General features: G+C 61.3%; 166 protein-coding genes, 5 tRNA genes and 1 pseudogene. 141 read left to right on the forward strand and 31 right to left on the reverse strand.

The features are described 5' to 3' along the window. Positions 1-157: 157 nt before the first annotated feature. The gene (locus JFN90_RS16110; RefSeq protein WP_236019034.1) at positions 158-1540 is read right to left on the reverse strand and encodes a radical SAM protein; all 1383 of its coding nucleotides are present in this window, start codon (positions 1538-1540) and stop codon (positions 158-160) included. Positions 1541-1936: 396 nt separating this feature from the next. Here JFN90_RS16110 and ung point away from each other — a divergent pair, with 396 nt between their 5' ends. Continuing rightward, on the forward strand, positions 1937-2629 hold the full coding sequence (ung, locus tag JFN90_RS16115) for a uracil-DNA glycosylase (protein WP_199396154.1): 693 nt from the start codon (positions 1937-1939) through the stop codon (positions 2627-2629). Between the two features lie 69 nt (positions 2630-2698). Here the strand turns inward: ung and JFN90_RS16120 are convergent, their stop codons facing one another. Continuing rightward, positions 2699-4297 carry a methyl-accepting chemotaxis protein gene (locus JFN90_RS16120; RefSeq protein WP_199396155.1) on the reverse strand — a complete coding sequence of 533 codons (1599 nt, stop codon included), beginning with the start codon at positions 4295-4297 and terminating at the stop codon, positions 2699-2701. A gap of 302 nt (positions 4298-4599) precedes the next feature. Here JFN90_RS16120 and JFN90_RS16125 point away from each other — a divergent pair, with 302 nt between their 5' ends. Next, positions 4600-4902, forward strand: a complete 303-nt coding sequence (locus tag JFN90_RS16125; protein ID WP_199396156.1) for a hypothetical protein — start codon at positions 4600-4602, stop codon at positions 4900-4902. 48 nt (positions 4903-4950) lie between these two features. Here JFN90_RS16125 and JFN90_RS16130 read toward each other — a convergent pair whose 3' ends face one another. Genes JFN90_RS16130 through JFN90_RS16140 form a run of 3 tightly spaced genes read right to left on the reverse strand, consistent with a single transcriptional unit; the run spans position 4951 to position 8327 of the window. Continuing rightward, the gene (locus JFN90_RS16130) at positions 4951-7140 is read right to left on the reverse strand and encodes an ATP-binding protein (protein WP_199396157.1); all 2190 of its coding nucleotides are present in this window, start codon (positions 7138-7140) and stop codon (positions 4951-4953) included. Next, positions 7127-8002, reverse strand: a complete 876-nt coding sequence (locus JFN90_RS16135) for an HDOD domain-containing protein (RefSeq protein WP_199396158.1) — start codon at positions 8000-8002, stop codon at positions 7127-7129. Before JFN90_RS16135 ends, JFN90_RS16130 begins: the two co-directional genes overlap by 14 nt. Further along, the gene (locus JFN90_RS16140; protein ID WP_328755757.1) at positions 7992-8327 is read right to left on the reverse strand and encodes a hypothetical protein; all 336 of its coding nucleotides are present in this window, start codon (positions 8325-8327) and stop codon (positions 7992-7994) included. The genes JFN90_RS16135 and JFN90_RS16140 overlap by 11 nt, the downstream gene beginning before the upstream one ends. Before the next feature lie 211 nt (positions 8328-8538). Between JFN90_RS16140 and JFN90_RS16145 the strand changes: the two genes are divergently transcribed. From JFN90_RS16145 to JFN90_RS16155, 3 genes are all read left to right on the forward strand, one after another. Continuing rightward, positions 8539-9465, forward strand: a complete 927-nt coding sequence (locus JFN90_RS16145; protein WP_199396160.1) for a DMT family transporter — start codon at positions 8539-8541, stop codon at positions 9463-9465. 69 nt (positions 9466-9534) lie between these two features. Further along, complete coding sequence (locus JFN90_RS16150; RefSeq protein ID WP_199396161.1) at positions 9535-10320, forward strand: Fpg/Nei family DNA glycosylase; 786 nt, start codon at positions 9535-9537, stop codon at positions 10318-10320. Positions 10321-10528: 208 nt separating this feature from the next. Next, the gene (locus JFN90_RS16155) at positions 10529-11056 is read left to right on the forward strand and encodes a DUF4142 domain-containing protein (RefSeq protein WP_199396162.1); all 528 of its coding nucleotides are present in this window, start codon (positions 10529-10531) and stop codon (positions 11054-11056) included. A gap of 265 nt (positions 11057-11321) precedes the next feature. On the opposite strand, the pseudogene JFN90_RS22280 reads toward JFN90_RS16155, so the two are convergent. Together JFN90_RS22280 and JFN90_RS16165 are read right to left on the reverse strand one after the other, a co-directional pair. Further along, positions 11322-11546: pseudogene (locus tag JFN90_RS22280) on the reverse strand (4-alpha-glucanotransferase); the annotation flags it as partial. A gap of 76 nt (positions 11547-11622) precedes the next feature. Next, on the reverse strand, positions 11623-13161 hold the full coding sequence (locus JFN90_RS16165) for a cytochrome B6 (protein WP_199396163.1): 1539 nt from the start codon (positions 13159-13161) through the stop codon (positions 11623-11625). A gap of 254 nt (positions 13162-13415) precedes the next feature. Here JFN90_RS16165 and JFN90_RS16170 point away from each other — a divergent pair, with 254 nt between their 5' ends. From JFN90_RS16170 to aroC, 5 genes are all read left to right on the forward strand, one after another. Beyond that, a complete protein-coding gene (locus tag JFN90_RS16170) occupies positions 13416-13961 on the forward strand; it encodes a hypothetical protein (protein ID WP_199396164.1) in 546 nt (181 codons plus the stop codon). Between the two features lie 3 nt (positions 13962-13964). After that, the gene (locus JFN90_RS16175) at positions 13965-14495 is read left to right on the forward strand and encodes a glycine zipper family protein (protein ID WP_199396165.1); all 531 of its coding nucleotides are present in this window, start codon (positions 13965-13967) and stop codon (positions 14493-14495) included. Between the two features lie 281 nt (positions 14496-14776). Further along, the gene (lnt, locus tag JFN90_RS16180; RefSeq protein ID WP_199396166.1) at positions 14777-16321 is read left to right on the forward strand and encodes an apolipoprotein N-acyltransferase; all 1545 of its coding nucleotides are present in this window, start codon (positions 14777-14779) and stop codon (positions 16319-16321) included. Positions 16322-16431: 110 nt separating this feature from the next. Beyond that, positions 16432-18564 (forward strand): glycogen debranching protein GlgX, encoded by a 2133-nt coding sequence (glgX, locus tag JFN90_RS16185; RefSeq protein ID WP_199396167.1) that lies wholly within the window; start codon positions 16432-16434, stop codon positions 18562-18564. Positions 18565-18579: 15 nt separating this feature from the next. Continuing rightward, positions 18580-19662 carry a chorismate synthase gene (aroC, locus tag JFN90_RS16190; protein WP_199396168.1) on the forward strand — a complete coding sequence of 361 codons (1083 nt, stop codon included), beginning with the start codon at positions 18580-18582 and terminating at the stop codon, positions 19660-19662. 6 nt (positions 19663-19668) lie between these two features. Here aroC and JFN90_RS16195 read toward each other — a convergent pair whose 3' ends face one another. Further along, positions 19669-20097: a hypothetical protein gene (locus tag JFN90_RS16195; RefSeq protein ID WP_199396169.1), complete on the reverse strand. Its 429-nt coding sequence runs from the start codon at positions 20095-20097 to the stop codon at positions 19669-19671. A gap of 5 nt (positions 20098-20102) precedes the next feature. After that, positions 20103-20552 carry an AtaL-like protein gene (locus JFN90_RS16200; RefSeq protein WP_199396170.1) on the reverse strand — a complete coding sequence of 150 codons (450 nt, stop codon included), beginning with the start codon at positions 20550-20552 and terminating at the stop codon, positions 20103-20105. A 215-nt stretch (positions 20553-20767) separates the two neighbouring features. On the opposite strand from JFN90_RS16200, the gene JFN90_RS16205 reads away from it, so the two are divergent. Together JFN90_RS16205 and JFN90_RS16210 are read left to right on the forward strand one after the other, a co-directional pair. Continuing rightward, complete coding sequence (locus tag JFN90_RS16205; protein WP_199396171.1) at positions 20768-21283, forward strand: DUF1440 domain-containing protein; 516 nt, start codon at positions 20768-20770, stop codon at positions 21281-21283. Positions 21284-21333: 50 nt separating this feature from the next. Beyond that, on the forward strand, positions 21334-22203 hold the full coding sequence (locus tag JFN90_RS16210) for a sterol desaturase family protein (protein ID WP_199396172.1): 870 nt from the start codon (positions 21334-21336) through the stop codon (positions 22201-22203). Between the two features lie 84 nt (positions 22204-22287). On the opposite strand, the gene JFN90_RS16215 is transcribed toward JFN90_RS16210, so the two are convergent. The 3 genes from JFN90_RS16215 to JFN90_RS16225 all read right to left on the reverse strand — a co-directional run bounded on the left by JFN90_RS16215 (position 22288) and on the right by JFN90_RS16225 (position 24502). Then, the gene (locus tag JFN90_RS16215) at positions 22288-22473 is read right to left on the reverse strand and encodes a hypothetical protein (protein ID WP_199396173.1); all 186 of its coding nucleotides are present in this window, start codon (positions 22471-22473) and stop codon (positions 22288-22290) included. A 136-nt stretch (positions 22474-22609) separates the two neighbouring features. Further along, positions 22610-23122, reverse strand: coding sequence for a M48 metallopeptidase family protein (locus tag JFN90_RS16220; RefSeq protein ID WP_199396174.1), 513 nt, complete (start codon positions 23120-23122; stop codon positions 22610-22612). Between the two features lie 75 nt (positions 23123-23197). Then, positions 23198-24502, reverse strand: coding sequence for a 4Fe-4S dicluster domain-containing protein (locus tag JFN90_RS16225; RefSeq protein ID WP_199396175.1), 1305 nt, complete (start codon positions 24500-24502; stop codon positions 23198-23200). 272 nt (positions 24503-24774) lie between these two features. Here JFN90_RS16225 and bioF point away from each other — a divergent pair, with 272 nt between their 5' ends. From bioF to bioC, 3 genes are all read left to right on the forward strand, one after another. Continuing rightward, a complete protein-coding gene (gene bioF, locus JFN90_RS16230) occupies positions 24775-25944 on the forward strand; it encodes an 8-amino-7-oxononanoate synthase (protein WP_199396176.1) in 1170 nt (389 codons plus the stop codon). Between the two features lie 179 nt (positions 25945-26123). Continuing rightward, positions 26124-26903, forward strand: a complete 780-nt coding sequence (locus JFN90_RS16235) for an alpha/beta fold hydrolase (protein WP_199396177.1) — start codon at positions 26124-26126, stop codon at positions 26901-26903. Between the two features lie 21 nt (positions 26904-26924). Then, positions 26925-27743, forward strand: a complete 819-nt coding sequence (bioC, locus tag JFN90_RS16240; RefSeq protein WP_199396178.1) for a malonyl-ACP O-methyltransferase BioC — start codon at positions 26925-26927, stop codon at positions 27741-27743. A gap of 84 nt (positions 27744-27827) precedes the next feature. Here bioC and ettA read toward each other — a convergent pair whose 3' ends face one another. Continuing rightward, on the reverse strand, positions 27828-29513 hold the full coding sequence (gene ettA, locus JFN90_RS16245; RefSeq protein WP_199396179.1) for an energy-dependent translational throttle protein EttA: 1686 nt from the start codon (positions 29511-29513) through the stop codon (positions 27828-27830). Positions 29514-29683: 170 nt separating this feature from the next. On the opposite strand from ettA, the gene JFN90_RS16250 reads away from it, so the two are divergent. The 45 genes from JFN90_RS16250 to ptsP all read left to right on the forward strand — a co-directional run bounded on the left by JFN90_RS16250 (position 29684) and on the right by ptsP (position 77215). After that, positions 29684-31036, forward strand: a complete 1353-nt coding sequence (locus tag JFN90_RS16250; RefSeq protein ID WP_199396180.1) for an RCC1 domain-containing protein — start codon at positions 29684-29686, stop codon at positions 31034-31036. A gap of 144 nt (positions 31037-31180) precedes the next feature. Further along, entirely contained in the window at positions 31181-32659 is a 1479-nt protein-coding gene (lysS, locus tag JFN90_RS16255; protein ID WP_199396181.1) for a lysine--tRNA ligase, read from the forward strand. Then, entirely contained in the window at positions 32659-33909 is a 1251-nt protein-coding gene (locus JFN90_RS16260; RefSeq protein ID WP_199396182.1) for a lipoprotein-releasing ABC transporter permease subunit, read from the forward strand. Before lysS ends, JFN90_RS16260 begins: the two co-directional genes overlap by 1 nt. Continuing rightward, the gene (locus tag JFN90_RS16265) at positions 33902-34582 is read left to right on the forward strand and encodes an ABC transporter ATP-binding protein (protein WP_199396183.1); all 681 of its coding nucleotides are present in this window, start codon (positions 33902-33904) and stop codon (positions 34580-34582) included. The genes JFN90_RS16260 and JFN90_RS16265 overlap by 8 nt, the downstream gene beginning before the upstream one ends. Before the next feature lie 54 nt (positions 34583-34636). Continuing rightward, on the forward strand, positions 34637-37066 hold the full coding sequence (gene bamA, locus JFN90_RS16270; RefSeq protein WP_236019035.1) for an outer membrane protein assembly factor BamA: 2430 nt from the start codon (positions 34637-34639) through the stop codon (positions 37064-37066). 25 nt (positions 37067-37091) lie between these two features. Further along, complete coding sequence (locus JFN90_RS16275) at positions 37092-37607, forward strand: OmpH family outer membrane protein (protein ID WP_199396184.1); 516 nt, start codon at positions 37092-37094, stop codon at positions 37605-37607. Between the two features lie 217 nt (positions 37608-37824). Continuing rightward, positions 37825-38865, forward strand: coding sequence for a UDP-3-O-(3-hydroxymyristoyl)glucosamine N-acyltransferase (gene lpxD / locus JFN90_RS16280; protein ID WP_199396185.1), 1041 nt, complete (start codon positions 37825-37827; stop codon positions 38863-38865). 68 nt (positions 38866-38933) lie between these two features. After that, positions 38934-39368 (forward strand): 3-hydroxyacyl-ACP dehydratase FabZ, encoded by a 435-nt coding sequence (gene fabZ / locus JFN90_RS16285; RefSeq protein ID WP_199396186.1) that lies wholly within the window; start codon positions 38934-38936, stop codon positions 39366-39368. A gap of 15 nt (positions 39369-39383) precedes the next feature. After that, positions 39384-40160, forward strand: coding sequence for an acyl-ACP--UDP-N-acetylglucosamine O-acyltransferase (lpxA, locus tag JFN90_RS16290; protein ID WP_199396187.1), 777 nt, complete (start codon positions 39384-39386; stop codon positions 40158-40160). A gap of 116 nt (positions 40161-40276) precedes the next feature. Next, entirely contained in the window at positions 40277-41395 is a 1119-nt protein-coding gene (gene lpxB, locus JFN90_RS16295; protein ID WP_199396303.1) for a lipid-A-disaccharide synthase, read from the forward strand. Next, complete coding sequence (gene msbA / locus JFN90_RS16300) at positions 41392-43134, forward strand: lipid A export permease/ATP-binding protein MsbA (RefSeq protein ID WP_199396188.1); 1743 nt, start codon at positions 41392-41394, stop codon at positions 43132-43134. Before lpxB ends, msbA begins: the two co-directional genes overlap by 4 nt. A gap of 116 nt (positions 43135-43250) precedes the next feature. After that, entirely contained in the window at positions 43251-44171 is a 921-nt protein-coding gene (locus JFN90_RS16305; RefSeq protein WP_199396189.1) for a lysophospholipid acyltransferase family protein, read from the forward strand. Positions 44172-44408: 237 nt separating this feature from the next. Then, positions 44409-45719: a 3-deoxy-D-manno-octulosonic acid transferase gene (locus JFN90_RS16310; protein WP_199396190.1), complete on the forward strand. Its 1311-nt coding sequence runs from the start codon at positions 44409-44411 to the stop codon at positions 45717-45719. 25 nt (positions 45720-45744) lie between these two features. Further along, the gene (gene lpxK / locus JFN90_RS16315; RefSeq protein ID WP_199396304.1) at positions 45745-46794 is read left to right on the forward strand and encodes a tetraacyldisaccharide 4'-kinase; all 1050 of its coding nucleotides are present in this window, start codon (positions 45745-45747) and stop codon (positions 46792-46794) included. Further along, positions 46795-47850 carry a lipopolysaccharide heptosyltransferase I gene (waaC, locus tag JFN90_RS16320; protein WP_199396191.1) on the forward strand — a complete coding sequence of 352 codons (1056 nt, stop codon included), beginning with the start codon at positions 46795-46797 and terminating at the stop codon, positions 47848-47850. Positions 47851-47954: 104 nt separating this feature from the next. Beyond that, on the forward strand, positions 47955-49577 hold the full coding sequence (locus JFN90_RS16325; RefSeq protein ID WP_199396192.1) for an AMP-binding protein: 1623 nt from the start codon (positions 47955-47957) through the stop codon (positions 49575-49577). Position 49578: 1 nt separating this feature from the next. Continuing rightward, the gene (locus JFN90_RS16330; RefSeq protein ID WP_199396193.1) at positions 49579-49812 is read left to right on the forward strand and encodes an acyl carrier protein; all 234 of its coding nucleotides are present in this window, start codon (positions 49579-49581) and stop codon (positions 49810-49812) included. Between the two features lie 5 nt (positions 49813-49817). Continuing rightward, positions 49818-51269, forward strand: a complete 1452-nt coding sequence (locus tag JFN90_RS16335) for an MBOAT family O-acyltransferase (RefSeq protein ID WP_199396194.1) — start codon at positions 49818-49820, stop codon at positions 51267-51269. A 13-nt stretch (positions 51270-51282) separates the two neighbouring features. Beyond that, positions 51283-52464 carry a hypothetical protein gene (locus JFN90_RS16340; RefSeq protein WP_199396195.1) on the forward strand — a complete coding sequence of 394 codons (1182 nt, stop codon included), beginning with the start codon at positions 51283-51285 and terminating at the stop codon, positions 52462-52464. A 279-nt stretch (positions 52465-52743) separates the two neighbouring features. Next, the gene (pseB, locus tag JFN90_RS16345) at positions 52744-53754 is read left to right on the forward strand and encodes a UDP-N-acetylglucosamine 4,6-dehydratase (inverting) (protein WP_199396196.1); all 1011 of its coding nucleotides are present in this window, start codon (positions 52744-52746) and stop codon (positions 53752-53754) included. 10 nt (positions 53755-53764) lie between these two features. Beyond that, complete coding sequence (gene pseC, locus JFN90_RS16350) at positions 53765-54934, forward strand: UDP-4-amino-4,6-dideoxy-N-acetyl-beta-L-altrosamine transaminase (RefSeq protein WP_199396197.1); 1170 nt, start codon at positions 53765-53767, stop codon at positions 54932-54934. Then, positions 54931-55623 carry a pseudaminic acid cytidylyltransferase gene (gene pseF / locus JFN90_RS16355; protein WP_199396198.1) on the forward strand — a complete coding sequence of 231 codons (693 nt, stop codon included), beginning with the start codon at positions 54931-54933 and terminating at the stop codon, positions 55621-55623. Before pseC ends, pseF begins: the two co-directional genes overlap by 4 nt. A gap of 56 nt (positions 55624-55679) precedes the next feature. Further along, on the forward strand, positions 55680-56231 hold the full coding sequence (gene pseH / locus JFN90_RS16360; RefSeq protein WP_199396199.1) for a UDP-4-amino-4,6-dideoxy-N-acetyl-beta-L-altrosamine N-acetyltransferase: 552 nt from the start codon (positions 55680-55682) through the stop codon (positions 56229-56231). A 22-nt stretch (positions 56232-56253) separates the two neighbouring features. Beyond that, the gene (locus JFN90_RS16365; protein ID WP_199396200.1) at positions 56254-57198 is read left to right on the forward strand and encodes an ATP-grasp domain-containing protein; all 945 of its coding nucleotides are present in this window, start codon (positions 56254-56256) and stop codon (positions 57196-57198) included. Between the two features lie 16 nt (positions 57199-57214). Beyond that, positions 57215-58255, forward strand: coding sequence for an N-acetylneuraminate synthase family protein (locus tag JFN90_RS16370; protein WP_199396201.1), 1041 nt, complete (start codon positions 57215-57217; stop codon positions 58253-58255). Beyond that, a complete protein-coding gene (locus JFN90_RS16375) occupies positions 58240-59106 on the forward strand; it encodes an NAD-dependent epimerase/dehydratase family protein (RefSeq protein WP_236019038.1) in 867 nt (288 codons plus the stop codon). The genes JFN90_RS16370 and JFN90_RS16375 overlap by 16 nt, the downstream gene beginning before the upstream one ends. A 9-nt stretch (positions 59107-59115) precedes the next feature. Then, on the forward strand, positions 59116-59895 hold the full coding sequence (locus JFN90_RS16380; protein ID WP_199396203.1) for an inositol monophosphatase family protein: 780 nt from the start codon (positions 59116-59118) through the stop codon (positions 59893-59895). After that, the gene (locus JFN90_RS16385) at positions 59892-60644 is read left to right on the forward strand and encodes a PIG-L deacetylase family protein (protein ID WP_199396204.1); all 753 of its coding nucleotides are present in this window, start codon (positions 59892-59894) and stop codon (positions 60642-60644) included. The genes JFN90_RS16380 and JFN90_RS16385 overlap by 4 nt, the downstream gene beginning before the upstream one ends. A gap of 2 nt (positions 60645-60646) precedes the next feature. Next, positions 60647-62125, forward strand: a complete 1479-nt coding sequence (locus JFN90_RS16390; protein ID WP_199396205.1) for a capsular polysaccharide export protein, LipB/KpsS family — start codon at positions 60647-60649, stop codon at positions 62123-62125. Positions 62126-62263: 138 nt separating this feature from the next. After that, entirely contained in the window at positions 62264-63274 is a 1011-nt protein-coding gene (locus JFN90_RS16395; RefSeq protein ID WP_199396206.1) for an NAD-dependent epimerase, read from the forward strand. 104 nt (positions 63275-63378) lie between these two features. Continuing rightward, a complete protein-coding gene (locus JFN90_RS16400; RefSeq protein WP_199396207.1) occupies positions 63379-64323 on the forward strand; it encodes a hypothetical protein in 945 nt (314 codons plus the stop codon). Between the two features lie 66 nt (positions 64324-64389). Further along, a complete protein-coding gene (locus tag JFN90_RS16405; protein ID WP_199396208.1) occupies positions 64390-64755 on the forward strand; it encodes a four helix bundle protein in 366 nt (121 codons plus the stop codon). Between the two features lie 109 nt (positions 64756-64864). Beyond that, the gene (hldE, locus tag JFN90_RS16410) at positions 64865-66328 is read left to right on the forward strand and encodes a bifunctional D-glycero-beta-D-manno-heptose-7-phosphate kinase/D-glycero-beta-D-manno-heptose 1-phosphate adenylyltransferase HldE (protein WP_199396209.1); all 1464 of its coding nucleotides are present in this window, start codon (positions 64865-64867) and stop codon (positions 66326-66328) included. Between the two features lie 74 nt (positions 66329-66402). Continuing rightward, entirely contained in the window at positions 66403-67455 is a 1053-nt protein-coding gene (gmd, locus tag JFN90_RS16415; protein WP_199396210.1) for a GDP-mannose 4,6-dehydratase, read from the forward strand. Then, positions 67445-68374, forward strand: a complete 930-nt coding sequence (gene fcl, locus JFN90_RS16420; RefSeq protein WP_199396211.1) for a GDP-L-fucose synthase — start codon at positions 67445-67447, stop codon at positions 68372-68374. Before gmd ends, fcl begins: the two co-directional genes overlap by 11 nt. A 205-nt stretch (positions 68375-68579) precedes the next feature. After that, complete coding sequence (gene lptC, locus JFN90_RS16425; RefSeq protein WP_199396212.1) at positions 68580-69152, forward strand: LPS export ABC transporter periplasmic protein LptC; 573 nt, start codon at positions 68580-68582, stop codon at positions 69150-69152. Continuing rightward, positions 69152-69643 (forward strand): lipopolysaccharide transport periplasmic protein LptA, encoded by a 492-nt coding sequence (gene lptA, locus JFN90_RS16430; RefSeq protein WP_199396213.1) that lies wholly within the window; start codon positions 69152-69154, stop codon positions 69641-69643. The genes lptC and lptA overlap by 1 nt, the downstream gene beginning before the upstream one ends. Further along, positions 69624-70361 (forward strand): LPS export ABC transporter ATP-binding protein, encoded by a 738-nt coding sequence (gene lptB, locus JFN90_RS16435; RefSeq protein WP_199396214.1) that lies wholly within the window; start codon positions 69624-69626, stop codon positions 70359-70361. The genes lptA and lptB overlap by 20 nt, the downstream gene beginning before the upstream one ends. A gap of 278 nt (positions 70362-70639) precedes the next feature. Continuing rightward, positions 70640-72187: an RNA polymerase factor sigma-54 gene (gene rpoN, locus JFN90_RS16440; protein WP_199396215.1), complete on the forward strand. Its 1548-nt coding sequence runs from the start codon at positions 70640-70642 to the stop codon at positions 72185-72187. Between the two features lie 62 nt (positions 72188-72249). Further along, positions 72250-72798: a ribosome hibernation-promoting factor, HPF/YfiA family gene (hpf, locus tag JFN90_RS16445; RefSeq protein WP_199396216.1), complete on the forward strand. Its 549-nt coding sequence runs from the start codon at positions 72250-72252 to the stop codon at positions 72796-72798. 149 nt (positions 72799-72947) lie between these two features. Next, on the forward strand, positions 72948-73898 hold the full coding sequence (gene hprK / locus JFN90_RS16450) for an HPr(Ser) kinase/phosphatase (protein WP_199396305.1): 951 nt from the start codon (positions 72948-72950) through the stop codon (positions 73896-73898). 1 nt (position 73899) lies between these two features. Next, entirely contained in the window at positions 73900-74763 is an 864-nt protein-coding gene (rapZ, locus tag JFN90_RS16455; protein WP_199396217.1) for an RNase adapter RapZ, read from the forward strand. After that, on the forward strand, positions 74760-75155 hold the full coding sequence (locus tag JFN90_RS16460; protein WP_199396218.1) for a PTS sugar transporter subunit IIA: 396 nt from the start codon (positions 74760-74762) through the stop codon (positions 75153-75155). Before rapZ ends, JFN90_RS16460 begins: the two co-directional genes overlap by 4 nt. Positions 75156-75207: 52 nt before the next feature. Continuing rightward, positions 75208-75474: an HPr family phosphocarrier protein gene (locus JFN90_RS16465; protein ID WP_199396219.1), complete on the forward strand. Its 267-nt coding sequence runs from the start codon at positions 75208-75210 to the stop codon at positions 75472-75474. Continuing rightward, a complete protein-coding gene (gene ptsP, locus JFN90_RS16470) occupies positions 75455-77215 on the forward strand; it encodes a phosphoenolpyruvate--protein phosphotransferase (protein ID WP_199396220.1) in 1761 nt (586 codons plus the stop codon). Before JFN90_RS16465 ends, ptsP begins: the two co-directional genes overlap by 20 nt. Here ptsP and JFN90_RS16475 read toward each other — a convergent pair. Then, entirely contained in the window at positions 77212-77991 is a 780-nt protein-coding gene (locus tag JFN90_RS16475) for a phosphorylase family protein (RefSeq protein WP_199396221.1), read from the reverse strand. The two genes, ptsP and JFN90_RS16475, sit on opposite strands and share 4 nt — an antisense overlap. Before the next feature lie 155 nt (positions 77992-78146). Between JFN90_RS16475 and hpnJ the strand changes: the two genes are divergently transcribed. The 4 genes from hpnJ (at position 78147) to JFN90_RS16495 (ending at position 81840) form a co-directional block, all read left to right on the forward strand. After that, positions 78147-79568, forward strand: a complete 1422-nt coding sequence (gene hpnJ / locus JFN90_RS16480) for a hopanoid biosynthesis associated radical SAM protein HpnJ (RefSeq protein WP_199396222.1) — start codon at positions 78147-78149, stop codon at positions 79566-79568. A gap of 121 nt (positions 79569-79689) precedes the next feature. Beyond that, entirely contained in the window at positions 79690-80556 is an 867-nt protein-coding gene (gene hpnK, locus JFN90_RS16485) for a hopanoid biosynthesis-associated protein HpnK (protein WP_199396223.1), read from the forward strand. Next, a complete protein-coding gene (locus JFN90_RS16490; protein WP_199396224.1) occupies positions 80549-80929 on the forward strand; it encodes an EamA family transporter in 381 nt (126 codons plus the stop codon). Before hpnK ends, JFN90_RS16490 begins: the two co-directional genes overlap by 8 nt. A gap of 164 nt (positions 80930-81093) precedes the next feature. After that, positions 81094-81840: a DUF3108 domain-containing protein gene (locus JFN90_RS16495; protein ID WP_199396225.1), complete on the forward strand. Its 747-nt coding sequence runs from the start codon at positions 81094-81096 to the stop codon at positions 81838-81840. A 122-nt stretch (positions 81841-81962) separates the two neighbouring features. Here JFN90_RS16495 and asnS read toward each other — a convergent pair whose 3' ends face one another. After that, entirely contained in the window at positions 81963-83348 is a 1386-nt protein-coding gene (gene asnS, locus JFN90_RS16500; RefSeq protein ID WP_199396226.1) for an asparagine--tRNA ligase, read from the reverse strand. Between the two features lie 106 nt (positions 83349-83454). Between asnS and JFN90_RS16505 the strand changes: the two genes are divergently transcribed. Together JFN90_RS16505 and JFN90_RS16510 are read left to right on the forward strand one after the other, a co-directional pair. Beyond that, positions 83455-83838 (forward strand): S41 family peptidase, encoded by a 384-nt coding sequence (locus JFN90_RS16505; RefSeq protein ID WP_199396227.1) that lies wholly within the window; start codon positions 83455-83457, stop codon positions 83836-83838. Between the two features lie 2 nt (positions 83839-83840). Then, on the forward strand, positions 83841-84209 hold the full coding sequence (locus JFN90_RS16510; RefSeq protein WP_199396228.1) for a glutaredoxin domain-containing protein: 369 nt from the start codon (positions 83841-83843) through the stop codon (positions 84207-84209). Between the two features lie 233 nt (positions 84210-84442). Here JFN90_RS16510 and JFN90_RS16515 read toward each other — a convergent pair whose 3' ends face one another. Then, a complete protein-coding gene (locus JFN90_RS16515) occupies positions 84443-85417 on the reverse strand; it encodes an HD domain-containing phosphohydrolase (protein WP_199396229.1) in 975 nt (324 codons plus the stop codon). 257 nt (positions 85418-85674) lie between these two features. Between JFN90_RS16515 and JFN90_RS16520 the strand changes: the two genes are divergently transcribed. Both JFN90_RS16520 and JFN90_RS16525 read left to right on the forward strand, forming a co-directional pair. Then, on the forward strand, positions 85675-85857 hold the full coding sequence (locus JFN90_RS16520) for a helix-turn-helix domain-containing protein (protein ID WP_199396230.1): 183 nt from the start codon (positions 85675-85677) through the stop codon (positions 85855-85857). A 181-nt stretch (positions 85858-86038) separates the two neighbouring features. After that, positions 86039-86542 carry a chemotaxis protein CheX gene (locus tag JFN90_RS16525; protein ID WP_236019036.1) on the forward strand — a complete coding sequence of 168 codons (504 nt, stop codon included), beginning with the start codon at positions 86039-86041 and terminating at the stop codon, positions 86540-86542. A 171-nt stretch (positions 86543-86713) separates the two neighbouring features. On the opposite strand, the gene JFN90_RS16530 is transcribed toward JFN90_RS16525, so the two are convergent. The 4 genes from JFN90_RS16530 to JFN90_RS16545 form a co-directional block, all read right to left on the reverse strand. Then, positions 86714-88339 carry a fumarate hydratase gene (locus JFN90_RS16530; RefSeq protein WP_199396231.1) on the reverse strand — a complete coding sequence of 542 codons (1626 nt, stop codon included), beginning with the start codon at positions 88337-88339 and terminating at the stop codon, positions 86714-86716. A 232-nt stretch (positions 88340-88571) separates the two neighbouring features. Further along, complete coding sequence (locus JFN90_RS16535) at positions 88572-90986, reverse strand: Ig-like domain-containing protein (RefSeq protein ID WP_199396232.1); 2415 nt, start codon at positions 90984-90986, stop codon at positions 88572-88574. Positions 90987-91082: 96 nt separating this feature from the next. Then, positions 91083-92444, reverse strand: coding sequence for an OmpP1/FadL family transporter (locus JFN90_RS16540; RefSeq protein ID WP_199396233.1), 1362 nt, complete (start codon positions 92442-92444; stop codon positions 91083-91085). 211 nt (positions 92445-92655) lie between these two features. Beyond that, positions 92656-92919 carry a hypothetical protein gene (locus tag JFN90_RS16545; RefSeq protein ID WP_199396234.1) on the reverse strand — a complete coding sequence of 88 codons (264 nt, stop codon included), beginning with the start codon at positions 92917-92919 and terminating at the stop codon, positions 92656-92658. Between the two features lie 180 nt (positions 92920-93099). Between JFN90_RS16545 and JFN90_RS16550 the strand changes: the two genes are divergently transcribed. After that, positions 93100-93675 (forward strand): class I SAM-dependent methyltransferase, encoded by a 576-nt coding sequence (locus JFN90_RS16550; protein WP_199396235.1) that lies wholly within the window; start codon positions 93100-93102, stop codon positions 93673-93675. 213 nt (positions 93676-93888) lie between these two features. Here the strand turns inward: JFN90_RS16550 and ubiE are convergent, their stop codons facing one another. Further along, positions 93889-94596, reverse strand: coding sequence for a bifunctional demethylmenaquinone methyltransferase/2-methoxy-6-polyprenyl-1,4-benzoquinol methylase UbiE (gene ubiE, locus JFN90_RS16555; protein WP_199396236.1), 708 nt, complete (start codon positions 94594-94596; stop codon positions 93889-93891). 183 nt (positions 94597-94779) lie between these two features. On the opposite strand from ubiE, the gene cdaA reads away from it, so the two are divergent. The 3 genes from cdaA (at position 94780) to JFN90_RS16570 (ending at position 98864) form a co-directional block, all read left to right on the forward strand. After that, positions 94780-95949, forward strand: a complete 1170-nt coding sequence (cdaA, locus tag JFN90_RS16560) for a diadenylate cyclase CdaA (RefSeq protein ID WP_199396237.1) — start codon at positions 94780-94782, stop codon at positions 95947-95949. 128 nt (positions 95950-96077) lie between these two features. Next, a complete protein-coding gene (locus JFN90_RS16565; RefSeq protein WP_199396238.1) occupies positions 96078-97097 on the forward strand; it encodes a C40 family peptidase in 1020 nt (339 codons plus the stop codon). 63 nt (positions 97098-97160) lie between these two features. After that, a complete protein-coding gene (locus JFN90_RS16570; RefSeq protein WP_199396239.1) occupies positions 97161-98864 on the forward strand; it encodes a B12-binding domain-containing radical SAM protein in 1704 nt (567 codons plus the stop codon). Positions 98865-99119: 255 nt separating this feature from the next. Here JFN90_RS16570 and JFN90_RS16575 read toward each other — a convergent pair whose 3' ends face one another. The 6 genes from JFN90_RS16575 to JFN90_RS16600 form a co-directional block, all read right to left on the reverse strand. Continuing rightward, positions 99120-99539: a hypothetical protein gene (locus JFN90_RS16575; RefSeq protein WP_199396240.1), complete on the reverse strand. Its 420-nt coding sequence runs from the start codon at positions 99537-99539 to the stop codon at positions 99120-99122. A 113-nt stretch (positions 99540-99652) separates the two neighbouring features. Continuing rightward, a complete protein-coding gene (locus JFN90_RS16580; RefSeq protein WP_199396241.1) occupies positions 99653-102829 on the reverse strand; it encodes a DUF3971 domain-containing protein in 3177 nt (1058 codons plus the stop codon). Between the two features lie 45 nt (positions 102830-102874). Continuing rightward, a complete protein-coding gene (locus JFN90_RS16585; RefSeq protein ID WP_199396242.1) occupies positions 102875-105136 on the reverse strand; it encodes a sensor histidine kinase in 2262 nt (753 codons plus the stop codon). Positions 105137-105263: 127 nt separating this feature from the next. Then, a complete protein-coding gene (lpxC, locus tag JFN90_RS16590; RefSeq protein ID WP_199396243.1) occupies positions 105264-106181 on the reverse strand; it encodes a UDP-3-O-acyl-N-acetylglucosamine deacetylase in 918 nt (305 codons plus the stop codon). Between the two features lie 192 nt (positions 106182-106373). Next, on the reverse strand, positions 106374-108059 hold the full coding sequence (locus tag JFN90_RS16595; protein ID WP_199396244.1) for an ABC1 kinase family protein: 1686 nt from the start codon (positions 108057-108059) through the stop codon (positions 106374-106376). After that, entirely contained in the window at positions 108047-108379 is a 333-nt protein-coding gene (locus tag JFN90_RS16600; protein ID WP_199396245.1) for a phasin family protein, read from the reverse strand. The genes JFN90_RS16595 and JFN90_RS16600 overlap by 13 nt, the downstream gene beginning before the upstream one ends. 156 nt (positions 108380-108535) lie before the next feature. Here JFN90_RS16600 and JFN90_RS16605 point away from each other — a divergent pair, with 156 nt between their 5' ends. Together JFN90_RS16605 and msrA are read left to right on the forward strand one after the other, a co-directional pair. Further along, a complete protein-coding gene (locus JFN90_RS16605) occupies positions 108536-110323 on the forward strand; it encodes a GspE/PulE family protein (RefSeq protein WP_199396246.1) in 1788 nt (595 codons plus the stop codon). A 51-nt stretch (positions 110324-110374) separates the two neighbouring features. Further along, on the forward strand, positions 110375-110929 hold the full coding sequence (gene msrA / locus JFN90_RS16610) for a peptide-methionine (S)-S-oxide reductase MsrA (protein ID WP_199396247.1): 555 nt from the start codon (positions 110375-110377) through the stop codon (positions 110927-110929). A 21-nt stretch (positions 110930-110950) separates the two neighbouring features. Here the strand turns inward: msrA and JFN90_RS16615 are convergent, their stop codons facing one another. The 3 genes from JFN90_RS16615 to JFN90_RS16625 all read right to left on the reverse strand — a co-directional run bounded on the left by JFN90_RS16615 (position 110951) and on the right by JFN90_RS16625 (position 115724). After that, complete coding sequence (locus JFN90_RS16615) at positions 110951-113086, reverse strand: hybrid sensor histidine kinase/response regulator (RefSeq protein WP_199396248.1); 2136 nt, start codon at positions 113084-113086, stop codon at positions 110951-110953. Positions 113087-113173: 87 nt separating this feature from the next. After that, on the reverse strand, positions 113174-114415 hold the full coding sequence (glgC, locus tag JFN90_RS16620) for a glucose-1-phosphate adenylyltransferase (protein WP_199396249.1): 1242 nt from the start codon (positions 114413-114415) through the stop codon (positions 113174-113176). Positions 114416-114464: 49 nt separating this feature from the next. Continuing rightward, on the reverse strand, positions 114465-115724 hold the full coding sequence (locus JFN90_RS16625) for a ChaN family lipoprotein (protein WP_199396250.1): 1260 nt from the start codon (positions 115722-115724) through the stop codon (positions 114465-114467). Between the two features lie 432 nt (positions 115725-116156). Here JFN90_RS16625 and leuB point away from each other — a divergent pair, with 432 nt between their 5' ends. The 9 genes from leuB to JFN90_RS16670 all read left to right on the forward strand — a co-directional run bounded on the left by leuB (position 116157) and on the right by JFN90_RS16670 (position 125012). Continuing rightward, a complete protein-coding gene (gene leuB, locus JFN90_RS16630) occupies positions 116157-117245 on the forward strand; it encodes a 3-isopropylmalate dehydrogenase (RefSeq protein ID WP_199396251.1) in 1089 nt (362 codons plus the stop codon). Between the two features lie 73 nt (positions 117246-117318). Further along, complete coding sequence (gene asd / locus JFN90_RS16635; RefSeq protein WP_199396252.1) at positions 117319-118416, forward strand: aspartate-semialdehyde dehydrogenase; 1098 nt, start codon at positions 117319-117321, stop codon at positions 118414-118416. A gap of 165 nt (positions 118417-118581) precedes the next feature. Further along, positions 118582-119601 carry an aspartate-semialdehyde dehydrogenase gene (locus tag JFN90_RS16640; RefSeq protein WP_199396253.1) on the forward strand — a complete coding sequence of 340 codons (1020 nt, stop codon included), beginning with the start codon at positions 118582-118584 and terminating at the stop codon, positions 119599-119601. A 144-nt stretch (positions 119602-119745) separates the two neighbouring features. Beyond that, positions 119746-120498, forward strand: coding sequence for a tRNA pseudouridine(38-40) synthase TruA (gene truA / locus JFN90_RS16645; protein WP_199396254.1), 753 nt, complete (start codon positions 119746-119748; stop codon positions 120496-120498). 123 nt (positions 120499-120621) lie between these two features. After that, on the forward strand, positions 120622-121050 hold the full coding sequence (gene rplM, locus JFN90_RS16650) for a 50S ribosomal protein L13 (RefSeq protein WP_199396255.1): 429 nt from the start codon (positions 120622-120624) through the stop codon (positions 121048-121050). 22 nt (positions 121051-121072) lie between these two features. Next, the gene (gene rpsI, locus JFN90_RS16655) at positions 121073-121462 is read left to right on the forward strand and encodes a 30S ribosomal protein S9 (protein WP_199396256.1); all 390 of its coding nucleotides are present in this window, start codon (positions 121073-121075) and stop codon (positions 121460-121462) included. A gap of 280 nt (positions 121463-121742) precedes the next feature. After that, the gene (gene argC, locus JFN90_RS16660; protein ID WP_199396257.1) at positions 121743-122783 is read left to right on the forward strand and encodes an N-acetyl-gamma-glutamyl-phosphate reductase; all 1041 of its coding nucleotides are present in this window, start codon (positions 121743-121745) and stop codon (positions 122781-122783) included. 121 nt (positions 122784-122904) lie between these two features. Next, the gene (locus JFN90_RS16665; protein ID WP_199396258.1) at positions 122905-124710 is read left to right on the forward strand and encodes a YgiQ family radical SAM protein; all 1806 of its coding nucleotides are present in this window, start codon (positions 122905-122907) and stop codon (positions 124708-124710) included. A 2-nt stretch (positions 124711-124712) separates the two neighbouring features. Next, the gene (locus tag JFN90_RS16670) at positions 124713-125012 is read left to right on the forward strand and encodes a YciI-like protein (protein WP_199396259.1); all 300 of its coding nucleotides are present in this window, start codon (positions 124713-124715) and stop codon (positions 125010-125012) included. A gap of 8 nt (positions 125013-125020) precedes the next feature. On the opposite strand, the gene JFN90_RS16675 is transcribed toward JFN90_RS16670, so the two are convergent. Continuing rightward, positions 125021-125302 (reverse strand): DUF2917 domain-containing protein, encoded by a 282-nt coding sequence (locus JFN90_RS16675; RefSeq protein ID WP_199396260.1) that lies wholly within the window; start codon positions 125300-125302, stop codon positions 125021-125023. A 379-nt stretch (positions 125303-125681) separates the two neighbouring features. On the opposite strand from JFN90_RS16675, the gene JFN90_RS16680 reads away from it, so the two are divergent. The 58 genes from JFN90_RS16680 (at position 125682) to tyrS (ending at position 169477) form a co-directional block, all read left to right on the forward strand. Further along, positions 125682-125757: transfer RNA gene (locus JFN90_RS16680), tRNA-Thr, on the forward strand. A 32-nt stretch (positions 125758-125789) separates the two neighbouring features. Continuing rightward, a tRNA-Tyr gene (locus JFN90_RS16685) sits at positions 125790-125874 on the forward strand. Between the two features lie 109 nt (positions 125875-125983). Continuing rightward, positions 125984-126060, forward strand: a tRNA-Gly gene (locus tag JFN90_RS16690). A gap of 12 nt (positions 126061-126072) precedes the next feature. Continuing rightward, positions 126073-126148 (forward strand) — tRNA-Thr (locus JFN90_RS16695). 61 nt (positions 126149-126209) lie between these two features. Continuing rightward, complete coding sequence (tuf, locus tag JFN90_RS16700; RefSeq protein ID WP_199396261.1) at positions 126210-127400, forward strand: elongation factor Tu; 1191 nt, start codon at positions 126210-126212, stop codon at positions 127398-127400. A 68-nt stretch (positions 127401-127468) separates the two neighbouring features. Further along, the gene (gene rpmG / locus JFN90_RS16705) at positions 127469-127621 is read left to right on the forward strand and encodes a 50S ribosomal protein L33 (protein ID WP_135872882.1); all 153 of its coding nucleotides are present in this window, start codon (positions 127469-127471) and stop codon (positions 127619-127621) included. 42 nt (positions 127622-127663) lie between these two features. Further along, positions 127664-127740 (forward strand) — tRNA-Trp (locus JFN90_RS16710). A 34-nt stretch (positions 127741-127774) separates the two neighbouring features. Further along, on the forward strand, positions 127775-127960 hold the full coding sequence (secE, locus tag JFN90_RS16715) for a preprotein translocase subunit SecE (protein WP_199396262.1): 186 nt from the start codon (positions 127775-127777) through the stop codon (positions 127958-127960). Positions 127961-127972: 12 nt separating this feature from the next. Continuing rightward, entirely contained in the window at positions 127973-128500 is a 528-nt protein-coding gene (gene nusG, locus JFN90_RS16720) for a transcription termination/antitermination protein NusG (protein WP_183350946.1), read from the forward strand. Between the two features lie 64 nt (positions 128501-128564). Beyond that, positions 128565-128987, forward strand: a complete 423-nt coding sequence (gene rplK, locus JFN90_RS16725) for a 50S ribosomal protein L11 (RefSeq protein ID WP_199396263.1) — start codon at positions 128565-128567, stop codon at positions 128985-128987. Between the two features lie 22 nt (positions 128988-129009). After that, a complete protein-coding gene (gene rplA / locus JFN90_RS16730) occupies positions 129010-129711 on the forward strand; it encodes a 50S ribosomal protein L1 (RefSeq protein ID WP_199396264.1) in 702 nt (233 codons plus the stop codon). A gap of 182 nt (positions 129712-129893) precedes the next feature. Further along, complete coding sequence (gene rplJ / locus JFN90_RS16735; protein WP_199396265.1) at positions 129894-130415, forward strand: 50S ribosomal protein L10; 522 nt, start codon at positions 129894-129896, stop codon at positions 130413-130415. Between the two features lie 60 nt (positions 130416-130475). After that, complete coding sequence (gene rplL, locus JFN90_RS16740) at positions 130476-130856, forward strand: 50S ribosomal protein L7/L12 (RefSeq protein WP_199396266.1); 381 nt, start codon at positions 130476-130478, stop codon at positions 130854-130856. A 162-nt stretch (positions 130857-131018) separates the two neighbouring features. Then, the gene (gene rpoB, locus JFN90_RS16745) at positions 131019-135134 is read left to right on the forward strand and encodes a DNA-directed RNA polymerase subunit beta (RefSeq protein ID WP_199396267.1); all 4116 of its coding nucleotides are present in this window, start codon (positions 131019-131021) and stop codon (positions 135132-135134) included. Positions 135135-135246: 112 nt separating this feature from the next. Then, positions 135247-139392: a DNA-directed RNA polymerase subunit beta' gene (gene rpoC / locus JFN90_RS16750; RefSeq protein WP_199396268.1), complete on the forward strand. Its 4146-nt coding sequence runs from the start codon at positions 135247-135249 to the stop codon at positions 139390-139392. Positions 139393-139548: 156 nt separating this feature from the next. After that, positions 139549-139920: a 30S ribosomal protein S12 gene (gene rpsL, locus JFN90_RS16755; protein ID WP_015719175.1), complete on the forward strand. Its 372-nt coding sequence runs from the start codon at positions 139549-139551 to the stop codon at positions 139918-139920. 52 nt (positions 139921-139972) lie between these two features. Beyond that, the gene (rpsG, locus tag JFN90_RS16760) at positions 139973-140443 is read left to right on the forward strand and encodes a 30S ribosomal protein S7 (protein ID WP_015719176.1); all 471 of its coding nucleotides are present in this window, start codon (positions 139973-139975) and stop codon (positions 140441-140443) included. A gap of 50 nt (positions 140444-140493) precedes the next feature. Further along, positions 140494-142572 (forward strand): elongation factor G, encoded by a 2079-nt coding sequence (gene fusA / locus JFN90_RS16765; protein ID WP_199396269.1) that lies wholly within the window; start codon positions 140494-140496, stop codon positions 142570-142572. A 34-nt stretch (positions 142573-142606) separates the two neighbouring features. Next, positions 142607-143797 carry an elongation factor Tu gene (tuf, locus tag JFN90_RS16770; RefSeq protein WP_199396270.1) on the forward strand — a complete coding sequence of 397 codons (1191 nt, stop codon included), beginning with the start codon at positions 142607-142609 and terminating at the stop codon, positions 143795-143797. A gap of 107 nt (positions 143798-143904) precedes the next feature. Then, the gene (gene rpsJ, locus JFN90_RS16775) at positions 143905-144213 is read left to right on the forward strand and encodes a 30S ribosomal protein S10 (protein WP_012529365.1); all 309 of its coding nucleotides are present in this window, start codon (positions 143905-143907) and stop codon (positions 144211-144213) included. A 21-nt stretch (positions 144214-144234) separates the two neighbouring features. Continuing rightward, entirely contained in the window at positions 144235-144870 is a 636-nt protein-coding gene (gene rplC, locus JFN90_RS16780) for a 50S ribosomal protein L3 (protein ID WP_199396271.1), read from the forward strand. An 18-nt stretch (positions 144871-144888) separates the two neighbouring features. Continuing rightward, the gene (rplD, locus tag JFN90_RS16785) at positions 144889-145512 is read left to right on the forward strand and encodes a 50S ribosomal protein L4 (RefSeq protein ID WP_199396272.1); all 624 of its coding nucleotides are present in this window, start codon (positions 144889-144891) and stop codon (positions 145510-145512) included. Then, a complete protein-coding gene (locus JFN90_RS16790) occupies positions 145509-145793 on the forward strand; it encodes a 50S ribosomal protein L23 (protein WP_199396273.1) in 285 nt (94 codons plus the stop codon). The genes rplD and JFN90_RS16790 overlap by 4 nt, the downstream gene beginning before the upstream one ends. Positions 145794-145817: 24 nt before the next feature. Next, entirely contained in the window at positions 145818-146642 is an 825-nt protein-coding gene (rplB, locus tag JFN90_RS16795) for a 50S ribosomal protein L2 (protein ID WP_199396274.1), read from the forward strand. A 26-nt stretch (positions 146643-146668) separates the two neighbouring features. Then, a complete protein-coding gene (gene rpsS / locus JFN90_RS16800; protein ID WP_129128539.1) occupies positions 146669-146950 on the forward strand; it encodes a 30S ribosomal protein S19 in 282 nt (93 codons plus the stop codon). 20 nt (positions 146951-146970) lie between these two features. Further along, positions 146971-147306 carry a 50S ribosomal protein L22 gene (gene rplV, locus JFN90_RS16805; protein WP_012529371.1) on the forward strand — a complete coding sequence of 112 codons (336 nt, stop codon included), beginning with the start codon at positions 146971-146973 and terminating at the stop codon, positions 147304-147306. A 21-nt stretch (positions 147307-147327) separates the two neighbouring features. Beyond that, positions 147328-147963, forward strand: a complete 636-nt coding sequence (gene rpsC / locus JFN90_RS16810; RefSeq protein ID WP_012529372.1) for a 30S ribosomal protein S3 — start codon at positions 147328-147330, stop codon at positions 147961-147963. Positions 147964-147981: 18 nt separating this feature from the next. Then, complete coding sequence (gene rplP, locus JFN90_RS16815; protein WP_199396275.1) at positions 147982-148404, forward strand: 50S ribosomal protein L16; 423 nt, start codon at positions 147982-147984, stop codon at positions 148402-148404. Continuing rightward, positions 148394-148582 (forward strand): 50S ribosomal protein L29, encoded by a 189-nt coding sequence (gene rpmC, locus JFN90_RS16820; RefSeq protein ID WP_199396276.1) that lies wholly within the window; start codon positions 148394-148396, stop codon positions 148580-148582. Before rplP ends, rpmC begins: the two co-directional genes overlap by 11 nt. 9 nt (positions 148583-148591) lie before the next feature. Then, the gene (rpsQ, locus tag JFN90_RS16825; protein WP_199396277.1) at positions 148592-148849 is read left to right on the forward strand and encodes a 30S ribosomal protein S17; all 258 of its coding nucleotides are present in this window, start codon (positions 148592-148594) and stop codon (positions 148847-148849) included. A gap of 21 nt (positions 148850-148870) precedes the next feature. Further along, a complete protein-coding gene (rplN, locus tag JFN90_RS16830; RefSeq protein ID WP_129128535.1) occupies positions 148871-149239 on the forward strand; it encodes a 50S ribosomal protein L14 in 369 nt (122 codons plus the stop codon). A 22-nt stretch (positions 149240-149261) separates the two neighbouring features. Further along, the gene (rplX, locus tag JFN90_RS16835; RefSeq protein ID WP_199396278.1) at positions 149262-149588 is read left to right on the forward strand and encodes a 50S ribosomal protein L24; all 327 of its coding nucleotides are present in this window, start codon (positions 149262-149264) and stop codon (positions 149586-149588) included. A 14-nt stretch (positions 149589-149602) separates the two neighbouring features. Continuing rightward, entirely contained in the window at positions 149603-150142 is a 540-nt protein-coding gene (gene rplE / locus JFN90_RS16840) for a 50S ribosomal protein L5 (protein ID WP_199396279.1), read from the forward strand. Positions 150143-150163: 21 nt separating this feature from the next. After that, positions 150164-150349, forward strand: coding sequence for a type Z 30S ribosomal protein S14 (locus tag JFN90_RS16845; RefSeq protein WP_199396280.1), 186 nt, complete (start codon positions 150164-150166; stop codon positions 150347-150349). Between the two features lie 35 nt (positions 150350-150384). Further along, positions 150385-150783: a 30S ribosomal protein S8 gene (rpsH, locus tag JFN90_RS16850; RefSeq protein ID WP_199396281.1), complete on the forward strand. Its 399-nt coding sequence runs from the start codon at positions 150385-150387 to the stop codon at positions 150781-150783. Positions 150784-150807: 24 nt separating this feature from the next. Beyond that, positions 150808-151347 carry a 50S ribosomal protein L6 gene (gene rplF, locus JFN90_RS16855; protein WP_199396282.1) on the forward strand — a complete coding sequence of 180 codons (540 nt, stop codon included), beginning with the start codon at positions 150808-150810 and terminating at the stop codon, positions 151345-151347. A 21-nt stretch (positions 151348-151368) separates the two neighbouring features. Then, entirely contained in the window at positions 151369-151737 is a 369-nt protein-coding gene (rplR, locus tag JFN90_RS16860) for a 50S ribosomal protein L18 (RefSeq protein ID WP_199396283.1), read from the forward strand. Between the two features lie 21 nt (positions 151738-151758). Continuing rightward, positions 151759-152247, forward strand: coding sequence for a 30S ribosomal protein S5 (rpsE, locus tag JFN90_RS16865; protein ID WP_199396284.1), 489 nt, complete (start codon positions 151759-151761; stop codon positions 152245-152247). A gap of 14 nt (positions 152248-152261) precedes the next feature. Continuing rightward, positions 152262-152441 carry a 50S ribosomal protein L30 gene (gene rpmD / locus JFN90_RS16870; protein ID WP_199396307.1) on the forward strand — a complete coding sequence of 60 codons (180 nt, stop codon included), beginning with the start codon at positions 152262-152264 and terminating at the stop codon, positions 152439-152441. A 21-nt stretch (positions 152442-152462) separates the two neighbouring features. After that, positions 152463-152903, forward strand: coding sequence for a 50S ribosomal protein L15 (gene rplO / locus JFN90_RS16875; protein WP_199396285.1), 441 nt, complete (start codon positions 152463-152465; stop codon positions 152901-152903). 2 nt (positions 152904-152905) lie between these two features. Continuing rightward, a complete protein-coding gene (secY, locus tag JFN90_RS16880; RefSeq protein ID WP_199396286.1) occupies positions 152906-154213 on the forward strand; it encodes a preprotein translocase subunit SecY in 1308 nt (435 codons plus the stop codon). 9 nt (positions 154214-154222) lie between these two features. After that, positions 154223-154873, forward strand: a complete 651-nt coding sequence (locus tag JFN90_RS16885; protein ID WP_199396287.1) for an adenylate kinase — start codon at positions 154223-154225, stop codon at positions 154871-154873. After that, entirely contained in the window at positions 154870-155616 is a 747-nt protein-coding gene (map, locus tag JFN90_RS16890) for a type I methionyl aminopeptidase (RefSeq protein ID WP_199396288.1), read from the forward strand. Before JFN90_RS16885 ends, map begins: the two co-directional genes overlap by 4 nt. Before the next feature lie 32 nt (positions 155617-155648). Next, complete coding sequence (gene rpmJ / locus JFN90_RS16895) at positions 155649-155762, forward strand: 50S ribosomal protein L36 (protein ID WP_012529389.1); 114 nt, start codon at positions 155649-155651, stop codon at positions 155760-155762. A gap of 15 nt (positions 155763-155777) precedes the next feature. Further along, positions 155778-156146: a 30S ribosomal protein S13 gene (rpsM, locus tag JFN90_RS16900; protein ID WP_199396289.1), complete on the forward strand. Its 369-nt coding sequence runs from the start codon at positions 155778-155780 to the stop codon at positions 156144-156146. Between the two features lie 15 nt (positions 156147-156161). Beyond that, positions 156162-156557 carry a 30S ribosomal protein S11 gene (gene rpsK, locus JFN90_RS16905; protein ID WP_183351003.1) on the forward strand — a complete coding sequence of 132 codons (396 nt, stop codon included), beginning with the start codon at positions 156162-156164 and terminating at the stop codon, positions 156555-156557. A 59-nt stretch (positions 156558-156616) separates the two neighbouring features. Beyond that, positions 156617-157243, forward strand: a complete 627-nt coding sequence (gene rpsD, locus JFN90_RS16910; RefSeq protein ID WP_199396290.1) for a 30S ribosomal protein S4 — start codon at positions 156617-156619, stop codon at positions 157241-157243. A gap of 33 nt (positions 157244-157276) precedes the next feature. Then, entirely contained in the window at positions 157277-158296 is a 1020-nt protein-coding gene (locus JFN90_RS16915; protein WP_199396291.1) for a DNA-directed RNA polymerase subunit alpha, read from the forward strand. A 42-nt stretch (positions 158297-158338) separates the two neighbouring features. Continuing rightward, positions 158339-158869 (forward strand): 50S ribosomal protein L17, encoded by a 531-nt coding sequence (gene rplQ, locus JFN90_RS16920; RefSeq protein WP_199396292.1) that lies wholly within the window; start codon positions 158339-158341, stop codon positions 158867-158869. A gap of 264 nt (positions 158870-159133) precedes the next feature. Then, the gene (gene smc, locus JFN90_RS16925) at positions 159134-162667 is read left to right on the forward strand and encodes a chromosome segregation protein SMC (protein ID WP_199396293.1); all 3534 of its coding nucleotides are present in this window, start codon (positions 159134-159136) and stop codon (positions 162665-162667) included. A 124-nt stretch (positions 162668-162791) separates the two neighbouring features. Continuing rightward, positions 162792-163151 carry a roadblock/LC7 domain-containing protein gene (locus tag JFN90_RS16930; RefSeq protein ID WP_199396294.1) on the forward strand — a complete coding sequence of 120 codons (360 nt, stop codon included), beginning with the start codon at positions 162792-162794 and terminating at the stop codon, positions 163149-163151. Continuing rightward, positions 163151-164365 (forward strand): signal recognition particle-docking protein FtsY, encoded by a 1215-nt coding sequence (gene ftsY, locus JFN90_RS16935; protein ID WP_199396295.1) that lies wholly within the window; start codon positions 163151-163153, stop codon positions 164363-164365. The genes JFN90_RS16930 and ftsY overlap by 1 nt, the downstream gene beginning before the upstream one ends. Positions 164366-164420: 55 nt before the next feature. Beyond that, entirely contained in the window at positions 164421-164597 is a 177-nt protein-coding gene (gene zapB / locus JFN90_RS16940) for a cell division protein ZapB (protein WP_199396296.1), read from the forward strand. A gap of 4 nt (positions 164598-164601) precedes the next feature. Then, positions 164602-164883 (forward strand): cell division protein ZapA, encoded by a 282-nt coding sequence (locus tag JFN90_RS16945; RefSeq protein WP_199396297.1) that lies wholly within the window; start codon positions 164602-164604, stop codon positions 164881-164883. 316 nt (positions 164884-165199) lie between these two features. Next, positions 165200-165781 carry a 5-formyltetrahydrofolate cyclo-ligase gene (locus JFN90_RS16950; RefSeq protein WP_199396298.1) on the forward strand — a complete coding sequence of 194 codons (582 nt, stop codon included), beginning with the start codon at positions 165200-165202 and terminating at the stop codon, positions 165779-165781. Between the two features lie 2 nt (positions 165782-165783). Beyond that, positions 165784-167379, forward strand: a complete 1596-nt coding sequence (gene rny / locus JFN90_RS16955; RefSeq protein ID WP_407931931.1) for a ribonuclease Y — start codon at positions 165784-165786, stop codon at positions 167377-167379. Continuing rightward, positions 167369-168157 (forward strand): TIGR00282 family metallophosphoesterase, encoded by a 789-nt coding sequence (locus JFN90_RS16960; protein ID WP_199396300.1) that lies wholly within the window; start codon positions 167369-167371, stop codon positions 168155-168157. The genes rny and JFN90_RS16960 overlap by 11 nt, the downstream gene beginning before the upstream one ends. A gap of 108 nt (positions 168158-168265) precedes the next feature. Further along, complete coding sequence (gene tyrS, locus JFN90_RS16965) at positions 168266-169477, forward strand: tyrosine--tRNA ligase (protein WP_199396301.1); 1212 nt, start codon at positions 168266-168268, stop codon at positions 169475-169477. The last annotated feature ends 557 nt before the right edge of the window (positions 169478-170034 follow it).

The raw sequence follows: 170034 nt of genomic DNA on the forward strand, positions 1-170034 counted from the left end.
CGATGTGGGAGAGTAGGTCGCCGCAGGGAATTTAATTGAAAAAGCCCCGTCTGATTACAGACGGGGCTTTTTCGCGTTCTGAGCCGACAAGCGCCGGTTGCCTTTCTCGTACCGACTCCTGTCGCCTCCCCTAATCTTCTTCTTTCCCTTTAGCAGTTCAGAGCTTGCTCTCCCCCTGCACCATGGGGCATTGCGCCGGCGGGACCAGCACGCTGCCGGAATGAAAATAGGCGTCACGGAAACAGTATCCTGCTTTGCTCTGGCACTGTGCCAAGTTCTTGCAGTCGTAGCAAGCCGCCCCTTTGAACTGTTCTGTCTTCGGAAACGGGTAGTTCTGCAAGGGGTCGCTGTTCCACACTTCCTGGATCGAGTTGGTCGAGACGTCGCCTACGAAAAGGGTTTCGTCCTCAGGTACGGTGTCATAGAGCATCACCTTTCCATCAGGTGTGATGGTCATGCTGCTGTGCGCGCCAAAGGCATGCTCCCCTTCCCTCCAACGTCTGATTTTCTCGTGAATCTCGGGATCCTCTCCCGGCAGAACGTTCACTGGATCGGTCAATCGCCTGTGTACTGCGGCCGTATCTTGCGCCGGTTCACAGCCAATGGTTCTCAGATCGATCTCGGGGAAGTCGATCCTCGCGCGGCGGCACTGGTCGATGATGGATGCTCTGTCTTCCTTGCTGAGGTACAAGCTTTCGTTTTTGCCGGAGAGGCTTCTGTTATGGGCCGCTACCGAGATCTGGCGCACCCCCATGTCCTGCAACTCCTCGACCCAGTCGTAGATGTGCGGGACGGTGAGTGCCGTCACCACGGCTTTGACCCTGACGTTGAAGCCTCTTTTCAGCAGGTTCCTGATGCTGTGCACCGCCCTGTGGTAGTAACCGGGGCTCCCGGCCAGGTTGTCCGCAGTCGATTCGTTGGGGTCCATGTTCAGCTGGATCTCGCGCACGTACTGGTTGACCGGCTGTGTCATGCCGATGGCGACCAGTCTGTCTGCTATTTCTTCGGTGATATAACACTTGGTGGAGAGGACGAAAAGCATTTCCAGGTCTATCAACTCCTCGATCAACTTCAGTGCGTCCTTCCTGAAAAGGGGGTCACCGCCGGAGAGAGTGATCTGGTCGATTCCCAGGGATCTCGCTTCACGCAGCAACTCTTTCCAGCGCTCGGTTGACAGTAGCTTGCTCTCGGGGACGCAGTGCCCCTTGGCAAAGCAGTATGAACAGTTGGTATGGCAGTCATTGGAGAACATGAGATTAAGCGAGAGGGGCACCGCCGGTCTTTCTTGGGCCTTCCACTTGGAAGCCTTGACCGCGAATTCGAAAGGGTCGATCCGCTTGACGTAAGGCTCCAGTTCCGGGGTCATGTTGACCACGGCGTCATCCTCCCGGTTTGCTGCCATGATCACGCCTGTTACAAACTCCTGGGACACCTCCTGCGATTCCAGGTCGAAAGCATACTGGGCGATCATGGATAGGTGCCGTAAGGTCAGTCTGCCGTCCATGAGGGCGAGCGTGGCGCCCATTTTGGGTGACAACATGGAGTATCGCACCTGCTCTTGCTCGTACCGGCAAAGCAGTGCCCAGTGACCATTTCGTTTCAGGCGCCAGTAAGGAGAAATAACGGGAATTGTGGTCTCGGTGATAGCTACATCCTTGCCCAAAACGGAACATTCGAGTGGCATGATCTCCTCCTCCTTAGAAATACGCCTCTATTTTTCAACCACAACAGTCTACTTCAGCATTAAAAACTGTCAATGTAAGTTGCCTTTACGTGCTATCTGCAACAAATGTTGCTCGGGAGCTGGCAGTGAACAATGTGGAGCAGTGATGGTGTGTACAGCAGGAGTGGGAACTATAGATAGGGCTTGGCGGCCCGGGGGAGGGTATGGTAATTTCTGCTTTATTCTATTGATGACACATGCGGAGCCGGTACGATGTCGATTGAATCACAGGTACGTCTGGAGACGAGCTGGAAAAACCATCTCCTGGACGAGTTCGAGAAGCCCTACATGCGGGACCTCAGAGAGTTCCTGCGCCAGGAGATGTCCAGGCGCAAGGTGATCTATCCCAAGGGGAGTGAATTCTTCAATGCCTTGAATTGCACCGCGTTCGACCGGGTCCGGGTGGTCATCCTGGGCCAGGACCCGTACCACGGGCCGGACCAGGCCCATGGGTTGTGCTTCTCCGTGCAGCACGGCATTGACGTTCCTCCCTCCCTGGTGAACATATTCAAGGAGATTCAGAGCGACCTGGGGCTGGCCGCGGCTGACTTCAAGCACGGCCACCTGGGTGCGTGGGCCGAGCAGGGCGTCTTGCTGCTGAACAGTGTCCTGACGGTGGAGGCGGGCAAGGCGGCTTCACACCAGGGTAAAGGGTGGGAGATTTTTACCGACCGCGTCATCTCGCTTTTGAACGAGAAGAAGGAGCACGTGGTTTTCATGTTGTGGGGTGCCTACGCCCAGAAAAAGGGGGCTGTCATCGACGAGAAGCGGCACCTGGTGCTGCGCGCCCCGCATCCCTCACCGCTTTCGGCGCACCGGGGCTTTCTCGGTTGCCGGCATTTCTCGCAGGCCAACTCCTACCTGGTCCGGCACGGCCTGGACCCCATCGACTGGCGCCTCCCCTGACACCACCGCAAAACAAAGACGGCCCGGGCATCATGACGAGCCGTCCTTGCTTCTGGCTGCTGTTTTCGACTAATAGCTGAAGCGGCTGATCTGTCCCTTCAGGTTTGCAGACAGCGAATTCAACTTGTCGGCGGTGGTCATGGATTCGCGGTTGGCCCGAGCCGTCCCCTGGATGATCCCCGTGATCTGGTGCACGTTGTTGCTGATCTCGCGGCTGGTGGCGCTTTGCTCCTCGGCCGCCGTGGCGATCTGGCCGATCTGCAGGGTCACCTCGTTGATCTGCTTCAGGATTCCTTCAAGGCTCTGCCCCGATTTCACCGAGTCCTCGGCCCCCTTTGCCGCTTCCCGGGCACTTTCCTGCATCACCTGAACCGCACGCGTGGTCTCGTCCTGGATGGAACGTATATTATTCTCTATTTCCTTGGTGGCATGAGTAGTCCGCTCGGCCAGACTGCGCACTTCATCAGCGACGACGGCAAAGCCGCGCCCCTGCTCTCCTGCGCGGGCCGCCTCGATGGCTGCGTTGAGCGCCAGCAGGTTGGTCTGGTCCGCGATGTCCTGGATCGTGTTGATGATCTCCCCGATCTGCTGCGACATGGCGCCCAGGCTGCTCACGCTTTCGGAGGTAAGGCGCACCTTCTCGTTGATGAGCTGCATGCCGCGGATGCTCCGCTCGACGTCGCTGGAGCCGATGGTGGCCATGTCGCAGGCGCGCTGCGCGCTTTCGACCGCCTGCAGGCAATTCTTGGAGATGTCGGCTGAGGTAGCAGCCATCTCCTCGCCTGCGGTCGATACCGTTTCGGTCTGTCCCGCCACTTCCTCGGTGGTGCGGGCCAGTTGCTCGGTGCTGTGGTGCAATTCGGAACTTGCCTCGGTCACCGCGTTGGCATTATCGGCAACGGTCTGGACGATGGCGTGCACCCGCTCGATAAAGAGGTTAAAGTACCGGCTTGCCGTACCAATCTCGTCATCCGACTCCGCCAGGCGCCGGGTAAGGTCCCCGTCCCCCTCGGCGACGTGCTTCAGTGTCGCGATCAGCGCCCGCATCGGCTCGAGCGCCCGGTGCAGGACCAGGAAGGCGACCAGCGCCAGGAGACCGGCCAGCAGCACCGAGATGCCCAGGCTCAGGTACTTCAGGTCGTCGAACACCGCGAGAAACTGCGACTTCTTTTCGCCGACGAAGAGGGCGCCGATGACTTTGCCCTGGTTGTCCAAAAGGGGGAGGTACGAGGCGAAGTGGGGGGTACCAAGGATCTTGGCTTCCCCGACGTAGGTGGCGGACCGGTCCATGACCGCCTCCCGGGCCGCCCCCTGCAGCGAGGTCCCTGCCGCCCGGGTGCCGTCGTCTTTCTTGATGGTGGTGGCAACCCGGATGTCGCCCCGGAAAATGGTGGCCTCGCCTCCGAAGATTTCCTTCATCTTATCGGTCAAATCGTTGCGCCCGTCCAGGACCGTCCCGTTAGCCTGCAGCTTGCCGTCCACCATTGCGAATGCGGCGCCGTTGGGGGCAATCAGTTCCCGGAACGCTTTCGTGCGCGAGGTGAGGCCTACGGTGACCTGCCGGGTGATCTCCTTCTTGATCACATAAAGCGTGACTGCCGATGTGGTGATGGTGGCGATCAGGACGATGGCCACGTTGGCGATGAAAATCTTTTTGCTGATGTTCATTAAAGTACACCTCTTGTCGCTGATGGTGGGCGTGATGGTCCCTTAGATTTGTAATACACTTCGGCTTACCCGTTAGAATATTGAGCGAATTCGACTGATTTTCTGTATACAGTATACAGAAAGTAACTCACTGGCTGGGTGGTGGGCAACAACTGTCATAGAAGGCTTCGAGCTTGATCGGGATAAGTCATAGCGGATGCAGCGTGAGGACGAAGTGGTGAAATGGAAAATCACTTGCAAACTCTAGAGGGGGCTTCTATACTCACAATATGCTGAATTGTCGTTGAAAAAGGAGGTTCGTCATGAAAGGTGTCATCAGGAAGCTTGGTTTCCTTGTCACCGTTACACTCATATCCGCACTCCCGGCCGTTGCTGAAACAGGCATGGGGATGAGCGGGGGAGATAGTATCCAGAAAGATCAGTGCCTGCTGGTAGCGCAGACCTGCCGAGACAGCGTTGATTCCCTGCAACAAAGGATCGACCGGCTCCATCGTGAGATCGGCAAAGGAACCAACGTGTACACGAGGGAAGAGCTGAAAAGCCTCGAGTTCCAGCTTCGGGATGCAATCCAGACCATGGAGGTCCTTACCAGGGGTGGAGCGTAACCGGACCGTGCTTTAAAAACAGAGGGGAACGAAAGTGGGGGTTGCAGCTTATGCCTCCATTTTTGTGCCTCCAGGTTGGTTAGGGGGAGCGGCGACGGCTACGAATGCCGCAAAAGCTTGCTCGAGTTGGTCGCAAAGACCGGCCAGCGCGGGGACTTCCCTGTTCTTTGCCGCCTGTTCCAGTTGCGCCGCTATGGTACGCAGGCGGGCCGCGCCCATGTTAGCCGCCGTCCCCGCAATGGTATGTGCCTTGAAGTGGCAGGTCTCGTGGTCTCCCCGCTGCAGTGCCTCTTTCAGCAGGCGAAGGTGCTCGGTCACCGCTTCGACGAACTTCATGACGAAGATCCCCACCACGGCCTCGTCCCCGTCCAGGCGCTCCAAGAGGTCCCCCAAGTCGAAGTCCGGTTCAGGGCCGGTTTCCAACGCCGCCGGCTCCGCACCGGTGGGGAGGTCGAGCGGTCGTGGGGCGCGCCCCACCTCGCTGCTGATCTTCCTGATGACGGCGTTCAGTTCCTTTTCCCGCACCGGCTTGGAGATATGGCTGTCCATCCCGGCCTGGCGGCAGACCTCAACATCCTCCTTCATCGCGTTGGCGGTCATGGCGCAGATATGCACCCTCTGCCCCGTTCCCTTTTCCCGGCAGCGGATGATCCTAGTCGCTTCCAGCCCGTCCATGATCGGCATCTGCACGTCCATAAAAATGAGATCGTAGGGCCACTGCCCCCACTTCTCCAGCGCTTCCTCACCGTTTACGGCGCAATCGACTTGGTGGTTGCCGGTTTTGGCGATGAGCTTCAAGGAAATGAGCTGGTTGATCGGTACGTCGTCGACCAGGAGTATGCGCAGCGGGCTCAGCGCGGCGACGGCCTGTTCTTCCGCTTCCTCCGCCGGCATCTCGCCGGCAAGCGGGAGCCGCGCCTGCAGCGTGAAGCTGAACACGCTCCCCTCGCCGAACCGGCTTTCCACGCCGAGCGCCCCTCCCATCAATTCGACGAGGCTTTTGCTGATGGAGAGCCCGAGGCCGGTGCCGCCGTAAAGGCGCGTGGTGGAACTGTCGGCCTGGGAGAATTTCTCGAAGATGACATCGAGGGCCTGCGGTGCGATGCCGATCCCGGTGTCGGCGACGGCGAATTTGAGCAGCACTCCCCCCGCGGTGTGTTCCAAAAGGCGGCAGCTCACCGTGATGGCCCCCTTGTGGGTGAACTTGAGGGCGTTGCCGACCAGGTTTCCCAGCACCTGCCCGATGCGCACCTGGTCCCCCACGATCAGCTGCGGCAAACCCTGTCCCATCTCCAGCTTGACCTGCACCCCCTTTTCCTGCCCGCGCAGGATGAAGGGCTGTAGGGACCGGACCAGGAAACGATGCAGATCGAAGACGATCCGCTCCAGGGTGATCATGCCGGCTTCCACCTTGGATATGTCCAGGATCTCATTGATGATGGTGAGCAGGCTCTCGGCGCAGTCGGATAACGACCCCAGGTAGTCCTGCTGCACCTCGTCCAGGGGGGTCTCCATGAGCAGCCGGGTCAAGCCGATCACGCCGTTCATCGGGGTCCGGATCTCGTGGCTCATGTTGGCCAGGAAGATGCTTTTGGCGGCGGTGGCGGCCTCGGCCTGCACCAGCGCGTGCTCCAGTTCCGTGGTGCGCTGCTGCACCTTCAGCTCGAGGTTCTGCATGTGTTCCTGGAGCATGTCGTACAGTTCCGAGTTCTCCACGGCGTAGGCCGTGTTGATCAGGATGCTGCTCAACGCGTTCAGCGTGGAAACCTCTGTGCTCAGGTGATTGCCCGGCATGATGCCCGCGAACATCCCCCTGATGCGGCTGTTGGTGGCCAGGACGTGCAGCACCAGGGTCTCGTTGCCGGAGATGGTGGGGACCACGACCGGGTGGTTCTGGTTCAGTGCCCAGGCGAAGGTGCCGTCTAGGACCCTTGCCTCCACCTCTTTGCGGACCCCCGCCCTGGCTTTCTCCGGCTCGCAGACCGTGACATGGAAGGAGGAGTCCTCGTCGATGCCGAACATGGAGAGGGTGACGAACGGGATCAGTCGCCTCAGCTGTCCGAAGACGGCCTTGATGACGAAGGAGGACTCCTTGACGCGGTAGATGTCCGACTGAAAGTCGCTGCAGGCGGTCAGGACGTCGAGTGTCTTCAGGTAGTTGAGGTTACTCTCCTCGAGGAAGTTGACCCTTTCCTGGAGCTTGCGGATCTGGATATCCCGTGCGTCATCGGGCGGCATCGTTCCCCCCGAAGAGTGCGGCCACTGTCTGTTCGTAAGTGGCATCGACCTGCTTCACCAGCGTCGGCAGGTAGAAACTGGAGATCTGCAACCGGTCCCAGACGCCCTGGTCCAGTTCCGGGACGAAGATTTCCCCGCTGTTGCCGATCTGCAGCGAGTGGGCGATCAGGTCCGCGAAGTGCAGGATGGCCCCTTCTCTCGGGTACTGGTCCCCCTTGCTGCTGTCGTGGTGCGTCCCCACCGGCTCGGCCACCCGCGGCGGTATTTTCCAGCGCTTGAGGAGCGCGCCCCCCACCTCGGCGTGGTCGAAACCCAGTTTTTCGCGCTCGGCGCGGTGCAGCAGGGATCCCGTGGCACGGCACTGTTCGAGCAGTTCCAGGCAGATCTCGGGAATCTTGACGTACATCACCAGCCTTCCAATGTCGTGCAGGATCCCTCCCACAAAGAAGCGCTCCAGGTTGGATTCCCGTTGGCTGGTGGCAAGTAACCTCGAGGCGAGCCCGGTGGCGATGCTGTGCTTCCAGAACTGCTCCATGTTCACCAGGTCCTCGGGGATCCCCTTGAACACGTCCATGACCGAGAGGGCGAGGGCCAGGTCGCGCACTTGGAGCACCCCGATGATGGTCACCGCCTGGGTGATGGTGTCGATCTTGGAGAAGTAACCGAAAAGCGGGCTGTTGGCGAGCTTGAGGATGCGCGCCGTGAGCCCCTGGTCCTCGGCGATGATCTTCGCGATGTCGCCGATGGAGCTGCGGGGATGATCGATCGCCTCCGACAGTTGCGAATAGAATAGGGGGAGGGAATGGATGGTGGAAACATCTTCCACCATGTGCTCCACCGACAGTTGGGGCTTACGCAGCACGGTTAGCCCTCCTCTCGGTGCAGATCCGCATCAGTTCCTTGATGGCGGGATGCTCCGGGTCGTTGTAGATGAAGAGCCGCTCCATTTCCGCCCTAGCTTGGGCCAGGACCTCGGGATCGATCTCCTGGTTCAACGGGGCCGTCGTCTCCGCGTCCTCGACGACGGCGTCTCCGGCCACCTCGACCTCGAGTACGCCCCACATGCGAAAGATGGAGAAATGCTTGTCGGTAAGCTCGGCGCCAGCGGGCAACAGCATGCGCCCGCTGCGGTCGCAGACGTCGCGGCTGAGCACCATGCCGGGTGTGAGGTTGTCGATGTGTACCACTGCCAAGGCGAAGCCTCCTCTTTCTGGGCGAGGGCTGCAAAGAGAGCCTGTTTTGAATGTATCGGTAGGCAGCAGATTTTACTTTAGTGGAGATAATGTCTGTACAGGCATCGGCTGCCGCTGGCATTACATGTTTAAAAAAATTTAAGACTATGTTTGTCGTGCGTCACGACAGTTGACATCTGCGGCCACCCCTGTCTTTAATATGCCGATGCACACAACCATTCAACATGATCACCGTTCATCCAAAGCCACCTTCTGGTTGATACTGACAACCGTCTTTTGGGGCGGCAGTTTCATCTTCAACAAGATCGGCTTTCGCGAGATCCCGCCGGTCACCTTCCTGTTTTACCGCTTCGCGCTGGCGACGCTGCTCATGGGAATACTCTGCCTGCCGCGGCTCAAGCGCTTCAATCGGCGCACCTTGCGCACCGGCCTCTTGGTCGGCCTTGCCCTCTCCGCCACCAACCTTTCCTTCGTCCTCGGGGTGAGCGGGACCAGCGTTTCCCGGGCCGGGTTCTTGAACAACCTGTTCGTGCTCCTGATCCCGCTTTTGTGCTTCGCCTTCTGGCGCGAGCGGTTGGACCGGTTGAGCGCAGCCGGGCTGGTGCTGGCCCTGGCTGGCCTCTGGCTTTTGGCCCGCGGCGGCGTGGACGGCTTCAACAAGGGAGACCTGCTGTCGACCCTCTGCGCGCTGTTCATCGCGCTGCACATCATTTCGGTTTCCAAGCTTCTGCGTGACGAGGACATCTACCTGCTGAGTTTCGTCCAGTTCGCCACGGTGACGGTGGTGGGGGGGACTCTGGACGTGCTCTCTCCTTCTGGGCCCCTATCCGTCACCTGGGTCTCGCTCGGGTCGCTCATCTACTGCGCCATCTTTCCGACCGTGATCTGCTTCACCCTGCAGAACACCTACCAGCGCTACACCACTCCCACCAAGGCGGGGCTCATCTACACCATGGACCCGGTCTGGAGCATGCTGGGGGGAACGCTGCTTTTGGGCGAGCGGCTGACCACCGAGGAGTGGACGGGTTGTGCGTTGATCTTCGCCGCCGTGGTGCTTCCCCTGTCCGTGAAGCGCCTGCGCGAGCGGCAGCTCGGTATCGACTACCGCGCCGAGGGCGCTGCCGCCGACTGACTTCAACGTTGACTTAGCGCCGTTGCGGGCTACGCTCACCCAGTGATCTTCTGCCGTAAAGGAGGAACCATGCCCGAACTCCCCGATCTCACTATCTACGCTGAAAATCTCGCCAAGGCCCTGACCGGCAAGAAGGTTCACGAGGTGGCGTATCACCAGAGGGGAAAACTGAACGTGGCCGAAGCGGAACTTTCCCGGGCGGTCAATGGAGCCCAGCTGACCGGCGTGGAGAGGGCGGGGAAACAGGTCGCCTTCCGGTTCGATAACGGCAACACCCTGCGGGTGCACCTGATGCTGACCGGCGGTTTCGTCCTGACCGATTCCAGCGCGATGACAAGCCTGCGCTACCCGGTGCTCACTGTCCGCTTCGACGACGGTTCCGTCCTGGCGGTTACCGACGAAAAGGGATGGGCCAACTTGGCGCTGAACCCCGGCGACGACAAGGACGCGCCCGACGCTCTTGTCCTCACGCCGGAGCAGCTGGAGCAGCTGTGCCGGAAGAAGCCAAGAGCCCTCATCAAGCCGCTGCTGCTCGACCAGGCACTCATCGGCGGCATCGGCAACGCCTACGCCGACGAGATCCTCTGGACCGCGCGCATCTCGCCCAAGTCGCCTGCCGGCAAGCTTCCCCCCGAAGCGGTCCGGGACTTGGCGGCCGCCATCCCGCAGGTGCTTGAAGATGCCATAGCCGAGCTCAGGAAGCGGCATCCGGACATGGTCGCGGGTGAGTACCGTGAGTTTTTGAAGGTGCACCGTCCCGAGCTGAAGACTTCCCCCACCGGCGCCAAGATCCTCAAGGAGACCGTACAGTCCAAGCGCACCTACTACACGGAGGAGCAGCGGCTGTACCAGTAACGGCGCGTCCTCGCGCTCTCCGCACCACCCCTGTTTCTCAGACCAGCCTCCAGCGCCCGCAAGGGCGCTTTTGCGTTGCCGCCACCTGACCTCTCCCGCCTACCAGCTTGCTGCCGGTTGACAAGAGCCCGAACGCCGTTACTTTTAGATGGTTAGATTTTGCTAATCTGACATATCGTCGGCTTCGGCCACAAAAAAAGGAGGCAACATGAAGAGAAAATTGGTGTGTATGGCGGCGGTTTCCCTGTTTGCGGTATGCAGCCTGGTTCTTCCGGCACTGGCGGCTGAGAAGCTCACCATGGGCGAGAAATCGTTCATCAAGGAAGCGGCCAGCGGCGGCATGATGGAGGTCGAACTGGGGCAGATGGCCAAGGATAAGGCCAAATCGCAGGAGGTGAAGGATTTCGCCCAGCGCATGGTAACCGACCATGGCAAGGCTAACGAAGAGCTAAAGAGCGCGGTGGGCAACAGGGTCAAGATGCCGACCAAGATGGAGCTAAAGCACAAGTCCACCGTTGAGAAGCTCTCCAAGGCGTCTGCCGACGAGTTCGACAAGAAGTACGCCGAGGCCATGGTGAAGGACCACAAAAAAGACGTGGAAAAGTTCACTAAGGAAAGCAAGAAGGTCAAGGATCCGGAGCTGAAGGGATGGATCGACAAGACCCTGCCGGTGCTCGAGCAGCACCTGCAACATGCCAGGGACATGGCTCACAAGCTGGGCGTGGCCGAGAAATAAGAAAGCGGCGTCAGCCGCACGAGGTACTAAGAAGAGGGGCTTCGTCGTCAGACGAAGCCCCTCTTTGCTTCAGCGCGCCCGGTCGTATCTGACCGTCATATCGGCCAGCCGCGCGGCGATGCCCGCCAGCTCGCACGACGGCGGCAGCCGCCATTGCCAGTTCCCCTCGGTCCTCCCGGGGGTGTTCATGCGCGTCTCCTCCCCCCCCTCCCAAAAGGTCCTGCATCTGGATGACGGCCGTCTGCGCTACCGACATCAGGGCGAGACGGATCACCTCCCCGTGGGGCTCCCCTTCTGGCGACCGTCCCAGGTAACGCGCCAGCCGCTCCCTCTGGTCGGCCGCGGCGCCGTCATACCACCCCCGGACCGTGTTGGTGTCGTGCGTCCCGGTGTAGGCTACGCTGTTGACGCTGTGGTTGAGGTCTCCGATGCCGAAGGGAGAGGGGCGCGAGGTGATGTGGCACAGGATGCCGTTGGAGCGCTTCTTTATGAACTCCTCCGTGGAAAAAGCCCCACTCGTGGCAAGTGGGGCTTTGGCTGCAAGTTGAAGGGTGCCGGATGAGGGGCTAGAGCACCCGCAGGAACGCGACCAGGTAGTTCTGTTCCTGCTGGCTGAGCCTTAAGCCCAGCACGAGATCGAAGAACTTGACCGTGTCCTCCAACGTAAGGCAGCGGCCGTCATGCATGTAGGGCGGGCTCTCCTTGATGCCGCGCAGGGTAAAGGTCTTGATGGGGCCGTCGCCCGGCTCCCTGGTGAAGCGGTCGAGCTGCAGGTCGTGCATCTGTTGGTCCAGGTAGAACGGGGCCGGGTGGCACAGGCCGCACCGTCCCTTGCCGAAAAACACCTGCTGCCCTGCGAGCTCTGCCTGGGTGGCCCGCTCGGGGACGAGGAAGCCGGCCGGGTCGAGTTTGGGTGCCGGGGGCACGTCGAACATGTTCTGCATCTGGGCCATGTGTGCGACCTGGACGCGGCTGATCACGTTCATCCCCTTCTTCGCGGCATGGATTTCGTCGCCGTTGAAGTAGGCGGTACGCTGCTCAAACTCGGAGAAGTCCTCGACGGAGCGGAGGCTCCTCTTCGAGGCGTGGATCTGTTGGTTAAAAAGTCCCCTGAGGCTCACCGTGTCGAGCCGGAAGCGGCGCTCCTGGGGCCGGATGTCGGGGCTCAGGTGAAACTGCGCCGTGGTGTGACCGTTGACATGGCAGTCAAGACAGGCGACGCCCAGGCTCGGCTGGGGTGATTTGCGGTCATCGGTGGGGTTGAACTCCTCCTGCGGGAAGGGGGTCACCAGCATGCGCAGGCCGTCGAGCTGGACCGGGGTGAGCAGGTCCTTGAACAGGCGGTAGTAGTTGTTGATGGAGACCACCTCGCCGCGCGATACGTCACCCAATTCCGGCCGGTTCTGCAGGAAGATCGCCGGCGGGAATTCCGGCAGGAATGCTTCCGGGATGTCGAAGTCGACGTCGAAGCGCTGCAGCCTCGGGAACATGTCGATCTGCATCTGGGGAAAGACCTGGCCGCCGTTCACCTGTTTCGGGTGCGGGAGCGGCGGGTAGGGGAACAGGTTCCTGGACCTGATCTCGCCGGGATTCATGTCCGCGAGCCTCTCCCAGGTCGTCCCCTGGGCCAGCCGTGCCGTCGGGCCGACTGCGATCGGTTTGCCGCGCGACATCTTCACGTCGGGCGACAGCCTGGGGCGCAGGTCGTAGCGGGATTCCAGGAGGCGCAGCTGGGTCTCCATCACCTTGGGCTTTTCCCCAACGTCCTTCTGGTACACCTCCTGGAAGGTCATCATCGGCTTCTTGGCGTCCAGCGGGTCGCGGTAGAAGTCGAAGCCCAGGGTCTTTCCTTCATCGGGCTGGTTCTTGAAGGCGGTCGAGGCAGGGGCGGCCTTGGTGGCGCTGAAGAGATCGGACTGGTCGTGGCTTCCCTTTTGCTGTTCCGGGCGGTTTTGCGGCACTTCCCTCGGCGTCTGGGCTTCCATCGCCGCGTCGGGCGGGGCCGTGCGCGGGGCATGCCCCTCCGCGGTCCAGGAGTTTACGGCGGGAAGTGCCAGAGCTGCTGCAAGAAAAAGGGACGAGACGACGATTGCATCTTTTCTCATACGTTAGCTCCTTTAAGGACGGGAATATTTGAACCCGCTAATTTTTACATGGCCGTCAGGGAAGTCAAACTGCTGAGGGGGAGGTAGCGTGCGCGGGGGGGCGGTGCTGTATCAACCGCACTCTTTGTGGTGCGGCTTCACATTGACAGGGCCGTTACCTCACGGTATGTTGTCTCCCGTTAGTTTTTGCAGATATTTCGGGCAGGTAGTATACTGAAATCGTTGTAAAACATCCCTCAAAGGAGGGTCAGGTCATGAAGAAGATCCGGATTAGCACCCTTTTACTTCCGTTGTTCCTGATCGCTGTGTCAGTGACAGGTCCCGTTACCATCAGCCGTGCCGATTCGGGAGCGCGCGGGGAATCTTACACACGTGTCGCGGATCGCGGCGGCGGTGACGTCGTGGCCCGTGCGGCGACGCGCGGCGGGGGCGGCTACAGCCGGGGCTACAGCCGCGGCGGTTACAGCTATGGTGGCCACAGGGACGGTGGGCACTTCTCCGGCAGCGTCTATATCGGTCCGAGTTGGGGCTGGGGCTGGGATCCCTTCTTCTACCCCTATTACTACAACTATCCGGCCTACCCGTACTACTACACCCCGCCGACGGTTGTGGCGCCCCAGGAACCGCAGGAATATATCTCTCCCGACACCGGCACCGGCGCAGAGCAAACCGGGTACTGGTATTACTGCCGCAAGCCGGCTGGATATTACCCGTACGTGGAGCGCTGCCCCGGCGGATGGATGAAGGTGGTGCCCGATACAACGCCCCCCGGCCAGTCCGAGGAAGACAAGGAGGATTGAAAGATGAGAAAGACCACGACAACAGCTTGGTCGTTGATTGTCTTCCTGGTGCTCAGCGGCTGCGCCACCATGCCCACGGGCCCAAGCGTCAGGGTGCTGCCGACCCCCGGGAAGTCCTTTGAGCAGTTCATGTCTGAAGACGCACTGTGCCGCAGGTACGCCGAACATCAGCTCGGCATGAGCCCGCAAGACACGGCCAACCAGAATACCGCCACCAGCGCGGTGGTCGGTGGGGCCGTCGGGGCCGGCGTCGGGGCCCTGTTGGGCGCGGCCGGCGGCAATGCGGGTGCCGGCGCGGCGATCGGCGGCGGTACCGGCCTTCTCTTCGGCGCGGCGAGCGGCAACGAATCGGGCCGCGTCTACGGCTACGAGGCCCAACGGCGCTACGACAACACCTACGTGCAGTGCATGTACGCCAAGGGGAACCAGATCCCGGGATCCTCGGTGCGCAAGGTACGCCGTGCGCGGCCTTACACCCCGCCCCCTCCTCCCGACATGTACTCGGTCCCGCCGGATTACTATCCGGAACGTTGAAAGAAGTAGGGGCGCCTTCCCGGGCGCCCTTTCTTTATTGATATCCTACGGACATTTCTGGAGAGAGGGTGCGCGACAGAAGGGACTGACTCCGTTAGCCCTGTCCCTCTCTCTAGCGGAACGCTCTTTTCAGTCGTCACCTTCCCCAAACACTAAGGGGACAGGCACCTGGCGGAGCCAGTCCCCTAGATTGTGCTTATTAAGCGGCTGTGCTATCGTGCCAGCCTGCGCAAGCGTCGGGCCGCATCCGCGGCTGCAGTTATTCCGAAAGAGGTCCATCCTTGACTACTTCCACAAACTTCAAGTTCCTGCTGCCGTGGTGTGCCGCGGTGGTGACCGGCATCCTCATGTTCCTGGGCTACGCCGGCTTCGATCACTTCTACCTGGAATGGTTCTTCCTGGTCCCCCTGCTCTGGGCGCTGCGGGACCAGCGGCCGGCCCGCGCCTTCTGGCTCGGCTGGCTGGCCGGTATCGTCGGGCATGGAGGAGGCTTTTACTGGATCATCCAGATGTTCCAGCAGTTCGCGGGTGCCCCCTTTATCGCCGGGGTATTCGGCCTTTTGCTCCTGGCCGCCGCCAACGGCATGGTGCTGGCGCTCTGGGCGTGGGGGACGACTGTGTTAACCCGGGACCGGCAATGGCGGGTGCTCTGGGTGGCACCGGTATTGTGGACCGCGATCGAGAAGCTCTGGCCGGAGGTCTTCCCCAACTATCTCGGCGCGAGCCAGTACCGCATGGCGCATCTCACCCAGATTGCCGATTTTGCCGGCATCCTCGGCGTCTCCTTTCTGGTGGTCTACATCAACGCGACTCTGTTCTGGGTGACGCTCCGCTGGCGCGAGCAAAGGGCTGTGCCCTGGGGGGCCGTGTCGGCGCTGGCCGTGACGCTTATGCTGGTGGCGGGGTACGGGGAAGTGCGCCTGCGTGAGGTGGATCGAAAGCTCGCCACGGCGCCCACGATGACCGTGGGGCTGGTGCAGACCAACCGTGGCGCGGCGGAGAATCACCTGGCGGTGGAGCTGATGCAGAAGGAACACCGCGAGATGTCGCAAGAACTGGTAGCGGCGCGAAAGCCGGACCTGGTGGTCTGGCCCGAAGGGGTACTGAGCGTTTCCCTCAACTCCCGCCAGGGGAGTCTCCCCACCTGGGCGCTCGGCGACCTGCACACCCCGCTCCTCTTCGGGACCTGTCTGCAGATCAGGGAGGAGGGGGAGACACGCTTTTGCAACAGCGCGCTGCTGGCGGACGGCTCGGGACGCATCCTCGGCAGCTACGACAAGACGGTGCTGGTTCCCTTCGGTGAGTACATCCCCTTTGGCGACATCTTCCCGCAGCTCTACGCCTGGTCCCCCTACAGCGCGAAGTTCTTCTCGGGCCGGAGCGTGGAGCCGCTCAAGCTGGGCGACCGCCTGCTCTCGGTCAGCATCTGCTACGAGGACATCTTCCCGACCCACATCCGGAAGCTGATGCGCGGCGGACGCGCGGGGCGGCAGCCGGAGGTGATGGTCAACATCACCAATGACTCCTGGTACGGCAACTCGGTCGAGCCGATGGAACATTTGGCGCTGGCCAGCTTCCGCTCCATCGAAAACCGTCGCTCGCTCGTGCGCGGCACCAATACCGGCATCTCGGCCATCGTCGACCCCGCCGGCCGCATCGTCAGCCGTACCGGAGTCTGGACCAGGGAGGTCCTGGTGGGGCGGGTGCCGCTTTGGAAAGGTGGGACGCTGTACGGAGCGGCGGGTGACTGGATCGGCTGGCTCTGCGCGGTAATCTCGGTGTGCCTGATTGCCGCAACGACTCTTTCTAAAAAAGCACGCGCCTGAGTTTGACTGAAAAACAGAATGATCTATAGTCTCACAGGATCAAAAGCGCAGTCAGAGCCTCACCCTCACAGAGAGCACGGTCAAGCTATGTGATCGGTCGGAAGGAAACAATGACGAGATCGGCTGGAAGAGCAGGCAGGAAAAACGGCGAACTCCCCAAGGGAAACACCTCCCCACTGGGCGCGACGGTGATACGCGGTGGGGTGAATTTCAGCGTCTTCGCCAGGGATTGCACCGGGGTGGAATTGCTCCTCTTCGACCACGCCGACGATGCCACCCCCGCCCGCGTCATTGCTCTCGACCCCAAGTGCAACCGTACCTATCATTACTGGCACATCTTCGTCCCCGGCATCGGTGCCGGCCAGCTCTACGGCTACCGCGTCGCCGGTCCCTTTGAGCCGCAACGGGGACGCCGTTTCGATCCGGGCAAGGTGCTGATCGACCCTTATGGCCGCGCCATCTCCGTTCCTGACGGGTACTGTCGTGGCGACGCCTGCCTTCCCGGCGACAACGCGGTGAGCGCCATGAAGAGCGTTGTGGCGGACCCGCGCGGCTACGACTGGGAAGGGGACCTGCCGCTCAAGCGCCCCTACTCGAAAACGGTCATCTACGAGATGCACGTGGCCGGCTTTACCAAGCACCCTTCCTCCGGTGTCGCCGAGGAGAAGCGCGGCACCTACGCGGGACTCGTAGAGAAGATCCCTTACCTGAAGGACCTGGGCATCACCGCGGTCGAACTCCTCCCGGTATTCCAGTTCGACCCGCTGGACGCCCCCTTGGGGCTGCGCAACTTCTGGGGCTACAGCCCGGTTTCCTTTTTCGCGCCGCATGCCGCCTTCAGCTCCACCAAGGGGCCGCTGGGGCCGTTGGACGAATTCCGCGACATGGTCAAAGCGCTGCACAAGGCCGGCATCGAGGTGATCCTGGACGTGGTTTACAACCACACCTCGGAGGGGGATCACAACGGTCCCACCTTCTGCTTCCGCGGTTTCGCCAACGACGTCTACTACTCTCTCGACGCCGACGGCAGCTACATCAATCACACCGGCTGCGGCAATACCCTGAACGCCAACCACCACGTGGTGCGCCGGTTGATCATCGACTCCCTGCATTACTGGGTCAAGGAGATGCACGTCGACGGCTTCCGCTTCGATCTCGCCTCCATCCTTTCCCGCGACGGCCAGGGGCGCCCGCTCAAGAACCCGCCCATCCTCTGGGACATCGAATCCGACCCCGCGCTGGCCGGCATCAAGCTGATCGCCGAGGCCTGGGATGCCGGGGGGCTGTACCAGGTGGGGAGCTTCATCGGCGATAGCTGGAAGGAGTGGAACGGCGAGTTCCGGGACGACGTGCGCCGTTTCCTGAAGGGAGATGAGGGGGTGGTGTCACGTTTCGCCGCACGGATGCTGGCGAGCCCCGACATCTACGGGCACCAGGAGCGCGAGCCCGAGCAGAGCATCAACTTCGTCACCTGCCACGACGGTTTCACGCTGAACGACCTGGTCTCCTACAACGACAAGCACAACGAAGCCAACGGCGAGCACAACCGTGACGGCTCCGATACCAACCTGAGCTGGAACTGCGGCGTTGAGGGGGCGAGCGCGGATCCCGACATCGAGGCGCTGCGCAACCGCCAGGTGAAGAACTTCATGGCGGTTACCCTGATGGCGCTGGGGACCCCGATGATCCTGATGGGGGACGAGATGCGCCGCACCCAGCGCGGCAACAACAACGCCTACTGCCAGGACAACGAGCTGGGGTGGTTCGACTGGGACCGGCTCGCCGCGCACCAGGATATCTACCGTTTCACCAGGGAGCTGATCAGGGCGCGGCTGCGGCAGAGCGACACCCCGACGGAGACGCTGACGCTGAACCAGCTCCTGGGGCAGGCGCGCCTGGAGTGGCATGGCGTCCACCTAGGCACCCCGGACTGGAGCTACCAGTCCCACAGTATCGCCCTCACGGTCTGGAGCGCATCGAAGCACCTCGTGTTTCACTACATGGTCAACGCCTACTGGGAGCCGCTCACCTTCGCGCTGCCACCGCCCAGAAGGCTTCCCGGCGGTGCCTGGCACCGCTGGATCGACACCTCGCAGGCATCGCCAGAGGACATCTCCCCCTGGGAGGCCATGCCGGTGCTGGGTTCGGAGAGTTACCGGCTGCCGCCGCGCAGCTTCGTCGTCCTGGTGGCCAAGCGGCACTCCAGAAATTCCTCCCGGTCGGCTGCCCCGGCCGCCGGGTGAGGGGAAGGAGCTGATATGTCATCCGTCTTCGGTACCTTGTTCAGAGTTTCCACCTTCGGCGAGAGCCACTGCGCAGCGGTCGGCGCCGTTGTGGACGGCGCACCGGCCGGGATGCGCCTTTGCGAGTCCGACATCCAGCCGCAACTGGACCGCCGCCGTCCCGGGCAGAGCGCGCTCAGCACCCCGCGCGAGGAAGAAGACCTGGTCACCATCCTCTCCGGCGTGGAGGGGGGCGTGACCCTGGGCACCCCCATCGGGCTCATGGTCTATAACCGCGACCAGCGCCCCGGCGATTACCAGGAGATGTCACAGGTTCCCCGCCCTTCGCACGCCGATTACACCTACCAGGTTAAGTACGGGGTGCGCGCCTCCAGCGGCGGCGGGCGCTCCTCCGCGCGCGAGACCATCGCCCGCGTGGCGGCCGGCGCCATCGCGGAAAAGTATCTGGCCGAGCGCCACGGCGTGGAGATCGTGGCCTGGGTGGACAGCGTGGGGGCGCTTGAGGCCGGCGCCGTCGACCTGGAGCGGATCACGCGGCAGCAGGTGGACCAGCACCCGGTCCGTTGCGGCAACCCCACCATGAGCCAGGCCATGGCCGACCTCATCACCCAGGTGAAAAGCCGCGATGATTCCGTGGGAGGGACGGTAAGCTGCGTCTGCCGCAACCTGCCCGCCGGGCTCGGCGAGCCCGCCTTCGACAAACTGGAGGCCCTTCTGGCGCATGCCATGCTCTCCATTCCCGCCAGCAAGGGTTTCGAGATCGGCTCAGGCTTCAGCGGCAGCCGCATGCTGGGCAGCGCCCACAACGATCCCTTCGTGGACAAGGGGGGACGGCTCGGGACGGCGACGAACTACTCGGGAGGCGTGCAGGGGGGGATTTCCAACGGGGAGCCGATCTATTTCCGGGTGGCCTTCAAGCCGCCGGCGACGGTGGCCCTGCCGCAGAAGACCGCCCGCTTCGACGGCAGCGAGACCATCCTGGAGGCCAAGGGGCGCCACGACCCCTGCATCGTGCCCCGGGCGGTGCCGGTGGTGGAGTCGATGGCGGCGCTGGTGTTGATGGACCTGTTGTTGAGGCAGGAGTACCGCAAGAGGTAGGAACTGCTAGCGCTGGCAGGCCTGTTGGAGGACGAGCCCCATGCGCGTGTCGGGTGGCAGGTATTGCCACTGCGTGGCGGCGGCCAGATCGCTGGTTTTGAGGATGTTGCCGTTTTTATCCAGGTGGCTCGACGCGAGCAGGTGCCCCTCCCGCTCCTCGCAGTTGATCTCGTAGCTGTAGAGGGTTTCGTGCAGCATGGCCGGTTGCGGCAGCCCTTGCAGCATCTTGAGGGCTTCCTTCTTCCCCACTTCGCTGTAGACTACCCGCGTCTTGACCTGGAGCACTCCTTCCCGCACGATGTTGCTGCCGCTTCTGTCGTAGAAAAAGCTGGAGTCGCTGTTCTCGTCCAGGAGAAACCAGTCCGGCGCCGCGCACCAGGCCGCGGTCGAGAACAGGCACGCCGCGCACAACGTGGCAAGAAAGAACTTCCGCATCGCCCTTACCCCCTCGAGTCCGATTCCTCCGCCCGCATCTTTACCTTCTGCATCTCCGTCTCCAGGTCGGTGAGGATCTCCTCTTCCCCCCGGACCCCCCCCTGGACCTTCAGGGACTTGCGCAGCAGGTCCAGGTCGTACTCGAGGTAGAGCGGGGCCACCGGGCTCTGCCGCGCCGACTTCACGATCTTTCTCACGATAAAGCCGGTGAACTGCGGGTGTTCCACCAGTTCATGGCGCAGTTCCCCGTCGTAAGGGCGCACCAGCACCCGCTCTTTGACCTCTTCGCCGTGCAGCGTCATCTCGGAGATGAAGACGTCAGGGCTTTCCTCGGTGACCCGGGCCTCCGCCACCCCCTGCATGTAGCGCTCCGGGTGCTGCAACCGGTCCATAAGCATATTCCACAGAGTCTTGTGCTCGCAATGTACCACCACCTGCAGTGTGCGGACCAGCATGGGAGCCTCCTGTTATTCGTCGCGCTGCTGCCGGGGGATCGGCCGACGTAATTATAAAACGCTCTCTTGTATGGTCAAGCGGCGCCTCCCGGGTAAAGTCCCATAAATTGTATGTGTTGCGGGAAATTGACAGATGACCTGCCCGGACTACAATGGGGGAATTGTCCGGACCACTGGAAAAATCAAACGACGATGCAGGCGCGAAGGAGGCTGTCATGTCCACGGAAGACGGCTTGCGGTCCTTGGTGGCACAACACCCGGTCCTTACGGCCATGGCGGCCGGCTTGATCGCCGGTGCGGTGGCGGCCGGCAGCGACAAGGTACTGGACCGGCTGGTGAGCACAAAGCAGAAGAGGCGTGATCGGCGGGTGCGCGAGGCGCCGGCCCACCAGATGGCCGGGCCCTACCTCGCCTCGAAACTGCTTGGCCGCAGGCTGAGCGCCGTGGAGAAGAAACGCGCCAGTGCCGGTTTCAGTATTCTCTACGGCCTGGGCTGGGGCATTATCCACGGCAGGCTCGCGGCGAAGTTCCCGCGCCTCACCCGCTGGGGCGGGCTTCCCTTCGCCGTCCCCTTCTTCTGTGCCTGCGACGGAGTGATAGCGCCGCTGCTCGGGGTGTCGCCGACTCTGCGTCACATTCCCTGGCAGCCGAGCGCGAAGGAGTTGGGAAATCATGTCGCCTGGACCGCCGCTGCCGAACTGGTACACCGGGTGGCAGGGGAGCGGTCATGAGGTCTGTCACTGCAGGGTTGTCGCACCAAGCGGCGCAAGGGGAGTAAGATATGTCGGGTCGAAGGGATCGATTGAAGGGGGAGCTCCCCAAGTGGCTGAACGGGATGCTGATCTTCGGCACCGTCGCCGTGGTTACCGCCATGGAACTCAGGCGTCCGCTCAGGAAAGACCGGGATGACAAGCTGCGGCGCAACGCCCGCAACGCCGCCTTCTCGGTCCTGGCCGCAGCCACCGTGGGGCTCGCCGAGAAGCCGGTGGTGGGACCGCTGGCCCTGCGGGTGCAGTCAAAGCGCCTGGGGCTTTTAAAGCTCCTCGGTCTTCCTGCGTGGGCGGAGGTGGTGCTTTCCGTCCTGCTCCTCGACTACACGCTCTTTGTATGGCACGTGCTGACCCACAAGGTCCCCTTGCTCTGGCGCTTCCACAGGCCGCACCACGTCGATCTCGATCTCGATGCCAGCACCGCGCTCCGCTTCCATTTCGGTGAGTTGCTCCTTTCGGTCCCCTGGCGTGCGGCGCAGGTCCGCCTGATCGGCGTCTCCCCCTTCGCCCTCGCTCTGTGGCAGACCCTTACTCTCATGGAGATCCTGTTCCATCACTCGAATCTGAGGCTCCCCCATCGGGTCGAGAGGCGCTTGTGTCGCGTCATCGTCACTCCGCGCATGCACGGAATCCACCATTCGGTGGTGAGGGAGGAGAGGGATTCCAACTGGTCTACCATCTTTGCCTGGCCCGATTACCTGCACGGCACCATTCGCCTCAACGTGCTACAGGACTCGGTGGACATCGGGGTGGCCGGCTGCCAGGACCCGCAGCAGCTGACCTTCTCCAGGGTGTTGGCAATGCCCTTCACCCCGCAGACGGAAGTGGAAGGTCCCAAACGCGAACCGCTGCCGGTGCCGACGACAGTGCTGGCAGTCTGACCTACTGTCTGCCGAATGAAAGAGACCCATCCGAAATATCCGATGGGTCTCTTTTTTTGTCCGGCACCGAGCTTTGCGGCAGATTCAGGCCAGCGGCCCCCGGGGCGGGTCTTTGGGCCGGGTCTTAACCACGCCGCTCAGGATGGCGATGCCGAGCAGGATGATGGCAACGATGGCGATCTTGAACATGGCCACACCTGCCGCGACCAGAGCCCAGGCGACGCCGGCGATAATCAGAATGAACCCGACGATGTAGAGTGCGAACGACATGGGATCCTCCTTGTGCCAGGTTGGGGTGGGTGGTGATTGGTTGGTGGTTGCTAATTTTTGACAGAGTAAATGCTAACGGGAGGCCTTCAGTTGTCAATGGCGGGGGAACGGCGAGGTGCGCGGACGGGTGGGGAGCTCAGGCTTCCTGGTACAGCGGGCCGAAGGCGTCGAGGTGGGTCAGGTACAGCCTCATGTCGAACTCGAGCTGGTGGTAGCCAGGCTCCATGTACTCGCAGAGCTGGTAGAAGGCCTTGTTGTGCTCCTTCTCCTTGAGGTGGGCCAGTTCGTGCACCACGATCATGCGCAGGAACTCGACGGGGGCGGTCTTGAATACCGTGGCGATGCGGATCTCGTGCTTGGCGGTGAGCTTGGCGCCCTGGACACGGGACACGAAGGAGTGCAGGCCGAGGGCGTGGTTGATCACGCTGATCTTCGGGTCGTAGCTCACCTTGCTGAGTGGCTGCGACTTGCGCAGGAATTCGTTCTTCAGGTTGACGGTGAAGTCGTAGAGCGCGCGGTCGGTCCTGACCTGGTGCGGGGTGGGGTACTTGGTCAGCAAAACGCCCCCCAGCTCGTTGTTCGCCAGGAGGCGCTCCACCTTGGAGGTGACTTGTTCGGAGTATCCTGCCAGGTATTTCAATCCGCGCATTTCATTGTTCCCGAAGCGATGTGGTACGATCAGCGGCGAAAGTAGCACATTGCCCGGTGAAGTGCAAACCCGAGGTCACAGCCGCAGGGGCAGCCGGCTGGAGCGCTCGGCGATCCTCTGCATCATCCCCCCCAGGTAGCGGGAGCCGAGCTCACTGGCGGCCAGCTTCTGTTTCACCGCCGGGAGCCTGAGGATGGCCCCGATCAGGGCCGCCATGGCGCGGTGGTTGAACATGGCCCGGTTGTCCCAGATGAGGTGCTGCAGTTTGCCGCGCTCCAGGGCCATCAGCACCAGCCGGTGCGCGTTGTCCACCGGGGTCACCACTCTTTCGGCCTTGGGGATGAGAACCAGGGAGTTGGTGCGGCACACCCTCACGCAGACGCCGCAGCCGAGGCAACGCTCCTGGTCCTGCACGCATCTGCGCTGCCAGGGGTGCTGCGGGTCGTTTGCCGACACCAGCCGCATGGCTTCAGCCGGGCAGGCGTCAACGCAGCGGCCGCAACCGCTGCAGCGTTGCGGTGTTAATTCCGCGAGGTAGTTGGTGCTGCAGACCAGTTGGAGGTTGCAGAACTTGCGGGCCCGGATCAGGGTTTCGCAGCAGCAGCTGCAGCAGTTGCAGATGGAGCTGACGCCGAACTGCGCGTTGTCTGCCACCTGGATCAGGTTCTGCTCCCTACTCTGCTGCAGGAGCTCCAGGCACTGCTCGGGGCCTATCTCCCGCGCATGTCCGTGTCGGATCAAAGAGTCGGCCCGGTCGTCAAAGACCATGCAGGTCTCCAGGGGAGCGGAGCATGCCCTGCCGACGTGCCTCATCTTGTGGCGGCAGCTGCAGGTGCCGATGCCGATGCGTTTGGCACCCTGGACCACTTCGCTCGCCCGCTCATAGTTGAATAGCCGCGCCAGGTTGGAGGAGGGGACCTGCTCCTCGTCCACCATGATCCTGGTGCTTGGGGTGCTGCCGGTGTAAAGGTCGCGGATAAACTCCTCTTCCTGGCTCAGATACTGGTTGAGCAGCCGGCTGAGGGCGGGCTGGTCCACGTCCTTTCTGACCCGCATCAGCACGAAATCGAGAAATCCCGCCATGGGAGGCGGCAGGATGTAAAGCTTTTCCCCTTCCTGCTCCGTGTCCAGCAGCAAGCCCCGCTCGGCCAGCCCTTCCAGGGTGCGGTAGGCCTCGACTTCCCGCACACCCCAGACGTGGGCCGCTCGTGCCGCCGAGAAGGGGTGCATGGGGAGTTGCCCCACGAGCTTGGCCTCCTGTTCGGTGAATAGCAGGGCGAGTATCTTGGCGAACAATTCTGAGGGGGGAGCGCCCTCGGGGAATCTTTCCAGGCGCTCCATCAACGAGCTGTATCCGTTGTGGCTTTGGAGATGCGGCATGGCGGCTCTCCTGATGGTTCTGCGGGGCAAGTAGCAAGATGGGACAGTGGTTGGATTAAAAAAACTTTAAGAGTATATCCCGGTTCGAAGGGGGCGCAATTCCGCCTAAAGTCGCGCCCAGACCGGCCTGCTGCTCCTTTCCGCTGTCAATTCAGGTGCATATGTCTAGCTATATGTATTCGTCAACCATCGTCGGTTGTCAGGTTGACGAACCGGAGCGCCTGTGTTAATAACAAGGCTCTACTTTCACCCCGGCATGGAAAGGAGAAGCTGTGCAGACATTCGCAGAAGAACTGGACCAGTTGCGTTCCCAAGGGCTGTACCGCAGCATGCGGGTAATAAAAGGGGCGCAGGGGAGCCACGTCGACTTGGACGGCAAACGGGTGCTCCTGCTTTGTTCCAACAACTATCTCGGGCTGGCCGACCATGCCGCGCTGCGCAGGGCGGCGGTCTTCGGTGCGGCTTTGGGGACAGGAAGCGGCGCCTCCCGCCTGGTTTCCGGCACCATGGAACTGCACATGGAACTGGAGGAGCGTATCGCCCGGTTCAAGCGAACCGAAAAAGCGCTGGTGTTCAACTCCGGCTATGCCGCCAACACCGGAATCATCTCCGCCCTGGTCGGCCGTGGCGACGACATCTTCTCGGACAAGTTGAACCATGCCAGCATCGTCGACGGCGCACTCTTGTCGCGGGCGAATTTTCACCGTTTCCCGCACCGGGACATGGCGGCCCTGGAGCGGCTGCTTCAGGAAAAGGCGGGCACCGGTCGGCGCCTGATCGTCACCGACGGCGTCTTCAGTATGGACGGCGACATCGCTCCCCTGCAGCGGATGGTGCAGCTCGCCCGGCAGCACGATGCCCTGCTCATGGTCGACGATGCCCACGGCACCGGCGTTCTCGGTGCGACCGGACGCGGCACGGCCGAACTCCTCGGGGTTATGGACGGCGTCGACATCCACATGGGGACGCTGGGCAAGGGGCTCGGGAGCTTCGGCGCCTATGCGGCCGCGTCAGCAGAGATCTGCGAGTACCTGGTGAACAAGGCGCGCAGTTTCATCTTTTCCACCTCGCTGCCTCCGGCGGTCCTGGCTCCGTCCGTCGCGGCGCTGGACCTGGTCGATTCCCGTGAGGGCAAGGAGCTGCGGGACCGGCTGGCGGCGAACGTGGCACTGTTCAAGGGCAAGTTGGCCGCTGCTGGCTTCGATACCATGGGGAGCGAGACCCAGATCGTCCCGATCTTCGTTGGGCCGGCCGAGGCGACCATGCAGTTCAGCCGGGAGCTTTTGGAAGAGGGGATCTTTGTGCAGGGGATCAGGCCGCCCACTGTTCCGGCCGGGAGCTGCCGCCTGCGCTGCACCATCATGGCAACGCACGAACCCGCCGATCTCGAAGCCGCGGCCGACACCATCGCGCGGGTTGGGAAAAAGCTTGGGGTAGTTTAAAGATTCAAAGCTGTTACGCGAAGAGCGCAGAGTAGTCGCAAAGAGCGCGAAGAAGAACAAACCACTGGAAAACTTGGTCTCGGTTTAACCCGCATCAGGAATTCATCGCGTGCTTCGCGCATGCTTCGTGTTCTTTGCGTAACTACTTTTCATGGTTTGTAGAAAGGACCAACACTCTGATGACCCTTCATTTTCAGGAGACAGGAGCTGGACGACCGGTTGTTTTTGTCCACGGCTGGGCCATGTCCGGCAGGGCCTGGCGTTTCCAGCAGGAGTTGCAGGACGCGGCACGGCTCATCTTTGTGGACCTGCGCGGCCACGGCCATTCCGCACCGGCCTCGTCCTACACCATCGATGACTACGCTTCTGACCTGGCCGCTCTCTTTGAGGAACTGGCCTTGCAAGACGCGGTTCTCGTGGGGTGGTCGATGGGGGTACAGGTCGTGCTGCAGGCTTTCCCGGCGCTGCGCTCCCGCCTGGCCGGCATGGTGCTGGTGGGGGGCAACGCCAGGTACGCGAGCTCGGACGACTACCCGCACGGCAAGGCGCCGGTCGAGGTGAAGGGGATGGGGCTGCGCCTGCGGCGCGACCACCAAAAGACCATGGGCGATTTCTTCAAGGGGATGTTCGCGGAGGGGGAACTGGACCATGATCTCTACCAGCGCATCGTGCACGAGATTGTGCTGGGGGGGCGCTCTGCCGACCACGAGGCGGTGATGCAATCGCTGAACATCCTTTCCACCGCCGACCTGCGGGAAGGACTGCCGCAGGTGGACCGGCCGGTGCTGGTCATTCACGGTGAACAGGATACGGTCTGCCCCGTCGCTGCCTCTGAATATCTGGCGCAGCACCTCCCGATGGCGCGGCTGGAGAAATTCCAGGGGTGCGGGCACGCGCCTTTCATGACCAGACCCGAGCGGTTCAACGTGGTGCTTCGCGATTTCATCGCAGCGCTCTAGTTTTTAATTCAGAAGGTATCGATGGCGGCAGAGATAAACAGAGACAAGGTGCGCGAGTCGTTCCACCGGCAGGCGATCGATTATGACCGGCACGCGGTGGTGCAGGGGCGCGTGGTGGACAAGGTGCTCGGCCTGCTGCAGGCGGAGCGGGTGGCGCCGGCGTCCCTGCTCGACATCGGCGCCGGGACCGGCAGGCTGTTGGCGCGTTTGACCGAGCTCTACCCGGAGATGGAGGCCGTCGGGGTGGATCTCGCGCCGGGCATGTGCGAGGCCGCCGCCAGCGCGCTGGCCGGCAGACGGGTGCGCATGCTGAACGCGGACGCCGAGTCGCTGCCGTTCGACGCCGAGAGCTTCGACGTCGTTGTTTCCACCTCGACCTATCAATGGCTGGCGACCTTGGACCAGGCTTTCGCCGAGGCGCGGCGCGTGCTGAAGCCGGGCGGGGTGTTCTGCTTCGCCCTTTTCGGGGAGCGCACCCTGTTCGAGTTGCGCGAGTCGTACCGGGCGGTGCTCGATGGGGGCGCCGACCGCACCCACAGCTTTTTCGCCAATGACGAGGTGTTAGCCGCGCTGGAGCGGGCGGGCTTCGAGGCAGCTCGGGTCGGCTCGGAGCTGGAGGTGGAAATGCACCCGGACGTGCCGGAACTGCTCCGCTCGCTGAAGAAGATCGGGGCGGGGAGCACGGCGCCGGCCAGCGGCAGGGGACTGTCGGAGCGGCGGGTGATGTTGGAGATGATGGCGAGCTACCGCAAGCGCTTCGGCAGGGAGGACGGCGTGCCGGCGACCTACGAGGTGGTGTACGGGGTGGCTAGGAAGGGTGGGGGCGAGGTGGGCGAATAATTATTCGCCCCTACAGGAGCGCATAAACAGGAAGGGGGCGGCCGATTTTCGGCCGCCCCCTTTTTACTTTCCCGCCTCCGCCGTCTAGGCGCGGGTGAGTTGGCGGTACCTGATGCGGTGCGGCTGGTCGGCGGCGGTACCCAGGCGGGCGTGGCGGTCTTCCTCGTACTCGGAGTAGTTCCCCTCGAACCAGACCACCTTGCTGTCCCCCTCAAAAGCGAGAATGTGGGTGGCAATCCTGTCCAGGAACCAACGGTCGTGGGAGATGACCACGGCGCAGCCGGCGAAGTTCTCCAGCGCCTCTTCCAAAGCACGCATGGTGTTGACGTCGAGGTCGTTGGTCGGTTCGTCGAGCAGGATGACGTTGCCGCCTTCCTTGAGCATCTTGGCCAGGTGCACGCGGTTACGCTCGCCGCCGGAAAGCATGCCGACCTTCTTCTGCTGATCGCCGCCGGAGAAGTTGAAACGGGCTACGTAGGCGCGGGAGTTTACCAGCTGCTTGCCAAGCTGCAATTGCTCCTGCCCGTCCGAGATCACCTCCCAGATGGTCTTGTCCGGATCAAGGGCGTCCCTGCTCTGGTCCACATAGGAGAGCTTCACGGTGTCGCCAGTCTTGAAGCTGCCGGAATCCGGCTTCTCCTCGCCGGTGATCATGCGGAACAGGGTGGTCTTGCCGGCGCCGTTGGGGCCGATAACGCCGACGATGCCGCCCGGCGGGAGACGGAACTCCATCCCCTCGATGAGGAGTTTGTCGGCGTACCCCTTGCTGACGTTCTCCGCCTCGACCACCACACCACCCAGACGCGGCCCGGGCGGAATGAAGATCTCCAGGTCCTTGCCTCGCTGCTCGCTCTCGGTGTTCAGCATCTCCTCGTAGGAGTTGATGCGCGCCTTTCCCTTGGCGTGACGCCCCTTGGGGGACATCCTGATCCACTCCAGCTCGCGCTTCAGAGTCTTCTGGCGCTCGCTCTCGGTCTTCTCCTCCTGGGCCAGGCGCTTCTCCTTCTGCTCCAGCCACGAAGAGTAGTTCCCCTGCCACGGGATCCCCTGGCCGCGGTCGAGCTCCAGGATCCAGCCGGCCACGTTGTCCAGGAAGTAACGGTCGTGGGTGACGGCGATGATGGTGCCGGCGTAGCGCTGCAGGTGCTGCTCCAGCCAAGCAACGCTCTCGGCGTCCAGGTGGTTGGTAGGCTCGTCCAGAAGGAGGATGTCCGGCTTCTGCAGCAGCAGGCGGCACAGGGCGACGCGGCGCTTTTCACCACCGGAGAGGTTGGCGACGTTGGTCTCGGGCGGCGGGCAGCGCAGCGCGTCCATGGCGAGCTCCAGGCGGCTGTCCAGGTCCCAGGCGTCCAGGTGGTCCAGCTTCTCCTGCACCTTGGCCTGGCGGTCGCAAAGCTTCTCCATCTCGGCGTCGGTCATCTCCTCGCCGAACTTCATGTTTATCTCGTTGAACTCGTTGACCAAGTCGACCACTTCCTGCACGCCTTCCTCGACGCACTGGCGCACGGTCTTGCTCGGGTCGAGGTTCGGCTCCTGCTCCAGGTAGCCCACCGTGTAACCCGGGGAGAGGATGGTCTTGCCGTTGAATTCCTTGTCCACGCCGGCGAGGATCTTCAACAGGGAGCTTTTGCCGGAGCCGTTCAGGCCGAGCACGCCGATCTTGGCGCCGTAGAAATAGGAGAGGTAGATGTCTTTCAGCACCGGTTTCTTGTCGTAAAACTTGCTCACACCGATCATCGAGTAGATGACCTTGTTCGGCTCGATAGCCATGACTGCCTCCGTATTGTTTTATTAACCTTTGTATCGTTTTGTAAAAGGGCCATTATTACATGCAACTGCCGCGGCATGTCAACTGCCATCCCCCGGAGTCCGTCCTTGACATTCCCTTTTATGTATAGTTAAATCCGCCGGATCGAATTAACCTTCAAGGGGTCTATCATATGCAAAAATGCAGGCGTTTCGGGCTTTTGATCTGCGCCGGGCTTCTTACTGCCGCACTCTCCGGTTGCGGCGGTTCATCTTCCAGCGACCACATCCCCTCCACGGTCCCCATCTTCTACGAGCACAGCGTTCTGTTGAAAAACGACTCTGTCTACACTATGGGGTACAACGGTTTCGGCCAGTTGGGCGACGGGACCCTCAAGGAGCGTGAGATCGCCGTACTGGTACCGGGTATAGCGAACATGACTAAGGGTGTCGCCGGCGTCGCCCATACCATGGTCACCAACGGCACTGAAATCTATGCCTGGGGCTACAACCTCTACGGCCAGTTGGGGAACAAAGATGCCTTGACCACCTACCCGGATGCCTTCAAATCCTCGCCGGTGAAGGTTTCCCTCCCCGACACCGTCACCACGGTGACTGACATCGCCGCAGGAGCATACCACTCCCTCGCCGTCGCCAACGATGAGCTGTATGCCTGGGGCTACAACCTCAACCACCAGCTCGGTACCGGCACCACGGCAAACTTCAAGGTTCCCGAGAAGATCATCCGTGGCCACGCGGATGAGGACCTGACTGCGCTGAAGGCGGTCCAGGTCGCCGCCAACGGCTTCCACTCCCTTGCCCTCATGGGCGACGGGTCGGTCTACGCGTGGGGGGACAACCGTAAAGGCCAGTCCGGTGTGCTCGGCACCTACTCGACTGCTATTTCGAGCCCGCGCAAGGTAACCATCCCGGTAACCAACGGCGGCGCGATCACCAGGGTCGCAGCCTCGTCGAGGACCAGCTATGCGCTCGAAGAGAACGTCTCGGGTGCCCAGACACTTTGGGGCTGGGGCTACAACGGCTACAAGGACGTCAATGACCCCACAAAAACAACCGGGGGGGAGTTGGCGCAAGATCCGGATGTGCTGCAGCAAACGGCCACCCCCATCCCGGTGCTGTCCATTGCCGCCACGGACGGCAATGTCATCAAGAAGATCGCCACCGGCATCAACCACCTCCTGCTCCTCATGGGGCCACGCAACAACGACGGCAGTGACGGGAGTTGGTTCGTCCAGGGCGTGGGCTACAACGACAGAGGCCAGTTGGGCAACAACCGCGCGCTGAGCCCCGGCGGCAACGACACCTCGACCAGCAGCTTCGAGTTCGTCTATGCTCTCAAATCCGCGGCGACCGACGACAGGTTCTACGGAGTTACCGACATCGCCGCCTTCGGGACCAGTTCCTTCGCCTTGGTCAACGGAACCTGGTATGCCTGGGGGGACAACGAGAGCGGACAGCTTGGCAATACCATAGCCACTGCCACGATCCCGTACTTCCAGCTCCCGGTCACAGTCAAGTTCCAGTAGCTGGATTTGTCAGAAAGGATACGGCTTTAGCCTTCAGTCAGCAGGCTCAGCCGTACCCCTTTTCCCTTGACTTGATTGACGCAAATAGTTTAGTTTGACGGATTGTTTCACAGCCCAACGCGGTAAAGAAAGGTTGCAGATAACATGGAAGAGTTGAGCGAACTGCTGCTGCAGAGAAGACGCAAGGTAGATGCATTGTGGGAGGCGGGTATCAACCCGTACCCGAACGATTATAAGCCTCAGCATACCTCCGCCGACGTGCGCGATGCCTACGGCGACAAGGAAGTGATCGAGGATGACCCGCAGACCTTCGTGGTCGCCGGCCGCATCATCATGCGCCGCTCTTTCGGCAAGGCCGCCTTCGTGCAGGTGCAGGACCGCAAGGGGCGCATGCAGCTTTACCTGAAGAAGGACACCATCGGCGAGGAGCTCTTCGCCGAGTTCGAGAACTATGATATCGGCGACATCATCGGCGCCACCGGCACCCCGTTCAGGACCAAGACCGGCGAGCTTTCCCTGGCGGTCACCACCGTGCGCCTCTTGACCAAGTCGCTGCTGCCGCTGCCGGAGAAGTTCCACGGCCTGACCGACGTGGAGACCCGCTACCGTCAGCGCTACGTCGACCTGATCGTTTCCCCGGAGGTGCGCGAGGTATTCTACAAGCGCTCCAAGGTCGTGCATCTCATCCGCGAGTTCATGACCAAGAACGACTTCCTGGAAGTCGAGACCCCGATGATGCACCCGATCCCCGGCGGCGCCACCGCGAAGCCGTTCGTGACCCACCACAACGCGCTGGACATGGAACTGTTCCTGCGCATCGCCCCGGAGCTCTACCTGAAGCGCCTGGTGGTGGGCGGTTTCGAGCGCGTCTTCGAGATCAACCGCAACTTCCGTAACGAAGGGATCTCGGTACGCCACAATCCCGAGTTCACCATGATGGAGTTCTACCAGGCCTACGCGACCTTCGAGGACCTGATGAACTTCACCGAGGAGCTGCTCTGCCACGTGGCCCAGGAACTCCTGGGGACGCTGGACTTCACCTACGGCGGCGAGCCGATTAGCTTCCAGCGCCCCTGGAAGCGGTTCACCGTGAAAGAGGCGATCCTTGAGTACGGCGACATCGACGCCAAGTCCCTCGAGGACCGCGACCTCGCCTACGCCTACGCTCAGAAAATCGGGCTGGAGCTCACCGAGGACATCGGCTACGGCAAACTGATCACCGAGATCTTCGAGGAAGTCGCCGAGACCAAGCTGATCCAGCCGACCTTCATCACCAATTACCCGACCGAGGTGTCGCCGCTGTCCAGGAAGAACGATCACGATCCCGACTACGTGGACCGCTTCGAGTTCTTCTGCGCCGGGCGCGAGATGGCCAACGCCTTCTCGGAGCTGAACGACCCGCGCGACCAGAAGGAGCGCTTCCTGGCCCAGGTGGCCGCCAAGGACAAGGGTGACGAAGAGGCGCACTACATGGACGAGGACTACATCCGCGCCCTGGAGTACGGCCTGCCGCCGACCGCCGGCGAAGGTATCGGCATCGACCGCCTGGTCATGCTCCTCACCGACTCCCCGTCGATCCGCGACGTAATCCTGTTCCCGCAGCTGCGCAAAGAGGGCAAATAATGCCCTTTGAGCTCTTCATAGGGCTGCGCTACCTGAAGGCGAAGCGCAAATCGACCTTCATCTCGCTGATCACGCTGATCTCGGTCGCTGGCGTGGCGCTGGGGGTCATGGCCCTCATCATCGTGCTGGCCGTGATGACCGGCTTCGAAGAGGACCTCAAGGAGAAGATCCTTGGGACCAACGCGCATGTCGTGGTCTTAAACAGCCTGGGCGCGGTGCAGGACTACCCGCAGGTGATGAAGAAAATTCAGAGCATAGACGGCGTGGTCGCGTCGACCCCGTTCATCTACAACCAGGTCATGCTCTCCACCGGCAAGAACGTTTCCGGAGTCGTGCTGCGCGGCATCGACGTCGCCACCGACGCCAAGGTCACCAACCTGCACAAGTCGATGGTCGAGGGGGACTTGAATTCCCTGGAGCCCGAGGTGGGCAAGACCCCCGGCGTGGTGATCGGTAAGGAGCTCGCCAAGAACCTGGGACTGTTCCTGGGTGACACGGTGGACGTGATCTCTCCGATGGGGAACATCACCCCGCTCGGCATGATGCCCAAGCTGAACCGCTTCCGCATCACCGGCATCTTCAACACCGGCATGTTCGAGTACGATTCGACGCTCGCCTACGTTTCGCTCAAGGAAGCCCAGCAGTTCCTGGGGCTTGGCGACGTGGTGACCGGCATCCAGTTGAGGGTGCGCGACGTCTACAAGACCGGCGAGCTGGCGCGGGAGATCGACCGCGAACTGGGCCCCCCGTACCATGCCCGCGACTGGATGCAGATGAACAAGAACATCCTGTTCGCGCTGAAGACCGAGAAGAGCGTGATGTTCATCATCCTGACCCTGATCGTGCTGGTGGCCGCCTTCGGCATCGCCTCCACGCTGTTCATGGTGGTCATGGAGAAGACCCGCGACATCGCGATACTGAAGTCGATGGGGGCGACCAGCCGCAGCATCATGCGCATCTTCGTCTTCGAAGGGCTCATCATCGGCGTCTTGGGCACCATCATGGGCGTCCTGGGGGGACTCCTGGTCGCCCTCAACCTGGAGCCGATCGTCTCGGTGATCCAGAAGCTGACCGGTTTCGAGCTTTTCAGCAAGGACATCTACTACCTGGACCACTTCCCGTCCCAGGTGGTGGCCTCCGACGTGGTGCTGATCAGCGTCACCGCCGTGCTGATCTCCTTCGCCGCGACGCTGTACCCCTCCTGGGCCGCCTCGCGCATGGCCCCGGCCGAGGCGCTGCGCTATGAGTAGCCTGCTCGAGGTAAAGAACCTGTTCAAGTCCTACGGGACCGGTGAGGCCAAGGTCGAGGTCCTGAAGGGGATCGACCTTATCGTGGCGGCGGGCGACACCATCGCGCTGGTGGGTCCCTCCGGCGCCGGCAAGAGTACGCTGCTGCACGTGATGGGGACCATCGATCGTCCCACCACCGGCGAGGTGCTCTTCGATGGCGAGAAGATCTTCAACCTCGCCGACCAGCCGCTGGCCTCGTTTCGCAACCGCTCCATCGGCTTCGTCTTCCAGTTCCACCACCTGCTGCCGGAGTTCTCGGCGCTGGAAAACGTGATGATGCCGCTTCTGATCGGCGGTGAGAAGCGCGCCCGCTGCGAAGGACGCGCGCTCCAACTTTTGAAGGACGTGGGGCTTTCCCACCGGGTCACCCACCGGCCGGGTGAGCTCTCCGGCGGCGAACAGCAAAGGGTCGCCATTGCGCGGGCCCTGGTGCGCGAGCCGAAGCTCCTTCTGGCTGACGAACCGACCGGCAACCTGGACATGAAGACCAGCGAAGAGGTGCATGCGCTCTTGTACGAGATTCAGCGCAACACCGGCATCTCCCTGGTGATCGTGACCCACAACGAGCAGCTCGCGGCCGGCATGGCGCGCACCGTCAGGATGGTGGACGGCAAGGTAGTCGAGGCGGCCTGACCGCGCCTCTCTTTTTATTGATGATTATTTTCTTTGGCTTTTTCGGGGGACCCTTTGCTGCGTAAATCGATATCTACCCTGCTTGCCGCACAGTTGATGCTTTGTCTTTCGGTTTCTGCCCAGGCCGAGCAGGCTGCGGCCGGTAAGGCCACCGATACCACCTCCGCGGACAAGGCTGCTGCCGAAAAGACCGCTGCCGACAAGGCGGCCGGCGAGCAGGCGGCCGGCGAAAAGATCGTGGCGATCAAGATCGTGGCGATCAAGATCGGCGGCAACCACCGCATCGAGACGGCAGCCGTCCTTCAGGCGGTCCGTCTCAAGGCAGGCGACGTCGTCACCCCCGACAAAGTCGACGCGGACATCCGGGCCATCTACAAACTCGGCCACTTCACCGACGTCAAGGCGCAGAGCGAGACCAAGGACGGGGGCGTGGTCCTCGAGTACGTGGTCACCGAAAAGCCGATCGTGCGCGAGGTGAAGATCGAGGGGGCCAAGGAACTCTCCACCGACAAGGTGCGCGAGGCGATCGAGATCAAGCCCAACAGCGTCTTCTCCCCCAAGGACCTGCAAAAGAGCGTCAAGAAGGTGAAGAAGCTCTACGCCGACGAGGGGTACTACCTCGCCGAGGTCTCCGGCGACCTGAGCATGCGCTCCGATACCGACGTCCACGTCATCTTCCGTATCAAGGAAGGGGACAAGGTCCTGATCGAGAAGATCGAGTTCGAAGGGAACCGCGCCTTCCCGGACAAGAAGTTGAAGAAGACCATGGAGACCGGCGAGAAGTGGTTCCTTTCCTGGCTCACCGGCGCGGGCACCTACAAGGAAGAGGTGCTCAAAAACGATGTCAACCTCCTCACCGAATACTACATGAACAACGGCTACGTCAACGTGAAGGTCGGCGAGCCGAAGGTGGAACTGCTCCCGGACCGCAAGGGCCTCAGGGTGAGCATCGGCATCACCGAAGGCGAGCAGTACCGCATCGGCAAGCTGGGCTTCAAGGGCGAGCTGTTGGAGACCGAGACCGTGCTGAACGGCAAGCTCAAGGAGAAGCCGGGCCAGCTCTTCAGCCGCGCCGACCTGCGCAGCGACGTGTTCGGTCTGACCGACCTGTACGCCGACAAGGGGTACGCCTTCGCCAACGCCAACCCGCTCACCAAGCTGAACGCCGACAGCCACACCATCGACATCACCTTCGACATGGAGAAGGGACAGAAGGTCACCATCGACCGGATCAACATCACCGGCAACGTGAAGACTCGCGATAAGGTGGTGCGCCGCGAACTGAAGCTCGACGAAGGGGACCAGTACAGCTCCACCGCCCTTAAGAAAAGCAAGCAGAACCTGATGAACACCGGCTTCTTCGAGGAGGCAAACCTGGCCACCGCCAAGGGAAGCACCGCCGACAAGCTCGACATAAACGTCGAGGTCAAGGAGAAACCGACCGGGACCTTCAGCATCGGCGCCGGTTACAGCTCGCTGGACGGCATCATCGGGCAGGGCTCCGTGCAGCAGGCGAACTTCCTGGGGCTTGGCCTCAAGGCGACCGCGGCGGCATCGCTGGGGAGCAAGTCGCAAACCTACAACCTCGGCCTCACCGATCCTTATTTCATGGACACCAAGTGGACCCTGGGCGGCGACATCTACCGTAATGAGCGGCAGTACCTCGACTACACCCGCAGGGCGACCGGCGGCGACATCAAGGCGGGCTACCCCCTCTCCGACACGGTCAGTACTTTCTGGCTCTATAAGTACGAGATCAAGGACATCTTCGACGAGTCGCCGGAGTTGAGAAAGAGCATCAACGATGGCGCCGTGCTGGAGCCGGAAAAGAAATCCACCACCAGCGCCGTCATTGCCAGCATCTCCAGGAACACTACCGATTACCGCCTCGATCCCTCCATCGGGATGATGAACTCCCTGTCGATAGAGTTCGCCGGCCTGGGCGGCAGCAACCGGTACGTGAAGTACATCACCGAGAACACCCTGTTCCATCCCCTGTTCTACGGCGTGGGCTCCGTGCGCGGCACCTTGGGCTATGTCCAGTCCTATGGTGGCAAAGAGATCCCCATCGACGAGAAGTTCTACCTGGGCGGCATCAGCTCGCTGCGCGGCTTCTCCTCCCGTACGGTGAGCCCCTTTAAGACCACCACGGTCTTCGACAAGGACGCCAACGGCTATGCGGACAAGCCCAAGGACAACCGCGTCTACCTGGGAGGCTCGATCGAGGCAGTGGCGAACGTGGAATGGACCTTCCCGCTCTTGAAGGACGCCGGGCTCAAAGGGGTGCTCTTCTTCGACGCAGGCAACAGCGACAACAGCTTCGACAAGACCTTCGGCACCGTGCTGACCAGCTACGGCGGCGGCATCAGGTGGTACTCTCCGATCGGCCCCCTGAGGCTGGAGTACGGGGTTCCCATCAACCCCAGGGAAGGGATCGACAACAAAAAAGGCAAATTCGAATTCTCGATCGGCAGCATTTTCTAAATCCATGCACTGCAAGGAGCAAGTCATGAAACGTTTCATCGTGGCAATTTCGCTGGTTCTGGCACTTCCGCTTTCGGTACTGGCTGCCGACGGTTCCAAGATCGGTTCCGTTGACATCCAGAAAGTGCTGTCGCAGTCCGACGCGGGCAAAGACGCGAAGGACCAACTGATGCAGAAGGCCTCCAAGTACGAGGCCGAGAAGACCGCCAAGGAAGCTGAGCTCCTCAAGCTGAAGGGCGAACTGGAGAGCCAGGGAACCGCGCTGCTGAACGAGGCGGCCCGTGGTGCGAAAGATCGCGACTACCAGAAGGGGATGAAGGACTACCAGCGCTTCCTGAAGGACGCCCAGGACGACCTGCAGCTGAAGAACTCCGAGTACACCAACAAGATCCTCGACGAGATCGGCAAGGTGGTCCAGGAGTTCGGTCGCAAGAGCGGCTACACCGCCATCTTCAGCAGGGAGACCATGGTCTACGTGGACCCCGCCGCCGACGTGACCGACGCGGTGCTGAAGGCCTTCAACGACAGCAGGAAAAAATAAAACCCGTTCAACGTTCAACGTTCGACGTTAAGACCCTCCCCCCCTGCCAAAGGGGGGCAGAGGGACTGCAATCCGCAATGGCGCGCGCAGTCTTCCTGCCCTCTCAAGCTCGGGGGAATTGTCGTTTTTGAGAGGGAATAAGTCACGATGGGCGCGGCCTGAGGCCACCCACTTTACGAACGTTGAACATTGAACGTTGAACATTGTCGAGGTTTGAATGAAAAAGACACTTCGTGAGATCGCAGAGCACCTGGGAGGCACGGTTTCCGGGGACGGCGAGATCCTGATCGGCGGACTGGCCACCCTGGATGACGCAGGGGAGGGGCAGCTCACCTTCCTCGCCAACCCCAAGTACGCCGGCAAGGTGGCCACCACCAACGCTTCGGCGGTGCTCATGGGCATCGGTGGCAACACCCACGGCAAGAACGCCATCTTCCACGCCAACCCCTACCTGGCCTTCGCGAAACTGCTGACCCTGTTCTACACGTCGCACCCGCCGCGGCTGGGCGTGCTGCCCGGCTCCTTCGTGGCTCCCGGCGCCAAGATCGGGGCGGACGCCACCATCTACCCCGGCGCCAGCGTCGGCCCCGGCGTGACCGTCGGCGACCGCGTCACCCTCTACCCGGGCGTGGTGCTGTACCCGGGCGCCAGCGTCGGCGACGACGTCACCCTCTACGCCAACGTCAGCATCCGCGAGCGCTGCCGCATCGGCAACCGGGTCACCATCCACGACGGTACCGTGGTCGGCTCTGACGGCTTCGGCTACGCCCCCGACGGCAGCTCCTGGTACAAGATCCCGCAGATCGGCATCGTGGTCATCGAGGACGACGTGGAGATCGGTTCCAACACCGTCATCGACCGCGCCGCCCTGGAAGTAACCCGGGTCAAGCGCGGCACCAAGATCGACAACCTGGTCCAGATCGGGCACAACTGCGTGATCGGCGAGGACTGCATGATTGTCTCCCAGGTTGGGATCTCAGGCTCCAGCCAGCTCGGCAAGCATGTCATCCTGGGCGGCCAGGTGGGCGTCGCCGGCCACATCAAGATCGGCGACAACGTGATGATCGGTGCCCAGTCCGGCGTGCCGGGCAACGTGGAGCCGAACCAGATCCTGTCCGGGACCCCGGTGATGCCGCACCGCGAATGGCTCAAGAGTTCCACCCTGGTCCCCAAGCTCCCCGAGTTCAGGAAAACCCTCTCCGCGCTGGAGAAACGGGTGGCCGAGCTGGAAGAGAAATTGGCGGGAAAAGGGGAGTAACCCACTTCAATGCAATAACTTCGGCTCAAGCTCAAGCGGCGTGAGGCCGATGCGAGGAGAGAATCAGCATGCTCGATATAGTACAGATTATGGAAATTCTGCCGCACCGTTACCCCTTCCTCCTGATCGACAAGGTCCTTGAAGTCGAGCCGGGCAAGCGCGTGGTCGCCATGAAGAACGTCACCATGAACGAACCCTTCTTCCAGGGGCACTTCCCGGGATTCCCGGTCATGCCGGGGGTCCTCATCATCGAGGCCATGGCGCAGTCCGCCGCCATCCTGGCCTACACCGCGATGGGCGAGGATGCCAAGGAGAAGGTCAGCTACTTCATGGCCATCGACAACGCCCGCTTCAGGAAACCGGTCAAGCCTGGCGACACCCTGAGGATCGAGGTGGAGACCCTGTTCTCCAAGCGCGGCATCTGGAGCTGCGCCGCCAAGGCCTACGTGGGCGACACCCTGATGACCGAAGCGGAATTGAAGGCAACGCTGGGCGACAAGTAGGACACGGAGAGGAAAATGATCCACAGCACCGCAGTAATCCACCCGGGCGCCAAGATTGCCGAGGGTGTCGAAATCGGCCCGTACGCGGTCATCGGCGAAAACGTGAGCATCGGCAAGGGGACCAAGATCGGTCCGCACGCTGTGATCGACGGCTGGACCGAGATCGGCGAGGCGAACACCATCTTCCACATGGCCTCCGTGGGCGCCGTGCCCCAGGACCTCAAGTACCGCGGCGAGAAGACCTGGCTCAAGATCGGCAACGGCAACACCATCCGTGAGTTCGCCAGCCTGCACCTGGGCACGGTCACCGGCGACGGCGAGACCACCGTCGGCGACAACAACCTCTTCATGGCCTACTCGCACGTGGCGCACGACTGCCACATCGGCAACAACGTGATCATGGCCAACTCCGCCACGCTCGCCGGCCACGTCATCATTGAGGACTACGTGATCCTCGGCGGGCTCTGCGCGGTGCTGCAGTTCATGCGCGTCGGGGCGCACGTCATGGTGGGTGGGATGACCTCCGTCCCCATGGACGTTCCTCCCTACACCATCATCACCGGCGACCGTTCCGAAAGCCGGCTGCGCGGCCTGAACCTGATCGGGCTCAAGCGTCGCGGCTTCTCGGACGAGACCATCTCCAGCCTCAAGAAGGCCTATAAACTCCTCTCCATGTCCGGGCTGAAGCTTGCCGAGGCGCTCGAGAAGATGAAGAGCGATGTGCCCAAAACCCCCGAGGTCGACCACTTCATCTCGTTCATCGAGAGCTCCAAACGCGGGGTCGCAAGGTAAGAGGCAGGAAAGAGGCAGGTTAAGGTTGAGGTTAAGGAAGACGCTTTTTCTCAACCTTAACCTCAACCTCAGCCTGTCTTTAAGAGGTTCTTTTGCAAGACAAGAAACAATCAGTGATGATCGTCGCCGGGGAGGCTTCCGGCGAGATGTACGGCGCGCAGATCGCGTCCGCTATCCGCGCACTTTCCCCTGAAACCCGCTTCTTCGGTATGGGGGGGAACTGCATGCGCGAGGCCGGGGTCGAGACCCTGGTCGACGCCAACGTGATGGCCGTGATGGGACTCGTGGAGGTGGTGGCCCACCTCCCCACCATCGTGAGCGGCTTCACCACCCTGAAGAAAAAGCTCCACACCGATCCCCCCGACCTTTTGATCCTGATCGATTACCCTGACTTCAACCTGCGGCTCGCCAAGGTGGCCAAGAAGGCCGGCATCAAGGTGCTTTACTTCATCTCGCCCCAGGTCTGGGCCTGGAGAAGTCACCGCGTGCACGGCATCGGGCGGGTAGTGGACATGATGGCGGTGCTGTTCCCGTTCGAGGTCCCCTTCTACCAGAAGGCGGGCGTTCCGGTCACCTTCGTGGGGCACCCCCTTTTGGACCTGGTCAAGCCGACCATGAAGCGGGACGATGCGCTCGCCTCGCTGGGGCTCGACCCGCAGCGGCGCTGCGTCGGCCTCTTCCCAGGGAGCCGTCGCTCGGAAATCCAGAAGCTCCTCCCCGTCATCCTGGAGTCGGCGCAGCTCCTCAAGGAGCGCATGCCGGACCTGCAATTCGTGCTGCCGCGGGCGACCTCCCTGAAGGACGAGGACCTGGCCCCGTACCTCGCCGGCTCCCGGCTCGAGGTGAGGGTGGTCACCGGCAGAAACCACGACGTGATGAGCGGCTGCGACGCGGTGATCGCCGCCTCGGGGACCGTGGTCATGGAGCTGGCCCTGGTGGGAGTTCCCCACGTGATCATCTACAAAATGTCCCCCCTGACCTACCAGATCGGGAGGCGCGTGATCAACGTGCCGCACATCGGCATCAGCAATATCATCGCGGAAAAGCGCATGGTCCAGGAACTGCTCCAGCACGAGGCGGAGCCTAAGCCGATCGCGGACGAGATCGACGCCCTGCTGAACCGGCCGGGGTACGCGGCGCAGATGCGCGAGGATTTCGCGGCAATGAGAGTGAAGCTTGGTAACGGCGGGGCCCTGGGCCGTGTGGCCCGACTCGCCTTGGAGATGATGAAATGAGCAGTGCAGTACCCGTAAAACCCAGTGTGTTCCAACGCTTGTTAAGCTACAGCCGCCCCTACGGGTGGCGCATCGCGCTGGCCGCGCTTGGCTCGGTCGGCGTGGGCGGCATGGACGGCGCCATGGCCTACCTGGTGGAGCCGGTCCTGAGGAGGATCTTCTCCGGCAAGGAAACGGCGATCTTCGTCCTGTTGCCGCTCGGTATCGTGTTCCTCTACGCCCTGCGCGGCCTGTGCCGCTACACCAACGACTATTTCATCAGAAGTGCCGGGCAACTCGCGGTTCAGGACGTGCGCAACGACCTCTACGAGAAGAACATGAGCCTCAGCATCGGCTACTTCCACCGCCACGAGACCGGGACGCTGATGTCGCGCGTTCTCTCCGACGTGAGCATGATGCAGGAAGGTGTGGGGCAGGTCATCACCGGCCTGTTCCGCGACGGCCTTTCCGCCGTGGCCCTCTTGGGGGTCATCTTCTACCGCGATTGGCAGCTCGCGCTGATCTCCTTCGTGGTGATACCCCTCACCGTGGTCCCGGCCAGGAAGATCGGTAAAAGGATCAAGCGCGTGGCGCGGCAGGGGCAGGAGAAGATGGGGGATCTCGCCAGCATCCTGCAGGAGACCTATTCCGGCATCAAGGTGGTCAAGGCTTTCGGCCTGGAGGGGCGCGAGGTCGAGCGCTTCCGGGCGCGCAACCGCGACTTTTACCACTTCACCCGCAAGAACATCAAGTACGAGGGGCTTTCCACCCCGATCATGGAGTTCATCACCTCCTTCGGCATCGCCGCGGTGATCTGGGTCGGCGGCTCCAACGTCATGCACGGGACCAAGAGCGCCTCGGAGTTCTTCTCGTTCATCACCGCGATGGTGCTGGTGTTTAACCCGATCAAGCGGCTCTTGACCGCCTTCAACAACCTGCAGCGCTCCATGGGCGCGGCCGAGCGGGTCTTCGAGGTCATGGACGAGAAGCCGGAGATCGTCGACGCCCCGGGCGCGCGCGACCTGGGCAAGGCGCGCGGCGAGGTGGAGTTCCGCGACGTCCGCTTCAAGTACGAGGACGACTACGTGCTGCAGGGGGTAAACCTGACCGCCCAGAGGGGCGAGGTGATCGCCCTGGTCGGACCCTCCGGCGGCGGCAAGACCACCCTGGTGTCGCTGATCACCCGCTTCTACGACCCGACCGGCGGGCAGGTGCTCATGGACGGCGTGGACATCCGCGAGCGCACCATGAAGAGCCTTCTGGAGCAGATCGCGCTGGTCGACCAGGAAACCATCCTGTTCAACGACACCATCGCCAACAACATCCGCTACGGCAGGATGACCGCGAGCGACGCCGAGGTCGAGGCCGCGGCGCGGGCCGCCTTCGCCCACGAGTTCATCGAGGAGCTTCCCGAGGGGTACCTGACCAACATCGGTGACCGCGGCGTGCGCCTTTCCGGCGGACAGCGCCAGAGGCTTTGCATCGCCCGCGCCATCCTGAAGGACGCGCCCATCCTGATCCTGGACGAGGCCACCAGCGCGCTTGACACCGAGAGTGAGCAGATGGTGCAGCAGGCGCTCAACAACCTGATGCAGAACCGCACCACCTTCGTCATCGCCCACCGGCTTTCCACCATCACCCACGCAGACCGCATCGTGGTGCTGGAGAAAGGGGTCGTGGCCGAGATGGGAAGCCACGACGACCTGCTCCAGGCGGAAGGGATCTACAGCCGCCTGCATGGCATGCAGTTCAAGGCGTAAGTTGTTCCCTCCCCCTCCTGCAAGGGGAGGGGGAAGCGAAAGTGAAACTTTATTCCCCTTCTTTGGATGGACTGCCACTGGTAGCCGCAAAGGAAGGGGTGTTGAGGGATTTTTTGATGTTAACGAAGCTGCGCTGGCATCTTGAAACCGCATTCTTCCTGGTCATCTCCTCCACCGTCGCGCTCTTGCCCGACGCAGTAGCGCTATCGGTGGGGCGGGGGGTGGGGCGCGCCGCCTTCGCCCTCCTGGGCAAACGACGCAAGATCGCCATCGCCAACTTCCAGGCGAGCCTTCCCTTTCTGGAGCGCCAGCCCGGCTGGCAGGGGGGGACGGCGAAGGAACTGGCACGTGGCGTCTTCGAGAACCTCGGCTGCGGCATGGTCGAGGTCTGCAAGATCTACGGCGGGCGCGGCCAGCAACTCATCGACGCGGTCGAGATCCGGGGCATGGAGCATTTCGAAGCGGCCTTCGCCAAGGGGAAGGGGCTCATCTTCATCACGGCCCACAGCGGCAACTGGGAACTCCTGGCGCTCGCCTTCGGGGTGCGCAAGCATGAGCTCTCCGTGGTGGCCAGACGCCAGGACAACCCCTACCTGAACCGGATGGTCGAGCGGATCCGCAAGAGCTACGGCAACGGGCTCATCTACAAGGAGGGGGCGCTCCGGGCGATGTTCTCCGCGCTCAAGAAGCGCGAGGTGGTCGGGCTGCTGATCGACCAGGCGGTGCAGTCGGATTGGGGCATCCTGGCCGATTTTCTCGGGCGGCCCGCGTGGACCATGCGTATGCCGTCGCTGATCGCCCGGAAGAGCGGAGCGCCGCTTTTGCCCGCCTTCATGCACCGCGAGGGGAACAAGAGCGTCATCACCATCCACCCCGAGTACCGGCTCTCCGAAGCCGCGGACCCGGAGGTCGCCGCCGCCGAGGATGCCAACGGGCTGAACCGTTACATCGAGGATTACGTGGTACGCCATCCCGAGCAGTGGTACTGGGTGCATAAGCGCTGGAAGAACGCGCCGCCGACCGCAGCGGCAAATTAAGCGCGGGAACCTTGCGCTAAAAAGCTCCTCTCGATCCAGCTTCCCCCTTTCGCAAAGGGGGATTGAGGGGGATTTGACTCCGTTGCAGGCCTGGATGCAGTGGCTACCTAGGCTAAATCCCCCCTGACCCCCCTTTTGTAAAGGGGGGGACGCGAGATCAAGGTTCCGTGCTTCGTGGGGCGAGTGACGGTTCGGTTACGAGCCTCGGGAGGGGGAGCAGTTGAGGTCTTTGCTTACATGATCAATATCATCTACAACCTGCTGCTGTGGCTCGTTCTGCCGCTCTTGATCCCCTACCACGCCTACCGCTCGCTTTCCCGCGGGCGCCGCACCGCCTTCATGGAGCGCTTCGGCCGCATCCCCGCCGACGAGCTGAACCTGATCGGCGGCGGGGGAGGGACCATCCTGGTGCACGCCGTGTCGGTCGGCGAGACCAACGCCGCGCTGCCGCTACTGAAAGGGATCCGCACCCGCTTTCCCGACAAGAAGATCGTCATTACCAACGTCACCGAGACCGGCCGCAGCGTGGCGCAAAAGAGCAAGGCCGCTGACCTCTGCATCTACTTCCCCTTCGACTATCCCTTCGCCGTCCGCTCGGTGCTGGAGAGCATCCGGCCTGAAGTCGTGATCATCATGGAAACCGAGATCTGGCCCAACTTCATTGGCGTGGCACGCGAGATGGGAATCCCGGTGCTCTTGGCCAACGGCCGCATTTCGGATCGCTCTTTCGGCCGCTACCTGCGCCTGTCCTGGTTCTTCCGCCCGGTGCTGCAGCGCCTCTCCGCGCTCTGCATGCAGACGCCGGTGGACGCGGAGCGCATCACGGCGATCGGTGCTCCGTCCGCCGCGGTGCACGTGGGCGGCAACCTTAAATACGACATCCCGGTCGTCAAGGCGAAGCCCGAACAGGTGGCCGAGATCAAGGCGAAATACCAGATCCCGGCGGACTGCTTCGTCTTCGCTGCGGCGAGCACCCACGAGGGGGAGGAAGCGCAGGTCCTTGAGGCGTACCGTGCACTGTTGACGCGCGATCCGCAGAGCTTCCTGATCCTGGCGCCGCGTCACCCTGAGCGCGCCCCCGGCGTCGCCGAACTGATTAAGAAGGAAGGTTTCCCCTTCCAGTCCCGCTCGGCTCTGGACGGCTCCGGCCCGCTGCCGGCGGGGGGCATCCTGCTGCTGGACACCGTGGGCGAGCTGGCTGGCCTCTACCGCGCTGCCGACCTGGTCTTCGTCGGGGGAAGCTTGGTCGCAACCGGCGGGCATAATCCGCTCGAGCCGGCCGCCTGCCAGGTGCCGGTGCTGTTTGGGCCCCATATGCAGAACTTCCGCGAGATCGCCGCGCTCTTCGTCAAGCATTGCGGGGCCGAAGTGCAACCAGCCGACCTCGACGCCCTGAAGGCGGAACTGCTGCGCCTCTCCGCGGATACGTCGCTTAGGGAAGATCTCGGCCGCCGCGGCGCCGGCATCCTTCTGGAGAGCGCCGGCGCTACAGGACGGCACCTGGACGTGATGGCCTCCCTGCTGGAACAACGAGGGAAACGTGGCTGACCTGGAAACCTATTATCGTGAGCTGATGGCGGGCAAGCGGACCGGCTTGGGCGACAAGACCCTGCTCGGCCTGCTACGGCTCGCCTCCCGCCCCTACGCGGGAGTCCTGCGGCTGCGGGCAGTCGGCTACCGGCTCGGGCTCATCCCGTCGCACCGTCTGCAGCGCCCGGTGATCTCGGTCGGCAACCTGGTCTTGGGCGGCACCGGCAAGACCCCGACGGTGGCTTGGCTCGCCGCTCGCCTGATGCGCCAGGGCAAGCGGGTCTGCGTGCTGTCCCGCGGCTACGGCGGAAGCGCCGAGGGGGAGATCCGCATCGTCTCGGATGGCGAGAAGCTGCTGCTCACCCCCGAAGAGGCCGGGGACGAGCCGTGCCAGTTGGCCGGGATGCTGCCGGGACTCATGGTGGTGATCGGCTCCAACCGCTACCGTGCCGGGCTCCATGCCCTGGATACGCTCAACCCGGACGTGTTCATCCTGGATGACGGCTACCAGCACCTGAAGCTGAAAAGAGACCTGAACCTCTTGCTGCTCGACGCCGGGAATCCGTTCGACAACGGCCTGACCCTGCCGGGGGGCTTCCTGCGCGAGGCGCCCGCGGCGGCCGGCCGCGCGGACTTGGTGATCTGCACCCGTACCCCCGAAGGGAAGGAGCGGATCGTCCCTGTCCCTGGGAAGCCGACCTGCTGGACAAGGCATCGTCTTTCTGGCATGATCCCGCTCGGCGGCGGCCCCGCTGCAGGTTTTGAGGCCGCGCAGGGCTCCCGCGCCATGGCGTTCTCCGGAATAGCCAACCCGGGCGCCTTCTTCGACGGACTCGAGGCGGTCGGGGTGAGGCCGGTAACCACGCTCTCCTTCCCGGACCATGCGAGCTACGGGGAGCCCGAGATCGCAGCCATCCTCAGGTTGAAGACCGCTTCGCGTTCCACGGTGCTGCTCACCACCCAGAAGGACGCCGTGAAACTGCTGCCCCACGCCGACAAGCTTTCCGGCTGCTTCGCGGTGGTGCTGGAACTGGAGTTCGAGGACCCGCGTCCCCTGGAGCAGGCTTTAACCCATTGCTTGAGTGAAAAGTAAATGCGCGTACTGATCATCAAACCATCCTCCCTGGGCGACGTGATCCAGACCCTGCCGGTGCTCGACTTTCTGCACCAGGCCGTGCCCGGGGTCGAGGTCGACTGGGTGATCGAGGAAAGCCTCCAGAGCCTGCTGGCGGGGCACCCGCAGATAAGCCTGCTGCACCCGGTGCCGGCGGCGCTGTGGCGCAGGCAGCGCTTTTCGATCAGAACCTGGCGCGGCGTTTCCGCCCTGCAGAAGACCCTTGGCGAGCGCGCCTACGACATGGTGTTCGACCTCCAGGGTGACCAGGTGAGCGGGGTGATTTCCCGGTTCTCCGGTTGCGCGGACCGTCTCGGTTTCGAGCGCGACGCCGTCAGCGAGCCGCTGAACACCTGGTGCAACACGCGCCTGATCCCGGTCCGCAGGCAGGAGTACCACAACATCGACCGGTGTCTGCGCCTGGTCAGCATTCCCTTCGCCAAAGATTTCCGCTCCATGGAACTGCCCGGCCACCTGGCCAGCTCCCCAGCGGACGAGGCCGACGCCGAGGCGCTCCTCGCCACGTTGGCGGACGGGCTGGTTTTCCTGTTCCACCACGGCGCGGCGCTGCCGACCGCGGCCTGGAGCGAAAAGGGGTGGACCGAGTTGGGGCGGGAGGTTCTGGATCGCTTCCACGACGCCACCATTTTGCTCCCCTGGGAGAGCGAGGCAGAGCGTCAGGCCGCCTTCTCCATCGCCGCCGCCATTGGGCCGGGGTGCCGGGTGCTGGACCGCCTTTCCCTAAAGGGGATGGCCGCCTTGTTGAAGAAGGTCGATCTCTTGGTCGGCGGGGACGCCGGGTTGGTGCAGATGGCCGCGGTCCTCGGGACGCCGACGGTTTCGTTTTACCGCGGCACGCTGGCCAAGAGGAGCGCGCCGCGCGGCGAGCACCACGTCGCCCTGCAATCGCCCATGCACTGCGCGGGCTGCCTGAGGGCGTATTGCGACAAGGACGCCAAGTGCCGCGACAGCATCAAGGTGGAGGCGGTCTTGGCGGGGATTACTCGTCTACTGCTGCCTCACGAGACCCCCTGATTGCTCTTGTTGATACCGAAGGGACGTCTACTGCTGGCCTTGCAACTGCACTTCTGATAATTTGGTCGCTTTTGCGCGAGGACTGAAGAAGGAGGAAACTCTCGTTGAACCTCATCGTTAACGAGCAGTACAACATCGGCCACATCTGTACACGGCAGCAGTGCGACTTGGGCTTCGGCCCGAAGACCGCGCTGCGCTGGGTGTCCGCACATCACGAGAAGACGGATTACAGCTTCGTAGAGCTCGATCGTGAATCGAATCGATTCGCCAATGTCTTGCAGGGGCTAGGCTTCAGCACCGGGGACATCTTCTTCACCTTTCTCCCCAAGGCTCCTGAGCAGTTCTTCAGCTTTTTAGGAGGCCTGAAGCTTCAGGTCATCTGCGGTACGCTGTTTTCGAGTTTCGGCGAGGATGCCATCCTGGACCGCCTGGGCGATGCCGGTGCCAAAGGGATCGTGACCAAGAAGAGTCTAGTTAAGAAAATCCTCCGCGTGCGCGACCAACTCCCAAAGTTGCAGTACATCATTGTCACCGACATAGAGGAACATCAATCGGCGGACATCCTGAGCTTCTGGCAGCTCATGCGCGACGCGTCCACTGATTTTATCGCCCCCCTTACTTCGGCGGACACCCCCTCGGTGCTGCACTATACCTCCGGATCTACCGGGAAACCGAAAGGGGTGCTGCACGTTCACGGCAGTGTCCTGCATCAAAGTGCTACCGCTGTGCAAGTGCTGACACTCTGTGACAGCGACGTCTACTGGTGCACAGCTGATCAGGGCTGGGTGACGGGAACCTCCTACGGCATCATCGCTCCGTGGACTCTCGGGGTGACACAGCTCCACTACGGCGGCGGGTACAACGCGAAAACGTGGTTCGACTTGCTCGAGCAGGAGTCGGTTACCATCTGGTATTCGGCACCAACCGCGCTGCGCATGCTGCTGCAGGAGGATGATGATGTCTTCAGCGGATGCGACCTGAGCCAACTGCGTCATATCTTCAGCGTGGGTGAGCCGCTGAACCCCGAAGTCATCGCATGGGCGGAGCGGGTGCTGGGGCACACGGTTTACGACACCTGGTTCCAGACCGAGACCGGGGGGATCATGATCAGCAACCGCCCCGGCGTCACCGTTCGGCCGGGCTCGATGGGGATACCGGTGGCGGGCGTAGAGGCCGCCATAATAACTGACGATGGTACCGTTTTAGGGGATGGGGAGCAGGGCAACCTCTGCCTGAAGCCGGGATGGCCCTCGATGTTTGTCACCTACCTCAACAATACCGCCGTCTACGGACAGAAATTCCGCAGCGGGTACTACTTTACCGGGGATACTGCCCTACGTGACCAAGACGGTTACTACTGGTTCAAGGGGCGCAGTGACGACGTTATCAACACCGCCGGGCATTTAATCAGCCCCTTCGAGATCGAAAGCGCCTTACTGGAGATAGACGAGGTTGCCGAATCCGGAGTGATTGGTGCTCCTGACGACCTTTTGTATGAGAAGGTGGTTGCCTTTGTCTGCTTGCACTCGCGCTTCGAATACTCGAAACAGTTGGAGCTTAAGATCAGACTCCACGTCAGCAACAAGGCTTCATCGATCGCCACACCGCAAGAGATCATCGTGGTAGATAGCATCCCGAAAAACAAAAGCGGCAAAATCATGCGCCGCGTTTTGAAGGCTCTTTACCTTGGTGAGGACGCGGGTGATATTTCCACACTGGAGACATGAAATGGAATTGCAAGAGAGACTGAACGAGGTTTTTTGCCAGGTATTCGATGATGAAGACATCCGCATCGCCCCCGAGATGACCGCCGATGACGTCGACGGTTGGGATTCCCTGTCCCACGTGAACCTCATCGTCGCCGTGGAAAGCACCTTCGGAATCCGGTTCACCCACAAAGAGGTGCTCACCTTCAAGAACATCGGCGACCTGATGAACTGCATAGCCGCGAAGGTGCAGTAAGCTCGATGCCGTTCAATTCACTGCATTATTTTATTTTCCTGCCCATCGTCTATCTCGTCTTCTATCTGGCGGGGGACCGGGCGCGCTGGGGCGTGCTGCTGGCGGCCAGTTTCGGGTTCTACTGCGCCCTCAAGGTGCCGTACCTGCCGGTGGTGTTAACGCTGGTGACGCTGACCACCTATTGCTTTGGCATCTGGCTGCACAAGGCGCAAGGAACGCGGGCAAAGCTCGCCGTCCTTTGGGGCGGGATCGCCTCTAACGTCCTGGTGCTGGTGCTGATGAAGTACCTGCCGTTTTTCTCCGAGAACCTAGGCGGGCTCTGCCGCCTGCTCTCCCTCCAGGTGGAAGTACCGACGGTCCGGGCGTTCGTCGCCATCGGGGTCTCTTACTTCGTCTTCCAGGCTATCTCTTACCTGATCGACATTTATTTCGAAGTGGAGGAGCCCGAGCCGCACCTCGGGTATTTCGCTCTCTACCTCTCCTTCTTCCCCAAGCTGCTGCAGGGGCCGATCGAGCGCGCGGGCGACCTGCTGCCGCAACTGAAGACCCCGTACCGCTTCGACTACGACAACATGCGCTACGGCATGCTACTTTTCGCCTGGGGCCTGTTCAAGAAGGTGGTCCTCGCGGACCGGCTCGGCATTTACGCCGACGCCGTCTATAACGACGTCCACGCCGCGACCGGCCTGCAACTGCTGCTCGGCACCTACGCCTACGCCTTCCAGATCTTCATGGACTTTTCGGGCTATACCGACATGGCGCTCGGGACGGCGCGGCTATTCAACATCAACCTGACCCAGAACTTCAACAGCCCCTACCTCGCCACATCGGTGGCCGACTTCTGGCGCCGCTGGCATATCAGCTTCTCGCGCTGGATCCTCGATTACATCTTCAAGCCGCTGCAGATGCAGTGGCGCGACTGGAGAACCTGGGGCACCGCCGCGGCGCTGGTCGTCGCCTTCCTGGTCTCAGGGATCTGGCATGGCGCGAGCTGGGGCTTTGTCATATGGGGCGGCCTGCACGGGCTCTACATGGCCTGCTCCGTCTTTTATAAGCCGTACCAGAAGAAAATCTACCAGTCGCTCGGCATCCAGAAGAGCCGATACCTGAAGTACTGGCAGATGCTGGTCACCTTCCACCTGGTCTGCTTCGCCTGGGTTTTCTTCCGGGTCAATAGCCTGGGCGACGCCTTGTATATCTGCCGGTTCCCGTTCGAGAGGGCGGGGAGGGGGCTGCACAACGTTTTGGTGCACGGCTTTGACACCGAGGATGCCCGGCTGGTGTTGATCGCCGGCGCTCTGGTCGCTCTCTGCGGCACCCTGGCGCGTAACGAGAGGGTCTTGTCGGCCTGGAACCGTCATGGCGCGCTCAGGTGGCTCTCCTACAACGCGTTGCTGCTCGCGCTCATCTTCCTGGGAACGAAATCCCAGGCCAGCTTCATCTACTTCAACTTCTAAAGCAAAGGCTTCGATGGAAAAGCTGCTCAAGAAAATAGCACTGCTTGCGATACCCTACGCCCTGTACCTGGCGCTCCCGTTCTGGCTTCTGGTCGGCAGCGGCGAGTTCCGCTTCAACGTCGACGAGATGGTGCGCAACGCGGTCAGCGGCGTGCCGCAGCAGGTTGGATTCCGCTTCAACGAGTCTCCGTACAAGTACCTGAAACTGAAGACCCTGAGCACCCTGCCGCGCAGGGACGTGGTCGCCCTTGGTTCCTCCCGGGTGCTGCAGTTTAGGGAAAAGATGTTCGCACCCAGCAGTTTCTATAACGCCGGATACACCGTCACCTCGGTCCCCCATTTTCTCGCCTTCCTGTCTTCCGTTCCGGAGGATCGGCTGCCGAAGGTTCTCATTGTCGGTTTGGACCAGTGGATGTTCAACAAGAGGTGTGAAGCCCTGGACGGCAAAGCAGCCAAGATCGATTTCACCAGCTATAAGCAGATGGATATCGCCTCCGTCTTAACAGCGTCGCACAAGATCTACAAGAAGGTCTTTGACGGCACGGTCGCACTGGACCAGGTCGTTGCTGCGGGCCGTCCGGGTGCCTGCGCTATCGGCGCTGGGGGAGCGTCATTGCGTAACGTCGGCTTCAACGCCTTCGCCAACAAGACCGGCTTTCTCAACGACGGCAGCATGCACTACGGCGGCCAAATAGAGAAGCTGCTGGCGGGTGACAAATCCGCGGACGATTATCGTTTCGAAAGCACCCTGAAGAAGATCGACAAGGGGGATACCAAGTTCAGCCACGGCGACCACGCCGATGCCGAGGCGGTGCGTCAACTGAAACCGTTCCTCGACTTCTGCGCGCAAAAGAAGATCCACGTGGTGGCTTTTTTGCCGCCGTTTTCCGACACTGCTTATCGCAGGATGCAGGAGAGCGGGAAATTCCAATACCTGAAGGAACTCTCGCCCATGCTGGCGCCGGTGTTTCGCGACTACGGCTACGAGTTCTACGACTTCAGCAGCGTCAGCGCCGCCGGGTCAAGCGACCTCGAGGCGATAGACGGCTTTCACGGCAGCGAATCGGTCTACCTCAACATGTTGCTCCGGATGCTCGAGACGGGGTCCGCCTTGAACCGCTTCTGCGACGTTGCCGCCTTGCGTGAGGCCGCTGCGCACAAGAAGAATCGGTACCTCGTGTACGACATGTACTGAGGTGTATGGACAGGGTGCGCCGGCGCGGCAGGCGCCGCCCCGCCGCCTTGGTAGGAAGAAGATGATGCCGCCGTTGTTGCTGCCGTGGCAGGGCCGTGACACAAACCGCGAGGGGGATGCTGTCCCTACTCGCTTTTTTGTGGCGTTTCTGCTATGTTGTGCGTTGTTTTGCCCGGACCCCGCCTTGGGCGGTAGGGATTGTCGCAGGTACACGGGCGGCGTGGCGGTTGCTGCTCCCTGAAATGAATAGTTATCGAAATTATTAAGCGAGGGACGAACGTGTTAAAAAATCGCAGCATTCTGGTTACCGGGGGCACCGGGTCGTTTGGCAAGAAATTCGTGGAAACCATTCTCACGGCTTGTCCGGAGATCGAGCGGGTGGTGGTATATTCCCGTGACGAACTGAAGCAGTTCGAGATGTCGCAGCAGTTCTCCCACGACAAGTACAAGCAGATCCGCTACTTCATCGGCGACGTGCGCGACCGCGAACGCCTCTCCAAGGCAATGGAAGGGATCGACATCGTCATCCACGCCGCCGCGCTGAAGCAGGTCCCGGCCTGTGAGTACAACCCGTTCGAAGCGATCAAGACCAACATCCACGGCGCGCAGAATGTAATCGAAGCGGCCATCGAGCGCGGCGTGAAGCAGGTCGTTGCCCTTTCCACCGACAAGGCCGCCGCCCCGATCAACCTCTACGGCGCCACCAAGCTCTGCTCCGACAAGCTCTTCGTCGCCGCCAACAACTTCAAGGGCAAGCACGACATCAAGTTCTCCGTGGTCCGTTACGGCAACGTCATGGGGAGCCGCGGTTCCGTGATCCCGTTCTTCATGAACAAGAGGAGCTCCGGCGTCCTCCCCATCACCGACGAGCGCATGACCCGTTTCAACATCACCCTCGAGGACGGCGTCAAGCTGGTGCTCTACGCGCTGGAGAACATGTGGGGCGGCGAGATCTTCGTGCCCAAGATCCCGAGTTACCGCATCAACGATATCGCCGAGGCGATCGGCCCGAACTGCAAGCGCGAAGTGGTCGGCATCCGCCCGGGCGAGAAACTGCACGAAGAGATGATCACCATCACCGACGCCATCTCCACGGTCGAGTTCGAGAAGTACTTCGTCATCCTCCCCTCCATCCCGCTCTGGGACGTGGACAAGTTCGCCGCCGCCTTCAACGGCAAGCTCTGCCAGGACGGGTTCTGCTACAACTCCGGCACCAACAGCGAATGGCTGGACGTCGAGGAACTACGTGAGCTGATCAAGGTCCACGTCGACCCCAACTTCACCTACTAGGAGGCCGGTTGTGAAACAGGCACCGATTCCCTACGGTCGGCAGTCCATCTCCGAGGCCGACATCCAGGCGGTTGTCGACGTGCTGCGTTCCGACTGGCTCACCCAAGGGCCGTCCATCGAGCAGTTTGAGCAGGCGGTGGCGCAGTATTGCGGCGCGAAGTACGCGGTGGCCGTCAACAGCGCCACCTCGGCGCTGCACATCGCCTGCCTCGCCGCCGAACTGGGCGAGGGGGACACCCTCTGGACCACCCCCAACACCTTCGTCGCCTCGGCCAATTGCGGCCTGTACTGCGGCTCCGGCGTTGACTTCGTTGACATCGACCCGAGGACCTACAACCTCTCCGTGGCCGAGCTGGAAAAGAAGCTGGTCGTCGCCAAGGCCGCGGGGAAGCTCCCCAAGGTGGTGGTCCCGGTGCACTTCTCCGGCCAGCCCTGCGAGATGGAGCGGATCGCCGAACTCTCCCGCGAGTACGGTTTCTCCCTCATCGAGGACGCCTCGCACGCCATCGGCGGCAAGTACCAGGGTGAGGCGATCGGCGGCTGCCGGTTCTCCGACATGACCGTGTTCAGCTTCCATCCGGTGAAGATCATCACCACCGCGGAAGGGGGCATGGTGCTCACCAACCGCAAGGACCTCTACGACCGGCTGATCCGCCTGAGAAGCCACGGTATCACCCGCGACCCCGCCTTCATGGAATGGGAGAGCGACGGCCCGTGGTACTACCAGCAGATCGAGCTCGGCTTCAACTACCGCATCACCGACCTGCAGGCCGCGCTGGGGCTCAGTCAGATGAGCCGCCTGGACGAGTTCGTGGCCTCCCGGCATCGCCTGGCGGCGCGTTACAATGAGCTGCTCGCCGAACTCCCGGTGGTCACCCCGTACCAGCACCCGGATTCTTATTCCGGGCTGCACCTCTACGTGATCCGGCTCAAGCTGGACCGGATATCCAGGAGTCACCGCGAGGTGTTCGAGGCGCTCAGGTCCCAGGGGATCCTGGTCAACCTGCACTACATCCCGGTGCACACCCAGCCCTACTACCGGCGCCTGGGCTTTAAGCCGGGCGACTTCCCGGAATCCGAGCGCTACTACGCCGAGGCGATCAGCCTCCCCATGTTCTCCAGCCTCTCCGACGAGCAGCAGGACCGCGTGGTCGCCGCGCTCAAAGAGGCACTGTCGTGAACGTCGCCATCATCCCGGCCCGGGGCGGCAGCAAGCGCATCCCCCGCAAGAACATCAAGGAGTTCTGCGGCAAGCCGATGATCGCCTGGTCCATCGAGGCGGCGCTTCAAAGCGGCTGCTTCAGCCGGGTGCTCGTTTCCACCGACGACGCCGAGATCGCCGAGGTGGCCCGCACGTTCGGGGCTGAGGTTCCCTTCCTGCGCCCCGCGGAGCTCTCCGACGACCACACCGGCACTATCCCCGTCATCCGTCACGCCGTGGAGTGGGTGGCCAACGAGGGGGAGCGCCCCGAGTACGCCTGCTGCATCTACGCCACCGCCCCCTTCGTAACATCGGCCGATCTCAGGCGCGGGCTCGACCTGATCACCGAAGCCGGCTGCTCCTACGCCTTCTCGGTGACGAGTTACCCTTTTCCGATCCAGCGCGCCATCCGGATCGACGGCAACGGCCGGGTCGGGATGTTCGATCCCGCCCAGTTCTCCACCCGCTCCCAAGACCTCGAGGAGGCCTTCCACGATGCGGGGCAGTTCTACTGGGGGAGCGCCGAGGCCTGGATCGCGGAGGAGAAGATCTTCTCGGAAAAGGCGGCCCCCGTCCTTTTGCCGCGCCACCAGGTCCAGGACATCGATACCCTGGAGGACTGGCATCGGGCGGAGCTGATGTTCCGAGCTTGGCGGGAACAGGCCTAAAAACCTCAGTCGGGGAGCCACCCGCGGGATGTTCCACTGGCGAATACGAGAGGCTTATGATACAGCGCAAAAATTGTCTGCTGCGAAGGATTGAAGAGCGTGACCTTGAAATGGTGCTCCGTTGGCGAAACTCTGACCGCATCAGACACAACATGTACACCGATCACGTTATAACGCTGCAGGAGCATAAAGCTTGGTTTGAAAAAACAAAACAAACTGACGGAGCGTTACATTTGGTTTTCGAGTTAGAAAACCGCCCCATCGGGCTTGTTTATTATGTGGGGATCGATAGGCACAACGGCAGGGCAGAGTGGGGGTTCTACCTCGGGGTGGAAGATGCCCCGCGTGGGAGCGGCAGTGCTTTGGGTGTGCTCGGTGTGGAATTCGCCTTCATGGAACTTAAACTGAGGAAGCTTTGCGGAGAAGTCCTTGGCTATAACGAGGCTAGTCTTCGCTTTCATAGAAAGCTCGGTTTTTGCGAGGAGGGTAGGCTGGTCAGACATGTCGAGAAGCACGGCGAGTATCACGACGTTGTCTTGTTCGCACTGTTTGAGGAAGATTGGCAGAAGAACCGGAAGGCATTGGAAGAGTTGGCTTTTCACGAATAGATAACACATGCCGAGGGCGAAATTGAACTATAACAATAAGAAAAAAAGTCTGCTTTTCACAGGTGGGGGCGGGGCCGGCTCGGAGGCATTGAGCCGTCTTCTCGGGGACCGATTCGACGTGCATTTTGCCGACGCGGACCTTAACGCGAAGCCGCACGGTATCGCTTCCTGCAACTTCCACAAAATACCTTTTGCTAATGCCCCGGAGTTCATACACGAACTTGGCAGGCTCTGCCAGGACCTTGGCGTTGAACTGTTGGTTCCGGGAGTCGACGAGGAACTACTTCCGGTGGCGCGACAGAGGGAGAGTTTCGGCTGCGAGGTGCTGCTCCCCCCGGCGGACTTCATATCGATCCATTTAGACAAATTTACGTCGAACCGATTGTTGGTCGAGCAAGGACTTCCCGCGCCGCTAACCGAGCCGATGCTCGAGCGCAAAGCCATCGATTTCCCCTGCATCGCCAAGCCATGCCACGGCCGGGGATCGAGAGACGTGGCGGTGGTGCGCTCAGAGGAGGAGATGCGGGCACACGTCCTTTTGTCGCGCCGCCCGGCAGCCGACTTTATCGTGCAGGAACTGTTACAGGGCCAGGAGTTCACGGTGATGATGGCGGCGGATCGCTCCGGTCTGCTACGTGCGGTGGTGCCGGTGAAGGTGGACATCAAACGCGGGATCACCCTCCGCGCGGAGACAGCCGCCGACAGCGCTGTCATCGATGCCTGCTGCGCGATCCACGCCGCTAATCCCGTCCCGGGTTGTTACAATATCCAACTCATAAAAATGGAGGACGGCAATTGCAAACCGTTCGAAATCAACCCCCGTATTTCCACCACCGGATGCCTCGCCCTTGCGGCGGGAGCAAGTTTCGTCGACCTCTACCTCGGGAATGATACGAACGAGGGGTTGGTTCCGTTTGCGGCCGGTATGAGGCTGCGTCGGTCCTGGTACAACGAGTTTCTGGCATAAGCAGGGAGGACGAAGCATGATGCGCAAAATTGAAATAACGCCAGGCAGGTTCATCGGAGATGGAGAGCCATGCTTTGTGATCGCCGAGATCGGTTCCAACCATAATCACGATTTTGAACTGGCGAAGAAAACCATTGATGCGGCCGCGGAAGCGGGGGTCGACGCGGTTAAATTTCAGACCTTTCGTGCCAGCAGCCACTACTCCAAGCACACCCCCGGGTTCTCTTACCTCAATGACTGCAAAACTTTTGACCTCATACAGAGCCTGGAACTGGACCGGTCATGGCACCAACCGCTCAAGGAGTATGCGGAGAGCCGTGATCTCATCTTTTTGTCTTCTCCCTGTGACAGGGAGGCAATCGACGAACTGCATGAGTTAGGGGCGCCGGCCTTCAAAGTAGCGTCTTTCGACATGAGCGATCTGGGATTGATCCGGTACATGGCCAAGACCGCCCGCCCGGTGATCCTATCGACGGGCATGGCAGACTGGATGGAGATCCAGCGAGCGGTGCAGGCCTGCCACGATGAGGGCAACGACAAGGTAATCCTGCTTCAGTGCACCTCGCTGTACCCTGCCCCGGCGAAGCTCAGCAACCTAAGGTCTATGGGCGTGATGCGGGACGCTTTCGGCGTGCTGACTGGGTATTCGGACCACACCGAGGGCGATCACGTCTGCTTGGCCTCGGTCGCTTTAGGTGCCTGCGTCATCGAAAAGCACTTCACTCTGGACCGGACTCTGCCTGGCCCAGATCACCCTTTTGCCATAGAACCCGGACCGCTCAAGGCCCTCATGCAACGCCTAAGGGACGTCGAATCCGCAATGGGAGATGGCTCGAAGGCGGGACCGCGCCCTGAAGAGCGCGAGATGTATGAGAAGGGCAGACGCAGCATCCACGCCAAATGCACAATCAGAAAGGGAGAACTCATTACCGCTGACAAGGTTGCCATCAAGCGCCCCGGGTTCGGGGTGGCACCGCACCTTATTGACTTGGTGATCGGCCGAGAGGCGCGGGTCGAGATACCGGAGGACCATTGGATATCATGGGACATGATTTAGGTCCCGTCCTTGTAACAGGTGCAGCCGGATACTTGGGAAGCCAAGTGTTGCTGCGGTTACGAGCAAACGGGGTACCGCACGTCGGTACTGACCGAAGCGGCGCGGCAATTGTCGCTTGCAATCTGAGTGGCCCCGATGCAGTCGCCCAACTGTTGCGAGATGTGAAACCATCAGTGATAGTCCACTGTGCGGCGGTCGTCCCGAAGTCGGCATCCGGGTATGATGACGCTGAAGCGGCCCGGGAGAGCGTCGCCATGGTGGAGACCATAGCTGCGGTTGCTGCCTGCCCCATAGTTTTCGTGTCGTCGATGACCGTCTACGTTCAAACGACCAAATCCCCGGTGCATGAGGACGATGTTGTTCCTCCGGTCGCCGGATACGCTCGTGGAAAGTGGTTGGGGGAGCAGGCCCTCTTTTCGAGGAAACGACCGGGTGATGTGGCGCTGCGCCTCCCGGGTCTGTTCGGGTTGCCGCGACGTTCCGGCTTGCTGTACAACGCGGCCAGTGCCTTTTTGTCGGGCCGCGATTTCTCCCTCTCGGGAGATTGCGGCATCTGGGCAGCCATGACGGTAGGCGACGCCGCCGAATACTTGGTGCGCGCCGCGGTTGGCGATCAGAGTGCCCCGCCCCAAGCGGTAAACGTCGGATACCCCGGCCGTTTTCATGTAGCAGGAGCAGTGGCGGAGATCGCGGCGCTTTGCGGGGTGGCTTGGCAGCCGTCTGTGCTGGAGCCGACCGTTTTTTCAATGGAGTTGGGGCGGCTGGAACAACGCTACGGCATCCTTCCCGTGACTTTGCAACAACGGCTTGCTGAGCTGGTCGATGCGGTCCGTCATGAGATAAAAGCTTAGGAGACAAACGTGCTATTGACAGAACTTGGTGTGGCGCTCAAACGTGTCGGAGCCAAAATATTGGAGTGCCGTGACCAAGGCGGGACGAATGGCAAGTGGGAGGGGACTCAATTCAAGGCCGCAGCCGACCTTATCGCCGATGAAAGCATGCGGTCTGAGCTGAAGCGGATATCCACTATCGCAATCGTGAGCGAGGAGGATGTCGCGTCGCAGAGCGAGTCTCGACCTGAAGAATACTGGCTCATTGATCCGATTGACGGCACTGCAAGCTTCGTCCACGGTTTTTCGGGTTTCGTCTGTCAGGCCGCTTTAATCCGTCGGGGTGTGGTTGAAATGGCAGGCGTTTACGCTCCCGCCCTGGACAAGCTCTATCTCGCCGAACGCGGCGGGGGAGCAACCGTAAATGGCACTCCGCTTGGGGTTCGAGAACCTTTATCGGAGTGTCTCACATTGGTGGACAACTATCCGGAGGCTCGCGGCCTCGCTGCGGAGGTGATGCATGCCCTGCCTTGCGCCACTTATCTCGAGAGCGGGAGCATAGGGCTCAAGATCTGTCTGGTCGCTGAGGGGGCCGCTGATCTGTTCGTGAAGGATGTCACGGTCCGCGATTGGGATGTAGCACCGCCGCACCTGATTCTTGCCGAGGCGGGGGGCTTTCTTTCCGTGGCCGCAGGAATCCCCTTTGAGTACCGGGGCTGCTATGAGAAAACGGGCGTAATTGCAGCATCGACACGCGAGTTGCTGGAGCGAGCCCGAGCAGTTATTCAAAAGAGGGGAGCCAGTGTATGAAAGACACACTGCAAGGGCTGAAAAACACAGTCCTCGTGATAGCGGCCCACCCCGACGACGAAGTGTTGGGCTGCGGCGGCACCATAGCAAGACATGTCCAGGCAGGCGATGAGGTCCACGTGGTGATCCTTGCCGAGGGGCTTACGAGCCGTGACGTCGTGCGGGAGCGAGCGGTGCGCAGCTCAGAGCTGTCCGAACTTGCACAGGTGGCACACCGGGCAAACTCGATCTTGGGAGTGACCTCCCTGTCTCTGCATGACTTCCCTGACAACCGTATGGACGGTGTGGAACTTTTGGACGTGGTAAAGGTTGTTGAGGACCATATCCGGGCGAAACGGCCAAACATCGTCTATACGCATCATGCAGGTGACGTCAATATCGACCACCGCCGGATTCAGGAGGCGGTAGTCGCTGCCACGCGCCCACAACCCGGGCAGACGGTGGAAACGCTCCTTTTTTTCGAGGTCGCATCGAGCACGGAATGGCAGCCCCCCGGCTCCTTCCCTCCTTTTTTGCCTAACTGGTTCGTCGACATCAGCACAACGCTTACGTTGAAGATGCAAGCGCTTGAGGCTTACGCGTGCGAAATGCGCGAGTGGCCCCATGCTCGTTCGTGTCAGTCGCTTGAACACCTGGCACACTGGCGTGGGGGGAGCGTGGGGTGTGAGGCTGCGGAGGCCTTTGTGTTGGGCCGGCGGATCTTTACTCGGCCCCTTAAAGATGATGTTTTCCAAGAAGGGATTTCTTGACTATGGCAATGCGACTACTTTGTATCTCCACATCTAAGAACACCAGCGCGATCCTTCAGAAGATCACGGAGCAGTACCGGGATGAGGTCGAGTTCCTGTTGCACGTCGGCGACAAGGACTCCGATCTCAAGGCCTCCTCCATGACCCGGATGACGAGGACCAGGGCGGTCGGCAAGACCCACGTCATGGACGGGCAGAAGTTCAACGGCCTCTTGCACTCGGTGATCACCCGGGACGACTTCGAGAAGGACATCTCCATCTTCATCGATCACCTGCATCGCAGGGACGAAAAATTCTGCTATAAATCTCACAATCTGGCCTGCATGCAGGATTACCTGGACTACTATTACATCCTGTTCGACGTGATGGCGGAAAAGGTCATTGAAAACAACATCACCCACATGCTGTTCTTCAACGTGCCGCACCTGGCCTACGACACCATCCTGTACCAGATCGGCAAGAGCCTTGGGCTCAAGATCGTGATCGTGACCCAGTCCCTGTTCCCGAACAAGTTCTTCTCCATGCCTTCCATGGACGCCTATGGCAGCTTCGAGCCCAAGATGCACCAGGCGCCGCCGGCACACATCGAGAAGAACAAGGAAATCGACCTCTTCTACATGAAGAACGTGAAGCAGGAGCAGGGGGAGACTGGGAAAGTGACGGCGAAGGCCATCGGCCACATCCTCTCCTTCCTGGCCATCAAGAAGCCCTCGTACCTGGCGAACCCGGTCAAGCTGTACGACATCCTGAAGCGCACCAACGACATCTACCGGCGACTGCCCAAGTGGCGCGACCCCTTCGCGCGGTTCTTCCATGTCAACGAGCTGGAGTATTTCGAACACATCATCCAGTACGAGAAGGCGGAGTATGACCTGGACGTCCCCTTCGTCTACTTCCCGCTGCAGCTGCAGCCCGAGATGACCACCTCGGCGCTGGGGGGGTACTTCAGGGATCAGGCGCTCGCCATCGAATGCCTGTCCAGCATCCTGCCGGATAACGTGAAGATCTACGTCAAGGAGAATCCGAAGCAGGGTGCCTACAACCGGGGGCCGCTCTTCTACCACCGCCTGCGGCGCATCAAGAACGTGGTGATCGTCCCCTCGTTCGCTAATACCCACACACTGACCGACCGCTCCCTCTTCGTCTGTACCATCACCGGGACCGTCGGCTGGGAGGCGCTCATCAAGGGGAAGAAGGCGCTCATCTTCGGCAACACCTGGTACCAGTCCTTCCCCGGCGTGTTCAAGTACGGGGACAGCACCAGCTACGACGAGATCATAAACTACCAGATCGATCACGCCGAACTGGAGCAGGCCTTCGGGGCGCTGCTCTCCAAGTGCCACGACGGTGTCGTGGATCGGCACTACACCAAGCTGGTCCCTGACTATGACGCCCAGAAGAACGACGAAGGTGTATGCCCGCTCCTGATGGACCTCCTCAGGGGCAAGGGGGGCTTCACCTTCGGCTCCGGCCCCGCGTAGGCCGAAACCAGGCGCTGCCGCTCGACAAGCGGTGCGTCTGAATGTCTCAAAGCCGGCGGCGGATGCCGGCCTCCTGTTGCAGCCAGTACATATGCGCATCCCAGAAATCTGGCCGCCCCCCGCGGCATAGGAGGAATCATGAGGAAGATGCTGGTTACCGGTGCCGCCGGTTTCATCGGCTTTCACCTAAGCAAGAGACTTTTGGCTGCCGGCGTCGAAGTGGTCGGCCTGGACAACCTGAACGACTACTACGACGTCAACCTGAAATACGGTCGTCTGAAGCAGCTGGAAGAGACGCCCGGCTTCCGCTTCGTGAAGATGGAGCTGGCCGACCGGGAGGGGATGGCGGCCCTCTTCGAGCGCGAGCGCTTCGACGTCGTGGTCAACCTGGCCGCCCAGGCCGGGGTGCGCTACTCCCTGATCAACCCCTACGCCTACGTGGACAGCAACCTCTCCGGTTTCATGAACATCCTGGAAGGGTGCCGCCACCACGGGGTCAAGCACCTGGTGTACGCCTCCTCCAGTTCGGTCTACGGCGCCAACACCGCCATGCCCTTCTCCGTGCACCATAACGTCGATCACCCGGTCTCGCTCTACGCCGCCACCAAGAAGGCCAACGAGCTGATGGCCCACACCTACTCGAGCCTCTACGGCATCCCCACCACCGGCCTGCGCTTTTTCACCGTGTACGGGCCCTGGGGGCGCCCGGACATGGCGCTCTTCCTGTTCACCAAGGCGATCCTCGAAGGGCGCCCCATCGACGTCTTCAACTATGGCAAGATGCAGCGCGACTTTACCTATGTCGACGACATCGTCGAAGGGGTCACCCGCGTCATCGACAAGGTGCCGGAGAAGGACTCCACCTGGAGCGGCGCCCACCCTGACCCGGGCACCAGCTACGCCCCCTACAAGATCTACAACATCGGCAACAACAACCCGGTCGAGCTCCTGAGGTTCATCGAGGTGCTGGAGCAGGCTCTCGGCAAGGAAGCGCAGAAGAACCTGCTGCCGATCCAGGCCGGCGACGTTCCGGCCACCTTCGCCGATGTGGACGACCTGATGCGGGACGTCGGTTTCCGCCCCGCCACCTCAATCGAGGAGGGCGTCGCCCGCTTCGTCGCCTGGTACCGCGAGTTCTACGGGATCTGATTCATGAGGGGGACTGGCTCCGCAGGTGCCAGTCCCCTTGTCTTCCCTTGTCGGCAAGCTCCACGCATGTAGAAATCAAATCGAAAGCTGCAGAAAGGATCGCTGTGAAATACCGGCCACTTGATTTTTCTGGTGTCAGCACCTACCCGATAGCGTCCCGCAAGAACAAGATGAACGTGCAGGAGCACTTCGCCAAGCCGGTCCGCGCCGGCATGACCGTCGCCGAGCTCCTGGCCGCCATGCCCGATCAGTTGGGCTCCCAGGCCTTGAACGGAGTCGTCGACGCCGTCGTTGCCGCCCGTGCCAACGGGAAGCCCGTGGTGATGGCCATGGGGGGGCACGTCATCAAATGCGGCCTGCAGCCCGTCCTCAAATCCCTCATCGAGGCCGACGTGATCACCGCCGTGGCCTTGAACGGCTCCGGTTCCATCCACGATTTCGAGATCGCCCTGATCGGCGCCACCAGCGAGGACGTCGGCGCCGTGCTCCATGCCGGCAGCTTCGGCATGGCCCAGGAGACCGGCGCCCAGATCAACGAGGCGTTGAAACGGGGCGTCGCCCAGGGGCTCGGCCATGGTGAGGCGCTCGGGCGCATGATCCTGGAGCGCGAGCTCCCCTACCGGGAGCAGAGCCTGATGGCGGCCTGTGTGGAACAGGGGATTCCGGTCACCGTGCATGTCGCCATCGGCACCGACATCACCCATCAGCATCCATCAGCCGACGGCGCCGTTTTCGGGGCCGCGAGCTTCACCGATTTCAGGATCTTCACCTCCGTCGTGTCCGAGCTCGGTGACGGCGGCGTCTATCTCAACATCGGCAGCGCCGTCTTGCTGCCCGAAGTGTTCTTGAAGGCCCTTTCCATAGCTCAGAACCTGGGGCACCACGTCGACCGTTTCACCACCGCCAATTTCGATATGCAGCAGCACTACCGGCCGCTCACCAACGTGGTCAAGCGCCCCACCTCCGGCGACAGCCGCGGTTACACGGTTACCGGGCACCATGAGGTTATGATTCCGCTGCTCGCCGCGGGCATTTTGGACAGAATCTGAACCCGTTCAACGTTCAACGTTCGACGTTAACTTCTTCACTGCTTTACCTGTACCGGAGGTGGCGACGTGAGAATTCAGCGGTTCGAAGATGTTGATTCGTGGAAAGAAGCACGGCTATTGGTAAGCGAAATCTACCGGCATGTTGGTGGGTGCAGGGACTACGGGTTTCGAGACCAGATTCAACGAGATGCCGTTTCGGTGATGTCCAACATTGCGGAAGGCTTTGATCGGGGCAGTAATAAAGAGTTTGTCCAGTATCTGATTATCTCTCGTGGCTCGCTTTCCGAGGTCAAAAGTCTCACCTATGCCGGGTTGGACATTGGTTATCTTGATCAGAAGGACTTTGAAGCGGTAATGGTGCGCTGTAACAGAATAAGCAACATCCTGAACGGGTTTATCCGGTTCCTGAAAAGCAGCCAGCGCAAGGCGTGAACCTGTTATTTGAGTTTTAGGTGGTACAACGTATTTTTGCAGTAAAACTTTAGCCATAAATGCCGATTGAACATTGAACGTTGAACGTTGAACGGCTTTAGGAGACTGCATGGATCGTAGAGAAGTAGAATCCTTTTTCGAACGTGCCACCACGGTGCGCGCCCTGGTGGTCGGCGACCTGATGCTGGACGAATACCTCTGGGGGCGCGCGGAACGCATCTCCCCCGAGGCGCCGGTGCAGGTGGTCGAGGTGGCGCGCGAGGACCTGCGCCTTGGGGGCGCGGGTAACGTGATCAATAACTTGGCCGCCCTCGGCTGCCGGGTAGCGGTCGGCTCGGTGATCGGCACGGACGAAAACGGCCAACTGCTGCGCCACGCGCTTGAGGAGAAGGGGGCCGGGGTGGATGGCCTCATCGAGGCCGCGGACCGGACCACCAGCAAGAAGACCCGCGTTATCGCCGCCAACCAGCAGATCGTCCGGATCGACAGGGAGATGCGCTCCGCGATCGGCGCCGCCAGCGAAAAGGCCCTCCTCGATTACCTCCTGGCCCACCTGGGCGACTTCGACGTGGTGGTGGTCTCGGACTACCTGAAGGGGGTGCTCACCCCGGCGCTCCTCTCCGCGCTCTGCCGCAAGGGGCGGGAGCTGGGCGTGCCGGTGGTGGTCGACCCCAAAGGCGACGACTTCGCCAAGTACCGCGGCGCCACGGTGCTCACCCCCAACCGCAAGGAGGCTGAGGTTGCCTCGGGGACCGACATCACCGATCAGGCCACGCTCGAACTGGCTGCCGGAAAGATCCTCTCTACCCTGGAACTCGACGCGCTGCTCATCACCCGCAGCGAGGCCGGCATGTCGCTCTTCCCGGCACAGGGGGAGGCGGTGCACATCCCGACGGTCGCCCGCGAGGTGTTCGACGTGACCGGCGCGGGGGACACGGTAATCTCGGTGCTGTCCCTGGGGCTTGCCTGCGGGCTGGCGCTCGCGGACGCGGCCTGGGTGGCCAACGTGGCCGCCGGTATCGTGGTCGGCAAACTCGGCACATCCACGGTCTCGCCGCGCGAGATCGTCGCGGAGGTCGGGCACTCCCTGCGCGACAGCGACTCCAAGATCAAGAACCTGGACGTCCTCGCCCACCTGATGGCCCGGGAGCGCGCCCGCGGCAAAAAGATGGTGTTCACCAACGGCTGCTTCGACCTGCTGCACGTGGGGCACGTGAAATACCTGCAGAAGGCGCGGGAGTTGGGCGACCTCCTGGTGGTGGGGCTCAACACCGACGACTCGGTGCGCCGCCTCAAAGGGGAGGGGAGGCCGCTCATCGAGGAGAAGGAACGGGCCCACATCCTGGCGGCGCTTGGGTGCGTCGATTACGTGGTCCTCTTCGACGAGGACACCCCGCTCAGGCTGATCGAGGCGCTCCGCCCGTCCATCCTGGTCAAGGGGGGGGACTACAGCATGGATCAGGTGGTGGGGCGCGAACTGGTCGAATCGATGGGGGGACGGGTCGAGCTGATCGAATTCGTGGACGGCCGTTCCACCAGCCGCATCATCGAAAAGATCCTCTCCTCCACTTGAAACTGCGCCTGCGCCGGCTTGCGGTCCGACTCCGGCATGTTATTCATATGTAATTCAGTTCACCCGGAGGCATCATGAAAAAGGCTTTCATCACAGGCATCACCGGCCAGGACGGCTCCTACCTCGCCGAACTCCTGCTTTCCAAGGGGTACGAGGTGCACGGCGTGATCCGCCGCTCTTCCTCCTTCAATACCGGCCGCATCGACCACATCTACCGCGACCCGCACGAGGCGGACACGCGGCTGTTCCTCCATTATGGCGACCTCAACGACGCGAGCTCCATCAACCGCCTGCTGCGGGAAATCCATCCCGACGAGATCTACAACCTCGGCGCCCAGAGCCATGTCCGCGTCTCCTTCGACGTGCCCGAGTACACCGCCGAGGTGGACGCCCTGGGGGCGGTGCGCATCCTGGAGGGGATCCAGGAGGCGGGCATCACCACCCGCTTCTACCAGGCCTCCTCTTCCGAGCTCTACGGCAAGGTGCTGGAGACCCCACAGAGGGAGACCACTCCCTTCTACCCCCGCTCCCCGTACGCCTGCGCCAAGGCCTATGCCTTCTACATTACGGTGAACTACCGGGAAAGCTACAACATGTTCGCCTGCAACGGCATCCTGTTCAACCACGAGTCCCCACGCCGCGGCGAGACCTTCGTGACCAGGAAGATCACCCGCGCCGCCGCGCGCATCAAGCTCGGGCTGCAGGACCGGCTCTACCTGGGCAACCTGGAGGCCAAAAGGGACTGGGGCTTCGCCGGCGATTACGTCGAGGCGATGTGGCGCATGCTCCAGGCGGACCGGCCCGACGACTACGTGGTGGCCACCGGCGAAACCCACAGCGTCAGGGAGTTCGCCGAGCAGGTATTCGGCAGTCTCGGCATGGAGCTGTCCTGGAAAGGGGCGGGCGAGCAGGAGCAGGGTTTCGACGTGAAGACCGGAAAGGTGCTGATCGAGATCGACCCGCGCTACTTCCGTCCGGCGGAGGTCGACCTGCTGCTGGGGGACGCCACCAAGGCCAGGCGCGAGCTGGGATGGGAGCCGAAGACGAGCTTCGCGGAGCTGGTCAAGATGATGACCCAGTCCGACCTCGCCATCGCCGAACGGGAGATGAGAGCCGATGGAAAATGACGCCAGGATCTTCGTGGCGGGCCACCGCGGCCTGGTCGGCTCGGCCCTAGTGCGGGAGCTGGAGCGCCAGGGTTACCACAATCTCGTGCTGCGCAAGAGCTCCGAGCTCGACCTGCGCGACCAGGGGGCTACGCGGGCCTTTTTCGAAGCGGAGCGTCCGGATTACGTGTTCCTGGCGGCGGCCAAGGTGGGCGGCATCGTCGCCAACAACAGCTTCCCCGCCGACTTCATCTACGACAACCTGATGATCCAGAACAATGTGCTGCACTCGAGCTACCTCTGCGGGGTCAAGAAACTGCTCCTTTTGGGCTCCACCTGCATCTATCCCAAGCTCGCGCCGCAGCCGATCAAGGAGGAGGCGCTCCTCACCGGCCCGCTTGAGCCGACCAACGAGCCCTACGCCATCGCAAAGATCGCCGGCATCAAGATGTGCCAGTCCTACAATCGCCAGTACGGGACCCGGTTCATCAGCGCCATGCCCACCAACCTCTACGGTCCCAACGACAACTTCGACCTCACCACCTCGCACGTCCTCCCCGCTCTGATCCGCCGCTTCCACGAGGCCAAGGAGGCCGGGTCGGATAACGTCACCATCTGGGGAACCGGGACGCCGTACCGCGAGTTCGTCCATGTGGATGACGTCGCCGCTGCCTCCTTCTTCCTGATGCAGCATTACGAGGGGTGGGACCCGGTCAACGTCGGCAGCGGCGAGGAACTCACCATCGCCGAGCTGGCACGCCGCATCGCGGCGGTGGTCGGCTTTGCCGGTGCAGTCCTTTTCGACACTTCCAAGCCCGACGGCACCCCCAGAAAACTCAGCGACGTGAGCCGCATCCACGAGCTGGGGTGGCGCCACAAGATCGAACTCGACCAGGGGCTCCGGGACACCTACGCCTGGTACCTCGCCAACCGCCGCTGATCCTGTCTCCACTTCCGACAGATACCCGCGCCGCCGGTCCCGTTTTCCGTCCGGGACCGGCGGCCCTTTTAAGCTGCCGAATTCTCATGAATTACGTGGCCAACCGCCATTTTGCGCCTTCTTCAATCTTTGTGCCAAAATTTTAGAACTGCACCAAAATGCGCTTTACAGTGAATTTTTTAGATGCTATACTTCCAGCGAAATCATGCATAACTTCAATAATTTCAAGCGATTCCTCGGCATCCTGGCAGTTGTTGCATCCCTGTTGGTGATTGCCACCATAGTCTTCCGTATGCAGCAGGAAGTGGCCCCGAAGTTGTCGGTGCGCAAGCTTCCGCTCCAGGTGGATGTTTCCCTGCACAACTTCCATTACACGGAAACCAAACAGGGCATCAAGCACTGGGAGCTCACCGCTGAAAGGGCCGACTATAACAAGCAGGCCGACATCTCCTACCTCTCCGGCGTCCAGATGGTGGTGCATGGGGCGGGAGGGCTCGGCGAGTTGGTGATAACAGCGGATGCCGGGCAATACCACAACGGGACCAGGGACATCGCCCTGGTCGGCAACGTGCGGGGCAAAAGCAGCAAGGGGTACGGCTTCGCCGCCCCCCGCGTCAACTACGTCGCGGCGCGCAGCATGCTGCAGACTTCGGAGCGGGTCAGGTTGACGGACATCGGAAGCGATTTGGAAGGGACAGGTATGGAGTACTACACGCAGACTCGGAAGTTTAGGTTGTTGAAGGACGTAACCGCCGTGTACCGGCAGGGGGGGAAGTGATGCGCCGTATCGTCTCCTGTCTCGCGCTGTTGCTTGCGCTGGCTACCGCGGGGTACGCCGCGCAGGGCACCAGCAATAAAGAGCCTTTAAAGATAAAGTCGGACACGCTCAATACCGATAACGATAAGAAGACGGCGACGTTCGAGGGGAAGGTGGTGGCCCGCCAGGGCGACATGACCCTGTACACGGACCGTCTGGTGGTCACCTACAGCGGCCCCAACAACGAGGTGTCGCAGGTCGAGGCCTTCGGCAACGTGCGCGTTGTCCAAGAAGAGCGCCAGGCGACCGGCGCCCACGGGATTTATGATCCCAAAGAGGCGCGCATCATCCTGGACGGCAATCCCAAGGTGGTTTCGGGGGAGGACGTGGTGACCGGCAGGATCATCACCTACTACGTCAACGAGCAGAGAAGCGTGGTTACCAGCGGCCCGAAGGAACGGGTGGAAGCGGTCATCCATCCGGGAGGAAAGAATGCCGGTAGCAAGCCGTAGCACCCTCTACACCAAGGGGCTGGAAAAGGGCTTCAACAAGCGCATGGTGGTGAAGGGCGTGGACCTGGAGATCTCCTCGGGCGAGGTGATCGGGCTTTTAGGTCCCAACGGCGCCGGCAAGACCACCACCTTCTACATGGTGGTGGGGCTGACCCGTCCCGACCAGGGGCAGGTCTTTCTGGACGGCGAGCCGATCACGGGTCTCCCCATGTACCAGAGGGCCCGCCGCGGCATCAGCTACCTGCCGCAGGAGCCGTCCGTGTTTCGCCGCCTCACCGTCAGGGACAACCTCCTTGCCGTCCTGGAGACCATGGACCTGGAACCGGTGCGGCGCAGGGAACGGGTGGAGGAGCTGCTGGCCGAGTTCCGGGTCGAGCACATCGCCGGGAGCCGGGGCTACGCCCTTTCCGGAGGTGAAAGGCGCCGCGTCGAGATCGCCCGCGCCCTGGCCACCGACCCCAGTTTCATCCTGCTGGACGAGCCGTTCGCCGGCATCGACCCGATCGCCGTGATCGACATCCAGAACATCATCAGGGCGCTGAAGGAGAAGGGGCTCGGGGTGCTGATCTCGGACCACAACGTGCGCGAGACTCTCGGGGTCTGCGACAAGGCCTACATCATGAACGCCGGCGAGGTGCTCGAAGTGGGCGAGCCGGTTCAAATTTCGCAGAGCAAGAAGGCTCGCGAGATCTATCTGGGCGACAAGTTCAGGCTGTAAAGAGAAATTACGTTCTATGTTCCTGTTTCCAGGGGCTACATTAAAAATGCAAATCGGGGTCGCCAAGGTTTCTTCCCCGCGCTATAATGAGAACAAAGAGAACAGCTTCCCCATGAACATGAGTAGATTCAGCTCTCACACAGCAGGAAGTTCCGAAAACAGCAACCACAAATCAGCAGGTTTCCTGCTTTAATGCAGAACGCAGAACCTAGAACATGTTACATGCTTGGTAGAACGGTTTGAACTCCGCACAACGGTTTCAGGTTCAGTGAGGACTTATGGCAATTGAGATGCGCCAGCAGATGAAAATGAGTCAGCAACTGGTGATGACCCCCCAGTTGCAGCAGGCCATCAAGCTGCTTCAGCTCTCCCGGCTGGAGTTGCAGGACGTAGTGCGGCAGGAACTGGAGGAAAATCCCATCCTGGACGAGGTGATCGAACAGGAGGAGATCCGCGAGCCGGAGCAGCTCGAGCTGCGCGAGAAGGAGCCGGAGCCGGAAACTTCCGCCAGCGACTTTCAGGAGGTCCGTGCCGGCGAAGAGACCCGGGACACCGACTGGGATTCCTACATCGACGGCTACAACTACAGCTCCGGAGAACAGTATTACGACGACGAGGACCGTCCTTCCTTTGAAAACCTCCTCACCAAGAAATCCACCCTGTTCGACCACCTGCTCTGGCAGTTGAGCCTGACCCGCCTCACCGAGCGCGAGATGGCGGTCGGGGCCGAAGTCATCGGCAACATCGACGAGGACGGCTACCTGCGCGCGACCCTCGAGGACATCGCCTCGGCTTGCGTCCAGGTCAGCCCCTTTCACGAAGAGGCCCTGGAGTGGGCCGGGCTTCCCGGCGACGCTCCCGAGGAGCAGTCGGCCGAAGCTGCCGACGGTTTCGCCGAGAGCGTGCTGACGCCGCTGGTCGAGGGGGTCCTGAAGCGGATCCAGGAATTCGACCCGGTCGGCGTGGGCGCGCGCGACCTGCGCGAGTGCCTGCTGATCCAGGTGGCGAGCCTGGGCATGTCGGGGAGCCTGGTGGAGGCGCTTTTGCGCGACCACCTGAAGGACCTGGAGAGCCACAAGTACAAACAGGCGGCCAAGGTGCTCGGCGTGGACGTGAATGACATCCTGGCTGCCACCCGCATCATCGCCGAACTCGACCCGAAGCCGGGGCGGCTCTTCGGCAGCGACGACGTGCAGTACATCTCCGCCGACATCTTCGTGCACAAGGTGGGCGACGAGTACGTGGTGATGCTCAACGACGAGGGGATGCCCAACCTCAGGATCAACCCGATCTACGCACCGGAAGCCAAGGCGAGCCGCGCGGTGGACAAGGTTGCCGAGGACTACATCGGCGAAAAGATGCGCTCCGCCATCTGGCTCATCAAGAGCATCCAGCAGCGCCAGCGCACCATCTTCAAGGTGGCCAAGAGCATCGTCAAGTTCCAGCGCGACTTCCTGGACCGCGGCATCGAGCACCTGCGCCCGCTGGTTTTGCGCGACATCGCCGAGGACATCGGCATGCACGAATCCACCATCAGCCGCGTCACCACCAACAAGTACATGCAGACCCCCCAGGGGCTCTTCGAGCTGAAGTATTTCTTCAACTCGGGGATCTCCACCGGCGAGGGGGATTTCATCGCCTCCGAGAGCGTCAAGAGCAAGATCAAGGAGCTGGTGGACAACGAGGATCCCAAGCGCCCCTACTCGGATCAGCGCCTGGCGGAGCTCCTTTCCGGGCACAACATCGTGATCGCCCGGCGCACCGTCACGAAGTACCGCGAGATGCTCCGCATCGGTTCGTCGTCGGAGCGCAAGAAACATTTCTAACGCGAGCACTGCCCCCGGGGCGGGCGCTTCGCGTGTATTGACAATAAAAGGAGGTACTTCGTATGCAGATAACTACAACTTTCAGGCACATGGAACCGAGCGAAGCACTGAAAAGCTACGCTGAGGAGAAGCTGGACCGGGTTAAGAAATATATAGACGAGCCGATTGTCGTCCAGGTATTTTTGACCGTTGAGAAAATCCGCCACTTGGCCGAGGTGACCATCAACGCCAAGGGGATCACCATCAAGGCCGCGGAAGAGACCAACGACATGTACGCCTCCATTGACGCGGTATCCGATAAGATCGAGCGCCAGCTGCGCCGCTTCAAGGAGCGCATCAAGGCCCACAAGCCCGCTTCCGACGCGCGCGAGCGCCAGGTGCAGAAGGCGATCGTGCAGGCCGAGGGGATCGAGGCAGGCACCCAGGCCCCGGTCATCATCAAGACCAAGAGCTTCACCATGAAGCCGATGTCCGTTGAAGAAGCGGTGATGCAGATGGAACTTTTGCACAAGGACTTCCTGGTCTACACCGAGTCCTCCACCGAGACCATCAACGTCGTGTACCGTCGCAAAGACGGCAACTACGGCCTGATCACCCCGGAGAACCCGTAGCGTTCTTTTTGAACTGATAGAGCGGCCGAGAGCGCAAGCTCCCGGCCGAGAAGCGGATGGGAGGCGTCCCCGTGGCGCCTCCCATCGTGATAACGGCCCCTTCTGGGGCTGTTCGCGTGCACGGGGGAAAGGTCACAGCTTTGACAAGTATGAGCCTCAGCATCAAGGATCTGTTGGAGGACAAGGCCTACGGCCTCGACCTGCAGCTTCTGGGCGGTGACGTGGGCCTGAGTAACCGGCTCTACAGCTCCCGCATCCAAAAGCCGGGCCTGGCCCTCACCGGCTACACGGAACACCTGCATCCGGACCGGGTCCAGGTGCTGGGCAACACCGAGATCTCCTACCTGAGCCAGATCCCCGAGGAGGTCGGCTCACGGCACATCGAGAAGCTCTGCAGCTACCCCATCGCCTGCTTCATCGTCACCAAGGGGCTCGATCCCCCAGAGTTTTTGAAGCGCAGCGCCGAGGCAGCCGGTATCCCGCTGCTGGTGACCCACCACCAGTCCTCCACCTTCATCAGCCTGATCACCAAGTTTCTCGAAGAGAGCCTGCTTCCCTCGACCCACATCCACGGCGTGCTGGTCGACGTTTTGGGGGTTGGCGTGCTCCTTTTGGGCAAGAGCGGCATCGGCAAAAGCGAGTGCGCCCTCGACCTCGTCATCCGCGGGCACCGCCTGGTGGCCGACGACGTGATCCACATCAAGAAGAAGATGCCGGCGGCGCTGGTGGGGCAGGCGGGGGAGACCATCCAGTACCACATGGAGATCCGCGGCTTGGGCATCATCAACATCAAGGACCTGTACGGGGTCTCCTCGATCCGCGAGAAGAAGATCATCGACATGGTGCTGGAACTCATGGAGTGGGACGCGAACCAGGAGTACGAGCGGCTGGGAATCGACGAGCCGATGAAGACCATCCTGGGCGTGGACCTGCCACACGTGAAGATCCCGGTACGCCCGGGCCGGAACCTCACCTCGATCATCGAGGTCGCCGCCAGGAACTTCCTCCTGAAGGGGATGGGATACCATTCCGCGCGCGAGTTCCACGAGAAGCTCCTGGCCCGCCTGGAGTTCCGCCCCCTGGGCAACGAGGTGGAATAGCATGCGCATCGTCATCATAACCGGCCTCTCGGGCTCGGGAAAATCGACGGCGGTGAAGGCCTTGGAGGATGAAGGCTTCTTCTGCCTGGACAACCTGCCGGTCTCACTGGTGAGCACCTTCATCGAGCTGGTGGAGCACTCCCGCGAGGACATTAAGGACGTGGCCCTGGTGATGGACATCAGGAGCCGCGATTTCATCAAGGGCTACGACCAGGTGTTCCAGGCCATCGCCTCGGCCGGGCACAGCGTCAAGATCTTCTATTTCGACGCCACCGACGAGGTGCTGATCCGGCGCTTCTCCGAGACCCGCCGCCGCCATCCCGCACTGGAAGGGGCGAGCGTCCCGGAGGGGATCCGCTTCGAGCGGGACCAGCTGGCGGGCCTTAGGCGCATCGCCACCGCCATCATCGACACGTCGGAGATGAACGTGCACCGCTTGAAGGAGCTGGTGATCGGGCTGGTCAAGGGGGGCGAGGGGGCCCTGGAGATGCAGGTGAACCTGCAGTCTTTCGGCTTCCGCTACGGACTCCCCCTGGAGAGCGACCTGGTCATGGACGTGCGCTTTCTCCCCAACCCGTATTTCGTGGCCGAGCTGCGTCCCTTTTCCGGCCTGGAGCCGGGGGTGCGCGACTACGTACTCAAGCAGAAGGAGACCATGGTGTTCCTGGAGCGTTTCCGGGACATGCTGGAGTTCCTGCTGCCGGGGTACCGGCGGGAAGGAAAATCCTACCTTTCGGTTTCCATCGGCTGCACCGGCGGCAGGCACCGCTCGGTGGCCATCGCAGAAGAGCTGTACCACTACTTCCGGCAGCGGAACGTGAACATAAAAATTTCCCATAGGGACATAGAGAAGGGGCTGGGATGATAGGACTGCTTTTGGTAGCACACGCCGGCGTGGCCAGTGAGCTTTTGACCGCGGCGGAGATGATCGTAGGTAAGCTGGAAATGGCCGAGGCGGTGGGGATCGCCCACGACGCGTCGGCCGCGGACGTCATGAGCGCCATCAAGGAGGCCGTGGCGCGGGTCTCCGGCGACGGTGCCATCATCATGACTGACATGTTCGGCGGCACCCCCTCCAACATGAGCATCTCCTTCCTGGAGGAAGGGAAGGTGGAAGTGCTTACGGGCGTCAACCTCCCGATGCTGATCCGTTTCACCCAGGAGCGCAACCGCTGCAGCGTCTCGGAATTGGCCCTGAAGCTCAAGGAGAGCGCGCAGGAAGGGATCACGGTAGCCGGGGACTTCCTCAAAAAGTAACGCTAAGGAGGGTTTACCCACCGAAGCCTCGGCGCAGGTGGGGAGTGCACATATGATTGAAGGCGATTTCGTAATACCGAACAAGCTGGGGCTGCACGCCAGGGCGTCCGCGCTCCTGGTGAAGACCGCCAGCGGTTTCTCCTCCGAGATCAGGATCGAGCGGGAGGGGGTCGAGGTGAACGGCAAGAGCATCATGGGGATCATGATGCTGGCGGCGGCCAAGGGGAGCACCATCACCCTCAAGGTCGAGGGGACGGACGAGGTCGAGGCCTACGCCGCAATCGGGGAGCTGATCCGGAATGGATTCGGAGAAGAGTGAGTCGACACAGCTGAAGGGGATCGGGGCCTCCGCAGGCATCGCCATCGGGCAGATCCGCATCACCGACCGGCGCCGCGTCACGGTCACCGAGGTGCTGGTGGCCAACGAGGAGATCCCGGGGGAGCTGGAGCGCTTCACCCGCGCCATCGAGCGGGCCAAAGGGGAATTGTGCGACCTGCGTGAGCAACTCACCAGCACCCACGGTCCTGAGCACCTCTGCGTCATCGACGCCCACCTGATGCTGCTCGACGATACCATGCTGGTCGGCGAGACCACCCAGTACATCGAGCGGCTCGGCATCAACGCCGAGGGCGCCCTGAAACGAACCCTGGGGCGCTTCAAGGCCTTCTTTGACGGCGTGGACGACGAGTACCTGCGCGAGCGCGGCAGCGACGTCGAGACCGTGGTCGAGCGCGTGCTGCGGCACATGGTGGGGCAGAAACAGGAGCCGTTGGACAACATCGACGGGAAGGTGATCGTGGTGGCCCACGACCTCTCCCCGGCCGACATCCTGCAGATCGACAAGAACAAGGTGATAGGGTTCATCACCGACCTCGGCGGGAAGACTTCCCATTCTTCCATCCTGGCGCGGGCCTTCGAGGTCCCTGCGGTGGTGGGGCTGGAGCGGGTCACCACCCTGGTCCGCGAAGGGGATACCCTGATTATCGACGGCTCCACCGGCGTGGTGATCGTCAATCCTAGTGCGGAGGAGTTCAGGGAGTACCTGCAGAAGAAGCAGCGCTACGAGTACGTAGAGCGGGAGCTCTTGAAACTGCGCGACCTGCCGGCCCAGACCCTGGACGGGCACCGCATGCGTCTTAAGGGGAACGTGGAGTTCATCGAGGAGGTTGCCTCGGTGCACAAGCACGGCGGCGAGGGAATCGGGCTGTATCGCACCGAGATGCTCTTTTTCAACCGCAGCAAACTCCCCACCGAGGAGGAGCAGTTCGAGGCCTACGCGGCGCTGGTGAAGAAAATGTCGCCGCAGCCGGTGACCATCAGGACGCTCGACATCGGCGGCGACAAGTGCCTCACCGATCTCGACCTCTCCGACGAAATGAACCCGGCGCTGGGGGTGCGGGCGATACGCCTGTCGCTGCGCCAGCCCGAGGCGTTCAAGGCGCAGTTGCGTGCCATCCTGAGGGCGAGTGCCTTCGGCGAGGTGAAGCTCTTCTTCCCTATGGTGTCGGGCGTGGCCGAAGTGCGGGCCGCCAAGGCCCTGTTGGAGGAAGTGAAGGAAGAATTGCGCGGCAGGCATCCCTTCGACGAGAAGGTGCAGGTCGGCATCATGATCGAGATCCCGTCGGCCGTGGTCATCGCCGACCTCCTGGCGGCGGAGGTCGATTTCTTCAGCGTCGGCACCAACGATCTGATCCAGTACACGCTGGCCATTGACCGCACCAACGAGCACCTCTCATCGCTATTCCAGCCGCTGCACCCGGCCGTGCTCCGCTCGCTGAAGACCATCGTTGACGCGGCCCACGCCGCGGGGATCGAGGCCTCCATCTGCGGCGAGATGGCGGGGGATCCCGAGTACCTCCCGATCCTGTTGGGACTTGGTTACGACGAGCTCTCCATGAACGCGGTCTCCATCCCGCGGGTCAAGAAGATCCTGCGCCGCTGCACCGTGCAGGAGGCGCGCGCGGTGGCCTTGAAGGCGCTGAGCTTCGCCACCGCCGCCGAGGCGGACGCCTACGTGAAGGGGGAGATCGCCGCCCGTTTCTCCGAGAGCTTCGACTAAGGCTGGGGCTGTCGCGTCAGCGCCTGCAGCGCGAGCTCGACGGCCAGCGCCAGCCGCTTTCCGGTCCTCCGGCAGTTTCCCGACAGCCTGATCAGTTGCGGAATCAACCACGGCCTCTTGGCCATGGTCAACGCCACCCGCCAGGGAACCACGTTGAGGCTGGCGTCGCAGAATTCCTCGATGGCAAAACCAAGCTCCTCGTCGGCCGCGTCGCTCACCCCCCGGATCGCCACCAGCGGAACCCCCGCGGCCTGCGCCTGTTCGAGCACCGCCGCCGTCTCCATCTCGAGAAGAGGGAGCGGGGTGCTTCCCCCCAGCCGGCTCGCCATCTCCGTCTTGCTCCTGATGCCGCAGGCGGTGATGAAACCTCCGCGCCGCAACTGCAGCCCCACGCGGGCGCAGTGGTCCTGAAGCAGGCTCGCCAGGGCGGGGTCGGGCTGGGTGAGCTCGCTGAGCTCGTTCTGCTCCAGGCGGAAGACCCGGTCCGCCAGCATCAGTTCGCCGACTTCCAGGCCGGCCAGGACGGCACCGCCGAAACCGAAATTGAGGATGACGTCCGGAGCGGCGTGCCGGATCAGCGCCCTGGTCGCCGCCGCGGCCTGCGCCGGTCCCATGCCGGACTCGATCAGGTAGACTAAGCTGCCGTTCACGGGGAAACGGTACAGGTTGCGCCCGTCGATGTTGCCCCGGGCATATCCCTTTATGCGCGCCAGTACCGGCGCGATCTCCTGGGGCATGGCCGCGACCACACCCAGGCTTTTGTTTTCCTTGGCCATTTGGGTTCTCCCTTTCGACCGGTCACTTTATCAGAGGGGAGCCGCCGCCGCAACGCTTTACGGGAGTTAGGGGCGGTTCGCCTTGACAAAAGGTGGCCGCCGTCTTATAGTCAGGCTTCTTTTTTGGGTGTGACGTTATTAATCTGGAGGGGTGTATGAAGCCGTTGTTTTTGAACCCGCCGACCTTCGAGGATTTCGACGGAGGTGCCGGTGCGCGTTACCAGGCCTCGCGCGAGGTGACTTCTTTCTGGTTCCCCGGCTGGCTCACCTATCCGGCCGGGATGATCGAAGGCTCCCGCGTCGTCGACGCGCCGGTGCAGCGTCTGGACCTCGATGCCTGCCTTGATATAGCCAAAGAGTACGACATGGTGGTGATGTACACCTCCACCCCGACCCTGGCCATCGACGTGGAGACCGCACGCCGGGTCAAGGCGCAGAAACCCGGGACGGTGACGGTATTGACCGGCCCCCACGTGAGCATCCTTCCCGAGGAGAGCCTCAAATTCGCCGCCGGCGCGGTCGACATCGTTTGCCGCGGCGAGTTCGACTACTCCACCAAGGAGCTGTGCGAGGGAAAACCGTGGGACGAGGTGGAAGGCATCAGCTTCATGAAGGACGGCAAGGTGGTGCACACCAAGGATCGGGCCCCCATCGCCGACCTCGACGCGCTTCCCTTCGCAAGCCAGATCTACCAGCGCGACCTCCCCATCGACGAGTACGTGATCCCGCATTTCCGGCATCCCTACGTTTCCATTTACGCCAGCCGCGGCTGCCCCTCGCGCTGCATCTACTGCCTGTGGCCCCAGACCTTCTCCGGGCGCACGCTGAGGAAGAGAAGTCCGGAGAACGTGTACGAGGAGGTGAAGTGGATCAAGGAGAACCTCCCCCACGTAAAGGACATCTCCTTCGACGACGACACCTTCACCGCCGATAAGCAGCACGCCATCGCCATCGCCAGGCTCATCAAGCCCCTGAACGTCTCCTGGGTGATCAACGCCCGCGCCAACTGCGACTACGAGACCCTGAAGGAGCTGCGTGACGCGGGGATGCACCACGTGGTGGTCGGTTACGAGTCGGGCAACGAGCAGATCCTCAAGAACATCAAGAAGGGTGTCACCAAGGCGCAGGCGATCGAGTTCACCAAGAACTGCAAGAAGCTCGGCATCACGGTGCACGGCGCCTTCGTGCTGGGGCTTCCCGGCGAGAGCCGCGAGACCATCAAGGAAACCATCGCCTACGCCATCGATCTCGACCTCACCTCGATCCAGGTGTCGTTGGCCTCCCCGTACCCGGGGACCGAGTTCTACCAGATGGCCAAGGAGAACGGCTGGATCGCCTCCGACAGCTTCCTCGACGAGACCGGGCACCAGAAGTGCGTCATCAACTACCCCGACCTCACCAACCAGGAGATCTTCGACGCGGTGGAGCTGTTCTACAACAAGTTCTACTTCCGCCCCCGCTACATAGCGCGCAGCATCTTCAGCATGCTGGTCGACTCCCAGATGCGCCGCAAGCTCCTCAAAGAAGGTGCCCAGTACCTGAGCTACATGAGAAAGCGCAAGCAGGCCGCCTGCTAGTCAGACGATCCTGTACCGGCATGGTCCCCTCCCCTGGAGGGGGAGGGTTAGGGAGGGGGCATGTGCTTAACTTCCCCCCTCCCGACCTCCCCCCTCCTGGGGGAGGAGATGATAGGTCCACATGAAAGAGATAATTCTCAACGCCGACGACTTCGGGCTGAGCGCCGGGGCCAACCGCGGCATCATCAAGGCCTGGCAGGAGGGGATGCTCACCAGCACCTCGCTCATGGTGGGAGGCGACGCATTCGCGGAGGCGGCTGCCTTCGCCCGCGCCAACCCCGCCCTGCAGGTGGGGCTGCACCTCACCCTGGTGCAGGGGAGCGCGGTCCTGGCGCAGCAGGGACTCCCGGCCTTGACCGACGCGGCGGGAGAGTTCGGTGACGACGCGGTGCTGGCGGGGATGCGCTACTTTTTCCTCAAGGGACTCAGGAAAAAGCTGCGCCAGGAGATAGACGCGCAACTGGCCAAGTGCCGGGATGCCGGTGTCGAGCTCTCCCACGTCGACGGCCACCTCAACATTCACATGCATCCGGTGGTGTTCGACATCCTCTGTGAACTGATGCCCGGCTACGGCATCAAAAGCTTTCGCCTGACCAGGGAGAACCTCCCGGCGAACCTCGCTCTGGACCGGACCCGGCTGGTGGGGAAGTGCGCCGACGCCTTCATCTTCGCGCGCCTGGCCGACCGTTGCCGGCCCCGGCTCGATCGGCTCGGCATCCGCTACGCGCGCGAGGTGAAAGGGCTGCTGAGTTCGGGGCACATGACCGAGGAGTATCTGCTGCGGGCACTGGACGGAGTAGGGGAGGGGATCACCGAGATCTATTTCCACCCCGGCTGCCACCCCTGCGCCACGCTCACGCGCCGCATGCCCGATTATCAGCACGAGGCGGAACTGGCGGCCCTTACCAGCCCGCGGGTGAGGGAGAAGCTGGCCCAGGACGGCGTCAGGCTGAGAAACTACCGCGGAGAGGAAAAGACGTATGTTTAAAACCGTAGTAGTCATGCTCATCGCGGTGACGGCGGGGACCATCGGGGACCTGCTGCTCGCCAGCGGCATGAAGGAACTGGGAGACATCTCCACCATGAACCTGAGGGGGATCATGAGGGTGGCCGTGCAGGCGCTTACCACCCCCAAGCTCGTCTTCGGCACCGCCATGCTCGCCGTCTTCTTCTTTCTCTGGCTCGCCGTCCTCTCCTGGGAGGACCTGTCGGTGGCCCTGCCGATGCAGGCCCTGAACTACATACTGGTCGCTTTCCTGTCCCAGTACTTCCTGCACGAGGCGGTGAATCCGCTGCGCTGGGCGGGTACGGTGCTGGTCGCGGTCGGGGTGATCATGATTACCAAGAGTAGCGGCGCCTAGGCCCGGTTCGTTCACCTGTAGGGGCGAATGATCATTCGCCCCCACGCTTTCCCTCCGACAACTTCCCCCACTCCGACACCAACCGCGTGTGAAATGTATAACATTAGGTAATCCCTAAACTTTTTCCCTTGATAAAAAATATCGCCAGGGGCTAATCTGTGGATATGAAAATTTCAGCCTTATTGTCCTTTTTCACCCTCGTCGTCCTCTCCGCCCTTCCTGCCAGCGCCATGAGCCCCAACGAAAAGCTGGTCTACGACGTCAGTTGGACCGGCGTCAAGGCGGGGACCACGGTACAGGAAGTGAGCACCAAGGGAAATGAGTTCCACATCGTAACCACCACCCGCTCCACGCCCTGGCTTGATACCTTCTTCCGGGTGGAAGACCGTGCCGAGTCCGTGGTAGTGCGCGGCAGCGGCGACCGCTTCGGTTTTCCCAGGTACTTCCGCAACAAGATCAGCGAGGGGAGTCACCGGCGCCTCAAGGAGGCGAGGTTCGACCAGCAGAAGCTCAAGGTGGAGTCCAAGGACCTGCTGCACAAGACCCAGCACATCGACGACATCAGCGCCAATACCTACGATCCCCTTTCCATCGTCTACTACGTCCGCACCCTCGACCTCGTCCCCGGCCGCTCCCTCTTCGTAGACATCTACGACTGTAAAAAACTGTGGAACACCGAGGTGAAGGTGCTCAAGCGGGAGGAGGTCGAGACGCCGGTGGGGCGTTTCAAGACCATCGTGGTGCAACCCATGATGAAGGCCGACGGTTTCTTCGCCCGCACCGGCGAAGTCAAGGTTTGGCTCACCGATGATGCCCTGAAGATACCGGTGATGGTCTCGACCAAGGTCAAAATCGGCAAGATAAAAGCCGTGCTCACCGGCGGCAGCTACTGGCCGGCAAAGGCAGAGTAGAGACCAGACTAAGAGTAAGAGTAAGACTGAGAAAACGAAGAGAGGCAAGGCGCCTATGGCCCTTGCCTCTCCCTTTTTCTGCTTTGGTTTCTCTCAGTCTCAGTCTTTATCTTTATCGGCCCCTAAAACTCCGCGTGCCTCGGTGTCCTCGGGAAGGGGATTACGTCCCTGATGTTTTCCATGCCGGTCAGGTACATGATCAGCCGCTCGAAGCCGAGCCCGAAACCGGCGTGCGGCGTGGAGCCCCAGCGCCTTGTGTCGAGGTACCACGAGAGCGACTCCGGTGCGATACCCGTCTCCAGCATGCGCTGTTCCAATAGCTCCAGGCGCTCCTCGCGCTGACTCCCGCCGATGATCTCGCCGACCTTGGGGACCAGGAGGTCCATGGCTGCGACCGTCCTGCCGTCGTCGTTCTGCCTCATGTAGAAGGCCTTGATCTGCTTGGGGTAATTGAGGATGAAGACCGGCCCACCCACCACCTGCTCAGTCAGGTAGCGCTCGTGCTCGCTTTGCAGGTCGAGCCCCCACTCCACCGGAAACTGGAACGACACCGGCGCCTTCTTGAGCCGCTCGATCGCCTCGCCGTAGTCCATACGCGCGAAAGACGCCTGCGCCACCGCCTCGATCCTCTGGATCAGCCCCTTGTCGATCTGCGTGTTGAAGAACTGCATGTCTTCGCCACAGTGATCCAGCGCGAATCGGCACAGCCTCTTTAAGAATGCCTCGGCGAGGTCGGCGTCGTCGGCCAGGTCGGCAAAGGCCATCTCGGGTTCGATCATCCAGAACTCGGCGGCGTGGCGGGCCGTGTTGGAGTTCTCCGCCCGGAAGGTGGGGCCGAAGGTGTAGATGTCGGAGAAGGCCTGCGCGAAGAGTTCCCCTTCGAGCTGCCCGCTCACGGTGAGCCCGGTGGCGGTGGCGAAGAAGTCCTTGGAGAAATCTATTGCGCCGTTCTCCAGCGGCGGGTGGGCGAGGTCGAGCGTGGTGACCCGGAACAGTTCCCCGGCCCCCTCGCAGTCGTTGCCGGTGATGATCGGGGTGTGTACGTAGAGAAAGCCGCGCTCGGCGAAGAAGCGGTGCACCTCCTGGGCCAAGGCCGAACGCATCCGGAACACGGCGCCGAAGGTGTTGCTACGCACCCTGAGATGCGCGATGGTGCGCAGGTACTCGAAGGTGTGCCGCTTCTTCTGCATCGGGTATTCCTGGTCCGCCCCGCCGACCACCTCGATTTGCTGCGCCTTCAGTTCCAGCGCCTGTCCGGCTGCCGGCGACTCCTGAAGGAGCCCGGTGACCGCAAGGGCGCTGCCGGTACCGATGCCGGTCACCTCGTCATAGTTGTCGAGGTCGGGCTCCGCGACCACCTGGATCCCGGACAGGCACGAGCCGTCGTTTAAGGAGATGAAGGTGACACCCTTACTGTTTCTGATCGTGCGCGCCCATCCCTTGACCAGGATGGTGCTGCCGGCTTTGCCTTCATCCAGCGCCTGTTTCACCTTGGTTCTAGCAGTCATGTCAACACCCCGATGGTGGATTAAAGCATCATTTATAACATAGAGGGGTTAGCACGGCAAAAGCATAGTTGACAGCCGGGGTGGCTCTCGTATAACTTCACTGGCCATGACCAAGACCCTGTGCGCCATATTGCTTTTCACCCTTATGCTCCTGCCGGGCTCCGGCCAGGCTGCCGCCGTTTTCGGCGGGGTCGGCATCGACGGGGTCCCCAGGGCCGACGGCACCATCGTGGTGCGGCAATTGGTTGCCGGTGGACCGGCTCATTTGGCCGGAATCAAGGCCGGTGACATCATCACCCAGGTCGACGGCACCCCGACCGCCGGCAGCGACTTCAACTTCATCGTCGAGCGACGCCTGCGCGGGCGCGCCGGGACCCCGGTGCTGGTCCTGGTACATCGTCCCGGCAACCCGAAGACACTCACGTTCAAGCTGGTTCGGCGCCAACTGAAGGTTGCCGGCACCGCTAAGAAAGACGCAAAGGGGGAGTGAACATGCGCATCCTGATGACTGCAATCCTGGCCGTAACCCTCGTCTGCCCGGGCCTCGTGGCCGGCGCCGAGCAACTCCCGCAGAGCCCGCTTGGCAGCCACAGCGTGCAGACCAAGTATCCCAAGGTCGTCCTGTTCTCCACCTCCTGGTGCCCCCATTGCAAGGCCGCCAAGGAATACTTCACCAGGAACAACATCCCCTTCATCAACAGGGATGTGGAGTTGGACAGCGCCGCCATGGAGATGGTTACCGGCAAGTACAAGAGCCAGGGCGTTCCGGTCATCGTCATTGGGGAGGATGCCAAGGTGCTGAAGGGATTCGACCAAGCGCGTTTCGAAAAGGCGCTGGACGAGGTGCGGAAGAAAAAATAAGCGGCTGGAGCCAGCCGTCGGTAAGGGGGGAGCGTCATCGATGCTCCCTTTTTTTATGCTTAAAAACCTTTAGCCACGGAGGAAATCTGAGGACTTCGGAGCAGGCTAAACCAGAAGCTTTTTGGATTTCCCCCTAAAGCTTTTTGGTTCTCTCAGATTTCCTCAGATTTTCTCCGAACCTTCGCGCTGAAGCGCTACGGCCCGCAAGCGTGGCCAATGGTTCAGCCTTTGCTTTAGATTTCCGTAGGTTGGTCCTCGGCCAACAGGAAGAAGAGCACCTGCACCAGCTTGGGGTCGAGGTTGGAGCCGCTCATCCCCTTCATGGTCCACATCACCTCTTCACGGTTGAACCCCCTACGGTAGGGGCGGTCCATGGTCAGCGCGTCGCAGATGTCCGCGGTGGCGACGATCTGGGCCTCCATCGGGATCTTGCTCCCTTCCAGCCCGTGAGGGTACCCCTTGCCGTCAAACCGCTCGTGGTGGTAGAGCACGATATTCTGCACCGTCTTGGAGAGGTTCGCTTTTCTCACCACTTCGCACCCCCACTCGGGATGCTTCATGACGATCTTGAACTCCTCCGGTGTCAGAGCGCGCTCCGCGTTGAGGATCGCCTCGGGAACCCCGATCTTGCCGCAGTCGTGCAGCCAGCTTCCGTACCTGATCTCCTGTTGGATGTCCTCAGGGATGCCGAGTTTCGCCGCCAGCCTCAGTGCCAGGGTGGCGACACGGTCGCAATGCCCCTTGGTACAGGCGTCCTTCAGTTCGATGGTCTGCGCCAGCGAATACAGGATGAACTCGTCCTCGCGCTTGATGGCCTGCAGCACGCGGTAGCGGCGGATGCCGTCCTTGACGGCCCGCAGCATCTCCGCTTTCTTCCATGGTTTCAGGACGAACCGGAACACTTCGCCGCTGTTGATGGCGGCCAGCGTCGTGGAAAGGTCGGCGCTCCCCGTCATCATGATTTTCACGGTGTGGGGCGAGACCTCCTTGATGCGAGAAAGGAGCTCGATGCCGCGCATGCCGGGCATCTCGTTGTCCGAGACCACCACGGCCACCGACTGGTGCTCGACGATCTGTAGCGCCTCCATCGCGGAAGAGGCGGTCACGATGTGGAGCCCCCTGTTCTCGAAGAGCTCACTGGTGTAGGCCAAGTAGCTTTTCTCGTCGTCCACGAACAGGACGGTCTCGCGTTGATCCTTGTTTGGCATGTGCCCTCTCCAAGGGGTACTCATTAAGTAGCCGCCGTATTCTTATCGGCACGAGCGCCGCGCATAAAAGCAAAAAATTGCTTGGGCCGAAAAAGTTAATCGTTTTGAGGTGCTACGCCCGCCGCCTTGCTTGACATGATAGGCAGAAGCGGTACCATCCAACGGTGGAACTGTAATTAAAACCGAGGCGGCCGCGCTCTTTTTTTAGCAGCGACGCCTCAGCTCCGGGTGGGACCGAAGCGAAGGAGGGAGCGATCATGCTGGTATCCAAGAGTTGGTACACCCCGGCCGAGGCCTGCGAGAAATTCGGCGTGGAGATGGAGCGTCTGCAGGTATGGATTGACGAGGGAGTGATCCGCACCGAGGAGGACAACGGCCAGGTGGTGCGGGTAAACGGCGACGATCTGGAGCTGAAGATCGAGGAGATGACCGGGATCTGAACCCACTGGATGATTGCCGATTGACCATGGACTTTGGCGATTTTCTTCTCAAGGATGCGATGCACCGGCAACCACTCGCTAAAGGTTCTGCGGTAAATGACGAAAGGATAGGTGACGGCAGTTCTGGTTTCCATAGTCAACTGTCAATTGTCAGTTATCCATTGCTGTAAAGGGGGTTGCCTTGAGCAACAGCATAACGTTCGAAGAGATCATGTTCACCATCATGTCCGCCACCCAGGACACCTTCAAAAGCTACATGAATACCGACATCTATGCCGGCAAGGTTGAGAAGAAGATCAACCCGCTGACCAGTGACGTGGTGGGGATCGTGGGGGTCGCCGGAGACCGGGTCGGCTACATCATCTTCGCGACCGAGAAGGGACCGGCGGAACAGATTGCCAAGGATCTCCTGATGCTCGACGAGGCCGATGACGAGGCGATCAACGACGCGGTCGGCGAGGTGGCCAATAACATCGCCGGTGTCTTCAAGACCAAGTACCACGAGCAGTACGGCAGCGTCGCCCTGGGGCTCCCCCTGGTCCTTTCCGGGCGCCTGCGGCCGATGACCGATCCCCCCGAACAGGCCGCCACGGACGGGAGCATGAGCGTGCAGTGCAAGGGGGTCACCATCCCCTTTACCACCATGGACGGCAGGCTCCACTTTCGGGTCATGGTTTATATGTAAGGACAGTGGCTGGGGGCTGGTAAAACCTACTCCTGCTGACGGCTCAATCCCGGCTGCTCCGGTTGTCTCATTGAAACAACGAAGCCCCCGCTGCCATGACGGCAACGGGGGCTTTTCTGTCTTTGCTGTGCTTCTGTAGGGGCGAATAATCATTCGCCCCCTTACCTCATTTTAGATACCCAACTGCTTGAAGAAGTCGTTCCCCTTGTCGTCCACCAGGATGAACGCCGGGAAGTCCTCCACCTCGATCTTCCAGACCGCCTCCATCCCCAGTTCGGGGAAGTCGATGCATTCCACCTTCTTGATGTTCTCCTCGGCGAGGATCGCGGCTGGGCCGCCGATGGAGCCGAGGTAGAAGCCGCCGTGCTTCTGGCAGGCGTCGGTCACCTGCTGCGAGCGGTTACCTTTGGCGATCATGACCATGGAGCCGCCGTTGGCCTGCAAGAGGTCGACGTAGGAGTCCATGCGGCCGGCGGTGGTGGGGCCGAAGGAGCCGGAGGGCTTGCCCACCGGAGTCTTGGCCGGGCCCGCGTAGTAGATCGGGTGGTTCTTCAGGTACTCGGGAAGCGGCTTGCCGGAGTCGAGGATTTCCTTGAACTTGGCGTGCGCGATGTCGCGGCCGACCACGATGGTGCCGGAGAGCAGCAGCGGGGTGGAGACCGGGTGCTTGGAGAGTTCGGCCAGAATGTCCTTCATGGGCTGGTTCAAGTTGATCCTGACGCCGTGCTCATGCTTGCCGCGGAAACGCTCGGGGATGAGGCGCCCCGGGTTCTCGTCCATCTGCTCGACCCAGATCCCTTCCTTGTTGATCTTCGCCTTGATGTTGCGGTCGGCGGAGCAGGAAACGCCCATGCCGACCGGGCAGGATGCGCCGTGACGCGGCAGGCGGATGATCCGCACGTCGTGGGCGAAGTATTTGCCGCCGAACTGGGCGCCGATGCCGGACTCCTGCGCCGCCTTCAAGAGCTCCGCCTCGAGGGCGAGGTCGCGGAAGGCCTGGCCATGCTCATTGCCGCTGGTCGGCAGCGCGTCGAGATATTTGGCGCTGGCGAGCTTGACGGTCTTCAGGCAGGCCTCGGCGCTGGTGCCGCCGATGGCGAAGGCCAAGTGGTAGGGGGGGCATGCCGCGGTGCCCAGGGTCTTCATCTTGGCCACCAGGAACTTGATCAGGCTGTCCGGGTTCAAGAGCGCCTTGGTCTCCTGGTACAGGTAGGTCTTGTTGGCGGAGCCGCCACCCTTGGCCATGAACAGGAATTTGTACTCGGCGCCCTTGGTGGCATAGAGGTCGATCTGCGCCGGCAGGTTGGTCCCGGTGTTGGTCTCCTTGTACATGTCGAGGGCGACGGTCTGGGAGTAGCGCAGGTTCTCTTCGGTATAGGTCCGGTAGACCCCCTTGGAGAGGTACTCCTCGTCGTTGGTCCCGGTCCAGACCTGCTGCCCCTTCTTGCCCATGACGATGGCGGTGCCGGTGTCCTGGCAGACCGGGAGCTCGAAGTTGGCGGCAACCTCGGCGTTTCTCAGGAAGGCGAGGGCAACACCCTTATCGTTCTGGGAGGCTTCCGGATCGGTCAGGATCTTGGCGACCATCTCGTTGTGCTCCGGGCGGAGCAGGAAAGAGAGGTCCTTCATGGCGGTGTTGGCGACCACGGTGAGGGCCTCCGGAGCTACCTTGAGGATCTCCTGCCCTTCGAAGTTGGCGACCGAAACGTACTGCTGGGAGTCCGGGATGAGGCGGTACTTGGTGGTGTCCGGCCCGAGCGGGAAAGCTTCCTGGTACTTGAACTCTGGAGTTGCCATCGGTTCTGTTCTCCTTTGCGTGGGATTGATGGTGACTGGTATCCGTAACCGCGCGGACGGCACGGCAAAAAAATGTATACACGATTGGCGGAATATATTGCAAAAGGCCAATTTTGTCGAGAGCTAAGTTTGCCTGGGGAGTCTCTGCACGGTAAATGGGGGAGGCTGCGGAGCCTTGGTGGTGGCGGCGGGGGGGAGGGCCCCGCCTTTGAGTGGCGGGGCCCGGCCGGAATCAGGACGGGGAGGCGAAGAGCCGCGACTGCGGCGGGGGGATCACCCGGTAAGGAGGCAGGGCCTGCAGGGCGCGGGCCGGCTTGGGCAGCGACAGCGAGACGACGGTGGGATCGATGACGAGCCCGGTGCTCACGAAATAACCCATCTGCCGCTGGCCCAGGAGGAAGCTCACCGGGGAGGTGACCGGATCGATCAGGAAGCCGTGGCTCACGTCGGGCTGGTCGAACTGGAAGTATCCTTCGCGCGGCCCGGTAGCCGCAGCGTCCCCCGCGGCGGGAGCGACCTTGGGGACCACGGTGCCGCCGGAGGCAGTCATCATGAAGGGAACCGGCACCCTGCCGGAGAGATAGCTCAACTGGTCGAAGCCGGGCGCCACCGCGAGGGCCTCCGGGGTCCCCAGTGCGCCGCGCCCTCCCAGGGCGTCGCCCAAGTACCGGGTGCTCCAGTTGGGGATGACCTTGTCGCCGTTGGTCGGGCGTCCGTTGGCGTCGAAGGCCGTGCTGGTCGCCTCCTGGATCAACACCCTGCCGGAAAGCCTCGAGGGGAGCGCGCTCCCGGTGCGCAGGTCGGGCAGCGGCGTCGTCATGGTGGCCGGGTCGACCGGGTCGAACACCGACTGGGTCAGTTGGAAGAACTTCTCGTAGGTCGGTGAACCGGCCGAGATCCCGGCGCGGGCCAGGCCGGCGTCGATGCTGGGGCCGAAATCGACGCTGTCCCGCAACAGGTAGGCGATGCGCGCGCCGGGGACGCTCAAGAGCCCCTTCATGTCGGCGTCGAGGGTGGCCTGGGTATAGGGAGGCGTGCCGGGCGCCGCAGAGAGGGTGGCGTTGCCGGCCAGGTAGTAGGCCCCGACGATGGCGCCCAAGCTCACGCCGACGTATTTCGGTTTCCGCCCAGCGTTGGGGGCGTTGGCCCCCAGGGTGGCGAATCCCTGCGCCGCGAAAGCGGGGTTGAATGACGGTGTCGCCAGCACCAGTTCCAGCCGGTCCAGGTTGAAGGCGGCCTGCTGGACGTTGGTCCGCGCGGCCAGCGGCGCTCCCAGCGCGATAAAGTCCTCTCCCCAGGTGGTGCCGGTGAGGTGACCTGACAGGGCGAGGGCGCCGTGCAGCGGGAGATCGATGGCGACCACGGCGAACCCCGCCGCGGTGAGCTTGCCGGCCACGGCGATCGCCTGCTCCTTGCTGCCGTTGATGGCGTGCTGGTAGATGGCCAGCGGCCATCCCCCGGCGGGAGCCGTTCCCGCAGGAGCGAAGTAGACGAAGGGGATGCGGCGGTCGCTGTAGTAGAAGCCGGTCAGCCTGCCGGTGCCCGGGTCGCGGAAGGGCTGCACCACGGCGCTCGCCGCGCTGTAACTGCCGAAGGTGAGGTTCTGGTTCATGACCGGGTTGCCGCGTGCCACGACCGGATTCATGGAGATGTCCGCAGTGGCAATGCTCCCGGTGATCACCGCGCCGACGCTCGCCGGGGCCACGGCGGGAATCCCCGTCCCGGCCAGGACCATGCCCCAGTAGGTGGCGGGCGCCAGGGTGGCAGTGACGGTCACAACGTTCAACCCCGCCCCTAACCAGCTCTTGCCGGGCAGGCCACCGGGGAGGTCGCTGCCGGCGGCGAAGGCCCGCAGCGCGCTCTCCACCGGTACCAGGCTCCCCACCGGGTCGGCCGGGTCGGCAGCGACAAAACCCGCCGCCGTGGTGTTGAAGCGCCCCAGGAGCGCGATCTGGCCCCGGCTCGATACGCCGCTCACGGCGGGGGCAGCGGTCAGGTCGTTCATGACCTTGGCGTAGCCGGAGAAGAGCACGTTGCCGCTGCCGTCGACGGTGTTCCTCCTGATCTGCTCCAGCGGCTCGAAGGGGCCGAGCAATGGGAGCTGCGACTTCAAGGCAGAGAAGTAGACCGAACTGCTCACCGAGCCGCCGGTGGCCGCGTCCTTGACCCGGTTGGTCACCAGGTAGAGATAGCGGCTGCCGGGCTGGAGCGGGAACCTGGGGAAGAGCGAGACGTCGCTGCGCCCGGCGGTATAGCTGAAGCTGAAGTTGCCGGTCACGTCGGTAAAGCGCAGCGGGTTGTTCTCGGTGGCAGTCGGCGCCGCGCTGTCGGCCCCGATCAGGAATACCTTGATGTTGTTGCCGTTCACCGTGGCGGGCTGTAGCGGCCGGGCAAAACGGAGGTAGATCGGGGCGTTGACCCCGGCCACGGCGTTGGTGCTGCCCACCTCGTAGCGGTTCACGTAGGTGAGGGCCTCCAGCGGGTTCATGGGACGGTTCGCGGGTCTGACGCCGACCGTCCCCGTTGCCGGGTCGGTGTACTGGGTGATCGGGTCACGGGCCGTGGCGGTTGCCAGCACGTTGGGGAGCGGCACTTCACTGGTGGTGGGGTCGAAGAGGGCGGTGTTGGGGCTTGCCGACTGGCTCATCCCCGAGTCCGAACCGCATCCGGCCAAGGTCAGGACGAACAGCAGGATGCCGACAGGCGTAGCAGGTGCTGGCTCATGGTTTCCTCCGCAGGGGCGTCAGAACTTCAGATTCAGGTTTGCGGCGAGCAGGTAGGCGTCGCTTTTGAAGATGCCGTTGGCACCGCGCAGGGTGGTCATGTCCTGGTTGTGCACCGTGCGGTCCACGAAGTGCACCCACATGTAGGCGAGGTCGAGCGTGCCGAAGGCGTTGCCGATGCCCGCGCCCACGGAGAAGCTGTGCCGGTCGGCGTCGGGGAGCAACGGGTCCACGGTCTCGTTCGGGACAGGAGACTCGTCGAAGGAGTAGCCGGCGCGCAGGGCCAGGCGCTGATTCATCTGGTACTGGGCGCCGAACTTGTAGCTCCAGACATCGCGCCAGTTCCTCGGGTCGGGCTGGTTGTTGAAGGCGGCGACCTGCGCGGAGTCGAAGTGGAGTTCGAGCTTTTTAAAGCTGCTCCAGCCGGTGCGGGTGGCGTCGAATTCGAGGGTGACCTTGTCGGTCGGGCGCCAGGCGACGGCGAGGTCGAGGGTGTCGGGGAGAGTGATGCTGGTGGAGGCGTCGCTGCTGGCGCGGGCCCTGGTGTAGGGGGAAAGGGCGGAGTCGGCCAGGCCGATGGCGCCAAGACCGGTCGGGGTAGTGGCGAGAAAGTTGGCGTCGCCCTTTATGTCGAGCGTGATCTTGCTCCGGTAGGCGAGGCCCAGGTTGAGGTCACCGCGGGGTTTCCAGAGCAGCCCGAAATTGTAGCCCACGTCGGTGGCCGTGCCGTCGACGCCGAGCGAGCCCAACTCGTAGGCCCCGAAGGGGGGCGCCGGCGCGGTGGGGTCGATGACCGGAGCGTAGAGCGACTTTTGCAACGTGACCACGGCGTAGGTGACGTCGATCCCGGCCGCGACGCCCAGGTTCAGGTTGTCGAAGCGGTAGGCGGCGGTGGGCTGGAAGTTGATCGGCTTGATCGAGGCGATCTGGACCTGGTTGCGGAACACGCTGGAGTCGCTCCAGGATTTGGACAGCGGGTAGGTCGCGTTGACGCCAAGGCCGAGGGTGACGGGAAGGTTTTCCAGCGCGTAGGTCGCGTACAGCGTCGGGGCGATGACGATATCGCGCCGGGAGCGCTCGGTGACCGTAGTGGCCCCGGTGTCGAGCGGCGGGGTGCCGGAGAGGGGGGTGGTTCCCTGGAACTCGGTCTGGGGCACGATGATACCGGTCGACCCCAGGTTCACCTGGATCCCCGGGAGAAACGCGATGCCGCCAGGGTTGAAGTACAGGGCGCTCGGGTCGTCAGCTTGTGCGGCGAAGGCGTTCCCCATCGCCATCGCCTTGGCTCCCTGCTCGCTGACCTTGAAGCCTGCTCCGTGACACACACCGCGCAGCCCCGGGAGGGCGCAGAGCACCAGAACGCACAACAACCATTTTCTCATTGGTGTCCCCCCTGCCGATCCTGGCGGTATCCCGGCCGGTCCGGTCTTCGCCGCAGGCGGCAAGGTCGCGTCAACCGGAGGATTTCGGCCCAAGGGGAGCAGTGCGCCGTGGAACGTGTGGCAGCATGTGAACCCCGACCGATCGGCAATAATTAGCATCCGCTAATGCTACCGCCCGTCGGATCGAAGTCAAGCAGGGTGGAGCCGGAGTTTAATGCACCGTTTTTTCCTTCATCATCCCTTCCAGCATCCGGCGCAGAGCATCCTCTTCCACGAAGCAGAAAAGCGCGCTGTCGCCGAACGCGACCTCGACGGAGCCCCTTCTCCTTTTCAGGGTTACCTCTACTTCGTGCACCCCGTTGCCCAAAAGCCCGTGGTAGACCTGCTGGAAGGATCTGCCGGTGCGCAGCGCTTCCTTGCCCCGCATCTCGAAGTAGACCGCCTGGTCCAGTGCGTCGTTGGTTAGGTAGATCATGGTGCACCTCCTGTTTTTCTACAGCAAACCACATAGGTGCGACAGAAAAAGTCGTTGATACCGTGCGTGCTGTGTCGGGCGGCGCGGCGGCATGCCGGATGGCGGTGGAAAGGCTTGACAATCGAGACGAAAATGGGGAATTTGGGCACCGCTGGGAATAAGGCAGGGGAGGGGGAGGGTATGGAGTCCGATCGCGTCAAATGGGACCAGCGTTACAGCGGTCCGGAGCTTTTCTTTTCGCTGACCCCGTCGCGGCTGTTGGCCAACTCCCTGGAGCGTATCATGTCCCTGGTCCCAGGGCGGCGGGCGCTGGACCTGGCCTGCGGCGAGGGGCGCAACTGCATCTACCTGGCGCAGCACGGCTTCGAGGCGACCGGAGTAGACATTTCGCCGCGGGGGCTGGAACGCGCCAGGAGGCAGGCGGCCGAGGTCGGCGTCGCCGTGGAGTTCATCGAGGCCGACCTGGAGTGTTGGCGCCCGCAGGGGGAGTACCACCTGATCCTCAACTTCAACTTCCTGATGCGGGATCTGATCCCGGCGCTCATGGAGGCGCTCGCCCCGGGCGGGGTGCTGCTCATGGAGACCATACTGGACGCGCCGGGGATGCCGGGGGAGCATCGCAAGGATTTCCTGCTGCAGCCTGGAGAGCTGGGACGCATCTTCGGCGGGTATGAGGGGAGGATCCTGCTGCTGGAAGAGGAGGTCGACGCGCCGGAGATGCCGGTGGCGCGGGTCATGTTTCAGAAGCAGGTTTAGGTTTAGGTTAAGAATGCTAAGGGCAAATTCCCCCTGTCCCCCCTTCGCAAAGGGGGGGACGCGAGGGCGGGTGCAGTGCTTCGTGGACTGCTGGGAGTGCTGTAGGGAGTGCTGCAGGGAGTGCTGCTGCGCGCGAAAGTTGTGCGGCGGGCAAAAGAAAAGGCTGCGGTCACTGACCACAGCCTTTTGCCTTAACTCAACCTCAACCTGCTTCTACTTGGTCCCGACGTAGACGGTGGCGATGCCGCCGGTGAGGTCGAAGTGGTGCACGTCCTTGAAACCGACCTGCTCCATCATCCCCTTGAACACCTCGCGCGAGGGAAACTCGAGGACGGAATCGGGCAGGTACTGGTAGGCGCTGAACCGGGAGAAGGCGCCGCCGATCTTGGGGAGTACCTTCAGGAAATAGAAGTGGTAGATATTCTTGAACACCGGCATGGTCGGCGTGGAGAACTCGAGGATGACGATCTTGCCGCCGTCCTTGAGCACCCGGCGCATCTCGGTCAGCCCCTTGATGCGGTCGACCACGTTCCTGATGCCGAAGGAGATGGTAGCGGCGTCGAAGCTGCCGTCCGGGTAGGGGATGTCCTCGCAGGGCGCCACCTCCAGCTTGATACGCCCGGCGTGACGCGACTCCTGCACCTTGACCCGTCCCAGGTCGATCATTTCGGGGGTGAAGTCGATGCCGACGATGTTGACGGAAGTGGGGGTCTGGGTCGCTACCTCGAGCGCCACGTCGCCGGTGCCGGTTGCCACGTCCAGCACGAGCCCGGGACCGCGCAGGCCGATCTTGCCCACGGCGAAACGGCGCCAGCGGCGATCGATGCCGAGCGACAAGAGCCTGTTCAAAAGATCGTAGCGCGGAGCTATGCTCCCGAACATGGCGCGAATGCGCTCACCCTTTTCCGACAATGCGTACATATTTTCCTACCTTTTTGGTGCCTGAAATGCTATAAATTTTGACCGCTTCCCGCGTCGGGAAGCCCTTTGGCAAGGCTTGATTTTTAGCACAAAGCGCCACGGCTTGCCAGCAAAAAGCGGCCCTGCCTTCTTTTAAGGCCGTCCGCTGGTCCGCGCCAGCGCCATCCCCCAAGGAGGCAACCGTTGTTCCCCCAAATCAGGCCCCAGGATATCGCCGATATCCTGATCATGACCTTTCTGCTCTACCAGCTCTATAGCTGGTTCAAGAACTCCAAGGCGCTCCAGGTAGTGTTGGGGCTCTTGTTCCTGGGCGTGATCTACTTCGTCACCAAGAGCTTGGGGCTCTTCATGACCAGTTGGATCCTGCAGGAACTGGGAACGGTGCTTCTCGTCCTCTTGATCGTGGTATTCCAGTCCGAGATCCGCCAGGCCCTGTACCGACTGAGCCTGCTGCGCAACCTGTTCGAACACCAGGAGAGCGCGGTGCGGCTCGACCTGCTGGAGTTTTCTTCAACGGTCTTCTCGCTCGCCTCCCAGCGCATCGGGGCGCTGGTGGTGTTCCAGCGCGAGGAACTTCTGGACGACCTCATCCTGCACGGCGTCCCCATGGACTCCTTAGTGAGCGGTTCCCTGGTCACCAGCATCTTCATGCCCGGTTCGCCGCTGCACGACGGAGCGGTGCTGGTGAAGGACGGGAGGGTCGCGCTCGCTTCCTGCCACCTGCCGCTGTCGGTGAGTGCCGACGTGCCGCAGCATCTCGGCACTCGCCACCGCGCCGCCCTCGGCCTTTCCGAGCGCTCGGACGCCGTCATCGTGGTCGTATCCGAGGAACGGGGCCAGGTTTCCCTGTCGCGGCAGGGTGAGTTGGAGGTCATGGCGTCGCAGGCGCAGCTGCACGAGTGCCTCACCTCACTGCTGCAGCCGCTCTCCCGCGAGGAGCAGCGCGTTGGCGTTTTCAAACGCCTCTTCTCCAATTTCTGGCCCAAGGTCGCCATCTTCTGCGTAGTGGTGGCGAGCTGGCTCTTGATTACCTACCGGCAGGGGGAGATCCTTACCGTGACGGCCCCGGTCACCTTCCATAACCTCCCCGACAACCTCACTCTGACCCGCAGCTTCCCGGACGAGGTGGATCTGCAACTGAAATCCTTCTCGAACTTGGTAGCCTCTCCGAAGAACCTGGACATCGTGGTGGACCTGGACCTCTCCAAGGCCAAGGAGGGGAACAACAATATCCAGATCAGCAAGGACCTGATCCGGCTCCCGCCCGGCGTCGTGGTGGTGAACCTGGACCGCTCCCTGGTGCGGGTGGTGGTGGAAAAGAAACAAGCGAAGGTTCCGATCCGCAAGCGGTAATTATAGTAAATTCCGGAAGTTGACTTCGTTCGCTGTCACCTGAACGGTCATAAAAGTTGACAGGGTGTGTCATTTGTTATATAAATTGACGCACCCGCTTTTTTTTCTAGAACAATGAAGGAGGATTCATGATAAAAAGCCTGAAGCTCTTTACCCTGTGCATCGTCATGCTCTCCATACCTTCGCTCGCCTTCGCCGCAAAGACCCATCGCGTAAAAAAGCACGAAACCTTATACACCCTCGCCAAAAAATATAACGTTACCGTCGAAGAGCTGAAGGCCGCCAACAACCTGGTCGGCAACAGCGTCAAGCCGCGCGTGCTCCTGGTCATCCCCCCCCGTTCCGTTTCCGAGGGGAAGAGCGCATCGGCCGCCGACACCAAGGTGTACAAGGTAAAGAAGAGCGAGACCCTGTCCCGCATCGCCAAGAAGACCGGCGTTTCGGTTGCCGAGCTGAAGAGGCTCAACGGCATCACCAGCAGCAGGGTGAAGGCGGGAAAGGTGCTGGTGCTCAAGGAAAGCGAGCCCGCGGACGAGCCGAAGGTCAAGGTTACTAAGAAGTTGCAGTTGCGTCACCCCGATCTCTTTAACGAAAAAGATTACGAGCAGAGCATCCAGGAACTCGCCTCGCTCGAGCCGGAGCACCAGGTCGATCTTTCCAAGAACACCGAATTGAAGGCAAACGGCATCAAGGAGCTGAAGAAATCCGCCTATGGCTTCCTGGGGACCCGCTACCGCTTCGGTGGCAGCTCGCGCTCCGGCATCGACTGCTCCAGCTTCGTGCAGCACGTTTTCAAGGAACTGGAAGTCTCCCTGCCGCGCACCGCGCGCGAGCAGTTCGAAGTCGGCAACGCCGTGGCGCCGGGTGACCTGCAGAAGGGTGACCTGATCTTCTTCGCCACCTATGCCTCCTATCCTTCCCATGTCGGCATCTACCTCGGTAACAACAAAATGATCCACGCCTCCTCGCGTGACCGCAGGGTCGTGATCTCCTCGCTGAACACCTCCTACTACCGTTCGCGCTTCCTGGGCGCCAAGCGGATCGCCAAGGTCAACCCCGACGTATTCCAGCTCGACGACCTGATCCTCGGTGTTGAGGAGGACAACTCGGAAAACGCCATGGAAGAGGACGGCCTGACCAGCAACTAGCCGGTCTCCTCGATTATCGTCAACGAATCCGGCCCTTGGGCCGGATTTTTTTATGGGCTCCGCATGAAGATTCTCCTGGCTTACAAATGTCACCCCGAAGGCGCCAAGGACCCGTTCACCTCGCTGTTGCCGGTCGGCCTACTCTCGCTGAACGCGGTGCTCAGGCGGGCGGGGCACCAGGTCACCCTGGCCAACCTTTCCCGCTCCTCTTGGGCGCAGGTCCGCGCACTGCTGCAGCGGCTCTCCCCCGACCTGGTCGGCATCTCCCAGTTCACCCACAACCGTTCCGAATCGATCCGCCTGGCCGCCCTGGCCAAGGAGGTCCACCCCTCAGGTTGCGTCGTCTTGGGCGGGCCGCACGCGACCCACTCCTGGCGCGAGCAGTTGGAGCGGCATAGCGAGGTGGACGCGATCGTGCTCGGGGAAGGGGAGCAGACCCTGCTGGAGTTGGCGCAGGCACGCGCTGACGGCCGGTCCCTGGCGCAGGTGCCAGGCGTCGCCTGCCGGGAGGGGGGGGAGGTCGTGCCGGGAGCGCCTCGGGCCGCCGTGGCCGACCTGGATCAGCTTCCCCTGCCGGGTGTGGACCCCGGCGAGACTATCGGCGTGGACCTGCGGCGCCAGCTCGAGTTCGTGATCACCTCGCGGGGCTGCCCCGCAAGTTGCCTGTTCTGCTCTTCTCCGCTGTTCTGGGGGCGTGGCGTCCGTTTCCGCTCTCCCGCCTCGGTGGTAGAGGAGTTGCGCCTTTTAAAGGAGCGTTACGGCCTCATATACTTCTCTTTCCGCGACGACACCTTTACCGCCAACCGTGCCCGGGTCCTGGAGATCTGCCGCCTGATCGAGGAGCAGCGGCTGCACATCCTCTGGAATTGCCAGTCCCGGGTCAACGCGGTGGACTTGGAGATGCTGGTGGCGATGAAGCGGGCCGGGTGCGAGTGCGTCCAGTTCGGCGTGGAGTCCGGTTCGCCGGAGATGCTCAAGGCCCTGGGGAAAAAGATCCTGCCGGCGGATGTGGAGCGGGCCGCGGCAGCGGCGCGCCAGGCGGGCATCAACCTTTCGGTCTACCTGATCACCGGGATACCCGGGGAAAGCGACGCCGACCTGCAGCAGACCGTGCGCCTCATCGACCGGATCCGGCCCCAGGACGGGCAGGTCTCGCCCCTGGTCTACTATCCCGGGACGGAACTGCTGCACGGTGCGGTGCGGCGTCACGAGGTGCCGGCCGATCTCTTCGAGGAAAAGGAAGGGGAGGGTTTCCTGGTACGCCGCGACCCGTTCGTGGAGCGTTCGCGCCAGTCCATACTGAAGGCGCTGCAAAAGGCGGGCAAGAAGGCCCGCTTCACCCGAACCGATTTCGCAGCGCAGCGGGAACTGGTGGGTTACAGCTTCGTGACTGAGCTGCTGCAGGCGGAAGCGCTGGAGCAGGAGGGGGACTGGGAGGGTGCGCTCAGGCTGTGCCGGGGCATGACGCGGCAGGAACCGGACAACCCTTGGGGGTGGCTGCAGATGGCGGGGGTGCAGGAGCGTGGCGGCGACTTGGGCGGCGCCACGCGCTGCTATGAAAAGCTGTCGCAGTTGGTTCCCAACCACCTTCCCGCCTTCGTGGCACTGGGGGAGCTGGCCTTGGCCCAGGGGGACCGCGCCGCGGCGGCGCGTCACTACCAGAGGGCGCTGGAGCTCGATCCGAATGATGATGCCGCCCTGGAGGGGGCGACGCAGGCGGGCGTCGGGCGCGGTAAGGCGGGGAGCAAAGCAGGCCGCAGGAAGTAAGCCTCTCGGTTTGGGCGATACCCTTGGCCTAGAGTTCCCCCCTTTTGCGAAGGGGGGCAGGGGGGATTTGCCTTTTGCTCTTAACTGCCCCCCAAAATCAAATCCCCTCTGTCTCCCCTTCGCAAAGGAGAGGACGTTAGTCACGTGCTGCGCTTCGTGGGCGGCACATAAGAGATTGGATGTTGCCGGATAGACAACAAAAAAAGCGCCTCCCTTGCGGGAAGCGCCTTTTTTTATCCTTGCTACGGGAGCGGCTTACTTGTTGACGGCCAGGCCCGGTGCGAAGATGATCTTGTCGAAGGTGCGCTTCAGAGTCTTGCTCTGGAAGTTGACCATCGGCGGGGAGTCCGGGAACTCGACGGTGTCGCCGACTTTCACCTTGGTCTGCATTGCTGCAACCCACAGCTTCTCGCCTTTCTCTTCGATCAGGACATAGGTGTACCCGCCGGAGTCCATGGTCTCGAGGACCTTGCCTTTGTGACCTGCGCCCGGCTTTACTTCCTGCGGCTTCAGACCAGCGTGCGGATCGGTGCCCGGAGCTGCTGCGGGCATCTGGGTTGCGGGGGCTGCAGCCGGTGCCTGCTGTGCAGGTGCCTGCGGAGCTTCTTCTTTCTTCTTGCAGCCGGCAGCTGCCACGGCCACGATTGCCAACAATACGACCAAAGTCTTCTTCACAGTTTCCTCCGTGTTGGATGAAATTAACGAATTCACAACGGTTAAAAAAAATACCACAACAAGAACGAACTTTACAACTAAAAAAAGTCTGGTATACGCACTCGCCGACCGCTTTAGCGCCCGATGATCACTTCACCGGTGTCGGTAATGAGGCGCGCGGGAAGCTCGAACACCCGTTTGAAGATGTTGAAGACCCCTTTGGCAAGCGACTTGACCGGCACCGCCGTCACCTGCGGATCCTCGATACGCCCCTTCGCCTCGAAGTAGGTGGTAATGAGCGACTTGTCCTTCCCGGTCAGGATCCACCCGACGATGGGGATCTTGCTCACCACCTTGTCCACGGTCTGCAGCGGCTGCACCCCCACGTTCAAGTCGAGCTCGTCCTTGACCAGGTCTACCTTCCCGACCGCTGATATGTTCATGGCGTTACTGTCAACGAACAGGTTTTGGGTGGTGGCGACGCCGTTGTTGAAGGCGATGTCCGAAGTGATCTTGTTGAAGGGCATCCCCCCCGAGACCATGTCCGGGAGCTGCCCTTTGAAGAGCTGCGACACGTTGAGGATGGAGAAGATCTTGGAAAGGGTGGAGAACTTCCTGATGCTGCCGCGCTCGATCCTCACTTTCACGTTTCCCTGGATGCTCCGCTTGTAATCCGCGGTACTCTCCCCGCGCACCGACAGGTCGCCTTGCATGGACATGGCGCCGGTCACCTCCTGTTTCTTTACCCCCAGCGAGTGCAAAAGCGCCGCCGCCGAGACTTTCTGCACACTGCAGGAAAGGTTGTGGCGCGCGGGCGCCACGAGGTCGCTACGCAGCCTGCCGGTGACCTCACCCTCGAAGGAGCTGAACTCGAAGGGGAGCAGCTGCAGCACGTGGTTCTCGTAGAAAACGGTGGTCTTCAGGCGCTGGAACGGGAAATCCTTGAGTTTTCCCTCGTTGGCGGTGACCTGGGCGCGAAGGGTGACGGGACCTTCCCCGCCGGGGCCACCAAAGAGCGGCATCAGGTCATCGGGGTTCAGGTAGGGAGCGGCGACGACCAGCTCCGCCAGCGGGTGCTGCAGGTCCTTGACGCTTCCCTTCACCTGGAGCGAAGTCTTGCCCAGCGAACCGGAGAGCGAGGTGATCTGGAGGTTGTCCTTTTGGTAGGTGAGGTTCCCCTGCACACGTTCCACCCGCACCGGGGCGCCGCCGGTGGCGAAGCCCAGGTCGGCGGGATCGACCGAGGGAGAGCTGAAAACGAGCTGCCAGCTCGGGTTCTGCGTCCCGGTCAGGACGCCGCGCCCGCTGATGCTGGTGTTGCCCAGCCTGACCTGGAGCTGCGAGGTCTCGAAGGTCTCGCCGTTCACCTTGACGGTGCCGTTCACGCCGGTCAGCGGCTTGATCTTGTCGCCCGGCTTCAGGGTCACCCCGGCAAGTCCCACGTTACCGCTCCAGGTGAGCCGGTCGGTGTCGGGGCCGCTGGCGTGCAGCAGCAGCTGGACCAGGCCGGTGGGATGGTACTTTTTCACCATGGGGACCAGTTGGCCTACTTCGGTGCTCTGGAACTGGTTGGTCTTGATCTCGAAGCTGACCGGGCCGCCGTACCGGCTCACCGCGGTGGCGGAGAGGGCCGCGGGGGGGAGCAGGTAGTGCAGCGAGGTGATCCGGAACTGCTCCTTGTCGAATTCCATGCTGAAGGAGACGCTGTTGGTGCGCCCGGCCGGTTTAGCCACCAGGTCTTTGAAGGTGTAGGCGGCGGTGGTGAGGTCGCTGTCGCCGGAGAGGCGATACAGGGACGTGCCTCCCTCACCCTTCAAGTTCAGGATCGAGTTGGTGGCGAAGGAGCCGATCCCCTTGCCCAAAAGCCAGACCACCTCCGGCTGCCTGGGCTGCACCTTGGCCGTGAAAAGGTACTGGCACGGGCGATCCAGCGGGTAGTCGGTGATGCGCCCTTCCAGGGACAAGGGGGAGGTGCCGAAGCGTCCCGTCATCCCCTTCAGCAGGAAATCCTTGCCGGAAAGCTCCAAAAGCCCCTTGACCCCGGTGAAGATGGGGATGCCGGAGCCGTAGTTCACCACGCCGTCCTCGACGTGCGCCTTGATGTAGAGCACGTTGTAGTTCTGCCCCCGCTCCATGTGCAGGATCTGGCTCACCCTTCCGTCCAGGCGCCCCTGGTCCAGGCGGTACACGCCGCCGGTGATCTTTTGCTCGATGAAGTGGGAGGTGTCGTCGACGATGATGCCGTAGGGGATGTACTGGTGGTAGTCGCGCAGGTTGAAGCTGTTGCTGCTGGCGCTGGCGGTGATGCGCACGTCGCCCGAGTGCAGATCAGAGAGCTTCACCTTGCCGTTCACCTTGTAACCGTCCAGGTCCAACTTGACGTGGTCGATGTCGAGGTCGCGGTCGGTAAGCTGCAGCGAGCAGGAGCCCTTGAATGACTTCGGGGTGAGCCTCGCGTGGAACACCTGGGGATAGTCGAGGTTCATCCTGGTGAAGCGGAAGTCGGTCTTCCCCTTGAAGGCGTTCAGGTACCCCTTGATGGTTGCCTCCAGCTCCAACTCGCCGGAGAGGCTTTTGAACGGGACGAAGCGGCTGTAGTAGGGCCAGAAGTGGCCCAGGTCGAGGGGGCCGGTCTTCACCTTGCCGTGCACCGCCATGGAGGTGAAGGGGACCCCGGCCGCCGGGATGCCCGCCACGCCGGAAAGGTGGATGGGGACCTTGCTCCGTCCCGAGGCGATCTGGCCGTTCAGCTTGAAGTCGCAGTCCCTGCCGCGGGTGATCCGGCTCAGGAAGAGGTCCGTGTCCGAGAGTTCGGTGACCACCGGTTGCTCCGAGAAGGCGTAATCGGTGAAGTGGATCCGGGCCTTCTTGAGCTCGACGCCGTGGATCCCGGGTGCCTCGCCCCCGCTGGGGGTAAGGAGGTCGGCGATGTTGAACACCCCCTGGCGGTCGCGCCAGAACCTCAGCGTCGGGCGCTCCAGTTCGATCCGGGAGAGCACCACCTCGCGGCGTAACAGTGGGAGGATGGCGATCTTCACCGTGAGCCGTTCGGCGGTGGCGAATTCGGTCACGCCGTCCTTCTCCTTGATGGTGACGCCGGTGAAGGTGAAGGCGGGGGTGAGCCGCATGGTGAAGGCGCCGGTCTGGTACTGCAGGTCCCGTTTCAGCGAGGCTTTTACCTGCGCCAGTATGTCGGCCTTGTAGGTGTCGAGGTCGAGCAGTCGGGGGAGGAGGGCCGCCCCGAGGACGACAACAGTCACTATGGTGGCCACCAGCGGCAAAAGCCAGGCCCGTATTTTCTTCAGCTGCATATCAATGTTCTCTGGGGCTTCCGGGTCAGTCGTCTCAACCCGGCTCTAGGCGTCGGCCGGGAGTTCGATGATGAAGCGGCTCCCTTTAGGGTAATTTTCCTTGGCACGTATGAAGCCGTGGTGGTCGGAGATGATGGTGTTGACGATGGCGAGGCCAAGGCCGGTGCCGCTCTTCTTCCGGGAGAAGTACGGCTCGAAGAGCCGGGGGCGATCCTCGGCGGCGATGCCGTGACCGGTATCGGAGACGGTGAAGGTGGCCATCTTCAGGGTGCTGTCGTAGCGGGTGGTGAGCTCGATCTCCCCCTCTCCCTCGATGGCGGCCACCGCGTTGTCCAAGAGGTTGATCACCACCCGCTTGATCTGGTCGCGGTCCAGCATGATGGCGGGCATCTGCTCGTCCTCGTTCAGCGTGAAGCGGATGTGGCGGTGCGCCTCCACGTAGAGGGTGAGCGCCTCCTTGAGTATCTCGTTCAGGTCGTTGGGCTTGGGGACCGAGGCCGGCATGCGGGCGAAGTTGGAGAACTCGTTCACCAGCCCCTTCAGCTCGTCCACCGACTTGATGATCATGGCGGTGCACTGGTCGAAGACCTCTTCCTCCCCCTCGAAGCGGGACAGGTAGCGCTTCCGCAGTCGCTGCGCCGAGAGCTGGATCGGCGTGAGCGGGTTCTTGATCTCGTGGGCGATCCTTCGCGCCACCTCGCGCCAGGCCGCCATCCGCTGCGCCTTGATCAGCGAGGTCAGGTCGTCCAGCACCACCACCATACCCATGAAGGCGTCGTTCTCGTCCTTCAGGACGGTCAGGTTGGTGAGCAGGGTCAGTTCGCCGTCGCGCATCGGGATGGTCACCTGGCGCACGATGGCGTTGTGCTTGTCGAGCACCATGTCGCGCAGGAGTCCCTTGACGATGTCCAGGTGCTCGGACTGCAGCACTTCGCGGAAATTTTTTCCGGTGACCTTGTCGCTGTTGATGAGCAGGAGCTTCTCGGCCGACTTGTTGACCGTGGTGAGTAGCCCCCCCTTGTCCACCGAGATGATGCCGGCGGTGACGTTGGCGAGCACCGCCTCCATGTAGCGGCGCCGCTGATCCAACTCCATGTTGCTCTTCTGCAGTTCCTCGTTGGTATGCTGCAGGGCGAGCTGGTTCTCGCGCAGGTCCTCGGTCATCCGGTTGAAGGATGCGATCAGCATACCGATCTCGTCGCCCCCCCCCTCGCCCAGGTGCACGTCCAGGTTCCCCTCGGCCACCTGGCGGGTCGCCTCGGCTAGTTCCTGGATCGGGATGGTCAGGCTGCGGGCCAGGTAGACGCCGAACCAGACCGCGAGGAAGGCGATTACCATGGTGATCAGGAACAGGGTCAGGATGTAGCCGGTGGCGATGGGGTGCTTCAGGATCTTCAGCTGGCGGAACTCGTGGTACGATGCCGAGATCTCGCGCATCTTGGAGACCAGGGAGTAGGGGACGTAGTAGTTGACCACGATGACCCCGACCACGTCGTTGCCGTTGAAGTTGCTCCGGATCGGAACGATGCCGCGGATCAGGTCCGCCTTGCCGATGGCGTTGACCCGGGTCAGCTTCTGGCCGGCGAGCCCCACGTTGATGTCCTCGGAGGAGGGGTTGGTGAACTCGCCCAGGGGGAGCTTCGGGTTGCCGGCGCGGAACAGCTCCTCGCGCTGCGCGGAGAAGACCTCGACCACGCCGAGGTTGTACTCCTTCTGCTTCTGGCGCACCAGTGCCTTCAGCTGGGGCAGGTTCTCCTCGTTGAGGAGCTTTCTCTCCTTGATGGCGTCGCTGATCTGCTCGCCGTAGTAGAGTGCGTTGGTGGCCGAGGTCTTGTAGTAGACCTGCGCCACCTCCATCGACTCGTTCAGGGAGGTTTCCACCTGCTTATTGAACCAGTTCTGGATGCTGTTGGTGATGAAGCCGGCGGAGACGAAGAACAGGAGCATGGTCGGCACCAGGGACAGGGTGACGAAGGCGAGCACCAGCTTGGTGCGCAGCTTGGCGCCCGGGACGTTCTTGCGCCGCTCCAGGAAGAGCTTGGTGATGTTCCTGAACACCAGGTAGACCAGGAGGATGATGAGCAGGATGATGATGTTGATGATGCCGAAGATGACGATGTTGCTCCCCATCGGCACCTCGGAGGAGAGGCGCGACAGGTGGATCTCGAAGTAGGTGAGGAGCACGATCATGAACAGCGAGACGCAGACGATGATCGCCTCGCGTTTGCGCTTTCTGATCTCTCCTGCGGGGAGTTCGGTCCCCTGCGTGTGCGTGGGGAGCCCCTCTTTTGGGTCGGACATCGGCATCAGGCCACTCTATACGAACGGGTGAACAGTTTCAAGCACTTCCATGCTGCCCGGGAACGAAAAAAAGCAGCCCACGGAGGGGCTGCTTTGGATTTTTCTGAACCTTAACCTTAACCTCAACCTGCTGTTAAGCCTCCAGCCAGGCCAGTTCCGGCAGGGACAGGTTGAAGGGGGCGTTGAACGCCTGCGGGGTGAACTCGATCAGGGTGTAGCAGTCGGGGCGCTTCAAGAGCTCCATGACCAGCTTGTGGTTCAGGTCGTGGCCGGACTTGGTGGCCTTGACGTGCCCGATCAGGCGGTGACCGGTGAGGGAGAGGTCACCCACGGAGTCGAGGATCTTGTGGCGTACGAACTCGTCCTGGAAGCGGAGCCCTTCCGGGTTCATGACCCCGTTGTCCCCGATGACCACCGCGTTGTCCAGGGACCCCCCCAGGGCCAGGCCGTGTGCCTTCATCATCTCGACTTCAGCCAGGAAGCAGAAGGTCCGGGCGGCGGCGAACTCGTCGGTGAAGCTCGACTGGCTGAATTCCAGCGAACGCTGCTGCTTCATCACCGCCGGGTGGGCGAACTGCATATCGAAGGAGATCTTGTAGTGGCGCGACGGGATGATGGACGCTTTCTTGTCCCCCTCGGTGACGCTCACCGGCTTCTTGATTACCAGGTACTTGCGGGGCTTCTTGGACTCCTTGGTGCCCGCCTTGACGATGGCGGACACGAAGGGGGCGGCGCTGCCGTCCATGATGGGGACTTCCGGGCCGTTGATGTCCACGTGCGCGTTATCGATGCCGCAGCCGTACAGGGCCGCCATGAGGTGCTCTATGGTGGAAACGCTTGCCTCGCCGCGGCCGATGGTGGTGGAGAGCCTGGTGTTGACCACGTTCTGTGCGTGCGCCTCGATGGAGACCGCCGGGGTGAGGTCAACCCTGTGGAAGACGATGCCGGTGCCGGGCTCAGCCGGACGCAGCGTGATGGTGATCGTCTTGCCGGTGTGCAGGCCGATGCCGCTGAAGGTTACCTTGTTGCCCAAAGTCTGCTGGAATATCATCTGCTTGCTCCTGATAGTCAGTATGCTTACTATCAAGCAAGTAATGCGCCAAATGGAGCTGTGTGCTTCTTGTTGGAAAAAAGCGCGCTGCTACGCGTGTGTAGACGGTATTGGTCCCAAGAGACGGCCGGGGCGGGGGTGTGGTATTTTTGCCGCTGTGGTGCCAGTGCAACGGTGGGTGTGGCTTTTTTGCTACAGTCGTCCGGAGCGCAGGATGGCGACCATCCACCAGATGCCGACCAGGCCGGCGCAGCTGTAACCGAAAAAAGCGAAGGCGGGGAGGCCCCAGAGCATGGGGCCGCGGTTCCCCTGCATGGCGATGGAGGAGCCGATCAAGAGGGCGGCGATGATCAGGGAGAGGCAGAGCCGGTTGGCGGAGCGGTCCAGTTCCTTGGAGAAGCGGTCCAGGCCGCGGTGCTCCAGGTCGATGCGGAACTTGTTGCGGTTGACCTTGTTCAGGATCTCCCTGATGTCGCGCGGCAGGTTGCGCGCCAGGGTGAGGTACCCCTCGAGCCCCTGCTCGACCTCGTGGAAGAGCCGGCCGGGGGAGCGCTGCTGGCGGAACTCGCGCTCCAGGAAGGGGCGCAGGTGGCCGACCATGTCGAAGTCGGGATCGAGCCTTCTCCCCATCCCCTCTACCACCACCAGCACCTTCACCAGCATGGTCAGGTCCGGGTGCACCTTGATGCGGTGGGTGGAGATCAGGTCGATGAACTCCAGCAGCATGCGCCCCACCTCGATCTCCTTGAGCGGGATCTCGAAGTAGCTGTCCATGAACTCGGCCAGGGACTTCTTCAGGGCCTGCATGTTGACCGTTTCGGCGGCGTCCCCCGCCTCGACGATGACGTAGGCGAGCCCCTCGATGTCGCGGTTGATGACCGCCACCAGGACGTCGGTCAGGTAGCGCTTCACCGCCGGGTCGAGCCTTCCCACCATGCCGAAGTCGAGCAGGCAGATCACGTTGTCCTGCAGGATCAGCACGTTGCCGGGATGGGGGTCGCCGTGGAAGAAACCGTGCTCCAGCACCATCTTGAGAAAGACCCGGGCGCCGCGTTTGGCAATCTCGCGCCGGTCCAGCCCCGCCGCCTCGATGGCGCAGGTGTCGCTCACCTTGATGCCGTCCACGTACTCGGTGGTAAGCACCCCCTTGGCGGTCGCCTCCCAGTAGACCCTCGGGAAGTAGAGGTTGGCATCCCCCTTGAAATTGTCCCGGATCCTTTCGATGGCATGACCCTCGCGGGTCAGGTCCATCTCGCGGCGGATGGTGTAGGAGAACTCGCGCACCACCCCGACCGGGTCGTAGATGTCGCTTCGGGCCATGTGGCGCTCCAAAAGGAGCGCCACTCCCATCAGGATGTCGATGTCGGTCTCCACCGCCTCCACCACGCCGGGGCGGCGCACCTTGACCACCACGTCCTCGCCGGTGATCAGGCGGGCGCGGTGCACCTGGGCGATGGAGGCGCCGGCGATCGCCTCCGGGTCCACGCTCAAAAAGCGGTGCTCCAGGGGGACCCCGAGCTCCTGCTCGATCTGCACCCTGATATCCTCGAAGGGCATGCAGGGGATATTGTCCTGCAGGTGGGCCAGTTCCTGGACGAAGGAGGCCGGGATGATGTCGGCGCGCGTGGATAGGAGCTGCCCCAGCTTGATGAAGGTGGTGCCGAGTTCCTCCAGTGCAAGGCGCAGCCGCTCCGGCGGCGTCAGGTGCTCCGCCTTGGAGCTTCTGGGCCTGAAGACCCGGCGCGAGAAATCGACCACCTGCCCGAGGTTCAGGTACTCCAGCAGGTGGCCGAGGCCGTACCCGCCGAGCACCGTGATGATCTGGCGGTAGCGCCGGATGCTCCTGACGTTGCGGTTTATGTTGACTATCCTAAGCACTCATCCTCCGGCTGCGAGACCGTGGTCTCGGCCGCGATAGCCTCCAGCGCCCTGACGCGGCGCTCCAGTCGGTCGAAATCCTCGCGCGACACCATTCCCATCCGGTCCAGCGCCTTTTTCACCTCGGTCTCGGCCACTTCGGCGGTCTTTTGCTGCCCGGTGCGCGCCATCTCCTGGATCCGGTCCAGGAACGCCCGCCCTTCCTCCTCGCTGATCTTGTAGCGGGACTTCATCTCCTGGATCAGCTCCTCCCCTTTTTTCTGGGTGAGCGCCGCCGCGCCGAGTGCCGTGAGCACCGCCTTCTCGAACAGTTCGAACATGGTATCCCTCCTTCTCCATAGGTAGTGGCACGCCTCTTATTTATAGGCGCTATTTAATGATACTGGCGAGCCGCCCGTTGTCAAACTCGCACCTCCTTGACATCACTATGTTTCTCGCTGATAATCGCATACTTGTTCCCATTAGAGGATGACGCCATGCAGAAAAAGAAGATGCTTACCATCAAGAACGTGGCCCAGATCCTCCAGCACCGGGGACTGATCGACGAGAGGCAGTTCGAGGAGCTCCTGGCCAAGGGGGAGGCGCAGGCCCACCGGTTGGCGGGGGCGCAGCAGGCGGGGTATTCGCGGCGGCTGCAGCAGACCCCGGAAAAGCCCTCTCCCGCCGAGATCATCGCCTCGCTGAACCTGGAAATCGCCGGCTCGGGCGGCAAACTCCTCACCGAAGACGCCATCACCGAGGTGCTCGCCGCCGCGGTGGGGCTTCCCTACCTGAAGATCGACCCGATGAAGCTCGACCTCGAGCTGGTCACCACCCACATCTCCCGTCCCTTCGCCTTGAGGCACCTGATCGTCCCGGTGGAGTTCGCAGACGGGGTGGTCACCCTGGCCGTCGCCGACCCCTTCAATGACGAGGTGATCGAGGAACTGAGGGCGGTGAAAAGGATGGAGTTTCGCCGGGTGCTCGCCTCGCGCAACGACATCCTCAAGATCCTGAGGGAGTTCTTCGGCTTCCGGGCCTCGGTGCAGGCCGCCGAGGGCGAGGTGGCCAATGCGGTGGACCTCGGCAACCTGGAGCAGTTCGTGCGGCTGAAAAGCGGGCACGAGATCGAGGGGACCGACCGCAACATCATCTCCGCCGTGGACTTCCTGCTGCAGTACGCCTTCGACCAGCGCGCCAGCGACATCCACATCGAGCCCAAGCGGGAGAAGTCGCTGGTGCGGCTGCGCGTGGACGGGGTGCTGCACAACGTGCATGTGGTCCCCAAACAGCTGCATCCCCCCATCGTGTCGCGCATCAAGATGCTCTCCCGTATGGACCTCGCCGAGAAGCGGCGCCCCCAGGACGGCAGGATCAAGACCAGCCATGGAGGGCGCGAGGTCGAGCTGCGCGTCTCCACCTTGCCGGTCGCCTTCGGGGAGAAGGTGGTGATCAGGATCTTCGACCCCGACGTCCTGATGCAGGAGCTGGACAGCATCGGCTTCTACCCGCGCGAGTACCAGCTCTACAGTTCCTTTCTGCGCCGCCCCAACGGCATCATCCTGGTCACCGGCCCCACCGGCAGCGGCAAGACCACCACGCTCTACTCGTCGCTTAGGACCCTTTCCTCGCCGGAGGTGAACATCGTCACCGTCGAGGACCCCATCGAGATGGTCATGGAGGAATTCAACCAAGTCGGGGTGCAGTCCGGCATCGGGGTCACCTTCGACAAGGTGCTCAGGAACGTGCTTCGGCAGGATCCCGACATCATCATGGTGGGCGAGATCCGGGACAAGGAGACCGCCGAAAACGCGGTGCAGGCAGCCCTCACCGGTCACCTGGTGCTTTCCACGCTGCACACCAATGACGCCCCCTCGTCGGTGACCAGGCTGATCGACCTCGGCATTCCTTCCTTTCTCATTTCCTCCACGGTGATCGGCATCATCGCCCAGAGGCTGTTGCGCAGGATCTGTCCCAGCTGCAAGCGGGAGAGCCAGTTGAGTGCCGAGGAACTGGAGTACCTGGGTTTGAAGCGGCCGGCCCGGGTCTGGTCCGGGGAAGGGTGTTCCGAATGTCGCGGCACCGGTTACAAGGGGAGGACCGGGATCTTCGAGGTGCTGGACCTGAACGAGGCCATCAAGCCCGTGATCGGCGAGCGGGTCGACCTCTTGGAGTTGCAGAGCGCGGCCCGCAAGGACGGCCTGGTCACCCTGCGCGAACAGGCGGTGCGCAAGATGCTGGAAGGGATAACGACCTACGAGGAAGTCGTCGCGGTCACCGGGTGATGGGGGCGGACGTCGGACCAGTCGGGCAGCCGCCGCGCCTAAGGAGGAACCATGGAAAAAAGTGCCGCCGAGTCCCGCACCCAAACCGCCATCTTTGCCGGGGGCTGCTTCTGGTGCATGGAGCCGGTCTTCGACAAGATGCCCGGGGTGCTCTCGGTGCTGCCCGGGTACACCGGCGGCACCACCCCCAACCCGAGCTACCGTGAGGTCTGCGAAGGGGAGACCGGGCACGTGGAGGCGGTGCGCATCGTCTTCGACCCGGCGCAGGTGAGCTACCGCGAACTGTTGCGGGTGTTCTGGCGCAACATCGACCCCACCACGAAAAACCGGCAGTTTTGTGATTACGGCAGCCAGTACCAGACCGCCATCTTCTATCTGGATGAGGAGCAGAGAAGGGAAGCCGAGGAAACCCGGGCGGAAGCGGAGCGGGGCAACCGGGTCGGCGCCGCCGTGGTCACCGAGATCCTGCCGGCGTCGGAGTTCTACCCGGCCGAGGAATACCACCGTCAGTACTACAAGAAGGAGCCTTACCATTACCAGCGTTACCACGAGGGATGCGGACGCAACTGGAGACTGAAGGAACTGTGGGGGCGGGAAACGGAGTAGCCGGAAGCGGCGTCCCTCCGGTCAGGGTCGGGACAGCACCCGCTCCAAGGCCTGTTGCAACTCGTCGCAGCGGTACGGCTTGACCACGGCGGCGCAGAAGCCGTAGTCGTTATGTTGCGCCATGACCGGGTCGTTGGAATAGCCGCTGGAGACGATGAGCCTGGCGGTCGGGTCCAGCGCCAGGATCTGTTGCGCCGCCTCCTTGCCACCCATGCCGGCCGGAATGGTCAGGTCCATGATGGCGACCGCGAAAGGTTTCCCCGCCTGAACCGCCTCCCGGTACAGTCGCACCGCCTCCTCACCGTTGACACAGGTCACCACCTGGTAACCCAGGTACTGCAGCATGTCCCTGGTCAGCGTCCTGATCGCCTCTTCATCGTCCATGACCAGTACCGATCCTTCCCCTGGCTTGCCGGGGACTTCCGGTTGCGGCGGCGCCTCTTCCGGCACGGCCTGCCCCGCCGAGGGAAGGTAGAAGGTGAGGGTGGTCCCCGTGCCGGGGGGGGAAGATACCTCGACCCTGCCGCCATGCTTGATGACGATGGAATGGACCGAGGCGAGCCCCAATCCGCTCCCCCCGGGCTTGGTGCTGTAGTAGGGATCAAAGACGAGCTTCTGGTCGTCGTACGGGATGCCGCACCCCTGGTCGATGAAGGATACCTTCACATAGTCGCCGGGAGGAAGGCCCAGGTCGTTTCCGGCCTGCAAGGGCGCGTTCTCCGCTGCCACCGTCAGCACCCCGCCCCCCGGCATCGCTTGGCACGCGTTGATGATGACGTTGTTGAAGGCCTGGTTCATCTGCCCCTCGTCCGCCTCGATGGCGTGCAGCCCGGCCTGGAGATTCAGCCGGGTCTGCACCTTGGTGCCGTGCAGGGCAAGGTTGAGGGATTCCTGCAGGAGCCTCTCCAGCGGGACCACCTTCTTGATCGGTTGTCCCCCCTTGGAGAAGGTGAGCAGTTGGTGGGCCAGCTCGGCGGCGCGTTGCGACGCCTTTTCGGCGTTTTGCACCGCCCCCCGTGCCGGATGGTCGGGATCGAGCAGCAGTTCGGCGAAGGAGAGGTTGCCCAGGATGCCGGTGAGGATGTTGTTGAAGTCGTGGGCGATGCCGCCGGCGAGGACCCCCAGCGATTCCAGCTTCTGGGCCTTCAGCAGCTCTCGCTGCATCGCCTCCCACTTGGTGATGTCGGTCAGGGTGAACAGGATGCGGTGGTGCACCAGGCGGGTGTTCAGGATGATGTGTTTCGAGGAGCCGTCGGCGCAGGAGATTTTCGCCTCCTGCGGGGTAACCGGGACGCCGCTTCGCAGCGTGTTCGCGATCTCCTCGCGCCAGCATCCCAGGACTTGCTCGCGATAGGCGCGGTCGGGGAGGGCGCGCTCCATCAGCTCTTCCAGCGTCGGGTGGTCCTCGGAAACGTAGCCCAGCCAGTCGCTGACGTAGCTGTTGATGTACTGGACCCTGCCGCTCTCGTCAGCCCATCCCACCCCGGCCGGCATCTCCTCCATCAGGACCTTGAGGATTTCCTCGTTTTGCTGCAGCGCCTCCTCCATCTCGTGGCGCGCCGTGATGTCGCGCACCAGGACGATGACCCGGTCGCTGCCGCCGATGTCGGCGCGGCGCAGGCTGACCTCGGACCAAAAAAGCGAGCCGTCCTTTTTCCTGCTGCGCCAACGCACCGTTCTCGGGGGACCCGCCGCCTGCTGCAAAAGAAGACGGGCGTCGGCCTCGGCGTAGGGAGGCTCCCCCAGGCTCAACTCCCCCACCGAGAGGCCCCGGACCTCCTCCGGCGTATAGCCGAACATCTCGCACATGGTGCGGTTCACGTCCACCAACTGCCCCGTGGCCGCATCGTGGATGAAAAGGGCGTCGTTGACGTTGTGGTAGATGGCCTGGAAGCGGGCTTCGCTCTCCTCGAGCCTGTCCACCGACTCCGCCAGTCGCCCGGCGAAGCGCGAGATCAGCTGGTAGAGCAGCGCCGAGGTGACCATGATGAACATGAGCCCCTTGTAGACCTCGATCTGCTCCGCGACTTCTCGGTCGGAAACGAGCCAGATCAGGGCGTAGCCGGAGAGGTAAATCCAGGCGCTGCCGAACAGGGCATAGACCCCGACTATCTTGTTGATCTCGCGTCTTTGGCGCTTTTTCGATGCTGCCCGCATGCGTGCTCCCGCCCTTAAAGGGCGTAGGCTGCGGTGGCCGAGGTGTCTGCTGCAGTTACGTTTCATTGGCGGCGCGAGCCGCCGGTATCACTTTGTGTCCGCCATCGATACCACGACGATTCCCGATTCGGTGACCCGGTACCCTTTGGCCCGGTCCAGTTCGTGGTCGTAGCCGATCTCGGTGCCGTCCGGGATGACGACATTCTTGTCGATGATGGTGCGCTTGATCTTCACGTGGCGCCCGACCGTGACGTTTTCGAAGAGGATGGAATCGTCAATCTCGCTGTAGCTGTTCACCTTGCAGCGCGGCCCCAGGATGGTGCGTCGCACGGTGGCCCCGCTGGTGATGCACCCGGCGCAGACGTAGGAGTCGATGTTCATGCCGCGGCGCCCTTCCTCGTCGAACACGGTCTTGGCCGGCGGCAGGTTCCCCTGGTTGGTGAGGATGGGCCACTTGTAGTTGTACAGGTTCAACTGCGGCGAGACGTGGATCAGGTCCATGTTGGCCTCGTAGTAGCTCTCGATGGTCCCCACGTCCTTCCAGTAGCCTTTCTCCTCCGCCTTCATGCCCGGGATGATGTTGTCGTTGAAGTTGTAGGCGAAGACCTTGTCCCTGTTTTCCAGCATCATCGGGATGACGTGCTTGCCGAAGTCGAGGTCCTCGTACATCTTCTTCCCTTCCTGCAGCACCTCGATCAGTTTCTTGGTGGAGAAGATGTAGTTCCCCATGGAGGCGAAACAGGTGTCCCGCCCGGGGATGCTTTCCGGGTGCTTCGGTTTTTCGGCGAAGGCGGTGATCTTGTAGTCGTCGTCCACGGAGAAGACCCCGAAGCGGCTCGCCTCCTGCACCGGCACCTCCAGCGCCGCGACGGTCAGGTCGGCGCGGTTTCTACGGTGGTAGTCGATCATCTGGCTCACGTCCATCTTGTAGATGTGGTCGCCGCCGAAGATGGCCACGTAGTCCGCGTCCGAGGACTCGACGAAACGCAGGTACTGCAGGATGGCGTCCGCCGTGCCCTTGAACCAGTCCTCGTTCTCCGAACTGGTTTCGGGCGAGATGGCCACGAAGAACTCCCCCAGCCCGGTCCACTTGCCCCAGGATTCCCTGATGTGCTTGTTGAGGGAGTAGGCGCGGTACTGGGTCAGGATGTAGACCTTCTTGATCCCGGAGTTGAACAGGTTGCTCAGCACGAAATCGATGATCTTGTATTTGCCGCCGAACATGACGCTCGGCTTGGCCCTTCTGATGGTGAGGGGGCTCAGGCGCTCCCCTTTGCCGCCGGCGAGCACCATCGCGATGGTGTTGCCTGCATTACTCATGGCGTACATACAGTCCTTGTCCTCCGGTGTCACGGTCGGGATCGCTGCCCGTCCGGTGTCAGGGCTTGCCGTGTTTAGGCGCCTCTCCTATTTTGAACTCCACTGCGAGATCCATTACCTCGCCCTTGCGCTCCAGCTTGAGCGTGGACTTGTCCCCTACGTGCTTCTGTTTTACCCCGTAAACGAGGTCGAGGCTGTCCTTTAACGGCTCGTTGTCCAGGGCCAGCAGCAGGTCCCCCTTCTGCACCCCGGCCCGGGCGGCGTTGGAGTCCGGGACCACCGTGTTGACCACCAGGCCCCGCCCCTTGGGATCAGGTTCGAACATCACCCCCAAGAGCACCCCTTGCTTGGGGAGCCCCTCGTAGGCGTAGTTCACCAGGAAGTCGAAAGGGACGCTCGGGAAGTTCGGGACCTCCACTTCCATCATCACCGGTTTTTCCGCGCGCTGCACAGACAGCTCCCGGCCACCGATGGTGACGTAGGAACTGGGGAGACGGCGGAATACCCGGCGCGGGATGCCGAAACCGTAGCTGACGTGGTTGCCGCCCGCTACCACCAGCAGGTGGCGCTCCTTTCCGTCTGCGCCGGTGAGGTAGCGCACGGCGGAGTCGGCCATGGTTTCGTCCCAGAGCGTCTGGGCGCGGGTGAAGCCCTCGATCGCCATCTTGCCGTGGCTGTCATGTCCGCTGAACATGCTCTCGGTCTGGGCACGCTGGTACGGGTCGGAGAAATCCATCTCCGGCAGTTGCGCCTTTTGCTCGGGCGTCAGCTCCTCGAGCGGCTTCATGCGCACCGCCTGCACCAGCGCCTTCTCCGCGTTGAGCGCGACCACCGGGATGTGCTTCTCCTTCGCGTAGAGGAGCAGGTCGCGGTAGTAGGCGAAATCCATCTTCCAGCTATCGTACCAGCGCGAGGCCTTCAAGAAGGCCTTCTCGTCCAGTTCCCCCGCCACCCAGCGGTCCAGGACCGGCTGCTGCGACTTGACGAACATCTCCATCCCCAGCGCCACCTTGCCGGGATGACGCTGCTCCAGCGCCTTCAGAGTGTCCAGTTCCAGCCGGTGCGCCGCCGGGTTGTCATGAGTTTCGCCGACGTAGACCACGCGCGCGTCGGTCACCGCGTCGAACATCTGCTGCGGCGTCACCAGGGTCCCGGTGGGAAGGTGGATGATGTCGCCGATCTCCGCGTTCTTCTGTAGGGGATAGGGGTTTTCCGGGTTGCCGAGCGCGCGTCTGCCGGCTCCGGGCGTCGAACAGGCGGTCATGGTGAGCAGGGACAGCACAGTGGCATACTGCGCGAGACGAGCGATGGATAGCATTTCCTCTCCTGATTATATGATGTTCCCTCTGGGGATATGGTCATGGGTGCACGGCTCCATCGAGAGGGGAGACTCTCTGGCAACGGCCAAGGAATGATACCTACTCTAATGAATTTGTCCAGTCGCCGCTTCTCGTTAGCGCCGCTTTGCGCCAAGGTGGCCGCAGTGGGGCTTCCAGGGCTGAATCAGCTTGATCAATTTGGTGGGAATGTATCACAACACCTCATGAAGATAAACTGAAAGTTTTATTATTCTCTAATAAAAGCGTTAGTCGAGGGGGGGTTTCGTGACCTTACTGAACCAGCCGACAACGCATTAGCTCATAGTCATGGTTTGGGGCGCTAAACGTATGTTTGACGGCCTTTTTTATGTTGACAATATCACTGTCTCGCAAATAGAATCGCTAATTTAATACATATCGGAGGTTGTGCAATGGGACAGCTTTTTAAAGTGGCGGTGCTGCCGGGTGACGGCATCGGCCCGGAAGTTATGGCGGAAGCACTGAAAGTTCTGGATGCGGTCGAGAAAAAGTATGACGTCAAATTCGAACGCACCCACGCCAACGTAGGCGGCGCGGGTATCGATCTGGAGGGGCGCGCCCTTCCCGAAACCACGGTTAATATATGCAAGGCTGCCGACGCCATCCTGTTCGGTTCGGTGGGCGGCCCCAAGTGGGAAACCCTCCCCCCGGACGAGCAGCCCGAGCGCGGCGCCCTGTTGCCGCTTAGGAAGATCTTCGGCCTCTACGCCAACCTCCGTCCCGCCATCATCTTCCCGTCCCTGACCAGCGCCTCATCGCTGAAGGAAGAGGTGATCGCGGGCGGCTTCGACATCCTGGTGATCCGTGAGTTGACCGGCGGCATCTACTTCTCCCAGCCCAAGGGGATCGAAGGGGCCGGCCGCGACCGCGTCGGCGTGGACACCATGCGCTACAGCGTCCCCGAGATCGAGCGCATCACGCATGTCGCCTTCCAGGCGGCCAGAAAGCGCGGCAAGAAGGTCTGCTCCATCGACAAGGCCAACGTGCTCTCCACCTCGGTGCTCTGGCGCGAGATCGTGATCAACATCGCCAAGGAGTACCCGGACGTCGAGCTGTCCCACATGTATGTGGACAACGCGGCGATGCAGTTGGTAAAGTGGCCCAAGCAGTTCGACGTCATCCTGTGCGAGAACATGTTCGGTGACATCCTTTCCGACGAGGCGGCCATGCTGACCGGCTCACTGGGGATGCTGCCTTCGGCCTCGCTGGCCGAGGGGACCTTCGGTATGTACGAGCCCTCCGGCGGCAGCGCCCCGGACATCGCGGGACAGGGGATCGCCAACCCGATCGCCCAGATCCTCTCCGCGGGCATGATGCTGCGCTACTCCTTCGGCATGATCGAGGCGGCTGACGCCATCGACAACGCCGTCGCCCGCGTGCTGGACCAGGGCTACCGCACCCGCGACATCTACCAGGAGAAGGCCGGCGAGAAGCTGGTCAACACCAAGGAGATCGGCGACGCCATCATCGCCGGCCTGTAAGTTACGACACGATAGAGGCGGGGGCGACCCCGCCCGCACATCCACCACATATATATAGAGAGGAAGGTCGCCTATGAAAGTCGGAATGGTCGGTTGGCGTGGCATGGTTGGCTCGGTTCTCATGCAGCGCATGCAGGAAGAGAACGATTTCGCAGGTGTTGAGCCGGTATTCTTCACCACTTCCCAGGTGGGGCAGCCCGCTCCGCTGAACGCGGGTACGCTGAAGGACGCCTCGGACATCAACGAGCTTAAGAAGCTGGACGTGATCATCACCTGCCAGGGGGGCGATTACACCAAGGCCATTCGCCCGGAGCTCAAGAAGGCCGGCTGGAACGGCTACTGGATCGACGCGGCGAGCACCCTGCGCATGGAAGACGATGCGGTCATCATCCTCGACCCGATCAACCGCAACGTCATCGACGCGGCCCTCTCCAAGGGGATCAAGGACTACGTCGGCGGCAACTGCACCGTGAGTCTGATGCTCATGGGGCTGGGCGGGTTGTTCAAGGCGGGCGTGGTCGAGTGGCTCTCCTCGATGACCTACCAGGCGGCCTCCGGCGCCGGCGCCCCCAACATGCGCGAGCTCCTCTCCCAGATGGGCGTGCTGCACGGCTCCGTGGCCGAGCAGTTGGCCACACCCGGTTCCGCGATCCTCGAGATCGACAAGAAGGTCACCGCCACCCTGAGAAGCGCCGAGATGCCGACCAAAGAGTTCGGCTTCCCGCTGGCGGGCAACGTGCTCCCGTGGATCGATCGTGAAGTCGAAGACGGCCAGAGCCGCGAGGAGTGGAAGGGGTACGCCGAGACCAACAAGATCCTCGGCGCCGCGAACCCGATCCCGGTTGACGGTCTCTGCGTGCGCGTGGGCGCCATGCGCTGCCACAGCCAGGCGATCACCATGAAACTCACCAAGGACATCCCGATCGGCGAGATCGAGGAGATGATCAAGAACGACAACCAGTGGGTCAAGTTCGTGCCCAACAACAAGGCCGACTCCCTGGCGGGGCTCACCCCGGCAGCCGTTTCCGGTTCGCTCACCGTCCCGGTCGGCCGCGTGCGCAAGATGAAGATGGGGCCGCAGTACCTCTCCGCCTTCACCTGCGGCGATCAGCTTCTCTGGGGCGCCGCCGAGCCGCTGCGCCGCATGCTGCAAATTTTGAAGGAACGCTAGATTCACAAGGGGACTGGCTCCGCAGGTGCCAGTCCCTCTTTCAACGCATCCAAGGGGACAGGCACCTTCGGAGCCAGTCCCCCGCGCAGTGCAAACGGAGCGCGTTGCCCGGCTTTCTTACCGGGTGACGCGCTCCCGTTTTTGTCTTGAGGAGATGTAACGAGTATGAAGAAAACGTGGAATGTAGCAGTGGTGGGCGCGACCGGCGCGGTGGGAACCCAGATGATCGAGTGCCTAGAGGAGCGCAGCTTCCCGGTGGGCCAGATCAAGTTCCTCGCCAGCGCGAGAAGCGCGGGACAGGTACTGGAGTTCAACGGCAAGCCGGTGCCGGTGGAGGAGTTGACGCACGACTCCTTCGAAGGCGTCGATATCGCCCTCTTCTCCGCGGGCGGGGCGCGCTCCGATGAGTTCTGTCCTTCCGCGGCCAAGGCGGGAGCCGTCTGCATCGACAATTCCAGCGCCTGGCGCATGGACAAGGATGTGCCGCTGGTGGTTCCCGAGGTGAATCCGCATGCCATCGCTGGCTACAAGAAAAAGGGGATCATCGCGAACCCGAATTGCTCCACCATTCAGATGGTGGTGGCGCTGAAGCCGTTGCATGACTTCGGCACCATCAAGAGGATCGTGGTCTCCACCTATCAGGCAGTATCCGGCACCGGCAACAAGGCGATCGAAGAGCTACGCGCTCAGACCGTCGATCTCCTGAACGGCCGTCCCCCCAAAAACGAGATCTACCCGCACCGCATCTCTTTCAACTGCCTGCCGCAGATCGATTCTTTCTGCGATAACGGCTACACCAAGGAAGAGATGAAGATGGTGAACGAGACCAGGAAGATCATGGAGGCGGACATCGCCACCACCGCGACCTGCGTCCGTGTTCCGGTCTTTTACGGCCACTCTGAGTCGGTGAACATCGAGACCGAGAAGAAGATCACGGTCGCTCAGGCGCGCGAACTCCTGGAGGATGCACCGGGCGTGGAACTGGTGGATAACCCGGCCAACGGCGAGTATCCGATGGCCATGGACGTGGCCGGTGAGGACCTGACCCTGGTTGGTCGCATCCGCGAGGACGCGAGCATCAAAAACGGCCTGAACCTCTGGATCGTCGCCGACAACCTCAGAAAGGGCGCCGCCACCAACGCCGTGCAGATCGCCGAGATCCTGGTGGAGAAATATCTGAAGTAGGGTTCACACTCCCTCGCCCTCCGGGAGAGGGCCGGGGTGAGGGCGCTGCAATAGGCGTTTACTCCCTTCGTGGCGACGCCCTCACCCCCAGCCCCTCTCCCTGTGGGCGAGGGGAGCCTGTGGACGGCAGTACCTAATCAAACTATGCGCAACATCAAACTGATCATAGAATACGACGGCACCGCCTACTCCGGGTGGCAGGTGCAGCCCAACGGGCTGACTATCCAGGAGGTCATTGAACAGGCGCTGGCCAAGATGCTCGGGGAGCGCACCCCCCTGCATGGCTCCGGCCGCACCGACGCGGGCGTGCACGCCCGCGGTATGGTCGCCTGCTTCAAGACCGCGCGGACCATGCCGCTACGCGCCTTCCGCGAGGGGCTGAACTGCCTGCTCCCGGGAGACATCGCGGTACGCGAAGCTCACGAGGTGCCGCTCGACTTCCACCCGCGCTTTGACGCGCAGGCGAAGCACTACCGCTACACCATGCTGCTTGACGACCTCCGCTCGCCGCTGGTGCGCCACACTGCCTGGCGCGTCAGGGGAAAGCTCGATATCGAGGCGATGCGCGCTGCCTGCCGGCTCTTCGTAGGGGAGCACGACTTCGCCGCCTTCCGTGCCACCAACTGCGCCGCCAAGACCACCGTGCGCCGTATCTTCAGCATGGAACTGGTGCAGGAGGGGCGCCTGCTGCACCTCGACATCAACGGCAGCGGCTTCCTGAAGAACATGGTGCGCATCATCACGGGAACGCTCATCGAAGTGGGGCACGGCAAGATGAGCGCGGCCGACGTGGCGCGCCTACTCAAGGGGGGCGACCGGCAGCACGCAGGAATGACTGTGCCCCCCCAGGGACTCTGTCTCATGCAGGTTTTCTACCCGGCACAGAGCGGAGAATGATGCCGCTTTAATAATGCTTTAATTCAGTCCCCGGTTTTTTGTCTTGACATGAGCGGACGAATCGATTAAATTCTCAATCTTCTGTAAGTTAATGTGCTAATTCCAGATAGCTGTGAGGTTTCAATGAAGACGCAAGTTGCCAAAAAAGAAGAAGTTACCAGGGATTGGTACCTGGTTGATGTGGATAGCAAGGTGCTCGGCCGTGTCGCGACTGAAATCGCCAACGTGCTGCGCGGCAAGAACAAGCCGACCTTCACCCCGAGCGTTGATACTGGCGACTTCGTCATTGTCGTGAACGCGGAGAAGATTGCCCTGACCGGCAATAAGTTTGCTGCCAAGACCTACTACAGCCATTCTTCGTTCCCGGGCGGGCTGAAAGAGATTTCTGCAGCCAAGCTCATCGACAAGAAGCCGGAAGAGCTGCTCAAGAAAGCTGTCAAAGGCATGTTGCCGAAAAACAAGCTTGCACGCCACATGCTTAAGAAGCTGAAGATCTACAGCGGCGGTGCGCATCCCCACGCGGCTCAGAATCCGAAGAGTCTGAACATTTAATTCGTTCATCAGGAGATAGAAAATGGCAGTCAGCTTTTACGCAACTGGGAAAAGGAAGTCGTCCATCGCCAGGGTTTGGATCAAGCCGGGCAACGGCGAGATCGTTGTAAATACCAAGACTCTTGACAGCTACTTCGGCCGCGAGACCTCCAAGATGGTGGTCATGCAGCCCCTCGAGCTGACCGAGAATGTCGGCAAGTTCGACATCTTCTGCACCGTTAAGGGCGGTGGCGACTCCGGCCAGGCCGGCGCCATCAAGCACGGCATCACCAAGGCCCTCATCGAGGCCGATGCCGATCTGCGCGGCACGCTGAAGAAGGCCGGGTTCATCACCCGCGACTCGCGCATCAAGGAAAGAAAGAAGTACGGCAAGAAGGCGGCACGCGCCAGCTTCCAGTTCTCCAAGCGTTAATCCGCTGCTGGGAACAATTGCTGTCTCAGTATTGCAAAGGAGGAGCCCGTCAGGGTTCCTCCTTTTGCTGTTTCAAAAACCTTTAAACCGAAAACCATTGGCCACGGAGAAAATCTGAGGACATCTGAGGAAACTAAAACCCAAAAAGGTTTGGTTCTCTCAGATCTTCTCAGATTTTCTCCGTGGCTAACGGTTTTAAGGTTTAGGGTGTCAAGACCGTAGGAGCTGTGCTAACATCAAACTCCTATTTCTTTCAGATGTAAGTAGAGGAGGACCCTTCATGATCAAGGTTGCCATCGTCGGTGCCAGCGGCTATACCGGCGTCGAACTTATCCGTATCCTGCATGCCCACCCCGAGGTCGCCGTCACCTGCGTCACCTCCGAGCAAAGCGCCGGCCGCCCGGTGAGCGATGTGTTCCCCTCCCTGCGCGGGCGCTGCGACCTCATCCTGGAACCCCTGGAGCCGGTCCGGGTCGCCGAGCAGGTGGACGTGGTCTTCACCGCGCTGCCGCACAAGGCCGCCATGGCGGTGGTGCCGACCTTCCTGAAGATGGGCAAGGACGTGGTCGACCTCTCCGCGGACTACCGGCTGCACGACGCTGACGTCTACGGCCAGTGGTACGAGAAGCACCTGACCCCTGAGCTCCTCTCCCAGGCGGTCTACGGTCTGCCCGAGCTGCGTCGCGACAAGATCCGGGAAGCGAGCCTGATCGCCAACCCCGGCTGTTACCCGACCAGCGTCATCCTCGGTCTGGCTCCGCTTCTGAAGGGGAAGGTCATCGACCCTAAGAGCATCATCGTCGACGCGAAGTCGGGCACCTCCGGCGCCGGGCGCAGCGCCAAGGTGGACAACCTCTTCTGCGAGGTCAATGAAGGCTTCAAGGCTTACGGCGTGGGTGGCGTGCATCGCCACATCCCGGAGATCGAGCAGGAACTCTCGCTGCTGGCGGGTGATCCGCTTACTATCTCCTTCACCCCGCACCTGGTCCCCATGGACCGCGGCATCCTTTCCACCATTTATAGTGTGCCGACCGGGAAGGTGAGGGCGGCGGAGCTGATTACGCTGTACGAGACCTTCTACGAGGGCGAGCCTTTTGTCAGGGTGCTTCCCGAAGGGGTGCTTCCGTCCACGGCGCACGTCAGGGGTTCCAACTTCTGTGACATCGGCGTGGTGGTGGACGAAAGGACCGGCAGGGTCATCGTGGTTTCAGCCATCGACAACCTCGTCAAAGGCGCGTCCGGTCAGGCGGTGCAGAACATGAACCTCATGTGCGGCCTGCCCGAAACCCTGGGGCTCGATTTCCTGGGAATCTTCCCGTAAAGTCAAAACCATTGGCCACGGAGAAAATCTGAGGACATCTGAGGAAGCCTAAAACCCAAAAAGGTTTGGTTCTCTCAGATTTTCTCTGAAGTTCTCCGTGGCTAACGGTTTTAAGGTTTTTATGAAACACGCACGACCCAAGCAGTCCTCCGCACGTTTTCTCCCCATCTCCCTCTCCGAAGTAAAGGCACGCGGCTGGAATGAGCTCGACGTCATCTTCGTCTCCGGCGACGCCTACGTGGATCACCCCTCTTTCGGTGTGCCGCTCCTGGCTCGACTCCTGGAAGCGAAGGGGCTCCGGGTCGGCATCATCCCGCAGCCGGACTGGCGCAGCAAGGAGCCTTTCATGGCGCTCGGGCGTCCGCGCCTGTTCTTTGCCGTCGCCGCTGGGGCTATGGATTCGATGGTCGCGCACTACACACCGGCCCGGAAGCTGCGCCGCGACGATGCCTACACTCCCGGTAACCACCACGGAGCACGCCCCAATCGCGCCACTATCATCTACACCTCGCGCCTCAAGGAGGCCTATCGCGACGTGCCGGTGGTGATCGGCGGCATCGAGGCGAGCCTCCGCCGCTTCGCCCATTATGATTTCTGGGAAGACAAGGTGCGCCGCTCCGCGCTCTTCGATGCCAAGGCCGACCTGCTCATCTACGGCATGGGGGAGAATCCGCTCCTGGAGCTGGTGCAGCGGCTGCAAAAAGGCGAGGCTTTCGCTTCCATCCGCGATATCCGAGGCACGGTTTATCCCACGTCCACCGCGCCGGAGCCGGCCGACGACGTCGTGGAACTGCCGAGTTACGAGGAGGTCGCCGCCGACAAGGCCGCCTATGCCCAGTCGTTTCGGCTGCTGTCGGGGGAGCAGAATCCCGGCTGCGCCAAAACCGTCATCCAGCGCCACGCCCAGCGCTACCTGGTCTGCAACCCTCCGGCGTGGCCGCTTGACCGGCAGGCGCTGGACGCCATTTACGCGCTCCCCTTCGTGAAGGCGCCGCACCCGAGCTACAAGGAAGCCATCCCGGCCTACGAGCAGATCCGCAACTCGATTACCACGCACCGCGGTTGCTTCGGCGGCTGCGCCTTCTGCGCCATCACCCATCACCAGGGCAAGACCATCCAGTCGCGCAGCGAAGGGAGCGTGCTTAAGGAACTGGAGCGGCTGGCGGAGCTCCCCTGGTTCCGCGGCAGCGTGAGCGACCTGGGCGGCCCGACCGCTAACATGTTCGGCCTTTCCTGCGGCAATGCTGAGGCAGGTGCGAAGTGCCGCCGGGACAGTTGTCTCTTTCCCAAGATCTGCAAGAACCTGGTCACCGACGATGCCGACAGTTCCCGGCTCTTGGCCAAGGCGCGCCGCGTCTCGGGGGTGAAGCACGTCGCGGTTTCCTCGGGGGTGCGCTATGACCTGATGGAGCGCCAACCCCGCTACCTGCGCGAGTTGGTCTCGCACCACGTGAGCGGCCTTTTGAAAGTGGCCCCGGAGCACCTCACCGATCGGGTCACATCGGTGATGCGCAAGCCCGGCCACGACTGTTTCGACCGTTTCAGGGATTCCTTCCAAAAGGAGAGCGCCAAGGCGGGCAAGAAGCAGTACATCGTGCCGTATTTCATCTCCGGGCACCCCGGCTGCACGCTGTCGGACATGGTGGATCTCGCGCTGATGCTGAAGCGGTGGGGCATGCGGGTCGAGCAGGTGCAGGATTTCACGCCCACGCCGGGGACGCTGTCCACCTGCATCTATCACACGGGTGTCGATCCCTTTACCGGGGAGAAGGTCTACGTGGCGCGGACGGATAAGGAAAAGGGGCTGCAGAAGTCGCTGCTTCTGTATCACGTGCCGGAGGAAAGAAAGAATTGCCTGGCCGCGCTCAAGGAATGCGGCCGAGAGGATGCCGCGGCTGAATTGTTCGGGCAGAACAACAGGAGGTAGCCATGCATTATCTGTTGCTGTATGAAGTCGCTCCGGATTACCTGGAGCGCAGGGGCGAGTTCCGCGCCGAGCATCTTGCCTTGGCCTGGGAGTCGGCGGCGCGCAGCGAGTTGATTCTCGGTGGCGCACTCACGGATCCCGCCGATGGCGCCGTTCTCCCCTTTAAGGCGGATTCGCCGGAAGTGCCGAAAGCCTTCGCCGAGGCCGATCCGTATGTCCTGAACGGGCTGGTGGCGAAGTGGACGGTGCGCGGCTGGCATACCGTGGTCGGCGACTTGGCGCACGCACCGGTCCATCCGTAGCTCTTTCGTTAGAGAAGTCGCGGCAGGAAAGGTCCGGCTGGGTGTGCGGCAAGCGCGGCGTTACTCTTCTCGGTGACGCCCGCCGATCTCATCTGCAGTTCGGCGGCTTCGAGAGCCTCCGCCAGGGCGGATTCCCCTTTGGCGAGCTCGAACCCGCTCCCCCGGCGCACAAGGTAATCCATGCCGTCCCCTTTGGTGAGCCAGACGGTCCCGGTGAGACAGCGTAACGTGAGACCGAACGGGCCACCGGTCAGGCTCAACAGTTCCCCTTTTTCAAGCGAGCATTCCATAACGTCCTCCCTTTGTTGTAGGTGAGTCCACTATAGCCGTGCTCCATCTATGAGTACAGACACAGGAAATGTGATTTGCAGCCATGACAATTGCGGGAAACTGCCACTGTCGCTGCTGCAAACGGGGGCAACTGTACCTGTTGCTCCATGGAAAGGAAAGAATGTGGTTGCATTCCCCATGATGTCTTGCTATAGTCTCGGTTTCTTGCCGCACGGGGGCAGCCAGGGGCTAAGGCCTTTGGTTGAATCAAGGGTGATGGAAAAATAAATTCACACCCTGGAAAAAAGATGTTGACAGCAAGATCCTTTTGCTTTAGAACAGGGATTCGCTTCGCAACACAAGGCGCGCAGCGAGATGGTAGCGGATGGTATCGAATCAGCTGGCGTAGCTCAATTGGTAGAGCAGCTGACTTGTAATCAGCAGGTTGCGGGTTCGAGTCCCATCGTCAGCTCCAGATTGAAAAGTTAATAAGCACCACTTCTGTCTGGAGGGATTCCCGAGCGGCCAAAGGGAACAGACTGTAAATCTGTCGTCATCGACTTCGGAGGTTCGAATCCTCCTCCCTCCACCATATAAACTTCAGATGAGATGAGCATCTGCTCAAATCAGGAGACTTAACGGTCGTTAGTACTGGTTGAGTGGAGCGCAAGTCGAGTCAAAAATCTTCGAGCAGGGAACCGGCGGGAATAGCTCAGTTGGCTAGAGCGTCAGCCTTCCAAGCTGAGGGTCGCGGGTTCGAGTCCCGTTTCCCGCTCCAATAATTGAATATGCCCACATAGCTCAGTAGGTAGAGCACTTCCTTGGTAAGGAAGAGGTCACCGGTTCGAATCCGGTTGTGGGCTCCATCCCCTTCTAGAAAAAAACTTCACATAACAGCTGTAGTAGATACATCAGGGAGGATTCCTCATGGCTAAAGCTAAATTCGAAAGAACTAAACCGCATGTGAACATAGGGACCATCGGTCACGTCGACCACGGCAAGACCACCCTGACCGCAGCTATCACCAAGGTGCTCGCCGGCAAGGGCCAGGCCGAGTTCAAGGCGTTCGACCAGATCGACAACGCTCCGGAAGAGCGTGAGCGTGGTATCACCATCGCTACCGCCCACGTCGAGTACGAGACCGACAAGCGTCACTACGCGCACGTCGACTGCCCGGGCCACGCCGACTACGTTAAGAACATGATCACCGGTGCAGCGCAGATGGACGGCGCGATCCTGGTTGTTTCCGCAGCAGACGGCCCGATGCCGCAGACCCGTGAGCACATCCTGCTCGCACGTCAGGTCGGCGTCCCCTACATCGTCGTGTTCCTGAACAAGGCCGACATGGTGGACGACGAGGAGCTCCTCGAGCTGGTCGAGCTGGAAGTTCGCGAACTGCTCTCCTCCTACGACTTCCCGGGCGACGATATCCCGATCATCAAGGGCTCCGCTCTGAAAGGTCTTGAAGGCGACAAGGGCGAGCTGGGCGAAGAAGCCATCATCAAGCTCATGGACGCGGTTGACGCGTACATCCCGGAGCCGGTTCGCGCTATCGACAAGCCGTTCCTGATGCCGGTCGAGGACGTGTTCTCCATCTCCGGTCGCGGCACCGTCGCAACCGGTCGTGTCGAGCGCGGCATCGTGAAGGTCGGCGAGGAGATCGAGATCGTCGGCATCAAGGCCACCGCCAAGACCACCGTCACCGGCGTTGAGATGTTCCGTAAGCTCCTCGACGAAGGTCGCGCTGGCGACAACATCGGCGCGCTGCTGCGTGGCGTGAAGCGTGAAGAGATCGAGCGCGGCCAGGTTCTGGCCAAGCCGGGCTCCATCACCCCGCACACCAAGTTCAAGGCCGAAGCCTACATCCTTTCCAAGGAAGAGGGCGGCCGCCACACCCCGTTCTTCAACGGCTACCGTCCGCAGTTCTACTTCAGGACCACCGACGTTACCGGCGTGGTTGACCTCGAAGCCGGCGTCGAAATGGTTATGCCGGGCGACAACGTCTCCGTGACCGTCAACCTGATCACCCCGATCGCGATGGACGAAGGTCTGCGCTTCGCAATCCGCGAAGGCGGCCGTACCGTCGGCGCGGGCGTGGTTGCCTCCATCATCGAGTAGGATTTGACGGGTTGTTTGAGTTCCGGAAGGATCGGGACGCGAAAATAGTTTGAAAAGGAAGAAAGAAAATGGCTAGAGACATCATCACCCTTGGGTGCACCGAGTGCAAACAGCGTAACTATACCACCACGAAAAACAAGAAGAATACGCCTCAGAAGCTGGAGTTCAACAAGTACTGCCGCTTCTGCCAGAAGCACACGCCGCACAAGGAAACCAAATAGTTTGATTTGGGGTTCCCGGAACTGTCCGGGAACCCCCGCCGCAGGCCAGTAGCTCTAACGGCTAGAGCACCGGTCTCCAAAACCGGGTGTTGGGGGTTCGAATCCCTCCTGGCCTGCCATTTTTTTTTATCTTCACGAAGTGAGGAGTGACAAGTGCTCGCGAAAGCCAAGACTTTTTTTGAGGATGTTCAGGCGGAGCTCGCCAAGGTAACTTGGCCGACCCGTAAAGAGACATTCTCTACTGCTCAGGTAGTTGTCGTCATCATCGTGCTCATCTCACTTTACCTTGGCGTCTGCGACGCGGTCCTTACTAAGCTCATCAAGTCGATACTCCGCTAGAGGACTGATTAAATGGCACATAAATGGTACGGCGTACACACCTACTCCGGCTTCGAGAACAAGGTGCGGCTATCGCTCGCTGAGCGCATCAAGAACCTCGAGATGGAGGAGTTCTTCGGCGAGATCCTGATCCCGTGCGAAACCGTCGTAGAGCTTAAGAAGGGGGAGAAGAAGACTTCTTCCAGGAAGTTCTTCCCCGGATATATCCTGGTGAACATGGAACTTAACGACGACACCTGGCACGTGGTCAAAGAGACCGCCAAGGTTACCGGGTTCGTCGGCGGCAATAATCCTTTCCCGATCCCGGACGACGAAGTCAACAAGATCACCAAGAGGATGGAAGAGGGGGCCGAGAAGCCCCGTCCCAAGGTCCTCTTCGAAGTGGGCGAGACGGTCAGGGTCATCGACGGTCCCTTCCTCAACTTCTCGGGTGTGGTCGAGGACGTCAAACCGGACAAGGGAAAACTCAAGGTCATGGTAAGCATCTTCGGGCGCGCGACCCCGGTCGAGCTCGAATTCATGCAGGTAGAAAAGCAGTAGGGTCCACCCTCTGTTACCGATAAAAGCTTCAGGCAGTTCGAAGGAATGAAAAAGGAGTAGGAAAATGGCGAAAAAGATCACCGGTTACATAAAGCTGCAGGTACCCGCAGGGAAGGCAAACCCGTCTCCTCCGATCGGTCCCGCACTCGGTCAGCACGGCGTCAACATCATGGAGTTCTGCAAGGCCTTCAATGCGAAGACCCAGGCAGACGAAGGGACCATCACCCCGGTCGTCATCACTGTCTACGCCGACAGGTCCTTCACCTTCATCACCAAGACTCCGCCGGCTCCGGTTCTCATCAAGAAAGCTCTCGGCATCGCTTCCGGTTCCGCGGTCCCCAACAAGACCAAGGTCGGCAAGCTGACCAAGGACCAGGTGCGCGAGATCGCAACCAAGAAGATGCCCGACCTCAATGCCGCGAGCCTTGAGGCTGCCATGAAGACCATTGAAGGTACCGCGCGCAGCATGGGCGTTGAAATAGCTTAAGTTAAAGAGAGGGTTATCAGAAATGTCTATGACAAAAAAGCTTAAAGAGGCTCGCGCCAAGGTCGACAGGACCAAAACCTATCCCCTGACCGACGGCCTTGAGCTCGTGAAGGGCGCGGCTTATGCGAAGTTCGACGAGACCGTCGACCTGGTGGTGAAGCTGGGTGTTGACCCGCGTCACGCCGATCAGATGGTCCGCGGCGCCGTGGTGCTCCCGAACGGTCTCGGCAAGGACGTGCGCGTCCTGGTCTTCGCCAAAGGCGAGAAGGAGAAGGAGGCCCGCGAGGCCGGTGCTGATTTCGTCGGCGCCGACGACCTGGTCGCCAAGATCCAGGAAGGGTGGTTCGAGTTCGACACCGCCATCGCTACCCCGGACATGATGGGTGTGGTCGGTAAGATCGGTAAGCTCCTCGGACCCCGCGGCCTGATGCCGAACCCGAAGGTTGGTACCGTAACCTTCGACCTGGCCCGCGCCATCAAGGAGTCCAAGTCCGGTAAGGTCGAGTTCCGCGTCGAGAAGGCCGGTATCGTGCACGCCCCGGTAGGCAAGGTCTCCTTCAGCGCAGAGACCCTGAAGCAGAACGTGGTCGCCCTGGTGGAAGCCCTCCAGAAGGCGAAGCCGGCTGCCGCAAAGGGCACCTACATGAAGAAGGTCTCCGTGTCCTCCACCATGGGCCCGGGCGTCACCATCGATCTCGCTGACATCAGCGCGGTCTTGAAATAAAGAGCAGTATCGCTGTAAAGCCAAAGTCAAAGACAGTGGGTGTGCCAGTAGCATCGTCGGCGCTTAAACGCTTCCGGGCGGCCAACCGAGACTTGCAGATGTTGCGCGAAAAAGCATGTTCCGCAACTTCCTGACTTTGGCGGGGTTTCGTACCCGTATACCAAAAGAAAGGAGGAAGGCGCTTGAATAAGGAAAACAAGCAAGAACTTGTTGCCGAGATGCACGACAAGCTCCAGAGGGCGCAGGCGGTATTCCTCGCGGATTTCCGCGGGATGAACGTCGGCCAGGCCACCGAGCTCAGAAACGAGCTCAGGAAAGCCAACGCGGAGTACAAGGTCGTCAAGAACACCCTGCTCGAGATCGCTTCCAAGGGGACCGACAAGGAAGGTCTGTCGCAGTACTACGCAGGCCCCACCGCTATCGCCCTTTGCTATGACGATCCCGTCGCAGCGGCCAAGGTACTGTCCCGCTTCAACAAGGAAAACACTAACCCGTTTACCTTGAAAGCTGGCGTGCTCACCGGCAAGACCATCAACGTGGCTGACATTCAGGCACTGGCAGACCTGCCGAGCCGCGAAGTGCTTCTCGCCAAGATGCTGGGCAGCATGCAGGCACCGGCAAGCAACTTCGTACGCGTTCTGGCAGCTGTTCCGGGCGGGTTCGTACGCGCGCTGGAGCAGATCAGGGTCCAGAAGGCTGCCTAGTCGCAGTCACCGACAATTTTCGCTTTAAACATCTAACAATATTCTCTGGAGGAGAAAGAAATGGCTATCACCAAAGAAGAAGTAATCAGCTTCATTGAGAACATGTCCGTCCTGGAACTTGCTGGCCTCGTGAAAGAGCTCGAGGAGAAGTTCGGCGTTTCCGCAGCCGCTCCGGTTGCTGTCGCTGCTGCAGGCCCGGCTGCTGGCCCGGCTGAAGCTGCTGAAGAGAAGACCGAATTCGACGTCATCCTGAAGGCCGCTGGCGCCAACAAGATCGGCGTCATCAAGGTCGTTCGCGGCCTGACCTCCCTCGGCCTGAAAGAAGCCAAGGACCTGGTCGACGGCGCTCCGCAGCCGGTCAAGACTGGCGTTTCCAAAGAAGAAGCTGCTGACGCACAGAAGCAGCTGGTCGAGGCTGGCGCAGAAGTGGAAGTTAAGTAATTAGCCCTGCACTGATCTTTACCAAAGCCAAGGTCGCTTTTTGCGGCCTTGGCTGTTCTATTTTAGTTTGAGGCCGCTTCACCCCGCAGCCCAGTCCGACCAGAACAGCAGGAAATTCAAGGGGGTGGAGGTCTTCCAAGGCGTTCACCACAAGGAGAAGATATGGCTTATTCAATCGCGAATAACCCCCTGTTGCGCAAGAACTTCGCCAAGATCCATAAGATCATCGACATACCGAACCTCATCGACATCCAGAAAAATTCCTACAAGAGATTCCTCCAGCTCGACACTCCCGTAGACGCACGTAAGAACTCCGGCCTGGAAGCCGTGTTCCGTAGCGTGTTCCCGATCAGGGACTTCAGCGACACCGCCTCGCTTGAGTACGTTTCGTATTCGCTGGGCGCGCCGAAGTACGACGTGGAGGAGTGCCACCAGAGGGGGATGACCTTTGCCGCGCCGATGAAGGTGAAGGTAAGGCTGGTAGTGTGGGATGTGGCGAAGGACCCCGGTACCAGATCGATCCGCGACATCAAGGAGCAGGAGGTTTATTTCGGCGAAATCCCGCTGATGACCGACAACGGGACCTTTATCATAAACGGCACCGAGCGCGTTATCGTGAGCCAGTTGCACCGCTCGCCGGGCGTTTTCTACGACCACGACAAGGGCAAGACCCACTCCAGTGGCAAAGTGCTCTACTCCGCACGCGTGATTCCGTACCGCGGCTCGTGGCTTGACTTTGAATTTGACCATAAAGACATCCTTTATGTTCGCATAGACAGGCGTCGCAAGATGCCGGCCACCGTCCTGCTGAAGGCCCTTGGCTACTCCAACGACGCGCTGATCAATTACTTCTACAAGTCCGAAGAAGTGAAGGTCGGCGAGAACGGCGCCATGACCAAGCTGGTGGACGCCGAGCTCCTCTCCAACCAGAAGGCGACCGCGGACATCGTGGACCCGGGCACCGCCGAGGTCATCCTCAAGGCGAACCGCAAGTTCACCAAGGCTGCCCTCCGTAAGATGGCCGAGCACGGTATCAAGGAGATCCCGATCGCCGAGGAGGAAGTCGTCGGCAAGGTCGCTTCCCACGACATCTACGATCCCGCTACCGGCGAGATCCTGGTCGAGTGCAACGAAGAGATCACCCCGGCGAAGCTCGAGGAGATGGTACAGAAGGGGATCACCTCGTTCCAGGTGCTCTTCATCGACAACCTGCACGTCACCTCCAGCTTCCGCGACACCATCCTGATCGACAAGATCGGCACCACCGACGAGGCGCTGATCGAGATCTACCGCCGTCTGCGTCCGGGCGATCCGCCGACCCTGAAGAGCGCGCTGGTTCTCTTCGAGAACCTGTTCTTCAACGCGGAGCGCTACGACCTCTCCGCCGTGGGCCGCCTGAAGCTCAACTACAAGCTGGGCGTGGACGTGCCGCTTGACTGCATGACGCTCACCCGCGAGGACATCCTCGAGGTGGTGCGTTACCTGATCGAGCTGAAAAACGGCAAGGGCAACATCGACGACATCGACCACCTGGGCAACCGCCGCGTGCGCGCCGTAGGTGAACTCCTGGAGAACCAGTACCGTATCGGTCTGGTCAGGATGGAGCGCGCCATCAAGGAGCGCATGAGCCTGCAGGAAGTCGAGAACCTGATGCCGCACGACCTGATCAACTCCAAGCCGGTTTCGGCCGTCGTCAAGGAGTTCTTCGGTTCCTCGCAGCTGTCGCAGTTCATGGACCAGACCAACCCGCTCTCCGAGGTCACGCACAAGCGTCGTCTCTCGGCTCTTGGACCGGGGGGCTTGACCCGCGAGCGCGCGGGCTTCGAGGTCCGCGACGTACACCCGACTCACTACGGCCGCGTCTGCCCGATTGAGACCCCTGAGGGTCCGAACATCGGTCTGATCGCGTCCTTGTCCACCTACGCCCGCATCAACGAGCACGGCTTCGTCGAGACGCCGTACCGCGTGGTCAAGGAAGGCAAGGTGACCGACGAGGTCCGCTTCTTCTCCGCGCTGGAGGAGGAAGGACACGCCATCGCCCAGGCCAACGCCGAGATGGACGAGACCGGCCGCTTCATGGCCGACTACATCTCCGCCAGGAAGTCCGGCGAGTTCGTGCTGGTCGGTCGCGACGAGCTGGAACTCATGGACGTGGCGCCGATGCAGCTCGTGTCGGTCGCGGCATCGCTGATCCCGTTCCTCGAGAACGACGACGCGAACCGCGCACTCATGGGTTCCAACATGCAGCGGCAGGCGGTACCGCTCTTGCGCGCCGACTCCCCGCTGGTCGGTACCGGCATGGAGCGCGTCGTGGCAAGGGACTCCGGGGTTTCCTCGGTCGCCCGCCACAACGGCGTGGTCGAGAGCGTCGATGCCTCCAGGATCGTCGTCAAGATCGATGAGGATCAGTACGACGCGACCGGCACCGGTGTCGATATCTACAACCTGATCAAGTTCGCCCGTTCCAACCAGAACACCTGCATCAACCAGAGGCCGGTGGTGAAGGTGGGCGACCACGTGAAGGCCGGCGACATCATCGCCGACGGCCCCTCGACCGACATGGGCGAGCTGGCTCTGGGACAGAACGTGCTGATCGCGTTCATGCCGTGGGGCGGCTACAACTACGAGGACTCCATCCTCATCTCGGAGCGCCTGGTAAAAGACGACCGCTACACCTCGATCCACATCGAGGAGTTCGAGGCCGTGGCCCGCGACACCAAGCTCGGCAAGGAGGAGATCACCTCCGACATCCCGAACCTGGGCGAAGAGACCCTGAAGGACCTGGACGAGTCCGGCATCATCAGGATCGGCGCCGAGGTTCGTCCGGGCGACATCCTGGTCGGCAAGATCACCCCGAAAGGCGAGACCCAGCTCTCCCCGGAAGAGAAGCTCCTCAGGGCCATCTTCGGCGAGAAGGCGGGCGACGTGCGCGATACCTCGCTCAGGGTTCCGCCGGGGGTCGAGGGCACCGTCATCGGCGCCAAGATCTTCTCGAGAAAGGGTGCCGACAAGGACGCCCGTACCGAGATCATCGAGAAGGCCGAAGAGCAGCGTCTGCGTAAGGACGAACAGGACGAGATCCGCATCATCCGCGACTCGGCCATCGGCAAGCTGAAGAAACTCCTGGTGGGCAAGACCGCCGCCGTGAAGATAGAGGGTACCGACGGCAAGGTGCTGATCCCGAAAGGGGCCGCCATCACCGAGGAGATGCTGAAGTCGTTCTCCATGGACCGCTGGGACGAGATCTCCATCGCCGATGACGATACCATCGACGAGAAAGTGGCCCAGACCCTGTCCACGCTGAACCAGCAGATCGACATCATCAAGTACGTCTTCGACGACAAGGTGCAGAAACTGCGTCGCGGCGACGACCTGCCGCCGGGCGTCATCAAGATGGTCAAGGTCTACATCGCCATCAAGCGTAAGCTCCAGGTCGGTGACAAGATGGCAGGCCGTCACGGTAACAAGGGTGTCGTTTCCAGGATCCTCCCCGAGGAGGATATGCCGTACATGGAAGACGGTCGTCCGGTCGAGATCGTGCTGAACCCGCTGGGCGTTCCGTCCCGTATGAACGTGGGGCAGATCCTCGAGATGCACCTCGGGTGGGGCGCCAAAGGCCTCGGATGGAAGATCGAGGAGTTCCTCGAGAAGAACGCACCGCACGATGAGATCAAGAGGTTCCTGAAGGGGGTGTACGACAACCCCGAAATGGACCGCTTCCTCGAAACGTTGGAGGGGGAGGAACTCCTCAACGTGGCGAGGCGTCTGAAGCGCGGCATCCCGATGTCGTCGCCGGTCTTCGAGGGGGCGAGCGAGGAGTCGATACAGTCGATGCTGACCCACGCCGCCTTCAGCACCACCGGTCAGGTCACCCTCTACGACGGCAAGAGCGGCGACAAGTTCATGCACCAGGTCACCGTCGGGATCATGTACTTCCTGAAGCTGCACCACCTGGTCGACGACAAGATCCACGCCAGGAGCATCGGGCCCTACTCCCTGGTCACCCAGCAGCCGCTGGGGGGCAAGGCGCAGTTCGGTGGTCAGAGGCTCGGGGAGATGGAGGTCTGGGCCATGGAGGCCTACGGCGCCGCTTACGCGCTGCAGGAGTTCCTTACCGTCAAGTCCGACGACGTGGCCGGCCGCACCAGGATGTACGAGGCCATCGTCAAAGGGAAGCACACCCTGGAGCCGGGCCTGCCCGAGTCGTTCAACGTCCTCATCAAGGAGCTGCAGTCCCTTGGTCTCGACGTGGAGCTCTTGGAAAGCGACGAGGACTAGACATTGTTGGTCCGACCGGTCCGCCTGACAGGGTGACCGGTCGGACGTCCGTCAGTCCGACGAGCTGCTTGAAATAGATAACGTAACTCCTACCGCCAAGGAGGAAAATACTTTGGAAGATATTTTCAATTTTTTCGATAAGCCGAAAGATCCGCTCCACTTCTCGTCCATCAAGATCTCGATCTCCTCGCCGGACAAAATCCGCGAGCGTTCCTTCGGGGAAGTGAAGAAGCCGGAAACCATCAACTACCGCACCTTTAAGCCGGAGCGCGACGGTCTTTTCTGCGCCAAGATCTTCGGACCGACCAAGGACTACGAGTGCAACTGCGGCAAGTACAAGCGCATGAAGCACCGCGGTATCGTCTGCGAGAAGTGCGGCGTCGAGGTCATCCCGTCCAAGGTGCGCCGCGAGCGCCTGGGCCACATCGACCTGGCCACCCCGGTGGCGCACATCTGGTTCCTGAAGTCCCTGCCGTCCCGTATCGGCAACCTGATGGACATCACCCTGAAGGACCTCGAGAAGGTGCTCTACTTCGAGGCCTACGTGGTCACGGACCCGAAGGAAACCGGCCTGCCGTTTGGCACCGTGTTCTCCGAGGACCAGTACCAGAAGGCTCTTGAGGAATACAGCTACGGCTTCGAGGCCGGCATGGGCGCCGCGGCCATCCGCACCTGCCTCACCTCGATGGACCTGGACCAGCTCTCCGAGCAGCTCCGTATCGAGATGCAGGAGGCGACCTCCGAGGCGAAACGCAAGAAGACCGCCAAGCGCCTCAAGGTCATCGAGGCCTTCAAGAACTCGGGCAACAAGCCGGAGTGGATGATCCTCGAGTGCATCCCGGTGCTGCCGCCGGAACTGCGCCCGCTGGTTCCGCTCGACGGCGGCCGCTTCGCGACGAGCGACCTGAACGACCTGTACCGCCGCGTCATCAACCGCAACAACCGCTTGAAGCGTCTGATGGAACTGCAGGCCCCCGAGGTCATCATCCGGAACGAGAAGCGCATGCTGCAGGAGGCGGTCGACGCACTGTTCGACAACGGCCGCCGCGGCCGCGCCATCGCCGGCCCCAACAAGCGTCCGCTCAAGTCGCTCTCCGACATGCTCAAGGGCAAGTCGGGCCGCTTCCGCCAGAACCTCCTGGGTAAGCGTGTCGACTACTCCGGCCGTTCCGTTATCGTCGTCGGTCCGGAACTGAGGCTGCACCAGTGCGGTCTGCCGAAGAAAATGGCACTCGAGCTCTTCAAGCCGTTCATCTACAACAAGCTCGAGGAGCGCGGTTTCGTCACCACCATCAAGAGCGCCAAGAAGATGGTGGAGAAAGAGAAGCCGGAAGTCTGGGACGTGCTCGAGGAGGTCATCAAGGAACACCCGGTCCTGCTGAACCGCGCCCCGACCCTGCACCGCTTGGGTATCCAGGCTTTCGAGCCGGTCCTCATCGAAGGCAAGGCGATCCAGCTCCACCCGCTGGTCTGCACCGCCTTCAACGCGGACTTCGACGGCGACCAGATGGCGGTCCACCTTCCCCTCTCGGTTGAGAGCCAGGTGGAGGCGCGCGTGCTCATGATGTCGACCAACAACATCCTGTCGCCGGCGCACGGCAAGCCTATCATCGTGCCGTCGCAGGACATGGTCCTCGGTATCTACTACATGACCCGCGAGAAGCATTTCGCCCAGGGCGAAGGGAAGATATTCGCTTCCCCGGACGAGGTGTCCATCGCCTGGGACGCGACCGAGGTGCACCTCCAGTCCCGCATCAAGGTCAGGATGAAAAACCTCGTGACCGACGAGAAACCGACCCTGATCGAGACCACCGTCGGCCGCGTGCTGCTGCGCGAGATCCTGCCGGACGCGGTGCCCTTCTCGGCCATCAACAAGGTCATGACCAAGAAGGAGCTCTCCAACCTGGTCGACACCTGCTACCGTCTGGCCGGCAACAAGGAGACCGTCATCCTGGCCGACAAGCTGAAATCGATCGGTTTCCGCTACGCGGCCAAGGCGGGTATCTCCATCTCCATCAACGACATGGTCATCCCGGAAGGGAAGCCGGCCATCATCAATCGTGCCACCGAAGAGGTGCAGGAGATCCAGAACCAGTACACCGAGGGTCTCATAACCGACGGCGAGCGCTACAACAAGGTCATCGACATCTGGGCGAAATCGACCGAGGACATCGCGAAAGAGATGCTGGACAACCTCTCCCGCGATACCATCACCGATCCCCAGGGGAACGAAGTGAAGGTACCCTCCTTCAACGCGATCCACATGATGGCCGACTCCGGCGCGAGGGGTAGCGCACAGCAGATCCGCCAGCTGGCCGGGATGAGGGGACTCATGGCCAAGCCGTCCGGCGAGATCATCGAGACCCCGATCACCGCGAACTTCCGCGAAGGCCTCACCGTGCTCCAGTACTTCATCTCCACGCACGGCGCACGTAAAGGTCTGGCCGATACCGCGCTCAAGACGGCGAACTCCGGTTACCTCACCCGCCGCCTGGTCGACGTCGCCCAGGACGCAATCATCACCGAGGAGGATTGCGGCACCATCGACGGCCTGACCGTCTCCTCCCTCACCGAAGGGGGCGAGGTCATCGAGCACATCGGCGACCGTATCCTCGGCCGCGTGGCACTGGACGACATCCTCGACCCGGTCACCGGCGACGTGCTGGTACCGGCCAACCAGGAGATCGACGAGACCCTGGTATCCAGGATCGAGGCTGCCGGTCTCGAGAAGGTCAAGATCCGCTCGGTGCTCACCTGCGAGAGCCGTCGCGGTATCTGCGCCAAGTGCTACGGCCGTGACCTGGCACGCGGCCACCTGGTGAACCGCGGCGAGGCGGTCGGCGTCATCGCCGCCCAGTCCATCGGCGAGCCGGGCACCCAGCTCACCATGCGTACCTTCCACATCGGTGGTACCGCGTCCCGTCGCGCCGAGCAGACCTCTATGGATGCGAGGAACGAGGGCTACGCCAAGTTCATCAACCTGCACTACGTAACCAACTCTGAAGGGCACCACATCGTTATGAACCGTAACGGTGAGCTGGCCATCGTGGACGAGACCGGGCGCGAGCGCGAGAAGTACGGCATCGTCTACGGTGCCAAGATCAAGGTGAGCCCGGAACAGAAGGTCGCCCAGGGACAGTCGCTGGCCGAGTGGGACCCGTACACCATGCCGATCCTCACCGAGATCTCCGGACGCATCAAGTTCGGGGACGTCATCGAAGGGGTCACCATGGAGGAGCAGGTCGACGAAGTCACCGGTCTCTCCAGGAAGGTCATCATCGAGACCCGCGACGCCGACAAGCGCCCGCGCATCACCATCAAGGACGAGTCGGGCAAGACCGCCAAGATCGGCGAGAGCATGGCCCGCTACTACCTGCCGGTCGGCTCCAACATCAACGCGATGGAAGACACCGTGGTCAGCGCGGGTGACGTGATCGCCAAGATCCCGCGTGAAACGACCAAGACCAAGGACATCACCGGTGGTCTGCCGCGCGTCGCCGAGCTCTTCGAGGCGAGGAAACCGAAGGACTTCGCGGTCATCACCGAGATCGACGGCGTGGTCGCCTTCGGCAAGGACGCCAAGGGCAAGCGCAAAGTCATCGTCACCCCCGAGGTGGGCGAGCCCAAGGAATACCTCATCCCCAAAGGGAAGCACATCAGCGTCCACGAAGGGGACCATGTCCGCGCCGGCGAGGCGCTCATGGACGGCTCCTCCAACCCGCACGACATCCTGCGCGTACTGGGTCAGAAGGAACTGGCCAAGTACCTGGTCGACGAGGTCCAGGAGGTCTACCGTCTCCAGGGCGTCAAGATCAACGACAAGCACATCGAGACCATCGTACGTCAGATGCTGCGCCGTGTCAGGGTCAAGGACGTGGGCGACACCAACCTCTTGATCGACGATCAGATCGAGCGCTGGGTCTTTGAGGAAGAGAACGAGAAGGCGATGGATAAAGGCGGGCGTCCTGCCACGGCAGAGTCCCTGCTCCTTGGCATAACCAAGGCGTCGCTCTCGACTGAGTCATTTATTTCTGCTGCTTCCTTCCAGGAAACAACAAAAGTGTTGACACAGGCATCAATTGAAGGTAAGGTCGACAGTCTGCGTGGTCTGAAAGAAAACGTGATCATGGGCCGCCTGATCCCGGCGGGTACGGGATTGGCTCTTTACCGCAACCTACGCATGGTTGCTGAGGAGCCAGTAATCATTCCGGAGCCAGTTGAACCGGAAGATGAAGAGATCTACGAAGACGAAGCCTAGTCCAGTACGGCCAGTGAGAGCGGGTTCCCCGCTTTCACTGGCCGAAGTCTCACTTCTATCAAATAAAACTTGACAAGCACGTACGTTGTTGCTATTTTCGTCGCTTCCGCGCGCGGGGTACGTCTGCGTGTGGGAAGAATCGCGTGAGAGGAATGTATGCCAACTATTAATCAGCTTATTCGTCACGGTCGGGAGTCAAAGGGTGAAAAATCCACTGCTCCGGCACTCAGGAGCTGCCCGCAGAAGAGGGGCGTTTGCACCAGGGTTTACACCACAACCCCGAAGAAACCGAACTCCGCGCTTCGTAAAGTCGCGAGGGTCAGGCTTACCAACGGCGTCGAGGTTACCTCCTACATTCCGGGTGTTGGTCACAACCTCCAGGAACACTCCGTCGTCCTCATCAGGGGCGGCAGGGTAAAGGACCTTCCGGGTGTTCGTTACCACATCGTCCGCGGCACGCTCGACTCCGTCGGCGTCAAGGGTCGCATGAAGAGCCGTTCCAAGTACGGTGCGAAGAGGCCCAAGTAACCGTACGGTGCAAAAAGACCCAAGTAACCGATTTTAAGTGAGAGGTTAAGACATGCCAAGAAGAAGAGAAGTAGCAAAGCGGGTGATCCTCCCGGATCCGAAATACGGTGACAGGGTGGTTGCCAAGCTGATCAATATAATCATGCTGGACGGCAAGAAGTCCACCGCCGAGAAAGCTCTCTACGGTGCCCTCGAGATCGCTGCTGGCAAGGCTGGCGACGAGCCGGTCAAGGTCCTCAAGAAGTGCCTGGACAACATCAAGCCGATGCTGGAAGTAAAATCCCGCAGGGTCGGCGGCTCCACCTACCAGGTTCCGGTCGAGGTGCGTCCCGAGCGTCGCATTTCTCTGGCTATGCGCTGGCTGGTGAAGTACTCCAACGCCCGCAGCGAGAAGACCGTCACCGACAAACTTGCCGGTGAGATCCTGGACGCTTACAACAACCGCGGTTCCGCGGTGAAGAAGCGTGAGGACACCCACAAGATGGCCGAAGCGAACCGCGCCTTCGCCCATTACCGCTGGTAGTTCACGGCGGCACCCATTAAGGCTTAGCAAGCAACTCGGAGGAACTGTAAGTGGCACGTCAGGTTTCGTTGGAAATGACCCGTAATATCGGGATCATGGCTCACATAGATGCAGGGAAAACCACCACCACGGAGCGTATTCTCTATTACACCGGTGTTTCCCACAAGATCGGCGAGGTCCATGACGGCGCCGCTACCATGGACTGGATGGAGCAGGAGCAGGAGCGTGGTATCACCATCACCTCCGCTGCTACCACCTGTCACTGGAAAGATCACCGTATCAACATCATCGACACCCCGGGTCACGTCGACTTCACCATCGAGGTCGAGCGTTCCTTGCGCGTTCTCGACGGCGCAGTCGCCGTGTTCTGTTCGGTGGGCGGCGTCGAGCCGCAGTCCGAGACCGTATGGCGCCAGGCTGACAAGTACCGCGTTCCGCGTATCGCGTTCATCAACAAGATGGACCGTGTCGGGGCCGACTTCTTCCGCGGCATCGCCATGATCAAGGATCGCCTCAAGGCGAACCCGGTCGCCCTGCAGATCCCGATCGGCAGCGAGGAGAACTACAAGGGCCTCGTCGACCTTATCGAGATGAAGGGTATCGTCTTCAACGACGAGTCCATGGGCGCGACCTACGACATCGTCGACATCCCGGCCGACCTGGTCGACCAGGCCAACGAGTACCGTGAACTCCTGATCGAGGAAGTCTCCTCCCACGACGACGTGCTGATGGAGAAATACCTGGGCGGCGAGGAGATCTCCAACGCCGAGCTGAAAGCGGCCATCCGCCAGGCTACCCTCGACATCAAGATCTGCCCGGTCATCTGCGGTTCCGCCTTCAAGAACAAGGGCGTGCAGCACCTGCTCGACGCGGTACTCGACTACATGCCGGCCCCGACCGACATCCCGGCTATCCAGGGCGTCGACGCCAACACCGAGGCACCCATCGAGCGTCATGCTTCCGACACCGAGCCGTTCGCGGCCCTGGGCTTCAAGATCATGACCGACCCGTTCGTGGGTCAGCTCTGCTTCTTCCGCGTCTACTCGGGCGTGATCCAGTCCGGCTCCTACGTGTACAACGCCACCAAGGGCAAGCGCGAGAGGATCGGCCGTATTCTCAAGATGCACGCGAACAAGCGTGAAGAGATCAAGGAAGTCTACGCCGGCGACATCGCCGCCGCGGTAGGCCTCAAATACACCACCACCGGCGACACCCTGTGCGACGAGAACCACGCCGTCATCCTCGAGTCCATCGAGTTCCCGGAGCCGGTTATCTCCATCGCCATCGAGCCGAAAACCAAGGCCGACCAGGAGAAGCTGGGCCTGTCGCTTGGCAAGCTCGCTTCCGAGGACCCGTCCTTCCGCGTCAAGACCGACGAGGAGACCGGCCAGACCATCATCTCCGGTATGGGCGAGCTGCACCTCGAGATCATCGTGGACCGTCTCTTCCGTGAATTCAAGGTCGAGGCGAACGTCGGCAAGCCGCAGGTTGCTTACCGCGAGACCATCACCAAGAAGGTCAAGGCGGAAGGCAAGTTCGTGCGCCAGTCCGGCGGTCGCGGTCAGTTCGGCCACGTCTGGCTCGAGGTCGAGCCGCAGGAGGCCGGCAAGGGTTACGAGTTCGTCGACGCCATCAAGGGCGGCGTCGTACCCCGCGAGTACATCCCGGCGGTCGACAAGGGCATCAAGGAGTCCCTGGACAACGGCGTCATGGCCGGCTTCCCGGTGGTCGACGTCAAGGTCACCCTGGTCGACGGTTCCTACCACGAGGTCGACTCCTCGGAGATGGCGTTCAAGATCGCTGGTTCCATGGGCTTCAAGGAAGGCTGCCAGAAGGCGTCCCCGATCATCCTGGAGCCGATCATGTCCGTCGAGGTCGTGGTTCCGGAAGAGTACATGGGCGACGTCATCGGCGACCTGAACTCCCGCCGTGGCCGCATCATGGGCATGGAAGGGCGCGCAGGCGCACAGGTAGTCAACTCGATGGTGCCGCTGGCCCAGATGTTCGGCTACTCCACCGACCTGCGTTCCGCAACCCAGGGTCGTGCGACCTACTCCATGACCTTCGATCATTACGAGCCGGTACCGAAGTCGGTTGCCGAGGAGATAGTTGCGAAGGCCAAAGGCTAAATTAATTCAATTTCCCTACTAGGAGGATTCCGAAATGGCAAAAGCTAAATTTGAAAGAACTAAGCCGCATGTAAACATCGGCACCATCGGCCACGTCGACCACGGCAAGACCACCCTGACCGCAGCTATCACCAAGGTGCTCGCAGGCAAGGGCCAGGCCGAGTTCAAGGCGTTCGACCAGATCGACAACGCACCGGAAGAGCGCGAGCGTGGTATCACCATCGCTACCGCCCACGTCGAGTACGAGACCGACAAGCGCCACTACGCGCACGTCGACTGCCCGGGCCACGCCGACTACGTCAAGAACATGATCACCGGTGCAGCGCAGATGGACGGCGCGATCCTGGTTGTTTCCGCAGCAGACGGCCCGATGCCGCAGACCCGTGAGCACATCCTGCTCGCACGTCAGGTCGGCGTCCCCTACATCGTCGTGTTCCTGAACAAGGCCGACATGGTGGACGACGAGGAGCTCCTCGAGCTGGTCGAGCTGGAAGTTCGCGAACTGCTCTCCTCCTACGACTTCCCGGGCGACGATATCCCGATCATCAAGGGCTCCGCTCTGAAAGGTCTGGAAGGCGACAAGGGCGAGCTGGGCGAAGAAGCCATCATCAAGCTCATGGACGCAGTTGACGCGTACATCCCGGAGCCGGTTCGCGCTATCGACAAGCCGTTCCTGATGCCGGTCGAGGACGTGTTCTCCATCTCCGGTCGCGGCACCGTCGCAACCGGTCGTGTCGAGCGCGGCATCGTGAAGGTCGGCGAGGAGATCGAGATCGTCGGCATCAAAGCCACCGCCAAGACCACCGTCACCGGCGTCGAGATGTTCCGTAAGCTCCTCGACGAAGGTCGCGCTGGCGACAACATCGGCGCGCTGCTGCGCGGCGTGAAGCGTGAAGAGATCGAGCGCGGCCAAGTTCTGGCCAAGCCGGGCTCCATCACCCCGCACACCAAGTTCAAGGCAGAAGCCTACATCCTCTCCAAAGAAGAGGGCGGCCGTCATACCCCGTTCTTCAACGGCTACCGTCCGCAGTTCTACTTCAGGACCACCGACGTTACCGGCATTGTTGACCTCGAAGCCGGCGTTGAAATGGTTATGCCGGGCGACAACGTCTCCGTGACCGTCAACCTGATCACCCCGATCGCCATGGACGAAGGTCTGCGCTTCGCAATCCGCGAAGGCGGCCGTACCGTCGGCGCTGGCGTGGTTGCTTCCATCATCGAATAAGAATAGAAAAACCATACGGTTTTCATCCTGGTTTCCGGTGGGCGCCTGTGCGCGCCTGCCGGAAACTTCGGCTGTAAACTGAAAACTTGTTTCATCACGAGGAAGAGATGCCTAGTCAGAAAATTAGAATCCGCTTGAAAGCATACGACCACAAGCTCCTTGATACTTCCGTTGGCGAGATCGTTGACACCGCTAAGAGGACCGGCGCACGCGTTGCCGGCCCGATTCCGCTGCCGACCGTCATCAACAAGTACTGCGTGCTGCGTGGACCGCACGTCGACAAGAAGTCGCGCGAGCAGTTCGAAATCAGGACCCACAAGCGCCTGATCGACATCCTCGAGCCGACTCAGCAGACTGTCGACGCTCTGATGAAACTCGACCTCTCCGCCGGTGTGGACGTCGAGATCAAGCTTTAATACAAGGATAGGAAGTCGACCATGAATAAGGGATTAATTGGGAAAAAACTGGGCATGACCCAGATATTTGCCGAGGACGGCAGGCGCATCGCCGTGACCGTCGTCGAGGCTGGGCCGTGCGTCGTTCTCCAGAAGAAGACCGTTGAGAAGGACGGCTACAGCGCCATCCAGGTCGGTTATGGTGCGAAGGACGCCTCCAGGGCCAACGCGGCCCAGGTAGGTCACTGCAAGAGCGCCGGTGCAGGCGTGTTCACCACTTACCGCGAACTGCGCATGGACGACACCAGCGCCTACAATGTGGGCGACGTGATCGAAGCCGGCGTCTTCGCAGAGGGCGACCTGGTCGACGTGACCGGCACCTCCATCGGTAAGGGCTTCGCCGGCGTCATCAAGCGCTGGGGCTTCAAAGGCGGCCGGTCGAGCCACGGCTCCCGTTTCCACCGCGCCCCGGGCTCCATCGGCTGTTCCGCGACCCCCTCCAGGGTTTTCAAGAACAAGAAGATGCCGGGCCAGCTCGGTAACGAGAAGGTGACCGTGCAGCGCCTGAAAGTTGTGCGCGTGGACGCTGCTGACAATCTGATTCTGCTCGGTGGAGCGATCCCCGGTTCCGCCAACGGCGTGGTCCTGATCAAGGACTCCGTCAAGGCGACGAGATAACGGGGGCTGGAGATAGACATGGCAAAGTTAGACGTATTTGACATCAAAAAAGCAAAGGTCGGTGAGATCGAAGTCTCCGACGCCGTCTTCAACGACGACGTACGCGAGTACCTGATCCACGAGGCCGTCAAGATCCAGCTCGCTAACCGCAGGCAGGGCACCGTGGCCGTCAAGAACCGCTCCGCGGTTTCCGGCTCCGGCAAGAAGCCCTTCAAGCAGAAGGGTACCGGCCAGGCCCGTCAGGGTTGCGCCAGGGCGCCCCAGTATCCCGGCGGCGGCGTGGCTTTCGGTCCGCAGCCCAAGATCTACAACCTCTCTATGAACAAGAAGGCGAGGAAAGCTGCTCTGAGAAGCGCACTCTCCATGCTCTATAAGAAAGACGCGATCACTGTTCTGAATAACTTTGAGCTTCCTTCGATCAAGACAAAGGCATTTGTCGAGGTACTAAATGCTTTTAACCTTGACAAGACGCTCGTTATCACAGATACTGCGAATCTTCCTTTGGAGCTCTCCGCCCGCAATGTGAAAAACGTCAAAGTGCTGGGTCCTGATGGCCTCAATATTTTCGACATATTGAAATACCAGAGCGTCGTCTTTACCGAGGCCGCCGTTCGTCGTGTTGAAGGAGCATTACAGTCATGAACATTTATGACGTCATAAAGAAACCGCTCATCACTGAGAAGACCACGGTAGAGAAGGACGACAAGAACGTCATCGCTTTCGTGGTGAACGGTGCCGCCAACAAGATCGAGATCAAGGCTGCCGTCGAGAAGCTCTTCAACGCCAAGGTCGACGCCGTGAACACCGTCAACGTGGCCGGCAAGACCAAGCGCACCGCGAAGGGCATCGGCAAGCGCTCCAACTGGAAGAAAGCGTACGTGACCCTCACCGAGGGTTCCAACGTCGATTTCTTCGAAGCATAAAAAATCTGTGTGGGGATTTAGATAATGGCTATAAAAACTTACAAACCTACTTCTCCGGGTAGAAGGGCGCAGACCTGCTCGACCTTCGAGGAGATCACCGCCTGCAAACCTGAGAAATCTCTCGTCGAGAACCTCAAGAAGAGCGGCGGCAGGAACTCGAACGGCCGCATCACCTCCAGGAACGTCGGGGGCGGTCACAAGCAGAAATACAGGATCATCGACTTCCGTCGCGACAAGACCGACATCCCGGCCAAGGTCGCGTCGATCGAGTATGATCCGTGCCGCAGCGCGCGCATCGCGCTCCTTAACTACGCCGACGGCGAGAAGCGCTACATCCTGGCTCCGCTCTCCCTGAAAGTTGGTGATAGCGTTATCTCCAGCGAGCAGGCTGACATTAAGCCGGGCAACGCGCTCCCCATCAGGTGCATCCCGCTGGGTACCATCATCCACAACATCGAGCTGAAGATCGGCAAGGGCGCACAGCTGGCCCGCTCCGCCGGCACCTTCGCACAGCTCATGTCCAAGGAAGGGAAGTACGCCCAGGTTAAGCTCCCCTCTTCGGAAGTGCGCATGATCCTCATGGACTGCAAGGCCACTATCGGCCAGGTGGGCAACGTGGATCACGAGAACGTTTCCATCGGCAAGGCTGGCCGCTCCCGCTGGCTCGGCATCCGCCCGCACGTCAGGGGCGTCGCGATGAACCCGGTCGACCATCCGCACGGCGGTGGCGAGGGCAGGACCTCCGGTGGTCGTCATCCGGTAACCCCGTGGGGTATCCCCACCAAGGGCTACAAGACGCGCACCAACAAGCGGTCCACGGCCTTCATCGTGAAGAAGCGCAGCAAATAACTCATCTGGATAGAGGATTTTAAAAGATGGCTAGATCTATAAAGAAGGGGCCTTTCGTTGACGCACATCTGGAAGCGAAAGCCCAGGCAGAACAGGCCGGCAGCAAGAAGGTGATCAAGACCTGGTCGCGTCGTTCGACCATCACCCCGGACTTCATCGGGCTCACCTTCGCGGTGCACAACGGCAAGAAGTTCATCCCTGTGTTCGTCACTGAGAACATGGTCGGCCACAAGATGGGCGAGTTCTCACCTACCAGAACCTTCTACGGCCACGCTGCTGACAAGAAGAGCAAGCTCAAGAAGAAGTAAGGTCCTAAAGGAGTTTTGTAATGGAATCATCCGCTAAATTATCCTCTGTCCGCCTCTCCCCGAGGAAAACACGCCTGGTCGTGGATCTCGTCAGGGGCAAGGGCATTCAGACTGCGCTGAACACCCTGCGTTTCTCGCCGCAACCGTCGGCGAAGCTTATCTCGAAGCTCCTTTCCTCGGCTGTTGCCAACGCCGAGCAGAAGGGTTGCTCCGATGTGGATAAGCTCTTCGTCAAGACGATTTTCGTCGACGGCGGCGCGGTACTTAAGCGCTTCACCCCCCGCGCCATGGGCCGGGCTAGCAAGATCAGAAAACCGACGAGCCACATTACCGTGGTCCTTGCGGAAAAGAAATAAGAACGGGTCGGAGGTGATGTTTTGGGTCAGAAAGTAAATCCTATAGGTTTCAGGCTCGGGGTTATTAAAACCTGGGATTCGAAATGGTACGCAGAGAAAGATTATGCCAAGCTTCTTCACGAAGACCTGAAGCTGCGCAATTTCCTTAAGAAAAGGCTGTATCATTCCGGCGTCTCCAAGATCGAGATAGAGCGCGCTGCGGGCAAGGCGAAGATCAACATCTTCACCGCTCGTCCGGGCCTCATCATCGGTAAGAAGGGCTCCGAGGTCGAGACCTTGAAGAAGGAGCTGGCCAAGCTCACCGACAAAGAGGTCTACCTTAACATACAGGAAGTCAGGAAGCCCGAGCTCGATGCACAGCTCGTCGCCGAGAACGTGGCCATGCAGCTGGAGCGTCGTATCGCTTTCCGCCGTGCCATGAAAAAGAGCGTCACCTCGACGCTCAAGTTCGGCGCTAAAGGGATCAGGATCACCTGCTCGGGTCGCCTGGGCGGGGCAGAGATGTCCAGGACTGAATGGTACCGCGAAGGAAGGGTGCCGCTGCACACGCTGCGTGCGGACATCGACTACGGCTTCGCCGAGGCGAAGACCACCTACGGTATCATCGGCGTAAAAGTGCTCCTCTTCAAGGGTGAAGTGCTCTCCGCTAAAAAATAGGAACAGGAGTTTTTTGCGATGTTAATGCCCAAGAAAGTTAAGCATAGAAAGCAAATGAAAGGTCGCATGACCGGCACCCCGACGCGTGGCGTATCGCTCGCGTTCGGTGAGTTCGGTCTGCAGGCTACGGAGTGCGGCTGGCTGGATTCTCGCCAGATCGAGGCTGCCCGTATCGCCATGACCCGTTACATCAAGAGGGGCGGCAAGATCTGGATCCGTATCTTCCCGGACAAGCCGCTCACGTCGAAACCTGCCGAGACCCGTATGGGTAAGGGGAAAGGCTCCCCGGATTCCTGGGTCTGCGTCATCAAGCCTGGCCGCGTCCTGTACGAAATGGAAGGGGTCAGCGAGGAAGTGGCGCGCGAGGCATTCCGGCTTGCGGCACACAAGCTTCCCGTACCAACCAAGTTCATCACGAGGGCGGAAATAAATGAAGGCTAACGAACTTAAAAACGCGACGGCAGCAGAGCTTGAGACCAAGAGCGCCGAGCTTACCAAGGAACTCTTCAACGTGAAGTTTCAGCTTCACACCGGGCGTCTGGAAAACAGTGCCAAAGTGTCCAACCTCAGGAAGGACATCGCCCGCGTGAAGACCATACTCCGCGAAAAGAGAGGCTAAGAGATAGATATGAGCGAAAGAGGCAACAGGAAAACTCAGATCGGCGTGGTCGTCTCTGACAAGATGGACAAGACCGCAGTGGTAAAGGTCGACCGTCTGGTGAAGCACCCCGTCTACAACAAATACATCAAGCGCTCCGCCAAGTACAAGGCGCACGATATCGACAACGCCGCCAAGATCGGCGATCGTGTTGTCATCGTGGAAACCCGTCCGCTTTCCAAGGACAAGCGCTGGAAGATCAGACAGATTATCGAGTCCAAGGCTTAAGGGCTCGCCGGGAGTTAAACAATGATTCAGATGCAGACCATATTGGACGTGGCGGACAACTCCGGCGCGAAGAAGCTCTTTTGTATTAAAGTGCTCGGCGGTTCCAAGCGCCGTTACGCCGGGATTGGCGACATCATCGTCGCTTCCGTCAAGGAAGCTCTCCCCAATTCGAAGGTGAAAAAGGGTGACGTGGTGAAGGCTGTTGTGGTGCGTACCGCAAAGGCTGTGGGGCGTCCCGACGGCTCCTACATCCGTTTCGACACCAACTCCGGCGTGGTCATCAACAACGCCAAGGAGCCGGTCGGCACTCGTATCTTCGGACCGGTCGCCAGGGAGCTTCGCGCCAAGAAGTTCATGAAGATTATATCCCTCGCCCCTGAGGTACTTTAAGACTAGATCCTGGAGAATAGAGATGCTGGGCAAAAAATTACATGTAAAGAAAAACGATACCGTCGTTGTTACCGCGGGTAAGGATCGTTCCAAGAGCGGCAAGGTGCTCTCCATCCATCCGAAGAAGGACGGCGTGATCGTCGAGGGGATCAACGTGGTGAAGCGCCACGTGAAGCCCCGCGGTTCCGAGCAGGGGGGTATCCTGGAGAAGGAAGCACCGGTGCACATTTCCAACGTGATGCTGCTGTGCGGGAAGTGCAACAAGCCTGTAAGGACCAGGACCACCGTTCTGGAAGACGGAAAAAAGGCGCGCTGCTGTGTCAAATGCGGCGAGTCCTTTGACAAATAGTTTTGGAGGATTCAATGGCACGGCTGGCTGAGCTTTACAATAAAGAGATGGTCCCGCAACTGATGAAGGACCATAACTACGGAAACATCATGGAAGTCCCCAAGCTCGTGAAAATCGTGCTGAACATGGGCCTGGGCGAAGCAATCCAGAACGTCAAGATCCTGGATTCGGCCGCCGAGGAACTGGGCGCCATCGCGGGCCAGAAGCCCGTGATCACGAAGGCGAAGAAGTCCATCGCGGGCTTCAAGCTGCGCCAGGGCATGCCGATCGGCTGCTCGGTGACGCTGCGCCGCGAGAAGATGTACGAGTTCCTCGACCGCCTGATCAGCGTCTCGCTGCCGCGCGTGCGTGACTTCAAGGGGATCAACGGCAAGGGCTTCGACGGCAAGGGTAACTACTCCCTGGGCATCAAGGAGCAGCTGATCTTCCCCGAGATCGACTACGATAAGGTAGACAAGATCAAGGGTCTCAACATCACGATCGTGACCACGGCAAAGACCGACGCTGAGGGCAAGGCGCTTCTCAAGCTTATGGGCCTGCCGTTCAGGAACTAATACAGGTTTTGGAGGAATTCCGTGGCTAAGACATCTATGATCATTAAGTCCCAGAGGGGCAGCAAATTCAAGGTGCGCGAGCGTAGCCGCTGCGCCGTTTGCGGTCGTCCGAGGGCATACTACCGGAAATTCGATATGTGCAGGATCTGCCTGAGGAAGTACGCTAACTCCGGCCAGATCCCCGGTGTGATAAAGTCCAGTTGGTAAAAAGATTCCGATTTAGGAAAGAGGAGTAGTTTCATATGTGCATGACAGATCCAGTTGCCGACATGCTGACCAGAATCAGGAACGCTGGTATGGCAAAACACCAGAAAGTTGACATCCCTTCGTCGAACCTCAAAGTGAGCCTTGCTACGGTGCTGCGCGCCGAGGGCTTCATCAAGAACTTCAAGGTCATCGCCGACAGCAAGCAGGGGATTCTGCGGGTATACCTCAAGTTCATCGATGAGAAGGAACCGGTCATCAATGAGATCAAGAGGATCAGCAAGCCGGGCGGCCGGGTCTATGTCCACTCCGACAAGATCAAGCAGGTGAAGAACGGACTGGGCGTCGCCATCCTCTCGACTTCCAAGGGGCTGGTAACCGACAAGACCGCTCGCGAGCTTAACATCGGCGGCGAGATCCTTTGCACGGTCTGGTAGTCATTTCGCTTTAAGGAGCTTTGCATGTCTAGAATAGGAAAACTTCCCATCGCGATCCCCGCGGGGGTGAAAGTCATATACAACGCGCCGGAGATCAAGGTAGAGGGCCCGAAAGGGAAACTCGCCCGCGTCCTCGGCGGCGGCGTCACCATCGACGTGACCGGTGAGGCCATCACCGTGAACCGCAACGACGACACCATCAAGTCGCGTTCGGCCCACGGCCTGACCAGGACCCTGATCAACAACATGGTCACCGGTGTCTCCAAGGGCTTCGAGACCCTGCTCGAGATCAACGGCGTCGGTTACCGCGCCGAGGTCAAGGGCAACGTGCTCAACCTGGCCCTTGGCTACTCGCACCCGATCAACTTCGAACTCCCGGCGGGCATCACCGTCGAGGTCGACAAGATGACCAAGGTGAAGGTGCTGGGGATCGACAAGGAGCTGGTGGGGCAGACTGCCGCCAAGATCCGCGATTTCCGTGGTCCGGAGCCCTACAAGGGCAAAGGTATCAAGTACGCTGACGAAACCATTCTGAGAAAAGCCGGCAAAACCGGCAAAAAATAGCAATTGCTAAGGAGAAGTGCCTTGAGTTCTTTAGCCCAAAAACAGGTAGCTCGTCTTAAGAGACAGACCAGGGTCAGGAAGAAAATTACCGGTGCGCCGGCTCGCCCGAGACTGAACGTCTTCAAGAGTGCTCGTCACATATACGCTCAGCTGATCGACGATACCACGGGTGCGACCCTCGCATCCGCCTCCACCCTGGTGGGCGAGGTAGCCGAAGGGCTTTCGTACACCGGCAACATCGAGGCAGCCGCCAAGGTTGGCGCCGCCATCGCCAAGAGGGCCCTCGAAAAGGACATCAAAGCGGTCGTCTTCGACCGTAACGGTTTCCTCTACCACGGTAGGATCAAAGCTCTGGCTGAAGCCGCACGCGAAAACGGTCTGTCCTTCTAGGGCAGGTAAGGAGGAATTAGTTTGCTTAAGATCAATGCCAGTGAAATGAATCTTACCGATAGGGTTGTCCATATCAGCCGTGTAGCCAAGGTTGTCAAGGGTGGCCGCAGGTTCTCCTTCTCCGCACTCGTGGTGGTAGGCGACGGTAACGGCGTGGTAGGCTACGGCCTGGGCAAGGCCAACGAGGTCCCGGAGGCCATCCGCAAGGGGGTCGAGCAGGCCAAGAAGAACCTGATCAAGGTTCCCATCGTTGCCGGCCAGACCATCCCGTTCGAGGTGCTCGGTCACTTCGGCGCAGGTAGGGTTCTCATGATGCCCGCTTCCCCGGGTACCGGTGTCATCGCCGGCGGTGCCGCTCGCGCGGTGTTCGAGTCCGCGGGTCTGCACAACATCCTCGCCAAGTGCCTCGGCTCCAACAACCCGCACAACGTCGTCAAGGCGGCTTTCGCCGGCCTGGGCATGTTGAAGACTGCGGAAGAGCTGATGGCCCGCCGCGGCATCACCGAATAGTACTAAGGAGCTGAATCATGTCTGAACTGAAGGTTACGCTCGTCAAGAGCTCCATCGGTCAATCCGAAAAAATGAAGGGATGCCTGCTCGGCATGGGGCTCACCAAGCGTGAGAAGACCGTGGTCCTGAAGGATACCCCGGAGATCCGTGGGATGATCAACAAGGTCGCCCACCTGGTACGCGTCGAAGAGTAATTCCCCCTAAAGGTGACAATCATGCAATTGAATACCATCAAACCGGCCATTGGGTCGACCAAGAATAGAAAGCGCATCGGTAGGGGCGTCGGCTCCGGCCACGGCAAGACCGCGACCAAGGGTCACAAGGGCCAGAAGGCACGCTCCGGCGGCTCCGTGAAGCCCGGCTTCGAGGGCGGCCAGATGCCGATGCACAGAAGGCTTCCCAAGCGCGGCTTCACCCCGCTCTCCAAGAAGGAGTATGCACTGGTGAACCTGTGCCAGCTCGAGATCTTCGAAGCCGGCAGCGTAGTGGACGCAGAGGCGCTCCTGAAGAGCGGCCTGATCTCCGGTGTCCGCGACGGCATCAAGGTGCTCGGCACCGGCGACCTGACCCGCGCCCTGACCATCAAGGCCCACAAATTCAGCGCCTCCGCTCGCGAAAAGGTCACTGCGGTAGGTGGAACCATCGAGGAGATCTAGTCTTGATAGAAGCCTTCCAGAACATTTTCAAGATCCCCGAGCTTAAAAAGAAGGTTCTCTTTTCGCTGGCCATGCTGGCCGTCTACCGGGTAGGGTGTCACATCCCTACTCCGGGCATTGACGCCCAGGCCCTCGCGCAGTTCTTCAAGGCTGCCCAGGGCACGCTGCTCGGTATGTTCGACATGTTCTCTGGCGGGGCTCTCGAGAAGCTCACCGTCTTCGCCCTCGGCATCATGCCGTACATCTCCTCCTCCATCATCTTCCAGCTCCTGACCGTGGTGGTCCCTGCCATCGAGAAGCTCTCCAAAGAGGGTGACGCCGGCAGGAAGAAGATCATCCAGTACACCCGCTACGGCACCGTGGTGCTGTCGGTGGTGCAGGCCTTCGGCATCTCCATCGGCCTCGAGGCGATGCGCGGACCGGCCGGCGAGCTGGTCGTGCCGAACCCGGGCTGGAGCTTCCGCCTGATGACCGTGATCACCCTGACCGCGGGTACCGCCTTCATCATGTGGCTCGGCGAGCAGATGTCCGAGAAGGGGATCGGCAACGGCATCTCCCTGATCATCTTCGCGGGGATCGTGGCCCGCATCCCGAACGCGCTGGGCAACAGCTTCCGTCTGATCAAGACCGGTGAGCTCTCCTTGTTCTTGCTTCTCTTCGTGCTGGCCGTCATGTTCCTGGTCATCGCTGCCGTGGTCTTTATGGAGCGCGGGCAGCGCAGGATCCCGATCCACTACGCCAAGAGGGTGGTGGGGCTGCAGACGGTGGGAGCGCAGAGCTCGCACCTGCCGCTCAAGGTGAACATGGCCGGCGTCATTCCGCCGATCTTCGCCTCGTCGATCATCATGTTCCCGGCCACGGTCGGTAACTTCATCGACGTCCCCTGGGTGCAGGCCGCCTCCAAGCAGCTGGCCCCTGGAAAGTTGCTCTACGAGATTTTATTTGTTGCCTTTATCGTCTTTTTTTGCTATTTCTACACGGCTGTGACTTTCAACCCGGTTGATGTCGCCGACAACGTCAAGAAGCAGGGCGGTTACGTGCCCGGGATCCGTCCCGGCAAAGAGACCTCCGACTTCCTGGACGCGGTGCTCACCAAGCTGACCTTCGCGGGTGCCATTTACATCTCCGCGGTCTGTGTGCTCCCTTCGATCCTGATCGGGAAATTCAACCTTCCCTTCTATTTCGGTGGCACCTCGCTGCTGATCGCGGTCGGTGTCGGTATGGACACCCTGGCCCAGATCGAGGCGCACCTGATTACGCGCAGCTATGAAGGGTTCATGAAAGGCGTTCGCATCCAGGGTAGAAAATAGGAGCCTCCGATGAACCTCATCCTCCTTGGACCCCCGGGCGTAGGCAAGGGGACCCAGGCGAAACTCCTCATAGACAGGTTTGGTATCCCGCAGATATCGACAGGCGATATACTGCGGGCTGCCGTTAAAGAGCTCACCCCGATGGGGATCAAGGCCAAGGGCTTCATGGACGCCGGCGCGCTGGTTCCCGACGAGGTCGTTATAGGGATCGTCGAGGAGCGTCTGGCGCAGCCCGACTGCCAGAAGGGTTTCATCCTGGACGGCTTCCCGCGCACGGTGCCCCAGGCTGACGCGCTTTCCCAGGTACTCACCGGCATCGGCAAGAAGATTGACCACGTGGTCTCCCTTTCCGTCGACAAGGCCGAGCTCCTGAAGCGTCTCACCGGCAGGCGCGCCTGCTCCAAATGTGGCGCCGGCTACCATGTCGACTTCGCGGCACCCAAGACCGCAGGAATCTGCGATGCTTGCGGCGGTGACTTGTTCCAGCGCGAGGACGACAAGGAAGAAACGATCCTGAACCGGCTCGCGGTGTACGAGGCGCAGACCTCGCCCCTGATTTCCTACTACCAGACCGCGGGGCTGCTTCGCTCGGTCAACGGTCTGGGAAGCGTGGAAGGGATCCAGGCCGAGATCGTGGCCGTACTGCAGGGCGCACGGTGATAGTACTCAAATCCCGGGCCGAGATCGAGAAGATGGCGGCCGCCGGCAGGATGGTCGCCGAGATACTCGCCGGCCTGAGAGAGATGGTGGCACCGGGGGTAACCCTGGCACAGCTGGACGCATACGCGGAGAGGGAAACGCTGAAGAGGAAGGCGAAGCCAGCCTTCAAGGGTTACAGCGGCTTCCCCTTTTCGCTTTGTTGCTCGGTGAACGAGCAGGTGGTACACGGCTTCGCCACGCAGCGCGCCCTGGCCGCAGGCGACATCGTCAGCCTCGACTTTGGTGTCCTGCATAACGGCTTCTACGGCGACTCGGCCATCACGGTCCCGGTAGGTCAAGTCTCCGAAACCGCCGCCAAGCTGATCAAGGCCACCGAGGAATCGCTCTACCGCGCCATCGAGGTCGCCGACACAGCACACCGCTTGTCCGACATCGCCCACGCGGTCCAGTCCCACGTAGAGGCACGCGGCTTCTCCGTGGTGCGCGACTTCGTGGGGCACGGCATCGGCAAGGAGCTGCACGAGGGACCACAGATCCCCAACTTCGGCGCTCCCGGCAAGGGGCCCAAGCTGAAGAGCGGCATGGTGCTCGCCATCGAGCCGATGATCAACGAGAAGGGTTACGACGTGAAGGTGCTGGAGGACGGTTGGACCGCGGTGACGGTCGACGGAGGACTCTCGGCGCACTTCGAGCACACGGTAGCAATAACGGACAACGGTCCGCTGATACTTACGAAAATTTAGATTGGCAAAACGTCTTCAAAAGGAAGTGAACTATGAAGGTTCGGGCATCGGTTAAGAAGATCTGTGTAAAGTGCAAAATTGTCAAGCGCAAGGGCATAGTCCGCGTCATCTGCGAGACCCCCAAGCATTCACAGAGACAGGGCTAATAGGAGGAGCGGGCATTGGCACGTATCGCAGGGGTAGATTTACCCAGGAATAAGAGAATAGAGATCGCACTCACCTACATCTACGGCATCGGCAGATCCCTGTCCCAGGAGATCCTGACCGGGACCGGTGTGGACATGAACACGCGTTGCGACAACCTGACCGAGGCGGAAGTCTCCAAGATCAGGGAGTTTATCGATAAGAACGTGAAGGTCGAAGGTGACCTGCGCCGCGACATTTCCATGAGCATCAAACGCCTCATGGATCTCGGCTGCTACCGCGGTCTTCGTCACAGAAAAGGTCTTCCCTGCCGCGGGCAGCGTACCAAGACCAATGCACGCACCAGGAAAGGGCCGGCTCGTACGGTCGCTGGCAAGAAGAAATAAGATTCTGGAGGGATAATGGCGAGCCCGGCTAAGAAGGTCGTTAAGAAGAAAAAAGAGAGAAAGAATATTCCCACTGGCGTGGCGCACATTCAGGCTACGTTCAACAATACCATGATCACCATCACCGACCCGGTCGGTAACGTGGTTGCCTGGTGCACCTCCGGTGCCAAGGGCTTCAAAGGCTCCAGGAAGAGCACCCCGTTCGCAGCCCAGATGGCTGCTGAGGATGCCGCCAAGAAGGCCCAGGAGCATGGCATGCGCACCATCGAAGTGTACGTGAAGGGTCCCGGCTCCGGCCGCGAGTCCGCGCTGCGCGCGCTGCAGGCTGCCGGCTTCGCCGTCAGCTTCATCCGCGACGTAACGCCGATTCCGCACAACGGCTGCCGTCCCCCGAAGAGAAGAAGAGTCTAGGACCGTATCGACGGACCTGGCGTTACGGAACTATCAGTTAGGATCATAGGAGGTCTTCATTGGCTAGGTATACAGGGCCCTCATGCAGGCTGTGCAGGCGCGAAGGATCGGAACTTTTTCTTAAAGGCGAGCGTTGCTACACCGACAAGTGCGCCATCAAGAGAAGGAGCTATCCGCCGGGACAGCACGGGCAGGGTCGCATAAAAGTTTCTGATTACGGTGTTCAGCTGCGCGAAAAACAGAAGGTACGTCGTATCTACGGCATCCTCGAGAACCAGTTCCGCGGCTACTTCGAGTCCGCAGACCGGATGAAGGGTGTGACCGGCGAAAACCTCCTCTTCCTCCTGGAGAGAAGGCTCGACAACGTCGTCTACCGTCTCGGTTTCGCCGCTTCGCGCGACGAGGCACGTCAGCTGGTGCGTCACAGCCACTTCACCCTCAACGGGCGTAAGGCCAACATCCCCTCCATGCAGGTGAAGGCGGGCGATGTGATTCAGCTGCGCGAGAAGAGCCGCAAGATCACTGTGATCGGGGAATCCCTCGAAGCCGTGGTACGCCGCGGTATCCCGCAGTGGCTCGAACTGGACAAGGATGCCTTCAAGGGCACCGTGAAGACCAGCCCGGTGCGCGAAGACATCACCATGCCGATTCAGGAGCAGTTGATCGTCGAGCTCTACTCCAAGTAAAGGCTGACCAACAACCGATACAGGGGGATCTAAATGTATAGAAATTGGCGCGATCTGATCAGGCCGAAGAAGCTCCAGGTTGAGACAGAATCGCTGACTAATACATACGGCAAGTTCTACGCCGAGCCTTTCGAAAGGGGGTTCGGTACCACCCTCGGAACGGGGCTGCGTAGGGTCCTCATCTCCAGCCTGCAGGGGGCGGCCATCGTCTCCGTCAAGGCCAAGGGCGTGCTGCACGAATTCTCCGCTGTCCCGGGTGTTACCGAGGACATGACGGATATCATCCTTAACCTGAAAGGGGTGCGCCTCAAGGTGCACGGCAACGAGTCCCGGATGATTCGGATCGTGCAGAAGGGTGAAGGGGTGGTCAAGGCGAAGGATATCATCACCGACAACAACGTCGAGATCCTGAACCCGGAACATCACATCGCAACCTGCTCCAAGGACGCCAATCTGGAGATGGACCTCATGGTGAAAGTCGGCAAGGGTTACGTCCCGGCTGACCGCAACCGTGACGAGAAGGCACCGGTCGGGACCATCCCGATCGACGCGATCTTCTCCCCGGTTCACAAGGTGAACTTCACCGTCACCAATGCTCGTGTAGGTCAGATCACCGACTACGACAAGCTTACTATCGAAGTCTGGACCGACGGCAGCGTGAAACCGCAGGACGCGGTGGCATACGCTTCCAAGATCCTCAAGGACCAGCTCTCCATCTTCATCAACTTCGACGAAGATGTGGAGCCCCAGGAGGAGGCGGAGCCGGAAGAAGAGCGCGAGCGCTTCAACGAGAACCTCTACCGCTCGGTCGACGAGCTGGAGCTCTCGGTTCGCTCCGCCAACTGCCTGAAGAACGCCGGCATCAAGCTGATCGGCGAACTGGTCTCCAGGACCGAGGCAGAGATGCTGAAGACCCAGAACTTCGGCAGGAAATCGCTGAACGAAATCAAGGACATCCTGGTCGACATGGGCCTCACCCTCGGCATGAAACTGGAAAACTTCCCGGATCCCGAGATCATGAGGCGCCTGCGCGGCGAGCAGAAAGAAGAATAGTCCATACGACTTCATTTATAGATCGAAAGGAAGTGAAAAGATATGCGTCACAACAGCGCGGGAAGAAGATTAGGTAGGACCACAAGCCATAGGATCGCTATGTTCAGGAACATGGTGACTTCCTTTCTCCAGCACGAAAAGATCACCACGACCGATGCCAAGGCGAAGGAGCTCCGCTCCATCGCCGAGAAGATGATCACCCTGGGCAAGAAGGGCGACCTTCACGCCACCAGGCAGGCAGCGGCCTACATCCGCGACAAAAAAGTCGTGACCAAGCTTTTCACCGAGATCGCACCGCGTTACGCAGAGCGTCCCGGCGGCTACACCAGGATCATCAAGCTCGGCATCCGCCCGGGCGACACCGCTCCGGTGTCCGTGATCGAGTTGGTCGAAGCTGAGATGACTCCGAAGAAAGCCGCCAAGCCGGCTGCTAAGGCTGCCAAGGCCAAGGCTCCCAAGGCTGCTCCGGCAGTCGAGGCAGCTCCGGCTGCTGAAGAGGCCGCGGTTGTGGAAGAGGCACCGGTAGCAGAAGCGCCGGCAGCTGAGGCCACCGAGGAAAAAACCGAGGCGTAATTGCCCACGGTTGCAAAGAGTGAAGAAGGGACACGGGAAACCGTGTCCCTTTTTTTTGTTCAGCCGTGAATTCGGAGCCAGATTTGTGTTCTCTCGGAGTGAGGCAAGAGGTCTACGTTAGGGGGGATTTGCCTCTGATACATCCTTTGGTCATTGGTTCTAGAACAGGGCAGGGGGGAGCGGGCCTTTCCCCCATCTAACCTCCCGACCCGCCCGCCTTTCCCCTTTACATTAAAACCCCCTCTCTGATAAGATGCGCTGCTCATGAAAATCAAAAGACTCGAAATCCACGGATTCAAATCCTTTCAAGATAAGGCTGTTCTGGACTTCAACCAGCCCATCACCGGCGTGGTCGGTCCCAACGGCTGCGGCAAGTCCAACGTGGTCGACGCGATCCGCTGGGTCATGGGGGAGCAGTCCGCCAAGAACCTGCGCGGCAAGTCGATGGAAGACATCATCTTCAACGGCACCGAGTTCAGAAAGCCCCTCGGCATGGCCGAAGTCTCCCTCTTCTTCTCCACCGAGGACGGTCGCGTCCCCGCCAAGTACCTGAACTTCTCCGAGATCCAGGTCACCCGCCGACTCTACCGCGACGGCGAGAGCGACTATCTCCTGAACAAGACCCCCTGCCGTCTGCTCGATATCGCCGAGCTGTTCATGGACACCGGCATCGGAGCCAAGGCCTACTCCATCATCGAGCAGGGCAAGATCGGCATGATCCTGCACGCCAAGCCCGAGGAGCGCCGCTTCCTGATAGAGGAAGCCGCCGGGGTCACCAAGTTCAAAGCGCGCAAGGTCGTCGCCATGAAGAAGATGGAGGCGACCCGCCAGAATCTCCTGCGCATCGGCGATATCGTCTCCGAGATCAAGCGCCAGATGAACGGTTTGCAGCGCCAGGCCAAGAAGGCGGAGCGCTTCCGCGAGGTCAGGCAGGAACTCAAGGAGATCGAACTCCTCTTTGCCGCCAAGGGGTACGCGGGGGTGGAGAAGGATCGAAACGGCCTGGAGCGCGAGATAGCCGAGCTTGAGTCGAAGCTCGTGGACGTGACAGCCAAACTCAGCGACGCCGAGCTCTCCGTCGAGGAAAAGCGGCTCACCCTGTTGGAGACCGAGCGCCAGCTGACCGCCGCACAGGAGGAGATCTTCCGCTGGAAGAGTGAGTTGCAGGGGGGCGAAAACCGCCTGGAATTCCAGCGCAAGGAACTGGTCAACCTGGAGCGCCACGGTGCCCGGTTCCAGGAGGAACTCCAGGGGCTGCGCGACCAGCTCGCCAGTTCAGAGAAAGAGATCGTGGCGTTGCAGGCGCAGCGAGTCTCGCTGCAGGAAGAACTCACGCGCGAGAGCGAGTCGCTCGAGCACCGCGAGGCGCTCCTCGAGGAGATGGCCGCCGGCGAGGCCGGCGTCACCCGCGAGCTGGACGAATCCAGGCGCGCCATGTTCGCAGCCCTCTCCGAAGGAGCCCAGGCTGCCAACCAGCACGCCGGGGCGCAGAAGCGGCTGGCAGGCCTTGCGGACCGGCTGCAGGCGAGCCAGAGAGAGCGCGTCCTTTTGGGGGAGCGGCTCTTCGAGGCGAACGCCAAGGTCGATGCCCTGAAGCAGGAGCGCGAGCAGCTTGCCCGGGACAAGGCGCTGACTGACGAAGAACTGACCATGGCTGGCAGCCGGGAAGCCGAGCTGAAGCACGCGCAGGAAGCGGGGGACAAGTTGTTGCAGCAGCGCCGTGACCAGCTCTCCGCCGCGGCATCCCGCCTGAAGTCGCTCCAGGAGCTGGAGGCGCAGTTCGCCGGGTACGGCCAGGGGGTGCGCAACCTGCTCCTCGCCGAGCCCTTCAAGAACGCCTCCCTCACCATGATCGCGGACGCGCTCGAGGTTGAAGAGGAATTCGAGGTGGCCTTGGAGGCCGTCCTCGGTGACCGGTTGCAGTATCTCCTCTGTGAATCTTCCACGACCGCGCTGGACGCAGTGGCGCATCTCAAGGGAAGCGCCGGTGGCCGCTGCAGTTTCGTTACTGCGCCTCCCTGGCGCCAGCAGGCCAAGGAGACCCCGGCGGGGGCGGCGCCGCTTTGGGAGCGGGTCACCGTGCCCACACAGCATGCCCACCTGGTGGAGCCGCTTCTTACCGGAGCCTATCTCGCCCGCGACCTGAACCACGCCCTGGAGCTCGCCGCCTCGTTCCCTGCCTCGACCTTCGTCACGCTGGAGGGCGACCTCGCCCACGGCGGTGGTATCGTGAACGGCGGTTCGCCGGAGCCGGCTCAGCAGGGGGTCATCCACAAAAAGAGGGAGATCAAGGCGCTGGGCGCCGATGTTGAGCGTCTCGAAGCCGAGGTCCAGGAGTTGGCCGCGGCGCGCGACAAGAGGAAAGGGGAGATCGCCGAGGCCGAGGCGCACCGCGTTGAGTTGCGCCAGACCCTGCATCGCCTCGATATCCGGATCGTGAACGCGGAGAAGGACCTGCAGACCGCGCTCTCCGAGTGCCGCCGCATCGAGGAAAACGGGGCGGTGCGCGAGGCTGAAGAAGAGCAGCTGGCCGAAGAGCAGTCACTTGTCTCCGGCGAGTTGGCCCAGGCCGATGTGAAAAGGGCACAGGCCGAGGAACGCAAGGCTGCCCTGGAAAAGACCGTTGAAGCTTTGCAGGGGCGCCTTGAAGGATCCCGTTTCGAGATGGAAGAGGCGCGCGAGATGGTCACCTCCATGAAGGTGCGCGTCGCAGCGCTCCGTGAAAAGGGGGAGTCTACCGAGCGGGCGTTGCGCCGCGTTGAGGGGCTGTGCACCGACCTCGCCAACCGCATCACGTCCCGCACCACGGAACTGGAAGGTTCCGGCGACGAGCGCACCCGCCTCTTGGCCGCGATAGCTGAAGGTGAGGAGGCGCTGCGCGCAGTGGCCAAGCAGCAACTGGCGAGCGAGCAGGCGCTTCTGCAGGTGAAGGACAGGTACGAGGCCGAAGCCGCCAAGGTTCAAGAGGAAGAGGCGCTGCTGAAAGGGATGCGCGCCGATGCCGTCGCCGTGAGGGAGCAGTTGAACGCCAAAAGCCTGCGCCTCACCGAGGTGAGCATGCGGCTCTCCCACTTGGAGGAGACCCTCAAGGAGAAGCACCGCATGGAGATCGCCGATGCGCTGCTCAACTACTCCAAGGTGGAGTGGGACGAGTTTGAAAGCAACAAGCGCCAGGCGGAGCTGCAGAAGATCATCAACGAGATGGGCGAAGTGAACCTCATGGCCATCGAGGAGTTTAAGGAGATGGAGGAGCGCTTCTCTTTCCTCTCGAGCCAAAAGGATGACCTCGAGGAGTCGATGAACGCCTTGCAGAAGGCGATCCAGCGCATCAACCGCACCACGAGAAAGCGTTTCCTGGAGACCTTCCAACTGGTGAACGAGAAATTCCAGCAGATCTTCCCGCGTCTGTTCTGCGGCGGGCACGCCGAGTTGCGCCTGACCGACGAGGAGGATCTGCTCAATACCGGTATGGAGATCGTGGTGCAGCCTCCGGGCAAGAAGCTGCAGAACGTGTCGCTTTTGTCGGGTGGCGAGAAGGCGCTGACCGCGGTCGCGCTCATCTTCTCCATCTTTTTGATCAAACCGTCGCCGTTTTGTCTGCTGGACGAGGTCGACGCGCCGCTCGACGACGCCAACATCGGCCGGTTCAACGACATGGTGCGCGAGATGAGCGCCAACTCGCAGTTCATCATCATCACCCACAACCGTGCCACTATGGCCGTTGCGGACACCCTGTACGGCGTCACCATGGAAGAGCCCGGGGTTTCCAAGCTGGTGTCCGTGCGCCTGAACCGCTAAAAGAAAGACGGCCTGCTGTAGGGGCGGATAATCATTCGCCCAGCACATGCCCCTCTTTTCACTGCGAGAAGTGAGGGGGGCGTTACCAAGACTAAGGACGCATTTTTTGCCGTAGGAGCTTGACGTGCCCTTCAAGAGACTGTTGACTACATTGGTTGAATCCGTGCCCGGTGGCAGTGGCGCCATCTTGGCTGACTGGGAAGGGGAAGCCGTCGAGCAATTTTCCCATGGCGACCCCTTCGAAATGAAGGTAACCGCCGCCCATTGGGGCATCGTCCTTACCCTGCTCAAAGGGGTGCACGAGAAGTTTTCAGCCGGAGGCGTCCGGGAAGCCGTCGTCAGCACCGAGGAGCAATACGTTGTCGTGGGGGCCGTCGGCGACGACTATGCCCTGGTGATGACCATGGACCGCCAAGCCCTGCCGCTGCTGGCCCTGAAGAGGTTCCGGGACACCGTGCAGCTTCTGCATAAGGAGATTTATTAATGGCCGAGGAAAACAAGAGCTTTTTCAAAGGTCTTTTTAAAAAGCTCGGGATCGGTGCGGCTGAGGAGCCTGCCGAGACTCCCGAGGAACAACCGTCCCAAGGAGTGGAGCAGCAGGAGCCGCAGCAAGAGGCTCCCACCTCGCTACAACCTCCCGTTGCCGAACCTCCGGCACCGGCGCAGTCTGCTCAGCCTGTCCTCACGCCTGTCCCCGAGCCTCCCGCTCCGGCCCCGCGTCAACTGTGGACCGAGCCCGCCGCCCCGGCGCCCGCCCCGGTCTCCGAACCTGCCGAACAGGCGAAACCCAGCTTCTTCGACCGCCTCAAGCGCAGCCTCAGCAAGACCCACGAGACCATCATCGGTCGGGTCGACACCCTTTTGCTCGGCAAGAAGGAGATCGACACCGATACCCTCGAGGAACTGGAAGAGATTCTGATCACCGCTGACCTCGGCGTGAAGACCACTGTCGACCTGATCCGCACCCTGGAGCAGCGCCTCAAGCGCGACGAGCTGCAGGACGGTGCCGCGCTGAAGAGGGCGTTGAAGGAAGAGATTCAGCTGCGCCTCCTGGAGCATCATGCGCCTCTCGTGGTGACCGGCAAGAAGCCCTTCGTCATCATGGTTATCGGCGTGAACGGCGTGGGCAAGACCACCACCATCGGCAAGTTGGCCGCACGCTACGCCGGTGAAGGACAGAAGGTCCTCTTGGCCGCCGCCGACACCTTCCGTGCTGCCGCCGCTGAGCAGTTGGAGACCTGGGCCAAGCGCGTCGGGGCCGACATCGTGCGCCACAAGGAAGGGGCCGACCCCTCCGCAGTGGTTTTCGATGCCTGTAAAGCGGCTATCGCGCGCGGCACCGATGTCCTGATCATCGACACCGCCGGCCGCATGCACACCAAGGTCAACCTGATGGAGGAGATGAAGAAGATCCGCCGGGTCCTCACCCGCGAGATCCCGGACGGGCCGCACGAAACGCTGCTGGTCCTTGACGCCGCAACCGGGCAGAACGCGCTCTCCCAGGCGAAGCTCTTCAAGGAGGCGGCTGACGTCACTGGGGTGGTGCTGACTAAGCTCGACGGTAGCGCCAAAGGGGGGATCGTTGTTGCGGTAAGTCATGAATACGCTCTCCCGGTCAGATTCATTGGCGTGGGGGAGTCCGTGGAAGACCTTCGGGCCTTCGATCCGGTCCAGTTTGTAGACGCGCTTTTCCAATGATAGCCTTGACTTTTGGGTACTTATCGCATATGATTTTGCCGCAAAAGGTGAAATAATGAGTGCTGAGCTGTTTAATGAGCTTGAAGGGCGGATAAATTCTCTAATTAATGTCGTGGGAGAGTTGAGGCTTGAGAACGACAAACTGAAAAAAGAGAATTCCCGACTTCATGAAGAAAGGGTCGGTTTCAAGGCCCGCATAGATGAAATATTGAAAAAGTTGGAAGGGGTCTGACCGCTTGATCGCCACGCACAGCATCAGGGTCCTGGGGCGAGAACTCCAGGTAAAGAGCGTTGCGACACCGGAGCACGTGGCGCAAGTAGAGGCTCTGGTCAACGAGAAGCTGGCGGAGGCGGAAGCCAAGGTCAGTGGTGCAGATACCCAACTGGTAGTGATTCTGGCGTTGATGAATTTGGCTGAAGCCTGCCTGGACGCCCGGAAGCAATTGGAAGAAGAGCAGCGCACCTGCAGCGAGCGGGTCGCGGGGCTTATAGAACGGCTGGACCGGCAACGGCTTTAGAGTTTCAGGTCTCTTGCGGGAGATTCAACATATAGCTGACTGGTTGTACGGTTGCAAAGCTTTGCCAGAACCTAGCGTGGAGAAGCTGTTTCTCCCCGTTTGCTGATAGTAGCCTAAGACGTTAAGCAGCATGTCCAGGGTTTAATGGCTGCATTTACATAAAGTTCAAATTTGGCGCTTCATTTGAACGCGGCCCACTCTATCAAAACCTGTCAACGCAACACCCGTCACACCCATCAGTACTCCCCCACCAGAGCACCTGTCTCAACGGGCGGCCTGCCGTCCATCTTCTAAAAAACAATGGAATAAAAACGTTATGCCCAAGCGTGCCCATAGAGCCGCGACCCTTGCCCGACGCCGCGAGCTGTCCAAGCCGCAGGTGGCGTCGCTAAGCCTGGCACTGCAGCAGCGTTTCCTGAGCCTGCCCGAGTATCAGGCCGCCAGGACGCTGGTGCTGTATGCGCCGATCCACCACGAAGTGGACACCGCGGCGATCGCTGTTGCGGCCTTGGCATCCGGAAAGAAGTTGCTCTACCCGGCGGTGGTGGGGGACGATTTGAAGTTTTGTCAGGTGGCGGCTCTCACGGAGCTGGCACCGGGCAGGTATGGCATTCCCGAGCCGGCAGGGGAGGGGTGCAATCCGGCGCAGGCGGACCTCATCGTGGTACCGGGAGTGGCCTTCGATCTATGCGGGCGCCGCATCGGTTACGGCAAAGGGTATTATGACAGGTCGCTGCACCGTCTGGAAGGAAGCGGGAAGCTGGTGGCATTTTGCTACGACTTCCAACTGCTTCAGGAGATAGCCGGCGAGCCGCACGACGTGACGATGGATTTGATCGTCACCGAGAGTCGGGTGGTTCGCGTTAATAAACATATATGTGAGGGGGAGCAACGGTGAAAATCGACATAACAATTGCCATATTGCTGGTACTTATCGCGGCCGCTGTCGGGTACGTGATAGGCAACGTCCTGCGCAAGAAACGCTCGGATTCGCTGGTGGGCGATGCCGAGACCTTGGCCGCCAAGATGATCGAGGACGCGAAGCGTCAGGCTGAGGTCGTCGCCATGGAGGCAACCGTCCAGGCAAAGGACGTGGTGTACCAGGCAAAGGAAGAGCTGGAAAAGCAATTTGAACAAGAGAGCCGCGAGAAGCGTCGAGACCTGCAGGCCCTGGAGAAGAGGCTGCAGCAAAAAGAAGAGAACCTCGACAAGAAGACCAACCTGTTCGACCAGCGCGACTCTGACTTCTTGAAAAGGGAGCAGGCGCTTGCCGTGCGCGAACAGTCTCTGGTCAACAAGGAACAGGCGCTGGCCCAGAAGGAAGAGAAGCTGGACGCCCTGGTGGGCGAGCAAAAGGCGAAGCTGGAGCAGATTGCCGGTATGACTGCCGCCGAGGCCAAGAAGTTCCTGATGGACTCCATGGAAGACGAAGCGAAGCTCGACGTCGCCAAGTTGATCAAGGTGATGGAGGAAGAGGCCAGGGAGACCGCAGACAAGAAAGCCAAGGAAATCCTTGCTCTTGCCATGCAGCGTTATGCCGGCGAGTACGTTGCCGAGCGCAGCGTTTCCGTCGTGACCCTCCCCTCCGACGAGATGAAGGGCCGCATCATCGGCCGCGAAGGGCGTAACATCAGGGCCCTCGAGGCTGCCACCGGCATCGACCTCATCATCGACGACACCCCCGAGGCGGTCATACTTTCCGGTTTCAATCCGGTCAGAAGGGAAGTCGCCAAGCTGTCGCTGCAAAAACTCATCGCCGACGGCAGGATCCACCCGGGCCGTATCGAGGAAGTGGTCGCCAAGTCCCAGGAAGAGATCGAACAGGCCATGAAGGAAGCAGGCGAACAGGCTGCCTTCGACCTCGGCGTGCACGGCATCCACCCGGAGATCCTGAAGCTCATCGGCCGGTTGAAGTACCGCACCTCCTACAGCCAAAACGTCTACCAGCACTCGCTGGAAGTCGCTTTCCTGTGCGGCATCATGGCGGCGGAACTCGGTATCAACGTGAAGCAGGCCAAGAGGGCCGGTCTTCTGCACGACCTCGGCAAGGCGGTCGACCACGAGATCGAAGGATCCCACGCCGTCATCGGCGCCGACATCGCCAAGAAGTACGGCGAATCCCCGAAGATCGTGCACGCCATCATGGCGCATCACGAGGACGAGAAGCCGGCAACGGTTCTTGCCGTCCTGGTGCAGGCTGCCGACGCACTCTCCGGCGCTCGTCCGGGCGCCCGCCGCGAGATGATGGAAACCTACGTGAAGCGTCTGGATGACCTGGAGAGAATCGCTACCTCCTTCGACGGTGTCCTCACTTCTTTCGCCATCCAGGCTGGTCGCGAGATCCGCGTCATGGTGTCGAGCGAGCAGGTAACCGATGACCGCGCACTGGTTCTGGCCAAGGATATCGCTAAGAAGATCGAGACCGAGATGACCTACCCGGGCCAGATCAAGGTCAACGTGATCAGGGAAACCAGGGCCACTGAATATGCCCGTTAAGCTTCTCTTTATTGGGGACGTGATCGGTAAGCCGGGACGGGAGGCGCTCTCCCGCGAACTGCACCGCATCGTGGACCGGCACATGGTCGACCTGGTGATTGCCAACGGCGAGAACGCCGCCGGCGGCTTCGGGCTGACCGAGGAGACCGCGCTGGACCTGTTCAAGTGCGGCGTGCAGATGATCACCTCCGGCAATCACATCTGGGATAAGAAGGATGCCCTCGAATACATAAAGCGCGAGGACCGCATCGTCCGCCCCGCCAACTACCCCGAGGGCACGCCGGGTAAAGGGACCACTATCGTAAAGACTCCGGGTGGGATCAAGATCGGCATTCTCAATCTCGAAGGGCGGGTTTTCATGAACAACCTTGACTGCCCGTTTCGTTGCGCCGATCGCGAGATCGCAAAGCTGAAAGAAGAGACGCCGATCGTCTTCGTTGACTTCCATGCCGAGGCCACCAGCGAGAAGGTTTCGCTGGGGTGGTATCTGGACGGAAGGGTGGCCGCGGTTATCGGCACCCATACCCACGTGCAGACCGCCGACGAGCGTATCCTCACCGGCGGCACCGCCTACATGACCGATGCCGGCATGACCGGCTCTTTCGACTCTGTCATCGGAGTGAAGAAGGAGGAGGCGATCCAGAAGTTCGTCACCCAGCGTCCCTCGAAGTTCGAGGTGGCCAAGAAGGACATTCGGATCAATGCCGTTGCCATTGAAGTCGATGAAAAGACCGGCCTTGCACTTAACATCGAACGCATCAACATAGCCTGCGGCTAGGCTTAAGATTCTATGGGATGACTGCCCCACCGAAGCCTCGTGCTAACGTGGAGCTTGGCCACCGAAGCCTTGTGCGGAGGTGGCTGAAATAAATCTGGAGGGAAAGTGATGACCGTTGCAGAGCAGATGGAGATTATCAAGAGGGGCGCCGTAGAAATCCTGGTGGAGAAAGAGCTGGTTGAGAAGCTCGAGAAATCCGTCAAGACCGGCGTGCCACTCAAGATCAAGGCCGGTTTCGACCCGACCGCGCCGGACCTGCATCTGGGGCACACCGTGCTGCTGCACAAGATGCGTCAATTCCAGAAGCTCGGCCACGAGGTGCACTTCCTGATCGGCGACTTCACTGGCATGATCGGCGACCCGACCGGCAAGTCCGAGACCCGCAAGGTTCTTACCCGCGAAGATGTCCTCAAGAATGCGGAAACTTACAAGGAACAGGTTTTCAAGGTTCTCGATCCCAAGCTCACCAAGGTGGTGTTCAACTCGGAGTGGCTCGGCAAAATGACCGCGTCGGACATGATCGGTCTCGCCTCTAAGTACACTGTTGCTCGTATGCTCGAGCGCGAAGATTTCAGCAACCGCTTCTCGAACCAATTGCCGATCAGTATTCACGAGTTCATGTATCCGCTGGTGCAGGGCTATGACTCTGTGGCACTTAAGGCCGACGTGGAGTTGGGCGGCACTGACCAGAAATTCAACCTCCTTGTCGGGCGTGAGCTCCAGAGGGAGTGGGGGCAGGCGCCGCAGTGTGTCATTACCGTGCCGCTTCTCGAAGGTCTCGACGGCGTCAACAAGATGAGCAAGTCCCTTGGCAACTACATCGGTATCAATGAACCGGCCGACCAAATCTATGGCAAGGTGATGTCCATCTCCGATGAACTGATGGTTCGTTACTACGAGCTGTTGAGCGACCTCACAATGGCCGAGTTCGAGCAGTTGAAGGCCGACTTGAAGAGCGGTGCGTTACATCCGATGGAAGCCAAGAAGCAGTTGGCCCGCGAGATGGTCACCCGGTACCACGGTGTTGAGGCTGCAACTCAAGCGGACGAAAACTTCGTCAAGCGTTTCAAGAACAACGAGACCCCGGACGAGATGCCCGAATTCTCCCTCAACGCGGAGGGGGAGAAGGTCCTCCTCTGCAAGGTCCTGGCAGAGGCGCAGCTGGTCAAGTCAAACAGCGAAGGTCGCCGGTCCATCCAAGGGGGCGGTGTAAAAATCAACGGTGAGAAGATCTCCGATGAGAACCTGGAGATTGCCTGCAGTGGTGAATACATCATCCAGGTAGGCAAGCGTCGCTTTGCCAAAGTAGTTTACGCCTAAAGTTTCAAAGGCCGACACCGATAAAGAGGGGGCGATGCGAAAGCATCGCCCCTTTGTTTTTTGTTTAGAAGATCCCGGTCCACGGATGTCCACCGGGTCCACCAGTGTTCACAGAATGGCGGTCCTTAAGGCATTACAGCCGCTTCGCTCTGGTTAACAAAAACAAACAACAAACCCGTTGACGCGGGGGAGGGCATTTGTTATAACCACCATCCGCTGACGACGAGGCAACAAAGTTCGGCAGCGGCAAACAAAAAAGCATTGACAGTCGAATTCGTCTTTGCTATAAAGTTTGGCTTCGCAGTAACGACGTTCTTTGCAACCGAATAGATGAACCGGCAGGAAGAAGGGCCACAGTAGCACCTAGCGGTGTTCTGGCAGTCTTTCGGGTGCGATCCTCGGATCAAACCACTGCAAAATGCCTCGAAAGTTTTTTGAAAGAAAATCTTGACAGGCTGATCCGGTTCAGGTAGGGTGCTGAGTCTGTCGCAAACGGCGGCTTGGTCTTTGAAAACTAAATAGTAGACGAAACAGCAATTGCGAGTTTCAAAAAATGT

The organism is Geomonas propionica (genome assembly GCF_016458235.1).
GTDB lineage: Bacteria > Desulfobacterota > Desulfuromonadia > Geobacterales > Geobacteraceae > Geomonas > Geomonas propionica.

What these genes read in the sequence shown, in the direction of transcription:
- JFN90_RS16110 (WP_236019034.1), bottom strand. Translation starts at nt 1,540, where the DNA reads ATGTTGTCACCCAAAATGGGCGCCACGCTCGCCCTCATGGACGGCAGA.
- ung (WP_199396154.1), top strand. Translation starts at nt 1,937, where the DNA reads ATGTCGATTGAATCACAGGTACGTCTGGAGACGAGCTGGAAAAACCAT.
- JFN90_RS16120 (WP_199396155.1), bottom strand. Translation starts at nt 4,297, where the DNA reads ATGAACATCAGCAAAAAGATTTTCATCGCCAACGTGGCCATCGTCCTG.
- JFN90_RS16125 (WP_199396156.1), top strand. Translation starts at nt 4,600, where the DNA reads ATGAAAGGTGTCATCAGGAAGCTTGGTTTCCTTGTCACCGTTACACTC.
- JFN90_RS16130 (WP_199396157.1), bottom strand. Translation starts at nt 7,140, where the DNA reads ATGCCGCCCGATGACGCACGGGATATCCAGATCCGCAAGCTCCAGGAA.
- JFN90_RS16145 (WP_199396160.1), top strand. Translation starts at nt 8,539, where the DNA reads ATGCACACAACCATTCAACATGATCACCGTTCATCCAAAGCCACCTTC.
- JFN90_RS16150 (WP_199396161.1), top strand. Translation starts at nt 9,535, where the DNA reads ATGCCCGAACTCCCCGATCTCACTATCTACGCTGAAAATCTCGCCAAG.
- JFN90_RS16155 (WP_199396162.1), top strand. Translation starts at nt 10,529, where the DNA reads ATGAAGAGAAAATTGGTGTGTATGGCGGCGGTTTCCCTGTTTGCGGTA.
- JFN90_RS16165 (WP_199396163.1), bottom strand. Translation starts at nt 13,161, where the DNA reads ATGAGAAAAGATGCAATCGTCGTCTCGTCCCTTTTTCTTGCAGCAGCT.
- JFN90_RS16170 (WP_199396164.1), top strand. Translation starts at nt 13,416, where the DNA reads ATGAAGAAGATCCGGATTAGCACCCTTTTACTTCCGTTGTTCCTGATC.
- JFN90_RS16175 (WP_199396165.1), top strand. Translation starts at nt 13,965, where the DNA reads ATGAGAAAGACCACGACAACAGCTTGGTCGTTGATTGTCTTCCTGGTG.
- glgX (WP_199396167.1), top strand. Translation starts at nt 16,432, where the DNA reads ATGACGAGATCGGCTGGAAGAGCAGGCAGGAAAAACGGCGAACTCCCC.
- aroC (WP_199396168.1), top strand. Translation starts at nt 18,580, where the DNA reads ATGTCATCCGTCTTCGGTACCTTGTTCAGAGTTTCCACCTTCGGCGAG.
- JFN90_RS16195 (WP_199396169.1), bottom strand. Translation starts at nt 20,097, where the DNA reads ATGCGGAAGTTCTTTCTTGCCACGTTGTGCGCGGCGTGCCTGTTCTCG.
- JFN90_RS16200 (WP_199396170.1), bottom strand. Translation starts at nt 20,552, where the DNA reads ATGCTGGTCCGCACACTGCAGGTGGTGGTACATTGCGAGCACAAGACT.
- JFN90_RS16205 (WP_199396171.1), top strand. Translation starts at nt 20,768, where the DNA reads ATGTCCACGGAAGACGGCTTGCGGTCCTTGGTGGCACAACACCCGGTC.
- JFN90_RS16210 (WP_199396172.1), top strand. Translation starts at nt 21,334, where the DNA reads ATGTCGGGTCGAAGGGATCGATTGAAGGGGGAGCTCCCCAAGTGGCTG.
- JFN90_RS16215 (WP_199396173.1), bottom strand. Translation starts at nt 22,473, where the DNA reads ATGTCGTTCGCACTCTACATCGTCGGGTTCATTCTGATTATCGCCGGC.
- JFN90_RS16220 (WP_199396174.1), bottom strand. Translation starts at nt 23,122, where the DNA reads ATGCGCGGATTGAAATACCTGGCAGGATACTCCGAACAAGTCACCTCC.
- JFN90_RS16225 (WP_199396175.1), bottom strand. Translation starts at nt 24,502, where the DNA reads ATGCCGCATCTCCAAAGCCACAACGGATACAGCTCGTTGATGGAGCGC.
- JFN90_RS16235 (WP_199396177.1), top strand. Translation starts at nt 26,124, where the DNA reads ATGACCCTTCATTTTCAGGAGACAGGAGCTGGACGACCGGTTGTTTTT.
- bioC (WP_199396178.1), top strand. Translation starts at nt 26,925, where the DNA reads ATGGCGGCAGAGATAAACAGAGACAAGGTGCGCGAGTCGTTCCACCGG.
- ettA (WP_199396179.1), bottom strand. Translation starts at nt 29,513, where the DNA reads ATGGCTATCGAGCCGAACAAGGTCATCTACTCGATGATCGGTGTGAGC.
- JFN90_RS16250 (WP_199396180.1), top strand. Translation starts at nt 29,684, where the DNA reads ATGCAAAAATGCAGGCGTTTCGGGCTTTTGATCTGCGCCGGGCTTCTT.
- lysS (WP_199396181.1), top strand. Translation starts at nt 31,181, where the DNA reads ATGGAAGAGTTGAGCGAACTGCTGCTGCAGAGAAGACGCAAGGTAGAT.
- JFN90_RS16260 (WP_199396182.1), top strand. Translation starts at nt 32,659, where the DNA reads ATGCCCTTTGAGCTCTTCATAGGGCTGCGCTACCTGAAGGCGAAGCGC.
- JFN90_RS16265 (WP_199396183.1), top strand. Translation starts at nt 33,902, where the DNA reads ATGAGTAGCCTGCTCGAGGTAAAGAACCTGTTCAAGTCCTACGGGACC.
- JFN90_RS16275 (WP_199396184.1), top strand. Translation starts at nt 37,092, where the DNA reads ATGAAACGTTTCATCGTGGCAATTTCGCTGGTTCTGGCACTTCCGCTT.
- lpxD (WP_199396185.1), top strand. Translation starts at nt 37,825, where the DNA reads ATGAAAAAGACACTTCGTGAGATCGCAGAGCACCTGGGAGGCACGGTT.
- fabZ (WP_199396186.1), top strand. Translation starts at nt 38,934, where the DNA reads ATGCTCGATATAGTACAGATTATGGAAATTCTGCCGCACCGTTACCCC.
- lpxA (WP_199396187.1), top strand. Translation starts at nt 39,384, where the DNA reads ATGATCCACAGCACCGCAGTAATCCACCCGGGCGCCAAGATTGCCGAG.
- lpxB (WP_199396303.1), top strand. Translation starts at nt 40,277, where the DNA reads ATGATCGTCGCCGGGGAGGCTTCCGGCGAGATGTACGGCGCGCAGATC.
- msbA (WP_199396188.1), top strand. Translation starts at nt 41,392, where the DNA reads ATGAGCAGTGCAGTACCCGTAAAACCCAGTGTGTTCCAACGCTTGTTA.
- JFN90_RS16305 (WP_199396189.1), top strand. Translation starts at nt 43,251, where the DNA reads ATGTTAACGAAGCTGCGCTGGCATCTTGAAACCGCATTCTTCCTGGTC.
- JFN90_RS16310 (WP_199396190.1), top strand. Translation starts at nt 44,409, where the DNA reads ATGATCAATATCATCTACAACCTGCTGCTGTGGCTCGTTCTGCCGCTC.
- lpxK (WP_199396304.1), top strand. Translation starts at nt 45,745, where the DNA reads ATGGCGGGCAAGCGGACCGGCTTGGGCGACAAGACCCTGCTCGGCCTG.
- waaC (WP_199396191.1), top strand. Translation starts at nt 46,795, where the DNA reads ATGCGCGTACTGATCATCAAACCATCCTCCCTGGGCGACGTGATCCAG.
- JFN90_RS16330 (WP_199396193.1), top strand. Translation starts at nt 49,579, where the DNA reads ATGGAATTGCAAGAGAGACTGAACGAGGTTTTTTGCCAGGTATTCGAT.
- JFN90_RS16335 (WP_199396194.1), top strand. Translation starts at nt 49,818, where the DNA reads ATGCCGTTCAATTCACTGCATTATTTTATTTTCCTGCCCATCGTCTAT.
- JFN90_RS16340 (WP_199396195.1), top strand. Translation starts at nt 51,283, where the DNA reads ATGGAAAAGCTGCTCAAGAAAATAGCACTGCTTGCGATACCCTACGCC.
- pseH (WP_199396199.1), top strand. Translation starts at nt 55,680, where the DNA reads ATGATACAGCGCAAAAATTGTCTGCTGCGAAGGATTGAAGAGCGTGAC.
- JFN90_RS16370 (WP_199396201.1), top strand. Translation starts at nt 57,215, where the DNA reads ATGATGCGCAAAATTGAAATAACGCCAGGCAGGTTCATCGGAGATGGA.
- JFN90_RS16375 (WP_236019038.1), top strand. Translation starts at nt 58,240, where the DNA reads ATGGGACATGATTTAGGTCCCGTCCTTGTAACAGGTGCAGCCGGATAC.
- JFN90_RS16385 (WP_199396204.1), top strand. Translation starts at nt 59,892, where the DNA reads ATGAAAGACACACTGCAAGGGCTGAAAAACACAGTCCTCGTGATAGCG.
- JFN90_RS16390 (WP_199396205.1), top strand. Translation starts at nt 60,647, where the DNA reads ATGGCAATGCGACTACTTTGTATCTCCACATCTAAGAACACCAGCGCG.
- JFN90_RS16395 (WP_199396206.1), top strand. Translation starts at nt 62,264, where the DNA reads ATGAGGAAGATGCTGGTTACCGGTGCCGCCGGTTTCATCGGCTTTCAC.
- hldE (WP_199396209.1), top strand. Translation starts at nt 64,865, where the DNA reads ATGGATCGTAGAGAAGTAGAATCCTTTTTCGAACGTGCCACCACGGTG.
- gmd (WP_199396210.1), top strand. Translation starts at nt 66,403, where the DNA reads ATGAAAAAGGCTTTCATCACAGGCATCACCGGCCAGGACGGCTCCTAC.
- fcl (WP_199396211.1), top strand. Translation starts at nt 67,445, where the DNA reads ATGGAAAATGACGCCAGGATCTTCGTGGCGGGCCACCGCGGCCTGGTC.
- lptC (WP_199396212.1), top strand. Translation starts at nt 68,580, where the DNA reads ATGCATAACTTCAATAATTTCAAGCGATTCCTCGGCATCCTGGCAGTT.
- lptA (WP_199396213.1), top strand. Translation starts at nt 69,152, where the DNA reads ATGCGCCGTATCGTCTCCTGTCTCGCGCTGTTGCTTGCGCTGGCTACC.
- lptB (WP_199396214.1), top strand. Translation starts at nt 69,624, where the DNA reads ATGCCGGTAGCAAGCCGTAGCACCCTCTACACCAAGGGGCTGGAAAAG.
- rpoN (WP_199396215.1), top strand. Translation starts at nt 70,640, where the DNA reads ATGGCAATTGAGATGCGCCAGCAGATGAAAATGAGTCAGCAACTGGTG.
- hpf (WP_199396216.1), top strand. Translation starts at nt 72,250, where the DNA reads ATGCAGATAACTACAACTTTCAGGCACATGGAACCGAGCGAAGCACTG.
- hprK (WP_199396305.1), top strand. Translation starts at nt 72,948, where the DNA reads ATGAGCCTCAGCATCAAGGATCTGTTGGAGGACAAGGCCTACGGCCTC.
- rapZ (WP_199396217.1), top strand. Translation starts at nt 73,900, where the DNA reads ATGCGCATCGTCATCATAACCGGCCTCTCGGGCTCGGGAAAATCGACG.
- JFN90_RS16460 (WP_199396218.1), top strand. Translation starts at nt 74,760, where the DNA reads ATGATAGGACTGCTTTTGGTAGCACACGCCGGCGTGGCCAGTGAGCTT.
- JFN90_RS16465 (WP_199396219.1), top strand. Translation starts at nt 75,208, where the DNA reads ATGATTGAAGGCGATTTCGTAATACCGAACAAGCTGGGGCTGCACGCC.
- ptsP (WP_199396220.1), top strand. Translation starts at nt 75,455, where the DNA reads ATGGATTCGGAGAAGAGTGAGTCGACACAGCTGAAGGGGATCGGGGCC.
- JFN90_RS16475 (WP_199396221.1), bottom strand. Translation starts at nt 77,991, where the DNA reads ATGGCCAAGGAAAACAAAAGCCTGGGTGTGGTCGCGGCCATGCCCCAG.
- hpnJ (WP_199396222.1), top strand. Translation starts at nt 78,147, where the DNA reads ATGAAGCCGTTGTTTTTGAACCCGCCGACCTTCGAGGATTTCGACGGA.
- hpnK (WP_199396223.1), top strand. Translation starts at nt 79,690, where the DNA reads ATGAAAGAGATAATTCTCAACGCCGACGACTTCGGGCTGAGCGCCGGG.
- JFN90_RS16490 (WP_199396224.1), top strand. Translation starts at nt 80,549, where the DNA reads ATGTTTAAAACCGTAGTAGTCATGCTCATCGCGGTGACGGCGGGGACC.
- JFN90_RS16495 (WP_199396225.1), top strand. Translation starts at nt 81,094, where the DNA reads ATGAAAATTTCAGCCTTATTGTCCTTTTTCACCCTCGTCGTCCTCTCC.
- asnS (WP_199396226.1), bottom strand. Translation starts at nt 83,348, where the DNA reads ATGACTGCTAGAACCAAGGTGAAACAGGCGCTGGATGAAGGCAAAGCC.
- JFN90_RS16505 (WP_199396227.1), top strand. Translation starts at nt 83,455, where the DNA reads ATGACCAAGACCCTGTGCGCCATATTGCTTTTCACCCTTATGCTCCTG.
- JFN90_RS16510 (WP_199396228.1), top strand. Translation starts at nt 83,841, where the DNA reads ATGCGCATCCTGATGACTGCAATCCTGGCCGTAACCCTCGTCTGCCCG.
- JFN90_RS16515 (WP_199396229.1), bottom strand. Translation starts at nt 85,417, where the DNA reads ATGCCAAACAAGGATCAACGCGAGACCGTCCTGTTCGTGGACGACGAG.
- JFN90_RS16520 (WP_199396230.1), top strand. Translation starts at nt 85,675, where the DNA reads ATGCTGGTATCCAAGAGTTGGTACACCCCGGCCGAGGCCTGCGAGAAA.
- JFN90_RS16530 (WP_199396231.1), bottom strand. Translation starts at nt 88,339, where the DNA reads ATGGCAACTCCAGAGTTCAAGTACCAGGAAGCTTTCCCGCTCGGGCCG.
- JFN90_RS16535 (WP_199396232.1), bottom strand. Translation starts at nt 90,986, where the DNA reads ATGAGCCAGTCGGCAAGCCCCAACACCGCCCTCTTCGACCCCACCACC.
- JFN90_RS16540 (WP_199396233.1), bottom strand. Translation starts at nt 92,444, where the DNA reads ATGAGAAAATGGTTGTTGTGCGTTCTGGTGCTCTGCGCCCTCCCGGGG.
- JFN90_RS16545 (WP_199396234.1), bottom strand. Translation starts at nt 92,919, where the DNA reads ATGATCTACCTAACCAACGACGCACTGGACCAGGCGGTCTACTTCGAG.
- JFN90_RS16550 (WP_199396235.1), top strand. Translation starts at nt 93,100, where the DNA reads ATGGAGTCCGATCGCGTCAAATGGGACCAGCGTTACAGCGGTCCGGAG.
- ubiE (WP_199396236.1), bottom strand. Translation starts at nt 94,596, where the DNA reads ATGTACGCATTGTCGGAAAAGGGTGAGCGCATTCGCGCCATGTTCGGG.
- JFN90_RS16565 (WP_199396238.1), top strand. Translation starts at nt 96,078, where the DNA reads ATGATAAAAAGCCTGAAGCTCTTTACCCTGTGCATCGTCATGCTCTCC.
- JFN90_RS16570 (WP_199396239.1), top strand. Translation starts at nt 97,161, where the DNA reads ATGAAGATTCTCCTGGCTTACAAATGTCACCCCGAAGGCGCCAAGGAC.
- JFN90_RS16580 (WP_199396241.1), bottom strand. Translation starts at nt 102,829, where the DNA reads ATGCAGCTGAAGAAAATACGGGCCTGGCTTTTGCCGCTGGTGGCCACC.
- JFN90_RS16585 (WP_199396242.1), bottom strand. Translation starts at nt 105,136, where the DNA reads ATGCCGATGTCCGACCCAAAAGAGGGGCTCCCCACGCACACGCAGGGG.
- lpxC (WP_199396243.1), bottom strand. Translation starts at nt 106,181, where the DNA reads ATGATATTCCAGCAGACTTTGGGCAACAAGGTAACCTTCAGCGGCATC.
- JFN90_RS16600 (WP_199396245.1), bottom strand. Translation starts at nt 108,379, where the DNA reads ATGTTCGAACTGTTCGAGAAGGCGGTGCTCACGGCACTCGGCGCGGCG.
- JFN90_RS16605 (WP_199396246.1), top strand. Translation starts at nt 108,536, where the DNA reads ATGCAGAAAAAGAAGATGCTTACCATCAAGAACGTGGCCCAGATCCTC.
- msrA (WP_199396247.1), top strand. Translation starts at nt 110,375, where the DNA reads ATGGAAAAAAGTGCCGCCGAGTCCCGCACCCAAACCGCCATCTTTGCC.
- JFN90_RS16615 (WP_199396248.1), bottom strand. Translation starts at nt 113,086, where the DNA reads ATGCGGGCAGCATCGAAAAAGCGCCAAAGACGCGAGATCAACAAGATA.
- glgC (WP_199396249.1), bottom strand. Translation starts at nt 114,415, where the DNA reads ATGTACGCCATGAGTAATGCAGGCAACACCATCGCGATGGTGCTCGCC.
- JFN90_RS16625 (WP_199396250.1), bottom strand. Translation starts at nt 115,724, where the DNA reads ATGCTATCCATCGCTCGTCTCGCGCAGTATGCCACTGTGCTGTCCCTG.
- leuB (WP_199396251.1), top strand. Translation starts at nt 116,157, where the DNA reads ATGGGACAGCTTTTTAAAGTGGCGGTGCTGCCGGGTGACGGCATCGGC.
- asd (WP_199396252.1), top strand. Translation starts at nt 117,319, where the DNA reads ATGAAAGTCGGAATGGTCGGTTGGCGTGGCATGGTTGGCTCGGTTCTC.
- JFN90_RS16640 (WP_199396253.1), top strand. Translation starts at nt 118,582, where the DNA reads ATGAAGAAAACGTGGAATGTAGCAGTGGTGGGCGCGACCGGCGCGGTG.
- truA (WP_199396254.1), top strand. Translation starts at nt 119,746, where the DNA reads ATGCGCAACATCAAACTGATCATAGAATACGACGGCACCGCCTACTCC.
- rplM (WP_199396255.1), top strand. Translation starts at nt 120,622, where the DNA reads ATGAAGACGCAAGTTGCCAAAAAAGAAGAAGTTACCAGGGATTGGTAC.
- rpsI (WP_199396256.1), top strand. Translation starts at nt 121,073, where the DNA reads ATGGCAGTCAGCTTTTACGCAACTGGGAAAAGGAAGTCGTCCATCGCC.
- argC (WP_199396257.1), top strand. Translation starts at nt 121,743, where the DNA reads ATGATCAAGGTTGCCATCGTCGGTGCCAGCGGCTATACCGGCGTCGAA.
- JFN90_RS16665 (WP_199396258.1), top strand. Translation starts at nt 122,905, where the DNA reads ATGAAACACGCACGACCCAAGCAGTCCTCCGCACGTTTTCTCCCCATC.
- JFN90_RS16670 (WP_199396259.1), top strand. Translation starts at nt 124,713, where the DNA reads ATGCATTATCTGTTGCTGTATGAAGTCGCTCCGGATTACCTGGAGCGC.
- JFN90_RS16675 (WP_199396260.1), bottom strand. Translation starts at nt 125,302, where the DNA reads ATGGAATGCTCGCTTGAAAAAGGGGAACTGTTGAGCCTGACCGGTGGC.
- tuf (WP_199396261.1), top strand. Translation starts at nt 126,210, where the DNA reads ATGGCTAAAGCTAAATTCGAAAGAACTAAACCGCATGTGAACATAGGG.
- rpmG (WP_135872882.1), top strand. Translation starts at nt 127,469, where the DNA reads ATGGCTAGAGACATCATCACCCTTGGGTGCACCGAGTGCAAACAGCGT.
- nusG (WP_183350946.1), top strand. Translation starts at nt 127,973, where the DNA reads ATGGCACATAAATGGTACGGCGTACACACCTACTCCGGCTTCGAGAAC.
- rplK (WP_199396263.1), top strand. Translation starts at nt 128,565, where the DNA reads ATGGCGAAAAAGATCACCGGTTACATAAAGCTGCAGGTACCCGCAGGG.
- rplA (WP_199396264.1), top strand. Translation starts at nt 129,010, where the DNA reads ATGTCTATGACAAAAAAGCTTAAAGAGGCTCGCGCCAAGGTCGACAGG.
- rplL (WP_199396266.1), top strand. Translation starts at nt 130,476, where the DNA reads ATGGCTATCACCAAAGAAGAAGTAATCAGCTTCATTGAGAACATGTCC.
- rpoB (WP_199396267.1), top strand. Translation starts at nt 131,019, where the DNA reads ATGGCTTATTCAATCGCGAATAACCCCCTGTTGCGCAAGAACTTCGCC.
- rpsL (WP_015719175.1), top strand. Translation starts at nt 139,549, where the DNA reads ATGCCAACTATTAATCAGCTTATTCGTCACGGTCGGGAGTCAAAGGGT.
- rpsG (WP_015719176.1), top strand. Translation starts at nt 139,973, where the DNA reads ATGCCAAGAAGAAGAGAAGTAGCAAAGCGGGTGATCCTCCCGGATCCG.
- tuf (WP_199396270.1), top strand. Translation starts at nt 142,607, where the DNA reads ATGGCAAAAGCTAAATTTGAAAGAACTAAGCCGCATGTAAACATCGGC.
- rpsJ (WP_012529365.1), top strand. Translation starts at nt 143,905, where the DNA reads ATGCCTAGTCAGAAAATTAGAATCCGCTTGAAAGCATACGACCACAAG.
- rplC (WP_199396271.1), top strand. Translation starts at nt 144,235, where the DNA reads ATGAATAAGGGATTAATTGGGAAAAAACTGGGCATGACCCAGATATTT.
- rplD (WP_199396272.1), top strand. Translation starts at nt 144,889, where the DNA reads ATGGCAAAGTTAGACGTATTTGACATCAAAAAAGCAAAGGTCGGTGAG.
- JFN90_RS16790 (WP_199396273.1), top strand. Translation starts at nt 145,509, where the DNA reads ATGAACATTTATGACGTCATAAAGAAACCGCTCATCACTGAGAAGACC.
- rplB (WP_199396274.1), top strand. Translation starts at nt 145,818, where the DNA reads ATGGCTATAAAAACTTACAAACCTACTTCTCCGGGTAGAAGGGCGCAG.
- rpsS (WP_129128539.1), top strand. Translation starts at nt 146,669, where the DNA reads ATGGCTAGATCTATAAAGAAGGGGCCTTTCGTTGACGCACATCTGGAA.
- rplV (WP_012529371.1), top strand. Translation starts at nt 146,971, where the DNA reads ATGGAATCATCCGCTAAATTATCCTCTGTCCGCCTCTCCCCGAGGAAA.
- rplP (WP_199396275.1), top strand. Translation starts at nt 147,982, where the DNA reads ATGTTAATGCCCAAGAAAGTTAAGCATAGAAAGCAAATGAAAGGTCGC.
- rpmC (WP_199396276.1), top strand. Translation starts at nt 148,394, where the DNA reads ATGAAGGCTAACGAACTTAAAAACGCGACGGCAGCAGAGCTTGAGACC.
- rpsQ (WP_199396277.1), top strand. Translation starts at nt 148,592, where the DNA reads ATGAGCGAAAGAGGCAACAGGAAAACTCAGATCGGCGTGGTCGTCTCT.
- rplN (WP_129128535.1), top strand. Translation starts at nt 148,871, where the DNA reads ATGATTCAGATGCAGACCATATTGGACGTGGCGGACAACTCCGGCGCG.
- rplX (WP_199396278.1), top strand. Translation starts at nt 149,262, where the DNA reads ATGCTGGGCAAAAAATTACATGTAAAGAAAAACGATACCGTCGTTGTT.
- rplE (WP_199396279.1), top strand. Translation starts at nt 149,603, where the DNA reads ATGGCACGGCTGGCTGAGCTTTACAATAAAGAGATGGTCCCGCAACTG.
- rpsH (WP_199396281.1), top strand. Translation starts at nt 150,385, where the DNA reads ATGTGCATGACAGATCCAGTTGCCGACATGCTGACCAGAATCAGGAAC.
- rplF (WP_199396282.1), top strand. Translation starts at nt 150,808, where the DNA reads ATGTCTAGAATAGGAAAACTTCCCATCGCGATCCCCGCGGGGGTGAAA.
- rplO (WP_199396285.1), top strand. Translation starts at nt 152,463, where the DNA reads ATGCAATTGAATACCATCAAACCGGCCATTGGGTCGACCAAGAATAGA.
- JFN90_RS16885 (WP_199396287.1), top strand. Translation starts at nt 154,223, where the DNA reads ATGAACCTCATCCTCCTTGGACCCCCGGGCGTAGGCAAGGGGACCCAG.
- rpmJ (WP_012529389.1), top strand. Translation starts at nt 155,649, where the DNA reads ATGAAGGTTCGGGCATCGGTTAAGAAGATCTGTGTAAAGTGCAAAATT.
- rpsK (WP_183351003.1), top strand. Translation starts at nt 156,162, where the DNA reads ATGGCGAGCCCGGCTAAGAAGGTCGTTAAGAAGAAAAAAGAGAGAAAG.
- JFN90_RS16915 (WP_199396291.1), top strand. Translation starts at nt 157,277, where the DNA reads ATGTATAGAAATTGGCGCGATCTGATCAGGCCGAAGAAGCTCCAGGTT.
- rplQ (WP_199396292.1), top strand. Translation starts at nt 158,339, where the DNA reads ATGCGTCACAACAGCGCGGGAAGAAGATTAGGTAGGACCACAAGCCAT.
- smc (WP_199396293.1), top strand. Translation starts at nt 159,134, where the DNA reads ATGAAAATCAAAAGACTCGAAATCCACGGATTCAAATCCTTTCAAGAT.
- ftsY (WP_199396295.1), top strand. Translation starts at nt 163,151, where the DNA reads ATGGCCGAGGAAAACAAGAGCTTTTTCAAAGGTCTTTTTAAAAAGCTC.
- zapB (WP_199396296.1), top strand. Translation starts at nt 164,421, where the DNA reads ATGAGTGCTGAGCTGTTTAATGAGCTTGAAGGGCGGATAAATTCTCTA.
- JFN90_RS16950 (WP_199396298.1), top strand. Translation starts at nt 165,200, where the DNA reads ATGCCCAAGCGTGCCCATAGAGCCGCGACCCTTGCCCGACGCCGCGAG.
- JFN90_RS16960 (WP_199396300.1), top strand. Translation starts at nt 167,369, where the DNA reads ATGCCCGTTAAGCTTCTCTTTATTGGGGACGTGATCGGTAAGCCGGGA.
- tyrS (WP_199396301.1), top strand. Translation starts at nt 168,266, where the DNA reads ATGACCGTTGCAGAGCAGATGGAGATTATCAAGAGGGGCGCCGTAGAA.